The sequence below is a fragment of the Amycolatopsis sp. NPDC005232 genome (assembly GCF_040607795.1).
In the GTDB taxonomy this organism is placed as follows: domain Bacteria; phylum Actinomycetota; class Actinomycetes; order Mycobacteriales; family Pseudonocardiaceae; genus Amycolatopsis.
This window is the reverse complement of record NZ_JBEXHL010000017.1, coordinates 1-217,061: the sequence shown is the minus strand read 5'-3', so window position 1 is coordinate 217,061 and position 217,061 is coordinate 1. Positions and strand designations below refer to the sequence as shown.

Sequence of the window (217,061 nt, the reverse complement as noted above, 5' to 3'; positions counted from 1 at the left end):
CCATCCCCCCCCCTTTTCCTATTTTGTCGACTATACGGGGGGGCGCTCACCCCCCCATGGGGGGGTGGGTTGCTTTGCCCCCACCCACCGGGGGGTTCGGTGCGTTGAGCGCACCGAACGCCACATTGGGGCGCAAGTGTCCGATTCCACATGTCGGACACCTCCCCACCGCATTGAGCAGGCGCATCCCGACCTGAGAGACTGCCCACATGACCGACGCAGCGGAGTTGAGCATCCCCGAAGACCTCAAGCCGGCCGATGGGCGCTTTGGTTGCGGACCGTCCAAGGTCCGTGACGAGCAGCTCGCCAAGCTGGCTGAGTCCGGCCACACCTACCTCGGCACGTCGCACCGCCAGAAGCCGGTGAAGTCGCTGGTCGGGCGCGTGCGCGCGGGGCTGTCCGAGCTGTTCTCCCTGCCGGAGGGCTACGAGGTCATCCTCGGCAACGGCGGCACCACCGCGTTCTGGGACGCCGCCGCGTTCGGGCTCGTGCGCGAGCGCGCGCAGCACTTCACCTACGGCGAGTTCTCCTCGAAGTTCGCGAGCGTCACGAACAAGGCGCCGTTCCTCGCCGACTCGATCATCGTGAAGGCGGAAGCGGGCAGCGCGCCCGACATCGCGTACGAAACCGGTGCCGACCTCGTCGGCTGGGCGCACAACGAAACCTCGACCGGTGTCGCGGTGCCGGTGCGTCGCCCCGAGGGCAGTGACGGCGCCCTGGTCGCGATCGACGCGACGTCCGGCGCCGGCGGCCTGCCGGTGAAGGCCGAGGACTTCGACGTCTACTACTTCGCGCCCCAGAAGTCCTTCGCGTCCGACGGCGGCCTGTGGATCGCCCTCGCCTCGCCGGCCGCGGTCGAGCGCATCGGCGAACTGGGCGGCGGCGACCGCTGGATCCCCGAGTTCCTGTCGCTCACCACGGCGCTGGACAACTCGCGCAAGGACCAGACGTACAACACCCCGGCCGTGGCCACGCTCTTCCTGCTCGCCGACCAGATCGAGTGGATGAACGGCCAGGGCGGGCTCGCCTGGACGACCGCGCGCACGCAGGACTCGTCGAACCGGCTCTACGAGTGGGCCGAGAAGACCTCCTACACCACGCCGTTCGTGAAGGACCCGGACCTGCGCTCGCAGGTCGTGGGCACCGTCGACTTCGCCGACGAGGTCGACGCCGCCGCCGTGGCCAAGGTGCTGCGCGCCAACGGCATCGTCGACACCGAGCCGTACCGCAAGCTGGGCCGCAACCAGCTGCGCGTCGGCCTGTTCCCGGCCATCGACCCCGACGACATCACGAAGCTCACGCAGAGCATCGAGTACGTGGTCGAGCGGCTGGGCTGAGTTCTGTACTGCGGAGTTCCGCACCGCTGAGTTCCGCACACGACGGGCCCCTCTCACTCCGGGAGGGGCCCGTCGTGCGTTGCGCGACGAACACGGAACACCACTCATTCGTGACGGAACGTGGTCGGCGTGTCCCACGGGTTCCCGGTGAGCGGGCCCGGGAGGATGACGGAGACCGTCGTCAAAAAAGGTGACGGTTGGGTGATGCATCGGCGCGCCTCGCACGTCAAGCCGACGCGCCGTTCTAACGTGAGCACCCACAAAGGTGAAGATCGGGGAGGCGAGAAATGCGGGCGCTACGGGTGGTCGGTCTGCACGAGGACGGCAAGTCCATCGTGCTCGAGGACCCGGCGAGCCGTACCCGCTTCCTGCTCCCGGCCGATGAAACTCTGCGAGCGGCGGCTAGGGGGGACATCGCCCGGCTGGGCCAGATCGAAATCGAGTTGGAGAGCCAGATGCGGCCACGCGAGATCCAGGCGCGAATCCGCGCCGGCGAGTCCGTCGAACAGGTCGCGAGCGGCGCCGGCGTCTCGGCGCAGCGCGTGGAGAGGTACGCCTACCCTGTGCTGCTGGAGCGCTCGCGCACGGCCGACCTCGCCCAGAGCGCCCACCCCGTCCGCGAAGACGGCCCCGACGTGCAGACGCTCGGTGAGGTGATCGCGTACGCGTTCGGCGTCCGCGGCCACGACTACTCGCAGGCCCGCTGGGACTCCTGGCGCGGCGACGACGGCAAGTGGGTCGTCGTGCTGCAGTGGAAGGCCGGGCGCTCCGACAACCGCGCCCACTGGTCCTTCTCACCCGGCGCCCACGGCGGCACGGTGCACGCCCTCGACGAGAACGCCGAGGTGCTGCTCAACCCCAACTCCTACCGCCCGCCGCGCACGGTCCGCGCCCTCGACCCGGCGCGTGACGCCGTCATGCAGCCGACGCTGGACTCGGCCGAGGACGAGCGCCTGGCGATCGAGGCGCCCACCGAGCCGCACGAGGAGGACGACGACACCCGGGAGATCCCGCGCGTCCCGTCCGACGACGAGGCCGCCGAAGACGACCAGCCGCGCGCGAAGCCCAAGAAGAACCACCCCATCGTGCCTTCGTGGGAAGACGTCCTGCTGGGCGTGCGTTCCCAGCGCGGCTAGTCCTCGAGGAGCACGGCCAGCGACTTCGGCGCGACCAGCCGGTAGGCGTCGCGCACGATGTGGTCGATCTCCGCCCAGTCGACGTCCACGTCGAGGCGTACGCCGAGCCAGCCGCGGTGCCCGACGTAAGGCGGGCGGAAGAAGCGTTCCGGCTCGGTGCGCACGAGGTCCTCCTGCGCACCGGGCGGCGCCGGGCACCAGAAGGCCAGCCGTCCGTCGTCGTGGTGGTGGTTCGCGAACGTCACGAACGTCTTTTTGCCGCGCACGAACCACGTCGGCTCGCCGTGGCTGAGCCGTTCGGTGGCCTCGGGCAGCGCGAGGCACAGCTTGCGCAACTCGTCGACGGGCGCCATCGGGCCAGTATCGGCCGGTCAGAGCACGATCGCCAGCACACCCAGCCACGCCGCGATGATCCCGGCGCCCGCGCCGTAGACCGCCCACCGCACGATCGGCAGCCGCCGCCCGAGCCACAGCGACGGCCCGATCCCGGCGGTCACCACGACCGACGCCACCAGCGCGATCCAGGTGTTCGTCTCTTGCGCGAGCGTTCCTGCCAACGCCAGCATCGCCACGGCCACGAGCACCGCGGCGAACGCCGACACCGTCAGCCCGGTCAGCCAAGGCGTCGGCTCAGTCGCGGCTCCAGGCACCCCACGCCGCCGCGCCACCACGCGCGCGGGCGGGTCGATCACCGTCTCTACGCCAGACACCGGATCCACGAACCGCACCGTCGTTCCCATCACCGTCGCCAGCCGCCCGGCCAGCTGCCGCCCTCGCTGCGACACGACGGACGTCGCGACCTCCGCGTCGCCCCCCGTCCGCGACACCGCCGATGCGACGCGCGCCCACTCGTGCAGGGCCTGCGCCAGGTCCGGCCCGATCGCCAACCGCCGCGGGTCGACTTCGCGCGCACCCTCGCCACCCGGGCCGGCGAGCACCGCGCGCTCGCCCCGGATCCGCAGCTCCACTGACGTCCTCCCGCTGGGCATTTCCCACTTGCAGGTGCCTGCCGTCGAACGCGACTGCGTCTGCCCGCACCTGCCCGCAGCAGCGTAAGCCCCGCGAGCCTCCCGGCGGGACCGGCACCCGGCGCGGAAATCGACCGAAATCAGAGCCGCACGTCGAGCAGCTCCTCCACCGCCACCGGCGTTCCGCCCACCTCCGCCATCACGCGCTTGTGCTCGGCGTCGATCGGGTGCGCCGAGTTCGCGAACGCCGCCGCGGCAGCCTCGAAGTCGTCGGACTCCATCGCGTAGATCAACAGCCGGCGAAATCCGGCTCACCCGAATGTTGATCAGCGCGCGAAAATAGCCGCGCCGGCCCGCCGATGCCAAGGACTGCCGCACGGGCGGGGCCGGATGGGCCACGGTCGTTGACCGATCGACATCTGCGCCTGTGGTTACCGGCGCGAAATGGGTATCCCGGAAAGGTGAGCACCTCAACGCGTGGCGGCGACCTCGTGGAACGCGACCGCGGCGGCGGTGGCGACATTCAGCGAGTCGACGCCCGGCACCATCTCGATGCGCACGGCCAGATCCGCGGCCGTGATCGCCTCGTCGGTGAGCCCCGGTCCCTCGGCGCCGAGCATCAGCGCCACCCGCTCGCCGACCTTCTCGCGCAGTCCGCGCAGCGGAACGGATCCCGGCCGCGGTGTGAGCGCCGCCACGGTGAAACCGCTTTCCCGCAAGAGGTTCAGTCCGTCGGGCCACCCGTCCAGCGGAGCGAAGGGCACGCGGAGCACGTGCCCCATCGACACACGCACGCTGCGCCGGTACAGCGGATCCGAGCAGCCCGGCCCGAGCAGGACACCGTCGACACCGAGCGCGGACGCGTTGCGGAAGATCGAACCGAGGTTCTCGTGGTCGCCGACTCCTTCGAGCACGGCGAGCACCTGCGCCCCGGCGATGATCTCCGAAACCGCAGGCGGCGCCGGACGATCGGCCACCGCAAGCACCCCGCGGTTGAGGTGGAACCCCACCACGGAAGCCATCGTTTCCGCCGAAGTCACGTACGCGGGCGCGTCGACGCCGGAAAGGTCGAGGTCACGCACCCGCCGTTCCACGCCGAGCAATGCGCGCAGGGGGTACCGCGAAGCGAGCATCCGCTCGACAACCACGGTGCCTTCCGCGATCACGAGCCCCCGCCCACCGGGACGGTCCGGCCGCCGGTCCGCAGTGGACAAGTCGCGGAAATCGTCGAGCCGGGGATCTTCGGGATCCTCGGTGAAGATCAGTTCAGCCACACCGCACAGTGTGACATCCGCATGCCGGGACCCCGCCCGGTACAAAGCTGGTCCGAACGACCGGACAACTCTGGTACGAATGGGCCATTTTTGCGGACAGTCAACCTCCCGTGACGGAGAGCACCAGTTTGGCCGCTAGCCCAGATGCGCCGCTCTGTGCGACGGTGGGCGGCCTGGCAGTCCCCGCCCGGACACTTGCGGACAGCAGCCAAGGAGCGCGTCAGACATGGGTACCGACCTTTCGGCGAAACCGTTCGACCAGCTGGACCGAGGACGGTACCGCCGCAAAGTCCAACGCTGTCTCGACACGCTCGCCCGGATGCTCACGGACGGCAGTTTTTCCTTTCCCCGCAAGAATATCGGGCTCGAAGTGGAGCTGAATCTCGTCGATGGGCAACTGCGCCCGTCGATGACCAACGCCGCGGTGCTGGAAGCGCTCGACGACCCGTCGTTCACCACCGAACTCGGGCAGCACAACCTCGAGCTGAACGTGCCGCCGCGCCCACTCGCCGGCGATTCGGCGCTGCAGCTGGAAGACGATCTGCGCGCATACCTCGGCAAAGCGTCCGCCAAGGCCACCGACGCCGGTTCGACGCTCGCGATGATCGGGATCCTGCCGACACTGCGTCAAGAACACTTCGACCAGAAATGGCTCACCAACAACGCGCGGTATTCGTCGCTGAACGACCAGATCTTCGCCGCGCGCGGTGAGCGAATCGCGCTTTCCATGGACGGCGCGGCGCTTCCGGGCGAACAGCCCGAAAGGCTGCGCAGTTTCGCGGAATCCATCCTGCCGGAAGCCGCGTGCACGTCGGTTCAGCTGCATCTCCAGGTGGCGCCTGAGGAATTCGCGGCGCACTGGAACGCGGCGCAGTGCCTCGCCGGCGTGCAGACGGCGCTGGCCGCCAACTCGCCCTTCCTGCTGGGCAAGGCGTTGTGGCACGAGACGCGCATCCCACTGTTCCAGCAGGCCACCGACACCCGCCCGGAAGAGCTGAAGAACCAGGGTGTTCGCCCGCGGGTGTGGTTCGGCGAGCGGTGGATCACGTCGATCTTCGACCTGTTCGAGGAGAACGTGCGGTACTTCCCCGGCCTGCTGCCGCAGACCGACGCGGAAGACCCGATCGAGACGCTGGAGTCGGGCCAGGCGCCGAAGCTCACCGAGCTGCGTATGCACAACGGCACGATCTGGCGCTGGAACCGGCCGGTGTACGACGTCGTCGACGGCCTGCCGCACCTGCGCGTCGAGAACCGCGTGCTGCCGGCCGGGCCCACGGTCGTCGACATCGTGGCCAACGCCGCGTTCTTCTACGGCGCCCAGCGCGCGCTGGCCGAGCAGGAACGCCCGGTGTGGACGCAGATGTCGTTCCAGGCCGCGGAGGAGAACCTCTACGCGGGCGCGCGCAAGGGCTTCGAGGCGCAGCTGTACTGGCCGGGCATCGGCTGGATCCCGCCCGACGAGCTCGCGCTGCGCGTGCTCCTGCCGCTCGCCCACGAGGGCCTGCGCCGCTCCGGCGTGTCCGACGAGGCCCGCGTGAAATACCTCGGCGTGATCGAACGGCGCTGCCTCGCCCGCCGTAGCGGCGCCACCTGGCAGCGCGACTACGTGCTGCGCGCGCAGGACCGCGGCGCCGACCGCGAGACGGCGCTCAACCGCATGCTGGGCCGCTATCTCGAGCTCTCGGCCGCCGGCGAACCCGTGCACACCTGGTCGCTCACCGACTGAGTACGAGCCCCCGTTCGGCCTTATGGTGGCTGGAGCAGGTCTCAGGCAGGCAGGGGAACAACGGTGCCGAAGGTACTCGGCGGCTCGCTCGAAGCGCACCGGCGCGAGGTTCGCGCGCGGGTGTTCGAGGTGCTGCGCGCGCAGCTGTACGAGCGTGGCTTCGACGCGATCACGCTCGCCGGCGTCGCCGCCGAGGCCGGGCTGGGCCGCACCGCGCTGTACAACCACTTCCCCGACAAGGAAAGCCTGCTCGTCGCGTTCGTCGAGGACGAGGCGGCGCGCTACGTCGAGCGGCTGCGCGCGGCCGTGGAAGCCGAGACGGACCCGATCGCGCAACTGGCGACGTTCGTCCGGCTGCAGCTGCGCGTGCTCGCCGAACACCACCTGCCGCCCGGCGGCGCGCTGGAGTCGGCGCTCGCACCCGCGGCCTACCGGCGCATCAGCGCCCACGCCGATCCGATCACCGGGCAGCTGCGCGCGGTGCTGCTCGCCGGCGTCGACGCCGGCAGCTGGCCCGCACAGGACGTGGACGTGGTGGTCCCCATGATCACCGCGGCGCTCGGCACGCGGCAGGTGATCGACGTGCCCGCCGAGCGGCTGGCCGGCGTGATCGAGGCGGCCGTGCGGTTCGTCTTGCAGGCCGTCGGTTCGAGTGAACTTCCGGATCATCGTCCGATTTAGGGTAGCCTAAGTCCCCATCGTGGCCTACGCTCTATCTGACAGCTTGTCAGAAAGAGGGAGGCCGCCATGTCGGTGACCACTGAGCTCGAAGCCCGGCCGTTCTCCGGACGGCTGCGGGAGTCGACCAGGGGCGTGCACGAGCGGGCCAACCACTCCACGTACATGAACGCGTTGCTCGGCGGCGAGCTCTCGCTGGAGGGCTACACGCAGCTCGCGATCCAGTACTACTTCATCTACCAGGCCATCGAGCACGTCAGCGACACGATGACCTGCGACGCCGTCGGCCGCGAGTTCGTGTTCGACGAGCTGCGCCGGCTGCCCGCGCTCGAGCGCGACCTCGCCCGCCTCGCCGGCCCGGCCTGGCGCACCGAGATCCGGCCGCTCGCCAGCACCGAGGCGTACGCCGCGCGCATCGCCGAGGCCTCGGTGTGGGCCGGCGGGTACGTGGCGCACCACTACACGCGCTACCTGGGCGACATCGCGGGCGGCCAGATCATCCGGCGGCTACTGGAGAAGAACTTCGACCTCGCCGAGGCGGGCTCGCTGTTCTACCACTTCGACGAGATCGGCAGCGCGCCCGCGTTCCGCGACCGCTACCGCGCGAAGCTCGACGCCGCGCCGTGGGACGACGACGCCCGCGCCCGGGTGATCAACGAGACACTGGTCGCCTTCGAGCACAACGTCGCCGTGTTCGACGAGCTGGCGCTCGAACTGGACCGCTACCGGCTCGCCTGACGCCCGGGCGGATGAGGCTGATCACAAGAAGTTGACCTCCAGTTTGGTGGAGGTACAAAGCTCGGTTTCGCACGGTGCCCACCCGGGTACGCCGTAGCCGAACGAGCGGGTCCACCCTGTGGCACGGAGGCCGCCCCCGGTCGCCGCGAACCCGGGTGTGCTACTAGGTTCGGTAGTAGGAACTTGTGTCGAAGACTGAAGGAGGGCCAATGGCCCGGTACAACCTGCCCGATCTCGACTACGACTACAGCGCCCTCGCGCCCCACATCTCGGGTCAGATCAACGAGCTGCACCACAGCAAGCACCACGCGACCTACGTCAAGGGCGCGAACGACACCCTCGACAAGATCGCCGAGGCTCGCGAAGCCGGCGACTTCGGCAACATCGTCGGTCTCGAGACCACGCTGGCCTTCAACCTGGCCGGCCACGCGAACCACGTCGTCTGGTGGAAGATCCTTTCCCCGGAAGGCGGCGACAAGCCGACCGGCGAACTGGCCGCGGCGATCGACGAGGCGTTCGGCTCCTTCGACAAGTTCAAGGCGCAGTTCACCGCCGTCTCCACCACGATCCAGGGCAACGGCTGGGGCGCGCTCTCCTGGGACCCGATCGGCAAGACGCTGATCACCCAGCAGCTGCGCGACCACCACAACAACCTGATCCTGCCGACCACGCCGATCCTGCTGGTCGACGTGTGGGAGCACGCGTTCTACCTGGACTACAAGAACGTGAAGCCGGACTACGTCAAGGCCCTGTGGAACATCTTCAACTGGGGTGAGATCAGCAAGCGCTTCGACAACGCCGTCGCCGGCGGCAACGGCCTGCTGCTCAGCTGAGCCTGCTGCTTCGGCAAAAGCGGGGTTCTCCTTCACGGAGGGCCCCGTTTTTCGTTTCTCGCTTGACTTCGAGTGCACTCCAGGTGTGAGGCTGGGGTCATGGACGTCGACGCCTACCTCGCCCGCCTCGACCTCGCGTTGCCCGCCAAGGCCGACCTCGCGGCCCTGCGGCAGCTGCAGGAGCGCCACCTCGAACGCGTGCCGTTCGAAAACCTGAGCGTGCACCTCGGTGAACCCATCGAGCTGACCGAGGAAGCGCTGTTCGACAAGATCGTGCGCCGACGGCGCGGCGGCTTCTGCTACGAGCTCAACGGGCTCTTCTCGGCCCTGCTGCGCGAGCTCGGCTTCGACGCCGCATTGCGCGGCGCCCAGGTTTTCACCGACGAGGGCGAGCCGGGGCCGCCGCTGGACCACGCGGCCGTGGTCGTGGAGCTCGACGGCGAGCAGTGGCTGGTGGACGTCGGCTTCGGCCGCTTCAGCCGTGGCCCGCTGCGCCTGTCGGCCGTGGAGGTCCAGTCCGATCCGGACGGCGAGTTCCTCTTCCTGGACGCCCCGTTCGGCGACGTGGACGTGGTCATGGACGGCACGCCCGTCTACCGCCTGGAGGCGCGCGCGCGGCCGCTGACGGACTTCGTGCCGATGGCGTGGTGGCAGTCGACGTCGCCGCTTTCGGGCTTCACGCGGCGGCTCACGTGCTCGCGCCCGACCTCCCAGGGCCGCGTGACGCTGTCGGGGAACCGGCTGATCGAAACGGTCGACGGCGTGCGCAACGAGGTACTGCTGGGCACCGACAACGCCGTGCGCACCGCGTACCGCGTGTACTTCGGCCTGGAGCTCTCGCGGCTGCCGACCCCACCAGGTGGGCACCTCTTGACGGAGCCCTCGGCCGACCCGACCATGAACCCGTCATGAGCCGGTGAAGGACGCTTTGCCCGAGACCCTCGTTGGTGAACCCTCGTAAATGAACGGAGCCCCGCTCCTGGGGTTCCCAGGGGCGGGGCTCCGTCCGTTCCCGAACTGACTGCCGCTCCCACCACGAAGCGGACGTATATGAGGTTAGCCTAACCTCAACAGCCCCGGCAAGCCCCCTCTTGCGGAGACCTACCTCTCACTCGTCCGGGGGAGGGCGTGAAAAGTCCCTGAAATGCTTGAAGGGCACCCCGGCGAACCGAGATGCCCTTCGAAAGACGCAGGTCAGACGCGTTCGCGCTTGAGCACACGCAGGCCGTTGCCGAAGCGGCGCACGGGCAGCGAGACGCCGCCGCGCCGGATGAGCACCAGCGCGCACACCACGGCGGCGATCAGCGAGATCGCGCCGCCGATGTAGAACGGCGAGCGGCCGCCGAACGCGTCGGCCATCCAGCCGGTCATCGGACCGCCGATCGGGTTGCCGCCGATGAGCACCAGCACGTAGATGCCCATCACGCGGCCGCGCATCTCGGGCGAGACGGACGTCTGCACCAGCGCGTTGGCCGTGTTCAGGAACGTGATGGTGGCGAAGCCGAGCGGGATGAGGCCGAGGCCGAAGGTCAGGTAGGTCGGCATGAACGCCGTGACGAACTCGAACAGGCCGAGCAGCGCGCCGGAGATCAGCATGAGCCGCACGCGGGGCCGGCTCTTGATCCCGCGGCGCGCGGACAACAGCGCGCCCACGAAGGTCCCCACGGCGACGAGCGTGGACAACAGACCGTAACCGTCGGCCTGGGTGTGGAAGACGTTTGCGGCGACGATCGGCAGCGACGTGAAGTAGGTGATGCCGAACGTGCTGACGAAGAACATCAGCACCATCACCGTGACCAGGTCGGAGCGGTGGCGCACGTAGCGCAGGCCCTCCATGAGCTGGCCCTTCGCGCGGGGGATCGCGGGGCCACGGAAGAGCTTGGCGGGGTTCATCATCGCCAGCCCGGTGACCACGGCGATCGTGCTCACCGCGTTGGCGATGAAGAGCCAGCCGGTGCCCACCCAGGTGATCGCGAACCCGGCGATGGCCGGGCCGACGATGCGCGCCAGGTTGAAGATCGACGAGTTCAGCGCCACGGCGTTGGCGATCTGGTCGCGGCCCACCATCTCGGCCACGAACGACTGCCGCGTCGGCACCTCCATCGCCGAGGTGATGCCGAGCATCATGCACAGCAGGTACACGTGCCAGATCTGCACGACACCGGTCAGATTCAGCACGCCCAGCAACGTCGCCTGCAGGCAGTTGACGCTCTGGATGAGGATCAGCAGCCGCCGCTTGTCCACGCGGTCCGCGATCACGCCGGCTTGCAGCGACAGCAGCAGTGTCGGCGTGAACTGGAACGCGACGGCGATCCCCAGTGCGACCGGGTTGTTGCCCGAGAGCTGGAACACCAGCCAGTCCTGGGCGATGCGCTGCATCCAGGTGCCGACGTTGGAGATGACCTGGCCGGTGAAGAACAGCCGGTAGTTGCGCACGCGCAGCGACGCGAACATGCCCTTGCCGCGCTTCGGCTCCGCGGGTCTGTCGGGTTCGGCCGGCTCCTTGCGCACGCGATCGGCGCCGTCGGGCAGGCTCGGGGTGCGCTGTGTCGGGGTGCCGGGTGGTCCGGAGGCAGGCGGGCCGGCCGGCTGTGGCGCCGTGTCCTGGGTAGCAATGGTTTCGGTCGTACGCTCTGCTTCGCTACCCGTGGTCGCCACCGGTGTTAGTTCCCCGCCATCCTGTCGATGATCTCAGCGGCGCGGGAGAGCACTTCCAGCTCTTCCTCGCCGAGTTCGGCCAGTTGCCGATCCAGCCACGCCTCCCGGACGGAAATGGCCTGCTTCACGTAGGCCATGCCGCTGTCGGACAGCTCCACGATGGCCTGCCGGCCATCCGTCGGGTGCGGGCGCCGCTCGACGAACCCCATCTCCTCGAGCGCGGCGATGACCCTCGTCATCGAGGGCGGCTGGACGCCTTCCTTGGCGGCCAGCTGACCAGGCGTCAGCGGGCCGCACTTGTGCAAGGTGGACAGCGCCGCGGTCTGCGTCAACGTCACGTCGTCGCCCACGCGCTGTGCCCGGAGCCGGCGGTTGAGCCGGACCACCGCGAGACGCAGGCGGCTCGCGAGGGAGCGCTCATGCGTGTCGCCGGACATATAGTTAGCTTACCTCACGAAAATGGCGCCGAAGGGTGAACCCCGCCACCCTCCGCGATCACGCTCAGCTCAGCGCCGACCGCTTTCGGCACCGGTCAGCGCGACGCCCTTTCCACGCTCAGCTCAACGCGGCCTGGATCGGACCCACCGCGAAGTACGCCACGAAAGCCACCGCGATCACCCACATCAGCGGGTGGACCTGGCGGGCCTTGCCGGTGGCGGCGCGGATGACGACGTAGCTCACGAAGCCCGCGCCGATGCCGTTGGCGATGGAGTAGGTGAACGGCATGACGACGATCGTCAGGAAGGCCGGCAGCGCGATCGAGAAGTCCGTGAAGTCGATTTCGCGGACCTGCCCCATCATCAGCGCGCCCACGACCACCAGCGCCGGCGCGGCGGCCTCGACGGGCACGATCTGGTAGAGCGGCGTCAGGAACATGGCGGCGAGGAAGAGCACGCCGGTGACGACGTTGGCGAGGCCCGTGCGCGCGCCCTCCGCGATGCCGGAGGCGGACTCGACGAAGACGGTGTTGGAGCTGGCCGAGCCGAAGCCACCGGCCGCGCCGGCGAGGCCCTCGACGAACAGGGCGCGCCCGACGTTGGGCAGCTGCCCGTCCTTGCCGATCACGCCGCCTTCCTTGCCGAGGCCGGTCATGGTGCCCATGGCGTCGAAGAAGTCGGCGAGCACGAGCGTGAACACGAGCAGGACGACGGTGATGATCGGCAGCCGCGTCCACGCGCCGAAGGACACGTCGCCGACCAGCGACAGGTCGGGCATGCCGAGGACGTTCGATGGCAGCGCGGGGTAGCCGAGGTTCCAGCCCTTGGGATTGGTGCCGTTCGACGGCCCGGCCTTCACGATCGCCTCGACGGCGATCGCCAGCACGGTCGAGCTCAGCACGCCGATGAGGATCGCGCCCTTGACCTTCTTCGCCACGAGGATCGCGGTGAGCAGCAGGCCGACCACGAACACGGCCGTCGGCCAGGAGGCGACCGAGCCGTTGATGCCGAGGCCGACCGGGACGGTGGTGTGCGCGTCGTCGGGCAGGCGGCGCACGAAACCGGCGTCGACGAGCCCGATGAGGCAGATGAACAGGCCGATGCCGACCGCGATCGCCGACTTGAGCGCCGGCGGCACCGCGCGGAACACGGCCGTGCGGAAGCCGGTGAGCACCAGCAGGACGATGATCACGCCCTCGATCACCACCAGGCCCATGGCCTCGGGCCAGGTCATCTGGGGTGCGAGCGTGACGGCGAGCAGGCTGTTGAGGCCCAGACCGGTCGCGATGGCGAACGGGTAGTTGGCGATCAGGCCCATCAGGATCGTCATCACACCGGCGACCAGCGCCGTCACCGCGGCCACGGCCGGCACGGGCAGGATGTGGCCGAGCACGTCGGCGTGCGCCGAGGGCGTGCCCGCGGCGAAGCTGCCGATGATGAGCGGGTTGAGCACCACGATGTAGGCCATGGTCACGAACGTGACGACGCCGCCGCGGATCTCCCGCCCGGCCGTGGAGCCGCGTTCGGTGATCTTGAAGAACCGGTCCAGAGTGGACACGGCCTCCCGCTCGCGCTGATCCGTCATACCGTGCCCCTGTCTTGCTCGCTGCTGTCGTGCTCGTTGCGTGAACGCCCGGGGGTACCCTTCACCACGTGGATGAACCGATCAATCCCGCGGAGGTAACGGGCTCGTTGCGGCACACGCCGGACCTGCCCAAGCGCCTGACCGACCTGACCCCGGTGGTGATCGTAGGTACCTCGGCGTGGGCCGTCGCGCTGGTGGTGCTCTTTTTCGTCGCCGACGGTGTGTGGGTGTGGACGGCGTTCGCCGGGATCGTCCTGGGGTTCATCGGCTTCGGCATCATCTTCTGGCAGCGCGCGGCGGCCCGGCGGGGGTCGAAGTCGGCGCAGCGGCTGTAGTTCGGCTCGGCGTCTCTAGGTCGACACAGCGCCTCTAGTTCAGGAACGTGTGCGGCGCCGGGTCGTCGAGCAGTGCGGTGATGCGGTAGCGCTCGGTCCAGTGGTCGGTGGCCCAGGCGAACGCGCGGGCCAGACCTTCCGACGTGTCGGCGGCGTGGAGGCGGTTGTCCTCGTCCGACCACCACGGGACGTCGGCGGTGGTGCCGTCGACGGTCACGGTGAGCACGTCGTGCAGCAGCGGGCCGCCCTCGGGCACGGTGAGGCCGAGCTGGTCGGCGACGAGGCGGATCGCGGGCAGGTCGGCCCAGGCGACGTACTCGCCGGTGCTGGTCACCTCGTTCGGCAGGGCGCCGGCGAGAGGGACGTCGAGCAGTTCGGCGAGGTGTTCGGGGTCTTCGGGGGCGGCGATGATCTTGGTCGCCGGCAGCGCGGAAGCCGGCCACGGGACGTCGAGGACCACGGCTTTGTCGGCGTCTGTCACGCTCCCGTCGGCCGTGCGGACGCGGACCGGGGCGTCGAGGTCGTCGACGTCCACGGGCGACTGCACGAGCGCGCGGTGGGCGCGCGCGGCGAGGCCCGGCGTGAGCGTGCGGGCCGGGTCGCCGAGGCGGTCGAGCAGGTCGGTGACGTCTTCGGCCGTCGCGAGGTCGAGCGTGGTCCGGACGCCGGCGGCCTGGAGCAGTTCGACGGTGAGCTCGAGGTCGGGCACCTCGTCGTAGAGGCCGGCGAGGTCGGCCGCGGCAGGCAGGCGCCAGGAGCCGGGGGCTTCGCCGGCGAGCAGGGCGTAACGAGCGAGCCACCAGCCCGCGTGGCCTTCGGGCGCGTGCAGCGCCTGCCACGTCTCGGGCCGCGCGGCGATGAGGCGCAGCGCGGCGGGCCACGCGTCGTCGGCGACGAGGTCGAGGTCCCTGATCGCCAGGACAGCCGTCGGCGGGCGTTCAGCCGAGTCCCACCACACGTCTTCGTCGGGCAGGCCGTGGTCGGGCTCGTGCGGCTCCTCGTCGCGGATGACGGCGAACGAGTCGAGCACGCCGGCCGCTTCGAGTGTCGGCTGTGGCCAGTCCTCGGCGAACTCCTCGTCGAGAACGGACAGGGCACCGTCCTCTTCGAACACTTCGGAGTCGAACACGTCGAGAAGAGGAGACGCCGGCAGCACGAGCTCGTCGGCCCGGCGCCAGCCGTCTTCGGACGGGAGGGCAAGCGCACCGGCCCACTCCGGCGCGTCGTCACCGCACTCCGCGATCAGCCTCAGCACGGCGCCCGCGAGGTTCATCCCGTCCAAACCGGACCGGACGTCTTCCACACTGCGTTCCACGGCGTACTGCACCTGCTCGGCTTCGAGCAGCTGACGGGCGTCGGCGTGCTTGGCGCCCAAGCGCTCCAGCAACGGGTGCGCCGCCGCGGGGTGCACGAGCCGCAGCCCCGGAACGTCCACATCGGACAGGAGTTCGAGCAGCTCGTTCGACCCGTCGAGCAGCAATGTGCCGCGCGCGCCGGGCAGCGTGCGTCCGTCGGACAGCGGCACCGGGAGCCCGTCGAGCTGCGCCGGCGACACGTCGTGCGTGTCCACGGCCACGGCGAGCGCCGCGTACAGCCGGTGCCACCACCCGGGTTCACGGCCGATCCCGGTGAGCACCTCCAGCACGTCCTCGACGCCGATCGCCTGCGCCGACACGGGCTTCAGCACCCGTGCGGCCCCCGCCGGCGCGGCCACCAGGCCGGGCACGAGGTCGGCCAAGAGCGGCGGCAAGTCCGGCACGTCGACGTCGAGCACCTTCGCCTGCCGGCCGGACACCGCCTTGTTGTCCATAGTGGACAACCATGGCTGCGTTGCCAGCTCGGAGAAAACCTGATCCCTCAGCTGCGCGTCCACTGTCGACCGCGGGAAGCCGCCCTGGGGCACCAGCACGAACCGATGTTCCTGCGGCACAGCCCTGACGAGCCCGACGTAGTTCTTCGCCGCCGCTGCGATCGCCTCATCCAGCGCCGCCCCGGGCAACACCCTCCGCCGCGACGGCTCCAGCGGCACGGGCGCGATCAACCGCGCCGGCAGCGACAACGCCTCATCCGTCGGCGTCGGCGCGTGCAACACGTCTTCGTCCAGCGGCTGCGGCACCCCGTCCGCGTCGATCGGCACGGCCCAGCCCTCGTGCGTCAGCCACCTTCGGCTCTTCTCGGGCCCGGCGATCTCGACCTGATCCGTGCCGGTGCGCGTCCAAACGCGACCGTCCACTTCAGCCTCACCCAACCACGGCAAGGCCAGCAGCAGGTCGGAAATCTCTTCCTGGAGGGCGTCCAGCAGCGCCTTCCCACTCTCCGGCTCCCGCAGAGGCAGCCGCACTTCGGTGTCGAACCCCTCCGGCGGAGCCTCCTCGGAAGGCCACGGCAGCCGCAGCACGGGCACATCCCCGTCCCGCCCGGCCGCCTCCCGCGTGCGCTCCGCGGAGAACCGCACCCCACCTCGCGCCGAAACGACCCGCGGCTCGTCGGACACGGTCAACACCGCCGCGAACCCGACGCCAAACCGCCCGACCGTGTCCAGCCGCTCCTTCGCCGACGCCCGCAACGACGCCAACGACTCCACACCCCGCGTATCCAGCGGCGCCCCGGTGTTGGCGAACCTCAGCTCACCGTCCACAACGGACACCCTGACCCGGCCGGGGGTCTCGGCCGCCTGCGCCGCGTCCGCCGCGTTCTGCGCCAGCTCCACGAACAGCCGATCGCGATACGCCCCAACCCTCAAGTCACGCTCGGCGTTGGTGTCCTCCACAAACCGCGTCGGCGAGTCCCGCCACGCGCGCAACATCGCCTCGCGCAGCCGCCCCGTCCCGAACGGATCCGCCCCCATGCCCTCATTCACCGGGGGCCGTCACCACTCTCAGCGCCACGGTCACCCTCGCCGGCCTGTACTTCGGCGGCGCGGTCCGCTTCGGCGGCGTGAGCTGCTTCGCCTGCTTCGGCAGCGTGGGCTGCGTCGCCCGCTTCGACGCCTTCACTCGCTTCAGCGACCTGGCTCACTTCAGCGGCTCCGATTGCTTCGGCACCTTCGCGCGCTTCGGCGGCGTCGGTGGCTTCGGTCGCCTTCGTCGCTTCGGCGGGTTCGGCAGAACCGCTGGCAGCTTCCTCGAACGACTCCTCAACCGTCGCCGCTTCCGGCGCCGCGCTGTCCGCGATCTCGTCGGCCGCGGAAACCGCCTGGGCCTCGGGCACCGCAGGGTCGGCGACCGCTGTGGTTTCCGCGCCCGCGCCATCCTGCGCAGCCGGCTCGGCGGCAGCTTCCTCAGAAGCTCCGGCGTGAACCTCGCCGGCCGGTTCCGAACCCTGCTCGGCGGTGTGATCCGCCCACAGCCCCACCGCTTCCCAGGCCGCAGCAGCCGGCTTAGCAGGGGCAGTGGCCTCGGGCTCCGAGGTCACAACTGCGGAGTCCTCAACCGCATCGGCCGCCGGGGTAGCGGCGGGCTCAGCCGCCTGATCCGCCTGGGGCGCCGCAACTTCAGCGATCGAGTCGGCAGGCGCTTCGTCCACCGCCGACTCAGCAGCAGTCTCGACCTCAGCGGTCGGGGCAGCCGCCGCCACCGCATCGGCGGCGGGAGCCGCCTCCGGGGCAGAAGTCGCCGCAGTCGGCTCGGCCGAGGCAGTCGCCTCAGGCTGCGAGGTCGCCGCCGCGGTGTCGGCGGAGGCATCCGGCGCAACCGGAGCCGACTCGGCCGAAGTCACCGAAGGCTTGGCGGCCGGTTCGGTGGCGGGGGCTGCCGCAGAAGCCGGGGTCGCCGCAACCGGCTCGGTCGAGGCAATCGCCGCGGGCTCCGAAGTCACAGCCGCGGCGTCGGCAGCTGCATCCGGAGCCGGGGTGAGCACAGTCGATTCGGCGATCGAGTCGGTCGAAGCATCCGCGAGCGACTCGGCGGCGGGAGCCGCCTGCGAAGTGGCAACTTCAGCGGCCGAGTCCGCAGGCGCTTCTTCCACCGCCGGCTCGGCGGCTTCGACCTCAGGCAAGACAGCCGGGGGCAACCCCGCCTCTTCGGAGGCGGAAGCCGTCTCCGGTGCCGAGGCCGTCGCGGCCCGTTCGGCCGAGGCAATCGCCTCCGGGTCCGCAGTCCCAGCCTCGGTGGCGGGAGCCTCGGGAGCCGCGGCCGGCTCGGCAGAGACAGTCGCCTCCGGCTGCGAGGTCTCGGCCGCAGTGTCGGCGGCCGCATCCGGCGCCGGGGTGACCGCGGTCGGCTGGGTGATCGAGTCAGCCGAAGCATTGGCGGCCGGCTCAGCAGGGCCCGTGGCCTCGGGCTGCCCGGCAGCAGGAGCGTCCGAAGAAGCCTCCGCAGCCGCGTTCGTCGCGAGAGTCTCGCCGGCCGGGGTTTCGGTGATCCCAGCCGAGGCAGCCGCCCCGACAGCGAGCTCAACAGCAGCAACCTCAACCGCGGCGACCTCAGCAGCAGCCTCCGGCTCCACCGTCGCCACGGTGGAAGCCTCTTCAGCAGCAGCCGACGAAGCCTCCGCAACCACCTCCGACGACGAAGCAGCAGCCGCAGAGGCCTCAGGCTCAGCATCCGAAACAAAGTCGATCAACGAATCGTCATAAACCAGTTCCGCCACCGGGATCGACGAGGTGATCTCCACCTCCACCTCGGAATGCGCGCCACACCCGTACTCGACGTCCACCGCGTGGCCGTCGGCCGGGGCGATGTCGTTGGTGCACACCCCGAACGCCCCGCGCAGGGACCCGGCGAGCGGCACGAAAAACCCACAGGACCCACAAGTGGCCGGAGCGCTCCGGGCCATGTCGGAGCGCGGGCCGAACTCGCCGCCGTGCCAGCGGGTGGCGGCGTCCTGGCGGCCGTAGCGGGAGAGGACGTGGACGCGGCCCAGGCCGACGTCGTGGGCGACCTCTTCGACGGCCGGGTCGTCGGACTGCAGGTACGCGGGCGCGAGGCGCGGGTCGTCCTTGTCGGTGGGGAAGATGTCGCCCACGCCGAGGTCGCCGGCGCGCACGCGTTGCTCCCAGGGGACCCACGTGGGTGCGACCAGGGAGTCCGGGCCGGGCAGGAGGGCGAGCTCGCTCACGGTCACCGGCTCGTCCAGGCCTGCGACGGCGACCGTCACGGCCCAGCACCAGCCGTGGTAGCCGGGCACCGACGCCTCGAACAGGTGGGTCGCCGAGACGGCGTCCTCGGAGGTCACGGCGACGTGCTCGCCGACCTGCTCGGCCGGGGCGTCCGCCAGCACAGCTTCGCGCGCAAAGTCTTCCGCGTCCGCGAGCTTCCGCTGGATAGAGCCGTCGTCCAGGGTCAACAGCAACGTCATGGCCCCAATTGTGCCGCACGCATCCGCGCGGCCCGTGCCAGGCTGTTCCCGTGCGCACTCCCCTGACGCGAACCCCGTTGATCTGGCCGCTGCTGGCGGTGGCTCTGCTCGGCGGCTGCGCCGGCACGCAGGCGACACAACCCCCGCCCGAAGAGCTCACTGTGCAGGTGCTGCAGACGCTGCCGCACGACACGTCGGCCTTCACCGAGGGCCTCGAGTTCGCCGGCACGACGCTGTACGAGAGCCGCGGCCTCTCCGGCGAGTCCGCGCTCACCGCGGGCGCCGCCGGCCAGAAGCCCACCACGCGCGTGGCGCTGCCGTCGCCGCTGTTCGCGGAGGGCATCACGATCCTCGGGCCCAAGCTGTGGCAGCTGACCTGGCAGGACGGCTTCGCCATCGAACGCGATTCGAAAACCTTGGCCGAGCTGCGCCGCGTGCCCTTCGACGGCGAGGGCTGGGGTCTGTGCCACCAGCCCAGCGGCCGGCTGGTCATGAGCAACGGCACCTCGCAGCTCACGTTCCGTGACCCGCAGACGTTTGCGGTCACCGGGAGCGTCGACGTCGGCGTGGACCAGCTCAACGAACTCGAGTGCGTCGGTGACACGGTGTACGCGAACGTGTGGAAAACCGGCACCATCCTTCGCATCGACTCCAAAACCGGACACATCACCGGACGCATCGACGCCGGCGGACTCCGCACCCCGGTCAACCCCGGAGAAGACGTGCTCAACGGCATCGCGGCCGTCCCCGGCACCGACGAATTCCTCGTCACGGGCAAGCTCTGGCCCGCGATGTACCGGGTGAAGTTCGTCCCCGCCGGCGCCGCCGGGACACAGAACGGCACGTGATCGGGCGGAACGGCACCCGGATGAGGCAGGATTGACGCGTGGCACTCTTCGGTTCGCACTCCGAACCCGACGGCACCTTCTCCGGGCGGTCGGGCAAGGGTCGCGGCCGGAAGTCCAAGCGCAAGTGGACGCCGGAGCCCAGCGCCGCCCAGGCCCGCTCCTGGCGCGACTCGCCGCAGCCCACCCGCGTCGACCCCGCCGCGCACCCGGTCGAACCACCGACCCGGGGCGTCGCGGCGGAGCCCCCGACCCGGCGTGTCCCGGCCGACCCGCCGCGCGCACGCCCCGAGCGGCACGAAGAGCGGTACGAACCCCGCGCTCGTCCTGAGCGGCTCCCGCCCGAAGGCCGGGAGCCGCGCGCCCGAAGCCCGTTCTACGACGAGCCCCGCACCCCGACCGCCGACGAGGCCCCCACCGGCGCCGTCCCCCTCGGCCACCGACCGCCGCCACCCAGGGGCGCGCGGCCGTACCCGTCGCAAGACCGCCGCACCGAACCCGTCCGGCCCCGCCCAGACAGCCCTCGGCCCGGCAGCAGCGAGTACGAGCACTACGACACCGGCGGCTACGCCGGCGAACCCCGCGTCGGCCCCGAACGTGACGAGGAACTCCGCACCACCGCCGTCCCCGGTGCCGGCTCGATCCCGAAGCTGCCGAAGAAGATCACCGTCACACGCGTCGCCGCGTTGCGCAGCCGGCAGCTGAGCGGACAGGCCATCGGCATGTTCCAGCGCGCCACCAAAGCCGACGGCGCGGACAAGTCGGGCCTCACGTCGCTGATGTACGCGGTGATGCTCAACTACGCAAGCGACGCCGCCATGGCCATCGCGCTCGCCAACACGCTCTTCTTCGCCGCTACCAGCGGCGAGAGCAAGGGCAAAGTGGCGCTGTACCTGCTGATCACCATCGCGCCGTTCGCGCTCGTCGCGCCCGTGATCGGCCCGGCGCTGGACAAGATCCAGCGCGGCCGCCGCCTCGCGATGTGCGTGGCCTCGATCGGCCAGGGCCTGATGGCCGTGGTCATGGCCCTGCACTTCGACGACTGGCTGCTCTACCCCGCCGCGCTCGGGATGATGGTGCTGTCGAAGTCGTTCACCGTGCTCAAGGCCGCCATCACGCCGCGCGTGGTGCCGCCGGAGATCACGCTGTCGAAGACCAACGCGCGGCTCACGATCTTCGGCCTCGTCGCCGCCGGAGTGTTCGGCGGGCTGGCCAGCGGTGTCAACGCGATCAGCGGTTCCGCCGGCGCGTTGTGGTTCACCGCGTTGATCTGCGTGGCCGCGGCCGTGCAGTCGATGCGGATCCCGTCGTGGGTCGAGGTGACCGAGGGCGAGGTGCCCACGTCGCTGTCGGCGCGGCCCGAACCGACGCAGAAGAAGCAGCGCCAGCCGATGGGCCGCCACATCGTGGTCGCCTTGTGGGGCAACGGATCCGTGCGCGTGCTCACCGGCTTCCTCATGATGTTCGCCGCGTTCGCGGTGAAGGCGCAGACGGAGGGCACGGGCCACAGCCCGTTCATGCAGCTGCTCCTGCTGGGCATCATCGGCGCCGCGGCCGGGGCGGGTGGCTTCGTCGGTAACGCCCTGGGCTCACGCCTGCAGTTCGGCGCGCCGGACCAGGTGATCGTGTGGTGCGTGGCCGCGTGCGCGGGTGTGACGCTCATCGCCACGCTCCTGCCCGGACTCGCGACGGCCGCGGTCGTCGGCCTCGTCGGCGCCACGGCGAGCGCGCTCGCGAAGATCAGCCTCGACGCCGTGATCCAGGAAGACCTGCCCGAGCAGTCGCGCGCGTCGGCGTTCGGGCGCTCGGAAACGGTGCTGCAGCTGGCCTGGTGCTTCGGCGGCGCCGTCGGTCTGCTGCTGCCGCCGACGTACTGGATCGGCTTCCTCGTGGTCACGGTGCTGCTCGGCGTCGGCCTCACGCAGACCTACCTCGTGCAGCGCGGCGGCTCGCTCGTGCCGGGACTGGGCGGAAACCGGCCACTGCGGCCCGAACCGACCGGCAGCTTCCCCGCGCAGGGCGCGTCCCGGGAGCGCCGGTAATCTTCGGACCATGCGACGTTCCCGATTGGTAGCCGTGCTCGCGGCCGGTGGTCTCGCCGTGGCCGGCTGCTCGGTGCCAGGGCCGGCCGAGGTGACGTTCTACGGCGATGGGCACACGATCAACGTCGGGCCGATCGGCAACTGCGACGTCAAGACCGGCATCTGCGCCGCCAACCCCGGCGCCGCGGGCACGCTGAAGCTGCGCCCGGGCAAGCCCGTGCAGATCTCCGTGCCGAAGGAGGTCGCGGAAGGTCCGTGGAAGGTGACGGTGCAGTTCGTCAACGGCAAGGGCCAGCCCCAGCCGTTGAAGGAAGACATCATCACCAGCGGCGACCGCTACGCCTACACCGCGACGCCGCCCACCAAGGACGACCAGATCGTGGTGGTGGAGATCGCGCAGGCCACCGTGGTCAGCCGCACGGGCGACCCCAACGACGCGGAGCCGATCACCTCGGCCCTGTGGTCGCTGCAGGTTCAGCCCGCCTGACGGCACGACGAGTGAAGGGCACCCGTCGAGGTGCCCTTTCACCGCAAAAGATGCGGGCTCAGGGGTCGATGTCCCGGGCGACCGCGCGCATGATCTCCGCGATCTGCTTGGTGTTCTTGCGATCCGGGTAGCGGTTGCGGCGCAAGTCCGGCTGGACCTTCAGCTCGAGGAGCTTGATCATGTCCTCGATCAGGCCGTGCAGCTCCTCGGCGGGACGCCGGCGCGCTTCGGCAACCGACGGCGGCGGGTCCAGCAGCCGGACGGAGAGCGCCTGCGGCCCGCGACGGCCGTCGGCGACGCCGAACTCCAGCCGCTGCCCGGCCTTGAGCCCCTCGACGCCCTGCGGCAGCGCGGCCTTGCGGATGTAGACGTCGGCTCCGCCGTCCTGCGTGACGAACCCGAACCCCTTCTCCGCGTCGTACCACTTGACCTTGCCGGTCGGCACTTCCCTCACCAGTCCTTCTGCTGTGTTGCTCACGACGAACGCGCCCCGGGCGTACCCAGGGCGCGCGTCCGCTTAGCGTATCTCGCCACATGCCCTGGGGAGAAGCGGATACGGCCGTTACCCTCAGCGCCATGGACAACGCAGCAAAGCAGACCGCGGGCAAACCGATCCTCATGCGGATCGGGATCGGCCTGTTCGCCATCGGGCTGCTCGCCGTGCTGGCCGTCTTCGTGATGTTCGCCGCCGGTCTGGAGAACCTGCCGGTGTGGCTCAGCGCGGTGGCCGGCGTGGTGACGCCGCTGGGCCTGCTGCTCGGCCTGATCGCGCTGGTCCGCGAGGCGCGCGCCGGCAAGCACGGCTGAGCCTCAGAACGCGCGGGCGAACCACTCCGGGAACTGCGTCAGCGAGCCGAACACCACGTCGGCTCCCTCTGCGAGCAGCTCTTCCCTCGTGCAGGGCCCGGTGGTGACGCCGACCGCGAGCGCGCCGGCCGCGAGCGCGCCTCGTACGTCGCCGAGGTGATCTCCGACATACGCCCGCGCGTCGTGCTCCTTGAGCGCCACGGCTTTCTGGGTGGACCACAGCTCGCCCACGAGCTCGTCGACCTCCAGCCCGAGCGCCTCGACGTGCAGGCGCGCGTTGGGCCCGTACTTGCCGGTGACCACGAGCGTGCGCCCGCCCGCCGCGCGCACGGCCTTCAGCGCTTCCGCCGCGCCCGGCAGCGCGACCGTGCTCGGCACGACAAGGCCGGGGTACAGCGCGCGGAACCGATCCACCAGGCCCGGGATCCGCTCCTCGGGCGCCTCGAAGCCGCGCAGGATGTCGTCAAGCGGCGGGCCGAGGTTGGCGGCGAAGTGCTCGCCGTCGAGCGGCAGGCCCGCCTCCGCGCCCAGCGCGTTCATCGCCGCGACCATGCCCGGCCGCGGGTCGATCAGCGTCATGTCCAGGTCGAAGCCCACGGTGATGCTCACGTCCGCCACGGTAGCGGGGACCACCGACAGAACCGGCCTGTACATCCGATTGTGGTCAGTAAACCTTCTTGACACGACCTCGATCTGTGTCAAGCTGACGGTGTGACGAGCTTCACCGAGCGCACCAAGGCATCGCTGCGCGAAGCACTGCTCGACGCGGCCGCGGACCTGCTCCCCGACCGCGGCTACCAGGCACTTCGCATGGCCGACGTCGCGGCGCGCGCCGGCGTGAGCAGGCAGACCGTCTACAACGAGTTCGGCAGCAAGGCGGCGCTCACGCAGGCCGTGGCGCTGCGTACGGCGGCGGAGTTCCTCGACGGCATCCGCCGCCGCTTCGAGAGCGCCGACGGGCTGATCCCCGGCATCCACGGCGCCGTCGTCTACACGATCGAGCACGCCCGCGAGAACCGGCTCGTCGCCGCCGCGATCGGCACGGAGGCGGGCGAGGACCTGCTCCCCCTGCTCACCACCAAGGGCGAGCCCATCCTCACGGCCGCCGCCGACCTGGCAACCGAGCAGTACCGCTCGCTGGAGCCCCGTTTGTCGCAGAAGTCCGCCGCACTGCTGGCGGAGACGGTGGTGCGGCTGTCCCTGAGCCACCTGGTGCTGCCGACGCACTCCGCGACCGAGGCGGCCGACGCCGTGGTGGCGGTTCTGGCGCCGGCGATCGAAAGCTTCCTTTCACCGACAGACTTGTCCATGGAATCGTCCACAATGGAGTGACACGAAAGGGCCGGACATGACGGACACGCTTCCCGAGCTGCGCAGCGGGTTTTCGTCGCTGCGCAGGGGTGGGCTCAACTGGGACTCGTTCCCGCTGCGCCTGTTCGTGAAGGGCAACAAGAAGTTCTGGAACCCCGCCGACCTCGACTTCAGCCGCGAACGCGAGGGCTGGGAGAGCCTGACGCCGGAGCAGCGCCGCTCGACGACGTACCTCGTGGCGCAGTTCATCGCCGGCGAGGAGGCCGTGACGGAGGACATCCAGCCCTTCATGCGCGCGATGTCCTCGACCGGCCGCTTCGGCGACGAGATGTACCTGACGCAGTTCTGCTTCGAGGAGGCCAAGCACGTCGAGGTCTTCCGCCGCTGGATGGACGCCGTCGGCCTCGACGAGGATCTGCACCCGTACGTCGCCGAAAACCCCCACTACCGCAAGCTTTTCTACGAAGAGCTGCCGCAGTCACTGCGCGCCCTGGAGGACGATCCCAGTCCCCTCAACCAGATCCGCGCGAGCGTCACGTACAACCACGTGATCGAGGGCAGCCTCGCGTTGACGGGCTACTACTCGTGGCAGCTCATCTGCACCCAGAACCAGATCCTGCCCGGCATGCAGGACCTCGTCCGCCGCATCGGCGACGACGAACGCCGCCACATGGCGTGGGGCACCTTCACCTGCCGCCGCCACGTCGCCGCCGACGACTCGATGTGGGACGCCGTGCAGCAGCGCATGGGCGAACTGCTGCCCCACGCGCTCAACATGATCCAGTGGGTGCAGGACCAGTTCGAGGAAGTCCCCTTCGACAACGACCCGCAGGAGTTCGTCCAATACGCGGCCGACCGCGCACAACGGCGGTTGGGCGCCATCGAGTCGGCCCGCGGGACGCCGGTGGAGCAGATCGACCTGGACTACTCGCCGGAGCAGCTGGAGGAGACCTTCGGGGAGGAAGACGAGAAGACGCTGGCGGAAGCCGCCGCGGCAGCTTCCTGACGCACAGGCCGTCCCCGATGCCCTCGGGGACGGCCCGCTGCGTCACCTCCAGATGACGCCGTGCCAGACGTCCCCGTAAGACATCCCCGCGGTGACGCCGCGCGCGTTGATTAGCAGTGCCGCCGCGGAAGTGTGGCCCGGCAAGGGTTCCAGCCTCGTGCGAGTGCCGTCCGGCGCCCACTTGGCGCCGACGCCCTCGGCCTGACCCACGATCGTGCCGGCGCGGTTGATGGCGCTGGCCGCCGCGTTGCGGGTGTCGCTCGGCAAGTACGTCGGGCGGCCCGCACGGTCCCATCGCGTCGCGTAGCTGCCGCCGAAGTCCGGGTCGACGATCCCGACGACGGTGCCGTTGTCGCTGATCCCCGACGCGTACCCCGAGCTCGGCGCCTCGGTTTCACCCAGTGTCACGACGCGGCCCGAGGGGTCCCACCGCTTGGCCACGGGGTTGCCGCCGATCGTGATCGAGCCGGTGATCGTGCCGTCACGGGAGATCCCGACGACACGGCCGTACTCGCCCTCCGGTGTGAGGTCGGTGATCCGGCCGCGCTCGTCCCAGCGCACGACGTGGGTGTCGCCGCCCGCGTCGTCGGCGGTACCGGCGACGACGCGACCGTCGGGCGTGATGTCGTCGGCCCACGTCGAGCCGCCCCCGGGCAAGCCGGGCAGTTCGCGGACGGTGCCGTCGCGCTCCCACAGCAGCGCGTGGGAAATGGTGCCGTCGTAGGAAGAGCCCACGATGCGGCCGGTGTCGCTGATCGCGTTCGCGCCCCCGCCCACGCCTGGGGTGGCCAGCTCCGTGACGGTGCCGTCAGCAGCCCAGCGAGCGGCGCGCTGAGCGCCTTTCGTGTCGTCGGCGACTCCGACGGCCACGTCGGCCTGGTTCACCGCCACGGCCTGGCCCAGCGCGCCCCCGAGCGTCGGCAGCACGGTGGCCTCGCCGGTGGCCGACCACTTCATCGGGTGGTACAGGATCCGCACGTCGCGCGGGTAGGACTCGCCCACGACGGTGCCGCGGTCGTTGATCGCCTCGACCCCGGTGTAGGTGTCGCCCGCGCGTGGCGCGAGCTCGATCGGCCCGGCCGGCGCGGCCATGGCGCCGGCGGCTGGTGCGAGCACGGTGATCGTCGCCGCCGCGACCCCCACGGCGAACGCTCTTCGGCTGACCTTCACGATGTTCCCCCTTCGTCGGTCTCCGAGGGGGAACACGCGCGACTCTGTTGTCCGGTTGCCCGCCTAAGCGTGTTTCGCCGAAGCGGCGTCTTCGAGGCCCAGCAGCGTCACGGACTGCTCGCGCATCTCGACCTTGCGCACCTTGCCCGTCACGGTCATCGGGAACCCGTCGACGATGTGGACGTAGCGCGGGATTTTGTAGTGCGCCAGCTTGCCCTGCGAGAACTCGCGCACGGCCTCGGCGGTGAGCGGCTGCGCGCCCTCGCGCATCTGGATCCAGGCCATGAGCTCTTCGCCGTACTTGACGTCGGGCACGCCGATGACCTGTGCGTCGAGGACGTCCGGGTGCGTGTAGAGGAATTCCTCGATCTCGCGCGGGTACACGTTCTCGCCGCCGCGGATCACCATGTCCTTGATGCGGCCGGTGATGTTGAGGTAGCCGGCCTCGTCCATCACGGCGAGGTCGCCGGTGTGCATCCAGCGCGCGGCGTCGATCGCCTCGGCCGTCTTGTCTGGCTGTTCCCAGTAACCGAGCATCACGGAGTAGCCGCGCGTGCAGAGCTCGCCGGGCACGCCGCGCGGCACGGTGAGGCCCGTCTCGGGATCGACCACTTTGGACTCGAGGTGCGGCCCGACACGGCCGACCGTGGACACGCGGCGCTCCACCGAATCGTCCGCACGCGTCTGCGTGGAGACCGGCGAGGTTTCCGTCATGCCGTAGCAGATCGACACTTCCGTCATGCCCATCCGGTCGATCACCTGCTTCATCACCTCGACCGGGCAGGGCGAGCCCGCCATGATCCCGGTGCGCAGCGACGACAGGTCGAACTCGCCGAAGTCCGGGTGGTTCAGCTCCGCGATGAACATCGTGGGCACGCCGTACAGCGACGTGCACCGCTCCGCCTCCACTGCCTCCAGCGTCGCCCGCGGGTCGAACGCCGGCGCCGGGATCACCATGCACGCGCCGTGGCTGGTGCACGCGAGGTTGCCCATCACCATGCCGAAGCAGTGGTAGAAGGGCACGGGGATGCACACGCGGTCTTCTTCGGTGTAGTTGCAGAGCTCGCCGACGAAGTAGCCGTTGTTGAGGATGTTGTGGTGGGACAGCGTGGCGCCCTTGGGGAAGCCCGTGGTGCCAGAGGTGTACTGGATGTTGATGGGGTCGTCGGCGCTCAGGTTTTTCTGGAGCTCGGCCAGGGCCGCCGGGTCGCCACCCGCACCCTTGGCCATGAGGTCCGTCCACGCGTCGGTGCCCAGCAGCACCACGAACTCGAGCCGGGCGCAGTTGGGCCGGACCTGCTCCACCATCGCCGGGTAGTCCGACGTCTTGAACCTGTCCGCCGCCACGAGCATCCGCACACCGGACTGGTTGAGCACGTACTCCAGCTCGTGCGAGCGGTACGCGGGGTTGATGTTGACGAGGATCGCGCCGATTTTGGCCGTCGCGTACTGGAGGAGCGTCCACTCCGCCCGGTTCGGCGACCAGATCCCGACGCGGTCCCCCTTGCCGATCCCGGTGGCGACGAGCCCGTGCGCGAGCTGGTCGACGTCCTTTTTGAGCTCGGCATACGACCACTTCGTGCCGGCCGCGCGATCCACCATCGCGTCACGCTCGGGAAACGCGGCCACGGTACGGTCGAAGTTGTCCCCGATGGTGTCACCCAGCAGGGGGACGTCGGACGTCCCGGAGGCATAACTGGGCAGGGCGGGCGCGTCGGGCATGGTTGCCTCCCGGTGGGGTCTTCGTCGACACCCGCGAGTCTAGGAACCCTGCGGTTCGACGACCACCCGGCCGGGCACCCACCTTCCGCTACGCTCGGTGCGGGTTCGTTTCACGAGGGGTTGGGGTTGGGCCGTGCCGGAGGAGTTCTCCCTGAGCTGGACCGAAGTCGACGTCGCCGTCCGCCGCAGCGGCCTGCCGGCTTCGTGGCACCCCTTTGAAATCCGCAGCCCTGGGCTGACTCTTTCCGACCACGCGCGCCTGTCGGATGAGGCTTGGGACGCGCTGCGTTCTCGGGGGTTGGCTGTCTCCGACAAGCTGGACCATGACGTTCTGGCCACCTTGCAGGCTTGGACGCGCCCTGAGGTGCTGATCATCGTGCGTGCCGCGGAGCTTCCTTCGGGGACGGTGCTGTACCGGGCTTGTGTGGGTGAGGGGCTGGGGGTGTTCTCGTCCTCTGAGGCCGACGGGATCCGGTTCTTGCAGACCCGGCCAGATCGGCTGGTGGAGACGGTGTTGAGCATGTTCCCGGCTTACCCGGCGCTGCCGGTCGCTCCTGTTTCTCTTACGCAGGCGCCGGCTCGGCATTGGTCTGCCTCGCCGGATGATTCGGACTTTTCGGACCGTGATTTCACCTCGGCTCCGTCTCGCCGCGATCGGGACGCTCTGGGCTCTTACTCCCAGTGGCCCTTGCATCGGCACGGGACGGTGGAACTGTCCCTGCGCCCCCGCCACGGCGTCCTGCGCCCGGTGTCGACGGCCACCTTCGTGGACACGGATGGGGGCCGGTACGTCACCTTCTCGGAACCTCTCCGTGACGGCGGCTCCCGACTGCGATTCATGCCATCGGATGGCTCTCACCTGCGGAGATGGCTGTTCGAGGCCATCGAGGAAGGGATTCGGTAGGTCGCCTGCGATGTCGTGCGCTACCCGTAGTGTTCGCCGGGTGACCGGACCGATCCGTGGCTTCGTGACCTTCGTCGCCCTAACCTGTGCCCTGACCGCCTGCGACGGCTCGGTAGGAGGTAATCCCACTCCGGTGAGCCCGTCCGGGTCCACGCCGACCAGTGCGCCGAGTTCGCAGTCGGACACCCCCCTGGCCGGGATGAGCCCGTGCAAGACGCTGGACCAGGCACTCGCCGGGCAGGGATATTCACCCTCGACGCCGTCGATCGCCGATCCAGAACACGCCTGCGACGCCGACAAGCCAGGACAAGACAATCTCGGCCTGGTTCTGCAGGACGGACAGAGCTACGACGCGAACCTCTCGAATCCGTCAAAGGATCAAACTGGCCACGTTCGCGCTCGGCGGGCGATCCTCGAACTCGAGCCGACCGGACAAGAGGGCCTCTGCGCCGTCAGGATCGAAGTCAAGCCGAAGTCGCGTGCTCTCGTCTCAGCTTCACTCGCGCCCGGAACCACCGACGCGGCTTGTACCAGGGCCAGGGCTGTCGCCGAAGCGGTCGAACTTCTACTCCCCAAAACGAGCTGACGGCCCGAACATCCACCCTGATGATCCGGCTGCTCGAACGCATTCGGTCGCAGGCTCGCGCCCGATGATCACAAACTCGTAGTGTTCACCAGGTGACCGGACCGATCCGTGGCTTCGTGACCTTCGTCGTCCTCGCCGCACTCGCCTGCGCCCTGACCGCCTGCGACGGCTCCGTCGGCGCCACGCCGAACCCGGCGCCCTCGCAATCCGCGTCGCCCAGCACCTCCGCAGGTCAGACGGACACTCCACTCGCGGGGATCAGCGCGTGCACAACACTCGACAAGGCGTTGGGCGGGAAAGGGTTCCCGCCAGGGCAGCCATCAGCTGCTGCCCCTCAGCACGGATGCCTGTCGACAAAGCCCCAGTTCGGCAGCGCAGGCCTGGACCTACAAGACAGCCGGAACTACAAGGCCGCGGTCTACGACCCGAGCAAGACCAGTACAGGCCAAGTTGGCAACCGTGATGCAGTGCTCGAACGCGACCTACAGGGCGCGGAGGGATGGGCGGTGTACATCGAGGTCAGGCCGAATTCGCGAGCAACCCTCACGATGGCGATGTACCGATCCACCACCGACGACGCCTGCAAGCAGGTCCGCGCTCTCGCCGAAGCCGTCGACCCGCTGCTCCCTTCGAATGGCTGACAGCCCAAACATCCGCCCGAGCCGTCACGACGATCCTGACCTGTGATCGTGCTCGACCACAGGCTCGCGTCCGACGATCACCTACCCGTAGTGTTCACAAGGTGACCGGACCGATCCGTGGCTTCGTGACCTTCGTCGGCCTCGCCGCACTCGCCTGCGCCCTGACCGCCTGCGACGGCTCAGTAGGAGGCAACCCCGCCCCGGCTGGTCCGGCTGCGTCCGCATCGAGCAGTGCGCCGACCTCGCAGTCGGACACCCCGCTAGCGGGGATGAGCTCGTGCAAGACACTCGATCAGGCCCTCACCGGGCAAGGGTTCCCCCCGTCCACGCCTTCCATCGCCGATCCGGAGCACGCCTGCGACACCCAGAAGGAAGGGTTCGGCGTTTTCAGCCTGGGTCTGCAGGACGGGGAGGCCTATGACACGAGCATCGCCAACCCCGCGAAGGCCAGTGCCGGCAGCGTCCGCGCTCGACGAGCGATCCTCGAACGAGAGCCCACCCAGCAAACCGGCGTCTGCGCGGTCTCTATCGAGGTCAAGCCGGAATCACGAGCAACGATCGCCGTATCGTCCTCTAGGGGGACCACCGACGAAGCATGTACCAAGGCCAGGACCCTGGCCTCAGCGGTCGAACTGCTCCTGCCCAAGAACACGTGATGATCGCTGCCCGGATGTCATGAACGGCTGACAGCTCGTGTCCGCACATCTAGAGTGGGCACTGGAGCACACAGCGTGACCTGGGAGGGTACTGCAGCGATGGAGGATGCATCCAAATTTGAGGATCACCCGGTCCCCTCGACTACCGGTCAGGGTCAGGCGCCTTTCCCTGACTTGATGGTCAACCCGCTCGACACCGAAGGCGCACAACGTGTCAGCGAAAGTGCTGAGAAGTTCAAAGCGCTAGCCACCGGTGGTGGGTTCGCGATCAACGAAGCCGGGTTCGAGGCCTACAACAAAGTGTGCACCGAATTCCTCGCAGGCTACGACAAGATCAGTATCGATTTCTACCGGCTCATCACTCGAGCCAAGATGGGCTCGAGCGACTACGCGGGCCAGGTCGCCGACTACAACGTCAAAGTTGCCCACGGTGATGGGCAGGCGCTGATCCCCAACCTCGAGCTGCTCAAGGAAAGCATCAAGCAGGTCCAGGAAGCGCTGAAGATCGCGAAGGCCAACTACCGCGAGGCCGACAGCGAGCACGCCCAGACCTTCTCCGGTATCGGCAAGGCGGACTCATGAGCGAACGCGCCCAGCCCCGCGAGTACGAAGCCGACTACTACAGCCAGACTCACGCAGACCTCTCGAAAAACGCTGCGCCCGGGCGGTTCGGTGCCGAGGATCAGCAAAACATCCGCGACTCGGTCGATCAGCGCACCGGCCAGGCGGCGTCGAACTACTCGGTCACCCAGGGTGATCAACTGCTTGAGGGCCAAGCCACCCGCGGTGACGCCCCCGCCCCCAACGCGAACTACGCGGCGCACGATCACCAGCAGCTGTACGACATGGTGCACACGAACATGGACCCCGGCGAGCTCGACGCCCGCGGACGAGTCGCCAACGACCTCGGCAACTGGCTGGCCAACATATCCAACTCGATCAACGACGCGGCCAACAGCAGCCAGATCGAGTGGCAGGGCTCGGGCGCGTCGCAGGCGCACAACTTCTTCCAGAACACCGCGACCTACGCTTCGAACACCGCGAGCGCCGCGCAGCTGAGCTCCAACCGCTATTCGCAGCAGGCCGCAGCAGCCGGACACGCGCAGACGAACATGCCGGAGCCCGTCAAGTTCGACCAGCAGGCCGAGATGCAAAAGGCGACGCAGCAGTTGAGCGTCGCGGATCCCGCGGCCGCCGCGCAGACGATGAGCGACATCGCGGCCAAGCAGCGGCAGGCGGACGCCGCGCATCAGCAGGCCGTGCAGGTGATGCAGGGGCTGGACAACACGTACCACGAGACGTCCACGACCCAGCCCCAGTTCACGGCGCCGCCGCCGATCGGGGGCGGGGACGACAGCACCCACGCCAGCAGCGCCCAGCCCGGCGTCGGCCTCGGAGGGCACGCGGGTGCGTTGAGCAGTGGAGCCGGCAGCTTCGGTTCCGGTGGAGGTGCGCCGGGAGGCGGCGGCCCCGGTGGCGGGGCGGCGGGCTTCAACGGCAACGCGTTCACTCCCGGCGCGGGCTCCAGCACCGGTGCCGGGTCCTTCGGTGGGCCTGGCGGCGCTGGTGGCACTGGCTTCCGTCCGCCTGCGGGCGGCGGTGGCTTCGGACGGCTGTCCCCAGATGCATTGGCGTTCGGCGGGGGCGGGCCAAGCGGTGCCGGGGGCGCTGGTGAGGAAACCCTGCGTGGCGGACGGGCCGGCGGCGGGACCGGTCGGGCCGGTGGCGGGTTCGCCGGCAGCCGCGTGTCGGGCGGCGGTGCCACAGCGAAGCCCGGCGAAGGCGAGGGCGCCGGGTCCGGCAAGGGCGCCGGCGAGCGGCTCGAGCGCGGGGCGACCGCGGCGGCCAACGCGGGCAAAGCCGGGAAGGCCGGTGCAGGCGGAGCGGCCGGCGCCGCTGGGGCCGGCAAGAAGACGGAAGACGACAAGGAGCACAAGAACAAGCTCCCCAACCAGGAAGACCCCGACGAGGTGTTCGAGGTTCGCCCCGAACGCGGACCCGACGGGGAGAAGATCACACCGCCGGTCATCGGCGGTTGAGTAGAGGCTGACGGAGCGCGGCGCCACCGGTGGGTGGCGTCGCGTTGTGTTTCAGACAGTGTCGACGCCGGTGCGGCCGGGAGTGAACGTCGTGCGTCACGAAAGTGCTGAGCGCAATGGGACCTCGAAACGACGCCTCATCAACGCGCGAGAGCCGTGTCCTGGAGTCACGATGACGCCGGCACAACCGCAGTAACCAGCACTGCCAGCCCACCGCGAGCAGTGAGAGAACAGCCAGGTCGACAAACCGACACCACAAAATCCAGGGTAAATCCCTGACACCCCCACCCACCCCACCCCGGTACCGTCAAACCATGCGGTTCTACGTGGTCGATGCGTTCACCGGGCAAGCGTTCGCCGGGAATCCGGCCGGGGTGGTGGTCCTGGAGGGGGACGTGGACGCGGCCTGGATGCAGCAGGTCGCCAGCGAGATGAAGCACTCCGAGACAGCCTTCGTCCGGAAGAGCAGCACCACGACGAGCCTCCGGTGGTTCACGCCGGCCACCGAGGTGGACCTGTGCGGCCACGCGACCATCGCGGCGACCCAGGTCCTCGGCGGCACACAGACCTACGAGACCCGCAGCGGCATCCTCCAGTGCACCAAACGCGAGGACGGCTGGATCGAGATGGACTTCCCCGTCGATGAGCCGCGGGAGACGCAAGAGGACGTCAGCCACATCCTCGCCGACGAAGACGTGAAGCCGCTCTACGTCGGGCGGGCCAAGGAGAACCTGTTCGTGGAGCTCGAGACGCGGGAGCAGGTCGCCCGAGCCACACCGAACCTCTCGGAGCTCAAGAGCACCTGGACCGGACGCATGATCATCACCGCGAGCGGCGAAGGCGGCGAGACCGGCGACAACACAGATTTCGTCAGCCGGTTCTTCGGCCCCGGCGTCGGTGTCGACGAAGACCCCGTCACCGGATCCGCCCACTGCGCACTGGCGCCCTACTGGGCCAGGAAGCTGGGCAGAAAACAACTGCAAGGCCACCAGATCTCCCAGCGTGGCGGGATCGTGAAAACCGAACTCGACAACGACCGCGTCCGCATCAGTGGGCGGGCGGTCACCGTGGTGAGTGGGGAGCTGCACGTCTGATGCGCCTGCTGCTGAACATCATTTGGCTCGTGCTCTGCGGATTCTGGATGGCCGTGGGCTACGTCCTCGCGGGCATCGTGTGCTGCATCCTGATCATCACCATCCCATTCGGGCTGGCGTCGTTCCGGATCGCGAACTACGCGTTGTGGCCGTTCGGCCGGACGGTGGTCGACCGGCGCGACGCGGGTGTCGGGTCGGTGCTGGGCAACATCATCTGGTTCATCTTCGCCGGCCTGTGGCTGGCGATCGGCCACGTGGTCACCGGCATCGCGCTGTGCATCACGATCATCGGGATCCCGTTGGGGATCGCGAACTTCAAGCTGATCCCCGTGTCGCTCATGCCGCTGGGCAAGGAGATCGTGGACGTCCCTACGACTCAGGTGTGAAAGGCAAGGGCACGACGAGGCACGGACCGCCCACGAACAGGCCGCCGTCGATGCCCAGGACCTTGCCGCCGGCGTACAGGTAAGGCCCCTCGATCTGTGCCGGGTGGATGCCCAGCTGGTCGGCGATCACGCTGTGGCCGTGGACGATCCGCGAACCGCCCAGGGCTCCCATCAACGCGTCCGCGTTCTCCTCGCCGGCCGGGCCGCGGAAGGCGTAGCGCGTGGTCATCCGGCGCCAGACGTCCCACCACGCCTCGATGTCGCTGCCGGTCAGGATTTCCCCCACCGACGCGTTGATCGACGTGATGTCCGAGCCCCAGTCGAGGTACTCCAGCGTGTCCGAGTGCATCAGCAGGTGGTCATCGACCAGCGCCACCAACGGACGCGCCGAAAGCCACTCGATGTGTTCCGGCGTCAGGCGGTCCTGATCGGAGAGCAGGCCGCCGTTGATCTCCCAGCTGCGGGCGAAGCTGCGCGGCCCGAAGTCCGACGGCACCTGGCGGTCGCCGAAGTGGTACATCCCCAGGAGCAGGATCTCGTGGTTCCCCAGCAGCATCTGCACGGAGCCGCCCGCCTCCTGCGCCTGTTCCTGCAGCGAACGCACGAAGTCGATCACGCCGACGCCGTCGGGACCGCGGTCCACGAAGTCGCCGAGGAACCACAGCTGGTCTTCGGCGCCGCTCCACTTGCCGTCGCTGTCGACGAGCCCCTCGGCGCGCAGTGCGTCGGCCAGGGCGTCGCGGTGCCCGTGGACGTCGCCCACCACATACACGCTCATCGTTCGACGATAGGCCCTGCTCCGGCGCGCACGCCGGTCAGCCTTCGCCGAACGGGTCCAGGGTTCGCCCGATCAGGTCGGCGACCGAGTCGATCACCTTCGTCGGCCGGTACGGATAGCGTTCGGCCGACTCCGGAGTGGAAATCCCGGTGAGCACGAGCACCGTCTGCAGCCCCGCTTCGATACCCGCGTGGATGTCGGTGTCCATGCGGTCGCCGATCATCAGCGTCGACTCCGAGTGCGCGCCGAGGCGCCGCAACGCCGAGCGCATCATCAGCGGGTTCGGTTTGCCCACAAAGTACGGCGAACGCCCGGTGGCCTTCTCGATCAGCGCCGCGACGGACCCGGTGGCCGGCAGCGAGCCCTCCATCGTCGGGCCGGTCGCGTCCGGGTTGGTGGCGATGAACTTCGCGCCGCCGTCGATCAGGCGGATGGCGTTGGTGATGGAACTGAAGCTGTACGTGCGGGTCTCGCCCAGCACCACGTAGTCCGGATCGCGTTCGGTCAGCACGTAACCGACCTCGTGCAACGCGGTGGTCAGCCCGGCCTCGCCGATCACGAACGCCGTGCCGCCCGGACGTTGCGAGTCGAGGAACTGCGCCGTGGCCAGCGCGGAGGTCCAGATCGACTCCTCCGGGATGTCGAGCCCGGTGCGCAGCAGCCGCGCCCGCAGGTCGCGCGGGGTGTAGATGGAGTTGTTCGTGAGCACCAGGAAGCCGATGCCGTTGTCCCGCAGCTCGCCGAGGAACTCGTCCGCGCCCGGCACGAGGTGCTCCTCGCGAACCAGGACGCCGTCCATGTCGCTCAGGTACGTCCAGCGTCCTTCAGTCACCCTCGCCGTCCTCTGTTCTGCGGTACTTGATCGAAACAGGCGCACCGTACCACGACACCCCGCCACGATGCGCCCGCAGAGGATTTCCGTTGCGGCACAACGCAGTCAGGCTTGTGCGGGATGCACCGCCACCGTCGCGGCCTTCACCGACAGCGTCACGGACGAGCCCGGCTCCAGCTCCAGGTCGGCGACCGCCGCCGGCGTCAGGTCGGCGGTCAGGCCCTCGGCCCAGCCGCCGCCGGTCACGCGCAGCCGGATCACGGGCCCGTGCGGTTCCAGGGCCGCGACCAGGGCCTCGGCGGTGTTGCGCGGGCTGCCGTGGTGCTCGCCGTCGTGCGGATACACGGCCACCGCGCTGGGCTCGAACACCGCGACCGCGGCCTCCCCCACCACGGCATCCGGCGAAAGCAGCCCCGACACCAGGTCTCCCGACTTCGTGCGCAGCCCCTCGGCCTCCGCGAGGCCCGCAACCAGGTTGAGCCCCGCGATCCGGGCCGTGAACGCCGTGCGCGGCGCGGCCAGCACCTCCCGCGTAGGCCCGCGTTCGACGATCCGCCCGCCCGACATCACGGCCACGTGGTCGGCCAGCGCGAGCGCGTCGAGCGGATCGTGCGTGACCAGCACCGTCGTCGGCCCGTCGCGCAGCACCCGCCGCAGCAGGCCGCGGATCGCGGGCGCCGCGTCCACGTCGAGAGCGGCGAACGGTTCATCGAGCAGCAGCAGCGACGGCGTCGAAGCCAGCGCCCGCGCGATCGCCACCCGCTGCTGCTGGCCGCCCGAGAGCTGGCCGGGCCGCCGGCGCGCGAACGCCGACGCGTCCACCTCCGCCAGCCACATCTGGGCCACCTCCCGGGACTTCACCCGGCCCGCACCGGCCGAACGCGGGGCGAAAGCGACATTGTCCAAAGCGGACAGATGCGGGAACAGCAACGCGTCCTGCGACAGCAATCCGACCCCCCGCGCGTGCGGCGGCAGGTTCACCTTGTCCCCCGCCAGCACGCGGCCGGACAACGTGATGTCGGCCGACGTCACGGGCACGAGCCCGGCCAAGCCACCGAGCACAGTGGACTTTCCCGAGCCGTTCGGGCCGAGCAGCGCCAGCACCGTTCCCTCGGGCACGGTGAACTCGACGTCGAGGGAGAACGTGCCGCGCGAGAGCGCGATCCGAGCCGAGAGCGTCACCGGAAACCACCTTCGAACGACCGCGGCCGCGCCACCGCGATGACCACGATCGCCACCACGATCAGCAGCAACGCGAGCGCCACCGCACTGTCGACGTCGACTTCGGCCTGCGTGTAGACCTCCAGCGGCAGCGTCCGCGTGACGCCTTCCAGGCTACCGGCGAACGTGATGGTCGCGCCGAACTCACCCAGCGCGCGGGCGAAGCTGAGCACCACACCGGAGCCGAGCGCCGGCAGCAGCAGCGGCAGCGTCACGCGGCGGAAGACCGTCCACGGCCGCGCGCCGAGCGTCGAAGCCACCTGCTCGTAACGGTCGCCGGAGCCGCGCAGCGCGCCTTCGAGGCTCACGACCAGGAACGGCATGGCCACGAACGTCTGCGCGATCACCACGGCCGCGGTCGTGAACGGGATCTGCTGGCCGGTCAACGCGTTGATCAGGATGCCGAGGAAACCCTTGCGTCCCAGCAGGTACAGCAACGCGAGGCCACCGACCACGGGCGGGAGCACCAGCGGCAGCAGCACGATCGAGCGCAGCAGCCGCGTGCCGCGCACGCGCGAACGAGCCAGCACGACGGCCAGCGGCACACCGAGGATCACGCACGCCACCGTCGAGAGCAGCGCCGTGATCACCGACAGCTTGAGCGCGGCCAGTGACGATGCGGAGATCAGGAGAGACGGGAATCGGGCGACGTCCGAGCGCACGAGCAGCCCGACGACGGGCAGCACCACGAGCGCGAGCGCCACCACGGCGGGGATCCAGAGAACAAGGGGAACCCGCGAATGCGGCGGCCGTTGCTCGACCGCCGCACCGCGTCGCCCCTTACTGGGCCGGGCCAAACCCGATCTTGGTCAGCTCGGCCTTGCCCTGCGCGCCGAGCACGAAGTCGTTGAACTCCTTGGCCAGAGCAGCCTGCGGAGCGTCCTTCACGACGGCGATCGGGTAGTTGTTGATCGCGCCGGAAGCCTCCGGGAAGTCCACCTTGTCGACCTTGTCCGCGGCCGAGGTCGCGTCGGTGACGTAGACCAGGCCCGCGTCGGCGTCACCCGACTGCACCTTCGCCAGCACCTGCTTGACGTCGGTCTCTTCGCTGGCCGGCTTCAGCGTGACGCCGGTGTTCGTCTCGACCTTCTTCGTCGCCGAGCCGCACGGCACCTGGGCCGCGCAGACGACGACGGTCAGGCCGGCCTTGTTCAGGTCGGCGAACGTCTTGATGCCCTTGGGGTTGCCCTTGGCCACGGCGATCGCCAGCTTGTTGGTGGCGAACACCGTCGGCTGGCCGTCGATGACCCCGCCCTGCGTGGCCTTGTCCATGTTGGCCTGGTCTGCCGAGGCGAACACGTCGGCCTTGGCCCCGTTGTCCAGTTTTTGCACGAGCGCCGACGAGCCCTCGTAGTCGAACTTGACGGTGACACCCGGGTGCGCCGCCTCGAACTCCTTGCCGAGCTCGTTGAACGACTCGGTGAGCGACGCGGCGGCGAACACCGTGAGCGTGCCCGTCGCGCTCGAGCCGGCCGGCGAGGGCACCGCCGGGCCGCCGGAGCCCGGACTGGTGCTGGCCTGGTCGTTCGCGCTGCACGCGCCGGCCAACAACGCGACCGCCGCTACGGCGATGGCGAGCTTCTTCATCTGTTTCCTTCCGGGGTCTCCACCACGACGGTGGTCGCCTTGACAACGGCCACCGCGAGCACACCTGGGCGCAACCCGAGCTCGCGGACGGCTTCTGAACTCATCAGTGACACCACTCGGTGCGCCCCGCACTGCAGCTCGACCTGGGCCATCACCTTGTCGGCGGTGACCTCGGTGACGAGCCCCACGAACCGGTTGCGGGCGGAACGACCGACTGCCGACGGGTCGTCGGGACCGGCGGCCTGCGCGCGGGCGAACCCCGCCAGCTGGGCACCGTCGACGACCTTCCGGCCGGCGGCGTCGTCCGTCGCGGTCAACTGACCGCCGCGGACCCAGCGCCGGACGGTGTCGTCACTGACGCCGAGGAGCCGGGCGGCCTCGGACAACCGAAATTGCGGCATGGCCGGAAGATTATCGCCGCAGTTGAGGAAAAGCTATGTGAAACGTGAATTGTCGAGCACTTCGTTGTGTGATGCTTCAAGTATTGCGTTCTGATAACGCTCGGGGTTTTGCCCGGACGGTCCGCGGCCCTCGCCCGCGACCGCTGATCGAGTCGGCCGATGACCCACGTCACAGCCGGTGTGGACAGTCGGGTCCGCGCCGCAATCCGTCCCGCTGCCAGGAGTTCTGCGCCCCGTCCTGCGAGGTCGGGGGCGGTGCGGTCGATTCCGGACAGTCGCGCCGGCGCCGGCGCGTGAGCGGCCCGGCCGGGCCTGTGAGCGGGCGGTCACGAGGAGGTCACCGACGGCTCGCGAGAGGCCGTTCATCGGCCGAGCCGGTGATAAGGACGAGTCGGCTTTTCCGGCGTTCACGAGTTAAGCTGTGCGTAATGACAGCAGTACATCTCGGGTTTCCTCGCGTCCCCGGTACACGAGGTTCGTCCAGCGCGCCCTCGGCGCCCCGCCCCGATCATCCGGGCCTGCTCGACCAGTTCGGCCGCGTGGCCACGGATCTGCGGGTTTCGCTCACGGACCGCTGCAATCTGCGCTGCACGTACTGCATGCCCGCCGAAGGCCTCGACTGGATGCCCGGCGAGCAGGTGCTCAGCGACGACGAGCTGGTGCGGCTGATGCGCATCGCCGTCGAGACGCTGGGCGTCACCGACATCCGCCTGACCGGCGGCGAGCCGCTGCTGCGCCCGGGCCTGGAGGACATCGTGGCGCGGATCACCGCGCTCGAGCCTCGGCCGAGGGTTTCCATGACCACCAACGGGATCGGGCTCGCGAAGCGGGCGAAGGGCCTCGCCGAGGCCGGCCTGGACCGGATCAACGTGTCGCTCGACACCGTGGACCGCGCCCTGTTCGAGCAGATCACCCGCCGCGACCGCCTCTCCCACGTGCTGGCGGGCCTCGCGGCCGCGCGCGACGCGGGGCTGGCGCCGGTGAAGGTCAACTCCGTACTGATGCGCGGGCTCAACGACCACGAGGCCGTGCCGCTGCTGCGGTTCTGCCTCGAAGAGGGCTACCACCTGCGGTTCATCGAGCAGATGCCGCTCGACGCGCAGCACGGCTGGAACCGCGGCGAGATGATCACGGCCGAAGAGATCCTGAGCATGCTGGGCGAGGAGTTCTCGCTGTCGCCGTTCCCGGCCGCCCGCGGCGGCGCGCCGGCCGAGCGGTGGCTGGTCGACGGCGGACCCGGCGACGTGGGTGTGATCGCGTCGGTGACCAGGCCGTTCTGCTCCGCCTGCGAGCGCACCCGGCTCACGGCCGACGGCGCGGTGCGCTCCTGTCTCTTCTCCAACGACGAGACGGACCTGCGCGCCCTCGTGCGCGCGGGCGCGCGCGATGAAGAGGTGGCGGACGCGTGGCGGGCCACGATGTGGGGCAAGCTCGCCGGCCACGAGATCAACGAAGCCGGGTTCGCGCAGCCGATCCGGCCCATGAGTGCGATCGGCGGATGACATGTCACCCCAGTCTCTGGAACCGATGACCGTGCTGGTCCGCTACTTCGCCTCCGCCCGCGCGGCGGCGGGAGTGGAAGAGGAGAAGCTGAAGCTTCCCGAGGGCTCGACCGTCGCGGACGCCGTCCGCCTGGTGCGCGAACTGCATCCGGGACCGCTGCCGCGCATCCTCGACGCGGCGAGCTTCCTGTTGAACGAGGTTGCCGTCCGTAATCAGAATCGCGCCCTCAGTGACGGAGCGCAACTCGACGTGCTCCCGCCCTTCGCCGGCGGCTGACCCTCGCGAGACCCCGTCAGACCCGGCCCAGTGGCTCACTGGGCCCTCGAACCCTCCTGTCCGGCCATTTGGTCCGGACCACGCCGAGCGGCGCTCAAGGCGCCTTGAGCGGCCATTTTTGTCAATACCTACTCTCCGGAGTAGTTCGCTCACGGCGTATTCCCGGACACCCACAGAACCACTCGACGTGCACTGGCAGACTTCGCACTGGGTGGTTTAAGGTGCCCAACTCAAAGGCCGCGCGAATGGACCGTTGACGCCTTATCGACGTGATCCAAGCCTCACGATCTGTGAAATATCTCGGGCAGAAAACGGGCAGATAACGGCCCACTGACCTGCGCAAACATGCCGATCGCGAGAGGTTGCGTGCTGTTACTGTGACGTAGGTCACATGCCGAATGATTTCCGATCACGGCTCTCATTACGTACCGTCGCTTTTCGGTTGGCCCCGACCAACCGAGCAAGACCGGGAATCCGTAGTGCCTAGCCCTGTCCAGCGGATCCCCGGACCCATACCCCGAGCGAAAGCATTTCCGGACAGGGACGAGGGGACGAAGACCGCGCGTCGTGCGCAGTCCGCGTCTGCCGCCCGGCAACGGGCGGACGGGCTCCCAACCCGGCCCTCAGCCTTCGGGCTCGTAGGCGCAGGAAAACCGAGAAGTATTCTCATGTCTTACCGAGGCAAGCACCGCAAGATGTCCGCCGCCACCCGCACCATCGCCCGCGTCGCTGTCGCGGGTATCGCGGTCGGCGCGCCCATCGCGATCGCCGCGACCCCCGCGTCGGCGACCAACTGGGACGCTGTCGCGCAGTGTGAGAGCAGCGGCAACTGGAACACCAACACCGGCAACGGCTACTACGGCGGCCTGCAGTTCACGCAGAGCACCTGGAAGGCCTACGGCGGCACCGGCAGCGCGTCGAGCGCTTCCCGTGAGCAGCAGATCGCCGTGGCCGAACGCGTTCTCGCGGGTCAGGGCGGCGGCGCGTGGCCGAACTGCTACGGCAAGGGTGCCGGCGGCTCGACCGCCGCGCACAAGTCGACGAAGTCGACCAAGTCGACCTCGAAGTCGACCACCAAGAAGGCGACCCCGAAGAAGAGCACGAGCGCCCCCAAGAAGGTCGCCAGCACTCCGGCCACCGGCGTGCCGAGCTCGAACCCGAACGGTGACTACACCGTCGTGTCCGGCGACAGCCTGTCGAAGATCGCCAAGCAGCTCAACGTTCAGGGTGGCTTCCAGAAGCTGCAGAACCTGAACAAGTCCTACATCCCGAACCCCGACCTGATCCTGGTCGGTCAGAAGATCGCCACCAAGTGACTCCTGACCTCCTCGTGAGGTCGTGAAGTCCTTCAGGGCGCAGCGTTCGGTTGGCTGTGATCCGACGAAAGGGCCCCACCGCGAATTTCCCCCGGCGGTGGGGCCCTTCGTGGGGTCTGACGAACGGCCACGGCCGCGGCGAATCAGGGTGAGTTGACCCATTCGTCGGAGCCGTCGGTGAAGTGCTGGTGCTTCCAGATCGGGAGCCGGGCCTTCACCTCGTCGACGAGCTCCGCGCAGGCCGAGAAGGCCTGGCCGCGGTGTTCGGCGGCGACAGCGCACGCCAGCGCCACGTCGCCGATGGCGAGCGGGCCGACGCGGTGGCTCACGGCCACGGCGCGGACACCCGTCCAGCCCGTGGCGAGCTCGGTGACGACCTGGGCGAGCACCTCGCCCGCGGTGGGGTGGCCTTCGTAGATGAGGTCGAGCACGCCCTTGCCGCCGTCGTGGTCGCGTACGACCCCGCCGAAGGTGACAACGGCACCGGCCGCGTCGTCCTCCACGAGGCGGGCGTGGTCCTCGACGGACAACGGCTGGTCGCTGACCTCCGCACGGAGGATGCGAACCGCAGGTGTGCTCGGGGTCTTGGCTTCGAGCGGATCCGCCGGCAGCGAGTCCGCGGCGAGTGCGTCGGCGACGGAAGCCGAGTTCTCCGTGGACTCAGCGGCTTGTTCGGCCTTGGCCAGCTCTTCTGAAGCAGGTCGTGGGTGGTCGCCGCCGGCGAGCTGGTCCACGGCGTGGTCGAGGATCCCCTCCAGCACGCCCAACCCGTCCTTCACGCCGCCGCGCGAGCCGGGCAGGTTGACGACGAGCGTGCGGCCCGCGACACCCGCGAGGCCGCGCGACAACACAGCCGTCGGCACGTGCGGCAGGCCCGCGGAGCGAATCGCGTCCGCGACGCCCGGAAGCTCGTAGTCCAGCACTTCGCGCGTGACGTCCGGAGTGCGATCCGTCGGCGAAATGCCCGTGCCGCCTGTGGTCAGGACCACCGCGACGCCCTCGGAAACCGCCGCGCGCAAGGCGATCCCCACCGGTTCGCCGTCCTCGACGACCACCGGGACGGGCACCGCGTAACCGCGCGCCGCGAGCCACTCCACGAGCACCGGCCCGGTTTTGTCCTCGTAGACGCCCTTCGCGGCGCGGTTGGACGCCACGATCACCCGTGCCTCGCTCATGACTGCCGCTCCCACGTGCCGGTCTTGCCGCCGTCCTTGCGAATCAGCCGGACGTTGTCGAGCGTCGCGGCCGGATCCACGGCCTTGATCATGTCGTGCAGCGTGAGCCCCGCGACCGCGACGGCCGTGAGGGCCTCCATCTCGACGCCGGTGACGTCGGTGGTCTTCGCCGTCGCGCTGATGTGGACGGCGCTCCCGTCCAGTTCGAACTCCACCTTCACGCCGGACAACGCGATCTGGTGACACAACGGGATGAGTTCCGGCACGCGCTTGGCGCCCATGATGCCGGCGATCCGGGCCGTCGCCAAGGCGTCGCCCTTCGGTAACCCGTTGGCGGACAACAGATCCACCACTTCGGCGGTGGTGTGCACCGTGCCGCCGGCGAGCGCTGTGCGCGCGGTCGCCGTCTTTCCGGAGACGTCGACCATCCGCGCGGCGCCGGTTTCGTCGACGTGGCTGAGTTCACTCACCCCAGGAGGCTATGCCAGCGGTGTCCCGGCCGACAAAAAGGCCCCGTCACCGCGGTAAGCGATGACGGGGCCTCCAGGGCGTGAGGAACTCAGCCGGCCGCGGCCTCCGCGCGAACGGCCGCCTTCACGGCCTCCGCGACGGCCGGGGCCACCGCGTTGTCGAACACGCTCGGCACGATGAACGACGCGTTGAGCCGGCTCTGGTCCACCACGTCGGCGATCGCGTCGGCGGCTGCCAGCAGCATGTTGTCGTCGATGTTGTGCGCGGCGGCGTCGAGCAGGCCGCGGAAGACGCCGGGGAACGCCAGCACGTTGTTGATCTGGTTCGGGAAGTCGCTGCGGCCGGTGGCGACCACGGCGGCGTGCTGCTGCGCCTCGAGCGGGTCGATCTCCGGGTCCGGGTTGGCCAGCGCGAAGACCACGGCGTCCTTGTTCATCGTCGCCACCTGCTCGGCGCCGAAGAGGTTCGGGGCGGAGACGCCGATGAAGACGTCGGCGCCGACCAGGGCCTTGTGCAGCGTGCCGGCCTGCTTGTCGCGGTTGGTGTGATTCGCGATCCAGGTGAGGTTGTCGTCGAGGTTGCCGCGGTCCGGGTGGACGATGCCGTCGATGTCGGCGGCCACGATGTCACCCGGGTTCTTTTGCAGCAGCAGCCGGATGATCGCCGAGCCGGCCGCACCGACGCCGCTGACCACGATCTTGCAGTCCTCGATCTCCTTGCCGACCACGCGCAGCGCGTTGCGCAAGGCCGCGACGACCACGATCGCCGTGCCGTGCTGGTCGTCGTGGAACACCGGGATGTCGAGCTGCTCACGCAGGCGCGCTTCGATCTCGAAGCAGCGCGGCGCGGCGATGTCCTCGAGGTTGATGCCCGCGTAGACCGGCGCGATCGCCTTGACGATCTTGATGATCTCCTCGGTGTCCTGAGTGTCCAGGCACACCGGCCACGCGTCGACGCCCGCGAACTTCTTGAACAGCGCGGCCTTGCCCTCCATCACGGGCAGCGCGGCGGCCGGGCCGATGTTGCCGAGGCCGAGCACGGCCGAGCCGTCCGTGACCACGGCCACGGTGTTGCGCTTGATGGTCAGGCGGCGCGCGTCCTCGGGGTTCGCGGCGATCGCCTGGCACACGCGGGCGACACCCGGCGTGTACGCGCGGGAGAGGTCGTCACGGTTGCGGAGCGCGACCTTGGGCGTGACCTCGATCTTGCCGCCGAGGTGGATCAGGAACGTCCGGTCGGAGACCTTGCGGACCTTCACGCCCGGCAGCGAGTCGAGCGCCTGGGTGATGTCCTGCGCGTGGTTCTCCGACAGCGCGTTGGCACTGATGTCGACCACGATCGTGTCGGCGTGCGACTCGACGACGTCGAACGCCGTGAGCACCCCGCCGACACGGCCGACGGCGGTGGTGAGGTCACCGGCGGCCGTGGAGGAAGCCGGGGCCTCGACCCGGACGGTGATCGAATACCCGGGACCGGGAACCGGCATGGCACTAACTCCCCGCTGGGAAACCTGTGGCTAGGACACCCGAACACTAGCCCCGTGACCGCCGCCACCCGACCCCAACCGGGTGACCGACCAGTAACTACGGTCGTTTGCCCAGAAGTGGGGAATCAGCGGTTGATTTCCGTCTCCGGGTGCACGTAGGGCACCGAGTCGAGCGGGAAGGTCAGGTCGCCGAACGGCGACAGCGCGCCCTGACGGTCAGACGCGAGCTCCGACACGGGGTGCTCACCGTCTTCCGCCGGCCACGTGGGGTCGACGCCCTTCTTCTTGCCGTTCTCGCCCTTCGCCACAACGCCCTCCATTGACCTGGTGCCGTCGGTTCGCCCACAGTCTGCCCGAACACCCCCTGCGCCCGCGCACCCGCCCGGTATCCTGGACGTCTATGCCCGCGACCTCTCTGGCGGACTGGCTGCGTGCGGAGTCCGACGAAGCACTGGCCGACCTGCTGCGCACCCGTCGCGATCTGTCGACCCCGCCGCCTTCGGACACCACGGTGCTGGCCACGCGCGCCGGCACACCGGGCTCCGTCGCGCGCGCTTGCGAGGACCTCGACACGTTCACGTTGGCGGTGCTCGACGGCCTGCTCGTGGCGGGAGCGGACACCGCGCCGGTTTCGCTGACTTCTGTCGCGACACTGGTGGGAACAGACATTTCGGGCCCGCTGGCGCGGTTGCGTGCGCGGGCGCTGGTGTGGGGCGCGGACGACGAGCTGCGGGCGCCCCCGGCGGCGCGTGACGCGCTGGGGCCGTTCCCGGCGGGCCTCGGGGCGCCGTCGCCGGCGTTGGCGGCTTCCGACTTGGCGGCGCGGCTGGCGGAGGTCGGCGAGGACGAGCGCAAGGTGCTCACGGCGCTGGCCGCGGGCCCGCCGATCGGGCGCACGCGTGACGCGAGCTTCGACGTCTCGCTGTCCGACGCGGCCACGCCCGTGCAGAAGCTGCTGGCGCGCTCGCTGTTGCTGCGCCGCGACGACCAGACGGTGGAACTACCGCGCGAACTGGGGCTGTTGCTGCGCGGCGGGGCGGCGTTCGAGGCGGCCACACTGGTCGAGCCGAAGCTGCCCGTCCATCCACATCAGACGGACACTGTGGACTCCACAGCGGCCGGCGAGGCGATGGAGTTGTTGCGGCAGATGGAGACACTGCTGCGTTCGTGGTCGGTCACACCGCCGCCCGTGCTCAAGTCCGGCGGGCTGGGCGTGCGGGAGTTGCGGAAGATGGCGAAGGACCTGGAGTCGGACGAGGCGCGCGCTTCTTTCGTCGCGGAGCTGGCCGTGGGCGCCGGCTTGGTGGCCGACAGCGAGGCGACGACGCCCGAGTGGGTGCCGACCACACTCACGGATTCGTGGCTCGCGTCGCCGACGGTGCAGCGCTGGATGACGCTCGCGCAGGCGTGGCTGGAGCTGCCGCGGCTGCCCGGGCTGGCCGGCGGGCGGGACGCGAAGGACAAGCCGATCGCGCCGTTGTCGGAGGATCTGCGTCGCCCGCTCGCGCCGGTTGCGCGCCGTCGGGCGCTGGTTGCTTTGGGGGATTTGGCACCTGGCTCCGGTGTGAAGAGCGTGGACGAGCTGGTGTCCGTGCTCGCGTGGCGCGCGCCGCGGCGGGGCGGACGGCTGCGGGACGAGACCGTGCGCTGGACGATGGCCGAGGCGTCGGCGCTGGGCCTGGTCGGCCTGGGCGCGCTGACCACCGCGACGCGGCTGCTGCTGGAGGACGACCGCCCCGGCGCCGTCGAGGCGATGCACGACGCGCTGCCCAAGCCCGTCGACCACGTACTGGTGCAGGCGGACCTCACGGTCGTCGCGCCGGGACCGCTCGAGCCCGAACTGGCGACCGCCATGGCCGCCGTCGCCGACATCGAGTCGGCCGGGCACGCGACGGTCTACCGCGTCACCGAGCCGACCGTGCGCCGCGCCCTCGACACCGGCCGTACCGCCGACGAACTGCACGCGCTGTTCCGCGCCAAGTCCGCCACCCCCGTGCCGCAGTCGCTCACGTACTTGATCGACGACGTCGCCCGCCGCCACGGCCGCCTCCGCGGCGGCGCCGCCGGGTCGTTCCTTCGTTGCGACGACGAGGCCTTGCTGGCCGAGGTGCTCGCCCACCCCGTCGCCGCGGAGTACGACCTGCGCATGATCGCGCCGACGGTCCTCATCAGCCCCGTGCCGCTCGGCGAAGTCCTGGAAGCCTTGCGCGGCGCGGGTTTCGCGCCCGCCGCCGAAGGCCCCGACGGCCGCGTCGTCGACATCCGCCCGTCCGGGCGCCGCCTCCCCGCGCGCGCCCGCGCGGCCCGCTCACGCCCCGGCGAGCAGGCCGTCCTCACCGACGACCAGACCACGCGCATCGTCGCCAACCTCCGCGCCGGCGACGCGGCCACCGCCCGCCGCCGCGGCTCCGCCGTCCGCGCACACTCCGGCGGCGGCGCCGACACCACCGCAACACTGGAACTGCTCTCCCGCGCAACCCTCGAACGCCGCGAAGTGTGGATCGGCTTCGTCGACTCCCGCGGCACGGCCAGCCAACGCGTCGTCCGCCCGGTCCGCGTCGGCGGCGGCGTGCTGGAGGGGACGGATCACGAGCGGTACCCGTTGCACCGGATCACTTCGGCCGCGTTGGTGGAGGAGTAGGTCCGCCGGAGGTTGTTGCGCCGCACTGCCTCACACGGATGGTCTGCCCCGTCCGAGCAGTCGGCTCAGCTCGCCGGCGAGGGCGACCGATGCCTCGATCTCGGCCTTGCGAATGGACACGCTTTCCACCAGGAAGCCGAAGGGCAGACCGAGTTTGCGGCAGAAGGCCGTCAGTTCGCGGGCGGTCGTCAGGCAGTGTTGGTAGGACTCGGCCAGTGTGTCGTCGGCGTGGCGCAGGGAGTTTTCCAGCCAGCGTGGGACGTGGACGCCAAGCCACTTGAGGAAGGCCAGCGTCTTCACCGAGCCGCACACCGAGAGTGTGAACACGACGGGCTTCGGTTCGAGGTGCTGCTCGCGGCAGGCGTAGTAGTAGTCGGAGACCATGCTCTTCGCCGCGTCGGAGCTGTAGATCACCTGCGAAATGAAGTACGCGCAGCCCGCCTGCTGCTTGGTGATCAGCCGCCGGTGCTCGTCGGGGCGTTCGGTGATGGCGACACCGCCGAGCAGCAGGTCCGGACGGGCGTCCCGGCGCAGCGCCTGAGCCTGGGACAGGCGGGTCCGCACCTCCTTGTCCTTCGAAGACGCGCCGACGAACACGGTGAGCACGCGATCAGTGTCGGCTGTCTGCATCCAGGTCCGCAGCTGTGCCTCGGTGTACTTGCCCACACAGCGGTAGACGACCGCCGGGCGATTCCACTCGCCGAGGTATTCCGCGTGGTACGCGGCGGGATCAAGGGTCGGCAGGTAGGGGAACGGCCGCTCCGCCGGGTTGCGGTCGCTCTCGTCGTCGATGTCGTACAGCGCCAGACCGTCGACCTCGAGGGAGTCCAACCGCGCCAACGTCGCCGCGGTGATCTCCCGGATCCGCTCGGGATCGGTGCTCAGACGGGGCGGCGTGATGCCGAACAGCAGGATCTCACTGCCGGCTTCGGTCACCAGCGTCCGGAGAGCGGCGCTGTCGCTGTGGTCCATCATGCGCGGAAGCTAGCAGCTTCATCCGTCGGACGGCGCTCCCCCGTCAGAGGTTGCGCAGGCCCTGCAGGACACGCTCCATGAAGTCGCGCGAGGAGCGGTCGCCCAGGACGAGTTCGGTTTGGTGGATGAGGACCAGGCCGATGTCGGCCATGTCGCCGACCAGGATTTTCACCACACCGAGGGGCAGGTGGAGGTGGGCGGCGATCTCGGCGACCGAGCGGGTGTCCAGGCAGAGGTCGCAGATGCGGCGGTGCTCGATGGAGCGCACGCCCCGGTAGCGGCGGCCGTCGTCGCTGGTGGAGACGAGGGCTTCGAGGGCGAGGTTGTGGTCGGAGCGGGTGCGGCCGCGGGTGCGGGCGTAGGGGCGGACGCGGGATTTGGCCGGTTTTGCCGCTGGGGGCGGGTCTTCGCGGGACCACGTCTGCTCGGACTCAGGTGAGTACGGCTCGGCCGCGTACTGATCCTGGTGTGCCGCAACGGGTTCAGGCGCGTACTGCTCAGCCTCGGACTGGTGCGCGGCAGGCTCGGGCGAGTACTGCGCAGCCGGGTACGACTCAGGCGAGTACGGCTCTGCCGGGTACGAATCATGCTGCGGCACAACGGGTTCGGGCGCGCGGCGGCGGCCGGTGGTGCGCTCCGGGGGTTCGGCGAGGCGGTGCTGGGCGTCGGCAGGCGGGAGGTAGCCGACGTCGGCCGGGGTGGGGCGGTAGGGCCGGTCGCGGTCGGCGGTGTCGACGGCGGCGCGGCGGCCGCGCTGGTCCGAGTGCGAAGGCGCGACGACGGCGTGGCGGCCGGTCGACTCGGAGGCGGGCGCTTCGAAGTAGCCCGAGGAATACTCGGTGGCCGGTGCCTGGTCGTACTCGGCGGGATACGACGCCGGTGCGACAGCACGGGTGTACTCCGTCGGATCGTCCGCGTCAGCAGCGGGCAGCTGGTGGTAGCCGGAGGGATACGGCTGAGCCTGCTGATACTCGTAGGCGTGAGGATCCGAAGCGGGAGCCTGCCGGTACCCCGACGCGTAAGCATCCGAAGCGGAAGTCCGGTGGTGCCCCGACGCGTATGCATCCGAGGCGGGAGTCTGCCGGTACCCCGACGCGTAGTCGTCAGCAGCCGGCGTCTGGTAATAACCCGAGGCGTACGCGGCATTCGAAGCAGGCGCCTGCTCGTAGCCCGCGGACGAGGGAACACGCTGGTACCCCGACGCATGAGCAGCATCCTGCTCATACCCGGCCCCACCCGCCGGCTCCTCCACCGCAGCCAAATGCCGCCGCTCCGGAGCCTGGTAATAAGCCGAGTCCTCCGGTACCTGACGGTCCTCGTGCGTCAAGTACGACTCGGCGTCGTAGTACCCCGAGGAAGTCCCGGTCTCCTCCCAGTACCCCGACTCCCCGTCCTCGACCCACTCGTACCCGTCATCGTCGTAGTACTCAGAAGACGAAGATGCCGGAGCTGTAGGAACAGGAGCAGGCGGACGAACAGGAGCAGGCGGCGGCACAGCGGAAGCAGCGGGCCGCCGGTGCGGCAGCATCGTCTTCAGCGTGCTCAGCTCGAAACGGCTCGGCGAGTCCACGCCTTCACGGTCGGTGCCCTTGTGCAGTGCGTCCCAAGCGCCCGTGTCCTGTTCGCCGAAGCCGGAGATCCTCATGTACTAACCACGCACCCCGCCCTGGAGCTGGGCGCGCAGTTCGGGCGTGAGCTGCTGGCCGACGCGCTCCACGAGCAGCGTCATCTCGTACGCGACCGTGCCGATGTCGCACGTGGGGGCGGCCAGCACGGCCAGCGACGACCCGTCGGACACCGACATCAGGAACAGGTACCCGAGCTCCATCTCGACCACGGTCTGGTTCACACCACCGGCCTCGAAACACCGTGCGGCACCCTGCGTGAGGCTCACGAGGCCCGACGCGACGGCCGAGAGCTGCTCGGCGCGCTCCTGCGGCAGACCTTCCGACGGCGCGAGCAGGAGACCGTCGGCCGACACCAGCACGGCGTGGGCGGCGCCGGGGACCCGGCGCACGAAGTCCGTGATCAGCCAGCCGAACTGGCCCTCCTGGCCGGAAGCGGTCACTGTCCCTCCAAACTGGTCGAACACCGCCGAACACCGCCATGATCGCCGGGCGGGCGTGAAGACGCCGTTCCAGCGTATTCACCCGCCCGACACTGTCGAGCCCGCGTCGGGCGAGCACCCGTGCACTGTGCGTACCCATACGCACGCGCATCGCGCGAACCCATCCAGGATCACGCATACGTGGGTCACTCGGTGGTGGCGCCGGCAACTGTGCGCAGCGGGGTGTCTGCGCAGGTCACCGGCCGTTCGGCTGCCCGTTCGGGCCTTGCCGGCCCCGACCGTACCGAAGAGCGGGCGGGGAGCCCTACCCCGGTCGGAGGCACCACTCCCCGAAGCGGGTGAAGCACGTGGAGTTCACTCCAACGGCCGCACCCGGTTTCGGGTACTGGGGTTCTAGCCTGCCCTCAGTGCCGTGTCGTGAGCGATTGCGTGCTGCACGACCGAGATAAGCACCTGCTTGGCGGAGTCACGCTCGCGCGCGTCGCAGGCCATGATCGGCACCGACGGGGAGATCGTCAAGGCGTGCCGCACGTCTTCGATCTGGTGGTGCAGCAACCGGTCGAAGCAGTTGATCGCGACCACGTACGGCAGTTTCCGGTTCTCGAAGAAGTCGATGGACGGGAACGCGTCGGCGAGGCGCCGCGTGTCCACCAGCACCACGGCGCCGATCGCACCGACGGCGAGGTCGTCCCACATGAACCAGAACCGGTGCTGGCCCGGCGTGCCGAACACGTACAGCACGAGGTCCGAGTCGAGCGAGATCCGGCCGAAGTCCATGGCGACCGTGGTGGTCGTCTTGTTCGGCGTGGCCGAAGTATCGTCGTGGCCGACACTCGCCTCGGTCATCATGGCCTCGGTGGTCAGCGGGTCGATCTCCGAAATCGCCCCGACCATTGTCGTCTTGCCCGAACCGAACCCACCCGCGACCACGATCTTGGCCGACGAGGTCGGACCTGTCACCTGCGGTGTGTTCGCGTCGGAGTCAAATTCTCCGAAGCCCACTGAGCACCCTTTCCATGAACTCGATACTGGGGCGGTCGCCCGAGGAAGTGCTGCTGGTGGTGTGCACCAGCACCAGTCCGAGACCCGCCACGTCACCAATGAGCACCCGCACGACGCCGAGCGGCAGGCGCAGTAGCGCCGCCACCTCCGCGACCGAGCGGGTGTCGATGCACAGATCGCAGATGGACCGGTGCTCGGGCACGCGCACGCGGTCCAGCACGCGCCCCTGCTCGCTGGTCGAGACCAGGGCCTCGATCGCGAGGTCGTAGGTCGGCCTCGTCCGGCCGCGCGTGCGGAAGTACGGGCGTACGAGCCCGGACGTCTCCACCTCGGCCACCGGAGGTTCGTCCACGTACTCGCCCGCGGCCTGCTGCGGCAGGGCTTCGGCGAGCTCGTTGGACGACGGTCCCGGCGAGCCGTCGCGCTGCGCGCTGAACGCCGCGAACTCCGCGGAGTCGTACAGCGGCCCGCTCGCGCCGCCGAACAGCTCGGCGCCCGGACCGCCCAGGAGGCGGTCGCGGTACTCGCCGGTGATCGGCTGCTGTCCGGCATTGGAGTCCGTCAGCCAGTTCGGCGGCTCCCGCACCGGATCCGCGTCGGATCCCGTGGCGCGCCGGGCGCGCCACTCGCGGTCCACTCGGTCCCGGAAGGACTTCCAGTCCTCCCGGCCATCGCCGGCCTCGGCCCAACCACCGGTGAAATCGTCACCGAGCCGGCCATCGCCCCTCAAGCGCCCGTCGTCCACGGTCTGCTCCTGAAGTTCCCGATCCGCCTAGCGGCGGATCGCAGCGCCCTGCAGTTGCGCGCGCATTTCCGGCGTCAGCTGCTGGCCGACTCGTTCGACCAGCAACGTCATCTCGTATACGACGAGACCGATGTCGCTGTCCGGCGCGCCCAGCACCGCGAGGCACGAGCCGTCGGAGACCGACATCAGGAAGAGGAAGCCGTTGGCCATCTCGACCACGGTCTGCGCGACCGGGCCGCCTTCGAACACCTTCGCCGCGCCGCGCGCCAGGCTGGTCAGCCCGGAGGCGACCGCCGCCAGCTGGTCGGCCCGGTCCTTCGGCAGCCCTCGCGAAGCCGCGAGCAGGAGCCCGTCGGCCGAAACGACCACCGCGTGGGCCGCGCCCGGAACCCGGTGGACGAAGTCCGTGATCAGCCACGCGAAGCTGCCCGCCACGCCGCCGCCGGCCCTGCCGTTCGGCTGCGCCGAGCCGCCCCCCGGCTGCACTGCACCCGCCCGTGTCACTGTCGCTCCTCACTGCTGTCGCTCACATACCCGGACCCGGTGACTCGTACGCCTTCGTCGTCGAGCCGGGCTTCGTCGGCCGGCCGTTCCTTCAAACTGTGCCGTCCGGAGGTGTACCCACGCTGGAAGCTTGCCATCCTGTTGCGGGCCGCGGCGGCCGAGCGGGTGATAGCACCCGTTCCGGGCAGACCGGAAGTCGCGTCGGTGAACGAATTGTGCTGGTCATCCGGTGCGGAGTCACCGCCGATCGAGCCCGGCACGAGGTACGCGTTGGGCACCCGCTTGGGCAGGCCCGCCGGCGTGATCTCCTCGGCCTTCTTCTCCAGTAGCGACTGCGCGGCCTGCCAGCCCTCGTCCGACGCGCTGCTCCAGCCGTCGTCGGAACCGGGGTAGAGAGGCGTTGCTTCGATCGGCTCCTCCTCACGGCTGTCGAAGGCGCCGCCGATCCCGGCCGGCTCGTCGGCCGCCACCGAGGCAGCCGAGAACCCGTTGGCCGCCGCGGCCTCGCGGGCTCCGGCGGCTTCCGGTTCGACCGGAGCCTCGGCCGGAGCCGCTTCGGCTGCCGGGGTGCCGAGCTCGTCGGCCGCACCGGGTTCGCCGTCGTCGCTGCCCTCGCTGAACCACCGCGAAAGCACCGACTGGTAGATCGGCAGGCGCCGCGTGGGCACGTCGTCCTCGAGGGCCGACGCGCCGTCGTCCACGGCCGGCTCCTGCCGCTGCGGCTCCTCCGGCGCGACGTACCTCGGTTCGCGCTTCGGGAGCACCAGCGGCGGGAACTGGGTCTCCGCCAGGCTCGCACCATCCCCGTTGGGCTGCTGGGTGAGCGGGGCGAGATCGTCCGCCGTCGGCCAGGCCGGCACCTCGGGCAGCGACGCCTCCGGGCTCAGGAACGGCCCGGCAGCGCGGTTTCCGGCCACGAGGTCGTCGAGGCTGATCGGTTGGTCGAGCGGCACGAGGCCACCGTTGGACTGCGCCGGCACGGCCGGTGCGGGCGGAGCCGCGGGCGGTGCCGAAGGGGGCGGTGGCGTCGAGTCGAACTGCGAGTCGAACTGGTCGAACTGCTGCCGGTTGACCGGCGGCAGGCTCGGGTGCGAGACCTCGTTGCGGTTCAGCGGCGGCGGCGTGTGGCGCGGCATCGGGTTGGCCACGCGCACCTGCGTGAGCAGCTCGGCCGGCACCACCACGCGGGCGATCACGCCGCCCTCGATGTCCTCGTTCTCGCGCAGCCGCACCTCGATGCCGTGGCGCTGGGCCAGGCGCGCGACCACGTACAGACCCATTCGCCGCGTCACCGACACGTCGAGGTCCGGCGGGTCGGCCAGGCGCTGGTTGACCTCTGCGAGGCGGTCCTCCGTCATGCCGACGCCGTGGTCGGTGATCTGGATGGCCAGGGCCTTCTTGCGAGTCACCACAGCCCGCACTGTGACCTTCGTCTCCGGCTCGGAGAAGTAGGTCGCGTTGTCGAGCAGTTCGGCGAGCACGTGCACGAGGTCGTGGATCGCGAGGCCCTGCACGGCGACCTCAGGGACGATGCCGACCTCGATGCGGGCGTACTGCTCGATCTCCGACACCGCGGCGCCGATCACGTCGGCCGCCGGCACCGGCTTGGGCACGGACTTCGCGAGACCGGCGCCCGAGAGCACCAGCAGCGACTCACCGTTGCGCCGCAACCGGGTGGCGAGGTGGTCGAGCTCGAACAGGCTCGCCAAGTGGTCCGGGTCCTGCTCGTCGGCCTCGAGCCGGTCGATCACGCCGAGCTGGCGTTCCACCAGCCGCTGCGACCGCCGCGAGAGGTTCACGAAGATGCCGTTGACGTTCTCGCGCAGCAGGGCCTGTTCGGCGGCCATCTTCACGGCCTGGCCGTGGACCACGTCGAACGAGCGCGCCACTTCACCGATCTCGTCGCGTGAGGTGACCGGCACCGGGTCGACGGCCTTCTTGGAGGCGTTGACCGGATCCGGATCGTCCAGAATGGACTGAACCGTCTCCGGCAGCCTCGTGTAGGCCACGTCGAGCGCCGTGGTCCGCAGCACGCGCAGCGGCCGCAGCATCAGGCGGGCGATCACGAGCATGAGGATCAGCGCCGCGATGAGCGCCGCGAGCACGATCACACCGCCGACCCACGCCGAGCGCACGGCCGAGCTGGCCAGGTCGTCGGCTTGGGTGCGCAGCTGCGTGAGCAGGTTCGTCTCGACCGCGCGCATCTTGTCGGAGGCGACGGTGCTGTCCTGCCCGAGCTGCGTCGGGTCGATGTTGAGCGCTTCGCCTTGCTGCGCGAAGGAGAACGCCTGCGTCTGGATGCGGCGCCGGTCGTCGACCTCCGGGCCCGAGACGGTGTCGGAGTACAGCTGCACCTGGTCGTCGGTGGCGTTCGCGAGGAACGCCGCGATCGACGCGTCGCCACTGGCTTCGGCTGCGCGCGTCTCGTCGAGGAGGTCGCCGGGGAAGCCGTTGCGGAAGGCCGCGATCTCCAGGGCCGTGTCGCCGCGGAGCGTGAACTCCTTGGCCTCGCTGATGGCCTGCGTGCTGTTGCCGAGGCGCAGCAGGTCCCGGTCGGTGACCGCGGTGGTCACCTCGCGGCCCAGCTGGATCAGCGAGTTGAGGATCGAGGAATAGGTGTCCAGCACCGCGACGTCCGAGTAGGACGAGGAGCCCACGGCCGCGCGCAGCGGGCGCAGCGCGTCAAGGCGCTGGATTCCGCGGGCGTACCGATCAGCGGTGGCCTGGTCATCTGGATTCAAGTTGACCAACGAGTTGCGCAGGTCCTCGACGTCGTGGTCGACCCTCGCGATCTGCGCGTCGAGCCCGGTCTGGCGCAGCGCGTCGCCGGAGGAGATCCGCGCGACGGCGAGGCTGCGCTCGCCCTGCAGGTCGTGGATGACCGCGGTCACCTTGCCCGCGAACGCGACCTGGTCCGCGGTGTGGCCGAGCTGCACGGCCTGCTGCGCGTCGTCCGCCACCCGCAACGCGCCGAGCACCAGCGCGGTGAGCGTCGGGATGATCAGAATCAGGGCGAGCTTCGAGCGAAGCCGCCAGTTGTTCAGCGCGAAGACCGAACCCCGTCGTGCGGGATTCGCCCCACCTTCGCGCGCAGGGGCCCCTCCCACCCCCGCGGTGTCTTCGTTCGGCACCGCCGCACCACCATCTTCGTCGGGGCCCGAGGGACCCTGTGAGTTGAAGCCTGTCGTGCCCGCGACCACTACCCGCACGCTCCCGGCAGGCCGCCCGGCACCTCAGCGGCCCGGTGGGCCTGGGCCATTACACCCTTTCGGGGGAAAAGATCCACTTCCAGGTGCGGTTTCGCGCCGCCCTGGACGCGGAATCGGTTCAGTACTTGCATGGCGTTCGGTCCCCGCACTGGTCGATCACTGGTCCAATAGGCCTAAGCCACCAGTCCGCCGACGAGTGCCGGCCTGCGCAGAGTGCCTCTCAGCGAGGCTGACTCTCACTACATCGGTGGTCCACACCTCACACTGCCGGAGCAGAGGGTAGCGAACGACTCGGTGATTTGTAACCCTCTTGACAGCCGATCCAGAACACCCAAGTAGCGGATCAAGCCGATTCGTAGTTGGCTCCGACGTGCCGGATGATCTTCAACTCGACCACCCCGATCCCCTGATCGAGTGATTCACGCCACTGTCGGACCGTTGATGAACACCCATTGTGATGGATGCGGCGCTTCTCTACAGTAGCCGCGTGACTCCGGACAATGAGCCACACCCACCAAACCCAGCACGGTCAACACCCATGTGACCTCATTCTCCAAGGAGTGGCATTGTTTGAATCAGCCGGGAGCAGCCAGGCAAGACTCGGGCGCCGTGGCTTCCTCTCCCTCGCCATGGCGAGCGGCGTCGCACTGACCGCGAGCGGCTGCGGCCTGCTCGGGGGTTCGGACGACTCGGGCAGCACCAACGGCGCGTCGGGGCTCGAGAAGACGAAGATCAAGGTCTCGATCATGCCGACGATCGACGTCGCGCCGTTCCACCTCGCCGTGCAGAACGGCTACTTCAAGGACGAAGGCCTCGAGGTCGAGTCCGTCGACGCCGCCAGCGGTGACGCCTCCGTGACGAAGCTCCTGTCCGGAGAGGTCGACATCGCGTACGCGAGCTACACGCCGTTCTTCATCGCGAAGAGCAAGGGCAACGCGGACATCAAGTTCGTGTCCGACGCCTCCTCGGCCGGCCCGAAGAGCACCGAGATCGTGGCCATGCCCAACGGTTCGGTGAAGAGCGTGCGCGACCTGGCGGGCAAGAAGATCGCCATCACCGCGCAGAACACCATTTGCGACACCCTGACCAAGTCCGTGATGCGCGACAACGGCGTGGACTTCTCCAGTGTGAAGTGGGTTTCCCTACCGTTCCCGAGCATCGGCGCGGCCGTGAAGCGCGGCGACGTGGACGCGGGCTTCCTCACCGAGCCGTTCATCACCGGATCGGCGAAGACCAACGGCACGGTGCCGATCATCGACACCGCGACCGGTGCCACGCAGGACTTCCCGACCGCGGGCTACGGCTCGCTGGGCAAGTTCACGACGTCGAGCCCGAAGACCGTGGCGGCGTTCCAGCGGGCGATGCTGCGCGCCACCAAGGAATCCGCGGACCGCTCGAAGATCGAGCCGCTGATGGTGCAGTTCTCCAAGGTCGACGAGGCCACCGCCTCGCTCACCGCACTGCTCACCTTCCAGTCCACTCTGGACGCCCGTCGTCTGCAGCGCGTGCCGGACCTGCTGCAGCAGTTCGGGTCGATCCCGGCCAAGATCGACGTCGCGCAGATGATCGTGGCGCAGCCGAGCGCTTCCTGACGTGCGACTCGTTCGGAACCTGGTCGGCCTGCTCGGCTTCCTCCTGATCTGGGAGGTCGTCGTGCGGGCCGGCCTGATCGACCAGAACGACGTGCCGCCGCCCACGGTCGTGTTCGCGCGCATCGGCGAGTTGTTCGGCGACACCGAGTTCGTGCGTGACGTGATCGCGTCCGTGCTCGCGTGGCTGATCGCGATGGCCATCTCCATCGTGATCGCGGTGCCGGCCGGGCTGGTGCTCGGCAGCGTGCGCTGGCTGCGCGACGCGACCAAGGCCATCGTCGAGTTCCTCCGGCCGATCCCTTCGGTGGCCTGGATCCCGCTGATCCTCATCGTCGTCGGCGGCGGGCCGGAAGCGAAGATCACGCTCGCGGTCTACGCGGCCGTGTGGCCGATCCTGTTCAACACCATCTACGCGATGGCCGAGATCGACCCGGTGCTCATCGAGACCGCGCGCTCCTACGGCACGCCGAAGTCGCGGCTGCTGACCTCGGTGGCGCTGCCGCACGCGGCGCCGTTCGTGTTCACCGGCATCCGGATGTCGGCGGCGATCTCGCTGATCCTGGTGATCAGCACGGAGTTCCTCGCCGGCGCGAAGCTGGGCATCGGGCAGTTCGTGCTCGAGGCGTCGTCCGGCTCCGGGCGGATGGACCTGGTGCTCGCGGGCACCGTCGTGGCCGGGGTGCTGGGATACCTCGCCAACGAAGGGCTCGAGCGGCTGGGCAAGCGGCTGTTTCGCTGGAGCAGCAACGACGAAGGGGACGTCGCGTGACCGTCGTCGGCAAACCGGTAAGCGCCGCGCGCGGCCGCGTGAGCCGCGGACTGAGCGGCTTCGCGCGCAAGTGGCTGCTGTTCGTGGTGCTCGTGGTGATCTGGCAGGTCATCACGCAGTTCACGGAAAGCGTGTTCTTCCCGCCGCCCACCAAGATCGTCGCGGCGGCGGTGAAGCTGTGGTTCTCCGGCCCGGCCTCGCACGTTTTCCTCGGCCAGGCGGTGTTCGACCACGTCCTGCCCAGCCTAGAGCGGGTGCTCGGCGGCTGGCTGCTCTCGGTGGTGCTGGGTGTCGCACTGGGGACAGCGCTCGGGCGCTCGAAGACCGGCATGGACTACGTGGGCCCGCTGTTCGCGTTCTTCCGCGCGATCCCGCCGCCGGCGCTGGTGCCGGTGTTCATCGTGTTGTTCCACATCGGACCGGGCATGCAGATCGCCACGATCATCTTCGGTTCCGTGTGGCCGATCGTGATGAACACGGTGGACGGCGTGCGTTCGGTCGACAAGGTGAAGGCGGAGACCGCGCGGGCGTTCCGCACGCCGCGGTTCTACTGGATCACCACGGTTGTGCTGCCGGCCGCGATGCCGAAGATCTTCGCGGGTCTGCGGCTCTCGCTGTCGATCTCGCTGATCCTCATGGCGATCTCGGAGCTCGTCGGCTCGCTCAACGGCATCGGCTACGCGCTGATCGCCGCCCAGCGCGCGTACGACTTCGACCAGATGTGGGCGTGGATCGTGCTGCTGGGCATCCTGGGTTACGGGTTCAACGCGGCCCTGCTCGCCGTCGAGCGCCGGGTGCTCAAGTGGCAGCCCGGCCGTCACTAGAACTTTCCGGAAGGTAGTCAGAATGTCGACCATGCTCGAGGTCTCCGACCTCAGCCACCGCTACGGCACGGGCGACAAGGCGCACGTCGCCGTGAACGACCTGTCGTTCACCGTCGAGGCGGGCCAGCTGGCGTGCATCGTCGGCCCTTCGGGGTGCGGCAAGTCGACGCTGCTGCGCGCGATCGCGGGGCTGCTGCCGCCGTCGTCGGGCACCGTGAGCCTGCACGGCGACCTGGTCACCGGCGTGCCGGACGACCTCGCCGTGGTGTTCCAGGACTACAGCCGCTCGCTGTTCCCGTGGCTGACGGTGGGGAAGAACGTCGAGTTCCCCTTGCGCTGGACCAAACTCGACAAGGCCGAACGGCGCAAGCGGGCCGCCTCGGCGCTCGAGGCCGTCGGGCTGGCCGGGGTCGGGGCGAAGTTCCCGTGGCAGCTTTCGGGCGGTATGCAGCAGCGCGTGTCGATCGCGCGGGCGCTGGCTTCGCGGCCGGCGCTGCTGATCATGGACGAGCCGTTCGCCTCCGTCGACGCACAGACGCGCTTCGAGCTGGAAGACCTGCTGCGGCGGGTGCAGCGAGAGCAGGGCACCACGGTGCTGCTGGTGACGCACGACATCGACGAGAGCGTGTACCTGGGCGACCGGGTGCTCGTGCTGTCGAAGTCCCCGGCGTCGATCGTCGCCGACCTGCCCGTGGACCTGCCGGCGGAGCGGGACCAGATCACGACGCGGGAGTCTCCGGAGTTCGTGACGCTGCGCGGCGAGGTGGCTCGGTTGCTGCACGGGCCGGCTTCGACGGCGGTGGCGGACGAAGCCGAGCGTGAGCTGGTGGAGTCCGAGGTCGCCGAAGAGGCTGTGGCGAAGGCCGAAGCCAAGAGCTGAGGCGGTTCTTGCTGAACGGGGCACCCATGACGGGTGCCCCGTTCTTGCGTCTCAGGCCTTCGCTCGCGAGTCCGGGCCGGTCTCGTCGGGGCCGATCTCCGGCAGCGTCCGCACGCCGAGCACGTTGGCGCCCACCAGCTTGCGCGTGGCGAGGTTGCCCATCGGCATGAACGTGCTCGCCTGCACGTCGCGCCACATCCGCTCGAACGGCAGCTTCTTCGTGTACGACATGCCGCCCAGCACGTCGACGAGGCGCTGCATCACCTGCACGGCGTTGTTGGCCGCCACGTACTTCACGACGGCGCAGCGGGCCACTCCGTCCTGCACGTCGCCGGTGAAGAGGCGCCGCGACATCACGTCTTCGGCGTGGCCGCGGATCAGCGCCCGCGAGCTGTCGAGGAGGATCTGGCACTCGCCGATCACGTCCTGCAGCACCGGATCGCCCGTCTTGCCGCGCTTCTGCAGCGAGCGGACGGTCCAGTCGAGCGCACCCGCCGCGACTCCCGTGTAGACGGCCGAGAACGCCGGCATCGCCCACGACCACACGGTTTCCAGCACCCGCGCGTCGAGGTGCTTCACCGGCAGCGAGTGAACGACGGCGCTGTCCTCGACGAACACCTTGGTGAGCTCGACGTCGTTGCTCTGCGTGCCGCGCATGCCCATGGTGTCCCAGGTCTGGTGGATCCGGACCCCGGGCTGGTCGAGGCCGATCTGGCACAGCAGCAGCCGTGGGCCGCCTTCGGCGTCTTCGTAGCGCGCGGTGGTGGAGCAGTGCGTGGCCACGGCGGTGTTGGTGGCGAAGCTCTTGCGGCCCGTGAGCTCGAACCCGCCTTCGACGCGGACAGCCTCGGTGTTCGAGTCCGTCATGTCGTTGCGCAGGCCGGTTTCACTGGTGACCGACGCCCAGATCAGCTCGCCCTCAGCCGCTTTCGTGAGCAGCTCGGCCAGGCGCGGCGACTGCGTGCGCCGCCAGACGCTCGCCCACTGCCCCAGCGGCGAGAGGTGCATCGTGAACGCCAGTGCGGTGGCGCCGTCGCCCATCGCCAGGCGCTCCAGCACGGGCAGGATCTCCGGCAGGCCCGCGCCGAAGCCGCCCAGCTCCTCCGGCACGGACAGGCGCAGGAACCCCGCTTCCCGCAGGTCGTCGTAGTTCTCGTGGGGGAAGGAGTTCTCGCGGTCGTGCAGGCTGGCGCGCTCGGCGAAGACGTCGGCGAGCTTGCCGGCCTGTGCGACGAGTTCCTGCTGTCCGGGAGTCAGTAGAGGCTGCACCCGGTCATCCAAACAGCGTCACCCGGTCGGGTCAATCGCGAAGATCAATACAGTTTCTGCGGATTCGGGTCCACCTTGACGTGCACGAGCGCGGGACCGTTTTCGGCGAGGGCTTCCGCCAGCGCGTCACGCAGGTCGGCGCCTTTCTCGACGGTCCGCGCCGGCACGCCCATGCTCTGCGCGAGCTGCGCGAAGTCGATGCCGCCGAGCTCGGTGCCCGGCACCTTCTTGCCACCAGCCGACTCGCCGAGGATCCGCACGGCCGCGTACTGCGCGTTGTCCAGCACCACGAAGGTAACCGGCACGTTCTCGCGCGCGGCCGTCCACAGTGCCTGCACGCAGTACATGCTGGAGCCGTCGCCGAGGATCGCGACGACCTTGCGATCGGGCCGCCCCAGCGCCGCGCCGACGGCCGCCGGGAGGCCGTAACCGAGCGTCCCGCTGGCGACGGTGAGGAACCCCGTGTCGGTGGAGGTGATCGGCAGGTGGTCGTGGAGGCAGTTGCGGTGGCTCGGCGTCTCCTCGACGACGATCGCGTTGTCCGGCAACAGATCCGCGACGGTGGCGTAGGCGAAGTCCGGCGAAATCGGCGTGGTTTCGGCGGGCTTGGCGGGCTTTGCCGGCGGGGCTGGGATTTCGCGGCTCTTCGCGGTGACTTCTTGGGCGAGCGCCTGGATGGCGAGCTTCGGCGTGGAGCGGATGCCGGTGCCGTTGCCCGCGCGGGCGAGGATCTGCTCGTCGTCGCTCACGAGGTACAGCGGCGGCAGCGGCTCCTCCGGCTCGCCGCGGTACACGTGGTAGGTGAAGGCGGGCGCGCCCAGCACCACCACGACGTCGTGCTCGCGCAGCGCCTCGGCCACCGCCTTGCGCTCGGGCTGCAGGAAGCCGAGGAACAGCTCGTGGTCCTCGGGGAACGAGCACCGCGACGACATCGGCGCGGCCCAGACCCCGGCCTTGAGCTTCTCGGCGAGCGCGACCACGTCCGGCACGGCGCCGTCCCCGTCCACACTGGCGCCGACGACCAGCGCCGGGTTTTCCGCGTGGTCCAGGGCTTTCGCGAGCTCCTGGAGCGCCGCGGGGTCGGGCGCGAAGCTCTGTGTCCTCCTGCCGACGGGCAGCGGCATGGTCGCCTCGGCGTCCCAGTCGTCCACGGGCACGGAGACGAACACCGGACCCTGCGGCGCCTGCGTCGCGATGTAGTACGCGTGCGCGATCGCCGCCGGCACGTCCTGCGCCCGCGCCGGCTCGATGCTCCACTTCACGTAGGGCTTCGGGAAGTTCGCCGCCTCGACGGCCCCCAGGAACGGCTCATCCGGCAGCAGCGAACGCGTCTGCTGCCCCGCCAGCACGATCAGCGGCGCCCGGTCGCGGAAGGCGGTGAACACGTGGCCCAGCGAATGGCCCACGCCACCGGCCGAGTGCAGGTTCACGAGCACCGGCTTGCGCGTCGCCTGCGCGTACCCGTCCGCCATCGCCACGACGGCCGACTCCTGCAGCCCGAGGACGTAGGTGAAGTCGTCGGGCCACTCGGTCAGGAACGCGATCTCCGTGGTGCCGGGGTTGCCGAACACCGTGGTCAGGCCGAGGTTCCGGAGCAGTTCCCGCGTGGCGTCGCGAATCGTGCGCATGGTCCGGAGGTTATCCCGGCTCCCGGCGGGTTGTCTCACCCACCCGAGTGAACGTTGCGGGTGGTGTTCCCGGCAGGGAACGCCGGTCAGCGCGTGCCACTCACGTAGCGCACGTCGCTCAGGCGCAGGGAGTCGTCGTCGAGGGGCAGGCCGTTGGCGGACAGGAATTCCGCGATGGTGGCGCCGCTCAGCTCCCAGCCTCGACTGGTCAGGTAGGGAGCCGCTTCGTTGCGCTCGCCGTAGTAGCGCACCTTCGCCATGTCGGTGTCGAAACCCTGCTCACGCCAGCGTTCCGCGATCTGGTTCAGGCCCGCCTTGGTCTTCTCTTCGTCGCCCGGCTTCGGGTTGGGCCGGCTCTCGGTGGCCACGCGGCTGCCCGGCGCGCTGAGCTCGGTGATGGTGTCCAGCAGCCGATCCTGCGCCTCCGGCGGCAGGTACCCCAGCAGGCCCTCGGCGCTCCACGCGGTCTTTTCGGTCACGTCGAACCCGTTGGCCCTCAGCGCGGCGGGCCAATCCTCACGCAGATCAATCCCGACGGCGCGGCGCTCCGCGGTCGGCTCCGCGCCGAGTTCGCCCAGGGCGCGGGTCTTGAACTCGATGACCTCGGGCTGGTCGAGCTCGTACACGACCGTTTCGGATGGCCACGGCAGCCGGTACGCGCGGGAATCCAGGCCCGCGGCCAGGATCACGGCTTGCTTGATGCCCGCTTCGGTCGCTTCTCGGAAGAAATCGTCGTAGAACTTCCCGCGCACCTTGGCGACATCGATTGCCACCCGCCCGACCAGGTCTCCCGGCGGCTCTTCGCCACTCGCCAGCCGCGTGAGCAGGTCGATGCCCACCGCCCGCACAAGTGGCTCGGCGAACGGATCCGCGAACAGCGCGCTGTCCTCGCGCGTCGCGATCGCCCTCGCCGCCGCGGCCATGGTCGCCGTCGCGCCGACGCTGGACGCGAGGTCCCAGGTATCTCCGTCTTGCCGGGTGGAAGTCATGCGCCGCCTTTGTCTTTCCGGGAACTCACAAGCCTTCTCTTGCACCGGGGGCAGCCCGTCCGCCAACACAGACCCCCGCCCTCCCTAGGGGGGCGCGCCCATGTCCATCCTATCGGCCGTCCCCGACAAAACCGGGCCGCAAGCCGTCGAGGGCCCGAGTTGTCCACAACTCCGAGTCGCTGTGGATAACAGGGTCACAGTCGGGGGTCAGCCGACCTTTCGGACGAGTTCAGCCCAAGCAACAGGGGGAACGGCGAGCTCGCCGCCGCGGCGGTCTTTGGTGTCCCGCACACGCACGACCCTGCTCAGCGCAACCTCGACGCACTGCCCCGTGTCGGAGTAGCTGGACCTGCGCCACGCGCTGCCGAGCATCTTCAAGCCTCCAGTTCGGCGAGCACCCCCTGGATGAACTCGATGCTCTCCTGCTCGCCCAGGGCCAGCTCCGCCAGCTGTTTCGTGGCGTCGCGGTACGCGGCCACATCAGCTTCATCGTACAAGTAGGCGCCGCCTCGAAACCCTTCCACGTGCACGATCGAGGGCAAGCTCTCGTAGTCGAGGAGGACAAAGCACCCATGCAACCCGGCGTGGAAACCGAGCCCACGCGGGACGATCCGAACCGCGATGTTGCGGCGCGGGGCGACCGCCAGCAGGTGGTGCAGCTGGTCGATCATGATCGCGGAGTCCCCGATGTTCTGGCGAAGCGCTTCTTCGCCGATCATCGAGGTGAACTGCTCGATTCTGGAGAGAACATCGCGCCGAGCCATCCGGATCAGTACCGCGACCTCGACATCGTCCTTCGAGATTCTCTTTTGCCGACCCAAGCAGGCGCGCACGTAGTCGCCGGTCTGGAACAATCCGGGAATCAGCAGCGGCTGCCAGCTGAACAGTCGGGTCGCGGTGCGTTCGCACTCGGCGTACGTCGCGGCCGGTGCCGGCGCACCGGGAACCACGCTCTCCAGCCAATTCGGCTCACGAGCGTGGCGTGCCAGCAGCACCAACCGCTCGCGTTCCTCCACCGTCATGCGGAGGCATCCCGCCAGGGCCCCGACTTCGGACTCTTTGGGGACCCGGATCCCCACCTCCCAGTTGTGCAGGTGACCCGGCGCGAAGTGGACCAATCTGGCCAGTTCTCGCAACCCCATGCGGCGTTCCTCGCGAGCTGTGCGCAAGGAGAACCCCAGGGCTCTGGCCCGGGGCGTCGCGATCAGTGTCGACATGAGTGCATTGTGTCACCGGTCACCGACAGTTTCGTCCGCCAGGTTCGGGAATGGTGTCGCCCGCCGCAAACATCGAAGCGGGGCCCTCCCCCGAAGGAAAGGGCCCCGCCGCAACGAAAACAAGGAAACTCAGCCGATCAGACCCGAAAGCCCAGTGCCCTTGAACGAGCCCCAACCAGTCACCTGGTCATAGCCCGTACCGGCCGTGAAACCGGTGGTGCCGTTGAAGGTGTTGTTGCCGGTGGTCACGTCGTGGAAGCCCGTGGAGTACGAGGAACCGTTGCCGATGCTGTAGAAGGTCGGGTTCAGGTTGCCGAGGGAGCCGCCGTGGACCTGGTTCTGCAGGGCGGTGAAGGCGGCCCACAGCGGGGCCGCGCCGGAGGTGCCCCAGACGTTGCCGCTGCTGCCCTCGCTGACGATGGTGTACGCGGAGCCCGAAGCGGCGTCGCCGGCGACGTCGGGGACCTTGCGCTTCGTGGTGCTCTGGTTCGACTGCCAGGACGGCGCGTTGAACAGCGTCGAGATGCCGCCGCCGCCGGCGCCGGCCGAGGCGCCGTCGTTCCAGGCCTTCTCGCTGCTGTAGGTGTTGGAGGAAGTCACGGTGAGCTGGGTGCCGCCGACGCCGGTGACGTTGGGGCTCGACGCCGGGAAGTCGACGGCCTTCGAAAGGCTGCCGGTCTGGCGGGCGCAGTCGGTGGTGCCGTCGTCGCCCGCGGCGGCGAAGTACGTGATGCCCTCGGCGGTGCCGGAGGCGATCGCGTTGTTCACGCTGTTGGCGGCCGACGAACCCTCGGCCGGCTCGCACGAGCCCCACGAGATGGAGACGACGTTGACCCGCGCGTCCGACGCGATCTTCTGGTACATCGCCAGCTCGCCGGCGTTGGAGTTCGGAGCCTCGTAGACGTACGAGCTCACCTTGGAGGCGAGCGCGTGCACGACCTCGATGTCCAGGTCGACCTCGACCTCGCCGTCGCCCGGGCTCGAGTCGTAGTTGGCGCCGCTCACCGGGACGGTGGTGACAGTGCCGCCGGACAGGCCGTACTTCGAGTCGTAGCTGGTGATGTCGGACTTGCGGTAGCCGTCGAACTCGACGAAGCCGACGTTCACGCCCGTGCCCGTGGCCGAGAGGCCACTGGTGGAGTACGCGGTCTTCAGGATGCTCGGCGTCACGGCCTTCACGACCTTCGGAGCGGCGGTGGTGGCCGAGTGCTCCTTCACGGCGTGGTTGTCGAGGCCGACCACGGCCTGCACCACCGAGGAAACGGAGGCGGGCAGCGCGGGGGCGGAGTCGTTGGCGAAGAACTTGCGGCCGTTGGTGGTGTCGGTGTAATTGCCAAGGCGGGTGTGGAATGTGGATTCCAGCTGTGCGGCCGAACCGGTGAACGTGATCGCCTGCCGGTTACCGGAAACCTCGATTCCCTTCGCGCCGTTTTGTTTCAGAAATGAAACGGCCTTCGCGACGTCAGCCTGCGTTGGGCCGAATGCCGTATTGAATTGCTCCGGAGTGAGGAAGTGGTGGTACTGCGGCGAGGCCGGGTTCTGGACGTCGGAGAGGAACTGCTGAAGGGCCTGCTGGTTGTGCAGCTTGAGCGACAGGGCGGCGTTGATCTGCTGGCCAGCGTCGACATCGCCACTGCGGGCGCTCGAGGTGAGCGGCGCGGTGTTGGCGCTCATGGTGATCAAGGGATCGGCGTGGGCCACGCCGGCCAGGGAAAGGCACAGCAACGCCGGCAGCGGGACCGCTGCGGCGACGAGCTTGCGCAAGCGCATGGCAATTCCTCTCAAACGGTGGGGGACCTGACCGAAACACTCCGTGCCTCGATCTGGGAAGGAGCATAAGCCGCCGAGGGACCTACTTTTGGCTGAGCTTTTCACAGTCCGTTTATGTTTCACGAGAGCAATTTCGCGACGTTTATGACAGTACCGATCGGTAACTAACATATTGCCGCTTTATTCGTGATTGACGCTTTTGTCGGATCCTTCGCCGGTTGCCCGATGAGCCTCCCGGCCCTGGCTGGATGAGCCATCCACGGCTGGGGGTGGTGCCCGGGCCAACGCGCGGCACATCGAGCCCGACGACGGCAGCGGCGACGCCTTCGCTCGCGAACTCGGCCGGGCCGGGAGGGCGACGCGCTTCGTCTGGCGGATCCGGGGAATACCTCTGGCCGCGCGGAATCCTTTTGACGTCTTCGCGGGAGGCGCGAAAACACGCGAGTTCTCGGGGTCGTTTTGCATTGGACAATCCGGGTCCTGCGGAGCAGGATTTCGTTCGGCCCGCGAAGCGTCCCCAGTCCTCGGTTGTCGAGCGCGCTCTCCCGTCGCGGCGCTCCAGTCCGGCGGCCCGCTCGACCTGGGAAACGATGTGGATGGCCACCGACGAGCGCGCGCCCTCGCCGCGTCCGGACAGCCGGCTCGTCGCGGCTGCCGTGGCGGGCAATCGCGCCGCGGTGGCGGAGCTCGTGAAATTCTTACGTCCCTTCGTGCTCCGCTATTGCCGCGGCCGGCTCGGCATGCGCGGAGCCGACGGGGGCGCCGAGGACTGTGCGCAGGAGGTGCTGCTCGCGGTGCTCGTGGAGCTGCCGCGCTACCGCTACGAGACCGACAGCTTCCTGCCATTCGTGTTCGGCATCGCTGGCCACAAGGTCGCCGACGAATTCCGCCGCCGCTCCCGCAACCGCGCCGACCCGGTCGCCGACGCGGGCGACGAAGACAGCCCCGGCCCCGACGAGTTCGCCCAGACCGACTCGCGGCTGCAGATCGAGGAGTTGCTGGGCCACCTGCCGCCGGCGCAGCGCGAGTTGCTGACCCTGCGCGTCGTCCTCGGTTACTCGGCGGAGGAGACGGCGGCCGCTCTGGGCCTGCCGAGCGCCGTCGCCGTGCGCGTGAGCCAGCACCGAGCGCTCACGAAGCTGCGTCGCCTGATGCACAACGGGCCGGCGCCGAAAAAGAAGGACGATTGACCCGTCAACGCCGGCTCCAAGCCCGGTGGTGCGAGAACCTTCGGATCAGCCGCAGACCCACCACAAGCGGGTGCGGCGCGATCGAGGAAACCCCTCGCCGATTCCTCGAGCGCACACCAAAGCTGATCCGCACGGCCATCACGCGCCTCCCCGCACCTGCCGGACCGGAACCGATTTCCGCCGGGGTCCAGGACGAAGCAACCGACGTTAGCGCCGAAAAGCCGCCGTGCACTCCACCGACCGGTCGAAACGTTTCAGAGCGCGGGCGGCTTCTGGAACAGCTCGCGCGCGCTCTCGGAACGGTTCACCACATCGGCTGCCACCGCGCTCAGCTTGCGGCTGGTGCGCCGCGCGAACCCCCGCAACAAGGCGAACGCCTCGTCCGTCTCCAGGCTCAGCCGCTCCGCGATGAACCCCTTCGCCTGTTCGATCACGACCCGGCTGCTCAACGCGGTCTGCAATTGCTCGACCAGCACCTCGTGCTGCTGGATCGTGCGCGCCTGCAACAGGCCGATGGTCGCGACGTCGACCATCGCGCGCGCGATCTGCAGGTTTTCCTGTGACAGCTCGCCGGGGTCTGCCGAGAAGAGGTTGAGCGCGCCGATCACCTCGGACCGCAGCAGCATCGGCAGCGCGTGCACCGCGCGGAACCCGTGGCCGAGGGCGGCCGCGGCGAACGACGGCCAGTTCCCGGTGTCGCGAGCCAGGTCGGGAACGGTCACGGGGCTCCGCCGCCGGTATGCGTCGAGGCAAGGTCCTTCGTCTCGCTGAAGCTGATAGAGCTCCAGCATCCGCACCTGCTCGTTGGAACTCGCGACGAGCTGCAGGTCACCGGCCGGGCCGGCAACGAGAAGCCCCGCCGCGTCGATCGGCAGCAGCTCCACGCTGCGCGCCGCCAGCAGGTGCAGGAAGTCCATCACATCGAAGTCGTCTGTGAGCGTGTCCGCCAACTCGACGAACGTGTCGACCAGGCGTCCGTCAATCACCGGAACCATCTCCAACCACACCACGCCACGCCCAACACGCGACCATTATTGAGTTCCCCCCTCGCGTTCGAACCTAAACCGCCTGGCCACTACATCTGCTGCAATTTCCGAAAGAGGACGCTGCTCGGCGAACGCCCGCGCGCGCAGCGCGGCGAACGCGTCGTCGAGGCTCACGTCGAGTTGCGCCGCGACCATGCCGGTGGCCTGGTGCACGTACGTGGATTTCAATGAGAGACCAACGGGTTCTGCATGCACCGCACCGGACTGTTCATCGAGCAGGAGCAGGAGCATCAGTTCACCGTATGCCAATGCGTCGGCGAGCAGAACCGGTTCCAGCGGAGCTGGGTCCTTTCGGTGGAACACAAGTGTGCCGACATCGATGAGACCGACGCGCAGCGGCAGCACGAATTGGGCGTGGACGCCCGCCTGCACGGCGAGCGGCGCGTACAACGGCCAGCGGCGCGACTGCTCGACCCCGTCGAAATCCCCTACGAGTACCGGCGAACCCAGTTTGCGGGCCGTGCGCACCGGTCCCTCCCCGACCGTGGTCTCGAGCTCGGCAAGCACCGCGGCGAGCTCGTCAGTCGCCACTCGCACTTCCTGAGTTCCCGGTCCGGTATTAACCAACAAACAGCCTCCCGCAACACCGAGCCACGAGACTGCCGATCGGCACAAGATCGACACAGTGACATCGCTGCGCAGCCGCCGCGCCTGCTCGTTTACCCGCTTCCAGGCCCGAGAAAGTGCAGTCTCGTTGCTTCGCCCGTGCTGACTCGCCTCCACAGCCCGCGCTTTCGGCTCGACTACCCGGATGCCCCGGAGAACTGTCGAAACTTTAGCTCAACCCCTGACCAATTCGGCCCACTCGCGAACGGCGGCGACACCTACGGGGGACGCCCAGCCATTCGGGCGAACAGCGCTGCCCACGTGGAACCCGCGGACACCCCCGGCGCGCAAGAGGTGCACCTGCTGCGCTCTCAGGCCACCGCCGACGAGCAAACCGGGGCCATCCGTCCGCCGCGCGAGCTGCTGCAACACCGACAGCCCGCTGCCGACGCCGTGCGGGCTGCCCGCCGCCAGCACCGTGTCGCAGCCGAGCTCGGTGAGCACGTCGAATGCGGCGAGCGGGTTGTGCGCGCGGTCGATCGCGCGGTGAAAAGTCCAAGGCGAGCCGTCGATCTCCTTCAGCAGCGCGTGGCACGCGTCGACGTCGATCTCGTTGTCCTCGGTGAGGAACCCGAACACGAACTCGCGCGCGCCGGCGGCCACAAGCGTGGCGGTGTCGGCACGCAGGGCGTCGAGGTCACCGGCGGCGAAACCGGCGCCACCGCGCAGCATCACGCGCACCGGCAAGTCGGTGGCGGCGAGCACGTCGCGCACCGTCTGCTCCGAAGGCGTGAGCCCGTCCCGCGCCATGTCCGCGACCAGTTCGAGCCGGTCCGCCCCGCCTTCCTGAGCGCGCTGGGCGTCTTCCGGACCCAGCGCGATCACTTCCAGCAGGGCGGTCTTCGAGCTCATGGGTCATCCGTTCGATCAGGTCGTGGGGTTCTCGTCCCCCCGGACGTGGCGACCACGCCTGAACCCGCCTTGAAGGCTCGTCATCCGCTCGCGCACCGCTTCGGGGGAAAGCGAGAGTATCGGCCGCTGCTCGGGCACCTGCCCGGGGCTGGCCTCCATGCCATCCTCGCCGTCTTCCCCGCCTGCGTTTTCGACATCGGAGACGCGCAGGAACGGCCAGGTGTCCTCGGCGCCGTCCTCCTGCTCCAGCGCGTCCGACGTCGGCCATTCCGGCGGGGAAGGGTTCTCGTCGGGGTCGGTGGTGGGGAACTGCTCGGCCGGGAACGCGGGTTCAACGTAGTCGGGTTCCGCCGCGGTGCGGGCGTGGCGCGCGGGTTGCTCTGGTTGTGGGAGGGCTTCCGGAGCCGGGGGTTCCGGCACTGGTTCCGGCCGGCGTTCCGGCTGTGGTGCGGGTCCGCGTTCCGGCTGCGGCGCGGGCTCCGCCACCGGCAGCGGTTCCGGCGGCGCAGGCGCGCGTCCCTCGGGCGGCGGCGCGGCGGCGTCGAACCACTGCGACAACACGTCCCGGTAGGCGGGCATGCGTTCGGTGGGCGCGTCGAGATCGAGGTGCGACCGGTCCTCCGGCGCCGGCCACGGCGTGCTCTCCACCACCGGCGCGCGCCGCGGCGGGCCGGGCTCCAGCACGGGAACGATCGGCGTCTCCGCCGGCGGCTCGGGTTCTTCTTCCTCGACGACGGGCGCCGCGACCAGCGGAGCGAGCGGCGGCAGCAGGTCCGGCGCCGGCTCGGGTTCGGCGGCGACGGGCGCGGGCGGCTCGGGCAACGGCGGCGCGTCGACGATCAGTTCGGTGGGCACGAGCACCGTCGCGGTGATGCCGGTGCCTTCGGCCAGCCGCAGCGAGACGTCGATGTGGTGGCGCTGAGCCAGCGTCGCGACCACGTACAGGCCCATCCGGCGCGAGACCTCGACGTCGACGTCCGGCGGGTTGGCCAGGCGCGCGTTGGTGCGGTCGATCTCGGCCTGCGGCATGCCGGCGCCGCGGTCGGTGATCTCGATCCGCCAGTCGCCGTCGGGCGTTTCGGCGCTTTCGACGGTCACGCCTGCGCGCTCCGACGAGTAGCGCGTGGCGTTCTCGAGCAGCTCGGACACCACGTGCACGAGGTCGTTCACGGCTTCGCCGCGCACCGCGAGCGTCGGCGCGGAGCCGAGCTCGATGCGCTGGTAATCCTCCACTTCGGACAGTGCGGCGCCCACGATCTCGTCGGCCACCACCGGTCCGCTGTCCTCGCGCACGAGGTCGGTACCCGAGAGCACCAGCAGGTTCTCGCTGTTGCGGCGCATGCGCGTGGCGAGGTGGTCGAGCTCGAACAGGCCCGCGAGCGTGTCCGGGTCCTGCTCGCCGGCCTCCATGCGGTCGAGCACGGACAGCTGACGTTCGACGAGATCTTGGCTTCGCTGCGAGAGGTTGACGAACATCGAGTTGACGTTCTCGCGCAGCATCGCCTGCTCGGCCGCGAGCCGCACGGCCTCTCCGTGGACCGCGTCGAACGCGCGCGCGACCTGGCCCACCTCTTCACGCGTGAACACCGGAACAGGCGCGACGGCCGCGCGGTGGCGCAGGTTCTCCGGCGCCGGGTCGGGATCGGTCAACAGCCGCTGCACGGCCTCGGGCAGCCGGTGGTCGGCCACGTCCAGCGCGGTGCGCCGCAGCACGCGCAGGGGCCGCAGCAGCGAGCGCGCGATGACCACGGACAGGATGCCGGCCACGAGCAGCACGGCGAGCACGATGCCGCCGTCCCAGATCGTCGACGTGCGGGCGCGCGCGGCGAGCGAATCGGTCTGCTCCTGGAGCTGTACGAGCAGCGCTTCCTGCACCTGGTGGGCGAGGTTCACGGTGTAGGTGGCCGCGGTGTCCCACTGGTTGGGGTCCAGACCTTGCAGCGACTGGCCGTTCTCCGTGCGGGTCAGTGCCGACTCGACCATGTCGTTGCCGATGTCGACGACGAGGCCGATCACGGTGTCGTCGTACATCCGCTGCTGGTCGGGCGTCGCGAAGGTGCGGTAGTCGTTGCGCGCGGCGTTGAGCTCGGCCTCCGCGCCCAGCAGCGCGCGCGTGCGGTCGCGGTTGAGGCTGCCCTCGGCGAGCGCCTCGGACATGATCGCGCGCTTGACCGACATCTGGTCCTTGATCCGCGCGAGGGCGTTGCCGGCCAGGCGAAGCCGCGCGAGATCGGGATCGGACACGTCGGCGGCGGCCATGTCGCTGATGTCGAGCAGGCCGGAGATCAGCTCGCTGTAGGAGCGGAGCACGGCGTCTGCGGGGAACGCGGAGTGCTCGGCGGAGTAACGCAGGCCGCTGAGCACGCGCAGCCGGTCGTCGCTCTGCTGCAGGCTGCTGGCGGCCACGGCGTCGAGGCGCGGCTTGCTGTCGACGAGGGTCTTCTCGAACGTGCCGATCGCCTGGTCCACGCGCGTGCGCTGGCCCGTGAGGTCGGTGGTGGCGCCCTGGCGGTTGCCTGCGACGAACCGCACCGTGACGTCGCGTTCGCGCTGCAGCTGGTGCAGGACCTCGGTCACGGTGCTGTCCACGCGGCCGCGGGCGGCGAACTCGGCGAGCTGCTGGGCGTCGCGCAGGTCCGTGCTCACGCGCAGGCCCACGAGCCCGATCACGGCGAGCGCGGGGATCAGCAGGACTACGAAGAGCTTGGTCCGCAGGTGCCAGTTGCGAAGGCGCCAGCGGCCCCCGACCTGTCTGGCGGCAGCGGGATCCGTCGCGTCGCCCGTTCGGGGACGCTGGTCGCGACGGCTCACCTAAGCTTCCTTTTCCACCGCGGCACCTCATCCGCGGACGACATCGGGGGTGTCCGATTCGAGTCTACTCGGCGGTAACTTGGCTCGATCGGATCGGGAAGCCGCACTGGCGGGGTCACGGCCCTGTCGGGGATCGTATGGGCAGCGGCCCATACGATCCAGCGTGATGCCGAGATTCTCCCGGTAGGTGAGAGCGGATGAACGTGCGTGCACTGGTGTTGCCGCTGGTGGCGGTCTTGCTGGCCATCAGCGGCTGCTCGCTGTTCGATTCCGGTGACGCGGCGGCGCCGGCGCCAGTGGAGCGGACCACTCTGCGCGTGGGCGTCGGCGGGCCGATCGACACCGCGCCGCTGCGCATCGCGGCGGCCGCCGGGAAGTTCCGCGAAGCCGGGCTGAACGTGACGCTCGTGGACCTCGGGACCCAGGATGGCCTGGCGAAACTCGGCTCCGGGCAGCTGGACGTGACGTTCGCCAGCGACGTGTCTCTCTTCCGCGCCGCCAACGCCGGCACCGCGTTGCAGCTGCAAGGCGAGGCGTACACCTCGGGCAACAACACGATCGCGCTGGTGACGCTGCCGAACTCCGACTACACCGAGCCGACAGCGAAGAAGTCGCCGAAGATCGCCGTGGACGACCTCGACGACATCGGCGCGCTCACCGCTCGTTCCGTGCTCGCGACCGCCGGCGTCGACGCGGCGAAGATCCACTTCGTGCCCGAGCCGTTCGATCGAATGCCCGACGCGCTGCAGTCCGGCGACGCCGACGCGGCGCTGATGGTGGAGCCGTACATCACCCGGGCGGAGAAGGAACTCGGCGCGCAGATCCTCGCCGACGGGTCCAGTGGCGCCACCCTCGACTTCCCGGCTTCGGGCTACGCGGCGACCGGCGCGTTCGCGCGCGACAACCCGCGCACACTGGCCGTCTTCCGGCGCGTGCTCATGCAGGCGCAGCAGACGGCCGCCGACCCGGCGATCGTCCGCGACGCGCTGCCCACGTTCTCCGACATCGACCCGACCACGGCGGCGCTGATCTCGCTGGGCACCTACCCGACCACGCTGTCGGGCATCCGGCTGCAGCGCGTGGCCGACCTCATGCACACCTCGGGCCTGATCCCGAGCCGGCTCGACGTGCAGGCAATGCTGCCGGAGGAGGACCAGCCCTAGATGTTCTCGCCGGCGGGCTGCAGGCAGACCGTGCGCTCGGGCGGGCCGGCGTAGGCGAGGGCGGTGTCGGCGGCGCCACAGGAGTCCTCGTCGCTGCTGCCCTGGTGGACGACCGCGCGGGCCTCGGCGTCGGGGTCGCTGCAGGTGACCTTGCTGATCTCGGCCTCGTCGTCGACGTCGCGCAGGCAGTCGCCGGACGTGACGTTGAGCGCCAGGCACAGCGTCTCGCGCGGCGCGGTGGTGCGGCTGGAGCTACTGGAGCTGCTGGTGCCGCGGAAGAGCTGGAAGCGCACGTAGTCGCCGCCGTGGCAGCTCGAGGTGCCGTCTTCGACGTCGTCGACGCGGTAGGTGGCGCGCTGCTCGGAGCAGCCCACGCCGTGGTAACTCTGCGTGCCGACACTCTCGTCGGAGAGATACAGGCAGCTGCCGGCCACCGGCGTGCCCGACGAGCGGGCGATCGCTGCCACGCCGAACGCGGCGAGCACGCCCACGCCGAGCGCCACCACGATTCCTGCTGCGACCAGCACCTTCGCGGTGCTCGAGAGCGCTCGGGGCGCGCCAGGCCGAGGCGGCATCGCGCCCGGCGGCTGGAACGGGTTGGCGGCCGACGGCACGCCGAACGGTGGTGTGGTCAAAGGTCCCCTCCAGCTTTTCCTGCCGATCATCTTGGCACCCTGACGGCCGCGACGGGAGGGGACGGCTCGGGGGAACGTATAAAGGACGGGTGACTGATGGCCCCCTGATCGTCCAGTCCGACAAGACCGTGCTGCTCGAGGTCGACAACCCTCAGGCCAACGACGCGCGGATCGCCATCGCGCCGTTCGCCGAGCTGGAACGCGCGCCCGAGCACGTGCACACGTACCGCATCACGCCCCTGGCGTTGTGGAACGCGCGCGCCGCCGGGCACGACGCGGAGCAGGTGGTGGACGCGCTCACCACGTACTCGCGCTTCCCCGTGCCGCAGCCGCTGCTGATCGACGTGGTCGACGTGATGGGCCGCTTCGGGCGGCTGCAGATCACCAACGACCCGGCCCACGGCCTGGTGATGTCGACCACCGACCGCGCGGTGCTGGAAGAGGTGTCGCGGCACAAGAAGATCAACCCGATGCTCGGCGCGCGCATCGACGAGGACACGGTGGTCGTGCACCCGTCCGAACGCGGGCGGCTCAAGCAGGCGCTGCTGAAGGTCGGCTGGCCCGCGGAGGACCTCGCGGGTTACGTGGACGGCGAAGCGCACCCTATTGATCTCGACGAGCAGGACTGGCACCTGCGCGACTACCAGCGCCAGGCGGCGGAGGCCTTCTGGGCCGGCGGCTCGGGCGTGGTGGTTCTGCCTTGTGGCGCGGGCAAAACGCTGGTGGGCGCGGCGGCCATGGCGCACGCCAAGGCGACCACGCTGATCCTGGTGACCAACACCGTCGCAGGGCGGCAGTGGAAGCGCGAACTGGTGGCGCGCACGTCGCTGACCGAGGACGAGATCGGCGAGTACTCCGGTGAGAAGAAGGAGATCCGCCCGGTCACGATCGCGACGTACCAGGTCGTGACACGCAAGACCAAGGGCGAGTACCGGCACCTGGAGCTGTTCGACTCGCGGGACTGGGGCCTCGTTGTATACGACGAGGTCCACCTGTTGCCGGCGCCCGTGTTCCGCATGACGGCGGATCTGCAGTCACGGCGTCGCTTGGGCTTGACGGCGACCCTGGTGCGCGAGGACGGCCGTGAGGGTGATGTCTTCTCGTTGATCGGACCCAAGCGCTACGACGTTCCGTGGCGGGACATCGAGGCGCAGGGGTGGATCGCGCCGGCGGAGTGCACCGAGGTCCGCGTGACCCTGACCGACGCCGAGCGGCTCGCGTACGCGACTTCGGAGCCGGACGAGCGCTACAAGCTCGCGGCGACAGCGATGACGAAGATGCCCGTGATCAAGTCCATTGTGGAACGTCACGTCGGCGAGCCCACCCTGGTGATCGGGGCATACTTGGACCAGCTGGAGATGCTGGGCGCGGAGCTGGACGCGCCCGTGATCCAGGGGTCGACGCGCAACAAGGAGCGGGAGGAGCTGTTCGACCGCTTCCGCCGCGGTGAGCTGCGGACCCTCGTGGTGTCGAAGGTGGCGAACTTCTCCATCGACCTGCCGGAAGCGTCGGTGGCCATCCAGATCTCGGGCACCTTCGGCTCCCGGCAGGAAGAAGCTCAGCGGCTCGGCAGGCTGCTGCGCCCCAAGGGCGACGGACGGCAGGCGCACTTCTATTCGATCGTTTCCCGGGACACAGTGGACACCGAGTACGCGGCGCACCGGCAGCGGTTCTTGGCGGAGCAGGGGTACGCGTACCACATCGTGGACGCGGAGGACCTGCGCCGACCGCTGTAAGTCACCGGTTCGGCGTGAGCACGACGATCGGGATGACGCGCTCGGTCTTCTGCGCGTATTCGTTGTACAGCGGGAAGATCTCGGCCATCTTCGGCCAGAGCGCCGCGCGCTCTTGGTTGCCGGCGATCCGGGCGCGCGCGTCGAACCTCCGCGCGCCGACTTGCACGCCGACGCTCGGCTCGGCCTCGAGGTTCTTGAACCAGGCCGGGTGGTCGTCGTCCCCGCCCTTGGAGGCGACCACGACGAAGTCCTCGCCCTGCGTGCCGTAGATCAGGCAGGTGCGGCGGGGCTCGCCGGTCTTGCGGCCGGTGGTGGCGAGGATGAGGGTGTAGACGCCGTTCTGCTCGTGCCCCTCCTGGCCGCCCGAACTCACGTACTTGCGCGTCTGCTCGGCCACCCAGTCCCACTGCGAGTCGGTAGCGCGGTCGATGTCCTCGGCGAGGGCCATGGTGGTGGTCCTTTCGTCTTGCCCTGCGGGTACGGCCCCGGCGGCCGCTCGTGTCCGGGAGACGGAGCCGGTGACGGGTTCTCGACATCGGCTGGGCGGGAAATTACCGGTTCTTTGCTCGTGGTGATCGGGTATCGCGCTGACCTGTGGGTTGGGGTCGCCCTGCGGTCTGGTCGGTCTGGACGGATGGCTTGGGCTTGGGCTTGGGCTTGGGCTTGGGCTTGGGCTTGGGCTTGGGCTTGGGCTTGGGCTTGGGCTTGGGCTTGGGCTTGGAAGCCGAGCCTGGACCGCGGTGGCAATCGAAGATCGGAGCGCCCCTCACCGGACTAGTGCCACTCCGCGACTTGCCTGCGGTCGCGCCCCGCGCACCATGGCCGGCCCGGCCCACCGCCGCGCACCCCACCCGCCATGTCCCGCGCCGCTCGCCATCGCGCACCCACCCGCGCTGAACGCGCCAGCACCACGTCGCACCCCCGCGCCGCGGTGCCCCTCAGCACCCAGCCGCCCGTGCGCAGCGAACTTTCGCATCACCCATCTGCCGCAGTGACCTCATCCGTCACAGAAGCCCCGAGTTCTCCGCCCTGAGCTGCTACTTTCCACATTCACTCGAACGGATGAGCGAAACACTCCCTGGAAATTGTCGGTCACTCGAACTACTGTTCGACATGCAGGACCGAACACCCGTTCGAGGGGAAGCTCATGACGATCGCACCGTTCCGCCCCGGCCTCGGGGCACCGCCGGTCCAGACCTTGCCGCCCGGACGGTGGCACGGGCGCATCTGGGTGTCCGAGGAGCCGCTCGCGCGGCCGCACCGGTACCTGGAGTGCGTCGCGGAGTTCGAGCGCTCCGGGCTCTGGCCCGTGCTCATCCCGCACGACCAGCGGTTCGCCGCGCGCGGGGAAGACTGGCTCGACGACCGCGGCCGCCTTGCCCCGGCGGGCCACCGGGTCGACTCCGTGGACCCCGCCGACGCCCTCGCACGCTGGTGGGACACCTCGTGCTGCGACGGCGCGTGCCTGCGCCCCTTCGGCGCCCGCTTCCCCGGCCTCGCGCGCCGCTCGCACCGCCGCGCCGACCCCCTCGCCGAGGCGGGCAACACCGGCTCCATCCTGGCCAACCGCAGCGCCCACCGCCTCGGCCTGGTCCAGACCGACCGCCCGGCCGACATGCCCGCCCTCCTCGGCTGGACGGGCATGATCAAGTCCACCGACCAGGTCGCGGAGCTCTCCGCCGTCCTGCGCAGCTGGGAAGACCGCTTCGGCGCCACCCTGCTCTCCCTGGGCTTCGACTCCCTCACGCTGTCCGTCTCCGCCCCGCCGCGCACGCTGGCCCGCGCCCTCACCGTCGCGGCCGAGCACCGCGCCTTCAGCCTCCCCACGTACCTCTCCCAGCCCGGCACCCTCCGCGAGTACGCCAGCGGCCTCGTGCAGACCCGCCTGTGGACCTTCTCGTGGGCCTGACACCACCCCACCCGTGTCGGCCGGCCTCCCTGCCCCCGAGCCCAGCCGGCGCACCCACCTTCAGCCGACGAGCCGCCCAGAGCAGCTCGCCGCCCCATCACGAGCCGCGCCAGCCGGCCTCCCGATCCCCGAGTTCAGCGGGCGCACCCACCTCCAGCAGAAGACCCACCTGGGCGGGCCCACTGCCATCACCAGCCCACACCGGCGGGCCTCCCGATCCCCGAGCCCATGCGACGCACCCACCTCCAGCCGACGAGCCGCCCGGGCACGCCCATCACCAGTCCACGCAGGCGGGCCTCCCGATCCCCGGGCCCAGCCGACGCACCCACCTCCAGCCGACGAGCCGCCTGGGCAGGCCCATCGCCAGCGGTGCCGGGCGTGGCCGTCCGCCGGGCGCGCGCGGGCCCGGCCAATGCCGCAGCCCTGGGCGACCGGCGTCCGAAGGTCCTCCCGGCCGGGTTCCGCACCCGGCCGGGCAACTCCGGCCATAGCGCCACACCGTGATCCCCCGCAGCAGCAGCCCACCTCACCGCGAGCTGCCTGCACAGCGACAGCCGCGGGGCGAGGCGGTCCACCGCACTCTCCTCCACACTGAGCAAGACAGGACGTGAGACAGATGTCCTCTCGGTTGGGTCGGCTGTCCCGAAGTCCGGTGCGAGTGTCCGGGCGGCCGTTGCGCGGGCGGGTTTACCGGAATCTGCCGAGGGGAATCACGCCGCGGAGGAAGGCGGTGAGGGAGATCGCCGGGATTCGGATCGGGACGTCGGGGTGGCGGTACCCGCCGTGGCGCCGCGAGTTCTACCCCGAGGGGCTGCCGCAGCGCCGCGAGCTGGAGTACCTGTCGCGGCGGCTGAACTCCGTGGAGCTCAACGGGTCGTTCTACTCACTGCAGACTCCCGACCGCTACACCGCCTGGGCCGACCAGACCCCGGCCGATTTCGTGTTCGCTGTGAAGGGCGGGCGCTTCATCACGCACCTCAAGCAGCTGCGTGACGTCGAGCCCGCCGTCGCCAACTTCTTCGCGTCCGGAGTGCTCGCACTCGGCGAAAAACTGGGTCCGGTCCTGTGGCAGCTGCCCGCACGGCTCGAGTTCGACCCCGACCGCGTCGAGACCTTCCTCGGTCTGCTGCCCCGCACCACCACCGAAGCCGCCGCGCTCGGCGCGAAGCACGACGACAAGCTCAAGACCCCACCCCACCTCGAACCCGGCAAGAACCGGCCCATCCGGCACGCGCTCGAAGTCCGCCACCCCAGCTTCGTCACCCCGGAAGCCCTCGACCTGCTGCGAAAACACGACGTCGCCCTCGTCGTCGCCGACACCGCCGGCCGCTGGCCGTACCGCGAGGACCAGACCACGAACTTCACCTACGTCCGCCTCCACGGCGACGTCGAGCTCTACACCAGCGGCTACACCGATTCCGCCCTGCGCACCTGGGCCACCAAGATCACCGCCTGGCACGCCGACGGCCACCGCGACGTCCACGTCTACTTCGACAACGACGTCAAAGTCGAAGCTCCCCGCAACGCCATCACCCTCTCGAACCTCCTGCACCTCAAGCCGCCACCGGCACAGTGAGCGCACAGTGAGCGCCATCCGGTTGGCTAAGGCGTACGGGTGCAGGTGGTCTGCCTGCTGTCTCTGGGGGTCGGCACGCAGACCACCGCACCACGTGCCCCTGGCAACTTGCCACGCCCCACGGCAATCCCCACCACGATCCGCCAGCTCGCGACCCGAACCGGCAACTCCCGGCGAGCCCTGGCAAGCATCAATGCACCCGGCAACATGCCAGGCACCGCGGCAAGTCCCACAGCCTGACAAACCAGCGGCAGCCGCCAAGCCGACTGGCAACTTGCCAAACCCCAAGGCAACACTCCCCGCTGACCGGCACATCGCCTCCACCACCGGCATCTCGCCACCCCGAACGGCACGCTCGCCGCTCACCGCAAGACATCCCGGCCAACTTCGCATGAACGCCGGGCGGCGGCATGGGAGCGAGTGGCCTCCCGCCACACCGAACGGCAAGCCGGCCACAGCCGGCAACTCAGCCCGAAACCATCGCAGCCAGCTTGGCCCGGACGTCCGCCGCGTCGGGGTGGGCGAGGTCGGTGAGGAGGTGGACCGAGCGGAGCCAGCAGTCGCGGGCTGCGGCGGGGTGGCCGAGGCGCAGGTGGGCCGTGCCGAGTTGGGCGAGGACGTCGGCGGCTTCGTAGTGCTCGTCCATCGCGAAGAACATGTCCACGGCGTCCGACATGCACTCGATGCCCTCAGCCGACCGGCCCACGCCGAGGAGGGCTTTGGCGCGGGTGGTCAGGGAGAAGCGGCCGTCACGAGGAGCAGGCGCCAAGGCCAAAGCCTCGTCTGCCAAAGCCAAGGCACGCGGGAAATCCCCGAACCGGCAGCACAAATCCCCCAGCGCGCGCAGCACGTTGGCTTCGAAGCCGGTCATCCGCAAGTCCCGCACGATCTCCAGCGCCCGCGTGCCGTGGGCGAGCGCCGCGGGGAAGTCGGCCGACGAATCGGCCGCCATGGCCAGGTTGTACAGCGCCCGCGCCTCGCCCTCGCGCGAGCCGAGCTCGCGTTGCAGAACCAGCGCCTGCTCGAGGTACCGCCGCGCCGACGCGTAATCGCGCACGACCCCGTCGATCACGCCGAGACAGTTGAGGATCCCGGCCTCGCCACCCCGATCGCCGGACAGCCTCGTGCCCCGCAGGGCCAGCTCGTTGAGCGCCCGCCAGTCGTCGACGCCGGCGCGGCCGGCGAAGTACGTGAACATCAGCCACGTGAGCTTCCAGCAATGCGCGTACTCCCGCAGCCGGAACGCCAGGTGCACAGCCGCGACGAGGTTCCCGTACTCCGCGGCGAACCACGCCAGCCCCGCGTGGTAGTCGGCGAACTCGAGGCCACCGTCCACACGCAACTCCAGCGACCCGTAGATCCGCTCGGGCCGCATCGCCCGCGAAGCGTTCAACGCCGAAGAAAGGTAGAAATCCAACAGTCGCAACCGTGCCGCCGACGTCTCCTCCACACTGTCCACATGGTACGCAAGCTCTGCCGCATACGCCCGAATCAAATCATGGAACTGGTAGCGACCCGGCTGCGGCTGAGTGAGCAGGTGCGCGGATACCAGGGCGTCCAAAGCGGATCCCGGCGGCGACCCCAGCAACACCTCTGCGACGGCAGGCGTCACATCCGGCCCCGAAGGCAGGCCCAGTAACCGCAACAACCGCGCGGCATCCGGCGGCAACGCCCGGTAAGAGTACGAGAACACCGATCGGATGTTCGTCTCCTCGCCATCACCGAGGTCGAACAACCCGAGCCGGTCAGGCTCGGCGTCCAGCGCGTCCACAAAGGAACCCAGCGGGTAGTCCGGGAACTGCGCCGCCCGCACGGCCAGGATCCGGATCGCCAGCGGCAGGCCGCCGCAGTACTCCACAAAGCGTGACGTGGCACCAGGATCCGCGTTGACGCGGTCAACGCCGATCGCCGAGGCCAGCAGCTCGACAGCGCCCGCCTCGTCCAGCTCCTCCAGCGCGATCCGGCGCGCACCGTGCGTCGCGACGAGGCCGCGCAGCTGCCAGCGGCTCGTCACCACGACCAGGCAGCCCGGCCCCGGCAGCAGCGGCCGTACCTGCTCGGTGCTGTTGGCGTTGTCCAGCACCACGAGCAGCCGCCGCCCCGCCGTGTGCGTGCGCCACGTCGCGGCGCGACCATCCACATCGGCCGGCATCTGGTCACCAGGGACACCCAGCGCCGACAGCAAAGTTTCCAGCGCCGCCAACTGTTCCACTGGCTCGCCAGGACCGTACCCGCGCAGGTTCAGGAACACCTGTCCACCCGGGAACCCATCTGCGATCTCGTGTGCGAAGTGGACGGACAGTGTGGTTTTCCCCATGCCACCCATGCCTTCCACCGAAGCGATGGGCGTCGACGTGCTGTCCTCTGTCGGAAGCAAAGCACGCAACGCCTTCAAATCCGCCTCACGGCCGGCAAAAGCACCGAGGTCGGCCGGCAACTGGTGCGGCACCTGCGGCTCGACCGCCGGCTGATAAGGCGCCCCACCCAGCACGAGCCGGTGCACGCGCTGCAGGCCGGCGCCGGGATCGAGGCCCAGCTCCTCGGCGAGCACCGCGCTGATCCGCCGGTACACCTCCAGCGCCTCGGCCTGCCGTCCGGAATGGAACAACGCGAGCACGAGCTGCTCGTGCAGCCGTTCCCGTAACGGGTGTTCCCGGGTCAGCCGCGTCAGCTCCGGGACGACGGTGCCGAACTCGCCGACGGCGATCAACGCGTCGGCCCACAGCTCACGCACGCGGGTGCGTTCCTCGGCGAGCTGGCCGACCTCGTCGCGGTGCAGGGCGTCGGACTCGACGTTCTGCAGCGCCGGCCCTCGCCACTCCGCGAGTGCGTCGGCGAACAACCCCGCGGCACGACGGTGTTCGCCTTGTTCGAAAGCTGTCCTCCCCCGGGCTGCGAGTGTGCGAAACCGACCAAGATCCGTTACCAACGGATCAAGCTCCAGCAGATAACCACCACGCTCTGTGCGAATCGCAACACCCGGGCCCAGCGCGCGCCGCAGCCTCAGCACGTACGTCTGGAGGGCGCCCTTCGAACGGCGCTGGTCGTCGTCCCACAGCCAGCGGCCGAGCTCGTCCGCGGACACCAGACGGTTGGCGCGCAGCAGCAGCCCTGCGAGCACGATCAGCGGGCGGCTCCCGCCAAGCGGCACGGCGCGGCCCCCGGCCACGACCTCGGCCGGGCCGAGCACCCGGAAGTCGAGGCCGTCCACACATCTCATTCTGGCCGGTCGCCGCCCGATCGGCACGTGACTTCCAAGTGGCATGATCTGCGGTGATGAAGGTCTACGCGCTGCCCCTGCACAACCGGTTCCGGGACATCACCGTCCGTGAAGGCGTCCTGCTCGAAGGGCCCGCCGGGTGGGGTGAATTCTGCCCGTTCGCGGACTATTCGGACGCCGAGAGCGTGCCGTGGCTGGCGAGCGCCCTGGAGGCGAGCGAGCAGGGCTGGCCCGCCGCGGTGCGCGAACGTGTCGAGGTCAACACGACCGTCCCCGTCGTGCCGCCGGACCGCGCCCACGCGCTGGTCCGCGCCTCCGGCTGCCGCACGGCGAAGGTGAAGGTCGCCGACAAGCACTCCACGCTCGCCGAAGACTGCGCCCGCCTCGAAGCCGTCCGCGACGCCCTCGGCCCGGCCGGCGCCATCCGCGTCGACGCCAACACGGCCTGGGACGTCGACACCGCCGTCACCGCGCTCGCCGCCCTCGACAAGGCGGCCGGCGGCCTCGAGTACGCCGAACAGCCGTGCCGCACCATCGACGAACTGGCCGCCGTCCGGCGCCGCGTGTCGGTGCGCATCGCCGCCGACGAGTCGATCCGCCGCGCCGAGGACCCGCTGAAGGTCGCCGTCGCCGGGGCCGCCGACATCGCCGTGCTGAAGGTCGCCCCCCTCGGCGGCGTGCGGCGCGCCCTGGAGGTGGCCGAGGCGTGCGGGCTGCCGTGCGTCGTGTCGTCCGCTGTCGAGACCAGCGTGGGCCTCGCCGCCGGCCTGGCCCTCGCGGGCGCCCTCTCGCAGCTCGACTTCGCCTGCGGCCTGGGCACGATGTCCCTGCTGACCGGCGACGTCAGCACGACGTCGCTGTCCCCCGTGGACGGTTACCTCCCGGTCCTGCCGCAGGCGCCGGCGCCGGATCGGTTCGAGGAGTTCGCCGCAGCGCCGGACGTCACCGAGGCCTGGCTGGCCCGGTTGGACCGGGTGCGCGCGCTGCGCTGAGCCTCAGCGCCACCGGCCCAGGTGAGCACGGACCAGCCACGCATCAGCCCACTCCTGGTCCGGCCCCTCCGGCAGCGGAGACGCACCGGCGCGGCGGTGAGCGTTGGCGCCCACCCGAATTTCCCTGATCTCGCCTCAGGGTCGGAGTCCAGGGTCGGTCTCCGGGCCGTTCCCCGATGTGCCGAGGGGCCGCGCGGCGGAGTATTCATGGCATGACGAACAGCGTGTACACCCCGGAAACCAAGAAGCTCTTCCGCAGCCGCACCGACCGGATGTTGACCGGGGTGTGCGGGGGCTGGGCCGACTACCTCGGCGTCGACCCGACGATGGTCCGCATCGCGGTCGTGGCCGCGACGGTGCTGTCGGCCGGGATCATGTTGCCGGTTTACGTCGCCGCTGCCGTGCTGACGCCCGAAGCGACCCAAGCCGCCTGACCCGTCGCGGCCGGGGAGGGCCGCGGTACTGGGGGGAAAGGGGTGGCACAACCAAGGGGGAGCAAACGGCCCGGGCGCGGGGAGCGCCCGGGCCGTTCGCTGTGTCCACATCGGACGAAACCAAGGAAATCCGGCGCCGGCGGCCACGAACCGACGCCGACCGAACAGCGGACAACACGATCCGACCCGCTTCGCCGGCCCGCGCATCACTGCCGCCGACGGCCTACTGGCGCCGGTCAAACCCACCTACCCACAACACATCGCACGAGAACGCCAGCCGACTGGCGCACCGACACCGGCCACGAGCCGACGTCCACGCCCACACGAGCACGCCAACCGACTCGCCACACCGATGACGCAAGACCGCCCGGCCCGATCGAAGCCGCACCCCGAAGCCCGACCCTAGGCACGAAACCGTGGCCCGCAAAGGGAAAAGCCCGGCCCACCGAAGTGGACCGGGCTTTCCGGATCTAGCGTCAAACAGCAGCCGAACTCAGAAGTCCATGCCACCCATGCCGCCGGACGGGTCGGCCGGAGCGGCGGAAGCCTTCTCCGGCTTGTCCGCGACGACAGCCTCGGTGGTCAGGAACAGCGCCGCGATGGAGGCGGCGTTCTGGAGCGCGGAGCGGGTGACCTTCGTGGGGTCCGGCACGCCGGCGGCGAGCAGGTCCTCGTAGACACCGGTGGCGGCGTTGAGGCCGTGACCCTGCGGGAGGGACTTGACCTTCTCCGCCACGACGCCGCCCTCGAGGCCGGCGTTGATGGCGATCTGCTTGAGCGGCGCCTCGACGGCGACCTTGACGATGTTGGCACCAGTGGCCTCGTCGCCCTCGAGCTTCAGGCCCGCGAAGGCAGCCTCGGCGGCCTGGATCAGAGCCACGCCACCACCGGCGACGATGCCCTCTTCCACGGCGGCCTTGGCGTTGCGCACCGCGTCCTCGATGCGGTGCTTGCGCTCCTTGAGCTCGACCTCAGTCGCGGCACCGGCCTTGATGACGGCGACGCCGCCGGCCAGCTTCGCGAGGCGCTCCTGCAGCTTCTCACGGTCGTAGTCGGAGTCCGAGTTCTCGATCTCCGCACGGATCTGGTTGACGCGACCCTGGATCTGGTCAGCGTCGCCCGCACCCTCGACGATCGTGGTCTCGTCGCGCGTGATCACGGCCTTGCGGGCGCGGCCCAGCAGCGACAGGTCCGCGTTCTCCAGCTTGAGGCCGACGTCCTCCGAGATCACCTGGCCACCGGACAGGATCGCGATGTCCTGCAGGATGGCCTTGCGGCGGTCACCGAAGCCCGGGGCCTTGACGGCGACGGACTTGAAGGTGCCGCGGATCTTGTTGACGACCAGGGTGGCAAGGGCTTCGCCCTCGACGTCCTCGGCGATGATCAGCAGCGGCTTGCCGGACTGGATGACCTTCTCCAGCAGCGGCAGAACGTCCTTGACGTTCGAGATCTTGGAACCGAAGAGGAGGATGTAGGGGTCCTCCAGCTCGGCTTCCTGACGCTCCGGGTCGGTCACGAAGTAGCCCGACACGTAGCCCTTGTCGAAGCGCATGCCCTCGGTGAGCTCGAGCTCGAGGCCGAAGGTGTTGCTCTCCTCGACGGTGACGACGCCTTCCTTGCCGACCTTGTCCAGCGCCTCGGCGATCAGCTCGCCGATGGTGCGGTCAGCGGCCGAAATCGAGGCCGTAGCAGCGATCTGCTCCTTGGTCTCGATCTGGACGGCCATCTTGTGCAGCTGCTCGGTGATGGCCTCGACGGCCGCCTCGATGCCGCGCTTCAGGCTGATCGGGTCGGCACCCGCGGCGACGTTGCGCAGGCCCTCGCGCACGAGCGCCTGGGCGAGCACGGTGGCGGTGGTGGTGCCGTCACCCGCGACGTCGTCGGTCTTCTTGGCAACTTCCTTGACGAGCTCGGCCCCGATCTTCTCCCACGGGTCCTCGAGCTCGATCTCCTTGGCGATGGAGACACCGTCGTTGGTGATCGTCGGCGCGCCCCACTTCTTTTCGAGCACGACGTTGCGGCCACGCGGGCCGAGGGTCACCTTCACGGCTTCGGCGAGGGTGTTGAGGCCGCGCTCAAGACCGCGGCGGGCGTCCTCGTCGAACGCGATCAGTTTGGCCATTGCGGTGTGGTCCTCCGGTATTGGGCGCCACCGCCGCGCTGCGTCGTCTCGAGCGTCTCAGCTCAAGACCCCGTCAGCGGCGGCAGCAGGACACGTCCTCGGCCAGGCTCGGTGCCCGCGACGGACGACTGACCTGGGCCAGCCTCACCGTCCCGACCTTCAAGCGCGCAGTCGGTGACCGCACGCTTGGCACTCAACGGCGTCGAGTGCCAATGCCGTGTTTAGCACTCCCACGGTGAGAGTGCAAGAATCGCAGGTCAGTGATCCACGCTTGTCACGGCGTGACGATGGCGAAGCCCGGGTCGTCCGAGTCGAGGAGGGCGAGCAGCCGCCCGAGGACGGCGGGGTCGCCGGTGTGGTCGAGGTCATCCGGGTCGCCGCCGGACAGGAGGCCGAGCAGCTGTTCCTTGGTCAACGTGAGGGTCAGGTCGACGTCCACGGTCGACGTCGGGTTCGCGGTCTGGATCAGCGCCCCGTTGGACAAGGTGGTGCGGATCGTGGTGGCGAAGTCGGTGAAGCGCCACTCGATGGTGAGCGGGTCGGCGGCGGCGCGGGGACCGTCGACGCGGATGGCGAGGGAGTCGAAGAGCTGCTCGACCGTGAGCGCCGCCGTCATGCCGCCGCCGATGTCGAGGGGCGGCGGGGTGATGCCCTTGCGGAGCTCGAGCGCGCCGACGAGGTAGAAGTTGCGCCAGGTCGGGTTCTCGGCGCCGTAGCCGAGGCGCTCGTAGACCTCGGCCAGGGCGTTCTTGGCGACGGAGTTGTCCGGGTCGGCGAACACGGCGTGCTTGAGCAGTTCGGCGGCGAAGCGGAGGTCGCCGGCGTCCACGTACTCCTGCGCCTTGCCGAGGACGGCGGCCACCCCGCCGAGGACGTCCACGTAACGCGTGGCCAGCGCCTGCGGCGGGTGCTGCCACAGCGACGTGGGGTGGCCGTCGAACCAGCCGAGGTAACGCTGGTAGATCGCCTTGACGTTGTGGCTGACCGAGCCGTAGTAACCCCGCGCGTGCCACGCGTTCTCCAGCTCCGGCGGCAGTGTGAAGTCCTCGGCGATCTCGATGCCGGTGGCGCCCTGGTTGAGCAGGCGAAGGGTCTGGTCGTGCAGGTACGCGTAGAGATCTCGTTGCTGCGAAAGGAACTTCACCACGCGGGCGGTGTCCCAGGTGGGCCAGTGGTGCGAGGCGAACGCCACGTCGGTGCCGGCGCCGAAGAGCTCGATCGCCTCGTCGAGGTAGTGGGCCCAGACGCGCGGGTCGCGGACCAGCGCGCCGCGCAGCGTGAGGAGGTTGTGCAGGTTGTGCGTGGCGTTCTCGGCCAGGCACAGGGCGCGGTGGTCCGGGAAGTGGAAGTTCATCTCGGCCGGTGCCTCGGTGCCCGGCGTGAGCTGGAAGACGACGCGGACGCCGTCAAGTACCTCTTCCTGGCCGGTCGCGGTGATGTCGACGGTGGGCGCGAGCAACCCGAGCCGGCCCGTCGACGTGGCGATGCCGAGCCCGCCGCTGACCTGGCCGGTGGTGCTCACGTCGAGGGTGATGCCGTACATGTACGTGGCCCGGCGGCTCATCGCCGTGCCCGCGTACACGTTCTCCGCCACGGCATCCTCGAGGAAGCCCACCGGGGCGAGGATCGGGACGTCACCCGCGCCGCCGGGCAGCACGCCCAGCACGCCGCCGAAGTGGTCGGCGTGCGAGTGCGTGTAGATGACGGCGGTGACCGGCCGGTCACCGCGATGGGCGCGGTAGAGAGCGATCGCGGCCGCCGCGCATTCCTCGGAGATCAGCGGGTCGATCACGATCACGCCGCGTCCGCCTTCGACGAGCGTCATGTTCGAGATGTCGAAGCCGCGGACCTGGTAGATGCCGGTGGTCACCTCGTACAGCCCGTTGGTGCGGCACAGCTGCGCCTGCCGCCACAGGCTGGGGTTCACCGTGTCCGGGCAGTCGCCGTCGAGGTAGGCGTACGGGCGCAGGTCGAACACCGCGCGGCCGTCGGCGCCGGTGATGGTGACGGGGTCGAGCGTCGCGACGAACCCGCGTGCGGCGTCCTCGAAGTCCTGCCGGTCACCGAAATCCATGGCTGGCCCCCTCGACCTCCGGCGTGTCCCGGGAGTCGAACACAGCCGGGATTCGAGATGGTCACCTGCCGGAGATGAGATCGCGGGTCAGCGGCTCGGCTGGATGGGGATCGACGCGGGCGGCGGGTTGAGCGACGGCGAGCCGGACTGCGAACCGCTGGGTCCGCCCGGGCCGACGGGGATGTTCGGCGCGGTCGTGGGGGTGGTTGTGCCGCCGCCGCTGTCGCCGCCGCCGCCGAAGAGGAAGATCGCGCCGACGATCAGGCCGGCGAGCACGACGATCCCGAGGCCGATCCACAGCCACTTCCGGCCACCGCCGCTGCGCGACTGCTGGAACGCACCGGCGCCACCGGCGGGCGACGGCGGACGCAGCCGCATCGGGTCGCCGGGCGGGCCGTAACCCGGGTGCATGCCGGGGTAACCCTGTTGCTGGTTGGGGTAGCCGGGTTGTTGGTTGGGGTAGCCGGGCTGCGGGCCGGGTTGTCCCGGGTGACCGTGTTGGCCCGGATATCCCTGCGGTACTTGATGTCCTTGCGGCGGCATGCCGGGGTAGCCGTAGCCGGGGGGCGGGCCTTGCGGCGGGGCGCCGTGGGGCTGGCCGGGGTTCTGCGGGGCGCCGGACCAACCGCCGGGGCCGGCCCACGGGTTTCCATCAGCGGGTCCGCCTTGGCCGAGTGCGCCTTGGCCGGGGACGCCCTGGCCACCGGGTCCGGTTTGGCCTGGTCCACCTGGGACACCAGGTCCGCCGGGTCCCGACCATTGGGCGCCGTGCGCCGGGTCGTTCCCCTGACCGCCGGGCCCACCGGGACCCTGCGGCCCGCCTTGGCCGTATCCCGGCTGCTGTCCGAAGGGCGGCACGCCGGCCCCCTCCCCCTGAGGACCGTGAGCACCCTGACTGCTCTGGCCGACCTGGCCACCGGCCGCACCCGGACCCGGACCCGGACCCGGACCCGGACCCGGACCACCCAAGCCGGACAGTCCGTTCTGCACCACAGCCCCACCCGAACCCGGCGGCCCCGGCGGCGTGTCCGACGTCGCGAGCGGTCCCAGCGCCACGCGGGCGGCGGCGATCATCGCCACGCAGTTCGGGTACCGGTCGGCGGGGTTCTTGGCCATGCCCTTGCGGATCACGTCGTCGACGGCGGCGGGCAGCGCGACCACGTGCGAGACCGAGGGCGGCTCGCCGTTGAGGTGGCCCTTGATCACCGTCGGCACGTCGCCCTTGAACGGCGGGGTGCCGGTGAGGCACGCGAAGAGCACGCACGTCAGCGCGTATTGGTCGGTGCGCCCGTCGAGGGGCTCGCCGCGCAGGTGCTCGGGCGCGGCGTAGGTCGGCGAGCCCAGGAAGTCGCCGCCGCGCGTGCGGTGGCCGGTGGCGCCGCGGCGGGTGAGGCCGAAGTCGGCGACGTAGACGTGCTCGCGGGAGGTTTCCTTGCTGGTGACGAGCACGTTGGCGGGCTTCACGTCGAGGTGGACGAGGCCCCGGTTGTGCAAGGTGTCCAGCGCGTCGGCGACCTGGTCGAGCAGCGCCAGGGCGCGCGCGGGCGCGATCGGGCCCGAAGAGATCAGCCCGGCGAGGTCGCCGCCGTCGACCATGCGCATGGCGATGTAGAGCATGCCTTCGAGCTCGCCGAAGTCGTACAGGGGCACGACGTTGGCGTGGTCGATCGCGGACGTGTTGCGGGCTTCGTCCACGAACCGCTCGCGGAACTCGGCGTCGGTGCCCAGGTGGTCGCCGATGACCTTCAGCGCCACCTTCCGGCCGAGCCGCACGTCGGTGGCCTGGTAGGTCACGCTCATGCCGCCCTTGCCGAGCACCGAGTCGATGCGGTAGTTGCCCAGCCGGCGACCGGTGAGGTCCCCCGACACATCGCCTGTCACGCTGCGCAGCTTAACGCCCTGCATTCCGCAGCGATGGGCGGTTCGCCCAACCGGTCGGCTACCCCGGAATCAGGAGACCTTGCGGACGTCCGCCGCCTGACTGCGGCCGTCGCGGCCGGATTGGACCTCGAACTCGACCCGGTCCCCTTCGTCGAGCGTCCGGAATCCTTCGGCCTGGATCGCCGAATAGTGGACGAACACATCAGGCCCTTCGGCGGATTCGATGAACCCGTAGCCCTTTTCCGAGTTGAACCATTTGACGGTGCCGACAGCCACGGCGCCCTCCCTCAGGACAAGATCCGCTGTCCGTAGCGGCTGGAAGTGCAGTTCACGCTACCGGAATTACGCCCCTCGGCAATGGTTGATTCGCAGATTCGTCAGCCCCGGGAAACCCGCCTGTTACGCGCTTGCACGAGAACGGTGCCCGGTCCGGCGAAATCGAGGACCAGACCTTCGCCGGTGCGCAGCGACTGCGGGCCGCTCGGATCCACGGCGCGCAGCCGGCACTGCAGCGTGTCCGGGTAGGCCAGCACGTAGTCCGGTCGCACGGTGACCAGCTCACCGGCCGACAGCTCGAACGAGTCGACGGGTCCCGGCGCGGTGAGCACGAGCGGACCGGTGCCGCTGTAGTGGTCGAGGAACCCGGCGTCGGCGCCGAAGAGCTGCTGCAACGGCGCCCACGTCTGGTCGTGACGCACGGAAGACGGCCGCGCGAGCACGGCGTCGCGGTGCACCGACCAGCCGGTATTGCCCGTGAGCTCCAGCGGGTAGACGTCGCCGGGGCCGAGCGGGGCGAGGTCGACCCAGCCGCCCTCGGCAGGCGCCGTGAACACGGAGACGCCGGGCTTGCGCGCACCGCCCCGCGCCGACGGCGGAGCGCCTTCGCGCACGCCGAAGCTGGTGGCCAGCATCGTGTCCGACGCCGACTGCACGGCCTCGCCGGGCGCGAGGTGCACTCGCGCGACGCCGAAGTTCGGCGTGTGCCTCGTGTGGACGCGCATATCAGCGGGAGGAGACGTGCGAAAGGATCCAGCTGATCAGCGAAGACGGGTTGCGCGTCTGCGTGAGGATCTGGCCGGGACCGGCGAAGTCGAACACGAAGCCTTCACCACTCTTCATCGACTGGATCACGCCCTGCGCGACCTTGCGGAGCTGGTACCGGACAGTGTCGGCGTAGGCCACCACGTGACCGGTGCCGACGGTGATCGCCTCGCCCGGCTGCAGCGTGATGACGTCGAGGAACGCGCGGCCGAGGGTCTTCATGATCCCGCCGTCGGCCTGCGACTGGACGGTCACGCCGTAGCTGGTCGCCATCATCGCGCCCGACTCGACCTGCACCGGTTCACTCGGCGTCAGCTCCAGCCGCGCAACCGCGAACGACGGCTGGTGGCGGACTCGTACCTGCATCAGAACTCCCCTGATCCCCGACTCTTGCCGCGGGAGAGTGTTGCACGCCCGCGCGCGAGGGGGAGGATGGTCCGCGTGATCTCCGTCGATGCCTACCGCGAGACCGTGACCGAGCTACTCGGCCGCACTCCCGTGACGACCCTGCCCCTCGCCGAAGCCGCCGGGTTCGTCCTGGCCGAGGACGTGCACGCGGGGGTGTCGCTGCCGCCGTTCGACAACTCCGCGATGGACGGCTACGCCGTACGCGCGGCCGACGTCGCCGGTGCCAGCGCCGAGTCGCCCGTGACGCTGCCCATGGCCGACGACATCCCCGCCGGGCGCGTGGACGTCGCGACGCTGGAGCCGGGCACCGCGCACCGGATCATGACGGGCGCGCCGCTGCCTCCGGGTGCCGACGCGATCGTGATGGTGGAGGACACCGACGGCGGCACTGTCGACGTGCGGATCTCCAAGGCCGCGTCCTCGGGCGACCACGTGCGGCGCACCGGCGAGGACGTGGAGCGCGGCGTGGTGGCCCTGCGCGCCGGCACCGTGCTCGGCCACTCGCAGCTGGGCCTCGCGGCGGCCGTCGGCCTGGCCGAGCTCGCCGTGCACCGGCCGCTGTCCGTGCTCGTGGTGTCGACCGGCACGGAGCTTGTCGAGGCCCCGAACCCGTTGCGGCACGGGCAGATCTACGAGTCCAACAGCGTGATGCTCGCCGCCGCGCTGCGCGAGCTGGGCTGCCGCGTCGCCGTGGTGCGCAGCGTGGTGGACGACGTCGAGGAGTTCCGCAAGATCATCGAGCCGAAGCTCGCGGACGCCGACTTGCTGATCACTTCCGGCGGCGTCAGCGCCGGCGCGTACGAGGTGGTCAAGGACGCGCTGACGGGCCAGGGCGTGCGGTTCCAGAAGATCGCCATCCAGCCCGGCGGGCCGCAGGGCTGCGGCCACTGGAACGGCGTGCCCGTGGTGACGCTGCCGGGCAACCCGGTGAGCGTACTGGTGTCGTTCGAGGCCTTCCTGCGGCCGGCCTTGCTGTCGGCCATGGGCCACACGGACGTCGACCGCCGCCGCGTGCGCGCGCGTCTTTCGGAGGCGATGTCGTCGCCCAGCTCGCGGCGCCAGTTCCGCCGCGGCTTCTACACGCCGACCGAGGGCGAGGTGACCGGCGTGGTCGGACCGCGGGGCGGGCCGGGCTCGCACCTGCTCGCGGCGTTCACCCAGGCGAACTGCCTGATCGTGCTGCCGGAGGGGGTTGGCGAGGTGGCTGAAGGGACCGAAGTGGACGTGCTGCTGCTGTAGGGAAGTCCTTGTCGCGGCGCAGCGGGCTCCTGAGGAGGATCACCAGTGAGGCGAGCTGGACACCGGCCATGATGAACATCGTCTCGCGCACGCCCAGCGCTTCGCCGAGGACACCGCCGAGGAACGCGCCCAGCGGGATGGTGCCGTAGTTGACGACGGCGGAGCTCGCGGTGATGCGGCCGAAGAGCTCGGGTGGGCAGTAGGTCTGGCGAAAGGTGCCGACGAGCACGTTGGACCCGACGATCCCGCCGGCGACGCCCATCCCCGACAGCACGAACACCGCGAGCCCGGCGCCCGGGGTGGCAAACGGACCGAGCAGCATCGCCGGCGCGGCCAGCGCTTCGCAGAGCAGGAACGCGCGCGCCGCCCCGACGCGCTTCCCCAGCCGCGCGGCCAGCGGCGCGCCGACGACACCGCCGACCTCCGCGATTGCCAGGACCACCCCCACGGCTCCCGGCCCGGTGCCCAGGTCACGGACGAGGAACACGACCTGGATGGCGGCGTACCCGTCGAGCGCGAGGTTCGCGACGGCGGCAGCCCCGATCAGGGACCGCAAGTACCGATCGTGCGCGATGAAGCCGATACCCTCGGCGATCTCGGTGCGCAGGCGTTCTTTGCCACGGGGCTTCGGGGTTTCCTTCGCCCGCACGGAACGCAGGCACAGCACGGAAATGCCGAAACTCACAGCGTCGGCCAGCACCCCGGTGACAGGTCCCGCGACGGCCGCGAGCAGCCCCGCCAGCCCGGGCCCGCCCACCTGCGCGGCGGACTCGCTGCCCTGGAGCTTCACGTTGGCCTCGAGCAACTGCGCTTTGGTCACGATCACCGGCACGTAACTGCGGTAGGCCAGCGAGAAGAACACCTTCGCGAACCCGCCGACCAGCGCCGCGCAAAGCAGGTACGGCACCGTGAGCCACCCGGCCACGTACCCGACCGGGACGGCCGCGAACGCCACCATCGACACCACGTTGCAGGTCACCATCACGCGCCGCTTGCGCCACCGGTCCACCCACGCCCCGGCCGGCAACCCCACCACCAACCACGGCAGCCACGCGACCGCGGTCAGCAGCGCCACCTCGAACGTCGAGGCGTGCAAGACCAGCAACGCGACGAGCGGCAATGACGCGCCGGCGACTGCGCTGCCGAGGGTGCTGATCGTCTCGCCGGTCCAGATGAGGCGGAAGTTGCGGTCTCGCCGTAGGGCTGTGGTCATTTTCGCGTCAGTCATGGGTTATCGGGGTGGTTCGGGCGGTTGCGGACCCTTTTGCTGCGTGCTGTGGGTTTGGTTGGTGGCAGAGGGTTTTTGCGCTTGGGCGGCGTTTGCGTGCCGGCAGGGTGTTGCCCGCCTCGGCGGCTTTGCCTTTCCTGCCCGAAGGGCTTCGCTGGGCCGAGCGGCTTTGCACGGCAGAAGGGTCTTGCGCGCGAGCGGCTTTGCCCGGCCGTGCGCGGCTCGGCGTACTCGAAGGGCTTCGCCAGCGCGAGCGGCTTTGCCCATCCACACGGGTTGCCGTACTCGAAGGGCTTCGCCAGCGCGAGCGGCTTCGCACCCCAACGGCCTTCGCCCACCCGACCGACGTTGCGTACTCGAAGGGGTTCCACCAGCCTGAGCGGCTTAGCCGGCCCGAAGGGGTTTTGCGCCGTCACCGGTGGGCTTTGCCCAATCGACGAAGCTTCTCGAGTGAAATCGCGGCCGAGCCGCTTGTGCCCCCAGCAACTCACCTTGGGAAAGCCCCCACCCATCCTCGGGGGAACGGCCCTTGGCCAGTCTACCGCTCCCCACCGACAAAACGATCTCCGAAGCCGAGTTGTCCACAGCGAAACCCAGTTGTGGACAACAACAGAAAACCCGCCCCCCGCAACAAAAACGCGCCGCCACAACACCGATCAAGGCTGCGCAGGGAAACCTCGAGCAAAAAGGAACACGGGGCGGCGCTCGACGGAGTCGTCAGGCGTCGGGCGGTCGGTGTACTCGGCGAACAAGGCCAGGACGCGGGAACTCAGCTCCATCACCTCCGCAGGAGACAAGCGCGCCCAGGTTTCGTTGGTGAACCAGGCGTCGCGCCACTTGGGGGGTTCCGTTTCCAGGTCCGAGAGCCATGAGCGGGACAGCGAAGCCTGCCGGTCGAGCGCGACGACCTCTGCCGCGTCGCCCACGGGATCGCCGACGAAGTCCGAAGTGGACCAGGACAGGGCGCGCGAAGGGCGGCGCCACCAGCGTTCGCGGCGGTCGCGGGCGAGTTCGGGGGCCTCTTCGACCAGGCCGGCGGCCGAGAGGACCTTCAGGTGGTGCGAGATGTTGCCGACGGCCGAAGTCGTGCGTTCGGCCAGCATCGAGGCGGTGGCGGGGCCGTCGAGCTTCAGGATGTCGAGGAGTCGACGGCGCAGAGGGTGGGACATCGCGGCCAGCACGTGGGAGTCGCGGATCTGCTGGACCTCAACGGGATCAGACACAGTCCACAAGAGTAGTTGCACAACTGGAATTGCACAACACCCCTTGTGTAACCGCCCCCAGGTATCCTCACCCACATGGGCTTCTTCACCTGGATCGTCTTCGGTGCGCTGGTCGGCTGGCTCGCGAACCTGGTCGTCGGCGGGCCGGACCGGCGCCGGCAGGGGTGCCTCGTCAGCGTGCTCGTCGGGGTGCTCGGGGCGGCGCTCGGCGGCTTCATCTACCGGCTGGCGACGGGTGAGCAGCAGCGCTTCGAGTTCGACTTCCCGAGCTTCGGCGTCGCGATCCTGGGCGCGATCGTCCTGCTGGCAGTGCTGCGGCTGGTCAGCTCGATCGGCCGGCGGTCCAGGCGCGACGACTACCCGCACGACAACTACCGGCGCGACAACTACAGGTGACCCGGTGACCGTTTGTAACGGTTTCCGCACGAACCGTCAGTAACCCCCGGAAACCGCCTAAACTGATCAGTTCCGCGTCCGGGTGCATGCGTCGTCGGGGGACGCATGCACCCGGCCCGCCCGGATCGCCTCCCGGACCACGCGCACGGCGTGCGCCGTGTCCACGAGCACGGGCATGGGCGCGGCGGAGATCTCCCGTCGCCAGGCGCACAGCAGCTCGGTGAGCGGATCGGGTACGGACATCGCTTCCTCAGCGGACTCAGGCCCGGGCACGGCTCCCGAACGGCGGGTACTACTGAGAGTTGTCGAGGAATTCGATCAGTCGTTACCGGTTTGTGGGCACGCCCACCCGCGTCGGCGAAACCCTTACGGGGGAGCCGCCACCGGCCCTGGACGTGTCCGTCCGCCGACGGGCGGTAGCGTGGTGATTCCCAAATCGGACGTGAAACCCGTCCTCTCCTCCGAACGCAACGAACAGCGGGGAACCGATCCATGAGCGGCAAGCCCACCGGCAATCCCCTCACGCACGCAGTGCAGCTCGCGCGGGAGACCATCCCGCCGATGCACCCCGCCGGACGCCCGTTCGTCTTCGGCGGGCTGGCGGCGACGCTGGTGCTGCGCCGGTTCTCCAAGCGCCTCGGTGTGGTCGGCGCGCTCGCGACCGCGGCCACCGCCGCGTTCTTCCGCGAGCCCGCCCGCGTCGCGCCGCAGCGGGACAACATCGCGGTGGCTTCGGCCGACGGTCTGGTGTCCCTCCTCGAGGAGGCCGTGCCGCCGCCCGAGCTGGGGCTGCCCGCCGAGCCGCGGATGCGCGTGAGCGTGTTCCTGTCGGTGTTCGACGTGCACGTCCAGCGGATCCCGGCCCCCGGCGTCATCGAGAAGGTGGCCTACCGGCCGGGCAAGTTCCTCTCCGCGGACCTGGACAAGGCGAGCGAGGACAACGAGCGCAACTCCGTGCTCATGCGCACCGTCGACGGCCACGAGCTCGTCGTCGTGCAGATCGCCGGCCTCGTCGCGCGCCGCATCCTGTGCGAGATCCACGAGGGCGACAAGGTGGCCGCGGGTGCCACCTACGGCATCATCCGGTTCGGCTCCCGTGTCGACCTCTACCTGCCGCCCGGCAGCCGCGTGCTCGTCGAGAAGGGCCAGCGCACGGTCGGCGGCGAGACGGTGATCGCCGAACTCCCGGCACTGGCAGAAGGCTGATCTCATGGTCCGCGTGACCACCCCGAGCATTCGGCTGCTGCCGAACGCCATCACGGTGCTGGCGCTGTGCGCCGGGCTGTCGTCCGTGCAGTTCGCGCTCACGGGCAACTACGCCATGGCCATCGCGGCCATCGGCATCGCGGCGGTGCTCGACAGCCTCGACGGGCGCATCGCGCGCCTGCTCGACGCCACGTCGAAGATGGGCGCCGAGCTCGACTCGCTGTCCGACGGCATTTCGTTCGGCGTAGCGCCGGCGCTGGTGCTGTACGTGTGGCAGTCGCACGGCGACCGCATCGGCTGGGTGGCTTCGCTGATCTTCGCCGTCTGCATGATCCTGCGCCTCGCTCGCTTCAACACCCTGCTCGACGTCACAGACAAGCCGCCGTACGCCGGGGAGTTCTTCGTCGGCGTGCCCGCGCCGGCCGGCGGCCTCGTCGCCATGCTGCCGCTCATCGCGACACTGCAGTGGGGCGAGGGCTGGTGGTCCGAGCAGTACGTGGTGATCGCCTGGACGATCGCCGTCGCCGCGCTGCTGATCAGCCGCATCCCGACGTTGTCGCTGAAGACCGTCAAGGTGCCCGCCAGGGCCATCGCGCCGCTGCTGGTGGGCGTCGGCCTGCTGGCCGCCGCGATCATCCAGTTCCCGTTGGTGGCGCTGGCCATCGCGCTGGTGCTGTACCTGCTGCACATCCCGTACGCGGTGTACCGGAACCGTTGGCTCGCCGCGCACCCCGAGGCGTGGACGGTCCCGCCGCGCGAACGCCGCGCCATCCGCCGTGCGCGTTCGCAGCGGCGTCTGCGGCTGCGTCCGGCGTCTCGCCGGGTCGCGGGCGCGGCGATGCGCGCGGTGCGGCTGCCGCGCAACAGCTCGGACTTCGTGCGGGCGACGCGAGCGTTGCGGGACCGGGACCACTCGGGCACCGGCAATTCGAGCTCGACTTCCGGCCCGAACCAGCGCCGCCGCAGCTGGCGGCGGATCGGGATCCGGCGCCGCTGACGCCGGTGGCCTAGCGGGCCGCCGCGCGCAGGCCGGTCAGCAGCAGGTCGAGCTGGTCGTGGAAGTCCTGCACGCAGTCGACGTCCGCCAGTGACGGCAGCACGCGGTACAAGTTCGGCAGTTCCTCCGGCGTGACCATGCGGCTGAACCAGTCGCCGACGGGCTCGTCCCGCTGGGCGACGCCCCCGGCGACGGAGTCGGCCAGCGCCGCGCCGAACGTGAGTCCCATCAACGACCGGTAGCCGCGGGCAGCGGCCTCCTCGTCGAGCCCGCCGTCGAGCAGCGCGCCCAGCAGGGCGTCGATCACGCGCAACGCGCCGGGCGAGCGCGGGTTCGCCTCCTCGGCCGCCAGCGCGCGCACCACGGCCGGGTGCCGTGTGAACGCCGTGTAGAGGCCCTCGGCGAGCCGGCGGACGCGGATTTCCCAGCTCCACGACGGCACCGGCATCGGCACGGACTCGAAGACGCGCGCGGTGAGCCCGTCGAGCAGGTCACCTTTGTTCTTCACGTGGTTATAGAGCGACATCGCCTCGACGCCGAGGCGAGCCGCGAGCTTGCGCATCGACAGCGCGCCCATGCCGTCGGCGTCCACCAGGGCCAGCGCCTCGTCGAGGACCTTTTCCCGCGTCAGGGTTTCGCGCACCACGGCCGAATCGTAGCTTACGGCGTAAGTACTTACGGTGTACGCTTACGTTGTAAGTAACGATCTGGAGGGACACCATGGACGCCGAAACACTGCTCACCACCACCCGGTCCGTCCGCCGCAAACTGGACCTCGACCGGCCGGTCGACCCCGCGGTGATCGAAGACTGCGTGCGCATCGCCCAGCAGGCGCCGGCCGCCGGTGGTCTGCTGAAGGCGCAGCGCTGGGTCGCCGTGCTGGACCCGGAGCTGCGAGCCGAGGTCGCGGCGATCACCAGGAAGGCCGCGCACGAGGTGTGGCAGCACTACGCGCACCTGGCCGACACGAGCATGTTCGTCTCCGCCCGCCACCTCGTGGACAACCTCGACCGCGTGCCGGCGCTGGTGCTGCCGTGCATGCCGGGCCGGCCGCCGGTGTCGGCCGCCGAGCAGTCCTCGTTCTACGGCTCGATCTACCCCGCGATCTGGAGCTTCCAGCTCGCGCTGCGCACGCGCGGTCTCGCGAGCTCGCTGTGCAGCTACCACCTCGCCGGCCACGAGCCGGACGTCGCACGCCTGCTGGGGATCCCGGCCGACGTCACTCAGGTCGGCCTCATCGCCGTCGCGCACTCGACGCAGCGTGAGTTCTCCCCCGCCGCGCGACCACCGGTGGGCGAGATCCTGTCGTTCGACGCCTGGGCGGGGTCCGCGTCGCTAGGGTGAATGGCGTGAGCGACCCGCAGATCACGCTGACCGTCAGGCACACGCCGTCCGCGCTGGATTCCCGGCGCGGAGTCGTGCGGATGCACCCCGAGGTGCTCGACGCGCTGGGCCTGCGCGCCTGGGACGCCGTGCACCTCACCGGCGCCCGCCGCAGCGCCGCGCTCGCCGCGCCGGCCGAGGAGGGCACGCCGGGCGTGGTGCTGACCGACGACGTCACGATGTCGAACCTCGGCGTGTCCGAGGGGTCCGAGATCGTGGTGACGCCGGCCGACGTCGCGGCGGCCAAGACGGTCACGGTCTCCGGTTCGCGGCTGGCCAGCGTGTCCGTGCCGCCGCAGACGCTGCGGCTCGCGCTCACCGGCAAGGTGCTTACGCGGGGCGACGCCGTTTCGCTGCTCCCCCAGGACCTCGCGCCGGCGCCGGGTTCGGACGTCGCGGCCGTACGCGGGCAGCTGTCGCGCGCGATCGGCGCGACCTGGACCAACGAGCTGCTCACCGTCACCGCCACTGAGCCCGCGGGCGTGGTCGTGGTGGGACCGTCCACTGTGGTCAGCTGGCGCGACGGCGCCCGCACGGGCGAGACGCCGACCGACACCGTCCCCACGCGCAGCGCGACGGCCCTCGTCCGCAGCACGGCGGTGACGGCGGCTGAGGACTACCTCGACGCGGAGGTCGTCGAGGAGACGAAGCCGGAGGAGCTCGCGGAACCGATCCCACCCGTCGCCGACCTGGTCGGCGCGGAAGGGGCCGCGCGCAAGCTCGCCGAGTGGTTCGACCTGGCGTTCCGGCGGCCGGAGCTGCTCGAGCGGCTGGGCACGTCGGCGCACCTGGGCGTGCTGCTGTCCGGGCCGGAGGGTGTCGGCAAGGCGACGCTGGTGCGGTCCGTCGCGCAGGCCGAGAAGGTGCGCGTGGTGTCGCTGGTCGCGCCCAACATCGCCGTGCTGGAGCCGAACACGGCCCACGCCCGTCTGCGCGAGGCCGTGACCCGCGCTGCCGACGGCGACGGGCCCGGGGTGCTGCTGATCAACGACGTCGACGCTCTCCTGCCCGCCACGCAGCCGCCGCCGGTGGCCACCGTCGTCCTGGAAGAACTGCGCGCGGCCATGCGCCGCGAGGGCCTCGCCGTGGTGGCGACGACGCAGCGCGCCGAGTCCGTGGACCCGCGGCTGCGCACCGCCGACCTGCTCGACCGCGAGCTCGGTCTGCCGCTGCCCGACGCGAAAACCCGCGTGGAGCTGCTGCGGATCCTGCTGCGTGACGTGCCCGTGGAACCGGGCGCCGACCTTGGCGTGCTCGCCGAGAAGACGCCCGGGTTCGTCGCCGCGGACCTCATCGCCCTGCGCCGCGACGCCGCGCTGCGGGCCGCGCTTCGCCAGCGTGACGTCGCCGAGCCGCGAATCTCGCAGCACGACCTGCTCGACGCGCTCGCCACCGTCCGACCGATCTCGCTGTCCACTTCGGACAACCTGGCCACGGGCGGGCTGACGCTCGAAGACGTGGGCAACATGGTGGACGTCAAGCAGGCCCTCACCGAGACGGTGCTGTGGCCGCTGCGCTACCCGGATTCCTTCGCCCGCCTGGGCATCGACCCGCCGCGGGGCGTGCTGCTGTACGGCCCGCCAGGCGGCGGCAAGACTTTCCTCGTGCGCGCGCTGGCCGGCACGGGCGCGCTCAACGTGTTCGCGATCAAGGGCGCCGAACTGCTGGACAAGTGGGTCGGCGAGTCGGAGCGGGCCGTGCGCGACCTGTTCCGGCGGGCCGCCGACGCCGCGCCGTCGCTGATCTTCCTGGACGAGATCGACGCGCTGGCGCCGCGGCGCGGGCAGTCGTCCGACTCCGGCGTAGCCGACCGCGTGGTCGCCGCGCTGCTCACGGAGCTCGACGGCGTGGAGCCGATGCGCGAGGTCGTGGTGCTGGGCGCCACGAACCGGCCCGAGCTCGTGGACCCGGCGCTGCTGCGACCGGGCCGGCTGGAGCGGCGCATCTACGTGCCGCCGCCCGACGCCGATTCGCGCACCGCGATCCTGAAGGCGACGTCGAAGAACACGCCGCTGGCGTCCGATGTGGATCTGGCGGCCATCGCGTCCACCCTGGACGGTTACTCCGCGGCCGACTGCGCCGCGCTCATCCGCGAGGCCGCCCTGACGGCGATGCGCGAGTCGCTCGAGGCGCACGTGGTCACCGCCGCGCACCTGACGAAGGCGCGCCAGGTTGTGCGGCCGTCGCTGGACCCGGCGCAGCTGGCGACGCTGGAGGCCTACGCGCAGGCGCAGCAGGAGCGCTGACGGAAACGGGCCCCACCTTCGCGGTGGGGCCCGTTGTTTTCGCTGGTCAGCTGCCCTTTGGACTCTGGTAGTCCTTCGTGATGATCACTATCACGCCCGGGCTCGAGTTCTGGATGCCGTCGAACCGCGGCTGGGCCTGGAACCCGAACTCGGCGGCCAGCTGCTTCGCCGCGGCCTCCTCGTCGGTGCCCGGCCGGAAGTAGGCCGTGGTGTGCGGGATCACTCCCTGCGGGTAGTTGCCGACCTCCGGCACGTTCCAGCCCGACGCGCGGAAGTCGTCGGCAGCCTGCTCGGCGAGGTGCGAGATCGTGGAGTTGTTGTAGACCCGCACGGTCACCCACTTGTTGGACGCCTGCTGGTCGTTGCCCGGCTGTCCCGGCTGGCCACCGGGCTGGCCAGGTTGGCCGGGCTGACCCGGCTGTCCGCTGGGCTGACCAGGCTGGCTCGGCTGCCCCGACTGGCCTGCCGGCGGCGGCGAAGGTGCCGACGAAGCCGGTGAAGACGGGGCCGAAGACGAAGGCCGCGCCGCCGAGGACGACGAGCCCGGCGCCGACTGCGACGACGAAGGCGACCCGCTCGAGCTGGTGGGCCCGGCGTTGTTGTCGCTCGATCCATTACCCGACAGCGCGGTGACGCCGCCGACGATCGCGGCGATCACGGCGACGCCGATGAGCGCGACGCCCGCGGCCCGCATGGGCCGGGACAGTCCCGAGAAGATGCTCATGACAGTTCGATCCCCAGCCGCCTGGCGCCGCGCTTGCGCTGCCGGGCGGCGCGCGTCTTGCGCAGCCGCTTCACCAGCATCGGGTCGGCCGCCATGGCCTCAGGCTTTTCCAGCAGTGTGTTCAGCAGCTGGTAGTAACGGGTCGAGGACAGCGAGAACCGTTCCCGGATGGCGTTCTCCTTGGCACCGGCGTGCCGCCACCACTGACGTTCGAACGCGAGGATCTCCACCTCACGCTCGGTCAGGCCGCCCACGATCTCCGGCGGCGACGGCTGCTCTCCAGCCATCGACTCCGCGGCGTCCATGCGGTCCTCGCAATCGGTTTCGGCTGTCCTTCCGCGGGCGCCATTCAACCACGGAACCCAGGCTCGACATGGGCATCCGGCACGGCGCGTCACGGTCCGATCCAGGTGTATCAGACGGGTCCGACTAAACTCGCTGCTCGTGACCGTCCACCCCATCCGCATCGCCGGCGATCCCGTGCTGCACCAGCCGACCCGTGAGGTCACGGAGTTCGACGAGCAGCTGCGCACGCTGACCGAAGACATGTTCGAGACGATGTACGCCGCCGAAGGCGTCGGCCTCGCGGCCAACCAGATCGGCCTCGACCTGCGCCTGTTCGTCTACGACTGCCCCGACGACGAGGGCGTCGAACACCGCGGCCTGGTGGTGAACCCCAAGCTGGAGACGTCCGAGGTCCCCGAGACCATGCCGGACCCGGACGACGACTGGGAGGGCTGCCTCTCGGTCCCCGGCGAGTCCTACCCCACCGGCCGCGCGTCGTGGGCGCGCGTGACCGGTTTCGACGTGACGGGTGAGCCGATCACCGTCGAGGGCACCGGCTACTTCGCCCGCTGCCTGCAGCACGAGACGGACCACCTCGACGGGTACCTGTACCTCGATCGCCTGGTGGGCCGCCACGCGCGGGCGGCGAAGAAGATGCTGAAGAAGAACAAATGGGGCGTGCCGGGGTTGAGCTGGCTGCCGCCGAAGGACGAGCCGGCCGAAGCCTGAGTTTCTTTGTCGACGAGTCTCCCGGTCCCGGGTTGGGGCCGGGAGACTTGTCGTTTCAGCGGGGTAGGCGGCCGGGGAAATGCTCGCGCACGACGGCGGGGCTCATCCCAGACCTGCTCCGGCATGGTGTCTGACGAAGGCACCGAACGATGACGATTCTCTTTTTGCCGGAGGCTTTCCTGCGCAGCCTTGATCGGTGTTGCGCCGGCGGGTTTTTTGTTGCGGGGGGCGGGTTTTCTGTTGTTGTCCACAACTCGGCTTCGCTGTGGACAACTCGGCTTCGGAGATTATTTTGTCGGTGGGGAGCGGTAGACTGGCCAAGGGCCGTTCCCCCGAGGATGGGTGGGGGCTTTCCCAAGGTAAGTTACTGGGGGCACAAGCGGCTCGGCCGCGATTTCCGGCGGTTGTGAGCCGGCGAGACGGTGAGCACGATCGGGAGCCTGGGCTCGTCAATGAAGACGAAGCCGTGCGCACGGTGGACAGGTAATCGCGCCGGCCGCGGGAGCAGTCGGCGGAAATCGCGCGGAATCCACGGAGCGCGGTGGCCTGGGGCCTCTTGACTGCTTCGGAACCCGGAAGAACCCGGACCGCGCTCATCGCCAACACCGCCCACCAGCCCGGCGAGCAGAACCTTCCTCACGAGATGCCCCCGAAGTCGGCGCAGGTGACGGCCACGTGAACCCCTGTCGGCCGGATGCTCCGATCCGGTGAAGAACACACCGGACGCGGGGCCGCCTTGTGCTCGCATGATCCGCCGTGGCATGGTCGAGGGACAACCTCATAACCAACGCGGGAGCTCGCGCCTTGGCGGGCTGAGAGGGCGGCTGGTGTCTGTCTGTGGACACCCGGTGCCGCCGACCGCATGAACCTGACCGGGTAATGCCGGCGTAGGGAGTGAACGTCGTTGACGACGCTGGAGAACGAGCCTGCCATCACGCCTTCCGTGACCACGGGACCGATCACCGGTTCGCACAAGGTCTACCACCGCACCGAGTCGGGCCTGCGGGTTCCGGCGCGGCGCATCGACCTGTCGAACGGTGAGCACTTCGACGTGTACGACACGTCCGGGCCGTACACCGACCCGGACGCGAAGATCGACGTCCACAATGGACTCCACCCGCTGCGCACGGGCTGGGCCGACGGCCGCGCGCACAACACCCAGCTCGGCTGGGCGAAAGCGGGCGTGATCACGCGCGAGATGGAGTTCATCGCCGCGCGCGAGCGGTGCTCACCCGAGTTCGTGCGCGACGAGATCGCGCGCGGGCGCGCGGTGATCCCCGCCAACCGCAAGCACCCGGAGAGCGAGCCGATGATCATCGGCAAGAAGTTCCTGGTGAAGATCAACGCGAACATGGGCAACTCGGCCGTCTGGTCCTCAGTGGAGGAAGAGGTCGACAAGATGGTGTGGGCCACCCGCTGGGGTGCCGACACGATCATGGACCTGTCCACCGGCAAGCGCATCCACGAGACGCGCGAGTGGATCGTCCGCAACTCCCCCGTTCCCGTGGGCACCGTGCCGATCTACCAGGCGCTGGAGAAGGTCAACGGGGAGCCGGAGAAGCTGTCGTGGGAGGTCTACCGCGACACGATCATCGAGCAGTGCGAGCAGGGTGTGGACTACGTCACCGTCCACGCTGGAGTGCTGCTGCGCTACATCCCCCTCACCGCCCGGCGAGTGACCGGCATCGTGAGCCGCGGCGGCTCGATCATGGCCGCGTGGTGCCTCGCGCACCACCAGGAATCCTTCCTGTACACGAACTTCGAGGAACTCTGCGAGATCCTGCGCAAGTACGACGTCACGTTCTCCCTCGGCGACGGCCTGCGCCCCGGCTCGATCGCCGACGCCAACGACCGCGCGCAGTTCGCCGAACTCGAGACCCTCGGTGAGCTCACGCACATCGCGCGCGAGCACGACGTGCAGGTGATGATCGAGGGCCCCGGCCACGTGCCGATGCACAAGATCAAGGAGAACGTGGAGCTGGAGGAGCAGCTCACCGGCGAGGCGCCGTTCTACACCCTCGGTCCACTCGCGACGGACATCGCGCCGGCGTACGACCACATCACCTCGGCCATCGGCGCGGCGCAGATCGGCTGGTACGGCACGGCGATGCTGTGCTACGTCACGCCGAAGGAGCACCTCGGCCTGCCCAACCGCGACGACGTGAAGACCGGCGTGATCACCTACAAGATCGCCGCCCACTCCGCCGACCTCGCCAAGGGCCACCCCCACGCGCACGAGTGGGACGACGAACTGTCCAAGGCCCGCTTCGAGTTCCGCTGGAACGACCAGTTCAACCTGGCACTCGACCCCGACACCGCGCGCTCGTACCACGACGAGACGCTGCCCGCGGAGCCGGCGAAGACCGCGCACTTCTGCTCGATGTGCGGCCCGAAGTTCTGCTCGATGCGGATCACCCACGACGTACGCAAGTACGCCGAGGAGCACGGTCTGTCCACTGTGGAGGCCATTGAGGCCGGCATGGCGGAGAAGTCGGCCGAGTTCGGCGAGCAGGGCAACAAGGTCTACCTCCCGGTCGTCGGGCAGTAGCTCCACCCGCAATTACCAATCCGGCCAAAAGCAGGCCGACCCCGCAACGGCACGTAACCGTTGCAGCGGAGCCATTCGGCCGTGACTGTGGTCGGATTGGTAATGATCGGCACAGTGAGGCAGTAGTCATGACTGAAACACCCCGCACCGCCCTCACCATCGCCGGATCCGACTCCGGCGGTGGTGCGGGCGTGCAGGCCGACCTGCGTACGTTTTTCGCCCACGGCGTCCACGGGCTCGTCGCGCTCACGGCCGTCACGGTGCAGAACTCGCTTGGTGTGCAGGGCTTCACCGAGATCCCGGTCGACGTCGTCACGGCGCAGATCAAGGCCGTGGCCGGCGACATGGGCGTGAACGCGGCCAAGACCGGCATGCTCGCGACGGCCGGCATCATCCAGGCCGTGGCGAAGACGCTCGACGAAGTCCACATCGGGCGCGACACGGACACGCCGTTCGTCGTCGACCCGGTGGCCGCGTCGATGACCGGCCACGCGTTGCTGCGCGAGGAGGCGCTGGAAGCCATCCGCACGGAACTCTTCCCGCGCGCCACGCTGATCACGCCGAACCTCGACGAGGTGCGGCTGCTCACCGGCATCACGGTCACCGGCGCGGAAACCCAGCGCGCGGCGGCCGAGGCGTTGCTGGAGTTCGGCTCACGGTGGGTGCTCGTGAAGGGCGGGCACCTCTACGAAGCCGAGGACTGCGTGGACCTGCTGACCGACGGAACGGACGTGCTGGAGCTCAGCGGCGTGCGCATCCACACCGACAACACCCACGGCGGCGGCGACACGATGGCCTCGGCCATCACGTCGTCGCTCGCCAAGGGCGCCGACGTGCCGACGGCCGTGACCGAGGCGAAGCAGTTCATCGAGCGCTGCGTCGCCGAGGCTTATCCGCTCGGTGCCGGGGTGGGGCCGGTGTCCCCGTTCTGGCGGCTGGCCGACTGACCGGCCACACTGGACCCGTGACCGACGACGCCGCCGCCCGCGCATTGTGGGCCCAGATGCCTTTGGACCTGCAGTTCGAGGTCGACCAGCTGGTCTCGGCCAACAAACCGGCCGCGGCCCTCAAGGTGATCCGGAAATGGGGCCTGGACCCCAAACCGGGCATCGCCGAATCACGTGCGGTGACCGACTACCGCAAGAGCGTGCTGAAGCCACCTCCGCGCTTCACCTGAGTCCGAACTGGACGTTCCGTGCGGTACGGGAGGAAAACTCCTGTACCGCATGGGATCAGTTCACGGGTTCGAGCGAGCGCGTGTCGTAGGTGCTGCGCGCGTCGCGGATCCGGTCGAAGTTCGACTGCGACCACGTGCTCAGCGCCACCAGGTGTGCGCTGACCTCCGCGCCCATCGGGGTGAGCGCGTACTCCACCGTCGGCGGAGTGGTCGGGAAGACCTTGCGGCTGACGAAACCGTCCCGTTCGAGGTTACGCAGGTTCTGCGTGAGCATCTTCTGGCTGATGCCGCCGACGGCCCGGCGCAGCTCGCCGAAGCGGTGCGGCCGCTGCTCCAGCACGCCGAGCACGAGCGCCGTCCACTTGTTCGCGAGCAGGTCGAGCACGTCGCGGCAGGGACAGCTCTTCAGATAGACGTCCCAGGATCCGTCCTGGTCACAGGTGGTTTCCATCAGGTACCTACTATACCGGGAAGTGCCTTCTGGCGAAAAGTGACTGCCGGGCCGAGCATAGGGGACAACCGACCAGAAGGAGAGATCCGAGATGCGCGTGGTGACCCAGCGGAAGTTCGGCGGCCCGGAGGTGCTGTGGGTGACCGAAACCGACCGCCCGGCGCCGGGCCCGACCGAGGTACTGGTGCGCGTGCACGCCGCCGGCGTCAACCCCGTCGACTGGAAGACGCGGGCGCACCAGGTGTTCCTGGGCGAGCCGCCGTACACGCTGGGCTGGGACGTGTCCGGCGTCGTCGAAGAGGTGGGTTTCGGGGCCACCGGGGTGAAGCAGGGCGACGAGGTGCTCGGCATGCCGTGGTTCCCGCGCGAGGCCGCGGCCTACGCGGAGTACGTGACGGCGCCGTCGCGCCAGTTCGTGCGCAAGCCGGCCGGGCTGTCCCACGCGGAGGCGGCGGGGTTGCCCCTGGCGGGGCTCACGGCGTGGCAGGCGTCGGTGGATGTGGCGGAAGTCCGGAGTGGACAGCGGGTGCTCGTGGACGCGGCCGCCGGCGGCGTTGGGCACCTCGCCGTGCAGATCGCGAAGGCGCGCGGCGCTTACGTGCTCGGTACGGCCAGCGCGGCGAAGCACGATTTCCTGCGGTCGCTCGGCGTGGACGAACCGATCGACTACCGGGACGAGAACGCGGTGCCGGCGGATCTTGACCTCGTGCTCGGGCTCGTCGGCGAGGACAGCGATCTGCGCTGGCTGCCGTCGCTCAAGTCGGACGGCCTGCTCGTCAGCGTGCCCGGTGGCGTCGGCGCGCGGGCTCAGGAGGAGGCGGCCAAGCGAGGTGTGCGAACAGCGCCGATCCTCGTGGAGCCCGACCGCATCGGACTGGTCGGACTGGTGGAGCTCGTCGAGGCTGGGCGACTGAAGGTGCACGTGGACCAGACGTTCCCGCTCGAAGATGCGGCGAAGGCCCACGAGGTGGGCGAAGGCGGCCGGGTCACCGGGAAGCTGGTGCTCACCGTCTGATGTGGACGCACAATGGCCCCTCGCGCGAGCGGGGGGCCATTGTGGACTGTCCGGGTGGAACTCAGCCGCGGGCGTCGACCTGCGGCAGCACCGTGGTCAGGCCCGTCCAGTCGGACGTGACCACGGACGCGTGCTGCGCTGCCAGCTCGGCCACGCGCTGGTTGGCCTGGTCGACGGTCGGGTTGTGGTCGTCGATGGCCGGGGCGACGTTCTGGCCGTCGGTCATCACGACGTAGTAGTGGTTGGCGTCGTACCACCACGGGCCGGTCTGCGTGACCCACGCGTTGGCGTCGCCGTCGAAGACCACGAACCACGGCTTGAGGTTGGCCGCGTACTTGTCGCGCGGGTCGCCGCCGACGGCGCCGTGCACGGTCGGGAAGATCTGGACGTCACCGAGCTTGCCCGCGTTCTTCTGCGCCAGCAGGTAGTTCGCGTACTCGACGTCGGTGTGCAGCGTGTCGGTGGGGTTCTGCTCCTCCACCGTGCCCGGGATGATCTCGGTCAGCACCTTGCCGTGCAAGGCATCCACGCTGGGCCAGTTGTCCGCCTTGGCCGCGTCGTCCAGCGTCGCGTAGCTGCCGAGCAGGTCGGCGGGCTTGAAGACGGCGCTGCCGAGGTGGGCGCGGAACGCCGCGTCGAGCTCGTCCGGGCCCATGCCGGTGTTGTCCGAGAAACCGGTCTTCATCTCGAGCTTCAGCGTGAGCGGCGTGTGGTCCGGGTGGGCCGCGAGCCAGATGCGGATGTCGTCGAGGCAGTACTCGAGGTTCTTGTTCGTCCCGCCCTTGTAGAGATCGGCGGTCGTCGACGCGGCGACGCAGTTGTTGCTGTTGCCCAACGGGTTCGAGTGGCTCACCTTCCACTCGTGCGTGATGAAGTCCGGCCACACGTCGAGCTCGATCAGCGACGACCCGTTGTCCAGCGCCTGAGCGAGGAACGGGTACGCGGCCGGGTCGTAGGTGTTGTGCACGCCGACCGTGGTCACGTGCGAGAGCTTCGGGCTGTCCGCGTTCGCCACGGCTGCCCCGGACAACGACGTGGCGACGAGCGCGCCGACCGCCACGACCACTGAAGCGAGTTTCATCCTGACCCCTTCACCCACCGATAGTGCGATGGCACTCACACTGTGCCACCGTGATGGACTGTGAATGAAGGACAGCTGACCAAATGGACTAGACCAGAAGTCGGAAAGTGCCCATGACTGAAAACCCGAGCCCGCCGTCGGCGTTGACCATCGCCGGTTCCGACTCCGGTGGCGCAGCCGGACTCCAGGCCGATTTGCGGACATTCCTCACTTGTGGGGTCCACGGACTCGTCGCCGTGACGGCCGTGACGGTGCAGAACACGTTGGGAGTCCACGATCGCGCGGACATCCCGCCGCACGTCGTCGCCGGCCAGATCGAGGCCGTCGCGTCGGACATGGGTGTGGGCGCGGCGAAAACGGGCATGCTCGCCTCGGCGCAGATCATCCACGAGGTGGCGACGGCTTGCGACAACGCGGGCATCGGGCGCGATCACGAGGTGCCGTTCGTGGTCGACCCGGTGGCGGCGTCGATGACCGGCCACCCGCTCTTCGACGCCGACGGGCTGTCCGCGCTGCGCGAGGAGCTGCTGCCGCGTGCGACCGTGCTGACGCCGAACCTCGACGAGGTGCGCTTGCTGACCGGCCTCACCGTGACCGACCGCGAAGGCATGCACACCGCGGCCGTGGCGCTGCACCGGCTGGGCCCGAAGTACGTGCTCGTGAAGAGCGGCCACCTCGTGTCCGACCCGGAGTGCGTCGACCTGCTCTTCGACGGCTCGACGTTCGTGGAGCTGCCCGGCCCGCGCTTCAACACCCCGCACACTCACGGCGCGGGCGACACCATGGCGTCGGCGCTGACGGCCGGGCTGGCGAAGGGGATGTCGGTCGTGGAGGCCGCGCGCTACGGCAAGTGGTTCGTGTCGCACGCCGTCGAGCACTCGTACCCGATGGGGGCGAAGGTGGGGCCGGTGTCGGCGTTCTGGCGGCTCGCGCCGGAGGACCGTTAGCCGGTTGTCGCGGCGATGGCGTCGGCGAGCTGCGTCGCGTCCTTGGTGTAGCTGGTGAAGACGAAGCGGCGGCCGTCGGTGAGCTCGACGACGCACCGGAAGTCGAAGCCGAGGTAGTGGCGCAGGCCACCGGTTTCGAAACCCTGCTTGCGCGCCGAGGCGACGGCCGTCCACGGGATCGGTTCGCCGTTGCGGCGCAGGCCGTGCTGGTGGAGTTCGAGCGAGTCGGTGCGCGCGCGGAGCCACTTGATCAGCTTGGGCACCGCGACGAGGACGGCGAGCACGCCGATGGAGATGAAGGCCGCCGGGAGCGCGGCGGGGCGCGTCGACGGGCTCTCGCCCGGTCCGTACGGGCGGGTCAGGGTGCCGATGCTCCACGGGATCCCGACACCGAGCCCTACGGCGGCGACCACGAACAGCACCAGGACCGCCGTCCCGCGCCGGGCGTTGTCGGTCTGGTGGCTGCTCACGAGCGGGCCCAGCGCGGTCACGTCCATCGGGAAGTGATACCGCGCAGGGCCCAGGACCGGTCCCCGGTGGCAGCTAGCTGTCGTCGGAGATCAGGGCCTCCAGGGCCGGCAACGCGATCGTGAGGGCTTCGCGGTATTCCGGGCTCAGCTTGTCGAGGCGGCGGTTCAGCTCCTGCACGCGCGTGGACCGCACGCCGGACACGAGCCGCTCGCCCTCCTCCGTCGCGCGGGCGAGCCAGGCGCGGCGGTCGACGGGGTCGGATTCGCGGGTGACGTAGCCCGCCTCTACGAGGGTGGCGATTATGCGCGACATCGTGGCCGCCGCGACGCCCTCCTTCGCGGCGAGGTCACCGAGGCGCAGCTGACCGAAGTGGACGAGCGTGGCAAGGGCCGAGATCGCGCCGTGGCCGGGTCCGGGGACCCCCGCCTGCCGCAACGAGCGCGACAGCCGTCCCACGGCCAGGTACAACCTGCCCGAGACGTCCTGGACCGAGGATAGAGTCACGGCTGGCTCCTCCTACCGCTGTTGCCCGCCGCCTTTGCGCCGGAAAGGTGTCGTCCACCATAAGGCCTGACGGTGCACGTTCAGCGTTAAGCGCGGACGAAATCACCAACCGGGTCGGCAAACGCGGCCCACTTGCACCAGGCGGCTTACCCGCGTTTACCCCGGGCAGGGCGAAACCGGCCGCACACGTCAGCGCGGCGGGCTCGACGCGTGCGCCCAGAAGCGCTGCGGTACCCGGCCCGCGTCGCGCGCCAGGCGGCCCGCCTCGACGCCCGCGCGCATCGCCGCGGCCATGCGCTCCGGGTCCTTGGCGCGCGTCACGGCGGTGGACAGAAGTACCGCGTCGCAGCCGAGTTCCATGGCGAGGCAGGCGTCGGAAGCGGTACCGATGCCCGCGTCGAGGATGACGGGGACCATGGCGCGCGCGACGATGAGCTCGATGTTGTGCGGGTTGCGGATGCCGAGGCCCGTGCCGATCGGGGCGCCCAGCGGCATCACGGCGGCGCAGCCCGCCTCCTCGAGCCGAAGTGCGAGCACGGGGTCGTCGTTGGTGTACGCGAGCACGGTGAAGCCGTCGGCGGCCAGTTGCTCCGCGGCGTCCAGGGTTTCGAACGGGTCGGGCAGCAGGGTGCGGTCGTCGGCGTGAACCTCGAGCTTGATGAGGTCCGTGTCGAGCGCCTCGCGGGCCAGCTGGGCGGTCAGCACGGCCTCCGCGGCGGTGCGGCAGCCGGCGGTGTTGGGCAGCAGCTTGATCCCGAGGCGCCGCACGAGGCCGAGCACGCCGGTACCGCCGTCGGCGTCGGCTTTGCGCATGGCGACCGTCGTCAGCTCGGTGCCCGACGCGACCAGTGCGCGTTCCAGCACCGACAGGTTCCCGGCACCACCGGTCCCGATGATCAGCCTCGACGACAGCTTGTGTTCGCCGATGACCAGAGCGTCGTCCATCGTCAGCCTCCCTGCACCGCGGTCAGCACGTCGATGTTCGCGCCCTTCGGCACCACCGACGCCTCCCACTCGCCCCGGCGCACGACCTCGCCGTTCACCGCGACGGCCACGCCCTGGCGGGTCACGTCGAGTGCGTCGAGCACCTCGGACACGGTGGCGCCGTCGGGGAACTCGCGCCAGCTCCCGTTGACCTTGATCTCCATCAGACTCGCTCCTTCTGCAGCAAACGGGCGGGCGCGGCCGCCCCGATCTCGTCCGGTGGGGCCTCGCCGGCCAGCCACGCGACCACGGCGTCTGCGGTCACGGGGGCCATCAGCAGACCGTTGCGGTGGTGCCCTGTTGCCGCGTACACGCCTTCGCCGAGCTCCCCGATGTACGGCAGCGCGTCGCGGCTTCCCGCGCGCAGCCCGGCCGCGGTCTCGACGAGCTCGTACTCCGTGATGCCCGGCAGGATCCGTTCGGCGCCTTCCAGCAGCTCCCGCACTCCACGCGCGGTCACGGTCTCGTCGAAGCCCGCTTCGTACTGCGTCGCGCCGAGCACCAGCTCGCCGTCTGCGCGCGGCACGAGGTAGATCGGCCGGCCCTCGACCATCGCGCGCACCGTGTACGGCGGTGGCGGCAGGCAGCCCCGACGCGGCCGCAGCCGCAGGATCTCGCCCTTGAGCGGCCGCACGGCGTCGGCCAGCAGCGGGTGCAGCTTGCCCGTCCACGCGCCGGCAGCCAGCACGACGGGACCGGTCACATCGTCGAGCGAAGCAATCCGCGACGCCGAGAACTCAACTCCCCGCTTCGCGCACGCGGAGAGCAGCGCCGTCAGCAGCTTCCGATTGTCGACAGCCAGGTCGCCCGGCACGTGCAGCCCGCTGCGCACCGCACCCAGGCCCGGCGCGAGCCGCCGCGCCGCCCGCCCGGTGAGCCGTTCGACGTCGCGGCCCAGCGAGGCCAGGTACTCCGCGAGGATGTCGAGATGCCCGGCGTCGGCGCTGTCGAACGCGACCACGATCGTTCCGTGCGAAGCCAGCCCGGGGTCCGTGCCCTCCGCCGCGAGGTCCCGCGCGAACGCGGGCCAGCGCCGCAGCGACTCCTCGCCAAGGCTGAGCACGTGCTCCTCGCCCGGCCACGCCTCCGTGACCGGCGCGAGCATGCCGCCGGCCACCCAGGACGCACCGCGCGCGGGGGCCGGATCGACCACCGTGACGCGATGGCCTCGGGCCGCCGCGCGCCAAGCCGTGGACAGGCCGATGACACCACCGCCGACGATGGTGAGGGTCTCACTCATGGAATCACGCTCCCTGCGCCGGCATGACCCGGATCAGGTTCCACGGTCGGAGCGGCAGCTCCCTCTCAGCCCGTGCCTCGGGCTCCCGTGCGGACCACCCCACCGTAGCGCGCGGGTAACGTCCCCGCCATGCCCGCCCTGACCGGATCACAGATCCGCACCCGCCTGGCCGATTCGCGGCTGTACCTGTGCACCGACGCCCGCTCGTCGCGCGGCGACCTCGCCGAGTTCATCGACGCGGCGCTGGCCGGCGGCGTCGACATCGTGCAGCTGCGGGACAAGACGAACGGCGCCCCGCTCGAGGCCGCGCAGGAGATCGCGGCGCTCGAGGTGCTCGCCGAAGCGTGCGCGCGCCACGGTGCGCTGCTGTCGGTCAACGACCGCGCCGACGTCGCGCTCGCCGTGGGCGCCGACGTGCTGCACCTGGGTCAGGACGACATCCCCGTGCCGCTCGCGCGCCGCGTCCTGGGCGACGACGTGGTGATCGGCCGCTCCACCCACTCGATCGAGCAGGCCACGGCGGCGGCCGCCGAGGACGGCGTGGACTACTTCTGCACCGGCCCGTGCTGGCCGACGCCGACCAAGCCCGGCCGGTACGCGCCGGGCCTGGACCTCGTGCGCGCGACCGCGAAAACCGGTACCGACCGGCCGTGGTTCGCGATCGGCGGCATCGACACGGAACGCCTGCCGGAGGTGCTGGCGGCCGGCGCGACACGGATCGTCGTGGTCCGCGCGATCACCGACGCGGAAGACCCGAAGGCAGCCGCGCAGGCGCTCAAGTCCCAGCTCGGTTAGGGACTGGGGGTCGCAGACGGCGCGCCCTTCGTCTGCGGCGCGCTCGGCGTGGTCGACGGCGCCCCACCTGTGCTCGACGGCGGCGGGGCGCTGTCCGAGCTACTTGAAGACGTCGGGCTTTCGCTGGTCGACGTGCTCGAAGACGAGGTCGAGGGCGGCGGGGTGTTCGACTCGGTCTCGCTGGGCGGCGGGCTGTTCTGTGACGTCGCGGGCGGGTTGGTGTTCTCGTCCTGCTGCTGGTGCTGGCTCGTGCCCGGGTCGTGGCGGACGAAACCGGGCCCGGGCCCGCCGGCCAGCTCGACCACGACCGAGATGCCGATGGCCACGGCGGTGGCGACCACGCTCGTCCCGATGATGATCGGCCAGCGCAGCTTCCGCAGCTTGTCGGCGAAGGATTCCTCCGGCTCCGGCTGCTCCGGCCCGGAGAGCTTCGAGATCCGCACCGTCGGCATCTCCGACGGGTCGAGCGGCAGAAGCACGGTCGGCATCTGCGCCGGGTCGTCCACCGGCGACAGCCCGGACTTGCTCCCCTTGCGCTGCCCCGCCGTCACGAGCACGGCGCGCGCCTTCAGCGCGGCCTCGCGCGTGCGCTGCAGCGAACGCAGGTACAGCTCGGCGCCGACCGTGGTGATCACGCTCGCCACCCCGGCCCCCACGACTGTCCCCGCCACGCCCAGCGTCGAACCCAGCAATGCGGCCGTGACGGCTGCCAGTGCCGTCGCCACCACCTGCGCCGGGCGGAAGCTCTTCTTTTCGCCCTGCTCCGATGTCTTTTCCCGCTGCTGACTCATGATCCCGATCTACTAGTACCCGGCGACTTCCCCCGCGGTGTTCAACGAGTAAGGCGCGCGAGGAACTCCCCGCGTTGCCCATCCGTGAGCGAGGACACGTTGACCGTCCACAATGGATGGACTATGACTCACACTTTCCTGACATACTCACCACATGCGATTGGTGACGATCTCCGAAATCGAGGCCGCGGCGAAGCGGATAGCCGACCACGCCGTGCGCACGCCGCTGCTGCGCCAGCACTGGGCCGAAGGCGAGCTGTGGCTCAAACCCGAGAGCCTGCAACAGATCGGCGCGTTCAAGATCCGCGGCGCGTACAACGCGATCGCCTCACTCGACGACGCGCAGCGCGCACGCGGCGTCGTCTCGTACTCCAGCGGTAACCACGCGCAGGCGGTCGCCTACTCCGCGAACGCCTTCGGCATCCCCGCCGTGATCGTGGTGCCGGACGTGGCGCCGCGGCTCAAGGTCGAGGCCACTCGAAGCTGGGGCGCCGAGGTGATCGAGGTGCCGATCGCCGAGCAGGAGCCGGTCGCGTCGGCGCTGGCGAAGGAGCGCGGGCTCACCTACATCCCGCCGTTCGACCACCCCGACGTGATCGCCGGGCAGGGCACCGCGGGCCTGGAAATCGCCACCGACCTGCCGGACGTCGACACCGTGCTCGTGCCGGTGAGCGGCGGCGGGCTCGCCTCCGGCGTCGGCACGGCGATCAAGGCGCTGTGCCCCGGCGCGAAGGTCATCGCCGTCGAGCCCGAGCTGGCCGGCGACACCGCCGAGAGCCTGCGCGCCGGCCGCCGCGTCGAGTGGCCGATGGAGCAGCGCGCCCGCACGATCGCCGACGGCCTGCGCGCCCAGCCGTCGGACCTGACCTTCGCGCACTTGCAGAGCGTGCTCGACGGCATCGTCACCGTGACCGAGGACGAGATCCGCGACGCCACGCGCGTGCTGGCCCGCCGGGCCCGGATCGTGGCCGAGCCGAGCGGCGCGACGGCCACCGCCGCGTTCCTGCACCACGCCGGCGAGCTGCCGGGCGGCAAGACGGTGTCGGTGATCTCCGGCGGCAACGTCGACCCGGAACTGCTGGCCGAACTGCTCGCGTAGGGCAGTCATCCAAGCGCCCCAATGTGGCGTTCGGTGCGCTCAACGCACCGAACGCCACATTGGGTGCGCTCAACGCAACCAATGCCACATTGGGGCGCGGTGGCTCACTCGATCCAGCGCAGCACCGGAGCCGACGTCAGCGCACCCGGCTGGAGCGTGGCTTCGGTCTCGACGGTGAACGTCGCCGACTCGCCGGGCAGCAGCGTCACGAGGGCGAAGTCCACGGTCGCGTCGGCGGCGAGGCGGTCGGGGAACAGGCAGACGTCGCGCATGAGCGTGTCGGCGACGACGGTGACCTCGTAGCCGCCGTCGAAGCCGGTGACGGACTGCGTGAACTCGGCCTGGGGGTAAGCGATGTCCTTGTCCTCGGCGAAGAACCAGAACGCGCGCTCGTCGCCGGCGTCGGCCACGAGGAACTCGCGCGCCGGGTCGCCGGCCGCGAACTCGGGGCCCAGCGCGGTGCCGGGTGCGACCGGGGCCGACGCCAGCTCCTCGCAGGTCACGGACATCCGCCGCACGTCGACCGTCTCCGGCGCGAAGCCGAGCGCGAAGACCGTGAGGCCTTCGGGGCGCGGCTGGATCGTGAGCAGTTCGTCGGCGTAGACCTCGCGCAGCGCGTACCACAGCGGCTTCGGCCGGCCGGCGCCGTCGATCGCGGCCCACGACGTGACGGGCCAGCAGTCGTTGAGCTGCCACACGATCGCGCCCATGCAGCGCGGCGCGTGCGAGCGGTAGTGCTCCACGGCCAGGCGGATCGCGCGCGCCTGGTTGACCTGGTTGAGGAAGTGCCAGTCGTCGAACGTCTTCGGCTCGGCGAAGTGCGGGGCGAGCCCGCGGGCGAGCTTTCCGTTGCCGTCGAAGGCTTTCTGGTGGTGCAGCACACCGGGGGAGTCGGCGGCGAGCGGCTCGTCGTGCACGGACTGGGTCAGCGTGGCCCAGGTCGGCGGCGCCTGCCAGCCGAACTCGGATACGAACCGCGGCACGGTGTCGCGGTAGCCGAGGTAGTCACGCTCGTTCCACATGTCCCACACGTGCTGGCAGCCGTAGTCGGGGTCCAGCGCGTCGCGCTCCGGCGAGAGCGCCCACGGGCTGCCCGGCACGTACGGCCGCGTCGGGTCCAGCTCGCCGACGACCGCGGGCAGCAGCTTCTCGTAGAACGTCGCTCCCCACGGCTGCCCGGCGAGGCGCTCCTGCCAGTCCCAGTGGAACCAGCCGAGGTAGTTCTCGTTGTTGCCGCACCACAGCACCAGCGACGGGTGCGGCGCGAGGCGGACCACGTTCTCGCGCGCCTCGGCCTCGACCTCGTCGGCCAGCACGTCCTCGGGATACGGCATGCAGGCGAACAGGAAGTCCTGCCACACGAGTACGCCTTCGCGGTCGCACGCGGCGTAGAACTCGTCGCTTTCGAAGATCCCGCCGCCCCACACGCGCAGCAGGTCGATGTTCACGTCCTTCGCCTGCTCGATGCGGCGGGCGTAGCGCTGCGCGTCGACGCGGTGGGGGAAGCAGTCGTCGGGGATCCAGTTGGCGCCGCGGACGAACAGCGGCGTGCCGTTGACCGACAGGGTGAACGCGCCGTCGATGGTGTCGAGCGCGACGGTGCGGAAGCCGATCTCGCGGGTCCAGGTGTCGAGCACGGTGCCGTCGGCGGCCTCGAGGGTCACCTCCAGCGGGTACAGCGGCTGCTCGCCGAGCGTGTGCGGCCACCACAGCTCGGGCGACGGCACGCGCGCGGTGTCGCCGGCCGCCTCGACGCCGGCCACACGGATGTGCACGGTGCCTTCGCCCTCGACCTCGGTGTGGACCGTGACCACGCCGTCGGTGCCGTCGACCGTGATCACCGGCCGGACCGACGCGAGCCGGCCCGTGGTGACCTCCAGGCGCGCCGGGCGCCAGAGGCCGGCGGTGACGAGCGACGGGCCCCAGTCCCAGCCGAAGTTGCAGGCCATCTTGCGGATGAAGTTCGACGGCTCGCCGTCGTTGGTGCGCGGCAGCGGGTGCGCCTCGGCCCGCGCGCGGGCATAGCGCACGGCGGAGGCGAAGGTGACCGACAGTTCGTTGCCCTCGGACCGCAGCTCACCGGCCGGGAAACGGTAGGAGCGGTGCATGTTCTCGGTCTCGCCGAGCACGCGGCCGTTGAGCTCGATCTTGGCGACGGTGTCGAGGCCGTCGAACGCGACCGCGACCGCGCCAGGGCCGTCCGGACGGTCGAACTCGGTCTCGTAGCGCCAGTCCGTGAGCCCGATCCACTGCACGAGGTCCTCGTTGCGGTCGAGGTACGGGTCGGGGATCAGCCCGGCGGCGAGCAGGTCAGTGTGCACCGAGCCGGGTACGGTCGCCGGAACCCCGGCGCGCAGCGTCTCCACGAGCTCGGCGGGCACCTCGCCCAGGTCGCCGGTCGCCCGCACCGTCCACCGCGTCAGGTCCATCCGCATGCCTCGTCGTCCTCTCTCCGGGCCCGTCCGCGTGATCATGCCTTGTCTCGTCGTTGTCCACCGCCGCGAGGGATCGCGAACGCGCTGCTCCTTATGGTCTGAACCATTGCTCTCTTCGCCGGGCGGAGGTCCCGGACACCGGGAAAACCCTGATCCTGTCTGGCTTTCTGTCCGTTCCGACGTGATCGTTCACGCCGGGAGCGCTGACAGAATCCGCGACGTCGGGTGAGCAGCCGACCGCGGTTCGTCAGCGAAAGGGACGCGCATGTCGTTCGCCAAAGCGGCACTGAAGATCCTCCTCACGTTCCTCCTGGCGGTGGTCGCGTTCGCCGTGGTGCCCGCCGCGGCTCAGGCCGCGCCGGGCGCCGCTGCAGCCCCGGTGGCGCCGGTCGTCGGGCGCAAGGCGTGCCCGGAGCAGCCGAAACCCGGTGAGGTCACGTGCTTCGCGCTGTTCCGCGGCGACGCGCACGGGATGCAGCGCGCCGCGGCGCCGCAGGGCTACGGCCCAGCGGACCTCGCCGGCGCGTACGAGCTCCCGACGGCCACGGGCGGCGACGGGATGACGGTCGCGATCGTCGACGCCTACGACACCCCCGACGCGGAAGCCGAGATGAGCGTGTACCGCGCGCAGTTCGGCCTGCCCCCGTGCACGGTCGCGAACGGCTGCTTCACGCGCGTGGACCAGCGCGGCGGCCAGGACTTCCCGGCCGGGAACACGGGCTGGCAGCAGGAGACGATGCTCGACCTCGACATGGTCTCGGCCGTCTGCCCGCGCTGCCACATCCTGCTCGTCGAGGCCGACGACTCGCTGGTGCCGAACATGGGCGCCGCGGTGAACCAAGCCGTCGCGATGGGTGCGAAGTTCGTGTCCAACAGCTACGGCGCCGATGAGGACCCGGCCGAGCTCGACCTCGACGAGGCCTACTACGACCACCCCGGCGTCGTGGTCACCGCGAGCTCGGGCGACTACGGCTACGGGCCGCAGTTCCCCGCAGCCTCGCCGCACGTGACGTCGGTCGGCGGCACCTCGCTCTACCGCGACGCGAACGCCCGCGGCTGGCGCGAGACGGTGTGGTCCGGCACCGGCAGCGGCTGTTCCGCGTACGAGCAGAAGCCCCCGGCGCAGACGGATTCCGGCTGTGCCAACCGGACCATCGCCGACGTCTCGGCGGTCGCGGACCTCGCCACCGGCGTCGCGGTGTTCGTGCACGGCGCGTGGGGTCTCGCGGGTGGCACGAGCGCGTCGTCGCCGATCGTGGCGGCGGCCTACGCGCTGGCCGGCACGCCTGCGGCGGGCACCTACCCGAACGCGCTGCCGTACCGCTCCGGCGCAACCTTCAACGACGTCACCGAAGGCGCCAACGGCACCTGCGCCCCGGCGTACCTCTGCACGGCCGGCCCCGGCTTCGACGGGCCGACGGGCCAGGGCACGCCGCGCGGGATCTCGGCCTTCACGCCCGGCGCGACCGGTCTCGTCTCCGGCACGGTCCGCGACGCCGCGGGGGCGCCGCTGGCCGGTGCGCAGGTGAAGGCGGGTGACCTCGCCACCACGGTGGACGCCGAGGGCCACTACACGCTGGGCGTGCCTGTGGGCACCTACGCCGTGACCGCGGGCAAGTTCTCCTACCGCGACACCACTGTCGACGGCGTGACCGTCGAGGCCGGCAAAACCGCGACCGCCGACTTCACGCTGGCGTCCGTGCCTTCCGTGCAGCTGAGCGGGACCGTGCGCGACGGCAGTGGCCACGGCTGGCCGGTGGCCGCGCACGTCCAGGTCGGCGGGCAGCCGACCACGGCCGTGCAGACGGATCCGCTCACCGGGCGGTACTCGATGACCGTGCCCGAGGACGCGACCTACTCCGTGCAGGTCGACCCGGACTACCCCGGATACCTGCCCGGCTCCGAGTCCGTGCCGGTCGGCGACACCGCCGCCACGCACGACGCGGTCGTGACCGTCGACCCCGTGACCTGCGGCGCGCCCGGCTACGCCAACCGCTTCACGGGCGACACGCAGGACTTCGAGGCGCCCTCGACGTGGCAGGTGGTGAACAACCTCGGCGACGGCGCGGCCACGTGGGCGTTCGACAACCCCGCCGGCCGCGACAACTACACCGGCGGCAGCGGCGCGTTCGCCACTGTGGACAGCAACTCGATCGGCGGTGACCAGGACACGTCGCTGGTCAGCCCCGTCGTCGACCTGAGCGGCACGGCGAACCCGACCGTGCGCTTCGCCGGCGACTACCAGGGCACGCAGGGCCAGCAGGCGGCCGTGGACTTCACGACCGACGGCGGCGCCACCTGGACCACCGTGTGGCAGCACGGCAGCGACACCTTGGCCGGGCCGTCGACGCAGGTCGTGCCACTGCCGGGCGCGGCGGGCAAGAAGGCCGTGCAGGTCCGCTTCCACTACCGCGACCAGCTGTTCGGCTTCTGGTGGCAGGTCGACGACGTGCTGATCGGCGACCACGCGTGCGACGTCGTGCCCGGCGGGCTCGTCACCGGCACGGTGCACGACCACGTGACCGGCGCCGCGCTCGGCGGGGCGTCGGTGGACAGCGTCGACCGGCCCGGCGAGGGGGCGACGACGCAGGCCGACGGTTCGTACTGGTTCTTCTCCGGCGTCACCGGCAGCCACCCGGTCACCGCGTCGGCGACGAACTTCGTGCCAGGCACGCAGAAGACCGTGGTGGCGCCCGACGCCGCGACCCCGGCCGACTTCCTGCTCGACGCCGGCCAGCTCGAGGTGACCAGCGCGGCCGTGAACAAAACCGTGGCGTGGCAAGGGAAGGCGACCGCGAGCGTCAAGGTGCGCAACACCGGCACGGCACCCGTGGACGTGCGGCTGAACCCGTCGTCCGGCGCGTTCACCCCGGCCGTGGCGCCCTCGGCGCCGCTGCAGCGGATCAAGGGCGACTTCAGCACGGGACCGTTGCTGGGGCACGTGAAGCAGGCCGCGCCCGCCGAGACCATGGCGGCCGGTGACGCGTGGCAGACCGTGGCCGACTACCCGACGAAGATCATGGACAACGGCGTGGCGACCGTGAACGGGAAGGTCTACTCCTTCACCGGCCTCAACGGCGCGGAGCTGACGACCAAGAACTTCGTCTACGACCCGGGCACGCTCGTGTGGACGCCGATCGCCGACCTCGCGACTCCGCGGGAAACCCCCGCGGTGGCGGCTGTCGGCACGAAGATCTACGTGACTGGCGGCTGGGCCGACGGCAGCATCCCCGTGACGAACACCGACATCTACGACACCGTCACCGACACGTGGACCACGGGCGCGCCGATGCCCACGGCCACCTCCGCGATGGGCGTCGCCGTGGCCGGCGGGCGGATCTACGTGGTCGGCGGCTGCGACGGCGGCAACTGCGGTGTCACGCGGGTGCAGGTCTACGACCCGGCCGTGGACAAGTGGTCGGCGGGCCCGGCGCTGCCCGCGCCGATCGGCTGGACCAACTGCGGCACCATCGCTGGCTCGATCTACTGCGCCGGCGGCGTCAGCGGCTTCGACAACCTGAAGACCGCGTATAAGCTCGACGTCGAGAAGGGCACGTGGTCGCGCGTCGCCGACCTGCCGGTGCAGATGTGGGGCTCGGCCTCGACCGTCGCGAATGGACAGTTGCTGCTCTCGGGCGGCATCGCCGACGGCGAGCTCACCAACGCCGGCTACGCGTACGACCCGGCCTCCAACCAGTGGTCGGCGCTGCCGAACTCGAACGAGACGCTGTTCCGCGGCGGGAGCACCTGCGGGTTCTACCGCATCGGCGGCTCGGCGAACGCGAGCTTCAACCCGACCAGCCACGACCTGCTGCTGCCGGGCTACGGCGAATGCGGGGAATACGTGTCGATCCCGTGGCTGTCGACCACGCCGTCGGTAACCACGATCGCGCCGGGCAATACGGCGACCTTCACGGTGACGCTCGACGCGAACGTCGCGGCGATCACGCAGCCGGGCACGTACACGGCGCAGCTGGTCGTCGGGGCGCAGGTGCCGAAGGCGGTGGCCGCGATCCCCGTGTCGTTCACGGTGAAGCCGCCGGCCACCTGGAGCAAGCTGACCGGCACCGTCACGGGCGCACGCTGCGGCGCTACGGCCGGTCCGCTCGCCGCGGTGACCGTGCAGGTCGACAGCTGGGCGGCGAGCTACACGCTCAAGACCGACGCCTCGGGCCACTACACGCTGTGGCTCGACCGCCGGAACAACCCGCTCACGCTCATCGCGGCACGCGACGGCTGGCAGCCGCAGGCGCGCAGCGTCAAACTGGTCAAGGGACAGGCGGTGACCGCGGACTTCGTCCTCAAGCCGGCCGGCTGCTGAACGGCTTCAAGCGCCCCCATGTGGCGTTGGCGACCGATCTTCTGTTGACCTACTGTCGTTGGCATGGGTGACGACGACAGGGTTGGCACTGGTCAGGGCATGGCTGCCGTTGGTGACGGTCGTGGACATGACCGAGATAGCGCGTGCTGCGTGGTGTTAGGGCGGCGCGTTCTACGCCAACATCGTCCGCAAAGATGGTCACCAACCCCACCATCGCCGGGTACCGGGTGCATCAGGGGCGCATCGTGGTGAGTGGGAGCGCATCTCAGTGAGGACATCTGGCGAGCTTGCCGGTTGAAGCTGTCTCAGCCTCGGACTGTGCGACGAAAAGACGGGGGCGAGTACGAGATCGGTGCCGCGCACACCGGGCAGGCAACGGGTCGCCGGTACCTGCTCACGAGCGGGGCTTGCGGTGTGCGGGGTCTGCTCCGCTCCGTTGGCAGGAGCGATGCGGCATCGTGGGAAACGGACGAATGGTGAACCAGTGCCCCCCCGTGCCCTAACTGACGTGCCATCCGAACGGTGCCGGCAGCTCCTGTGTCGGCGTCATGCTTGAACTGACAGAGAAAGAGGTCGTGCGTCGGTTGTTCGAGGAGTTGGACGAGTCCGAGTTCCTCAACGCGATTGTGGCCGACGAGCACGGGCAGCGCCGAGACGAGATCATTGCGGCGCTTCAGTCTGTCGAGCAGCAGCGCGACGAACTGGCCGCATTGTGGGCCACGCCGGGCGAGCTGACCACGGCCGAGTGGCAGACTGTCCGCCGAACACTCGCAGAGCGTGAACAGCGGCTGCGCGCAGAGTTTACCGCCGTTCCGCCGCCGCTGGCGAATGTCGATATCGCCGGGCGCGGGAGGCGTGGCCAGACCTGACATTGGAAGAGCGACGGACGGTGCACGATTCCTGCAAGTACTAGCTCATTCGGCGCTTAGCGCCTAAAACTCATAAATACCAGCGGGCGAGTTGATCGGCTAGGAAAGCAACTTCTTTACGATTTCGTCGATCTCGGCAGCTACGCCATCTCTGATAAGTGCTTCGCGAACTCTTCGACGTAGCGCTTCAAATCGAATCGACGCCAATGGCGTATCGCGGGCCACCAACTCTGCCCGCTTGGCCAGATCCACAAGTCTGAGATGTTCGGCGTTTTTTGGGCTATAGAGTGGGATCGGCAGCTGAAATATTGTCTTCGCAAAGTCGCGCGGATTATGTTCCCCTCGAGCTTGTAAGGGGCGAACCATCAGAGTTACGGTGTTTGAATTCAAAATTGCAGTCAGGAACAGGGCCTCATTGTGATCTTCGATCACAGCCCAGTATAGCTGCTGATCAATAATCGCGGTGTCGTCGGTTACTATTGCGGCCGCTAGATATGCTCCACTCTTGTTGTAGACAACTCGCTGCCTTGCGATTGGTAGCTGCTGCGAGATCTTATTCCGGTAGTTGAAGTTCTCGAGCAAGGTGAGGTCCTCATTTGATCTATGCATTCGCCAGACCTTCTCTGCAGACCGCCACCATTTGGCAAGCCCGGGGTGCGTGTCGAGCCTCTCGTCATCGCCACCTAGAAGCCTTTTCCCGTCCCAAGGTACAATCATCTTATTCGGGGTAAGGCAACGAAATGGCAGGATGGCGTTGCCCTGATATACCGACCGTATGAATTCGCGCTCCACACTTCCACGAAGTCCAGGAAGTGTCTTCCAAGGTGGTTTTTCAGATGAACTTCGACTACTACGGACCGTCTGCCGATTTTCTCCGGATCCCAGCGGGCTCGCCACGTCCTCGTCGATCAAGAAAAGAAACCTTGGCACGACAGCTGCCCCTTGAGTAAAGCTATTCTTGTACCTGGATTCCTGGCCGACCCGTAATTGTTCGCTTATCGTGCGTGAAATACGGGGACGCGCCTCGATGAGGCTTGCAGTTTTGGTGGCAAAGCGTCCGCTCCAAGTCTCGGCTCGCTTGTGTAAGGAAGAACTGTCCGAAGTGTTCTTACCGCGTCTTCCAAATACGACGCCTACTGATTGTGGAAAGAATGACGGCTTAATCTGGTGAAGATCCCAGGGCTGGTCGAAGTCAACGCCTACAATGTCAGAGCTTGTTGAGAAGTTTCCAGTACGGAAGCCTGAGTATTGTTGCCGCGACAGTACGCCAAGTGGCATTACGTAGCCAAAGTGACCTTCGATCCGGAGATATTGCTCGATGCAGCGCGCTACAAAGAGTCCAGACAAATCTTGACTGGTTGCAACGGACGCGCCCGACCATAGACCGCGCTCCGACGACATCAATCTAAAGGACGCCTTTTGCATCTTTGTCATGTACCGATATGCAAGCCAAGGAGGATTGCCAATCAGGACATCCACTCGATTTTCGGGGCGGCACAGCCAGACGGGGCGCGCAAGATTGCGGACGTAGTAGCCCCATATGTGATTTCGCTCATCATCGTGTAGCTGGCACATCGATTTGAAAGTTTTCTCGATAACCGACTGATCAGTTTCGTCCTCAATTTCGAAACGTTTGAAGATCGCATAGAGCGAAGGTGTCGTGCTCTTACGTGGTCTATCGGTAGCCAAATCTGCGAGTTCGTTCACTAGGCGATCGAATCGATCTGCATGGGCAACAATCGAATCGGGAAACGTCAGATGTGGCGTACCCTCGTTGCTTGCGAGTAGGTCCGGGTCATTGAGGAAGGTTCGATGGTCAAGTTCCGTAGGAATGTTTAGTCTATTGTTCGACCACAAAGTGGACTCTTGGCCCCAATGAAGCGAATCGCCTAGATAAACTGGGATAGCAAAGGCCGGCCGACCACGTGCCCGGAGTCGCTGCATTCCTATGGCTAGCAGGTACGTTACTCGTGCAAGCGTGACTGCAACCGGATGCACGTCGAATCCAATTACATGCTTGCCCACCTGCCGAACGATATCTGAATCTGGCATACCAGCATCGATGGCGGCGGCTGTGTACTTTCGAACTGCATGAAAGAGGAAGGTGCCACTTCCGCAACTCGCGTCGAGTACTCGGTCCGAAAGCGGTGCAGAAACGCAGTGATCAACGATCTCTTCGGCGAGCCAGTCCGGAGTGTAGTACTCTCCCAATTGATGCCGTACTTCTTGGGGGATAATTGATTCATATAGCACCTTCAGTACATCGTGCTCAACTTTACCCCAAGCGAAGCGAGCGATCCGTTCCGCGAGGTCTTTTACGAACCGCTCACCGCCAGGCACCTGGGCTATCCAGTCAAAGAAGTCCGCCTCTACGACCCCGTTAATCTGTGATTCACTAAATAGTGAGCCGGAAACAATTGTTTCGGCGCTAATTGATGGGTCCTCGGGGTTGAGTCCTACGACGGAATGGCCAATTATTTCGGCCATAACAACCAGAAACGTGTGGTCGACAAAGAGATTGTCATCATCGGTGAAATTGGTTCCCGCCGCAGTCGTAAGTAGATTGGCCCACATGGCTCGCTTTACCTTGACAGCGGGCGTCTTCTTACTTCTTTGGTAGATTGCGTTGAGTTCGGTTTTGTCTAGCGCATAAGACGGGCTTGTGGCACCCAGTTTACGTACGATTTCTACGGGGGTTGGCGGAAGTTGCTTTCCGGTTAACAATAACGCTTCAAGCCATGACTGTAACTGTTCGGGAGTCGACGAAGTGGGATCTATTGTCAGAGTTGCCTCATTGACTCGCCGAAGCCTGCCATCGAAACGATGGTAGAGGTACCATATCGCGCCATCAGTGAGCAATCCAATATAGCGGCGTTCGCTCGATCGAGAATATGCCGCAAGTTGGCGACTCAACTGCCACTCGCCAGACTTGATCTCTCCGTCGTTTCGAAGGTCTGTGCTCAGTTCGATAACTACTGCGCTCTGTTCAATCTCGATCATGCAATTATGCCGCCCCTTGGCGTCTGCTTTGATTCTCAGATCATCTACCTCGAGGCCAATTCCGCATCTTACTAAGAATTTTAGTAATTCCTCCGAGAATGAAGTCAAGCTTCTTGATTTATGTCTCCTGACTAGTTGCTGGAAAACCTTTTTGAGGTCAAGTTGATCTAGTCCTGTGATTGGATCAAGCTTCGGCCAACGATCCAGGATTACTGCGGAGGGGGTAGCAAAGATCGCCGCTCCGGCGGCGAGGGTTGGCTCGTTGATACGTCGAGGATTCCAGCGTACAACGCCTACCGCTTTCTGTGGGTGTCCGACAAGCACCGGCGCGCCGCTTAATCCGTGAAGCGAAAGACCCGCTATCGAATCCACGCTGGAAAGCTGGATTACGGACGCCCCGTCCTCGGTGCGTCGAGCGTCAACTCGCGTGATCGAGCCCGAGGCGGCATAAGTGAAGACACCTTCAATATCTGCGGGTGCACCTGGTGCCATGAATCTCGCGTGTTCATTCACCTCTCGAGTGAGGGGTATTGCGTCTAAACCTGCGGGAAGCGTGCGGTCAAGGAGAAGGACGGCGACATCATTAATGACATCGAATTCTTCAACTATTGCTCTACTTTGACCGACTTCCCAGGTGCAAATTACGCGACGCGATGTCACCTTTCCACTGGCGCGATCGCCGACACAATGGAAGGCTGTTAATGCTCGCCGATCGGATGCGGCAAATACGGTTCCGAGTTCTCCTTTGGCGTTGGAAAGTCGGCCGATCGCGAACGTCATGGCAGTTCCGCTGAGGCTTTGAACGTCAACTTGGCCGAAAAATTCGTGCCAGCGGATGCTTTGGCGATCAGGATTCCCGTCTCGGCTTGAACTGTAATGCCGAACCCGATCTCGATAGCATTGACATTCCAGCTTTTGTCAGCAGATTTATTCATCAGTTCGCCTAGCTTTGATCGGAATTCGTTCGCGACCTCTTCGACGCAGGCAGTGATTTCAGAGGCGCGCTTCCTGAAGTCCTCGGGCGCAGATTTTCGGGGAGCCAAGTCGCCGGAACCTTGCTGGGGGTCAACTTCCAAAAAGACCTCGATCGGTTGTGTCTTCTCTCGATTTGCTGATTCGACCATTGTCCCCTCGCGAAACTCGATCTGTTACTTGGGGTATCCTGTGCAACGATCAAGTGTTGCAAACGCCATTGCACTGTGTAAGAGCAACTGACTGGTTACAACCAAATGCCGAGGTTGTGGCTACCCTAGGTGAAGCCCGGCGTTGCAGATTCGGCCCGATTGGCTCAATTGTTGCCCTGGCTGGACTAGTGCTGCAAGGTCTGACTGGGAATTTTTAGGACGCGCTTCTAGTTCACCTCGCAGAGCGCCAGGCACTGCTTGGGTTCCGGCGTTGAAGGTCAACCTCTCTGATGTCGGCGAGCGAGGGCGACTCGGACGATGAGGGCGGCTCTCCCCAGTGTGCGCGGGTCATCGATCATGCGGGGTGTGAGCTTCCGAATTCGCTCGTAGCGTTGTCGGATGCTCCGCTCGTCGCATGGTTCGTCTTGCTGTCGGGCGGGCCGCAGGCCCGTAGCTGCTGTTTGTACCGGGGGTGCTCTGCCCGTCGGGCCGGACCGGTCGGTGTCTGACGGCGTCCCGTGTTTCATTGTGGGCCGTGGTGTTCGGCCTTGAGGTGGCGATCGATGCGGCGCAGGATGGCGGAGACGTCGGCGAGTTCTTCGTTCGTCATCGGTGCCATCGCTGCGACGATCGGCCGCCAGCAGGCGTGGGACTCCTCGGAGACCTGGGATGCGCCGTACTGCGCTGAGGCGGCGCCAGATGGGGTGCGTTGAGCGCGACCAACGGTGCATCTGGGCGCCCGGCGCGACTGGCCGGCGTGGGGAACCGCACGTCCTGGCATTGTGCAATGTGACATACTACTGGCCATGGTGGCGACGGGAAGGTCCCCCGACGTGGTCGTCGTGGGCGCCGGAGTGGTCGGGGCGGCGTGCGCTTACTACTGCGCGGCCGCGGGCCTGCGCGTCGCGGTGCTCGACCGCGGCGGTGTCGCCGGCGGGACGACCAGCGGCGGCGAGGGCAACATCCTCGTGTCGGACAAGGAGCTCGGGCCGGAGCTCGACCTGGCGCTGCTGTCGATCCGGCTGTGGGCCCGGCTGGGGGAGGAGTTCGGGCCCGCTTCGCTGGAGCTGGAACACAAGGGTGGCGTGGTCGTGGCGCAGTCCGCGGACGCCGCCCGGGGCTTGGCGGAGCTGGCGGCGGAGCAGCGCGCGCGGGGTGTCTCGGTCGACGACCTGACACCGGCCGAGGTCGCCGAGCTGGAGCCGAACCTGACGCCGGACGTCGCTTCCGGCGCGTATTACCCGCAGGACAAGCAGGTGCAGCCGATGCTCGCGGCCGCTTCGCTTCTGCGTCAAGCGCGTCGGCTCGGCGCCGAGCTGCACCCGGGGGTCGAGGTCCGGGCGTTCCGGCGCCGGGCCGATGGTTCGGTCGGCGGGGTGCTCACGTCGGCCGGCGAGTTCTCCGCGCCGTGGGTGGTGAACGCCGCGGGCACGTGGGGCGGGGACGTCTCGAAGCTCGCGGGTGCCCCGATTCCGGTGCTGCCGCGGCGCGGGTTCGTGCTGGTCACCGAACCGCTGCCGCGCGTGATCCGGCACAAGGTCTACACGGCCGACTACGTCGCCAACGTCTCGAGTGGCGACGCCGGGCTGGAAACTTCGGTGGTCGTCGAGGGCACGCAGGCCGGCACGGTGCTCATCGGTGCGAGCCGCGAACGCGTCGGCTTCGACCGGCAGTTCTCGCTGCCCGTGGTGCGCAAGCTGGCGGCACAGGCGATCGGTGTTTTCCCTTTCCTCGCCGACGTTTCCCTGCTGCGCAGCTACCTCGGCTTCCGGCCGTACTGCCCGGACCACCTCCCGGTGATCGGCGAGGACCCGCGGCTGCCGGGATTGGTGCACGCGTGCGGTCACGAAGGGGCGGGCATCGGTTTGGCCGCGGCGACAGGGCACCTGATCGCGCAGGTGGCCACAGGTGTGAAGCCGGAGCTGGACTTGACGCCGTTCCGGGCGGACCGGTTCGAGGAGGTCGCGTGAGCGAGCGCGTGAAGTTTTCCTTCCGGGGCCAGGAGATCGTGGCGGAAGCCGGGCAGAGCGTGGGCGCCGCGTTGATCGCCGCAGGCCACCGGTCCTGGCGGACGACGCGCCGCGATGGCGCGCCGCGCGGGGTGTTCTGCGGGATCGGCGTGTGTTTCGACTGCCTGGTCGTGGTGAACGGCAAGCCGGGGCGGCGCGCGTGCCTGACCGAGGTGCTGCCGGGTGACGTCATCGAACCGCAGGAAGGAGCGGGCCGTGGTGAGCTTTCCTGCTGAGGCGGCGGAGATCACGGTACTCGGGGCCGGCCCGGCCGGGCTCGCCGCGGCGGTGACAGCCGCGTCGGCCGGCGCGCGAGTGACGCTGGTCGACACCGGCGCGCGCGTGGGCGGGCAGTTCTGGCGCCACCGCGAAGGCGACGAAGGCGTGGGCCACCACGACTGGCCGACGCTCGTGCGGCTGCGCGCGGGACTGTCCCGAGTGGACGTCCGGACGCGGCACGCGATCTGGCACGTCGAGCGCACGGACGGCGGCTTCACGGTGCACACCGACCGCGGTGAGGTCTCCTGCCGCACGGTGATCGTGGCGACGGGCGCGTACGACCGGCAGGTGCCGTTTCCCGGCTGGACGCTGCCAGGCGTCTACACCGCCGGTGGCGTGCAGGCGCTGCTCAAGGGCCACGGCGTGCGCGCGGGGAGCCGGGTCGTGGTGGCGGGGACGGGTCCGTTCCTGCTGCCCGTCGCCGCCGGGCTGGTCGAGGCGGGCGCCGAGGTGGCGGGGGTGTTCGAGGCCGGTTCGCCCGCCGGGTTCGCCCGGTCACCGCTGGCCGTGCTGGCCAACGCCGGAAAGCTCGCCGAAGGCGCCGGGTACCTGAAAACACTGCTGCGCCAACGGGTTCCGTACCTCATGCGCACCGCGGTCGTCGCCGCCCAGGGCACGGACGGGGTCGAGAGCGTGACGGTCGCTTCGCTCGATCGGCAGTGGCGGATCGTGGCGGGCAGCGAGCGGACGGTCGCGTGCGACACCGTCGCCGTCGGCTACGGCTTCACGCCCCAGCTGGAGCTCCCGTTGCAACTGGGCTGCGAAACCCGCCTCGGCGCGGACGGCAGTCTCGTCGCCGTCGCGGACGACCAGCAGCGCGCCACCACGCCTCGTGTCTACCTCGCCGGTGAGGTTTGCGGAGTCGGCGGCTCCGCACTGTCGCTGGTGGAGGGTGAGCTGGCCGGTCTGCACGCGGCACTCACCACGGTGGGTGCCGAGCCGAACCGGGACATCGTCGCGCGCTTGTTGCGGCAGCGAAAGTCGCTGCGCGCCTTCGCCAACGCGATGCACGCGGCCCACCCCGTGCGACCCGGATGGCAGACGTGGCTCGACTCCGAGACGCAGGTCTGCCGGTGCGAAGAGGTGTCCGTCGGCACTGTTCGCAGCGCGGTCGAGGACTTGGGCGCCACGGACGCGCGGACGGTCAAGCTGCTCGCCCGGCCGGGGATGGGTCTGTGCCAGGGCCGAGTCTGCGGCTACGCGACGGCCTGCCTCGTCGCCGCCGAATGCGGCCGTGAACCGACGGCCGCCGACCTCGCCGGGGTCGCGGCGCGGCCGATCGCGCAGCCCGTGACGCTCGGGGACCTCGCGCGTGGCTGACCTCGAACTGTCCGAAGAGGACAACGCGATGCTCGCCGGTGAGCACGGCGAGGCGGCGAAACTGTGCCTGCGCATGGTCATCGCGCTCGCGCAGGTCCGGGGCGCCACCCGGCTGCTGACGGTCGAGTCCGCCCACGTCGACGGCTGCCTCTACCACGGCCAGGCCGGCCTGGACTTCGTCGAACGGCTCGGAGAGCTCGGCGGCCGTGTCGCCGTGCCGACCACGCTCAACGTCGGCTCCCTCGACCTGCGCCATCCCGACCTCGTGCACGCCGATGCCGAAACGACCGCCAACGCACGCCGCCTGATGGCGGGTTACACCGCGCTGGGCTGCGAGCCGACGTGGACCTGCGCGCCGTACCAGCTCACGCACCGGCCGGCGTTCGGCACACACGTGGCGTGGGCGGAGTCCAACGCGATCGTGTTCGCCAACTCCGTGCTCGGCGCCCGCACCGACCGCTACGGCGATTTCCTCGACATCGGCGCCGCCATCACCGGCCGCGTGCCCGACGCGGGCCTGCACCGGGACGACAACCGCCGCGCGACGATCCGGCTCGATTGCGCGGCCCTGTCCTGGCGGCTGCTGGGCGAGGACGCGGCGTGGGGCGTGCTCGGCCACCTCGCGGGCCGGCTCGCGGGCAGCGGGGTACCCGTGTTGACCGGCGTGCCCGCGACCGTGACGGAGGATCAGCTGAAGGCGTTCGGCGCCGCCGCGGCGTCGAGCGGGGGAGTGGGGCTGTTCCACGTCGTCGGTGTGACGCCGGAGGCGCCGGATCTCGCGGCCGTCGCGTCGCCGGACCTCGTGACGCACGGGGTGGACGCGGACCAGGTGCGCGCCATCCGAGACGAGCTGACCACCGCCCACGGCACGGACCTCGACGCGCTGTGCCTGGGCACGCCGCACTTCTCGCTCACGGAGTTCGAGCGCCTGGCCGCTCTGCTCGCCGACGGCGGGCCGTTCCACCACGACGTGCGCGCCTACGTGACCACAAGCCGGGCCGTGCTCGCGGAGGCCGATCGGCTCGGTTACGCGGAAACCGTGCGCTCCGCCGGGGCCCGGATTGTCGTCGACACCTGCACCTACATCACGCCGATCCTCGACGCCGGCCTGCGCACGGCGATGACGAACTCCGGCAAATGGGCGTGGTACGCGCCCGGCAACATCGGCGTGGACGTGGCCCTCGGCTCGCTCGCCGAATGCGTCGCGTCGGCGCGGGCCGGCCGGATCGTGCGGGACGAGGCGCTGTGGGCGAGCTGACCGGACGCACCGTGTTCCCCGGCGAAGCCACCGGCGAGCCGCTCGTGCTCGACGCGCCCCTGTCGTTCTGGGGCGGCACGGACCTGTCCGGCCGCATCGTCGACGAACACCACCCCCAGCGCGGCGCCACCCTCACCGGCCGCGTCGTGGTGCTGCCGCGGGCGCGTGGCTCCAGTTCCTCGTCGTCGGTCCTGGCCGAGCAGATCCGCAGCGGCACCGCGCCCGCCGCCCTCGTCCTCACCGAACCCGACGCCATCCTCATGCTCGGCGCCTGGGTCGCCGCCGAACTGTACGACCTGCGGTTGCCGATCGTCGTTCTCACCGGGCCCGACTACGCGCGGCTCGCGGCCTGCCGTGGTGCGGTGGAAGTCAGCGCGGGCCCGGAATCCGCGACGATCCGCCTCGGCTGACGGCTGGGCCGAACGCGTTCAGGCATCCGCGATGGACGCCGCGCGGAGGTGACGCACCGCGGCTTCCGACGCCGAGCCCGGTTCCGCTGTGTAGAGCGTGAGGAACTGGTCCGCGTCGTCCAGCACACCGAGCAGCTCGTACGCCAGGGTGAACCGGCCCGCCACCGGATGGTTGAAGCTCTTCGCTCCGTGGGTGTGCTGGTGCACGTCGTGGTCGGCCCACCGGTCGCGGAAGTCCTCGCTCGCGGCCGACAGGTCCGCGACCAGGTCCGCCAGCAGCGGGTCGGCGGGGTAACGGCCCTGGTAGAGGCGCAGGTGCGCGACGGCCTCGGTCGCGCTGCCCGCCCAGTCCACCAGCACGCCGCGCGCCGCCGGGTCGGTGAAGAGAAATCGCACCATGTTGCGCGACGGTCCGGGCAGGGCTTCCCAGTCCGTGTACAGCGCGCGGGCCGGCCGGTTCGCGGCGAGCACGTCCATCCGGCGGCCGAGGACCATCGCCGGGAGCGGCTCGTGGGCATCGAGGATCCGGTGCACCGACGGCCGCACCCGCTGGGGCGGAACCGAGCGCCGCGCCGGGCTGGTGCTCCCGGGGCGCACCAGCGCGAACAGGTGCGCCCGCTCCGTGGCGTTCAGCCGCAGCGCGCGGGCCACCGCGTCGAGCACCGAATCGGACGGGTTGATCCGGCGGCCGCGCTCCAGCCGCACGTAGTAGTCCACGTTCACCCCGGCCAGCCGCGCGACCTCCTCGCGCCGCAGGCCGGGGACGCGGCGAACGCCGGCACCCGGACCCAGCCCGGCCTCGGCCGGGGTGACCCGGGCGCGGCGCGAGCGCAGGAACTCGCTCAGCTCGTCGTCCCGCTCCATGCGCCCGAGCCTAGAGCGAAGCGAGAACCAGCCGCCCGCTTACCTCGCGGGCGTCGATCCGCCGGTGCGCTTCGCGGGCCTCGGCGAACGGCAGCGTCGTCACGGGCAGGCTGATCTTCCCCTCGGTGAACAGTGGCAGCACCGCCCGCGCCGCAGGCACGGCCGGTGAGGTGTCGGCGGCCAGGTAGCCGCCCACGTTGAACCCGACGACGCCGATGTTGCCGCCCCACACCGCGTTCGAGTCGAGCGCTGCGCCGTGCTCGCCGCCCGCGTTGCCGACCGCGAGCAGCCGGCCCATCGGTGCGAGCATGCCGACCGAGGCCCGCCGCACGTCGCCGCCCACCGGATCGACGATCACGGTGAACCGCTCGTCTCCCAGCGCCTCGGTGAATTCATCGGAGAGGACCACCCGGTCGAACCCGAGCGCGAGCGCCGCGTCGATTTGCTCGGCCCGGCGCACGGTGCCGACCACCTCGTTCGCCCCGAGCAGCCGCGCCACCTCGGGGTAGACCGACGACAGTCCGCCGAGCGCGCCGTGCACCAGCACCTTGCCGCCGACCGGCGGGCGCACCGCCTCGGTGAGGGACAGGTACGCAGTAACCGTGTTCGCGAACCCTGCGACGGCCTGTTCGCGGCTCACACCCGTGCCCGTCAGCGGCACCACCAGGTCGGCGGGCGCGACGGTGACCTCCGCGTATCCGCCCATCCGCGGCAGGGTCAGCGTCGCCACCTCGTCGCCGACGGCGAACCGCTCGACGCCCGGGCCCACGGCGCGCACGGTGCCGGCCACCTCGAGCCCGGGCACCACCGGCGGTCGTGGCGCGTAGTCGTAGTCGGCCAGTTCGCCGCGGCGGATGATCGCATCGACGAGCCCGACGGCCGAGTGGGACACGGTGATACTGAGTTCACCAGGCCCCGGGGCGGGCTCGGGGACCTCGGCCGGCTCGATGACGCCGGGGTCGCCGTACGCGGTGATGAACATGGCCTTCATGGGTGCGTTCCTCCTGGTGTGGCTGCGATCCACGACCGAGGCTAACGACGCGCGAGGCCCGATCCGGCGCCCAGAGGGGACCTGTCAGGCCCCCTCTGGCCCGGAATTCCACGGCCAGGGGACCAGGCCGGAACACCGTCGTCACCGCCGGACGCACACCACCCCGTCCTGCACCACGGCCGCGAGCCCGGTCGACGGGTTCGCCAGCACGTCGAGGTCCTCCAACGGGTTCGCCCGCGCGAGCACGACGTCACCCCGGGCGCCGGGCGCGAGCGTGCCCACGGTGCCGACCTGGCGCAGCAGCTCGGCCGCGACCGTGGTGGCCGAGCGCAGCACCGCGGCCGGCTTCTGCACCTTGGCGCGCAACGAGAACTCCTCCGACTGCCGTGCCTGCATCGCGCCAAGCAGGTCGCTGCCGTAGGCGATGCGGACACCGGCGGAGTCGGCGAGCTGCAACGCCTGATAGCCGTTTTCCGTCACCCGCACGACCTTTTCGTACTGCTCCGCCGTGAAACCGAGTTCGCGGCTCTGCTCCAGCAAGGCCTGGTAGGTGATCAGCGTGGGCACGTAGAACGCGTCGTGGGCGAGGAACAGGTCGATCGACGTCGCGTCGAGGAGGTTGCCGTGTTCGATCGTGCGGACGCCGAGGCGCAGCCCGCGGTTCACGGCGTCGGCGGTGTAGGCGTGGCCCGCCGTGTAGAGGTTCGCCGCGGCCGCCTCCTCGACGATCGCGGTCACCTCCTCGTCGGAGAACTGAAGGGAATCCACCCGGTCGGTCGGGCTCGCGCAGCCGCCGGACAGCATGATCTTCAGGTGGTACGCGCCGCGGCGGATCTCGTCGCGCGCGGCGCGGCGCACCTCGTCGACGCCGTCGCACACCCGGCCGAGCACCGGGATCGCGTAGTGCTGGTCGTGCACGTCGCGCCCCGCCGGCCGCAGGTCGCCGTGCCCGCCGGTCTGGGACAGGGCCTTGCCGCCGAAGAAGATCCGCGGACCGGCGAACAGGCCTTCGGCCACGGCGGCGGCGATCCCGAAGTCCGCGCCCCCGACATCGCGGACGCTCGTGAATCCGCGCGCCAGCATGTCCTTCAGCAGGTGCGATGCCTGCGCGGCCACGTACGCGGGCGACTCGTCGGCCACTGTACCGAGCGCCGCGCTCACGGCGTTCACGTGCACGTGGCAGTCGATGAGCCCCGGCACGGCGAACAGCCCCGTGCCGTCCAGTTCGCCGGCCTCGACCGGACCGCCGGGATCGGCTTCGACGGCCGTGATCCGGCCGCCGGTGATCCGGACGACCTGCTCGCCGGTCACCTGCTCGGACTCGGGATCGACGACACTGACCTGCCGGACGCTGAGGTCGGCGGACATGCGGGCACCTCCAGAGGGTTCGCGGGGTTCAGCCACGTCCGATCGTCTCCTGCCCGATCGTTTCGAGCGAGCGGCCGGTGGTGCGCTGGCCGAACACGGCCACTACCCCGGCGCCGATCACGAGCAGGACCAGCAGCATGGTGAACACGCCGCCGAACCCGACGTTGCTGTAGGAGAAACCGATCACGATCGGGGCGATGATGCCGCCGATCCGGCCGACCGCCGACGCGACGCCGAGGCCGGTGGTGCGGATCATCGTCGGATAGATCTCGGACGTGTAGGAGTACTCGAGCGCCGCGTTGCCGTTCATGAAGAACGACAACACGATGCCCCAGATCAGGATCTGCGTGCTGTTGCCCGCGAAGGCCAGCCCCAGCGCGCCGAGCGCACCGCCCGCCAGGTAGATCACGATCGTCCACTTGCGCTCGATGCGCTCGCTCACGAACGCGGCCGAGTAGTAGCCGGGGATCTGCGCGAGGTAGATGAGGATGGAGAACAGGAAGCTCTTCGAGATGTCGAAGCCCTGCTTGACCAGCAGCGAGGGGATCCAGGTGAAGAAGCCGTAGTAGGTGAAGATGGCGACGAACCAGTAGACCCACGACGTGATCGTGGTCTTGCGCAGCCCGGTCGACACCAGCGCGCGCAGGTTCGACCGGATCGTGCCCGAGGACACCTGCACGTCTTCGTCCTGTGTGGACGGTACCGGGGGCGGCAGCGGGCCGACGCGGGCGCTCACCTGGCGCTCGATGTCGGAGACCACCAGCTCGGCCTCTGCGACCCGGCCGTGGACGTGCAGGAACCGCGGCGACTCCGGCAGCGAGCGGCGCCACCACAGCAGCATCACGATCGGCACGGCCGTGAGCACCTGGACCCAGCGCCAGCCGTGGGGCACGTCGCTGACCACGAAGTAACCGAGCAGGCTCGCGAACACGTAGCCGAACGCGAAGAACCCGGCCAGGGAACCGATGTAGCGCCCGCGCACGCGCGAGGGCACGAACTCCGACAGGTAGGGCGCGATGATCGCGCTCTCCGCCCCGGTGCCCATGCCCGCCACGACGCGCGCGACGAACAGCACCGCGAAGTTCGGCGCGGCGGCCGCGACGAGGCTCGCGGCCGCGTAGAGGATGAGCGCGCTGACCATCACCGCGCGCCGGCCGATCTTGTCGCCGAGCACCCCGGCGCCGAACGCGCCGAAGAGGAATCCGATCAGCAGGCTGCTGCCCAGGATGCCGGTGGCTCCGCTGGACAGGCCCCATTCGGCGGTGACGGAGGGGAGGATGAAGGCGACGATCGCGCCGTCCATCGCGTCGAAGGTGTAGCCGAGGCCGCCCGCGAAGAGCAGCTTGTAGTGGAACCGGGAGATCGGCAGGCGTTCGAGCCGGGCCGCCAGCACGTGCGACGTGAGCTTCGGGGGCGCGCCGGTCGTCTCTGACATGGAGCCTCCCACAATGGGGGACGAGGTCAGGCCACTGTACAATGTCACATGACACATGGCACGATGAATTCCGACCGAGTTTCGGGCTCGGCTCCGGTCGACGGCGCTGAGTAACATCGACTTCGTGGAGGGCTTGATGACGGGGCGCGAAAAGCCGTGGCACGGCGTGCTGGTGGCGGCGGCACTCCCCTTGCGGGAGACCGAACCGGGTGCGCTGACGGTCGATTTCGACGCGTACGCCGAGCACGTCGCGTGGCTGGCGGAGAGCGGTTGTGACGGGGTCACGCCCAACGGTTCGCTGGGGGAGTACCAGACACTGAGCGTCGAAGAGCGCACGCGCGTGGTCCGCACGGCGGTCGAAGCGGCGCCCGAGGGGTTCACGGTGATGCCGGGTGTCGCGGCGTACGGCGCGACGGAAGCGCGGCGCTGGGCCGAGAGCGCGGCGGAGGCGGGCTGCCCCGCGGTGATGCTGCTGCCGCCCAACTCCTACCGGGCCGACGAGCGAGCGGTGGTCGAGCACTACCGCGAGGTCGCGAAGGCGGGCGTGCCGATCGTCGCGTACAACAACCCGTTCGACACCAAGGTCGACCTCGTGCCGGAGCTGCTGGCCGAGCTGCACGCCGAGGGCCTGATCGTGGGCGTGAAGGAGTTCTCGGGCGACGTGCGGCGGCCGTACCGGATCGCCGAGCTGGCACCGGAGCTCGACGTGCTGTGCGGCGCCGACGACGTACTGCTGGAGCTGGCGATCGCCGGTGCGCCCGGCTGGGTCGCGGGTTACCCCAACGCGTTCCCGAAGGCCACCAGCGAGCTGTGGGCCGCCGCGTCGGCCGGCGACCTGGACAAGGCCGTTCCGCTCTACCGGCTGCTGCACCCGTTGCTGCGCTGGGATTCGCTCACGGAGTTCGTGCAGGCGATCAAGCTGAGCATGGACATCGCGGGCCGCTACGGCGGGCCGTGCCGTCTGCCGCGGGTGCCGCTCACGCCCGAGCAGGAGAAGGCCGTCCGCCAGGCCACCGAACGAGCGCTCGAGGAAGGGCTTTCCTAGACCATGCGCGCCAAGCGGCTGTTCCACGCGGTCGACTCCCACACCGAGGGGATGCCGACCCGCGTGATCACGGGTGGGGTCGGCGTCGTGCCGGGTGCCACGATGTTCGAGCGACGGCAGTACTTCGTCGAGCACCTCGACCACATCCGGCAGCTGCTGATGAACGAGCCGCGCGGGCATTCGGCGATGAGCGGCGCGATCTTGCAGCCGCCGACGCGTCCGGACGCCGATTGGGGCGTGCTGTTCATCGAGGTGTCGGGCTGTCTGCCGATGTGCGGGCACGGCACCATCGGCGTCGCGACGGTGCTGGTCGAGACGGGCATGGTCGAGGTCGTCGAGCCGGTCACCACGATCCGGCTCGACACCCCGGCCGGGCTCGTCATCGCCGAGGTCGCGGTCGAGGACGGCGCGGCGCGGTCGGTGACGATCCGCAACGTGCCGTCGTTCTCGGTCGGCCTCGACCGCAAGGTGGCCGTGCCGGGGCTCGGCCAGGTGCGCTACGACCTGGCGTTCGGCGGCAACTTCTACGCGATCGTCGAGCTCGAGGAGCTCGGACTTCCCTTCGATCGCGCGGAGAAGCAGAAGCTGCTTGACGCGGGACTGTCCATCATGCACGCGATCAACTCCCAGAATCTGCCCGTGCACCCGGAGAACCCCGCGATTTCCGGGTGTCACCACGTGTATCTCGCCGCGCCCGGTTCCGACGCGCGGGTTTCGCGCCACGCCATGGCCATCCACCCGGGCTGGTTCGACCGTTCGCCGTGCGGCACCGGCACGAGCGCGCGGATGGCTCAGCTGCACGCACGCGGCGAGCTGGCGCTGCACACCGACTTCCGCAACGAGTCGTTCATCGGCACGCACTTCATCGGCCGGCTCGTGGAGGAGACGACGGTGGGCACGGTGGACGCCGTCGTCCCGACCATCACCGGCCGGGCGTGGCTCACCGGTACGGCGCAGTACTTCCTCGACCCCGACGACCCGTTCCCGGCGGGGTTCGAACTGTGATCGAGGTACTGGCCGCGCGGCCGTCGATGCCCGCGGCGATCGCGGCGTTGCGTGCCGCGTTGGCCGACGGCCTCGACCCTTCGGCGGACCCGGCCCGGGCCGTCGTTCCGGTGCCGAGCGGGCAGTTCCTGCTGATGCCGGCGTTCTGGGGATCGTTCGCCGGGGTGAAGGTGGCGACGGTCGCGCCCGGGAACCCCGCCCGTGACCTGCCGCGGATCCAGGGCGAGTACCTGCTGCTGGACGGGGCGACGTTGACGCCGCTGGCCTTGCTCGACGGGGTCGCGGTGACGTCTGTGCGGACGGCGGCGGTGTCGGCGCTGGCCGTGGACTGCCTGGCGGCGCCGGACGCGTCGCGGCTGGTGGTGTTCGGGACCGGACCGCAGGCGGCGAGCCACCTCGAGGCGCTGCGGGAGGTCCGGCCGGTGCGCGACGTCGTGGTGGTGGGGCGTTCTGCCGCGCGCACTGAGGCTTTCGCGTCGGCTTGGGGCGCGCGGGTCGGCACCGCGGCGGACGTGGCTTCGGCGGACCTGGTGGCGTGCTGCACTACCTCGTCGACGCCCTTGTTCGACGGCGCCTTGGTTCCGGACGGGGCGACGGTGGTGGCGGTCGGTTCGCACGAACCGCACATCCGCGAGGTCGATGCCGGGCTGATGGGCCGCGCCACGGTGGTCGTCGAAGCGGTGGACACCGCCCTGCGCGAGGCCGGTGACGTCGTCCTGGCGGTTTCCGAAGGGACACTGGCGCCGGACGCGCTGGTGCCGCTGTCCGATGTGGTCCGCGGGGCGGTGCTGCCCGCGCCGGGGCCCCGGCTGTTCAAGAGCGTGGGAATGGCGTGGGAGGATCTGGTGGTCGCCGCCACCACCTACGAGGCCGCCCGGGGAGAGTCACGTTGACCAGCCAGGAGCACCTCACGCTGACGCTGCCCACCTTCGGCGTCCAGCGGAACCTGCGCGACCAGATCACGCAGACGCTGCGCGCCGCCGTCATCTCCGGCGAGCTGCGCCCCGGCGTGGTGTACTCCGCGCCCAGCCTCGCCACGCAGTTCGGCGTCTCCGCGACGCCCGTGCGCGAAGCCATGCTCGACCTCGTCAAAGAGGGCTTGATCGACACGGTGCGCAACAAGGGTTTCCGTGTCACCGAACCGTCCGAAAAGGACCTCGATGACCTCAGTGAGCTGCGTGCCCTCATCGAGGTGCCCACTGTCCGCCGCCTCGCCGAGACGGGCGTCGATCCCGCGGTGATCGCCGAGCTGCGCCCGCTGGCCACCGGCATCGAACACGCGGCCGCTGCGCACGACCTCATCGCCCACGTCGCCACGGACATGCAGTTCCACCTGCGCCTGCTCGAACAGGCGGGCAACCCGCACCTCGTCGAGACCGTCCGCTCCCTGCGCTCCCGCTCCCGCATCTACGGCCTCCGCAGCCTCGCCGACCGCGACGAGCTCGTCCCTTCCTCCCACGAACACGCGGAACTCCTGGACCTCATCGAAGCCCGCGACGCGGACGGCGCGGAAGCCTTGATGAGAAACCACATCCGGCATGTGCGGGGGATTTGGGCCGAGTAGCGCCGGACTCAGTACCGCCAGGTGATGGCGTCGCCGCAGCCGGGGTAGCCCGCCTTGGTCGCCGCCGCGCCGAGGTCGGTCCTTGCGCCGTCCACCGCTGCCTTGAACCCTGCGAGGTTCATCGCGATGACCATGTCGCTCCCGGGCCCCGGGGGCGCGCCGGTGCCCGTCAACGGGTCCTGCCACGCCTTGCGGTCGTCGCGCAGGGTTGCGTTCAAGTGCTGCCAGGCCGCCCGGAACGCGGCGTCGGCGCCGGCGTCACCGAAGGCCTGGTCCGCCTTGGCCGCGGCGTCGATCTGCCGGTCGAGCCGGGGCACGATCTCCTTCGCACCGTCGTCGCCGGCGACCTCCGGCAGCGCGTTCACGACGTCCTTGACGTCGGCACACGCGTCGTTCGTCTTGTCCTGCGGCGAAGCACAACCGCTCAGCCCCAGTGCCAATGCCAGCGCCGCTCCGCCCGCCGCGATGAGTCGCCTCACTCCGGTCCTCCCTGGTTCGTGTGGCGACGAACGCTAACCCGGTGCGCACGGGACCGGTCCCGAGCCGACACGCGGACGGGCACGCCGGCGCGGTGCCCGAGCAGGAGGACCGGCCGAGCCCGGCAAGCCCGGTCACCGCACGGAAACCCCGATCACTCCCCGGAAAACCGCTGCTCCAGCTCATTCACCTCAGGCAGCCCGATGAGCGTCGTGAACTCGTCGAACGTCGGCACGCCCGGCAGGGCGGCCGTGGGGGTGCCGTCGCGGTGGATGACGTCCAGCAGGGAGCGGATGCCCGCCGTCGCGGCGAGCAGGGTGCCGATCGGGTAGAGCACGAGGGAGAAACCGAGTTCCGTGATGCGCGAGAGCGGCAGCGGCGGCGTCCGGCCGCCTTCGGCCCAGTTGAACACCAGGGGCGCGACGCCGCGCAGTTCCGTGGCCACGCGCTCGATGCTCTCCTCGCTCGTCGGCGCCTCCACGAACAGCACGTCGGCGCCCGCGTCGGCGTAGGCCTTGGCTCGGCCGAGGGCGTCGTCGAGACCGTGGACGGCGGCGGCGTCCGTGCGGGCGATGAGGACGAAGTCCGGGTCGCGCCGGGCGGCGGCGGCCGCGGCGATCTTGCCGACCATCTCCTCGCGCGAGATCACGGCCTTGCCCGACATGTGGCCGCACTTCTTCGGCATCACCTGGTCTTCGAGGTGGATCGCCGCGACGCCGGCCTGTTCATACGCCCGGACGGTGCGCACCACGTTGATGGCGTTGCCGTAGCCGGTGTCGGCGTCCGCGATCACGGGCACGTCGACCGCCGAGACGATGCGCGTCGCGTTGTCGATCATCTCCGCGGCGGAGAGCAGGCCCACGTCCGGGCGTCCGATGAGCGACGCGGTGGTGCCGAAGCCCGTCATGTAGACGACGTCGAACCCGGCCTGCTCCACCAGCCGGGCCGAAAGCGCGTCGTACGCCCCGGGCGCGACCAGCGGCGGGCCAGCGGCCAGCAGCTCGCGCAGGCGCTTGCGCGGGGTTCCGGCGATACCGAGCAGATTTCCCACAGAATTCCTCCTTGTATACATCCACTGCGAAAATACGCCCCACGCCTTGCGAACGACAAGACGTCGGCCTAGATTGCACACAATCTGAGAGACAGGGTGACGGGTGACACAAACAGCGACCTCAACCACGCGCGCGGTGGACGCCCTGCGCGAGCTCATCCTGCGAGGCGAATTCCCGGCCGGTTCGCGGCTCGGCGAGGTCGAGCTGGCCGTCCGGCTCGGCGTGAGCCGGACCCCGGTCCGCGAGGCCCTGACCCGCCTCGCAGCCGAAGGACTCGTGGAGCTCGTCCCCAACCGCGGGGCCCGCGTGAGTCAGTGGAGCGTCGAAGAGCTGGAAGGGATCTTCGACCTGCGCACGCAGCTGGAACCCCAGCTCACCGCGCTCGCCTCCCCGAACGCGAGCGACGCGGACCTCGCGGCGCTCGACGAGCTCGCCGCGCGCATGGTCGAGGTCGGACACCCCGGACCCGGGCAGGACCTCGACGCGCTGGTGCCCCTCAACCGCGAGTTCCACGCCAAGCTCGTGGCGCTCGCCGGGCACCCGGCGCTCGCCGGAGCGCTCGCGACCGCCGTCCACGCGCCGGTCGTGCTGCGCAACTTCCACACCTACGACGAACAGTCCCTGCGGCGCAGCCTCGCGCACCACGTCGAGATCGTCGCCGCTCTGCGCGCCGGCGACCCCGAGTGGGCGCGGGCCGTGATGACCGCCCACATCCGCAACGCCCGCGCGGTCATGATCCGCGCCGCTGAATTGTCTGCCCCGGCTCCGCCGGAGCGTGCGAGATCGCCGAGAAGCCGGCGTCTCGACTGAACGGTCTGATCGGCCGGGGCCGATCGGACCGCCCAGTCGAGACGCCGGCGCGATCTCGCGCTGTGGTCGCTCACATCCGCAACCCCCGCTCCGCGATGGCGCGGGCGGCCGATGAGGAGAAGATATGACTTACCGGCTAGGCGTTGATGTCGGCGGCACGTTTACCGACGTGCTGCTGGTCGAGGAGACGACCGGCGGCACCTGGCGGGCGAAGACCCCGTCCACCCCCGCGGACCAGTCGGTCGGCGTCCGCAACGGCATCGCGAAGGTGTGCGCCGACGCGGGCATCGCGCTGAGCGAGGTCGCGCAGGTGCTGCACGGCACGACCGTGGCGACCAACGCCATCCTCGAAGGCAAGGGTGCCCGCGTGGGGCTCGTGACCACGCGCGGGTTCCGCCAGGTGTTGCAGATCGCGCGCTCCTACGTCCCGGGCGGGCTCGCCGGCTGGATCATCTGGCCGAAGCCGGAACCCTTGGCGGCGCTGGAGAACACCGTCGAGGTCGACGAGCGCATCGCCAGCGACGGCGCGGTGATCCGCGAGCTCGACGAGGCCGACGTGCGGGCCCAGCTGGAGAAGCTGCGCGGCCGCGGCATCCAGGCGCTCGCCGTGTCGCTGATCAACTCCTTCGCCGACTCCGCGCACGAACGCCGCGTGGAAGAGATCGCCGCCGAAGTGCTGCCCGGCGTGCCGGTCTCGTTGTCTTCGGACGTGCTGCCCGAGCTGCGCGAGTACGAGCGCACGGTCACCACCGTCGCCAACGGCTACGTGCAGCCGCAGGTGAAGAAGTACGTCGAGACGCTGGCCAGTGAGCTCGCCGGCAGCGGCGTGGCCGGTGAGCTGGCCATCCTGCGCAGCGACGGTGGCCTTTCGGGGGCCGACGCCGCCGTCGCCGCCCCTGTGACGATGCTGCTGTCCGGCCCCGCCGGCGGCGTGACCGGCGCGGTGTGGGTGGCCGAGCAGTGCGGCCACCGCGACCTGATCACGTTCGACATGGGCGGCACGTCCACCGACGTCGCGCTCGTGCAGGACCTCAACCCGCGCATCGGCCGCGAGACGCAGGTCGGTGACCTCACCGTGCGGGCGTCCAGTGTGGACGTTCGCACGGTCGGCGCCGGCGGCGGGTCCATCGCCCACGTACCGGAACTGACGAAGGCGCTGCGCGTCGGCCCGCAGTCGGCGGGTGCCGACCCCGGCCCCGCCGCGTACGGCAAGGGCGGCACGGAGCCGACGGTGACCGACGCCAACGTGGTCCTCGGCTACCTGCCCGCGCAGCTGGCCGGCGGCGAGATCACGCTCGACGTCGAAGCCGCCCGCACGGCCGTCGCCAAGGTGGCCGGCGCGATGGGCCTGCCGAGCGTCGAGGCCGCGGCGGCCGGGATCATCGACATCGTCAACGAGAACATGCTCGGTGGCCTGCGGCTCGTCTCGGTGCAGCAGGGCTTCGACCCGCGCGACTTCGCGCTCGTCGCGTTCGGCGGCGCGGGTCCCTTGCACGCCAACGCCCTCGGCAAGCTCACCGGCGCGTGGCCCGTGATCGTGCCGCCGTCACCCGGCGTGCTGTGCGCGCTGGGCGACGCGACCACGAGCCTGCGGGACGTGTCGGCCCGCACCGTGCTGCGCCGCTTCGCCGACCTCACCGGCGCGGAGCTCGTGCAGATCCTGCGCGAGCTGGGTCACGAGGCCGGTGGCCGGCTCGTGGAGCAGGGGCTCGACCGCGCCGACCAGACGCTCGGTTTCCAGGTCGACGTGCGCTACCACGGCCAGGGTTTCGAGATCCCGGTCGAGGTCGACCCGGCGTCGCTGGACACCCCCGACGCCGCGCTCGACCTGCTGGCCAAGCACTTCGACGCCGAGCACGACCGGCTGTTCTCGTTCCTGCTCAACGTGGACCACGAGCTGGTCAACGCCCGCGCCACCGTCACCGGCCCGCGCCCGTCGGTGGCGGCCGTGACGCTGGCCGAGGGCACCGGCGACCCGGTGGCCGCACTGGTGGACACGCACCCGATCCACGTGTCGGGCAAACAGCTCGACGCGAAGGTCTACGACCGCGCGAAGCTCCTGGCCGGTGACGTCGTCGCCGGGCCCGCGATCGTGACCGAAATGGACTCCACGACCCTCGTGCTGCCCGAGCACGCCGCCACCGTGCACGCGTCGGGCAGCCTGCTGATCACCCCGCTGGAGGGCTGAACCTTGGCTGAGATCATCGAGACCGCCACCGGTGCGATCACCAGGTCCGAAGTGGACCCGGTCACCCTCGACCTCATCGAGAACGGGCTGCGCAACGCCCGTTACGAGATGGACGAGGTGCTCTTCCGCACCGCGCTGTCACCCGGCATCCGCGAGCAGCACGACGAGTTCCCGCTCATCGGCGACCCGAGCGGCAAGATGGTGGTCGGCCAGTTCGGACTGTCCATCCCGGACTTCCTCGAGGGCTTCGACGGCACCATCGAAGAGGGCGACGTGCTCATGACGTCGGACCCGTACGCGTGCGGCGCGGCGATCAGCCACGCCAACGACTGGCTGATCGTGATGCCGATCTACCACGAGGGCCGGCTCGTGGGCTGGGCCTCGATGTTCGGGCACATGTCCGACGTCGGTGGCAAGACACCGTCCTCCATGCCCACCGACGCGCGCACGATCTACGAAGAGGGCGTGGTCGTCCCGCCGTTCAAGCTCTACCGCAAGGGAAAGCTGAACGAGGACGCCCTGCGGATCATCCTCAACCAGGTCCGCATGCCGGACTGGAACCGCGCCGACCTCAACGGGCTCGTCGCCGCCTGTCGCACGGCGTCGCGCCGCGTGGTGGAGATGTGCGACCGGTTCGGCACGGCGACCTACCTGTCCGCTTTGGACGCTCTGCTGCAGCGCAACTACGACGCGATGAAGATCCTGCTGCAGACGGTGTTCGAAGACGGCAAGACGATCAGCTTCACCGACTACATCTGCGACGACGGTGTGGGTTTCGGCCCCTACGAGCTGAAACTTTCGCTCACCCGCACCGGCGAGAAGGTGCACCTGGACTTCACGGGCAGCTCGCCGCAGGCCGCGGGGCCGATCAACTACTACATCAACGAGAACCTCACCCGGATGTTCTTCGGGATCTACATGATCACCGTGGCCGACCCGCAGATCCTGTGGAACGACGGGTTCTACCCGCTGGTCGACGTGACCATTCCGGACGGTTCCTACTGGAAGCCGAAACACCCCGCGTCGCTCAACGGCCGCAACCACGGCATCGGCCGCGTGTTCGACCTGTTCGGCGGCCTGCTCGGCCAGACGAACCCGGCGCTGCTCAACGCGGCGGGCTTCTCGTCCAGCCCGCACTTCATGTACTCCGGCAACTACTCGAGCGGCGAGCGCAAGGGCGAGTGGTTCCAGCTGTACTCGATCGGCTTCGGCGGCATCCCCGGCCGGCCGCTGGGCGACGGGCCCGACGGGCACTCGCTGTGGCCGAGTTTCGTCAACATCCCTTGTGAGTACCTGGAGTCCTACTACCCGCTGCGCATCGAACGCTGGGAGACCGTCGCCGACACCGGCGGCGCGGGCCTGCACCGCGGCGGCAACGGCGTGGACGTGACGTACGTGTTCGAGGAGCCCGGCACGATCGCGATCCACGACGACCGCTGGCTCACCTACCCGTGGGGCGTCAACGGCGGCGCACCCGGCGCTCGCGGGACCAAGTGGATCGACCGCGCGGACGGCACGAAGGAAGTGCTGCCCAGCAAGTGCCACGACGTTCCGGTGCACACCGGCGACGTGCTGCACTTCGTCACGTGGGGTGGCGGCGGCTGGGGCGACCCGCTGGAGCGCGACCCCGCACTGGTGGGCCTGGAGGTCGAACGCGGTCTCGTGACGCCGGACGGCGCCCGCGGTTACGGCGTGGTCGTCGCGGCGGACGGCACGGTGGACACCGACGCGACGAAGACGTTGCGCGATCAGCTGCGCGCGTCGCGGCCGGCGGAGCTGCCCGTGTTCGACATGGGTCCGCCGATCGAGGAGCTGCTGGCCAACTGCGAGGCGGAGACCGGCCTGCCGGCGCCGCAGCGCCCGGTCTGGTCGGCGACATGAACGGACCGCACGGGTCCGCGTTCTCCGGCCGGCTCGGCTGGGGAGCGCGGCCCGCGCTGCTCGTGATCGACCTCGTGCGCGCGTACACCGAGCCCGGCGGGCCGTTCGAGCTGCCCAGCCCAGGGCCCGCGGTCGAGGCGACCCGCGCGTTGCTCGAAGCCGCACGCACAGCCGGGCACCCGGTCGTGTGGACGTCGGTGGCCTACACGCGCGGCCTCGCCGACGGGGGGCTGTTCGTGGAGAAAGTCCCGGCGCTCAAGGCATTCGAGGCGGGTGCCGAGGGCGGCTGGGGCGAGATCGGCCCGCTGAAGCCCGAGCCGGGGGAAGCCGTGGTGACCAAGCAGTACGCGTCCGCGTTCTTCGGCACCTCGCTGGCGTCCACTTTGCACGCGTCCGGTGTGGACACTCTGGTCGTCACCGGAGTCTCGACGTCCGGGTGCGTGCGAGCGTCCGCAATGGACGCGCTGAACCACGGCTTCCGGCCCCAAGTCGTGCGGCAGGCGTGCGCAGACCGAACGGAAGCTGTGCACGACAACAACCTGGTGGACCTCGACGCGAAGTACGCCGACGTCGTGGACCTCGACGAAGCGTTGGAAAACCTCAGGAAATAACCACGAGGGGCCTCCCCGGCCGGCTCGGGATACCGGCGGGGAGACCCCTCTTTGGTGCGGCCGCGACTACTTCTGCTGCTCGTCGCCGCCGAAGCTTTCCTTCAGCTTGTCGGCACCCTGCTGGATCTGGTCGCCGTGCTTGCCGCCGGTTTTTTCATCGGCGACGTCGGCGGCCTTGTCCACGCCCTGATCGACCTTGTCCGGGTGCTGGCCCGCGAACTCCTGCAGCTTCTCCTTGGCCTTGTCGAACATGCCGGCCATCTCTCGCTCCCTTCCGTCGTGCCGAATTCCGGTGAACGTTTCGAGGAGTACCCAGCAGCTCACCGGGTCAGCCTCATTGTCCCCTCATCGGGTGAGATGGGAGCGGGAGGTTTTTCAGTTGAAGCGGCCGGCTCCGTCGATGTAGGACACCTTGTCGACGGTGATCCCGCCCTCGAGCAGCTCGTCGGCCCGCGCGACCAGGCCGCGCAGCGCGTCGTTGCCACTGTGGACCTTCAACGCGTCGAGGTCGGCGAACATCTCGTAGAAGACGAACTCGTCCTCGCGCTTGTTCAGCAGGTAGAGCAGGGTGCCCTCTTCCTGCCGAGCCGCGTCGACGAGCCCGCGCAGCAGCTGCTCCACCTCCGCCTCCTTGCCCGCTTTGGGACGGATGTAGGCGATCTGCGCGACTGTCATTCCTGACCTCCAAGACGAGGATGTTCCCGGCTCCCCCAACCTACTGGGTTCAGGGTGTGACGGTGCTGTGGTGTTGAAAGGGCCATTGCGCCACCGGACGCGCGAGCAGCTCCTCCGGCGGGTCGGGCAGCCGCGGGGGAACGGCGTTCCAGCGCGCGATGACCACGACGCGGTCCTGGCCGCCCAGGTAGACGTCGGCACCGGCGAAATGCTCCGTGGCCGTGAGTTCCGGCACGGCGGTGGCCTCGACCCACGACAGCAGGTCCTGCTGTCGGCCCGGCGCTGCGCGGACTTCCCACATCAGTGTGTCGCTCATGGCCGCGACTCTACTGTGCCGATCGTTACCGATCCGACCACAGCCACGGCCGAATGGCTTCGCAGCAACGGCTACGTGCCGCGTGGGGGTCGGCCTGCTTTTGGCCGGATCAGTAACGGCGGCACCGTGGGCACGTCAGTGGCGGCGGCGATGTCCTGCGCGGTCAGGCGGAACGCTTCGGGGTAGTGCGCACGCTGGGTGCGGCGGGCCGGTTCCGTGCTGCGCCAGGTGTAGCGGCAGCGCGCGCACTGGTGGACGGTCCACACCCCGGCGACGGGGGAGTCGGCGAGCTTCGCGACGTCGGGGTGGTCACAACGGGGGCAGGTCACGGGCGGGGCTCCTTCCGGGGCGGTCATCGGGCGGCCAGCTTGCGCAGTTTGTCCACCCACGCGGCGGTTTCCGGCAGGTCCTTCACCGGCTGGCTGAAGTGGCCGCGCTCGTCCGGGGCGACGGGGGTGGTCGCGTCGATGATCATCTTGTGGGTGATGCCCGCCGGGTCGGCCGCCGGATCGAGGGCGACCACGGGCAGGTTCGGCAGCACCAGCACGTCGCCGGCGGGGTTGACCTTCGTGGACACCGCCCACATGACCCGGGGCAGGTCGAACGGGTCCACGTCCTCGTCGACCACGATCACCGTCTTCAGGTACCCGAGGCCGTGCGGCGTGGTCATGGCGCGCATGCCGACGGTTTTCGCGAAGCCGCCGTAGCGCGACTTCGTGGAGATGATCGCCAGCAGGCCGTGGGTGTACATGGCGTTCACCGCCCGCACCTCGGGGAACTCCGCCGTGAGCTGCTGGTGGACCGGCACGCAGGTGTTGGCGGCCATGAGGAAGTCGATCTCGGTCCACGGCATGCCGAGGTAGAGCGACTCGAACACCGGGTGCGTGCGGTAGGAGATCCGGTCGATCCGGATCACGGGCATGCTGCGCCCGCCGGAGTAGTGGCCGGTGAACTCGCCGAACGGGCCCTCCAGCTCGCGGCGCCGGCCGATGATCACGCCCTCCAGCACCACTTCCGCGCCCCACGGCACGTCGAGGCCGGTCAGCGGCGCTGCCGCGACGGGGGCGGGGGCGCCGCGCAGGGCGCCGGCCAGCTCGTACTCGTTCTGGTCGTAGGCCAGGGGAGTGGCGGCGACGATGGGGATCACCGGGTCGTTGCCCAGCGCGATCGCCACCGGCAGGTCCTCGCCCGCGCGCTCGGCCTTGCCCAGCTGCAGCGCGATGTCGTGCATCGGCACGGGCTGGATGCTCAGCTCGGCGCGGCCTTTCACCTGCAGGCGGTAGATGCCGACGTTCTGCTTGCCGTCGTTGCCGGGGTCCTCGGGATCGCGCGAGACGACGGCGGCCTTGTCGAGGTAGAAGCCGCCGTCGCCGTCGTTGAGGCGGAACAGGGGCAGCACGGAGAACAGGTCGACGTCGTCGCCTTCGAGCACGTTTTCGGCCCACGGCGGGTCCTCGCGGCGCTCCACGGGCACCGGGAAGGTCTCCCAGCGGCGGATGAACTCCGCGACCTGGTCCTTCACGCCCGTGTCGGCGGGCAGCCCCAGCGCGAGCGCGTGGTTGGCCCAGGAACCGTGGACGTTGAGGGCGACCCGGGCGTCGGTGAAGCCTTCGAGGTTGTCGAAGTACAACGCGGGGGCGGCGTCGCCGAGCTTCGGCGCGGCGTTGGCGGCCGCGGCGAGGTCGGGCTCGGGGGAGACCTGCTCGGTCACCCGAACCAGCTGGCCTTCTTTGTCGAGCGTGGTCAGGAACGACCTGAGGTCGTCGTGGGGCATGGGTCCTCCTGCGGGTTCAGCCCGGTCCAGCGGCGGGCCGCGGGCGCGCACAGGCCGAACCGGTCGAGCGCGACGACGTGGTCGAGCACGTCGTCGAGCGACTGCGGGTGGTTGTAGAAGGCCGGCATCGGCGGCACCATGACCGCGCCCATGCGGGTGAGCGCGAGCATGTTCTCCAGGTGGATCTCCGAAAGCGGCGTCTCGCGCGGGACCAGCACGAGCTTGCGCCGCTCCTTGAGCACCACGTCGGCGGCACGGCCCAGCAGGCCGTCGGCGTAGCCGGTGCGGATGCCGGCGAGGGTTTTCATGCTGCACGGCACCACGATCATGCCGTCGGCCGCGGAACGAGCCCGACGAGATCGAGGCCGCCTGGTCCTCGGGCGAGTGCACGACGTCGGCCAGTTCGCCGACTTCGCGCGCGGACAGCGAGGTCTCCAGGTGGATGGTGGTGCGGGCCCAGCGGCTCAGCACCAGGTGCGTCTCCACGTCACGCATCGCGCACAGCACCTCGAACAGCCGGATGCCGAACGGGGCCCCGGTCGCGCCCGTCATGCCGACGATCAGCCGCACGGCGGCACCTCCTCCGGGGCGTCGTTCACTGGATAAGTTCGTATACGAACCGTTCGCATTCATACTAACATGGCGATCATGACGAGCCGGATGGACGAGTCGGTCTTCCACGCGCTGCGGCGCGCGATGCAGGAGCACGGCGCCCGCTGGCAGGCGACGCTGCCGGGGCTCACGAAGCCGCAGTACGCCGTGCTGGTGGCGATCTCGGAGACGCCGGGGCTCGACCAGGCGTCGGCCGGGCAGCGGGCGGCCACGGACAAGGCGACGCTCGCGAATCTGCTGCTGCGCCTGGAAGAACGCGGGTTGATCACGCGCACCGTGGGTGCCGACCGGCGCCGCCGCGAGCTGCGGCTCACACCGGCGGGGGAGGAGCTGCTCGCCACGGCGATGCCCGTCGTCGATCGGGTGAACGAGTCGATGCTCGCGCCGCTCGACGACGAGGAACGGCGCCGGCTCGTGGCGCTGCTCACCAAATTGGCGCTGTGAGGCCCGGTAGGGTCGGGCGATCGGCACCGGAGCTGAGGAGGGCACGTGGCGGGACCGCTGAGCGGACTGAAGGTCGTCGAGCTGGCCGGGATCGGCCCGGGCCCGCACGCGTGCATGGTGCTCGCCGACCTGGGGGCCGACGTCGTGCGCGTGGAGCGTCCCTCGGGCTCGCTCGACCTCACCGGCGGCAAGGCGGACCCCCTGCTGCGCGGCCGGCGTTCCGTCGCGGCCGACCTGAAGACACCCGAAGGCCGTGACCTCGTGCTGCGGCTCGCCGCGAAGGCCGACGTGCTCGTGGAGGGCCTGCGTCCCGGCGTGACCGAACGCCTCGGCGTCGGCCCGGCCGACTGCCACGCGCTCAACCCGCGGCTGGTCTACGGCCGGATGACCGGGTGGGGCCAGGAGGGCCCGCTGGCGCAGCGCGCCGGGCACGACATCAACTACATCGGGCTCGTCGGCGTGCTCAACGCGATCGGCCGCGCGGGCGAGCGGCCGGTGCCGCCGCTCAACCTCGTGGGCGACTTCGGCGGTGGGTCGATGTTTCTGCTCGTCGGCGTGCTTTCCGCGCTGTGGGAACGGGAGCGCACGGGCCTGGGCCAGGTCGTGGACGCCGCGATGGTCGACGGCACGAGCGTGCTCGCGCTGATGGTGTGGTCGTTGCGAGGCCTCGGCGTGTGGTCCGACGAGCGCGGCGTGAACCTGCTCGACGGCGGCGCGCCCTTCTACGACACCTACGTGTGCGCGGACGGCCGCTACGTCGCCGTCGGCGCACTGGAGCCGCAGTTCTACGCGGCACTGCTCGCCGGGCTCGGCCTGGAGTCCGCGGATCTGCCGCCGCAGCTGGAGAAAACGAGCTGGCCGACGCTGCGGGCCGAGTTCACCAAGGCGTTCCTCTCGCGCACGCGCGACGAGTGGGCAGAGCTGTTCGGCGGCGTCGACGCGTGCGTCACCCCGGTGCTGGAGCCGGACGAGGTCGCGGCGCACCCGCACATCGCGGCGCGCGCCGGCCTGGTCGAGCTCGACGGAGTGCTGCAGCCCGCTCCCGCGCCGCGGTTTTCGCGGACGGCACCGGATCTGCCGTCTTCGCCGCCGAAGCCGGGCGCCGACACGGAAGCGGTCATCGCCGACTGGGGCGTGTGACGGGCACCGGTTCCTCGCTGCGTCGCGGGGCGAGCGCCGGCACTGCCACCGCGACCACGGCGCCGCACGCGCCGACGAAGACGAACACCGCCGGGTAGCCCAGCGACAGGGAGATCTGGGCCGACCAGCAGCGGGCCCAACGCGAGCGTCTGGTTCAGCGCGGCCACGAGGACGCCGAAGATCACGATCGCGGCGCGGGCCACTTTCCGTTGGTAGCGCGCCCAGGGGAGGTGGCCGAGCCGGGCGGGCAGCGGCACGTCAGTCCCTTTCGGACATCAGTGCGAAGCGGCCCCGCGTGGTGCCGCTTCGGTTACCGAGGTACCGCCCCGCCGAGGGTGGTGGCGGGGCGGTACCTGATCGGGCGCGGTGGGGTCACCAATCGGCGCCGGAGACCGCCTCGGCGGGCGGCACGGTCTCGGCACCGAGCGCGCACGCCAGGGCGGCGAGCTCGGCGGTCTGGACGGCCGGCGGGTTCACCAGTCGGCCTTGCGGGCGAGGGAAACAGAGTTCGTCGTCACGGGACAGGCTCCTTTGCTCGATCGGCGGAAGGGGGCACGAGCGGGGAGAGGGGAAGTCTCGGAGTCGGCAGTACCGGAGGCGGCAGTGCCGGGATGGGCAGTGCCGGAGTGGGAGAGGCCTCGGAAAGGGAGGTCTCCCCGTGGGAGGTTTCGGAGCGGGAGGTGGAGACAGCGGGATGGCCGCGTACGCGCCCCTTGGTGCCGCCCGCGGTCACCGGTCGGCCCCCTCGGCCGGCCGGGTCCGCCACGAGCAGCACGCCGGGATCGGGCACCGCGCCCGGGCCCCGCACGGCTGCGGCCGGCCGCCGCGACGCCCCGGGACCGAGAACGAGGACGTCGCGGACGCCCTCGAGGAGTCCGTCGTCGGACCGCGGGCTGTGCCCGGGGTGCGCCATTCGCCCTGGCGCCCCGACCTGATCCGTGCGGCCGATTTCCCGGCTGCGTGAGCCCGCCATCCGGGCCGTCGGCGCGCCCTGGCCCGTGCCGCCGCTTTCGCGCACGGCGGCTCGGAGCGCCTCGTCGGCGGCCCCCGGCAGGCAGCGCAGGGTTGCCGCGGAAGGGGTCGCGCACACCCACGCGGAGGACTCGGGAGTCCTCGGGTGAACGGACGTGACGGCCATGATCACGAAGCGTAGGGAGCCGGGTGGTGGTGAACAACGCCATCGCGCGGCGGGATCATTGCACGCGGCGTAACGGTCGCGACATACGTTTGCCGTGGGTTCGGGCGATGCGCGCGAGGGTCTGCACGCTGCCGGCGACGGTGGAGCTGCGGTGCCACGCCAGGAAGATCGTGCGGCCGGAGAACGACGGGTCGTCGATGGGGATGCGGGTGATGCGGGGGTGCTGGTGGTCGTTCATGCCCTCCGGCACCACCGACACGCCGATTCCCGCGCCGACCATGGACTCGACGACGAACAGGTCGTTGCCCTCCACCGTGATCCGCGGGACGAAGCCGGCCCGCGCGCACGCGTTGACCATGTGCGTGCGGCTGCTCGACCCCGGTTCCATGGCGACGAACGGCCGCTCGCTCACCTCCCGCAGCGACACGCGCTTGCGCCCGGCGAGGTCGTCGCCGACGGGGACGGCCAGCAGCAGCGACTCGGTGAACAGCGGCTCCACCACGAGGTCCGACTCGGTCGGCGCCACCGACGAGAAGGCGGCGTCGGCGTCGCCGCGCAGCAGCGTCTCGACGACGCCGGTGGCCGGGCTCTGCGTGCAGCGCAGGCGTAGCTCGGGCCGTTCGGCGAGCAGGTCGGCCAGTACGCCCGGCACGAACCCCAGCCCCAGCGAGTACGTGTGCGCGATCCGCAGGAGCCGTTGCGGCTCGCCGGCGTCCGCGAGCGCCGCACCGACCGCGTCGGACCGCGCGCGCAGCACGGCGTGCGCTTCGCGCACCAGCACGTGCCCCGCCGGCAGCATCCGCACGCGGCGGCCGTCCTGTTCGACGAGCCGGATCTCCAGCTTCCGCTCCAGCGCGCGGATCCCGCGCTGGACCGTCGCCACGCTCACGCCGAGCTCCACGGCGGTCTGCCCGAAGTGCTCGGTGTCGGCGAAGCTCAGCAGCAGCTCCAGGTCCGCGAAAGTGACCTTGCCGGCGCGTCCGTCGTCCACCCGTCCGATTATCCGCCGAGGGTCGAGGTGACGGATGTCGCTGCGAATGTCACCTTTCCGGCCTGGTCGTGCGGGATGTCGTTCCACCAGCCGCGATGCAAGTGCCGGGCGGCGCGAGAGAGGGGTCCGAAAGTACCGCTGCCGCTGCCCCGATGGCCATTTCGGCGGCCCGGTCCCGCTATCGTCATCCGGATGCGGGGGCTGGGGGCGGATTTCCGACGGCTGTGGTGGGCGTTCACCGCGAGTGAGACGGGCTCGGCCATCGGCTACGGCGCGATCCCCCTGGTGGCGGTGCTGATCCTGCACGCGTCCGCCGCCGAGGTGTCGCTGCTCGCCGCGATCCCCGGCCTCGCCGGCGCGCTGATCTCCCTGCCGATCGGCGGGTTCGTGGAGTTCCGGCGCAAACGGCCGGTGATGATCAGCGCCGACGTCGTGCGGTTCGTCGCCCTCGCGAGCGTGCCGGTGGCGATCGGGCTCGGCGCGGTGTCGCTGGCTCAGCTGTACGTGGTCGGTGTCGTGCAGACGGTCGCGCTCGTCGCCTTCACCGCCGCCAGCGGAGCGCACCTACGGGCACTGGTCACCGCGCGCCAGCGCACCGAAGCCGCCAGCCGCTTCGAAGCCGCGAGCTGGACGGTGAACTCCGCCGGGCCACCCGTCGGCGGAGTGCTGGTCTCCCTGACCGGCCCGGCCGTGACGATGCTGGTCGACGCCGTCTCCTACCTCGCGTCCGCACTGGGCGTGCGCTCGCTGCGCAGCCCCGAGTCACCGCCGCCCGCGCGCACCACGCCGGCGCACGTCGGCCGCGACCTGCTCGAGGGCTGGCGCTACCTGCTGCACAGCCGCGAACTCGCGCTGCTGTTCGCCAACGCGCTGCTCTTCGGCTCCGCCGTGCTCGCCATCTCGCCGCTGGAGACCGTGTTCATGCTCGACGACCTGGGTTTCCGCCCGTGGCAGTACGGCCTCGTCATCGGCCTGCCCTGCCTGGGCGGTGTCCTGGGCGCCCGCCTCGCACCCCGCCTGGCGGCGCGCTTCGGCACGCGCCGGGTGCTGGTCTGGGCCGGGATCGCCCGCACGCCATGGGTGTTGGCCATCCCGTTCGTGGGGCCCGGCCTCGGCGGCGTGCTCGCGTTCCTGGCGATCGACACCCTGCTGCTGCTCGGCGCCGGGGTGTTCAACCCGCTGTTCAGCGCCCACCGCATGACGTTGACGCGCGAGGACATGATGGCGCGAGTCCTCGCCGGCTGGTCCGCCGGCAGCCGCCTGGTCCGGCCGCTGTTCATCGTCGCCGCGGGCCTCCTCGCGAGCGCCACGGACGTCCGGGTCGCGATCGCCGCCGCGGGTGTCCTTTGTGTCCTCAGTGTCCCGTTGCTCCTGATCCCCGGAACCCGCGAAACCAGCACAGAACCTGACTCGGTTACCCCCGCGACAGGCGGCTAGCGTGAGACCCATGGATCTCCCCGCCGGTCTTCTCGCTCTGCTGGAACAGCCGAGCCTCTGCTTCATCGCCACGACCATGCCCGACGGCTCGCCGCAGCTGACGCAGACGTGGGTGGACACCGACGGCAAGCACATCCTCGTCAACACGGTCGAGGGATTCCGCAAGGTGCGCAACATCGAGCGCGACCCGCGCGTGGCGCTGAACATCGCGGACGCGACGCACCCGTTCCGCTACTTCACCGTCCGCGGGCGCGTGCTGGAGGCGACCACCGAGGGCGCGGCCGAGCACATCGACAAGCTCGCGCTCCGCTACACCGGGCAGCCCTACGCGTGGTACGGCGGGCGCGACCAGGTGCGGCTGTTGCTGCGCATCGAGGCCGAGCACATCGGGTCGATGGGCTGAAGCTCAGAACAGCCGCACCGGCAAGGACTCGTGCCCGTTGGTGATGAACGACGCCAGCGGGCGCAAGTCCTCGGCGGGAACGGCCAATGCCAGCTCCGGGAACCGCGCGAACAGCGCGGGCAGCGCGATTTCGGCCTCCATCCGAGCCAGCGGCGCGCCCAGGCAGTAGTGCACGCCGTGACCGAAGGCCAGTGACGACTTGTTCGCCCGCGTCACATCGAAAACCCCGGCGTCGGGCCCGTGGCACGCTTCATCGCGCCCGGACGGGCCGAAGGACGCCAGGATCGGGTCCCCGGCGTGGATCGTGATGCCGGCGACGTCGATGTCGGCCAGGGCGTAGCGCAGGGGCAGGTGGGAGACAGGCGACTGCCAGCGCAGGCTTTCGTCGATCACGTCGGACCAGCCGCGGTCGCCGTCGAGCACCAGGCGCAGCTGCGCGGGGTGCGTGAGCAGCGCGGCCACGGACTGGTCGAGGAGATTGACCGTGGTCTCATGCCCGGCCGTGATCACCAGCATCAGCGAGTCGAGTAGTTCCGCGTCCGTCAGGGCGGAGCCGTCGTCGTCGCGCGCGGCGATGAGCACGGTGGCCAGGTCGTCGCCGGGCTCGGCGCGGCGCGTCTCGACGAGGTCGCCCAGCAGCTCGTACAGCCGCGCGACGTTGGCAGTCGCCTCCTCAGCCGTGGCCGACGTCGCGAACAGTCCCGCCACGCCCTCGCGCAACCCCGGCCGTGACTCCTCCGGCACGCCCACGAGCCGGCAAATCACCTCGATCGGCAGCGAGTAGCAGTAGTTCTCGCGCAGGTCGGTGTGCGCGGGCCCGGCGGCGAGTCCGTCGAGCAGGTCTGCGGTGAGCTCCTCGATCCGCGGCCGCATGCCCTCGATGCGCCGCGGCGTGAATGCCTGCGAAACCAGCGAACGCAGCCGGCGGTGCTCGCTGCCGTAGGCGGTGAACATGTTCTGCACCGAAACCCAGATGTGCAGCGGCCAGTCTTCGGGGATCTCGCCGGCGCGGTAGGCGGGCCAGTGCCGCCGCGGGTCCTTGGACACGCGCGGGTCGGTGAGCAGCTGCTTCAACACCGCGGGGCTCGTGACCGCCCACGCCGGCACGCCACCCGGCAGCTCGACCGGCGTCAGCGGCCCGCGTTCGCGCAGCCGCGCGCCTTCGCCGTGCATGTCGCGCGCGGCGGGGTCGAGCAAGAAGGGGGTCGCGGTGTGGTCCATCGGCGGGCGCTCCTCGCTGGCCGGTGTGTCCACAGAGGACGGTTGTCCTCGCCGAGCACCGATCCCGGGAACCGTAGCGCGCGATCGACCCGAACCGTCCCCCGGGAAGGGGTTCGGGTGATCATTCAGGGTGAAGACCGTCAAGAGGGGTTGACGCGCCCCGAACGCGCGCCCGGACGCGCGCCCCGGACGCGGAAAAGGGCGCCACCCCGGCCCACCCGGATGGCGCCCCGCCCTCGGAGATTCCGCTCAGCCGTCGGAGCGGCGGCGGTGCAGCGAGAACTTCTCGAACACCGAAAGCTCGCCGTGCGGCTTGTTCACGTTGTAGTAGGTCACGTGCATGGTCGTCGTGTCGCCGCGGTGGCGGCCCGGGTCCACGGTGAAGGACGCGAAACCGTAGGGGTGCTCTTCGTCGCGGACCGCGCTCCACACGGCCTGCTCCTTGACGTAGGTCGACACGCGCTTGCCCGTGCCCGGGTCGGCCTTCGCGGAGACGGCGGTGATGACCTTGCCCGTGCCGTCCTTGAAGAAGCTGCCGTTGGTCGTGCCGGAGACCCCGCCGCCGCCGAGGATCATGTGCACGGTGCCGTGCGAGGCGTCGATGTTGTCGGTCGCCGTCGAGACCGGGTTCGGCGTGAGCGTCTCGCTGCCGGAGACCACGCCGTGCACGGCCAGCGAGCGCTCGTAGTCGTGCTCGTGCCCGCACAGCACCAGGTCCACCCCGTACTGGTCGAACAGCGGCCCGTACTTCTCGCGCAGGCCGAGGTCGGCGCCGTTGGCGTCCGACGTGCTGATCATGACCTGGTGCATCGTGACGACGATCCAGTCGATGTCGTTCGACGCGCGGGCCGCGGCCAGCTCCTTCTTCAGCCACGCGAGCTGGCGGCCGCCGGAGTAACCGCTGATGTAGACGTCGCCACCGTCCTGCAGGGCGTTGTCGTCGTTCTGCAGCACGATCACGCGCACCGAACCGGCGGTGAAGCTGTACCAGAGGCCGGCCAGCTCGCGGTCGGTCTCGGTCGAGGGCAGCTGGAAGTAGGCCTGGTACGCGCCGAGGCCGATCTCGCCGTTGAGCTTCTCGATCTCGTGGTTGCCCGCGGCGGGCATCCACGGCCGGTAGCGCGCGGAGCGGGTGTTGTTGGTGAAGAAGTTGTTCCACGTGCGCACGCGGTCGACGTCGAGGTTCGCGTAGCAGAGGTCGCCGTTGAGCAGGTGGAACAGCGGCGCGACCGTCTCGATGCCGGTGACGATGTCCTTGGTCGCCGGCGTGGAGTTGGCGTCGAGGCCCACGGCGCCCGCGGCGTTCCAGGTGACCTGCGGCGCCGACTGGTCGCCGAAGCTGGTGAACGTGAAGGCCGACCGGCCGCTCGGGGCGGTGCGGAAGGTGGCCGCGTCGGGCGTCGCGCCGTCGTGCTGCGCCGCGTAGATGTACTCGGTGCCCGGGCGCAGGTGGTCGAGCAGCGCGTGGTGCACCCACACGGTGCGGCCGGACGTGCCGTCGACGTACGTGCGCGTGTCGGCCTGCGCCACGGCGCCGAAGCCGCCGTCGAGCGTCCCGTACAGCACGCGCGGCTTGCGCACGGAGGCTTCGGTGATCCACGAGACCACCATCTGGCGCGCGGGGTCGCGGCCGAAGGTGAGGTGCAGGCCCTGCACCGGCGTGGTGCCGGAGCCGACCTGCGGCACGAACGCGGCGCTCTGCGGCGCGGCGGCGGCCACTCCGGTGCCCAGCAGGGGCACTGCGGCGCCCGCGCCCAGCAGGCCCAGAGCCCCCCGGCGGCTTACGGTGTGTTTGCTGGTCTCGGACATGACCCTCCTCGGCTTCGGCCAGGAGAACCTAGGCGCGCAGGCCGACGCGGTGATGAACGAGACCTGTCAGCCGCGTGAAGTGTCTCCGAGCGCGGGTGTCCGCTCTGGGCCGGACGGTCCAATCAGGACACCCGCGCACCGGAACTTTTCGGGCATAGGCGGCGAAACCGCGTCAGTGGCTCGCGAGGAACCGGTCGTACGCGGCGACCACATCGGCGGTCGCCAGCGCCGGGCCGTCCGGGTCCTTGGCGTCGTCGTCCCAGCGGCGGACGAGCACGGCCTCCTCGGCGTTCGGGTGGGACGCGAACTCGGCGACCTCCTGGGCCGTCATCGGGCCGCCCTGGACCTTCAGCGACGCGACGGACGCGGGGCTGAGGTGGTCGTGGTACTCGGCGTCGGTGGCGACGAGGTAGCGCTTGGCCGGCACGTGCTGCGCGATGATCCACGCGGCGCGCTCGCCGAGGTGGCGGCGGGCGAACTCGGCGCCGGACAGCTCGTGCGGCAGGCCCGGCCACTCCTCGCGGACGGCCCGGGCGCGGCCGATGTCGTGCAGCGTCGCGGCGAGGACGAGCTCGTCGTCGCCGCCGTGCTGCTTGGCGAACCAGCCGGCTTGCAGCGCGTGGGTGCGCTGGTCCACGGCCTCGCCGCCGTAGGGCAGGCCGGCGAGCCCGTCGACGAGCTCGGCCAGCGCTTCTCGGGTGAGGGTCACGGCTTCTCCTTCAGCGTGCTCACGAGCTCTTCCGCGAGCTCGCGGGTGGCGGCGACGACACCGGACCAGCGGCGCGTCAGGTCGGGGTCGATCTCCAGCGGACGGCCGTTCACGTCGAGCACGGCGCCGCCGGCGGCGGGGACCATCACCATCGCCGCGGCGAGGTCCATGATCCGGTGGGTGTCGGAGCCCGCGTCGGCGAACGCGTCGGTGGAGCCCTCGGCGACCAGGGCCGCCTCGAGGCAGCTGGTGGACAGGATCCGCACGCGCGAGGCGCGCTTGGCCACGCGCCACCACGCGTCGTCGTCGGAGCCGTGCGGGCGCAGCAGGCTCACGGCCGCGCCGTCGAGCTCGCGGCGGCCCGTGGTGCGATACGGCGTCGGCCGGCCGGCGACGGCGTGCCAGCAGCGGCCGGTGTCGAGCCAGCAGGTCAGGGCCTCGGTCGCGACCCCGTCCACGGCCACGACCCCGGCGAACGCCGAGAGCGGCACGCCGGCCGCCGCGTTGGCGGTGCCGTCGACCGGGTCGACCACGAGCGTCACCGACGAACCGTGGTCGATCACGCCGATCTCCTCGCTCAGCAGGTTCACGCGGTGCTTGTCCACCACCTCGGCGACGGCGGTGTCGACGAGGATGTCCAGTCGCATCGTCGGCGTCCCGTCGGCGCCGATCTGCACCTTCTCCGCCAGCTCCGCGCGGGTGTGCTTCGCCCGGGCTGCCGCGAACGCGGCGACGGCCGCGCGGGTGGCGTCGGCGAGGGCGGGGTGCGTGCCCTCGGGGATCACGGGCTCGGGCACGGGCCATCCGATGAAACTCATGCGCGCACCTCGCTGCACTCGGCGCTGCGGCTGAGCCGCGAAGCGCTGTGTCGAGTCGATTCCCTCGCGAGCGCGGTCATGCCTTGCTCACCAGGGTGGTGTGGACGACCGGCCACCGCGGGCCCGCCGCGATGAGGGCCAGGTCGGCGCGCCGGCCGGGTTCGAGCCGGCCGCGGTCGTCGAGCCCCGCGACGGCCGCGGGACCGCTCGTGACGAGCCCGATGGCTTCGGACAGGGTCACGAGGCCGTCGTCGACGAGCGCGAACGCCGCCGCGAGCAGGCCCGAAGGCAGGTAGTCCGACGCGAGCGCCGTGACCAGGCCCAGTGCCGCGAGGTCGCGGCCCGACGCGTTGCCGTTGTGCGAGCCGCCGCGCAGCACGTTGGGCGCGCCCATCACCACGGGCAGGCCGCGTTCGCGAGCCTCGCGCGCCGCCTCGACGGTGGTCGGGAACTCGGCGACGGAACCGCCGCGTTCCACCAGCTCGCCGATTTCCTGCGCCGACGCGGGATCGTGGCCCAGCAGGCGGATCCGGCCCGCGCGGGCCTGCTCGCCGAGCCACGCCATCGCGTCCTCACGCACGCCGAGCCGGCCGTCGCGCTCGGAGATCAGGTTGGTCACGTGCTCCGCCGCTTCCTGCTCCGACAGCCCGCGCACGCCCATGAGGTAACGCTCGTAGTAGCTGCGGTCGGCGTACTGGCCCTGACCCGGTGTGTGGTCCTCGTGCGACACTAGCGGCGCGACACCGGTGTCCGGCGCCTCCGCGATCCGGCTCTGCAGCGCCTGGAGACCTTCGGGGGAGCGGACGTCGAGCCGGTAGAGGATCCGGTGGTCCACCAGGTTCGCCGAGCGCTCGTCCACCGCGTGGCACACGTCGTGGGCGCGCTCGACCGTGCGGGCCAGCCCGCGGCCGTGGCTCTGCTCGAACCCGGCGCCGTGGAACGCGGTCGTCACCGCCGCCGCGCGCAGCTTGCCCTCGAACGACAGCAGCGCGAACTCCATCGGCAGCTCGGCGCCGGGCCGCGGCAGGCGTTCCTTCTCCAGCCCGTCGCTGTGCACGTCGACCAAACCGGGGATGCACAGCAGGCCCTGACCGTCCACATCGGCCTCGACGCCGGGCGCGTGCGGCTCCACGGCAGCGACCAAGCCGTCACGCACCGCCACCAGCGCGTCGTCGAGCACGCGGTCCGGCAGCACCGCGCGCACGTGCCCGAGTACGTAGTCCGCGGGCGGTGCGCCGAGCGTCCACTGATCGGTTCGGGCCTCGAACACTTCGGTAGTCATGCCGCCTCCGCGGTAGTGAGAACGTCGGCAGTGGTCATGCCACTTCCTCCAGGATTTCTTCGGGAGCACCGTCGCGAGCGATGCGGCCGTCGCTCATCAGCACGACGCGGGAAGCCAGGCGCCGCATGGCGTCGAGGTCGTGGAACACCGCCAGCACGGCCACGCCCTGCGCGGTGAGTGAGGCGATGAGTTCCAGGGCGGACTCGCGGTTGGCCGGGTCCAGGGCGGACACCGGTTCGTCGAGCAGCAGCAGCCGCGGCGGCCGGACGGTGCCCGCGGCGAGGTTCACGCGCTGGCGTTCGCCACCCGAGAGCACCGAGCAGTCGACGTCCCACAGTGCCTCGTCGAGGTTGAGCCGCTTCAGCGCTTCGGCGGCGGCTTCCCGCGCCTCGGCGCGGTCCACGCCGCGCCGCCGGGCCGTGGCGGCCACCACTTCGAGCGGTCCGGTACGCGGGGGAGCGGCCAGGAACTGGGACACGTAACCGAATTCGCGGCCGCGCACCCGGGCCATCGCACGGTCGGGCAGCTCCGTCAGCTCGAGCTCGGTGCCGTCGGCGGTGCGCAACCCGACCGAGCCGGAGTCGGGCAGGTAGGTGCGGTTCACGCAACGCAGCAGCGACGACTTGCCGGCACCACTGGGCCCGGCGAGCGCCACGTGCTCGCCGACGGGCACGTCGAGGTCCACGCCGTGCAGCGAGTGCACGGTGCGGCCGTCGATCGTGTGCAGCGTGAACGACTTGCGCAGGCCGCGCAAGGACAGGACGGGGGACACGGGGGTCACCTCCGGGCCGCGGCGACGAGCCGCTGGGTGTAGGGGTGGTGGGGGTCGTGGAAGAGCTGATCGGTCAGGCCGCGCTCGACCACGCGGCCGAGCTGCATCACGAGCGTGCGGTCGGTGAGCGCGTCGATCACGGAGAAGTCGTGGCTCACGACCACGGCCGCGATGTCGCGTTCGGACAGCAGGCCGCGCAGCAGGTCGAGCACACCGGCGGCCACCGACGCGTCGAGCCCGGTGGTCGGCTCGTCGAGCAGCACCACCGGCGGCTCGGTGGCCAGGGCCTTGGCGATCTGCACGCGCTGGCGCATGCCGCCCGAGAACGTCCCCACGGGATCGTCCATCCGCGACAGCGGCACCTCGACGCGGTCGAGCAGCTCGGCCGCGCGCCGGCGGATGTCGTGGTAGCCACGCCAGCCCGCCGCCGTGAGGCGCTCGGCGATGTTGCCGCCCGCACTGACCCGCAGGTCGAGCCCGTCGGCGGGGTTCTGGTGCACCACGGCCATCGAGTCCACGCGCAGGCCGCGCCGCTGCGCGTCCGGCAGCGTCATCAGGTCCGTGCGGCCACCGTCCACAGTGGCCAGCCGGACCTCGCCGGCGGTGGCGCGCTCGTCGCCGATCACACACGCCAGCACGGTCGACTTGCCCGAGCCCGACTCGCCGATCACGCCCAGTGCCTCGCCCGGTGCGACGTCGAAGGACACGTCCCACGCCGCCACGATCGCGCCGGTCGCGGGGCTGACGGCGGTGCCGTGTTCCGGCCCGGTGCCGGGCACGGCGTCCGCGCCGCCCGCGCCGTGGACCTTGCCGATGCCGGTGACCTTCAGTGCCCACTCGGGTGCGTCCGCGGCGATCTCGCGCCGCGGCATCTCGCGGTGCTCCGCCGTCACGGTGGCTCGGGCGCGCCGGCCCGGGTCCGGCAGCAGGTTCAGCGGCGCGCGGTGGTAGTGGGCGCTCACGTCGGCGTCGCCGGCGCGCACCCGGGCGCACCACTCGGTGTCGCTGCAGGCGTAGGCGCCGCTCGTGCCGGCGGCGACGAGGAACGAATCGTCGCGACCGCACAGCTTGCACACCGCGCCCGGCGTGTACTCGACCTCGAACGGCACGTCGTCGAAGGTCAGGGGCGTCACGTCGGTGTTCGGCGGCACGGCGTAGATGCGCTTCTCGCGGCCGGCGCCGAAGAGGTTCAGCTGCGGTGACTGGTGCAGCCGCGGCACGTCCCAGCGCGGGATCGGCGTCGTGGCCATCACGTACCGGCCGCCGACCAGCACGGGGTAGCCGGTGGTGCGGGTGATCATGCCGTTGCGGACGATGTCCTCGTACAGGCTCACCCACATCGCCGAGTAGTCGCCCTCGGCGTGCATCCGGCCGCACTCGGCCATGGACTTCTCGACGCCACGCAACGGTTCCGGCACCGGCACCTGGTACACGAGCACATCGCCTTCCGACAACGCCTCCTCGGGCACGCGGTGTCGCGTTTGGACGATCGTCGCCTCGCGCGTGTCGGCCGTCTCGGTCGCCCCGGTGGTGGCCGCGATCATCCGGCGCAGGTTGGTGGCGTTCACGCCGGCGTCGTCACCCTGGTCGATCACCTTCACGGTGTCGGCCGTGCCGACGACGGCGAGCGTCACCTGCAGGCCGCCCGAGCCCCAGCCGCGGGCCACCGGCATCTCGCGGGAGCCGAAGGGCACCTGGTAGCCGGGCACGCACACCGCGGTCAGCGCCGCGCGGCGCACCTCACGTTTGCCGCCCTCGTCGAGAATCCCCGCGGGTTCGGCGACCGCCTCGAGGTCGGTGAGCAGTTGTTCGGTCGTGCTCATCAGCATTCTCCTCCGAAGGGCTCGGTCTGCCGGGGCTCCGGCCCTTCACCGGCCGCGGCCTGCAGAGCCCGCTTGCGTTCCACCATCGAGCGGAACGTGACGTAGTGCGGGAGCTTGAGGTGCTCCAGGAAACCGCCGGAGTCGAGCCCGTCGGTGGTCAGCAGCAGGAGCTGTTCGAGCGGGCCGGACTTGCCGAAGCGGCGATTGGCGATGTCGAGGTTCGCCATCGCGATGGCCTTGCGCTCGTTGTGGCCGAAGCACAGGCCGTAGCCCACGTCGAAGCGGCTGCGGTCCTCCTCGGCGCCGTTGAGATCCTCGATGGCCTCGGCCTCGGTCACCCGGAAGTCGCCGACGGACACGGGGTTCCCGGTGTGCGGGTGCTTCACGCGCAGCGGCAGCCGGCCGTGGCGGACCTCGCCGAGCGTGACCTCGTGGAGGTTGCCGTCGGGGCCGAGGATCGAGCGGTACCACAATGACACCAGCGCGCCCGTCTCCGCGCGCGCCATGGCGGCCAGCGCGGCCGAGCGTGGGGCCGGCGGCCGGGCGGGCTTGCGGGTGAGGTCGAACGGCTCGGGGTCCTCGGCCTCGCCGCGGTGATCCACGGCCAGGTCGAGCTCGCGCAGCAGGTCGAGGAACCGCCGCGGCCGGCGTTGCTCGTCGGTGCGCGGCTTCGGAGTGCCCGCCACGTGCTCGTCGGCCTCCGGTGCGTCGGCCGGCTTTTCGAGCAGCCGCCCGGTGTAGTCGGTGGTGCGGCCCAGCAGTTGCGGGCCGTCCGGTTCGCGGAACGCCGGCACGATCCGGCGCAGGATCAGCATTTCGTCCGGGTTCGCCGGCTCGCCCACGGCCAGGCGCGGCAGCGTCGAGCGGTAGGCGCGCAGCAGGTGCGACGCCTCCAGCGGGTCGCCTTCGGCCTGGCGGAACGCCGCGGCGGCGGTGTCCTCGTCGAACAGGCCGGCCTCGCCCATCACGCGGTCGACCGCGAGCCGGAACCGCGCGACGATCTGCTCGGTGTCGGCCCACGCGACCGGCGCGTGGTCACGGGCGCGGCGCACCAGGTCTTCGGCCGCGAGGATGGCTTCGAGCCCGCCCCGGGCTCCCGAGTACCCCATCAGTCCTCCTCGAAAATCGTGGTGGTGCGCGGCAGGCCGACGACGCGGCCGTCGTCCGTCACCAGCAGCACGTCGATCCCCGCCGGGTAGCCGGCCACGGCTTCGGCGCGCGCGGCGACGAAGCCGTCGGGCAGGCCGCGCGGGGCCAGGGTCAGTTCGCCGGGCACACCCGGGCCGGAGATCCGCCAGCGTCGGTCGCCGCCGTCCACATCGGACACGGCGAGGGCGGCCAGCGTGGCGTCCTCCGGGGCCGGCGCGGTGCCGCGGCACAGGCGCGTGATCTCGTCCGTGGTCACCGGGCGCACGGCGGCGACCAGGTGGGCCAGCTCGAGCGGCCGGATCGGCGCGGAGGTCGCCAGCGCGACGGCGTCGGCCCACTTCGTGCTTTCTTCCAGCACGCAGACGCCGGTGCCGAGGTCGGCGAGTGCGAGCACCGGCAGCACCGCGGGATCCGTGCCGCGCACCAGATCCTGGGGCAGGTCCCGCGGCGCGCCCGGACGGGAAAGCGCTTCCAGCACGGTGCGGAACACCTGCTGCGACTCCGCGGGGCGCAGGACCGCGGCAGGCGCGGTGGCGTTGGCGGTGGCGATCACGTCAGCTCCTCGAACTCGACCACGGTCGGGGCCAGCTCGGCCCATTCGCGTTCCTCCCGCTCGACGAGGCGGCGCGCGATCTCGCGGCACAGTTCGTCCACTTCGGACGCGTGTGCCCGGCCGGCCTCGACCTCGGCGTCGAGCACCGCGGCGGCGAGCACGGCCGCGCGGTCGTCGCCCAGGCGCATCGCCCAGCCGCGATGCCCGGCGAGCTCCACCTCGGCGCGGCACGCGAGCACGTCGCCGAGCAGGAACCGTTCACCGGCAACGGGTTCACGCACCTGGGTCTGCACGCAGCCGACCTCCGGCGCGAGCAGCACCCGCACGTCGGCGCCGTCGGCGAGACAGGCGTCGGCGAGCGCCCGCAGTTCGCCGGGTTGGGCTTCGGCCAGCAGGCCGCAGCGCTCCTCCCGGCCCAAGGGGTCAGTCACCCTGTTCTCCTTCACGTTTCGCGGGGAAGGCCGGGTCTTCCAGCTCCACCACCACGCGGACGGCGTCCATGCGCGTCCACGCGCTGCTGGTCATGAGGACCCGGCCGGATTCGGCGTCCCGGTTGACGCTTTCGATGCACCACACCGGGACCCTGGCCTCGATCTGCAGGCCGCGCAGCACCTCGGCGGGCGGGATGTCCACACTCGCCCGGAACCACGCGCGCACCGGCTGCACGCCGCCCAGCTGCCGCAGCACCAGGTCCACCGACTCCACGCTGTGCAGCGCGAGGTCGAGGTTCGGGGCCACGTCGACCGGGATCAGCTCCTCGGTCCAGGACGCGAGCAGGTCGTCGATGTAGAAGTGGCGGATCACCCGGTGCACGGGCGAGCCCACCGGCCGCTCGAGCTGCCGGGCGGCCGCCTCGCAGGCCTCGACGCGTTCCACGCCCTTGATCTGCGACCGCGGCGTGGCACCGGCCGCCGCCACCGTGGCGTGCCAGGACGGCGGCCGGCTGTGCGAGATCACGTAGTCGATGCGCCGGCTCACGAACGTGCCGGCACCCTGCACTCGGCGCACGAGCAGCCGCCGCTCCAGCTCCTGCAGGGCCGAACGGGCGGCCGCCCGGCCGACCCCGAAGCGGGTGGCGAGCTCCGGCTCGCTCGCCACCCGCGTCCCGGGTGCGTAGGCCACCAGCTCGGTGGCCAGCTGGTCGGCGATGTCGAGGTACCTCGTCGAGGTCATGTCACCCACAGTGCTCGCCGGGCTTGTCCGGACAACTGCGCCGTGGCCAACGCTCGCACGCCCGAAGATGAACATCAGCGACAGTTGTCGGCGGCGGCTCAGCGCACGACGTGCCGGAGCCAGACCGCGAGCAGTTCCACGAGCAGCACCGTGGCGAACACCAGCAGCAGGACGGTCGTGACCACGCCGAACTCGATCACCCGGGAAGCGCTGAGCAGGTCGAAGCCGATCCCGCCCGCCCCGACGATGCCCAGCAGCGTCGCCGAGCGGATGTTCGTGTCGAGCTGGTAGAGCACGTGGGCCACGAACGCGGGGGCCGCCTGCGGCAGCGTGCCCGTGAAGAACACCTGCCACCGTCCGGCCCCGGTCGCCCGGATCGCCTGCTCGACGCCCGGGTCGACCTCCTCGAGCGAGTCGGCCACGAGCTTGCCCAGCAACCCGACCGCGCCCACGGCGAGCGCCAGCGTGCCTGCCACTGCGCCGAGCCCGGTGATCACCACGAACACGATCGCGAGCACCAGCTCCGGGATGCCGCGGATCAGCACCACGATCAGCCGGAACGTGCGCGCGACCCACGCGGCCGGCGCGACGTTGCGCGCCGCCAGCGACCCGATCGGCACCGCCAGCACCGCCCCGAGCACCGTGGCGCCCAGCGCGATCTGCACGGTGACCCACAGGTCGTCGAGCAGCTGCCCGAAGATCCCGGCCGTCTCGGGCGGCCAGAACAGCCCGGCCGTCTGCCCAAGATTGCCCAGCGCGCTGAAGAACTGCGCGGGGTCGAGGTCGGCACCCCACGCGGACGCCGCGATCACCAGCACGGTCACCAGCGCGTAGGCGGCCTGGCGGACCCGGCGGAACGTCCACCCGGGACTGACCTGGTTCCCTCGCTGCACGGGAATTGCCACTGTCTTGCGGGTGTCCTGCCCGCGCAGCAGCGCGCGGCGGATGGCGCCCGAGAGCAGCTCCACCGCCACGCACAGCAGCAGCACCACGAGCGCGAGGGCCATTCCGCGCGGGTAGTCGAGCTGCTGGAACGCCGTGGCGATCGCGTACCCGAGCCCGTCGACGCCGACGAACCCGAGCACCACCGAGACCCGCAGGTTGATGTCCAGCCGGTGCAGCGCGGTCGCCACGAACGCCGGCAGCACCTGCGGGAGCACGCCGGTCACGAGCTCCTGGAACGTCCCGGCGCCGCCCGCCCGCACGGCCGAGCGGGTGCCTTCGTCGATCTGCTCGACCGCGTCGGCGTACATCTTGGCGACCATGCCGACCGAGTGCAGGCCCATGGCCAGCACCCCGGTCATGGCGCCGAGGCCGAAGATGCGGAAGAACACGATGGCGAGCACCACGTCGGGCACGGCTCGGGCCAGCACGATGAGCGTGCGGGCCCCGACGCGCACCGTGCGGTGCGGCGTCGTGTTCACGGCCGCGAGGATCGCCAGCGGCACGCTGATGATCACCGACAGCAACGTCGCGGACACGACGATCGCCAGCGTTTTCCCGCACAGCTCCAGCAGCTCGCCCACGGGCGGGAAGTCGAGCGGGAACATCCGGCCGGCGAAGTCGACGGCGTTGTCGGCGCTGTCGACGAACGTGGCCACGTTGATCTTCAGGTCCGCCACCGCCCACACGCCGACGGCGACGATCGCGGCGAGGACGAGCCACGCCGCCGTGCCACCGGCGCGGGGCCGGGCGAGGGTCCGCTGCGCCACGCGGGCGGTGGACAGCGGCGGCGCGGCGGTCATCCGACGCCCGCGGGCACGGGCAGCGGGGCCGCGGCCACCTTGGCGTACAGGCCCATGGCCGCGTCGCGATCCAGCCCGGCCACCGGGGTGTCGAGCACCGCCTGCCCGCCGCGCAGGCCGACCACCCGGTCGCCCCAGCTCAGCGCCAGGTCGACCTGGTGCAGGCTGCACAGCACCGTGAGCTTCTGCTCGGCCCCGATCTCCCGGATCAGGGCCATGACCTGAGCCGACGACTCAGGGTCGAGCGAGGCCACCGGCTCGTCGGCGAGCAGGATCTCCGGCCGCTGCATCAGCGCCCGCGCCACGGCGACGCGTTGCTGCTGGCCGCCCGAGAGCGTGTCGGCCCGCTGGAACGCGCGGTCGAGCAGCCCCACCCGCTCGAGGTGGCCCAGCGCCTCGATCCGGACGGACTTCGGGTAGGTGAACAGGCCCAGTCGCGGCCCGCGCAGGCGCCCGAGGGCGCCCGCGCAGACGTTCTCCAGCACCGTGAGGCTGCCGATGAGGTGGAACTGCTGGAACACGAACCCGATCCGCCGGCGCAGGCGCCGCAGTTCACTGCCGCGGGCCTTGCCGACGTCGGTGCCGAGTACCGTGACCGAGCCGCCGGTGGGCCGCTGCAGCCCGTCGACGTGGCGCAGCAGCGTGGACTTGCCGGAGCCCGAGAGCCCGAGCAGCACCACGACCTCACCGGGGTGGACCTTCAGCGACACCTCGTCCAGCGCCCGGACCTCGGGTCCGAAGTGCTTGCTGACGCCGTCGAAGACGATGACCGGTTCGTCGGTCACGACGCGGTGCACTGCTTGTCCTTGGTGGTCGCGCAGACCTTGCGGACGCCGGCGTAGAACGCGTCGTCGACCTTCGCGAAGCCCCAGTCGCCGGCGTCGTCGACCGCCTTGCAGGCGGTGGAGCAGAAGCCGTTGGCGTTGAGGTAGTCGACGTTGGCCTTGTTCTGGAACACGTCGGTGATCTTCGCCTTGAGGTCGGCGGAGAGGTCGTCGTCAACCGCGACCGGCGAGCCGGCGATGATGTCGGACTTCCAGACGGTGGTGATGTCGCCCTGCTTCAGCTGGCCCTTGTCGATCAGGATCTCGTCGACCATGACGTCCTCGGCGAAGCCGGCATCGCACTGGCCGCTGTTGACGGCGAGCACGGACGCGTCGTGGCCACCGGTCATCACCGGGGTGATGTCCTTGACCGGGTCGATGCCGGCCTGCAGCAGCGCGGCCTTCGGGTACAGGTAGCCCGAGGTCGAAGCCGGGTCGACGAAGCAGATCTTCTTGCCCTTGAAGTCGGCGATGCTCTTGATCGGCGAGCCCGCCTTGGTGATGCCGTAGGACTTGTAGCCGGGCGTCTCACCCTTGGTGGTGATCCCGGCCGCGATCGGGGTGGCCTTCACGCCGCTGTTCTTGGCGAGCACGTAGGAGAGCGGGCCGTAGTTGGCGATGTCGACCTTGCCGCTGCGCTGCGCCTCGATCACCGCGGCGTAGTCGGTGGCCGGCTGGAACTTGATCTTCTTGCCGGTCTCCTTCTGCAGCAGGTCGATCACCGGCTGGAAGGCCTGTTGGAGGCTTGTGGCGTTCTCGGACGGAACCGCCGAGAACACGAGCTCGTCGGGGTTGCGACCGCCAGCATCGGCTGCGTTGCCGGTGTTCGTCGCCGCGCTCTGGCCGCACGCGGCCAGCAGGAAGGCGGCGGCCACGCCGAGGACGGCCGCGGCCGTGCGTCGGGGGAGACGGGACATCGGGGACTCTCCTTTTTTTCGCCCGGGGAGGGCGGCATGGTGTTGACGCCCTGAGAGTCGTTCCGGCCGATGCAGGTGAGGAGAAGCCGTGGTTACGCTTCGTAGAACTCCGCGCGTCCCTTGGCACAACCCGGGCGGAGGAGTGCCGTACCGGTGATCGGTACCTCGCCCCGCGTGTGGATCGTCGCCGAATCATGGTCGCCGTGCCGCGGTTCGTGGTTGCATCGGGACATGGATCTGGGGAGTGAACGCTATGCCCGTGAAGTTCTCACGCAGAGCGAGGCCTTCGCGGTGCTCGTCGACGGTGCCGACCCGACGGTGGCGGTTCCCACCTGTCCCGAGTGGACACTCGGTGAGCTCGTGGGGCACGTGGGGCAGGCGGTGCGCTGGGCCGCGGCCGTGACGGCGAAGGGCGAATTCGTGCCGCCGCGGCTCGTGCCGGAGGCGGCGGTGCCCGCCGACCCGGCGCGGTGGGTGCGCTCGGCGGGCGAGGCGCTCGTCGCGGCCGCCGCGGAGATCGGCGCCGAGCGGGAAACGTGGACGTGGAGCAGTGACCTGCGGGCCGTGTTCTGGTTGCGCCGCATGACCCACGAGCTGCTGGTGCACCGCGCCGACGCGGCCGCGGCACTCGGCGTGCCGTTCGTCGTCGAGCCGGACCTAGCCGCCGACGCGATCACGGAGTTCGTCGAACTGCTGCCCGACCGCGTGCGCCACAACCCCGCTTCGCCGGTGCGCAGGCTGGCCGGCGCGGGGGAGGTGCTGCACCTGGAGGCGACCGACGGGGCAGGCGAGTGGCTGCTCACGCGCACGCCCGAGGGCCTCGCGATGACGCACGAGCCGCCGGCGCAGGCACCCGACGTCACGGTGCGTGGGGCGGCCGCGCATCTTGCGCTCGTGCTCTACGGCCGTCGGTCCCCGGCCGAAGCGGAGTTGACGGTGACGGGCGACGCCGAGCTGTTCGAGTTCGTCCGCGAGACCGCGAAGTTCTGATCTTGTGCCGTTCAGTGGAACGGTGCCGAACTCGTCGCCAGGATTTCAGGATCGATTCAGTGGGTTTCTGCTAGCCTCCCCGTGATTCGCGGCTCACCGTGGTGCCGCCTGCCGCCGCAGTGCCCACGGTTCTCGTCGAACGCGCTCCGGCCAGACATTCGCAAGGAGTGACATGACACGCATCGCCCGGGTCAAGGGCCGCGAGGTGCTCGACAGCCGCGGGAACCCGACGGTCGAGGTCGACGTGGAGCTGGCCGACGGGTCGCGCGGGCGCGCGGCCGTGCCGTCGGGGGCGTCCACGGGCACGCGCGAGGCCGTGGAGCTGCGTGACGGCGACAAGTCCCGCTTTCACGGCAAGGGCGTGCGCAAGGCCGTCGACGCGGTGAACGGCGAGATCGCCGAGGCCGTGACCGGGCTCGAAGCCGAGGCGCAGGCCGACGTCGACCGCGCGCTGATCGCGCTCGACGGCACCGCGAACAAGGCCCGCCTCGGCGCCAACGCGACGCTCGGGGTGTCGCTGGCCGTGGTGAAGGCCGCCGCGGCCGCGAACCACCTGCCGCTCTACCGCTACGTCGGCGGGGTCTACGCGCACCTGCTGCCGATGCCGATGATGAACATCATCAACGGCGGCGCCCACGCCGACAACCCGATCGACTTCCAGGAGTTCATGATCGGCCCGGTCGGCGCCGAGACGTTCGCCGACGCTGTGCGCATGGGCTCCGAGGTCTTCCACACGCTGCGCAAGTCGCTGCACGAGGCCGGCCACAACACCAACGTCGGCGACGAAGGCGGCTTCGCGCCGCAGCTCGGCTCGGCCGACGAGGCGCTCGAGTTCGTGGTGCGCGCGATCGAGCAGACCGGCTACACGCCTGGTGAGGACATCGCGCTGCTGCTCGACCCGGCGGCGTCGGAGTTCTACACCGGCGAGGTCTACGACTACACCGGCGAAGGCCGCAAGCGCAGCATCGAAGAACACGTGGCCTACCTCGAAGACCTCACGCGGCGCTTCCCCATCGTGTCCATCGAGGACGGTCTGGCGCAGGACGACTACACCGGCTGGAAGCAGCTCACCGACGCCATCGGCGACCGCGTGCAGCTCGTGGGCGACGACCTGTTCTGCACCAACGTCGAGATCCTCAAGGACGGTATCGAGCGCGGCATCGCGAACTCGATCCTCATCAAGGTCAACCAGATCGGCACGCTCACCGAGACGCTCGCCGCCGTCGAGACCGCGCACAAGGCCGGCTACTCCGCGGTCATGTCGCACCGCTCGGGCGAGACCGAGGACACCACGATCGCCGACCTCGCCGTGGCCACCAACTGCGGCCAGATCAAGACCGGCTCCCTCTCGCGCTCCGACCGCACCGCGAAGTACAACCAGCTCCTGCGCATCGAGGAGGAGCTCGGCACCGAGGCCCGGTACGCGGGGCGCGCCACGCTGCGCGGCTGAGCCGAAAACAGCGCCTGGCCGGCGGCGGCCCGGCCCGATCTTCCACGACTAGTATCACCGAGACTACTCACGAGCTACAGTGTCGGACGTGGAAGACGGAGCCGGGTTGTCCGCTGGGTTGTCACTGAGCGAGTGGATCGTGCTCTGCCTGATAACAGAGTCCCCGACGCACGGTTTCGCCCTCGTGCGGCTCACGTCGGAGGCCGGCGAGGTCGGCCGGGTCTGGCGGCTGCCGAAACCCGTCGTCTACCGCGCTGTGGACCGCCTGCCGGCCCGCGGGTTCGTGGTGGGCGCGGGCACCGAACCCGGCGACTCCGGCCCGCCGCGTGCGCTCGTGCAGGCCACGCCCGAAGGCCACGCGGCCGTGGGCGAGTGGCTTGCCCGGCCGGCCCGGCACGTGCGTGACGTGCGCTCGGAGCTGCTGGTGAAGCTCGCGTTGCTGGAACGACGCGGGGCCGACCCGGCGCCGTTGCTCGGCGAGCAGCGGCGGGTGCTGGACCGGATCGTCGACGGGCTCGAGAAGCAGCAGGGCTCCTCCGACGGGTTCGACATCGTGCTGCTCACCTTCCGGCTCGAGAACGCGCGGGCGGCTGTGGCGTTCGTGGACGCGACCCTCGGCGGTCGGGCGCCGCAGTACGCCGTCACGGGCGAGTAGGCGCCTGTGTTGGACGTCAGGCGCCTGCGGATTCTCGTCGCGGTGGTCGAAGGGGGTTCGTTCACCGCGGCCGCGCACCGGCTGCAGCTCACGCAGTCGGCGGTCTCGCAGCAGATGTCGGTGATCGAACGAGAGGTCGGCATGTCGCTGCTCAAACGGCTGCCGCGCGGGGTCGAGCTGACCCCGGCGGGCGAGGTGCTGGCCGCGCACGCGAAGAGCCTGTTCGGCGAGCTCTCGGCCATCGAGCAGGAGGTGCGCTCGTTCGGCACCGACCCGGCGGAGCTGCGGATCGAGGCCTTCGCGACCGCCGGGGTCGAGCTGCTGCCGCCGGTGGTGAAGGCGTTCCGCGAACTGCACCCCGGCGTGCGCCTGCGCCTGTCGGCCACCCATGGCGACGACGCGTTCAGCCGGCTGCGCGAGGGCGCCGCGCACGTGGTCCTCGTGTGGGGCTACGACTTCGCGCCGCAGCCCGTGGACCGCGGGCTGCACCACGTGTCCCTGCCCGACGACCCGCTGCACGTCGTGCTGCCGCTGGACCACCCGCTCGTCGACGCGGAAGAGGTGGCGCTGGCCGACCTGTCCGGGGAGCAGTGGGTGACGCGCACGCACCGCGCGCCGTACGAGCAGGCGTACGAGACGATGTGCCGCATCGCCGGGTTCGAACCGCAGATCACCTTCCGCGCGGCGGATTACCAGTCGCTGCAAGGGCTCGTGGCCGCGGGCATGGGTGTGAGCCTCGTGCCGCGGCTGTCGCTGGCGGCGCACCGCAAGGATCTCGCCGACCGTCCGCTGGCGGGTCGCGGGTTCGCCCGGCGCGTCACGGCGGTCACGCTGCCCGAGGCGCCGCGGTCGAAGCCGGTCGCGGATTTCCTCGAAGTGCTGCGCTCGTCGGCCGGTGCCGCGTAGGTCTACTGTGGACTGTCAGTGGCCGCGGGTCTGCTGGGCGATCGCGCCGGCGAACGTGGTCACGCGCGTGTAGACGCCGGGCTTGCCGGGTTTGGCGCAGCCGTCGCCGAAGGACACGATCCCGACGAGTGTGTCGCCTATGACGAGCGGGCCGCCGGAGTCGCCCTTGCACGCGTCGATGCCGCCCTGCTGGTACCCGGCGCACACCATACTCGCCGGATCGTAGGAGTCGTAGGCCTGCTTGCACGTCGAGTCGCTCACCATCGGCACCACGGCGCCGCGCAGGTAGTCGGAGCGTTCGCCGCCGTCGGCGACGCGGCCCCAGCCGAGCACGGTGGCCTTCGTGCCCGGGGCGTACACATCGGTGTCGCGGGCCACCGACGCCGCGCGGCCCGGCAGGCGGCCGCGCACGGTCAGCACCGCGATGTCGTCGCCCTCTTCGGCCTTCTCGAAGTCCGGGTGCACCCACGCCTTCGTGACGGCGAGCGTGCTGCCCTCGTTCGTGCGCTTGTCCTCCCGGCCGACGACGACGCGGATGTCCTTCGCGGCCACCGCTTCGGCGCAGTGGGCCGCGGTCGCGACCGCCGAGCTGCTCACGATCACGCCGCCGCAGAACTGCGTGCCGGCGTCGTCCACGAGGTACACCGCGTACGGGTAGTCGGCCAGCGATGCCTTTTCCCCGCCCACGATCGCGCCTTGCGCGGCCGCTTCCGGGCCGGTGACCACAGTGGTCACCACTGCCGCACCGAACACCGCCACACTGAACACCGCCGCGGCGAGTACCGCGTTCGGACGTCTTCCGAGCAGTTGTGTCCTCGGCATGAAAACCCCCTCGGTGCAAAGAAAACGATGGCAGACACGATAGCCGGGCCGAGGGGAAACCGGTGTCGCTGAACCGGGTGGAAAAAACGTTGCGGGTCAAGGTGAACGGTCCGGCGGAGTGTCCCCGCCGGACCGTTCACCGCCGAATTCAGGAGCAGAGCGGGGCGACGGGGAGGTCGGACCCGGTCTTCACGTAGGCGTCGGAGATGAAGTTGTCCGGGCCGATGCGGTCCCAGATCGTGCTGGTGCCGAACGTTCCGGTCACCGAAGAACCGTTGACGTAGCACTCGATGTTGACCTTGGCGTAGTTCGCCGCGAGACCCTTGACGGCGGCCGTGGTGCTCGCGGTGGCGCGCACGTTCATCGGGTCGCCGGCGGTGCTCACGACGCCGGTGGCGGCGGCCGAACCGGTCCACAGGTAGGTCACCTTCACGTTGCCGTTGTCGGCGAGCCCGAGCCCGGAGTTGAACACGCCGTCGGCGAGGTCGATGCCGGCCGGGTTGCCCACGGTGTAGCCGAGGTCGTCCTTACCGCCGTTGTAGTTGTTGTGGTAGGCGGCATACGCCTCGGGCTGGCCCTGCGGCAGGTCCTTGTACTCCGAGCGGACCGAGGCCGGGTTCCAGTAGTCGTCCTTGGTGTTCCACGGGCCGACGTCCCACACCGGCGCGTACTCGCAGCGGCTGCCGTCGGTGCGGCACACCTTCACCGTGTAGTTCCCGGTGCCCTTGGGCGAGGTCGCCTTCCCCGAGGGCAGCGCGACGAAGTGGTCGTTGGCCGTGATCACGTGGCCGTTGGCGGTGGTGTGGCCGGTGAGGCCCTCGCGCGTGGCGTAGATCGTGTAGGTCAGCGGGGTCGTGGCCGCGAGCGCGTTGGCCTGCGGGGCCAGCGTGGCGTCGAGGTCGACCTCGCGCACGGTCGGGCGCATGCCGTCGGTGGTGCTCGACAGCGAGATCCGCGCCTGCACCACGCTCACCGCGCGGCCGAAGGTCGCGGCCTGCGCGCCCGCCGGCGTCCACTCGGTCCAGTCGTCGGCGCCGGTGCGGCCGCGCACGTCGATCTGCACGTCGGTGCCCTTCGGCAGGTCCGCGGCGACCTTCGTCGTCACGCGGTTCACTGGCGAGGCGAGCTGCCGCGCGGCGGAGACCAGGTAGCCCTGGCTGCCGGCGGTGAGCAGATCCGTTCTGTGCCAAGCGGAATCCTTCAACGTCAGCGTTCCACCCGCCGCCTCGACATTGACGTCATCACCGTCGACATGGGACAGATCGGCGCGCCAGGACCCGCCCGACGCGGCGCTCGCGGGCGCCGCCAGCGCCACCCCGCTCGTGGTGACCGCGCCCGCGGCCAGGACTGCCGCGACCACGCGGCGGGCAGTTGTCTTCCCGACTGTCTTCCCCAGCACGACACTCAGCTCCTTCTCTCGTCCGTCGCGAACGGTGAGGAGTCTGTGCGCGTTCCGTACACGATCCGTACAACGCGGAGGCGGGGTCGTGTATCACGGTGTGCCCCGGATTGTCCGATTTGCCGATCATCTACATCGGACACTTCGGGAGCGGTAGCGCCGAAAGTAGGAAGATCACCAGGTGGGACAACAGCACGTCAGTTTCCGTGGACGCCGTGGACAGGTGAGCCGTTACCGGTGTAGGTCTATGCACCAGGCAAGTACTGGACGATCACGGGGACGGTTGATGGCGGGGTACCTGGCGCGCCGCGTCCTGCAGTCGGTCGTGGTGGTCGTGCTGGTCGCGGTGCTCACCTTCGTGCTGCTGCAGCTGCTGCCGGGCGGGCCGGCCCGCGCGATCCTCGGGCCGAAGGCCACGCAGCTGCAGATCCGGACGTTCCTCCACGACAACGGCTACGACCGTTCGTTGATCACCCAGTTCCTCACCTGGGCCGGACGCGTGCTCCACGGTGACCTCGGCTACTCGTACAAGCTCAACCAGCCGGTGACCGACGTGATCGCCGATCACCTGCCCAAGACGATCCTGCTCATGACACTGTCCACTTTGGTCGCTCTCGTCGTGGCGGTGCCGCTGGGCGTGTACCAGGCGCGCAAGCGCAACACTCTGGGCGACTACGTGGCCACGGGCCTGTCGTTCGCGTTCTACTCGATGCCGAGCTTCTTCCTCGGCGAGATCCTCGTGCTGCTGTTCGCGGTGCAGCTGCAGTGGTTCTCCCCGCTCGGGCCGAGCGGCGACTCACTGGGCGAGATCCTGTCGCAGGCACCCGCGCTCGTGCTGCCCGTGGTCACGCTGGCGCTGATCACCATCGCGTCGTTCAGCCGCTACGCGCGCTCGTCGGTGATGGAGAACCTGAGCCAGGACTACGTGCGCACCGCGCTCGCGGGCGGGGCGAGCGAGGGCAAGGTGCTCACGCGGCACGTGCTGCGCAACTCGCTCATCCCGATCGTCACGCTGCTGGGGCTGTCGCTGCCGCAGCTGTTCGCGGGCGCGCTCATCACCGAGCAGGTGTTCAACTACCCGGGCATGGGCTTCACGTTCATCCAGGGTGCCCAGGTGCACGACTACCCGGTGCTGCTGGGGATCGGGCTCGTCGTCGCGCTCGCGACGGTGGCCGGCTCCCTGCTCGCGGACATCGGCTACGCCGTGCTCGACCCGAGGGTGAAGTACTGATGACCGACCAAGCGGCACCCCCGAGATCGACGGCGCGGGCGACCCTGCGGGCCTTCCTGGAGAACCGCCTGGCGGTCGCGGGGCTCGTGCTGATCGTCTTGTTCGTGCTGTTCTGCTTCTTCGGCCCGCTCGTCTACCACACCGAGCAGATCGCGACGAACCTCGCGGGCGCCAACCAGCCGCCGGGCGCGGGTCACCCGCTGGGCACCGACGACGTGGGCTACGACGAGCTCGGCCGGCTGATGGTCGGGGGCCAGTCGTCGCTCGAGATCGGCGTCGCCGCCGCGGTGCTCGCGACCGTGTTCGGCACGTTCTGGGGCGCCATCGCGGGCTACGTCGGCGGGTTCGTCGACACGGTGATGATGCGGATCGTCGACACGCTGCTGGCCATCCCCACACTGTTCCTGCTGCTGATCCTCGCCGCGATCTTCACGCCGACGCTGGGGCTGCTGATCCTGGTGGTGTCGTTCGGCGCGTGGCTGAGCCCCGCCCGGCTCGTGCGCGGCGAGACCCTTTCGCTGCGCACGCGCGAGTACGTGCAGGCCGTGCGGATGATGGGCGGCGGCGGGAAACGCGTGGTGCTGCGCCACATCATGCCCAACGCGATCGGCACCATCGTGGTCAACGCGACCTTCCAGGTGGCCGACGCGATCCTGCTCGTGGCCGCGCTGAGCTACCTCGGCCTCGGCATCGCGCCGCCGCACGCCGACTGGGGCAACATGCTGTCCAACGGCACCGAGTTCGTGCAGAACGGCTACTGGTGGATGATCCTGCCGCCCGGCATCGCGATCATGCTCGTGGTCGTGGCGTTCAACCTGCTCGGCGACGCCCTGCGCGACGCGCTCGAAGTGCGGCTGCGGAGGCGCTGAACCCCATGAACCCCGTGCTGCGCCTGGAAGATCTGCACACCACCATCGACGTCCGCGACGGCGTCGTCCACCCCGTCGACGGCGTGACGCTCGAAGTCGGCCGCGGCGAGCTGCTCGGGCTCGTCGGCGAGTCCGGCTGTGGCAAAACGATGACGGCCCTGTCGATCCTGCGGCTGCTCCCGTCCGGCGGGCGCATCGCGTCGGGGCGGATCCTGCTCGGCGACGACGACGTCGCGGCCATGACACCCGCCGAGCTGCGGGAGGTCCGCGGCAAGCGCATCGGCACGGTGTTCCAGGATCCGATGACCTCGCTCAACCCGTCGCTGCCCATCGGGCGCCAGGTGAGCGAACCGCTGGAGCTGCACTCGACGCTCTCTCGACGGGAGCTGCACGAGCGCGCCGTCGCGATGCTGGAGCTGGTGGGGCTGCCGGACGCGCGCAAGCGGGCCGAGGACTACCCGCACCAGCTCTCCGGCGGCATGCGCCAGCGTGTGATGATCGCCCGCGCGCTGGTGTGCGAGCCGGAGCTGCTCATCGCCGACGAGCCGACCACCGCGCTCGACGTGACCGTGCAGCACCAGATCCTGGAGCTGATCGACGACCTGCGCCGGCGCCTCGGCATGGCCGTGATCCTCGTGACGCACGACCTCGGCGTGGTCGCGGGCCGCGCCGACCGCGTCGCCGTGATGTACGCGGGGAAGATCGCCGAGCTCACGGACACGCGCCGGCTGTTCGGCAACCCGCGCCACCCGTACACCGAGGCGTTGTTCGAGGCGCTGCCGGAGAACTCGGCGGAGTCGGGGGAGAAGCTCTACAGCATCCCCGGCCTGCCACCGGATCTGCGTGAGCCGCCGGCCGGGTGCCGCTTCGCGCCGCGCTGCCGCTACGCGACCGACGAGTGCGTCGAGAAGGAGCCGGAGCTACGCGCTGACGTGGCCGGGCACGAGTACGCGTGTTTCCACCCGGTCGGTTCGGCCGGCGTCGAGGAGCCGTCGGCCGTCGTCCGCGTGCACGAACGGGCGGGCGCGCCGGCCTCGGAGCCGACGGCGGGCGCGCCGCTCCTGGAAGTCGAGAACCTGGTGAAGGACTTCCCCGTCACCAAGGGCGCGGTGCTGCGGCGGCGCACGGGCACGGTGTCCGCGGTGGCCGGCGTGAGCTTCTCCGTGGCGGCGGGGGAGACCTTCGGCCTGGTCGGGGAATCGGGCTGCGGCAAGACGACCGTGGGCCGGGCCGTCGTCGGCCTTGATGAGCCGACGTCGGGCCACATCCGGATCGGCGGCACGGAGCTGACTTCCTTGCGCGGGGCCGAGTTGCGGCAGCGCCACCGCGACACGCACCTGGTGTTCCAGGACCCGTACGCATCACTCGACCCGCGCATGCGCGTCGGCGCGATCCTGGCCGAACCGCTCGAGATCCACGGTGCCGGCACGCGGGCGCAGCGCAGCCGGCGCGTCCGCGAGCTGCTGGGCGAGGTGGGCCTGCCGGCCGACGCCGCGCAGCGGTACCCGCACGAGTTCTCCGGCGGGCAGCGCCAGCGCGTCGGGCTCGCGCGGGCGCTGGCGCTGGAGCCGAAGCTGATCGTGGCCGACGAGCCGGTGTCGGCGCTGGACGTGTCCGTGCAGGCGCAGATCCTGAACCTGATGAACGACCTGCGCGAGCGCCACGGGCTCACGTACGTGTTCATCTCCCACGACCTGTCCGTGGTGCGGTACCTGGCGCAGCGCATCGGCGTGATGTACCTCGGCAAGCTCGTGGAGACCGGTCCGGCCGCCGAGGTGCACGGTCACCCGCGGCACCCGTACACGCGCGGGCTGATCGACACCGTGCCGGTGGCGGACCCGTGGGCGGCCCGCCAGAGCGGTGGCGTCTCGGGCGAACTGCCGTCGGCCATCTCCGGAAGCCCCGCCACCGCGAGGGGCTGCCGCTTCCGCACGCGGTGCCCGTTCGCGCAGAAGATCTGCGCCGCCGAGGAGCCCGTGCTGCGGCCCTTCGGCGCCGGGCACGAGGCGGCCTGCCACTTCCCGCTCGACGCCGCTCGTGAGCACGATGCGACGAAGGTCTACCAAGGAGAGAACGGATGAGACTGCGCAAGGCACTCGTGGCGCCGGTGGTGGTGCTGGCCGCGGCCGCGCTCGCCACCGCGTGCAGCGGCGGGAGCTCGAGCTCGGGCGGCGGCACCCCGACCGAAGGCGGCACGGCCGTGTTCGCCGAATCGCCGGGCGCCCAGCCGAACTGGATCTTCCCGTTCGTGGACTCGGCCCACAACAGCGGTTACGCCACAGGCGACCTGCAGCAGCTGATGTACCGCGAGCTGTACTGGTTCGGCGACGCCGATGGCAGCACCGGGGTCAACACGCGCAAGAGCCTCGCCGACCCGCCCGTGTTCAGCGACAACAACACGAAGGTGGTGATCAACGTCAAGCCGTACAAGTGGTCCAACGGCGAGACGGTGAACGCTCACGACGTGGTGTTCTGGATGAACATGATGTTCGCGGAGAAGGCCAACTGGTACGGCTACGTACCCGGCCAGTTCCCGGACAACGTGAAGTCCGCGACCGCGACCGGGCCGCAGCAGGTGACGCTGCAGCTCACCGACTCGTACTCGCCGACGTGGTTCACCGGCCAGGAGCTCGCGCAGATCGCGCCGCTGCCGATGGCGTGGGACAAGACCTCCGACTCCGCGGCGGCGGGCAGCGGCGGCTGCGCGGACGACCGCGCGAAGTGCGACGCGGTGTACAAGTACCTGTTCACCAAGAGCAAGGACCTCTCGACCTACGCGACGGATCCGTTGTGGCAGGTCGTGGACGGGCCGTGGCACCTCACGTCGTTCGACGCCGAGGGGAACATCAGCTACGACCCGAACCCCTCCTACAGCGGGCCGGACAAGCCGCACCTCGCGCACTACAAGATGCAGCCGTTCACGAGCACCAGCGCGGAGTTCAACACGATGCGCAGCGGCCGGACCATCTCGGTCGGTGGCGTGCAGGGCGCGGATCTGCCGCAGAAGAAGGCGAACGAGAAGCTGCCGGCGACGAACCCGTTGCAGGCCAACTACAACCTCGTGCCCGCCGCGTCGTGGGGCTGGAGCTCGACGATCCTGAACATGGACAACCCGAAGTTCGGGGCCGTGTTCAAGCAGCTCTACGTCCGGCAGGCGTTCCAGCAGACCTTGGACCAGGTGACGGACGTGAACGTCGCCTACCGCGGCTACGCCACGGTGACCACGGGCCCGGTGCCGATCAACCCGGACAATTCCTACGTGACCGACGCCGAACGCGGCGCGGGCCCGTACCCGTTCGACAAGGCGAAGGCGAAGGCCCTGCTGACGTCGCACGGCTGGACCCTGCAGAACGGCGCCATGACGTGCACCGCGCCCGGCACCGCCCCGAACCAGTGCGGCGCCGGCGTGGCGGCGGGCACCAGGCTGCAGCTGACTTTGCAGTACTCCACCGGTAATCCCGCGTACGGGCGGATCATGCAGCAGTGGAAGTCGGACGCCGCCGAGGCGGGCATCGTGTTCGACCTGAAGGGCCAGGAGTTCAACGCGGTGCTGAGCGACGTCAGCGACTGCCACGGCTCCGGCCCCGCGTGCGACTGGCAGATGGGCTACTTCGGGTACCAGCAGTACAACGCCGTGCCCACCGGTGACCAGCTGCTGCTCCCCGGCTCCACCGGCAACATCGGCAACTACGACGACCCGCAGCTGGACAAGCTCATCGAGGCCACGCTGCACAGCGACGACAAGAACGCCTTCGCCGCCTACGAGGACTACGCGACGAAGACCCTGCCGGGCCAGATCAACATGCCCCTGCGCGGCGCGACGGAGGTCGTCGCGAAGGACCTCGGCGGCGTCTCGTTCCCGGCCGTGCAGACGGCGCGCAGCCCCGAGGAGTGGTACTTCACGAAGTAGGGTTTTCTTTTCCGGGGCCGCCCTTTTCTCTGGGGCGGCCCCGTTTTCGTGCCGTTGTGCCCTGGTTTCCCGGGATGGTTCAGTCGTCGTCTCTTCGCCCCAGCCGCAGCAGCTCGAACACGAAGATCCACGTCAGCATCCCCACCAGCAGGCTCCCGCCCAGCCAGCTCCACCACGTGGCCGCCGACCACCACAGGCTCGCCACCAGGAACCCCAGCCCGGCGACGATGCCCAGGCCCGCCATCTGGACCGTGCGAATCCCGGTCCTTCGGTCGTTCATGGCGGAGAAGATTACTGAGACCCACGGTAGAGCGACGCCGCCGAACGAAGGACACGATCCCGGCTCGCTGCTCCGTTCGAGCGCTACCCATCGTGACCACTGCCCGGAATTACCACCGAGGGTGGCCCTTGGCCTCTTGGCAGGTGATTTTTCCGGCCCATGGCCCGTTTCGGCGCCGCGAATCCCGGCGCAGGCCTGCGCGGTCGGGCAGCCCCGCTGGAAAACCGTTCGGCATCACCACGCGGCGCTGCTACCGTGCGCGCCGTGGGGAGTCCTGAGGCCAACAGAGTGGCGCCACCGGTCGAGCGGTGGCGTTGCGGGGTCTGTGCTCCCTAGCGGCAGTGTTGCCTGGGGGCTGTGTTCCCTAGGGCTGAGGCCACGCGCTCCGATCGACCGTGCCTTCTTTCACCGTCCGAACAGGACGGTCACGTCGATCTCGGGAGTGTCTGTCTTGGGTGTTTTGCCGTATCTGCTCGCCCTGGCCGTGTTCGCCCAGGGGACGTCGGAGTTCATGGTGTCGGGCCTGGTGCCCGAGGTCGCGCGGGACCTGGGGGTTTCCGTGGCCGCGGCGGGGTCGCTGACGGCGGTGTTCGCCGTGGGGATGGTGGTCGGGGCGCCGGTGCTGGCGGTCGCGGGGCGGGGGTGGCCGCGGCGGGGCGCGTTGCTGGGGTATCTCGGGGTGTTCGTCGCGGTGCACGTGGCGGGGGCGCTGGCGCCCGGGTTCGGGATCCTGCTCGTCACGCGGCTGGTGGCCGCGCAGGCGACGGCCGGGTTTCTCGCCGTCGCGCTGACGGTGGCGGCCGATGCCGCGCCCGGGGCCGAGGGGAGGGCGACCGCGGTGGTGCTGACCGGGACCACGCTGGCGTGCATCGCCGGGGTGCCGGCGGGCGCCGTGCTCGGGCAGGTGTGGGGGTGGCGCTCGGCGTTCTGGGCGGTCGCGCTGGTGTCCGTGCCCGCGTTCGCCGCCATCGCGCGGTGGGCGCCTGCGACGGAAATCGCGAGCACGCCCGTCAAAGCCGAGTTCGCGGTGGTGAAGCGGCCGCGGGTGCTGGCCGCGCTCGGCAGGAGCGCGCTCGTGAACGGCGCCACCTTCGCCGTCTTCACCTACCTCGCACCGCTTGCGACCCCACAAGCCGAAGGCGGGCTCCCCGTCCTCCTCGCGTTGTTCGGCATCGGCGCCGCCGCCGGGGTCGCGCTCGCCGGTCGGCGTCCCGCTACGCGAAAGACGCAGGTGGCGCTCGCCGTCGGCTGGCTCGCCCTCGCGCTCGGCGCGGGGAATACGACAGTGCTGTTCGTCCTGGTCCCGCTGCAAGCACTGCTGTCGTTCGCCGTCGGGTCGACCGCCGTCGCGCAGGTGCTCCGCGCCGCCCCGGACGCGCCGGCGCTCAGGGGCGCGTTCGCGACCGCCGCGCTCAACGTCGGCGCCGCCGCCGGGCCGTGGCTCGCCGCCGCCCTCATCGGCACCGGTTACCGCGCGCCGGTGTGGCTCGCCGTCGTCCTCGCAACCGCCGCCCTGGCAATCCGAGAGCAGTGCTCTTGACAATGCGAACCCGGCGGGTGAACACTGCTCCCAACAGAGAGCACTGCTCTCACATCAAGGAGGCGACCGTGATCGAGTCCGTGTGGCGCTGGGGAAACCTGGGCCTGGCTTTCCTGCTGGAGCTGGCCGCGATCGTCGCGCTGGGGTACTGGGGGTTCCACGCGGGGGAGTCCACCGCGGGCAAGCTGCTGCTCGGCCTGGGCGCGCCCGCCGTGGGCATCGGCCTGTGGGCCCTGTTCGCCGCGCCGACCGCGAAACTGCACACGCCGCTGCTCTACGCGCTCACCGTCGTCGTGGTGGTCGGCGGCGCCGGCGTGGGCCTGTGGTTCTCGGGATTGCGGACGCTCGGGCTCCTGCTGCCCGCCCTGTTCGTCGCGAACCTCGCCGTGGTGAAGCTGATGCACCTCGACGCGGCGACGGCCTAAGGCAGCTTCCAGGCGACGCACTCCGGCCGGACCCGGGTCTGGGCGAACTCCCGCACCGCGCGGAGCACGAGCTCGGCCGGCACCTCGCTGCCCGCGGGCTGCGGGAAGTGGCCGCCCTGCAGGCTGAAGTAGTCGGCGGACGCGGCGCCGGCGCCGTCGGCGGGCAGGTGCGCGGCGCCGTTCTCCTGCCACACCAGGGCGCCGCGCTCACCGCGCAGGCCGACGACGAGGTGAGGTGTCCCAGGGCCCTGACCGGCGTAGATCCACCAGACGACCCCCGCGTTGGCCGACGGCGGCACGGCGGCCTGCAGCGCGGCGAGCACCGTCTCGGCGGGCACGCTCGTGATGTCGTACCCCGTCCGCCGATCACCCGTGGTGGCCATGGTCCGCTCCGCTTCCCGTGAGGATCGGTGCTGATCCTACTGGGCCACGGTGTGAGAGCGAAGTGTGGAACATCAACTCACTGTCCGAAGAGGACAGTCAGGGGCCCTCCGCCCGCAGCCGCGCGGCGCGAACCGTGAGGTAGCGGCGTTCCGGGGCGTTCGTGGTGCGCGCCGCGGCGGCTTCGTAGCAGCCGATCGCGGCCGCGGTTTCGCCCGCGCGTTCCAGCAGGTGAGCGCGCACGGCGTCGAGACGGTAGTGGCCGGCGAGCCGCTCGTCGAGCGTCGCGAGCAGGTCCAGACCGGTGGTGGGGCCGTGGACCATCGCGGTCGCGATGGCGCGGTTCAGCGTGACCATCGGGTTGTCCGCCAGTGTTTCAAGCCGCTGGTAGAGCGCCAGGATGCGCGGCCAGTCGGTGTCCTGCGCGCGCAACGCGATGTCGTGGGTCGCCGCGATCGCCGCCTGCAGCCCGTACTCACCGGCGGGCCCGTCGGAAAGCGCCGCGGTGGCGAGCGAGACGCCTTCCCTAATTGACGACCGGTCCCACAACGCGCGGTCCTGGTCCTCCAGCGGCACCAGGTCACCGTCGGGCCCGGTCCGCGCGGGTCGCCGCGCGTCGGTGAGCAGCATGAGGGCCAGCAGGCCCGTGACCTCGCAGCTGCTTTGAGGCAACACCGTGGGCAGCACCCGCTGCACCAGGCGCGCGAGCCGGATCGCCTCGCCCGAGAGCTCCGTGCGGTGCAGGCTGGCTCCGGCGCTGCTGGTGTAGCCCTCGTTGAACACCAGGTAGAGCACGTGCAGCACCGACTTCAGCCGCGCCGCGCGTTCGTCGTCGGCCGGCAGCCGGAACGGCACACCCGACGCCTTGATCTTCCCCTTCGCCCGGCTGATCCGCTGCGCCATTGTCGCCTCGGGCACGAGGAACGCGCTCGCGATCTCCGCCGTCGTCAGGCCGCCGACGGCCCGGAGCGTGAGCGCGATGGCCGAAGCCGACGTCAAAGCGGGGTGGCAGCACAGGAACAGCAGGGTGAGCGTGTCGTCCTCGTCCGGCACCTCGGCGCCCGCCGGCTCGGCGAACACCGCCAGCTCACGCCGCGCGCGGGCTTCGTCGCTGCGGTACGCGTCGGTCAGCCGCCGCGCCGCCGCCTGGATCAGCCAGCCGCGCGGGTTGTCCGGCACGCCGTCGCCGGGCCAGTGCAGCGCCGCGGCGAGCAGTGCCTCCTGCACGGCGTCCTCGGCGGCGTCGAAGTCGCCGAACCGCCGGGCCAGCACGCCGAGGACCTGCGGCGCGAGCGTGCGCAGCAGGTCCTCGACGCGGTCGGCCGTCATCAGGCCGGCGCGCTCATCACCTGGCGGACCTCGATCGGCTGGCGGATCGGCGTGCCCCCGAGCCCGGGCGCCGCCGAGAGCCGCGCCGCGATCTCGAGCGCCCGCTCTTCCGAGTCGACGTCGATGATCCGGTACCCCGCGAGCAGCTCCTTGCTCTCGGTGAACGGCCCGTCGGTCACCACGGTCCCGCCCGTGCCGCCGGACACGACCTTCTTGGCTGCCTCCGGCCCGGCCAGCCCCTGCGCGTCCACCAGCTCGCCCTTGTCGGCGAGCTCCTCGTTGAGCGCCCGCTGGAACGCGACGTGCGCGCGGATGTCGTCGGGGGACCACTCGGTCATCGGCACGTCGCAGGCCTCGCCGCCCGAGTACGTCTGCATCACCATGTACTTCGTCATCGTGGCTCCTCCGCCCTTCCGGCGTGCCGCGCATCGGCACGCTCACTTTAAGGACGGAGCCGCCCCCGTGTCCTCTACACAGCGCTCTACCCGGTTTTCTCCACGCGCCCGAGCAGCACGTCGCGGGTGAGGTCGAGGTGGCCGCGGTGCTGGGCCAGCTCCTCGTACACGTGCAGCAGCGCCATGCCCTGAGCCGCGCCGATCGGGGTGTCGCGGTACTTCGGCGGGACCTCGCCCTTCGGCGGCGCCTCCGGGGCGCACCCGGCGACATCGGTGCCGAACCGCTCCCGGACGGCCCGCATCCGCTCCACCAGCGGCGCGACGGGTCCCGCCGCCTCGAACTCCGCCGCCCGGTCGCGCGGCACGTCGCGGCCCACCACGACCTGGCCGCCCCAGAACGCCATCACCCCGAGGCAGTGCGTGACGATCGCGTACGGCGAGTTCGTCCAGGCCGCCTCGGGGCGCGCGTTCACGAGCTCGTCGCCGAGCTCGGTGAGCGTGGCCGCCATCCCGTCGAGTGCGCGGTCGACGAGGTACAGGTATCCGTCCGTGGTGATCACGCCGGTGAGCGTAGCCCCCCCCCGCGATCGCAGCTGGGTCCACTGTGGACTTTCAGGCGCCGATGGCGTCCAGCTCCGCCACCGCTTCGGCCGGCAGCACGAGGTCGGCCGCGGCGATGTTCTCGCGCAGGTGCCCGCGCGACGACGTGCCGGGGATCAGCACGGTCGTGGCGGAGCGCTGCAGCAGCCACGCGAGCGCGACCTGCTGCGGCGACGCGTCGAGGTTCGCTGCGACCTTGGCCAGCGTCTCCGACTGCAGCGGGCTGAAGCCGCCGAGCGGGAAGAACGACGCGAACGCGATGTTCTCCGCGGCGCAGCGCGCCACCAGGGCGTCGTCGTCGCGGGTGACCAGGTTGTACAGGTTCTGCACGGTGACCACGGGCGCGATGGCCTGCGCCTCGGTGAGCTGCGCGTCGGAGACGCCGCTTAGTCCGAGGTGGCGGATCAGGCCCTGCTCGCGCAGCTCGGCCAGCGCGCCGAATTGTCCGCCGAGCGGGGTGTCGTCCGTGCCCTCGTGGGCGCCGACGCGCAGGTTCACCACGTCGAGCACGTCGAGGCCGAGGTGCTGCAGGTTCTCGCGCACCTGCGCTTTGAGGTCTTCCGGCTCCAGCGACGGGATCCAGGCGCCGTCGGGGCCGCGGCGCGCGCCGACCTTCGTGACGATGTGCACGTCGGCGGGATAGGGGTGCAGCGCTTCCTTGATGAGCTCGTTGGTCACGGCCGGGCCGTAGAAGTCGCTGGTGTCGATGTGGGTGATGCCGCGCTCGACCGCTTCGCGCAGCACGGCGATCGCCTCGTCGTGGTCCTTGGGGGGACCGAAGACGCCGGGGCCGGCCAGCTGCATGGCGCCGTAGCCCATGCGGCTGAGGGTGAGGTCGTCGGCGAGGGTGAGGGTGCCGCCGGGAACGCTGTCGGCCATGGTCGGATGCCTTTCCTGCTGGGTTTTCCGGGCGGTTGTCCCGCCCGTGTTCCACGATGCGCCCGCGGGCCGGGGGATGGGACGGCCCCTGCGTTCCTGGGAGCGGCGGAGCCTGGGAGTGGCAGGGCCAGGTTTTCCGGCGCCGGCCGCGGTTACCGTCGCCGGTGTGGACACGACGAACGCGCTGGGCGAATTCCTCCGCGCCCGGCGCGACCTGGTGCGCCCGGAGGTCGCGGGGCTGCCCGGCGGGACCGGTCGCCGCGTCGCCGGACTGCGCCGCGTCGGAGGTGGCGATCCTCGCCGGCATCAGCTCCGACTACTACCTGCGGCTCGAACAGGGCCGTGACCGCAACCCGTCGGAACAGGTGCTGTGCGCGCTCGCCGGTGTGCTCCAGCTCGACGGCGACGCGACCGCGCACCTGCTGAGCCTGAGCCGCCCGACGCGCCGGAAGAGCCCGCCCCGGCGCCTGCCGCCCGGCGTCGACCGGTTGGTGGACTGCGTGAGCGGCACGCCCGCGTATGTCCAGGACAAGCTCACGAACGTGCTCGCCGCCAACCCGCCGGCCACCGCGTTGTCCCCGAACTACCGGCCGGGCGTGAACCTGTTGCGCGCGGTCTTCCTCGACCCCGCGGAACGCGCGCTGCGCCGCGACTGGACGGAGGCGACGGCCGAGGGCGTGGCGACGCTGCGCGCCCGCGTCGGCCCGGACGTCGACGACCCGCGGCTGCGGGAGCTCGTCGGCGAGCTTTCCGTGCGCAGCGCGAGGTTCCGGCAGCTGTGGGGCCGCCACGACGTGCGCCCGAGAGCCGGCCGCGTGCACCGCTTGACGCACCCTTCGATCGGTGAATTCGAGCTGCGGTCGACAAAGCTCACCGTCGACGGCACGGACGCCGTGACGCTCGTCGTGTTCCAGGCCGCCCCGGGTAGCCGCAGTGCCGAGCTGCTCGGGCTGCTCGGCAGTCTCGCCGTCTGAGTGGCCTTGTCGCTCCCAGGAAAACGACGGCCTACCCGGGTGGCCCGTGCACTTGCCGAAACTGGAGGCATGACTCTTTCGATCGGATTCATCGGCCTTGGCGACCAAGGCGCCCCGCTGGCCACGGCCATCGCCGAAACGGGTTTCCCGCTGCACGTCTGGGCCCGCCGCCCCGCGTCGCTGACCGCCGTGGCCGGCGTCGCGCACACAGCCCACAACACCGTCGCCGACCTCGCCGCCGCCGTCGACGTGCTCGCGCTGTGCGTGAGCGAGGACGAGGACGTGCTGGGCCTGCTCACCGGCGGCCTCCTCGACGCCCTGCGCCCGGGCGCCGTCGTCGTCAACCACGGCACCGGCGTCCCCAGCGCCGCCACGCGCATGGCCTCGCTCTGCGCGGCGCACGACGTGAGCTTCGTGCGGAAAGCGCTGCTCGACGTCGCGCATCTCGGCAGGCGACTCGACCCGGAACGGCGCAGACGGGGCGGCTTGCCTCCGCGAGGCAGGTCGAGTCGTCGTTGCGTGCTCGCGCCCGTTTTTCGGTGTCGTCCAACAAGGCCTCGCCGGACTCGCCGAGGGTGAGCACTTCTTCGACCTGCTCGCCGAAGATCTGGTCACCGAGTTCGTCGTCACCGTCCCCGGCTACCCGAAACGGGCCGAAGGCCGTGCAGCGCTGGCCGAGCTCTACCGTGGCTACGGCGACGCCATCGTGCTCGACGGGGCCGGCGACCTGGCCGTGCACCACGACCGCGAGAAGTCCGTGGTCACCCTCGAGTACTCGGTGCGCGGCCGGATCGTCAAAACCGGCCGGCCGTACGAGAACCGCTTCGTCTCCATCGTCACCGTCGCGGACGGCAAGGTCGTGCACTGGCGCGACTACCTCGACTCGCTGGCCGTGGTGCAGGCGTTGGGCGAAGCGGTTCCCGTGCGGGACTGAAACTAGCCGGCGGCCAGGCGGGGGCCGATCACGTCGGCGAACGCGGCGACGTCGGCCTCCGGCAGGTCGTAGCCGCTTTCGGCCGTGTGCGACGGGAAGAAGAACACGTGCTCCACGCCGGATTCCTCGCGCGCCTGCAGGAGCCGCTCCGCGCAGTACTCGGCGGGCCCGAAGAGCCCGAACGCGTCGCTGATCTCCTTGGCCTGCGCGGAGGTGAACGCGGTGGGGTCGTGGTCCTCGGGGATGTCGAGGCCGGCCGCGCGCAGCCAGCGCAGGTTGGCCGTGCTCGGGTAGTTGAGGAACGGCTTGTCAGGCCGGAAGTAGCGCCGCACCCACTCGCGCGCGGTGTCGAACGGCTCGATCGCCGTGGGCACGATGAGGATCTCCTGCACCGACTCCGGCGCCCGGCCCGCCCGCAGGGCACCCGCGCGCACGTGCGAGCGCGCCGCCTCGATGCTGTCCGGGTGCAGGCCCGCGAGCATCACTACGCCGTCGGCGACCTCGCCGGCCAGCTCCAGCATCTTCGGCCCGGCGGCGAGCACGAAGATCCCGGGCGCGGGCTTGGCGACGTTGTTCATCTTGATTTCGTGACCGTCCACAGTGGCCGTCTCGCCGGCCACGAGCTTGCGGATGGCCGTGACCGCCTCGCCGAGCTGCTCGCGCCGCCCCTGCGGGCGGCCCGCCTTCTCGACGGAGAGGAACCCCGGCGCGAGCGTGAGCAGCACGCGGCCCGGGCCGATCTCGGCGAGCGAGTTCGCGATCGCCGCGAGCACGAGCGGGTGGCGCGTCACCGTGTTGGTGGTGGCCGGGTACAGCTGCAGCTTCGACGTAGCCGCCGCGGCCAGCGTCAGGGCGGAGTAGACGTCGCGGCCCGAGTGGTGGTGGTCGTGCACGCCGACGCCGTTGAACCCGGCCTCTTCACACGACACGATGAACTTCGTCAGCTCGGGCAGCGGGCGGCCGACGGGAACCCGGATGTCGACCTTCACGGTCATGGGTGGTCCTTTCTTCCAGCGAGAAGCACTCAATCCGGCGAGAAGCACTCAGTCCGGCAGGGGTTTGCCCTTGGTCTCGGGCAGGAACTGCACGGCGAGAATGCCGAGCAGGTAGATCGGGGCGAAGATCGCGGCGGCGTGGCCGAATCCGCCCACGGCCGAGGCCAGCGGGCCGATCAGCACGGCGCCGGCCATGGCCAGGTACCGCGAACCGCTGAACACCACGCTGATCGCCGTCGCGCGGATCGACGTGGAGAAAAGCTCCGGCGTGTGCACGGTGTACCAGCTGTACACGCCGCCGGTGAGGAATCCGGCGATGAGCTGCAGCCACGTGGCGGTCGCCGCGTCGTGCACCAGCAGGAACACGATGGGCACGATCGCCACGCATCCGGCGAAGTACACCTGGATCGAGAGCTTGCGGCCCCAGCTCTCGGCGAGGAACCCGAGCAGGACACAGCCCACGATCTCGCCGAGGTTGTACAGCGCCCCGGCCCAGCCCGTGTAGAACGCGACGCGCTTCGGATCGTCGACGAGTCCGCCGACGAAGCTGGGCAGGAACGAGCTCACCGCCCACCAGCCGCCGGTGATCGCGATCGAAACCGCCAGCGCGCCCAGGAAATTGCGTCGCACACCGGGCGCCAGCAGCTCGCCCAGCCCGACTTTTCGCTTGCGTTGCGCCGCCCAGCGCGGGGATTCGGGGATGCTGCGGCGCACCAGCAGCACCACCACGAGCGGAATCACCCCGAACAGGTACATCCAGCGCCACGACAGCCCGAGCGTCGAGCCGAGCAGCACCCACAGGCCAGACACGAGCACGCCGCCGACGGAGAACCCCGCCTGCAGCAGGCCGGCGCCGCGGGCGCGCCACCGCTCCGGCCACACCTCCTGCAGCAGCGAAGTGCCCACACCCCACTCGGCGCCGATCCCGAGCCCGGTGAGGAACCGCGTGAGCCCGAAGATCCACCAGTTCCCGGACAACGCCGAGCACGCCGTGAAGACGCTGTACACGGCGACGGCCACGATCATGGTCCGCCGCCGGCCCAGCCGGTCGCCGAGCACGCCGCCGACGATCCCGCCCGTGGCCCAGCCCGCGAGCGTGATGGCGACCAGGTAACCCTGGTACGTCGTGAGGTGCGGCAGCTGGTCGTGCGGCAGCAGCTCGGTGAGCGTCGGCCGCGCGGTGATCAGCAGCACGAACGTGTCGTAGCCGTCGGCGACCCAGAACACCAGGGTCAGCGCCAGCACGCCCCACGCCTTGCGGTCGAGCCGCTGTGGGTTGGCCAGTGTGGTCATCTATCACTCATCGAGGTAGGTCCGGATCACGGAGAAACGCAGGTATTCGTCGTTGACGTGCGCGACCGTGACGGCCACGGGCTGCTCGTCGGCCCGGATGTGGGTGTGGCGCAACCGAAGCAACGGCTGCGTCGCCGGGATCTTCAGCGCCGCGGCCACGTCCGGCGGTGGCAGCACCGGCCGGACCTCGGCCACGGAGTAGCACACCGGCGGGCCGAGATGGCGCTCCACGAACTCGAACGTCGACTGCGCGGGCTCCAGCGCCCGCGCGTCCTCGCCGAGCAGCCGCACCGGGAAGTGGTCGACGCTGTGCACCGCGGGCTCACCCGAGGCGGCGAAGACGCGCTCGATCCGCAGCGCCTGCTCGCCGGCCGGGATCTCCAGCGACGCGGCCATGTCCGCCTCGAGCGCCACCACCCGCTGATCGGCCGTGCTCACCGACGCCTCGTGACCGGCTTTCGCGAGCAGGTCCAAGAACGCGCCCGCCTCGGCGAGGTTGGCGCCGAGGCCCAGCGCGTGGCGGTTGATGAACGTGCCGTGGCCGTGCAGCCGGCGGATCCGCCCCTCCTTCTGCAGCGACTGCAGCGCCGAACGCAGCGTCGCCCGGCTCACGCCGAGCGCGGCCGAGAGCTCCGCTTCCGACGGCAGGCGCAGCCGGCCCGCCTCGCCGAGGCGGGTGATCACCTCGCGCAGCCGGTCCTTGACCTGCCGGTACGCGTCGGACGTGATCGCCGTGAGGTCGGCCGGCAGAGCGGGTTCGGGGTGGATCCGCGTGACCACGGCTCAGTCCTCGCGGTGGCCGATGGGACCGTTGTACGTGCGCAGCCAGTCGACCAGCTCGCCCAGGCGCCCGACGATGTGGTCGTGGTAACGCTTGCCCTTGTCCTCCGAGAGGCCCTTCGACGAGCTGAACGAGCCGGTCGGGGTGAACGCGCGCTGCTCGTCGCCGGACCAGATGATCTCGACGCCGTCGGGCGCCGGGCCGAACAGGTCGTTGCCGACGAAGCCGCCGAAGACCGCGTCGAAGTCGACGGAGGCGTCGGTGAGCCGGTCGGTGCGGATCTTGCCCGGGTAGCGGTAGTGCACGTGGGAGAGCTCGAGCTCACCGGCGTGGTGCTCGTTGGTCTCCTTGATCGTCGGCGAGGCCGACCGCGCGAGGTGCAGCGGGTCCGCGACGGCGAAGAGCACCTCGGGCAGCTCCTCGTCGTGCAGCACGCGCACGGCGCTGTTGAGCGCGGGCAGGTTCGAGCCCTTGTGCCCGTTGAGCAGGATGATGCGGGTGAAGCCGTGGCGCGCGAGGCTGCGGGCGACGTCGCGGATCAGCAGCATCAGCGTGTCCGGGCGCACCGTGATGGTGCCGGGGAACGCGCCGTGGTGCGACGAGTCGCCGTACCAGATGGGGGGCGCGACCAGCACGCCCTTGCGCTCGGCCACGTCCTCGGCCAACGTGATGGCCACGTACGAGTCGACTCCCAGCACACCGGCCGGGCCGTGCTGCTCGGTGCTGCCGATCGGCACGATCACGATCCGCTCGTGCTCCAGGTACGAGCTCACTTCTTCCCAGGTCAGGTCCTGGATCCAAACCGAAGGCAGGGTGTCCGCCACGGGTACCTCCCAGATGGTGAAACAGGTCGTAAGACGTCAGACGTCTAACTTAAGCTGCGTGGCAACCCCCGCCAATCGGGACCAAGGAGTGGGATGGACAGCGTGACCAGTACCGACGACCGGCGGGCCCGGCCGGGCAGGCTGCGCGTGCCGCCGCTGTTCGGCGCGGCGCTGCTGATGGCCATGAGCGCGGCGGGACCGGGGTTCATCACCCAGACCGCCTCGTTCACCGTGCTCTACGGGGCCTCGTTCGCGTTCGCGGTGGTGGTCTCGATGATCATCGACGTCGCCGTGCAGCTCAACGTGTGGCGCATCCTCGGCATCTCGGGGCAGCGCGCGCAGGACATCGCGAGCAAGGTGTTCCCGGGCGCCGGCCAGGTGCTCACGGTGTTCGTGGTGCTGGGCGCGGTCGTGTTCAACATCGGCAACATCGCCGGCACCGGCCTCGGCCTGCACAACCTGCTGGGCATCGACCCGCGGATCGGCGCGGCCATCAGCGGCATCCTCACCATCGCGATCTTCCTGGTCCGCTCGGTGCTCACGGCGGTGGACCGAGTGATGGTGGTGCTCGGGCTCGTGAAGATCGCGCTGATCATCGCGCTGGTCGTGGCCACGGCACCGCCGGTGGGCCAGGCCGCCGTGGGCACCGTCGACCCGAAGGGCCTGCCATTCCTGCCCATCCTCACGCTGATCGGCGGCACCGTCGGCGGGTTCATCACCTACTCCGGCGCGCACCGGCTGATCGACGCCGGCATCACCGGTGTGGCGAACCTCAAGCGCATCAACCGCGGCGCGTGGACCGGCATCCTCGTGGCCTGCGTGCTGCGGATCGTGCTGTTCCTCGGCTTCTTCGGCGTGGTCGCGACCGGCGCGACGCTGGCGAACAAGAACGACGCCGCGGGCTCGGCGTTCCTCTCCGCGTTCGGCACGGTGGGGCTGCACCTGTTCGGTCTGGTGTTCTGGGCCGCCGGGATGACGAGCGTGATCGGCAACTCCTACACCACCGCCACGTTCCTGCAGTCCTACGTCAAGCCCGTGCGCACGCACTTCAACCGTGCCGTGATCGTGCTGATCGGCCTCGCGACGATCATCTTCATCGCCGCCGGTCAGACGCCGCAGTCGATGCTGGTGTTCGCGGGCGCGATCAACGGGCTGGTGCTGCCCATCGGCCTGGCCATCATCCTGTGGGTGGCGCTGCGCCGCCGCGACCTGATCGCGGGCTACCGCTACCCGAAGGTGCTGCTCGGCGTCGGCATCGCCGCCTGGCTGTTCACCGCGTACGCCGCCGTGGAATCCCTGACCTCACTCGGTTCGATCTTCTCCTGAGGAGTTGCTGATGACTGTCACCCCCGCTCTGAGCCCGGCCGAATCCCGCGAAGCCTTCCGCGGCGGCCTGCGCGTGCCGACCGCCGGGTGGGCGCCGGGCTATGCCCAGGCCAACATGATCATCGTGCCGCGCGAGTACGCCTACGACGCGCTCCTGTTCGGCCAGCGCAACCCCAAGCCGTGCCCGATCATCGGCGTCACCGACACCGGCAGCCCCCACACCGACCTCGCGCCGGGCGCCGACCTGCGCACCGACGTCGGCGCCTACCGCGTCTGGCGCGACGGCGAGCTGGTCGACGAGCCGGACGACGTGCTGAAGTACTGGAACGACGACCTCGTCACGTTCCTCATCGGCTGCAGCTACACGTTCGAGACGCCCATGGTCGCCGCGGGCATCGAGGTTCGCCACATCAGCAAGGGCCAGAACGTCTCGATGTACAAGACTTCCCGCGAGTGCGCCCCCGCGGGCCGCCTGAGCGGTCCCATGGTCGTCTCGATGCGCCCGATCGCCGCCGACCGCGTCGCCGACGCCGTGCGCATCTCCGGCCAGTTCCCGTCCGTGCACGGCGCGCCGGTCCACATCGGAGCGCCCGAAGCCCTCGGTATCGAGGACCTGTCGAAGCCGGACTTCGGTGACCCGGTGGAGATCCGCGAGGGCGAGGTGCCGGTGTTCTGGGCGTGCGGCGTGACCCCGCAGGCCGCGATCATGCGGTCGAAGCCGCCGTTCGCGATCACGCACGCGCCGGGGTACATGTTCGTCACGGACGTGCCGGACTACACGTACGCCGTGTGAGACTTCGCCGTGCTCGACCTTGAGACGGTGACCGTCGCGCAGCTGACGGAGTTGCTCCACACACGGCAGCTGTCCGCCGTGGCCCTCGCCCGCGCGTGCCTCGACCGCATCGCGGCACTCGACGAGCGGGGCCCGGCGCTGCACGCGCTGCGCGCGCTGAACCCCGGCGCGCTCGCCGACGCGCAGTCGGCCGACCGGCGGTTGCTCGCGGGTGAGGGCGGCCCCTTGACCGGGATCCCGGTCCTGCTGAAGGACAACATCGACGTCCTCGGGATGCCGACCACCGCGGGCTCCCTCGCGCTGGAGCACTCGTACCCGGCGGCCGACGCGCCGCTGGTGACCGCGCTGCGCCGGGCGGGCGCCGTGGTCCTCGGCAAGGTCAACCTGACCGAGCTGGCGAACTTCCTCACCGTCGGCATGCCCGGCGGCTACAGCTCGCTCGGCGGCCAGGTGCTCAACCCGTACGACGTGACGCAGACGCCGAGCGGGTCGAGTTCCGGGTCGGCCGTCGCGGTGGCGGCGGGGTTCGCGCCGCTGAGCGTCGGATCGGAGACGTCGGGCTCGATCCTCGGGCCGGCCTGCGCGAACTCCGTGGTGGGGCTCAAGCCGACGGTCGGGCTGGTGCCGCGCACGGGGCTCGTGCCGATCGCCGCCAGCCAGGACACCGCGGGCCCGCTCGCCCGCACGGTCGCCGACGTGGCGGCGCTGCTGACCGTCCTCGCCACGCGGGACGATCGCGACCCCGCGACGGCCGCGAACCCCTTGGTGGACCACGACTTCACTCACGACCTCGACCCCCAGGCCCTACGGGGCCGGCGGATCGGCGTCGTGCTGGACAGCGCTCCCGAGGGCGACAATCGGACCCTCTGGGACACCGCCGCGCAGGCGATGCGCGACCTGGGTGCGACCCTGGTGCCCGTCGAGCTCGACACGCGAAGCGGCATCGAGGACGGATCGTCGGTGCTGACCTACGAGTTCGGACGCGACCTCGACACCTATCTGTCCGGTTTGCCCGACGACGCGCCGTGCCGCTCGCTCGCCGACCTGATCGGCTTCAACGAAGCGCACTCCGCGGCCACCCTCAAGTTCGGCCAGACCCGCGCACTCGCCGCGCAGGCCAAGGATCACGTACCCGGCAGCGCCGACACCCGCAAGTACCTCGCCGACCGCGCACAGGACCTCGCCGAGAGCAAGGACCGCCTCGATTCGCTGCTGCGGTCGGAAACCCTCGCGGCCCTGCTGTTCGCCGGCTACCCGGGCGCGAGCCTCGGCGCCCGGGCGGGCTACCCCTCACTGGCCCTGCCCGCCGGCTACCGCGCGGCGGACCGCCGGCCGTTCGGGATCACCCTGCTCGGCCCGGCGTGGAGCGAACCGCTGCTCCTCGGCCTCGGCTACGCGTTCGAACAGGCCACCCGGCTGCGGCGCGCGCCGTCGGTGGTCAATCCGGCATTGTCGCGCGGCCGTCGGTGCAGTACGGCCGACGAGACACGCGAGATCGGCTAGCGTGGCGCCGTGCAGATCTCCGAGTTCGGTTCCTGGGCCACGCCGTTCACCGCCGACCTGATCACGCAGAGCGCCGTGCGCGTCACGGATGTGCGCGCCGACGGGCGGGCCGTGGTGTGGTCGGAGGCGAGGCCGGCGGAGGGCGGGCGGGTGCAGCTCGTGCGGCGGGAAGCCGACGGGAGCACCGCCGACCTGCTGCCGGACGGGTTCGGGGCGCGGACGTCGGTGCACGAGTACGGCGGGGCCGACTGGTGGGTGCGCGACGGCGTGGTGTGGTTCGCCAACTGGGCCGACCAGCGGCTGTACCGCCTCGGCCGCGACGGCGAGCCGGAAGCCGTCACCCCCGAGCCCGAGGTCCCGCGCGGCGATCGGTACGCCGACGGCGACCTGACCGCCGACGGGACGCGCCTGGCCGTGGTGCGTGAGCACCACCCGAAAACGAGCCGGGGCGCGGCCGACGTGCGCAACGAGATCGTGCTGCTCACCGAGGGAGCCGAGCCCGAGGTGCTCGTGTCCGGCCCGGACTTCGTCGCGAGCCCGCGCTTCTCGCCCGACGCGGGGAAGCTCGCGTGGGTCGCGTGGGACCACCCGAACATGCCGTGGGACTCGACCGAGCTGCGCGTGCGCGACCTGGCCACCGGCGAGGAGACCGTGGTCGCGGGCGGGCCGGGGGAGTCGGTGTCCGAGCCGCGCTGGCACGCCGACGGCACGCTGTACTTCCTGTCCGACCGCACCGGCTGGTGGAACCTCTACCGGCTCGGCGAGAGCGGCACCGTCGAGCCGGTGGTCGTGCTCGACGCCGAGATCGGCGTGCCGGCCTGGGGCCTGGGCACGGGCCGGTACGCGGTGCTGGCCGACCACCGCGTGGTGTTCGCCCGCTGGTCCGGCGGCATCGACGGGCTGGCCCTCGCGAGCCCGGACGGCACCGTGACCGACCTCGACACCCCGTTCACCGCGATCAGCGCGCTGCGCCCGTCCGGCGGCGACGAGCTGCTCCTCATCGCCGGCTCGCCCACCGCCGAGCCGAGCGTGTACACGCTGACCGCCGAGGGCAAGGTCGCCACCGTGCGCGAACCCCGCGACACCGGGATCGGCGCCGAGTACGTGTCCGCGCCCGAGGCGATCGACTTCCCGTCGGGCGAGCGCGTGTCCCACGCGTTGTTCTACCCGCCCGCGAACCCGAACTTCGAGGGTTCTGCGGGGTCGAAGCCGCCGGTCGTCGTGGTCGTCCACGGTGGACCGACGTCGCACGCGGTTCCCGTGCTGTCGCTGGGGATCCAGTACTGGACCAGCCGCGGGTTCGGTGTCGTGGACGTGAACTACGCCGGCTCCACCGGCTTCGGCCGCGCCTACCGCGAGGAACTCCACGGCACGTGGGGAATCCTCGACGTCGCCGACTGCATCGCGGCCGTCCGCTGGCTCGCCGCCGAAGGCCGCGTCGACGGTGACAAGCTCCTCATCCGGGGCGGCTCGGCCGGCGGGTACACCGTGCTGGCCTCCCTTTCGCGTGCGGACACGCCCTTCGCCGCCGGCACCGATCTCTTCGGCGTCGCCGACCTCCAGGCCTTGGCGGCCGACACGCACAAGTTCGAGAGCCGCTACCTCGACCGCCTGATCGGCCCGTATCCCGAGCTGCGCGACGTGTACCTCGACCGCTCGCCGATCCAGCATGTCGACGCCTTCACCCAGCCTCTGCTCGTGCTGCAGGGCGCCGACGACCCCGTCGTGCCGCCCAACCAGTCGGAGCTCATCGTCGACGCCCTGCGCTCGCGCAAGGTGCCGGTCGCCTACCTCCTCTTCGAAGGCGAGCAGCACGGCTTCCGCCGCGCGGAGAACATCCGCCGCGCCCTCGACGCGGAGCTGAGCTTCTACAGCCAGATCCTCGGCTTCGACCTCCCCGAGGGCGAGGCCATCGAGCCGGTCGAGGTGGAGAACCTCCGGCCGTAGCCCTCCCGGCCGGTCGGAACCCCTGACCACCACGGGTTTCCGGTGCGTTTCGCGCACCCTCCACACAGGATCACTCCGCGGTCCGTCGCGCCCGGACGGAGTCGATCTTGTGTCGAAACTCGTCCTTGACAACCTCGGGTGCGCCCTTCACTCTCTCTAATTAACCGCACGGTACATTAGCCGTCGGGCGAGGCAACGGTGCACCGCAGAGGAGACAAAAGTGAACGGTCGAGGAGATCGAGCGGCGCCCGCCGCGGGCCGGCCCGCGAAAGCGGCGCTCGCCGCCTGGATCGGCAGCGCGCTCGAGTACTACGACTTCTTCATCTACGGCACCGCGGCCGCGCTGGTCTTCGGCAAGATCTTCTTCCCGGCGTCCTCACCGGCCGCGGGCACGCTGCTGGCCTTGTCGACGTTCGGCGTCGGCTACGTCACGCGTCCGCTCGGCGCGCTACTGCTCGGCCACCTGGGCGACCGGTTCGGCCGCAAACGCGTGCTCATCGCGACGCTGCTGCTCATGGGTCTGTCCACAGTGCTCGTCGGCTGCCTGCCCAGCTACGAAGCGCTCGGCGTCGCGTCGCCGGTGCTGCTCGTCGTTTTGCGGCTGCTGCAAGGGCTTTCCGCCGGCGGCGAGCAGGCCAGCGCCAACTCGATGAGCCTGGAGCACGCGCCGGAACACCGCCGCGCGTACTACACGAGCTTCACCCTCAGTGGCACACAGGCCGGCCAGATCGTGGCCACGGCGGTGTTCCTGCCCGTCGCCGCGCTGCCGCAGGACGCGCTGCTCTCGTGGGGCTGGCGCGTGCCGTTCTGGCTCAGCGCCGTGATGGTCGCGGTCGGGTACTTCATCCGCCGCTCGGTGGAGGAGACGCCGGTGTTCCGCGAGGAGGTCGCCGCCGGCGAGGTCGTCCGGCTGCCGCTCGCCGTGCTGCTGCGCGACCACTGGGCCGACGTCCTGCGCGTGATCGTCGCCGCGCTCATCGCGTCGGTCAGCACGATCTTCACCGTCTACGCGTTGAGCTACGCCGTGAACACGGTGGGGCTGAGCAAAACGCCGATGCTGTGGGTCGGCGTGCTCGCCAACGTCGCGGCCGTGATCTCGATTCCGCTGTGGGCCAAGCTGTCCGACCGCAAGGGCCGCAGGAAGATCTTCATCGCGGGCTCGCTGGGCTGCGCGGTACTCATCTTCGGCTACCTCGGCGCGATCGCCGCCGGCAGCTACGTGTGGATCTTCGTGCTCGGCATCGGCATGTTCGGCATCGTCTACACCGCGACGAGCGCCATCTGGCCCTCCTTCTACGGCGAGATGTTCCCGGCCCGCGTGCGCCTGTCGGGTACCGCGATCGGCACGCAGATCGGCTTCGCCATCAGCGGTTTCCTGCCGAGCGTGGCGGCGGCCGTCGCCGGTGACGGGCGGGGCGCGTGGCTCGGCGTCGCGATCTTCACCGCGGGTCTGTGCGTGGTCAACGCGATCGCCGTGGCCACCGGGCGCGAGACCTACCGCGTCCCGACCGCGTTGCTCGGCCTGAAGAACGCGCCGGCGCGGCAGGCGAGTGAGGTCGGCGTCCAGCAGTGAGCACGTTCGAGGTCCACGCCCTGTGCTACGCCCGGCGCGACGGCGTCCGCGGAGACCACTTCCTGGGCCACCGCACGGATTCCACCGAGCCGCACCCGACGGCGTACTACGTGTGGCTCGCCGTCTCACCGGAGCACACGGTGCTCGTCGACGCCGGGATGCACCCGCGGCGCGCGGCGCAAGTGCCCGGGCTGGAGTACACCGACCCGCTGGCTCTGCTCGCGGAGTTCGGCGTCGAGCCCGAAGGCGTGGACCACGTGGTGCTCACCCACCTGCACTACGACCACGCCGGCCGGGCGAGCGCCTTCCCGGACGCGACCTGTATCGTGCAGCAGTCCGAAATGGACTACTGGACCGGGCCGTGGGCCAAGCGCATCACGCGCGAACACTGGCTGCTGGACGAGGTCGAGCTGCACCGGCTCCGGGCCTACGACCGGCTGCGGCTCGTCGACGGTGACGCCGACGTCGTGCCCGGCCTCAGCGTCCACCTCGTCGGCGGGCACACCGCCGGCACGCAGGTGGTGCGGATCGCCACCGCGGCCGGCCCGGTCGTGGTCGCCTCCGACGCCAGCCACTTCTACGAGAACCTCGAGGCCGACCTCCCCGCGCCGTTGCTGCACTCGACCACCGGGGTGTACGGCGGCTTCGACCGCATCCGGGAGCTGGCCGGGGCGTCGGGGATCTTCCTGCCGGGCCACGATCCGCGCGTGCTCGACCGCTACCCGACCCATCCGTCCGGCCGGATCGCGAGGATCGCGTGAGGGCCTCAGCTCGCGGTCAGGTAGCTCACGAGCAGGTCGCCGAGCATGCGCCGGTGGTGCTCGCGCGTGGCCGGGTCGAGCAGGTCGCGGCCGAAGATCGCGTTGAACGTGTAGCGGTTCGCGGTGCGGAACACGCAGAACGCGCTGATGGCCATGTGCACGTCGAGCGCGTCCACGTCCTCGCGGAAGAGCCCGGCCGCGCGGCCGCGTCCGAGGATGCGGGTGAGCACGTCGAGCGCCGGGTTGGCGAGCGTCGACAGCGTGGTGGAACGCGCGATGTGCTCGGCGCGATGGATGTTCTCGATGCTCACCAGCCGCACGAAGCCGGGGTGGGACTCGTGGTGGTCGAAGGTGAGCTCGGCGAGTTGACGGATCGCGTCGACCGGGTCGAGGTGGTCGACGTCGAGCTCCTGCTCCAGCGACCGGATCACCGTGTAGGCCCGCTCCAGCACCGTGACGAAGAGCTGGTCCTTGCTGGTGAAGTAGTAGTAGATCATCCGCTTGGTCGTGCGGGTCTTCGCCGCGATCTCCTCCACGCGTGCGCCGTCGTAGCCCTTCTCGGCGAACTCCGCGGCGGCGACGTCGAGGATCTCGGCCTTGGTCCGCTCCGCGTCGCGGGTGCGGTCTTTCCCGGCGGCGTCTTCCGGCGACGGTGCGGCCACGGACGTCCCTTCTCCCTCCGGACGGATCTCGTCCCACTGTAGGCCGCTTCGCCGCGAACCCGCCCGGCACCACCGGCTCGTCGAAAGGAAACCTGTGTACCCAGCCACGGTCGTGGACGCGGTCCGCGAGCACGCCCGCCGCTCCGGCCCGGGCACCGTGCTCGCCGGGCTCGTCGGTTCGGGCATCGGCCCGTCGCTGAGCCCGCCGCTGCACGAGGCGGAGGCGCGCCGGCTCGGCGTGCGGCTCGCCTACGGCCGCTTCGACCTCGACGACTGGGGCCTGCCCGCGAACGCCGCGGGCGAGGTGGTGGCGGCCGCGCGTGCCGCGGGCTACGCCGGGCTCAACGTGACGCACCCGTGCAAGCAGGTCGTGCTGGACCACCTCGACGAGCTGTCGGCCGACGCCGCCGCGCTCGCCGCCGTGAACACCGTGGTGTTCCGCGAAGGCACGGCGGCCGGGCACAACACCGACTGGTCCGGCTTCGCGCGTGGTCTCGAAACGGGGCTGCCGGGAGTGCCGCTGGGCTCCGTCGTGCTGCTGGGCGCGGGCGGTGCCGGAGCGGCCGTCGCCCACGGCCTGCTCACGCTCGGCGCGGGCCGCGTGCGCGTGCTCGACCTGGACCCCGCGCGGGCCGAGGCGCTCGCCGCGGCACTGCAAGCGCGCTTCGGTGCGGAGCGGGCTTCGGCCGGCGGCTCGGTGGCGTCGGCGCTGGCCACCGCCGACGGTCTGGTCCACGCCACTCCTGTCGGCATGGCCGCTCACCCGGGCCTGCCGCTACCCGCCGAGCTGCTGGACCCGCGGCTGTGGGTCGCGGAGGTCGTGTACCGGCCGCTGGAGACGGAGCTCGTGCGCGTCGCCTCCGAACGCGGCTGCCGCGTGCTCGACGGCGGCCGGATGGCCGTGTTCCAGGCCGCCGACGCGCTCGCGTTGTTCACCGGCGCCGAACCCGACGCCGCCCGCATGCGGCGGCACTTCGACCGCCTCGCCGCCCCAGGGGAAAGGGAATCCGCCGATGTCCTCGACTGAAGCGCGGACCGAGTTCCGTCGCGCGATCGCCACCGTCTGCCTGTCCGGCACGCTCGAGGACAAGCTGACCGCCGCCGCGGCCGCCGGGTTCGACGGCGTGGAGATCTTCGAGAGCGACCTCCTCGCCTCGCCGTGGTCGCCGAAGCAGGTGCGCGAGCACTGCGCGGACCTCGGCCTGTCGGTGGACCTCTACCAGCCGTTCCGCGACTTCGAGGCCGTGGCGCCCGTCGTGCTCGCGGCGAACCTGCGCCGCGCGGAGCTCAAGTTCGACGTGATGGAGCAGCTCGGCGCGGACACGATGCTCGTGTGCTCCACGGTGTCCCCGGACGCGGTGGACGACGACGATCTCGCCGCCGAGCAGCTGCACACGCTGGCCGAGCGCGCCGCCGCGCGCGGGTTGCGGATCGCGTACGAAGCCCTGGCGTGGGGCCGGTTCGTGAACACCTACGAGCACTCGTGGCGGATCGTGCGCCGCGCCGCGCACCCCGCGCTCGGGCTGTGCCTCGACAGCTTCCACATCCTGTCCAGGGGCAGTGATCCCGCCGCGATCCGGACGATCCCGGGGGAGAAGCTGTTCTTCCTCCAGTTGGCCGACGCGCCGCGCCTGGAGATGGATGTGCTGCAGTGGAGCCGCCACCACCGGCTCTTCCCGGGCCAGGGCGCGTTCGACCTCAGGGCCTTCACCGGCCACGTGCGTGCGGCCGGTTACGAAGGGCCGCTGTCGCTGGAGGTGTTCAACGACGTGTTCCGCCAGGCCGACCCCGGCCCGGCCGCCGTCGATGCCATGCGATCGCTGCTGGCGCTGGAGGAATCGCTCGGCGCGACGTCGTTGCCCGCCGCGCCGGCGCTGAGCGGGCACGCGTTCACGGAGATCGCCACGGCCGGTGCCGAGGTCGGGCAGGCGTTGGCGGCACTCGGTTTCGCGCACGTCGGGCAGCACCGGACCAAACCCGTTGCGCTGTGGCAGCAGGGCGAAGCGCGGATCCTCGTGAATTCCTCCGCCGCGGCCGAGGAGACCGCCTCAGTGGCCGCACTGGGGGTGGAGAGCGCGGACCCGGTGACCTCGGCGGACCGTGCGCAGCGTCTGCTCGCGCCGGTGCTGCCGCGCACGCACAGCGCCGGCGAGGCCGACCTGTCCGCGGTCGCCGCGCCCGACGGCACCTCGGTCTTCTTCTGCCGCACCGGTCCCGGCGACAGCTGGCTCGACGATTTCGCCGCGGTGGCAGGAAAAGCCAAGGACGCGGGCGTCACGGGAGTCGACCACGTGTCGCTGACGCAGCCGTTCGACCACTTCGACGAGGCCGCGCTGTTCTACCGCGCGGTGCTCGGCCTCGAACCCGACCCGGTCACGGAGTTCGCGGCGCCGTTCGGTCTGGTCCGCAGCCGCACCGTGCGCGGCGGGACCGAGAACGGCACCGTGCGCATCGCCCTGGACTCCGCCCTGCTGCGCCGCGGCGACTGGGCCCCGGGCGTGCGCGAACCGCAGCACATCGCCTTCACCACGGCCGACGCGCTCGCCAGCGCCCGCGCGATGCGCGACCTCGGCGCCCCGCTCCTGCCGATCCCCGGCAACTACTACGACGACCTCGACGCCCGCTTGGCCCCGCCACCGGACCTGCTCGAAGCCTTGCGTGCCCACTCGATCCTCTACGACCGCGACGAACACGGCGCCCTGCTGCACTTCTTCACCGAAATCCTGGGCGGGCGCGTGTTCTTCGAGGTCCTGCAACGCCTCGACGGCTACGCGGGCTACGGTGCCGTCAACGCGCCCGTCCGCATGGCCGCCCACCGCCGCAGCCGCCTTGGCTGAGGCGTCCTCACCGGCCGGTGTAGGTCTCCAGCGAGTGCGCGATCCACCCCGCCGTGCGGGCGATCACGAACACCGCCTCACCGGCGCCCTCGGCCATGCCGTGCACGAAACACAAGGCACCCAACGCGAACTCGACGTTCGGCTCGAGATCGCGCCGGCGGCGGACGAGGTCTATGGCGGCCTCGACGATCGCGAGCCGTTCGGGGTCCGCGGGCGCCTCGGCGAGCAGGCGCAGCAGCTCCGACGCGCGGGGATCGGCACTGCGGTATCGCGGCTGCCCGAAGCCGGACAGCCGGTCGCCGCGCAGGAGGCGTTGTTCGAGCACCCGCGAAACCGAGGCGGGCGAAGCGATGTCACCCAGCCACGCCTGCACGGCGAGTGACGAACCACCGCCCAGTAACAGTCCACTCGCGACACTCATGCCCGCGAGCACGGCCGAGTACGGGTCCGCCGCCTTGGCCGCGGCCTCGCGTACGGCACGCGTCGACGGGCCGAGGCCGTGGTCGGCCAGCAGGACCAGCGCGGCCGAGAGCACCGCGATCCGTTCCGGCGTCGCGGGTTCCGCCGTCAGCCGGCCCCACAGCCGCTCCGCGATGGGCCGGCCGCGCTCGCACACCGCGCCCGGCTGCGGCAGCGACTCCACGAACGCGGGCGCCATCGTGCGTGCCGCCGAGAGCACCGACGGCACGGACAGGTCGTAGCGGAAGGAGTCGCGCGCGCCGAGCAGCGTCGCGGTGACCTTGAGCCGGTCGAGCGGCAGGCTGTCGGCCGGCATGGTGTCCTGCAGCCGGCCGATGGCTGAGACCAGCTCAGGCTCGAGGTCCCGCGCGGGCGCCACGTCGGGCTGCTCCCACAGCAGCTCGGCCACCTCTTCGTACGACGCCGTGCGCGCGAGCTCCACGGCGTCACGTTCGCGGTAGAGCAGCGTGTCACCGTCGAGGCGCGCGACCTGGCTGGTGTCGGACGAGACCGCCGGCTCGTCGTCGTGCAGGAGCGTGCGCGTGCCCTTGCGCTGCCCGAAGCCCTCGACCTCGCTGCGCGAGAGCCAGCTGCGCCGGTCGCGGGGGAGCCGGTGGCGCTTCAGCAGGCCACGGCTGATGTAGGCGTACACCGTGCTCTGCTTGACCCCGAGGACGTCGGCTGCCTCGGCGATCGACAGCACCTCAGTGTCGGTGCTCACGACTGGTGACCCCTCCTTTTCCGGCGATCTCGTGCCGCGTTGACGATTCGCGGCGAGTCTAGTGACCGCTGATGCTTGTCACGGAACAGAAACATCGGGTTGACAACGGATTCCGGACAGGCCTACGGTCTCGTCGTTCTCGTCAATGTTGACTCTCAATGTTGATTGTATTGATTTTCGAGGTGGAGCGCCAGTGCAGGTTCACGACATCGCCGTCATCCGCGGGGACGGGATCGGTCCCGAGCTGGTTGACGCCGCGCTCACCGTGCTGGGCGCGGTCACGGCCAAGAGCGGCTTCGAGCTGCGCTACACCGACGTCGACGCCGGTGCCGACACCTACCGCCGCACCGGCGTGGCCTGCTCACCCGAAGACCTCGACTACCTGCGCACCGCCGTCGCGGCCACGCTCAAAGGCCCGGTCGGCCTGCCCGACGTGCGGTTCCCGGACGGCACCGAGGCCGGCCTGCTCGGCGGCATCCTGCGGATCGGGCTCGACGCGTACGCCAACGTCCGTCCCGCGCTGCTGCTGCCCGGCGTCACGTCGGCGCTGGGCGGGGTGAAGGCCGGCGGCATCGACTACGTCATCGTCCGCGAGAACACCGAAGGCCTCTACGCCTCACGCGGCAAGGGCGTCGGCAACCGCTGGGCCGTGTCCGACACGCTCATGACCACCCGCGAGGGCACGCTGCGCATCTGCCGTCGCGCGTTCGAGCTCGCGGCTGCCCGCGGTGGCGCGCCCAACGACGGCAAACACCGCGTGACCTGCGTGGACAAGAGCAACGTGCTGCGCAGCCACGCGCTGTTCCGCGAGATCTTCTTCGAGGTCGCCGCCGGCTTCCCCGACGTCGAGACCGAGGTCCTCTACGCCGACGCCGCGGCCCAGGCCCTGGTGCTGCGTCCCGGCGACTTCGACGTGCTGGTGATGGAGAACTTCCTCGGCGACGTGCTCAGCGACCTCGGCGGCGCGACCGTCGGCGGCATCTCGCTGTGCGGCTCCGGCAACATCGGCGACGTCAGCGCGTACTTCGAGCCCATCCACGGCAGCGCGCCCTCGATCGCGGGCAAGGGCCTCGCGAACCCGATCGGGCAGATCCTCGCCGCCGCGATGATGCTCGACCACCTGCACCACGTCGCCGAGGGTGACCTCGTGCGCGCGGCCGTCGCCGGCGCGCTCGGGGCCGGCGACATCGGCATCCGCCCCGACGGCTCGGCGACGGGCGGCCCGACGGCCGTCGCCGAAGCGGTCGCGGCCCGGCTCACCTGACTCCTTTCCCGATGAAGAGAACGGAACACCCGTCATGAACACGGAGCTCGAGTTCACCGGCGCTCGCCGGCGCCGCATCATCATCGCGGCCTCTGCGGGCAACTTCGCCGAGTGGTACGACTGGGGCGTCTACGGCGTGGTCGCCACGATCATCGCCGCCAAGTTCTTCCCCGGCAACGATCCCGCCGTGGCCCTGCTCAACACCTACGCCGTGTTCGCGCTCGGCTACATCGCCCGCCCCATCGGCGGCATCTTCTTCGGCTGGATCGGCGACAAGTACGGCCGCCGCCGCGCGCTGTCGATCTCGATCCTGTTCACGTGCTTCGGCACCGCGCTCATGGGTGTGCTGCCCACCTACGCGCAGATCGGCCTCCTGGCACCGGTGCTGCTGCTCGTGTGCCGCCTCGCGCAGTCGATGGGCGCGGGTGGCGAGTACGCGAGCGCGATCAGCTTCGTGTTCGAGCACAGCCCGGCCGCGAAGCGCGCCCGCAACGTGAGCACGCTGATCGCCACCACGTTCATCGGGATCCTTTGTGGATCGCTGCTCGCACGGGTGTTCTCGAGCATCCTCACGAAGGACGAGTACCAGACGTTCGGCTGGCGCATCCTGTTCCTCGTCGGCCTGCCGCTGGCCGCGTTCGGCGTGTACCTGCGCTCGAAGGTCGAGGAGAGCCCGGAGTTCGAGCTGCTGGTCAAGGCGCGCGAGAAGGCGAAGGCCGCCGCCACTCCGCTGCGTGACGCCCTGCGCCTGCACTGGGTGCCGATCGTCATCTTCATCGTCTGCACCGCGAGCTACGCGCTGCTGAGCACCACCATCACGTCGTTCCTCACCACGTTCCTCATCAACGTCGGCAAGCTCGACAGCACCGAGGCCTACAACGCGACGATCGTGAGCAACGTGCTCGTCATCGCCGGCACGCTCGTGATGGGTCCGGTGGCGGACAAGATCGGGCTGCGCAAGGCCCTGAGCCTGACCGGGCTCGTGGTCGCGATCCTCGCGGTGCCGTCGCTGGCGCTCGCCGCGGGTGGCGGGGTCGGCGCGTTCACCGGCGGCGCCCTCATCGGTGCCTGCAAGGGGCTGCTCGCGCTGCCGGCGCTGCTCGCGATCAGCCAGATCTTCCCGACGGCCGTGCGCGTCACGGCGGGGGCGCTCGCCTACAACGTGGCGCAGGCCGTGTTCGGCGGCACCGGCCCGATCATCGGCGTGTGGCTCAACGACGTGACCGGCGGCCCGTACGGCCTCGGTGTGTACCTGGCCGTGCTCGGCCTGGTGACGGCGATCGTCGCGTTCCGCGCGCGGCGAACGTTCGACCACGACGAGGCCGTGGTCCCCGTTGCCGACGTGGTTTCCCCGGAGGCGCGGTGAACATCCTTCCGCTGACCCAGGGCTATCCCGGCAAGAGCACCCAGCACGGCGGGCTCGGCTGGAGCAGCGTCACCCTCGTGCGCCACGGCGAGCGGCTGATCCTGGCCGACACGGGCTCGTTCGGAATGCGCTCTCTGCTCGCGCAGCGGCTGGCCGGCCACGGCGTGAATCCGGGCGAGGTCACCGACATCCTGCTCACCCACGCGCACTACGACCACGCCGCGAACTACCTGCTCTTCCCGTCGGCCACCGTGTGGGTGGGCGCGGCGGAGCTGGAGTGGGCGGCGGGGCGCGAGCCGGGGTTCGACCCGTTGCCCGAGCTGTACGCCGCCGATCTGGCGAGCAACCCGCGGACACGACGGGTGAGCGAAGACGGTGAGATCTTCCCCGGCGTCGAGGCGTTCGCCGCGGCCGGGCACACGCCGGGCTCGCTCGTGTTCCGGGTGGCCGGTTCCGTGCTGTTCAGCGGCGACGCCGCGAAGAACCGCGCGGAGCTCCTGGGCGGCGATGTCGACATGACGCTCGACCGCGACGCGAGCCGCGCGTCCGTGCACAAGATCCTCACCCTGTGGCGGGAACACCCGGACACGCTGCTCGTGCCGGGCCACGACGTGCCGATGCTGTGGCACGACCGTCCTGTTTACACGGACACCCGGCGAGCCGGGATCCGTTCGTGGTTCGGCGAAGACCTCGCCACGACCACCGAGTTCGACCTGACCGAAGGAGAAGAACACCGATGACCGGCGACACCCAGATCACCGCCGAGGACCTGCGCGGGCTGGCGGCCCGCGCACTGGCGGGGAACGGGATGTCCGAAGAGGACTCCGCGCGCGTCGCCGACGTGCTGGTGCTCGCCGACCTCTTCGGCATCCGCACACACGGCGTCGCGCGGATCCCGCAGTACCTCGACCGCGCGCGCCTCGGCGGCGTCGACCTGCACGCGAAGGTGGCGGTGGACCAGGTCGCGCCGGCGCTGTCGCGGGTGGACGGTGCCAACGGCATCGGGCCTCTGGTCGGCTCGCACGCGCTGGACGCGGCGCTGGCCTCGGCCCGGGCGACCGGCCTGGGGGCGGCCTTTGTGCGTGGCAGCAACCACTTCGGGCCCGTGATGCCGTACCTGTTCCGCGCGGCGGAGCAGGGGTTCGCGGCGATCATCGCGAGCAACGCGACCACCACGATCGCCCCGTGGGGCGGCCGTGAGGCGCGGCTGGGCAACAACCCGCTCGGCATCGGCGTGCCCACACCCGGCGGTGACCCGGTGCTGCTCGACATCGCGATGAGCGTGGCGGCGCGCGCGAAGATCCGCGCGGCCGCGGCGGCGGAGGAGTCCATTCCGGACACCTGGGCCACCGACCGCGACGGCAAGCCGACGACGGATCCCGCGGCCGCGTTGGACGGGTTCCTGCAGCCGCTGGGCGGGCACAAGGGTTACGGCCTGTCGGTGATGGTCGACCTGTTCGCCGGCGTGCTCTCCGGTGCCGGGTACCTCACGCGCATCAGCTCGTGGAGCGTCGATCCGGAGCGGCCGCAGAACCTGGGCCACGTGTTCTTCCTGATCGACGCGTCGAAGCTCGTGCCCGGCCCCGAGCTGGCGTCCCGGATGGACGATTTCGCCGGCATCCTGCACACCACGCCGCCCGCGGACCCGGCGCAGCCCGTGCGGCTGCCGGGTGAGTTCGAGCTCGCGCGCTACCACCGGCAGCTGCGCGACGGCGTGCCGGTCGACGACGGTGTGCTGGCCCGGCTGTCCGAGTTCGCGGGCGCCGTGCGGTGACGAGGGTGCCCTCCGGTTCGTGCGACTGTCACGTGCACGTCTTCGACCCGCGGTTCCCCTACGCCGGGGACCGGGCCTACACGCCCGGCCCGGCGAGCGGCGAGCAGCTGGACGAGCTGCACTGGCGGCTCGGCGTGAGCCGGGCGGTGCTCGTGCAGCCGAGCCCGTACGGCACGGACAACTCGTGCCTGCTCGCGCAGCTGCGCGTCCGGGGCGACCGGGCACGTGGCGTCGTGGTGTTCGACCCCGCCGCATCGGCGCCGCTGGGGGAGTGGCACACCCTGGGGGTGCGCGGGGCGCGGGTGAACCTGGCGACGTTCGCGATCGACGACCCGGCCGTGGCCCTCGCGCCGCTGCGCGCGACCGCGGCGGCCATCGCGGACCTCGGCTGGCACCTGCAGGTGTTCACGGAGCTGTCCGTGGTCGCGGCGCTGGCCGACGACCTCGCGCGGCTGCCGGTGCCGGTTGTCCTCGACCACTTCGCGCTCGCTTCTCCCGACCTCGGTCAGCCCGGGTTGCCCGAGCTGACCGACCTCCTGCGATCCGGTGCGGCGTACGTCAAGCTCTCTGCGCCGCACCGGATTTCCACTGCTGTCGACCACGCGGACGTCGCGCCGCTGGCTCGCGCGTTGGCGGCCGCCGCTCCGGACCGGTTGTTGTGGGGCACCGACTGGCCCCACACCGGTGGCCGGCCGCGCACTCCGGGCAACCGCCTGAGCGTCGAGCCGTTCGAGCCGATCGACGACGCACGGGCGTTGGCCCGGCTGCTCGAATGGACCGGCCCGGACGTAGGCCGAAGGATCCTGGTCGACAACCCGGTCGGGCTGTACGGGTTCTGACGGGCGTGGTTTCCGTCTCACTCGACGGGCACGCAAGGACCGGGCGAGCTAAGTTGCGTGGAACAACCCTCTGCCCGGCGAGGAGGCGGTCCTGGTGAGCACGACGACCTTCGCCGCGGTGTCCGCCGTCAAACGGCGGTCGCCCGGCGGTTTCGACGCGGACATCAGCCCGCAGTGGACGATCGGCGGCAAGCCCAACGGCGGCTACCTGCTGGCGTTGATCGCGCGCGCCGCCGTCACCGAGCGCGAGCACTCCGACGTGCTCGCCGCCAGCGCCCACTACCTGCGCTCACCCGACCCGGGCCCGGCCGAGGTCGAGATCGAGACGCTGCGCACCGGCCGCAATGCGAGCCAGGTGCGCGGCCGCCTCGTGCAGGACGGCAAGACGGCCGTCGAGGCCCTGTTCACCGTCGGCACGCTGGCCGACGGTGAGCCGTACTGGCAGGACGGCCTGCCCGACCCGCGGCTCGAGGTGGACTCGCCGTTCCGCGTCCCGGGCGCCACACCGTCCGGCCTGCCGGTGTCGATCATGGACGAGATCGAGGTCCGCCTGGACACCACCAGCGCGCGGGTGTTCACCGCGGGCCCCTCCGGCGGCGGCGAGCTCGTCGGCCGCCTCGCGTTGCCGGGCGACGAACCGTTCGACCCGGTGAGCCTGCTGTTCGCCGTCGACGCGTTCCCGCCGGCCACCTTCGACATCTCGGCCAGCGGCTGGGTGCCGACCCTCGAGCTCACGGCCTACGTCCGTGCCCGTCCGGCGCCCGGCCCGCTCCGCGTGCTCCACCGCGCCCACCTGATCACCGACGGCCGCGTCGACGAGTCCTGCCACATCTGGGACAGCACCGGCAAACTGGTCGCCCAGGGCACCCAGCTCGCCGGCATTCGCTTCTAGCACTTCCCCCCTGCGGCATTGGTTGTTCCATCCATGCCCCCGCCACCACCCTCAACTGAGGCGCCACAGGTTGGTGGGACCGGCTTGGCCACTTGCGGGGCGCGGTGGTCCGTAGCTGTCGCCCGCCGCCGGCCTGAGGCGTCGTGCGTGAGGTGCGCT

203 protein-coding genes, 2 pseudogenes and 2 riboswitches are annotated in these 217,061 nt (G+C 70.2%); of the genes and pseudogenes, 98 read left to right on the top strand and 107 right to left on the bottom strand.

What is annotated here, in order from left to right; genetic code table 11:
- Nucleotides 1-209 precede the first annotated feature (209 nt).
- On the top strand, nt 210-1,337 hold the full coding sequence (gene serC, locus ABZU76_RS30290) for a phosphoserine transaminase (RefSeq protein ID WP_220244586.1): 1,128 nt from the start codon (nt 210-212) through the stop codon (nt 1,335-1,337).
- 287 nt (nt 1,338-1,624) lie between these two features.
- Nucleotides 1,625-2,473 carry a septation protein SepH gene (gene sepH, locus ABZU76_RS30285; protein ID WP_354875385.1) on the top strand — a complete coding sequence of 283 codons (849 nt, stop codon included), beginning with the start codon at nt 1,625-1,627 and terminating at the stop codon, nt 2,471-2,473.
- On the opposite strand, the gene ABZU76_RS30280 is transcribed toward sepH, so the two are convergent.
- The 4 genes from ABZU76_RS30280 to ABZU76_RS30265 all read right to left on the bottom strand — a co-directional run bounded on the left by ABZU76_RS30280 (nt 2,470) and on the right by ABZU76_RS30265 (nt 4,715).
- Nucleotides 2,470-2,826, bottom strand: a complete 357-nt coding sequence (locus ABZU76_RS30280; protein ID WP_354875383.1) for an MmcQ/YjbR family DNA-binding protein — start codon at nt 2,824-2,826, stop codon at nt 2,470-2,472. The genes sepH and ABZU76_RS30280 overlap by 4 nt on opposite strands.
- Nucleotides 2,827-2,844: 18 nt before the next feature.
- Nucleotides 2,845-3,441, bottom strand: a complete 597-nt coding sequence (locus ABZU76_RS30275; protein ID WP_354875381.1) for a DUF2537 domain-containing protein — start codon at nt 3,439-3,441, stop codon at nt 2,845-2,847.
- Nucleotides 3,442-3,581: 140 nt separating this feature from the next.
- Nucleotides 3,582-3,722, bottom strand: a complete 141-nt coding sequence (locus ABZU76_RS30270) for a hypothetical protein (RefSeq protein ID WP_354875379.1) — start codon at nt 3,720-3,722, stop codon at nt 3,582-3,584.
- Between the two features lie 189 nt (nt 3,723-3,911).
- Nucleotides 3,912-4,715, bottom strand: coding sequence for an RNA methyltransferase (locus ABZU76_RS30265; protein ID WP_354875377.1), 804 nt, complete (start codon nt 4,713-4,715; stop codon nt 3,912-3,914).
- 226 nt (nt 4,716-4,941) lie between these two features.
- Here ABZU76_RS30265 and ABZU76_RS30260 point away from each other — a divergent pair, with 226 nt between their 5' ends.
- From ABZU76_RS30260 to ABZU76_RS30240, 5 genes are all read left to right on the top strand, one after another.
- Nucleotides 4,942-6,441: a glutamate-cysteine ligase family protein gene (locus ABZU76_RS30260; RefSeq protein WP_354875375.1), complete on the top strand. Its 1,500-nt coding sequence runs from the start codon at nt 4,942-4,944 to the stop codon at nt 6,439-6,441.
- 63 nt (nt 6,442-6,504) lie between these two features.
- Nucleotides 6,505-7,122 (top strand): TetR/AcrR family transcriptional regulator, encoded by a 618-nt coding sequence (locus ABZU76_RS30255; RefSeq protein ID WP_220244591.1) that lies wholly within the window; start codon nt 6,505-6,507, stop codon nt 7,120-7,122.
- Nucleotides 7,123-7,188: 66 nt separating this feature from the next.
- Entirely contained in the window at nt 7,189-7,857 is a 669-nt protein-coding gene (locus tag ABZU76_RS30250; protein ID WP_354875373.1) for a biliverdin-producing heme oxygenase, read from the top strand.
- 209 nt (nt 7,858-8,066) lie between these two features.
- Nucleotides 8,067-8,690, top strand: a complete 624-nt coding sequence (locus ABZU76_RS30245) for a superoxide dismutase (RefSeq protein WP_354875371.1) — start codon at nt 8,067-8,069, stop codon at nt 8,688-8,690.
- A 99-nt stretch (nt 8,691-8,789) separates the two neighbouring features.
- Complete coding sequence (locus tag ABZU76_RS30240; RefSeq protein ID WP_354875370.1) at nt 8,790-9,602, top strand: arylamine N-acetyltransferase; 813 nt, start codon at nt 8,790-8,792, stop codon at nt 9,600-9,602.
- 282 nt (nt 9,603-9,884) lie between these two features.
- On the opposite strand, the gene ABZU76_RS30235 is transcribed toward ABZU76_RS30240, so the two are convergent.
- The 3 genes from ABZU76_RS30235 to ABZU76_RS30225 all read right to left on the bottom strand — a co-directional run bounded on the left by ABZU76_RS30235 (nt 9,885) and on the right by ABZU76_RS30225 (nt 13,370).
- The gene (locus ABZU76_RS30235) at nt 9,885-11,144 is read right to left on the bottom strand and encodes an MFS transporter (RefSeq protein WP_220247182.1); all 1,260 of its coding nucleotides are present in this window, start codon (nt 11,142-11,144) and stop codon (nt 9,885-9,887) included.
- A gap of 209 nt (nt 11,145-11,353) precedes the next feature.
- The gene (locus ABZU76_RS30230; RefSeq protein WP_220244595.1) at nt 11,354-11,785 is read right to left on the bottom strand and encodes a MarR family transcriptional regulator; all 432 of its coding nucleotides are present in this window, start codon (nt 11,783-11,785) and stop codon (nt 11,354-11,356) included.
- A gap of 118 nt (nt 11,786-11,903) precedes the next feature.
- Nucleotides 11,904-13,370 carry an NCS2 family permease gene (locus tag ABZU76_RS30225; RefSeq protein WP_354875369.1) on the bottom strand — a complete coding sequence of 489 codons (1,467 nt, stop codon included), beginning with the start codon at nt 13,368-13,370 and terminating at the stop codon, nt 11,904-11,906.
- A 107-nt stretch (nt 13,371-13,477) separates the two neighbouring features.
- On the opposite strand from ABZU76_RS30225, the gene ABZU76_RS30220 reads away from it, so the two are divergent.
- Nucleotides 13,478-13,705 (top strand): DUF2530 domain-containing protein, encoded by a 228-nt coding sequence (locus tag ABZU76_RS30220; protein WP_354875398.1) that lies wholly within the window; start codon nt 13,478-13,480, stop codon nt 13,703-13,705.
- Between the two features lie 34 nt (nt 13,706-13,739).
- Here ABZU76_RS30220 and ABZU76_RS30215 read toward each other — a convergent pair whose 3' ends face one another.
- Both ABZU76_RS30215 and ABZU76_RS30210 read right to left on the bottom strand, forming a co-directional pair.
- Nucleotides 13,740-16,553, bottom strand: coding sequence for a molecular chaperone Hsp90 (locus ABZU76_RS30215; RefSeq protein ID WP_354875368.1), 2,814 nt, complete (start codon nt 16,551-16,553; stop codon nt 13,740-13,742).
- A 1,706-nt stretch (nt 16,554-18,259) separates the two neighbouring features.
- Nucleotides 18,260-19,003, bottom strand: a pseudogene (locus tag ABZU76_RS30210) (DUF3027 domain-containing protein); the annotation flags it as partial.
- Nucleotides 19,004-19,053: 50 nt separating this feature from the next.
- Between ABZU76_RS30210 and ABZU76_RS30205 the strand changes: the two are divergent.
- The 3 genes from ABZU76_RS30205 to ABZU76_RS30195 are packed head-to-tail and all read left to right on the top strand — an operon-like array spanning nt 19,054 to nt 22,377.
- A complete protein-coding gene (locus ABZU76_RS30205) occupies nt 19,054-19,851 on the top strand; it encodes a glutaminyl-peptide cyclotransferase (RefSeq protein WP_354875366.1) in 798 nt (265 codons plus the stop codon).
- Between the two features lie 38 nt (nt 19,852-19,889).
- Nucleotides 19,890-21,890, top strand: a complete 2,001-nt coding sequence (locus ABZU76_RS30200) for an MFS transporter (RefSeq protein ID WP_354875364.1) — start codon at nt 19,890-19,892, stop codon at nt 21,888-21,890.
- A 10-nt stretch (nt 21,891-21,900) separates the two neighbouring features.
- Nucleotides 21,901-22,377 (top strand): DUF2771 family protein, encoded by a 477-nt coding sequence (locus tag ABZU76_RS30195; RefSeq protein WP_354875362.1) that lies wholly within the window; start codon nt 21,901-21,903, stop codon nt 22,375-22,377.
- 58 nt (nt 22,378-22,435) lie between these two features.
- Here the strand turns inward: ABZU76_RS30195 and ABZU76_RS30190 are convergent, their stop codons facing one another.
- On the bottom strand, nt 22,436-22,822 hold the full coding sequence (locus tag ABZU76_RS30190) for a cold-shock protein (protein ID WP_220247185.1): 387 nt from the start codon (nt 22,820-22,822) through the stop codon (nt 22,436-22,438).
- Between the two features lie 131 nt (nt 22,823-22,953).
- On the opposite strand from ABZU76_RS30190, the gene ABZU76_RS30185 reads away from it, so the two are divergent.
- The gene (locus ABZU76_RS30185; protein WP_220244600.1) at nt 22,954-23,184 is read left to right on the top strand and encodes a hypothetical protein; all 231 of its coding nucleotides are present in this window, start codon (nt 22,954-22,956) and stop codon (nt 23,182-23,184) included.
- Nucleotides 23,185-23,187: 3 nt separating this feature from the next.
- Here ABZU76_RS30185 and ABZU76_RS30180 read toward each other — a convergent pair whose 3' ends face one another.
- Nucleotides 23,188-23,793 carry an HAD hydrolase-like protein gene (locus ABZU76_RS30180; protein ID WP_354875360.1) on the bottom strand — a complete coding sequence of 202 codons (606 nt, stop codon included), beginning with the start codon at nt 23,791-23,793 and terminating at the stop codon, nt 23,188-23,190.
- Between the two features lie 102 nt (nt 23,794-23,895).
- Here ABZU76_RS30180 and ABZU76_RS30175 point away from each other — a divergent pair, with 102 nt between their 5' ends.
- Together ABZU76_RS30175 and ABZU76_RS30170 are read left to right on the top strand one after the other, a co-directional pair.
- Entirely contained in the window at nt 23,896-24,516 is a 621-nt protein-coding gene (locus tag ABZU76_RS30175; protein ID WP_354875358.1) for a TetR family transcriptional regulator, read from the top strand.
- Nucleotides 24,517-24,532: 16 nt separating this feature from the next.
- The gene (locus tag ABZU76_RS30170; protein ID WP_354875356.1) at nt 24,533-25,501 is read left to right on the top strand and encodes a R2-like ligand-binding oxidase; all 969 of its coding nucleotides are present in this window, start codon (nt 24,533-24,535) and stop codon (nt 25,499-25,501) included.
- 42 nt (nt 25,502-25,543) lie between these two features.
- Here the strand turns inward: ABZU76_RS30170 and ABZU76_RS30165 are convergent, their stop codons facing one another.
- Together ABZU76_RS30165 and ABZU76_RS30160 are read right to left on the bottom strand one after the other, a co-directional pair.
- Complete coding sequence (locus tag ABZU76_RS30165; protein ID WP_354875354.1) at nt 25,544-26,671, bottom strand: hypothetical protein; 1,128 nt, start codon at nt 26,669-26,671, stop codon at nt 25,544-25,546.
- A gap of 63 nt (nt 26,672-26,734) precedes the next feature.
- Complete coding sequence (locus tag ABZU76_RS30160; protein ID WP_354875352.1) at nt 26,735-28,393, bottom strand: AMP-binding protein; 1,659 nt, start codon at nt 28,391-28,393, stop codon at nt 26,735-26,737.
- A 133-nt stretch (nt 28,394-28,526) separates the two neighbouring features.
- Here ABZU76_RS30160 and ABZU76_RS30155 point away from each other — a divergent pair, with 133 nt between their 5' ends.
- The 8 genes from ABZU76_RS30155 to ABZU76_RS30120 all read left to right on the top strand — a co-directional run bounded on the left by ABZU76_RS30155 (nt 28,527) and on the right by ABZU76_RS30120 (nt 34,699).
- Nucleotides 28,527-29,297 (top strand): ESX secretion-associated protein EspG, encoded by a 771-nt coding sequence (locus ABZU76_RS30155; RefSeq protein WP_354875350.1) that lies wholly within the window; start codon nt 28,527-28,529, stop codon nt 29,295-29,297.
- Between the two features lie 40 nt (nt 29,298-29,337).
- Nucleotides 29,338-29,883 carry a hypothetical protein gene (locus ABZU76_RS30150; protein WP_354875348.1) on the top strand — a complete coding sequence of 182 codons (546 nt, stop codon included), beginning with the start codon at nt 29,338-29,340 and terminating at the stop codon, nt 29,881-29,883.
- Nucleotides 29,884-29,975: 92 nt separating this feature from the next.
- A complete protein-coding gene (locus ABZU76_RS30145) occupies nt 29,976-30,524 on the top strand; it encodes a hypothetical protein (RefSeq protein ID WP_354875346.1) in 549 nt (182 codons plus the stop codon).
- A gap of 101 nt (nt 30,525-30,625) precedes the next feature.
- Nucleotides 30,626-31,180 (top strand): hypothetical protein, encoded by a 555-nt coding sequence (locus tag ABZU76_RS30140; RefSeq protein WP_354875344.1) that lies wholly within the window; start codon nt 30,626-30,628, stop codon nt 31,178-31,180.
- Nucleotides 31,181-31,255: 75 nt separating this feature from the next.
- A complete protein-coding gene (locus ABZU76_RS30135) occupies nt 31,256-31,762 on the top strand; it encodes a hypothetical protein (protein WP_354875342.1) in 507 nt (168 codons plus the stop codon).
- A complete protein-coding gene (locus ABZU76_RS30130; RefSeq protein ID WP_354875340.1) occupies nt 31,759-33,219 on the top strand; it encodes a hypothetical protein in 1,461 nt (486 codons plus the stop codon). The genes ABZU76_RS30135 and ABZU76_RS30130 overlap by 4 nt, the downstream gene beginning before the upstream one ends.
- A gap of 314 nt (nt 33,220-33,533) precedes the next feature.
- A complete protein-coding gene (locus ABZU76_RS30125; RefSeq protein WP_354875338.1) occupies nt 33,534-34,313 on the top strand; it encodes a PhzF family phenazine biosynthesis protein in 780 nt (259 codons plus the stop codon).
- Nucleotides 34,313-34,699 (top strand): YccF domain-containing protein, encoded by a 387-nt coding sequence (locus ABZU76_RS30120; protein ID WP_354875336.1) that lies wholly within the window; start codon nt 34,313-34,315, stop codon nt 34,697-34,699. The genes ABZU76_RS30125 and ABZU76_RS30120 overlap by 1 nt, the downstream gene beginning before the upstream one ends.
- Here ABZU76_RS30120 and ABZU76_RS30115 read toward each other — a convergent pair.
- The 6 genes from ABZU76_RS30115 to ABZU76_RS30090 form a co-directional block, all read right to left on the bottom strand.
- Nucleotides 34,683-35,477, bottom strand: coding sequence for a metallophosphoesterase family protein (locus tag ABZU76_RS30115; RefSeq protein ID WP_354875334.1), 795 nt, complete (start codon nt 35,475-35,477; stop codon nt 34,683-34,685). The two genes, ABZU76_RS30120 and ABZU76_RS30115, sit on opposite strands and share 17 nt — an antisense overlap.
- A 37-nt stretch (nt 35,478-35,514) precedes the next feature.
- Nucleotides 35,515-36,309 carry an HAD-IIA family hydrolase gene (locus ABZU76_RS30110; RefSeq protein ID WP_354875332.1) on the bottom strand — a complete coding sequence of 265 codons (795 nt, stop codon included), beginning with the start codon at nt 36,307-36,309 and terminating at the stop codon, nt 35,515-35,517.
- 105 nt (nt 36,310-36,414) lie between these two features.
- A complete protein-coding gene (locus tag ABZU76_RS30105; RefSeq protein ID WP_354875330.1) occupies nt 36,415-37,491 on the bottom strand; it encodes an ABC transporter ATP-binding protein in 1,077 nt (358 codons plus the stop codon).
- The gene (locus ABZU76_RS30100; RefSeq protein WP_354875395.1) at nt 37,488-38,246 is read right to left on the bottom strand and encodes an ABC transporter permease; all 759 of its coding nucleotides are present in this window, start codon (nt 38,244-38,246) and stop codon (nt 37,488-37,490) included. The genes ABZU76_RS30105 and ABZU76_RS30100 overlap by 4 nt, the downstream gene beginning before the upstream one ends.
- 64 nt (nt 38,247-38,310) lie before the next feature.
- Nucleotides 38,311-39,117, bottom strand: coding sequence for a molybdate ABC transporter substrate-binding protein (modA, locus tag ABZU76_RS30095; RefSeq protein ID WP_354875328.1), 807 nt, complete (start codon nt 39,115-39,117; stop codon nt 38,311-38,313).
- Nucleotides 39,114-39,518, bottom strand: a complete 405-nt coding sequence (locus ABZU76_RS30090; RefSeq protein WP_354875326.1) for a TOBE domain-containing protein — start codon at nt 39,516-39,518, stop codon at nt 39,114-39,116. The genes modA and ABZU76_RS30090 overlap by 4 nt, the downstream gene beginning before the upstream one ends.
- A gap of 428 nt (nt 39,519-39,946) precedes the next feature.
- On the opposite strand from ABZU76_RS30090, the gene moaA reads away from it, so the two are divergent.
- The 3 genes from moaA (at nt 39,947) to ABZU76_RS30075 (ending at nt 42,613) form a co-directional block, all read left to right on the top strand.
- Entirely contained in the window at nt 39,947-41,020 is a 1,074-nt protein-coding gene (gene moaA, locus ABZU76_RS30085; RefSeq protein WP_354875324.1) for a GTP 3',8-cyclase MoaA, read from the top strand.
- Nucleotides 41,021-41,045: 25 nt separating this feature from the next.
- Entirely contained in the window at nt 41,046-41,297 is a 252-nt protein-coding gene (locus ABZU76_RS30080; protein ID WP_220244621.1) for a MoaD/ThiS family protein, read from the top strand.
- Between the two features lie 668 nt (nt 41,298-41,965).
- Nucleotides 41,966-42,613 carry a transglycosylase family protein gene (locus ABZU76_RS30075; RefSeq protein WP_354875322.1) on the top strand — a complete coding sequence of 216 codons (648 nt, stop codon included), beginning with the start codon at nt 41,966-41,968 and terminating at the stop codon, nt 42,611-42,613.
- A 143-nt stretch (nt 42,614-42,756) separates the two neighbouring features.
- Here ABZU76_RS30075 and ABZU76_RS30070 read toward each other — a convergent pair whose 3' ends face one another.
- The 4 genes from ABZU76_RS30070 to ABZU76_RS30055 all read right to left on the bottom strand — a co-directional run bounded on the left by ABZU76_RS30070 (nt 42,757) and on the right by ABZU76_RS30055 (nt 46,053).
- Nucleotides 42,757-43,788: a molybdenum cofactor biosynthesis protein MoaE gene (locus ABZU76_RS30070; protein WP_354875320.1), complete on the bottom strand. Its 1,032-nt coding sequence runs from the start codon at nt 43,786-43,788 to the stop codon at nt 42,757-42,759.
- Nucleotides 43,785-44,258, bottom strand: a complete 474-nt coding sequence (gene moaC, locus ABZU76_RS30065; RefSeq protein WP_220244624.1) for a cyclic pyranopterin monophosphate synthase MoaC — start codon at nt 44,256-44,258, stop codon at nt 43,785-43,787. Before moaC ends, ABZU76_RS30070 begins: the two co-directional genes overlap by 4 nt.
- Before the next feature lie 89 nt (nt 44,259-44,347).
- Nucleotides 44,348-45,745: an NAD-dependent malic enzyme gene (locus ABZU76_RS30060; RefSeq protein WP_354875318.1), complete on the bottom strand. Its 1,398-nt coding sequence runs from the start codon at nt 45,743-45,745 to the stop codon at nt 44,348-44,350.
- Nucleotides 45,746-45,870: 125 nt separating this feature from the next.
- Nucleotides 45,871-46,053, bottom strand: coding sequence for a hypothetical protein (locus tag ABZU76_RS30055; protein WP_354875316.1), 183 nt, complete (start codon nt 46,051-46,053; stop codon nt 45,871-45,873).
- A gap of 92 nt (nt 46,054-46,145) precedes the next feature.
- On the opposite strand from ABZU76_RS30055, the gene ABZU76_RS30050 reads away from it, so the two are divergent.
- Nucleotides 46,146-48,386 (top strand): helicase-associated domain-containing protein, encoded by a 2,241-nt coding sequence (locus ABZU76_RS30050; protein ID WP_354875314.1) that lies wholly within the window; start codon nt 46,146-46,148, stop codon nt 48,384-48,386.
- Between the two features lie 30 nt (nt 48,387-48,416).
- On the opposite strand, the gene ABZU76_RS30045 is transcribed toward ABZU76_RS30050, so the two are convergent.
- The 7 genes and pseudogenes from ABZU76_RS30045 to ABZU76_RS30015 all read right to left on the bottom strand — a co-directional run bounded on the left by ABZU76_RS30045 (nt 48,417) and on the right by ABZU76_RS30015 (nt 56,811).
- The gene (locus ABZU76_RS30045; RefSeq protein WP_354875312.1) at nt 48,417-49,361 is read right to left on the bottom strand and encodes a 5,10-methylenetetrahydrofolate reductase; all 945 of its coding nucleotides are present in this window, start codon (nt 49,359-49,361) and stop codon (nt 48,417-48,419) included.
- 43 nt (nt 49,362-49,404) lie between these two features.
- A pseudogene (locus ABZU76_RS30040) lies at nt 49,405-49,737 on the bottom strand (DUF742 domain-containing protein); the annotation flags it as partial.
- 1,272 nt (nt 49,738-51,009) lie between these two features.
- Nucleotides 51,010-51,429: a roadblock/LC7 domain-containing protein gene (locus ABZU76_RS30035; protein WP_354875310.1), complete on the bottom strand. Its 420-nt coding sequence runs from the start codon at nt 51,427-51,429 to the stop codon at nt 51,010-51,012.
- 393 nt (nt 51,430-51,822) lie between these two features.
- The gene (locus ABZU76_RS30030) at nt 51,823-52,431 is read right to left on the bottom strand and encodes an ATP/GTP-binding protein (protein ID WP_220244630.1); all 609 of its coding nucleotides are present in this window, start codon (nt 52,429-52,431) and stop codon (nt 51,823-51,825) included.
- Complete coding sequence (locus ABZU76_RS30025) at nt 52,412-53,176, bottom strand: DUF742 domain-containing protein (RefSeq protein WP_354875308.1); 765 nt, start codon at nt 53,174-53,176, stop codon at nt 52,412-52,414. The genes ABZU76_RS30030 and ABZU76_RS30025 overlap by 20 nt, the downstream gene beginning before the upstream one ends.
- A 27-nt stretch (nt 53,177-53,203) precedes the next feature.
- Nucleotides 53,204-53,662, bottom strand: coding sequence for a roadblock/LC7 domain-containing protein (locus ABZU76_RS30020; protein WP_220247186.1), 459 nt, complete (start codon nt 53,660-53,662; stop codon nt 53,204-53,206).
- 14 nt (nt 53,663-53,676) lie between these two features.
- Nucleotides 53,677-56,811: a nitrate- and nitrite sensing domain-containing protein gene (locus ABZU76_RS30015; protein ID WP_354875306.1), complete on the bottom strand. Its 3,135-nt coding sequence runs from the start codon at nt 56,809-56,811 to the stop codon at nt 53,677-53,679.
- A gap of 707 nt (nt 56,812-57,518) precedes the next feature.
- Here ABZU76_RS30015 and ABZU76_RS30010 point away from each other — a divergent pair.
- Genes ABZU76_RS30010 through ABZU76_RS29995 form a run of 4 tightly spaced genes read left to right on the top strand, consistent with a single transcriptional unit; the run spans nt 57,519 to nt 60,954 of the window.
- The gene (locus ABZU76_RS30010; protein WP_354875393.1) at nt 57,519-58,481 is read left to right on the top strand and encodes an ABC transporter substrate-binding protein; all 963 of its coding nucleotides are present in this window, start codon (nt 57,519-57,521) and stop codon (nt 58,479-58,481) included.
- Between the two features lies 1 nt (nt 58,482).
- Nucleotides 58,483-59,250: an ABC transporter permease gene (locus ABZU76_RS30005; RefSeq protein ID WP_354875304.1), complete on the top strand. Its 768-nt coding sequence runs from the start codon at nt 58,483-58,485 to the stop codon at nt 59,248-59,250.
- On the top strand, nt 59,247-60,074 hold the full coding sequence (locus tag ABZU76_RS30000; RefSeq protein ID WP_354875302.1) for an ABC transporter permease: 828 nt from the start codon (nt 59,247-59,249) through the stop codon (nt 60,072-60,074). The genes ABZU76_RS30005 and ABZU76_RS30000 overlap by 4 nt, the downstream gene beginning before the upstream one ends.
- Nucleotides 60,075-60,096: 22 nt before the next feature.
- On the top strand, nt 60,097-60,954 hold the full coding sequence (locus tag ABZU76_RS29995) for an ABC transporter ATP-binding protein (RefSeq protein WP_354875300.1): 858 nt from the start codon (nt 60,097-60,099) through the stop codon (nt 60,952-60,954).
- 51 nt (nt 60,955-61,005) lie between these two features.
- On the opposite strand, the gene ABZU76_RS29990 is transcribed toward ABZU76_RS29995, so the two are convergent.
- The 6 genes from ABZU76_RS29990 to ABZU76_RS29965 all read right to left on the bottom strand — a co-directional run bounded on the left by ABZU76_RS29990 (nt 61,006) and on the right by ABZU76_RS29965 (nt 67,827).
- Nucleotides 61,006-62,223 carry an acyl-CoA dehydrogenase family protein gene (locus tag ABZU76_RS29990; protein WP_354875298.1) on the bottom strand — a complete coding sequence of 406 codons (1,218 nt, stop codon included), beginning with the start codon at nt 62,221-62,223 and terminating at the stop codon, nt 61,006-61,008.
- A 44-nt stretch (nt 62,224-62,267) separates the two neighbouring features.
- Nucleotides 62,268-63,851: a benzoylformate decarboxylase gene (mdlC, locus tag ABZU76_RS29985; protein WP_354875296.1), complete on the bottom strand. Its 1,584-nt coding sequence runs from the start codon at nt 63,849-63,851 to the stop codon at nt 62,268-62,270.
- Nucleotides 63,852-63,937: 86 nt separating this feature from the next.
- Nucleotides 63,938-64,840, bottom strand: a complete 903-nt coding sequence (locus tag ABZU76_RS29980) for a class I SAM-dependent methyltransferase (RefSeq protein ID WP_354875294.1) — start codon at nt 64,838-64,840, stop codon at nt 63,938-63,940.
- 207 nt (nt 64,841-65,047) lie between these two features.
- Nucleotides 65,048-65,212 carry a DUF397 domain-containing protein gene (locus ABZU76_RS29975; RefSeq protein WP_354875391.1) on the bottom strand — a complete coding sequence of 55 codons (165 nt, stop codon included), beginning with the start codon at nt 65,210-65,212 and terminating at the stop codon, nt 65,048-65,050.
- 2 nt (nt 65,213-65,214) lie between these two features.
- Nucleotides 65,215-66,057 (bottom strand): helix-turn-helix transcriptional regulator, encoded by an 843-nt coding sequence (locus tag ABZU76_RS29970; protein ID WP_354875293.1) that lies wholly within the window; start codon nt 66,055-66,057, stop codon nt 65,215-65,217.
- A 129-nt stretch (nt 66,058-66,186) separates the two neighbouring features.
- Complete coding sequence (locus ABZU76_RS29965) at nt 66,187-67,827, bottom strand: S53 family peptidase (RefSeq protein ID WP_354875291.1); 1,641 nt, start codon at nt 67,825-67,827, stop codon at nt 66,187-66,189.
- Between the two features lie 596 nt (nt 67,828-68,423).
- Here ABZU76_RS29965 and ABZU76_RS29960 point away from each other — a divergent pair.
- A complete protein-coding gene (locus ABZU76_RS29960) occupies nt 68,424-69,017 on the top strand; it encodes a sigma-70 family RNA polymerase sigma factor (protein ID WP_354875289.1) in 594 nt (197 codons plus the stop codon).
- Nucleotides 69,018-69,271: 254 nt separating this feature from the next.
- Here ABZU76_RS29960 and ABZU76_RS29955 read toward each other — a convergent pair whose 3' ends face one another.
- The 4 genes from ABZU76_RS29955 to ABZU76_RS29940 form a co-directional block, all read right to left on the bottom strand.
- Entirely contained in the window at nt 69,272-70,012 is a 741-nt protein-coding gene (locus tag ABZU76_RS29955) for a GAF and ANTAR domain-containing protein (protein ID WP_354875287.1), read from the bottom strand.
- 36 nt (nt 70,013-70,048) lie between these two features.
- Nucleotides 70,049-70,594: an ANTAR domain-containing protein gene (locus ABZU76_RS29950; protein ID WP_354875285.1), complete on the bottom strand. Its 546-nt coding sequence runs from the start codon at nt 70,592-70,594 to the stop codon at nt 70,049-70,051.
- 249 nt (nt 70,595-70,843) lie between these two features.
- Nucleotides 70,844-71,521: a copper homeostasis protein CutC gene (locus ABZU76_RS29945; RefSeq protein ID WP_354875283.1), complete on the bottom strand. Its 678-nt coding sequence runs from the start codon at nt 71,519-71,521 to the stop codon at nt 70,844-70,846.
- A gap of 15 nt (nt 71,522-71,536) precedes the next feature.
- Nucleotides 71,537-74,332 carry a nitrate- and nitrite sensing domain-containing protein gene (locus ABZU76_RS29940; RefSeq protein ID WP_354875281.1) on the bottom strand — a complete coding sequence of 932 codons (2,796 nt, stop codon included), beginning with the start codon at nt 74,330-74,332 and terminating at the stop codon, nt 71,537-71,539.
- A 197-nt stretch (nt 74,333-74,529) separates the two neighbouring features.
- Here ABZU76_RS29940 and ABZU76_RS29935 point away from each other — a divergent pair, with 197 nt between their 5' ends.
- Complete coding sequence (locus ABZU76_RS29935; protein ID WP_354875279.1) at nt 74,530-75,495, top strand: ABC transporter substrate-binding protein; 966 nt, start codon at nt 74,530-74,532, stop codon at nt 75,493-75,495.
- On the opposite strand, the gene ABZU76_RS29930 is transcribed toward ABZU76_RS29935, so the two are convergent.
- Nucleotides 75,492-76,130, bottom strand: coding sequence for a hypothetical protein (locus tag ABZU76_RS29930; protein WP_354875277.1), 639 nt, complete (start codon nt 76,128-76,130; stop codon nt 75,492-75,494). The genes ABZU76_RS29935 and ABZU76_RS29930 overlap by 4 nt on opposite strands.
- Before the next feature lie 89 nt (nt 76,131-76,219).
- Here ABZU76_RS29930 and ABZU76_RS29925 point away from each other — a divergent pair, with 89 nt between their 5' ends.
- Nucleotides 76,220-77,866 (top strand): DNA repair helicase XPB, encoded by a 1,647-nt coding sequence (locus ABZU76_RS29925; RefSeq protein ID WP_354875275.1) that lies wholly within the window; start codon nt 76,220-76,222, stop codon nt 77,864-77,866.
- A 1-nt stretch (nt 77,867) separates the two neighbouring features.
- Here the strand turns inward: ABZU76_RS29925 and ABZU76_RS29920 are convergent, their stop codons facing one another.
- Nucleotides 77,868-78,314 carry a nitroreductase family deazaflavin-dependent oxidoreductase gene (locus ABZU76_RS29920; RefSeq protein ID WP_354875273.1) on the bottom strand — a complete coding sequence of 149 codons (447 nt, stop codon included), beginning with the start codon at nt 78,312-78,314 and terminating at the stop codon, nt 77,868-77,870.
- Nucleotides 78,315-79,013: 699 nt separating this feature from the next.
- On the opposite strand from ABZU76_RS29920, the gene ABZU76_RS29915 reads away from it, so the two are divergent.
- Both ABZU76_RS29915 and ABZU76_RS29910 read left to right on the top strand, forming a co-directional pair.
- Nucleotides 79,014-79,775 (top strand): DUF4253 domain-containing protein, encoded by a 762-nt coding sequence (locus tag ABZU76_RS29915; protein ID WP_354875272.1) that lies wholly within the window; start codon nt 79,014-79,016, stop codon nt 79,773-79,775.
- Nucleotides 79,776-80,505: 730 nt separating this feature from the next.
- On the top strand, nt 80,506-81,351 hold the full coding sequence (locus ABZU76_RS29910) for a DUF72 domain-containing protein (protein ID WP_354875270.1): 846 nt from the start codon (nt 80,506-80,508) through the stop codon (nt 81,349-81,351).
- A gap of 466 nt (nt 81,352-81,817) precedes the next feature.
- Here the strand turns inward: ABZU76_RS29910 and ABZU76_RS29905 are convergent, their stop codons facing one another.
- The gene (locus ABZU76_RS29905) at nt 81,818-84,571 is read right to left on the bottom strand and encodes a BTAD domain-containing putative transcriptional regulator (RefSeq protein ID WP_354875268.1); all 2,754 of its coding nucleotides are present in this window, start codon (nt 84,569-84,571) and stop codon (nt 81,818-81,820) included.
- Between the two features lie 56 nt (nt 84,572-84,627).
- On the opposite strand from ABZU76_RS29905, the gene ABZU76_RS29900 reads away from it, so the two are divergent.
- Nucleotides 84,628-85,563 (top strand): o-succinylbenzoate synthase, encoded by a 936-nt coding sequence (locus ABZU76_RS29900; protein ID WP_354875266.1) that lies wholly within the window; start codon nt 84,628-84,630, stop codon nt 85,561-85,563.
- Nucleotides 85,564-85,775: 212 nt separating this feature from the next.
- Nucleotides 85,776-85,997: a PspC domain-containing protein gene (locus ABZU76_RS29895; protein ID WP_220244657.1), complete on the top strand. Its 222-nt coding sequence runs from the start codon at nt 85,776-85,778 to the stop codon at nt 85,995-85,997.
- Between the two features lie 493 nt (nt 85,998-86,490).
- Here the strand turns inward: ABZU76_RS29895 and groL are convergent, their stop codons facing one another.
- The 6 genes from groL to ABZU76_RS29865 all read right to left on the bottom strand — a co-directional run bounded on the left by groL (nt 86,491) and on the right by ABZU76_RS29865 (nt 93,481).
- Nucleotides 86,491-88,119, bottom strand: a complete 1,629-nt coding sequence (gene groL, locus ABZU76_RS29890) for a chaperonin GroEL (RefSeq protein ID WP_326566586.1) — start codon at nt 88,117-88,119, stop codon at nt 86,491-86,493.
- A gap of 274 nt (nt 88,120-88,393) precedes the next feature.
- Nucleotides 88,394-90,193 (bottom strand): alkyl sulfatase dimerization domain-containing protein, encoded by a 1,800-nt coding sequence (locus ABZU76_RS29885; protein ID WP_354875264.1) that lies wholly within the window; start codon nt 90,191-90,193, stop codon nt 88,394-88,396.
- 87 nt (nt 90,194-90,280) lie between these two features.
- Nucleotides 90,281-92,074: a protein kinase gene (locus ABZU76_RS29880; RefSeq protein ID WP_354875262.1), complete on the bottom strand. Its 1,794-nt coding sequence runs from the start codon at nt 92,072-92,074 to the stop codon at nt 90,281-90,283.
- Nucleotides 92,075-92,143: 69 nt separating this feature from the next.
- Entirely contained in the window at nt 92,144-92,350 is a 207-nt protein-coding gene (locus tag ABZU76_RS29875) for a cold-shock protein (protein ID WP_204093028.1), read from the bottom strand.
- Nucleotides 92,351-92,451: 101 nt separating this feature from the next.
- Nucleotides 92,452-93,075 carry an AIM24 family protein gene (locus ABZU76_RS29870; protein WP_354875260.1) on the bottom strand — a complete coding sequence of 208 codons (624 nt, stop codon included), beginning with the start codon at nt 93,073-93,075 and terminating at the stop codon, nt 92,452-92,454.
- Between the two features lies 1 nt (nt 93,076).
- Nucleotides 93,077-93,481 (bottom strand): AIM24 family protein, encoded by a 405-nt coding sequence (locus ABZU76_RS29865; protein WP_354875258.1) that lies wholly within the window; start codon nt 93,479-93,481, stop codon nt 93,077-93,079.
- A 75-nt stretch (nt 93,482-93,556) separates the two neighbouring features.
- Between ABZU76_RS29865 and glp the strand changes: the two genes are divergently transcribed.
- Nucleotides 93,557-94,762: a gephyrin-like molybdotransferase Glp gene (gene glp / locus ABZU76_RS29860; protein WP_220244662.1), complete on the top strand. Its 1,206-nt coding sequence runs from the start codon at nt 93,557-93,559 to the stop codon at nt 94,760-94,762.
- Here glp and ABZU76_RS29855 read toward each other — a convergent pair.
- Together ABZU76_RS29855 and ABZU76_RS29850 are read right to left on the bottom strand one after the other, a co-directional pair.
- The gene (locus ABZU76_RS29855) at nt 94,677-95,975 is read right to left on the bottom strand and encodes an MFS transporter (RefSeq protein ID WP_354875256.1); all 1,299 of its coding nucleotides are present in this window, start codon (nt 95,973-95,975) and stop codon (nt 94,677-94,679) included. The genes glp and ABZU76_RS29855 overlap by 86 nt on opposite strands.
- A 671-nt stretch (nt 95,976-96,646) precedes the next feature.
- Complete coding sequence (locus ABZU76_RS29850) at nt 96,647-97,213, bottom strand: helix-turn-helix domain-containing protein (RefSeq protein WP_354875254.1); 567 nt, start codon at nt 97,211-97,213, stop codon at nt 96,647-96,649.
- 75 nt (nt 97,214-97,288) lie between these two features.
- Between ABZU76_RS29850 and ABZU76_RS29845 the strand changes: the two genes are divergently transcribed.
- A complete protein-coding gene (locus ABZU76_RS29845; protein WP_354875252.1) occupies nt 97,289-97,609 on the top strand; it encodes a GlsB/YeaQ/YmgE family stress response membrane protein in 321 nt (106 codons plus the stop codon).
- A gap of 66 nt (nt 97,610-97,675) precedes the next feature.
- On the opposite strand, the gene ABZU76_RS29840 is transcribed toward ABZU76_RS29845, so the two are convergent.
- Nucleotides 97,676-97,852: a hypothetical protein gene (locus tag ABZU76_RS29840; RefSeq protein ID WP_354875250.1), complete on the bottom strand. Its 177-nt coding sequence runs from the start codon at nt 97,850-97,852 to the stop codon at nt 97,676-97,678.
- A 249-nt stretch (nt 97,853-98,101) separates the two neighbouring features.
- On the opposite strand from ABZU76_RS29840, the gene ABZU76_RS29835 reads away from it, so the two are divergent.
- Both ABZU76_RS29835 and pssA read left to right on the top strand, forming a co-directional pair.
- Nucleotides 98,102-98,815, top strand: coding sequence for a phosphatidylserine decarboxylase (locus tag ABZU76_RS29835; RefSeq protein WP_220244665.1), 714 nt, complete (start codon nt 98,102-98,104; stop codon nt 98,813-98,815).
- Nucleotides 98,816-98,819: 4 nt separating this feature from the next.
- Nucleotides 98,820-99,812 (top strand): CDP-diacylglycerol--serine O-phosphatidyltransferase, encoded by a 993-nt coding sequence (gene pssA, locus ABZU76_RS29830; protein WP_354875248.1) that lies wholly within the window; start codon nt 98,820-98,822, stop codon nt 99,810-99,812.
- 10 nt (nt 99,813-99,822) lie between these two features.
- Here pssA and ABZU76_RS29825 read toward each other — a convergent pair whose 3' ends face one another.
- Nucleotides 99,823-100,458 carry a TetR/AcrR family transcriptional regulator C-terminal domain-containing protein gene (locus ABZU76_RS29825; protein WP_354875246.1) on the bottom strand — a complete coding sequence of 212 codons (636 nt, stop codon included), beginning with the start codon at nt 100,456-100,458 and terminating at the stop codon, nt 99,823-99,825.
- A 74-nt stretch (nt 100,459-100,532) separates the two neighbouring features.
- Between ABZU76_RS29825 and ABZU76_RS29820 the strand changes: the two genes are divergently transcribed.
- Both ABZU76_RS29820 and ABZU76_RS29815 read left to right on the top strand, forming a co-directional pair.
- Nucleotides 100,533-101,156: a nitroreductase family protein gene (locus tag ABZU76_RS29820; protein ID WP_354875244.1), complete on the top strand. Its 624-nt coding sequence runs from the start codon at nt 100,533-100,535 to the stop codon at nt 101,154-101,156.
- A 5-nt stretch (nt 101,157-101,161) separates the two neighbouring features.
- Nucleotides 101,162-103,441, top strand: coding sequence for an AAA family ATPase (locus tag ABZU76_RS29815; protein ID WP_354875242.1), 2,280 nt, complete (start codon nt 101,162-101,164; stop codon nt 103,439-103,441).
- A gap of 46 nt (nt 103,442-103,487) precedes the next feature.
- Here ABZU76_RS29815 and ABZU76_RS29810 read toward each other — a convergent pair whose 3' ends face one another.
- Nucleotides 103,488-104,165, bottom strand: a complete 678-nt coding sequence (locus ABZU76_RS29810) for a LytR C-terminal domain-containing protein (protein ID WP_354875240.1) — start codon at nt 104,163-104,165, stop codon at nt 103,488-103,490.
- On the bottom strand, nt 104,162-104,470 hold the full coding sequence (locus ABZU76_RS29805; RefSeq protein ID WP_220244670.1) for a DUF3263 domain-containing protein: 309 nt from the start codon (nt 104,468-104,470) through the stop codon (nt 104,162-104,164). The genes ABZU76_RS29810 and ABZU76_RS29805 overlap by 4 nt, the downstream gene beginning before the upstream one ends.
- 139 nt (nt 104,471-104,609) lie before the next feature.
- Between ABZU76_RS29805 and ABZU76_RS29800 the strand changes: the two genes are divergently transcribed.
- From ABZU76_RS29800 to ABZU76_RS29785, 4 genes are all read left to right on the top strand, one after another.
- Entirely contained in the window at nt 104,610-105,179 is a 570-nt protein-coding gene (locus tag ABZU76_RS29800; protein WP_220244671.1) for a peptide deformylase, read from the top strand.
- A gap of 779 nt (nt 105,180-105,958) precedes the next feature.
- Nucleotides 105,959-106,090, top strand: a riboswitch (TPP riboswitch).
- Nucleotides 106,084-107,727 carry a phosphomethylpyrimidine synthase ThiC gene (gene thiC / locus ABZU76_RS29795; protein WP_354875237.1) on the top strand — a complete coding sequence of 548 codons (1,644 nt, stop codon included), beginning with the start codon at nt 106,084-106,086 and terminating at the stop codon, nt 107,725-107,727. Its footprint overlaps the riboswitch before it by 7 nt.
- Nucleotides 107,728-107,855: 128 nt before the next feature.
- Nucleotides 107,856-108,674, top strand: a complete 819-nt coding sequence (thiD, locus tag ABZU76_RS29790; RefSeq protein ID WP_354875235.1) for a bifunctional hydroxymethylpyrimidine kinase/phosphomethylpyrimidine kinase — start codon at nt 107,856-107,858, stop codon at nt 108,672-108,674.
- A gap of 17 nt (nt 108,675-108,691) precedes the next feature.
- A complete protein-coding gene (locus ABZU76_RS29785) occupies nt 108,692-108,904 on the top strand; it encodes a hypothetical protein (RefSeq protein WP_220247898.1) in 213 nt (70 codons plus the stop codon).
- Between the two features lie 55 nt (nt 108,905-108,959).
- Here ABZU76_RS29785 and ABZU76_RS29780 read toward each other — a convergent pair whose 3' ends face one another.
- A complete protein-coding gene (locus ABZU76_RS29780) occupies nt 108,960-109,355 on the bottom strand; it encodes a helix-turn-helix domain-containing protein (RefSeq protein WP_220244674.1) in 396 nt (131 codons plus the stop codon).
- A 91-nt stretch (nt 109,356-109,446) separates the two neighbouring features.
- Between ABZU76_RS29780 and ABZU76_RS29775 the strand changes: the two genes are divergently transcribed.
- A complete protein-coding gene (locus tag ABZU76_RS29775) occupies nt 109,447-110,370 on the top strand; it encodes an NADP-dependent oxidoreductase (protein WP_354875232.1) in 924 nt (307 codons plus the stop codon).
- A 61-nt stretch (nt 110,371-110,431) separates the two neighbouring features.
- On the opposite strand, the gene ABZU76_RS29770 is transcribed toward ABZU76_RS29775, so the two are convergent.
- Complete coding sequence (locus ABZU76_RS29770; protein WP_354875230.1) at nt 110,432-111,451, bottom strand: phosphatidylinositol-specific phospholipase C domain-containing protein; 1,020 nt, start codon at nt 111,449-111,451, stop codon at nt 110,432-110,434.
- Nucleotides 111,452-111,564: 113 nt separating this feature from the next.
- Here ABZU76_RS29770 and thiD (ABZU76_RS29765) point away from each other — a divergent pair, with 113 nt between their 5' ends.
- Nucleotides 111,565-112,398 (top strand): bifunctional hydroxymethylpyrimidine kinase/phosphomethylpyrimidine kinase, encoded by an 834-nt coding sequence (thiD, locus tag ABZU76_RS29765; RefSeq protein ID WP_354875228.1) that lies wholly within the window; start codon nt 111,565-111,567, stop codon nt 112,396-112,398.
- Here thiD (ABZU76_RS29765) and ABZU76_RS29760 read toward each other — a convergent pair.
- The 5 genes from ABZU76_RS29760 to thiO all read right to left on the bottom strand — a co-directional run bounded on the left by ABZU76_RS29760 (nt 112,395) and on the right by thiO (nt 115,597).
- Complete coding sequence (locus tag ABZU76_RS29760) at nt 112,395-112,895, bottom strand: hypothetical protein (RefSeq protein ID WP_354875226.1); 501 nt, start codon at nt 112,893-112,895, stop codon at nt 112,395-112,397. The two genes, thiD (ABZU76_RS29765) and ABZU76_RS29760, sit on opposite strands and share 4 nt — an antisense overlap.
- A 46-nt stretch (nt 112,896-112,941) precedes the next feature.
- Nucleotides 112,942-113,373 carry a MarR family transcriptional regulator gene (locus ABZU76_RS29755; protein ID WP_220244679.1) on the bottom strand — a complete coding sequence of 144 codons (432 nt, stop codon included), beginning with the start codon at nt 113,371-113,373 and terminating at the stop codon, nt 112,942-112,944.
- Nucleotides 113,374-113,562: 189 nt separating this feature from the next.
- Nucleotides 113,563-114,318, bottom strand: a complete 756-nt coding sequence (locus ABZU76_RS29750; RefSeq protein WP_220244680.1) for a thiazole synthase — start codon at nt 114,316-114,318, stop codon at nt 113,563-113,565.
- Nucleotides 114,319-114,320: 2 nt separating this feature from the next.
- Nucleotides 114,321-114,521 carry a sulfur carrier protein ThiS gene (gene thiS, locus ABZU76_RS29745; protein WP_285972039.1) on the bottom strand — a complete coding sequence of 67 codons (201 nt, stop codon included), beginning with the start codon at nt 114,519-114,521 and terminating at the stop codon, nt 114,321-114,323.
- Nucleotides 114,521-115,597 carry a glycine oxidase ThiO gene (gene thiO, locus ABZU76_RS29740; RefSeq protein ID WP_354875223.1) on the bottom strand — a complete coding sequence of 359 codons (1,077 nt, stop codon included), beginning with the start codon at nt 115,595-115,597 and terminating at the stop codon, nt 114,521-114,523. Before thiO ends, thiS begins: the two co-directional genes overlap by 1 nt.
- A riboswitch (TPP riboswitch) is annotated at nt 115,591-115,696 on the bottom strand. It overlaps the preceding gene by 7 nt.
- Nucleotides 115,697-115,726: 30 nt before the next feature.
- Between thiO and thiE the strand changes: the two genes are divergently transcribed.
- A complete protein-coding gene (gene thiE / locus ABZU76_RS29735; RefSeq protein WP_354875221.1) occupies nt 115,727-116,392 on the top strand; it encodes a thiamine phosphate synthase in 666 nt (221 codons plus the stop codon).
- On the opposite strand, the gene ABZU76_RS29730 is transcribed toward thiE, so the two are convergent.
- Complete coding sequence (locus ABZU76_RS29730) at nt 116,389-117,183, bottom strand: hypothetical protein (protein WP_354875219.1); 795 nt, start codon at nt 117,181-117,183, stop codon at nt 116,389-116,391. The two genes, thiE and ABZU76_RS29730, sit on opposite strands and share 4 nt — an antisense overlap.
- Nucleotides 117,184-117,337: 154 nt before the next feature.
- Here ABZU76_RS29730 and ABZU76_RS29725 point away from each other — a divergent pair, with 154 nt between their 5' ends.
- Nucleotides 117,338-118,282, top strand: a complete 945-nt coding sequence (locus ABZU76_RS29725) for a threonine/serine dehydratase (RefSeq protein ID WP_354875217.1) — start codon at nt 117,338-117,340, stop codon at nt 118,280-118,282.
- Between the two features lie 104 nt (nt 118,283-118,386).
- Here ABZU76_RS29725 and ABZU76_RS29720 read toward each other — a convergent pair whose 3' ends face one another.
- Nucleotides 118,387-120,717 (bottom strand): glycoside hydrolase family 2 protein, encoded by a 2,331-nt coding sequence (locus ABZU76_RS29720; RefSeq protein ID WP_354875215.1) that lies wholly within the window; start codon nt 120,715-120,717, stop codon nt 118,387-118,389.
- Nucleotides 120,718-120,982: 265 nt separating this feature from the next.
- Here ABZU76_RS29720 and ABZU76_RS29715 point away from each other — a divergent pair, with 265 nt between their 5' ends.
- Together ABZU76_RS29715 and ABZU76_RS29710 are read left to right on the top strand one after the other, a co-directional pair.
- Complete coding sequence (locus ABZU76_RS29715) at nt 120,983-125,038, top strand: carboxypeptidase regulatory-like domain-containing protein (RefSeq protein ID WP_354875213.1); 4,056 nt, start codon at nt 120,983-120,985, stop codon at nt 125,036-125,038.
- Nucleotides 125,039-125,586: 548 nt separating this feature from the next.
- On the top strand, nt 125,587-125,907 hold the full coding sequence (locus ABZU76_RS29710; protein WP_354875211.1) for a hypothetical protein: 321 nt from the start codon (nt 125,587-125,589) through the stop codon (nt 125,905-125,907).
- Nucleotides 125,908-126,006: 99 nt separating this feature from the next.
- On the opposite strand, the gene ABZU76_RS29705 is transcribed toward ABZU76_RS29710, so the two are convergent.
- Both ABZU76_RS29705 and ABZU76_RS29700 read right to left on the bottom strand, forming a co-directional pair.
- A complete protein-coding gene (locus ABZU76_RS29705) occupies nt 126,007-129,687 on the bottom strand; it encodes an N-6 DNA methylase (protein ID WP_354875209.1) in 3,681 nt (1,226 codons plus the stop codon).
- Nucleotides 129,684-130,031, bottom strand: coding sequence for a CU044_2847 family protein (locus ABZU76_RS29700; RefSeq protein ID WP_354875207.1), 348 nt, complete (start codon nt 130,029-130,031; stop codon nt 129,684-129,686). Before ABZU76_RS29700 ends, ABZU76_RS29705 begins: the two co-directional genes overlap by 4 nt.
- 806 nt (nt 130,032-130,837) lie before the next feature.
- Here ABZU76_RS29700 and ABZU76_RS29695 point away from each other — a divergent pair.
- From ABZU76_RS29695 to ABZU76_RS29675, 5 genes are read left to right on the top strand one after another with little or no spacing between them, the layout of a single operon-like run.
- Nucleotides 130,838-132,001 (top strand): FAD-dependent oxidoreductase, encoded by a 1,164-nt coding sequence (locus tag ABZU76_RS29695; RefSeq protein WP_354875205.1) that lies wholly within the window; start codon nt 130,838-130,840, stop codon nt 131,999-132,001.
- Nucleotides 131,998-132,276: a (2Fe-2S)-binding protein gene (locus ABZU76_RS29690; RefSeq protein WP_220239015.1), complete on the top strand. Its 279-nt coding sequence runs from the start codon at nt 131,998-132,000 to the stop codon at nt 132,274-132,276. The genes ABZU76_RS29695 and ABZU76_RS29690 overlap by 4 nt, the downstream gene beginning before the upstream one ends.
- Nucleotides 132,260-133,639 carry an FAD/NAD(P)-binding oxidoreductase gene (locus ABZU76_RS29685; protein WP_354875203.1) on the top strand — a complete coding sequence of 460 codons (1,380 nt, stop codon included), beginning with the start codon at nt 132,260-132,262 and terminating at the stop codon, nt 133,637-133,639. The genes ABZU76_RS29690 and ABZU76_RS29685 overlap by 17 nt, the downstream gene beginning before the upstream one ends.
- A complete protein-coding gene (locus tag ABZU76_RS29680; RefSeq protein ID WP_354875201.1) occupies nt 133,632-134,897 on the top strand; it encodes an aconitase X catalytic domain-containing protein in 1,266 nt (421 codons plus the stop codon). Before ABZU76_RS29685 ends, ABZU76_RS29680 begins: the two co-directional genes overlap by 8 nt.
- Nucleotides 134,885-135,307, top strand: coding sequence for a DUF126 domain-containing protein (locus ABZU76_RS29675; protein WP_354875199.1), 423 nt, complete (start codon nt 134,885-134,887; stop codon nt 135,305-135,307). The genes ABZU76_RS29680 and ABZU76_RS29675 overlap by 13 nt, the downstream gene beginning before the upstream one ends.
- An 18-nt stretch (nt 135,308-135,325) precedes the next feature.
- Here the strand turns inward: ABZU76_RS29675 and ABZU76_RS29670 are convergent, their stop codons facing one another.
- The 4 genes from ABZU76_RS29670 to ABZU76_RS29655 form a co-directional block, all read right to left on the bottom strand.
- Nucleotides 135,326-136,171, bottom strand: coding sequence for a helix-turn-helix transcriptional regulator (locus tag ABZU76_RS29670; RefSeq protein ID WP_354875197.1), 846 nt, complete (start codon nt 136,169-136,171; stop codon nt 135,326-135,328).
- Nucleotides 136,172-136,181: 10 nt separating this feature from the next.
- Nucleotides 136,182-137,162, bottom strand: a complete 981-nt coding sequence (locus ABZU76_RS29665; protein WP_354875195.1) for a zinc-binding dehydrogenase — start codon at nt 137,160-137,162, stop codon at nt 136,182-136,184.
- A 141-nt stretch (nt 137,163-137,303) separates the two neighbouring features.
- On the bottom strand, nt 137,304-138,530 hold the full coding sequence (locus tag ABZU76_RS29660; protein WP_354875193.1) for an amidohydrolase family protein: 1,227 nt from the start codon (nt 138,528-138,530) through the stop codon (nt 137,304-137,306).
- Between the two features lie 28 nt (nt 138,531-138,558).
- Nucleotides 138,559-139,965 (bottom strand): MFS transporter, encoded by a 1,407-nt coding sequence (locus tag ABZU76_RS29655; RefSeq protein WP_354875191.1) that lies wholly within the window; start codon nt 139,963-139,965, stop codon nt 138,559-138,561.
- A gap of 136 nt (nt 139,966-140,101) precedes the next feature.
- Here ABZU76_RS29655 and ABZU76_RS29650 point away from each other — a divergent pair, with 136 nt between their 5' ends.
- The 4 genes from ABZU76_RS29650 to ABZU76_RS29635 are packed head-to-tail and all read left to right on the top strand — an operon-like array spanning nt 140,102 to nt 143,579.
- The gene (locus tag ABZU76_RS29650) at nt 140,102-141,010 is read left to right on the top strand and encodes a dihydrodipicolinate synthase family protein (RefSeq protein ID WP_354875189.1); all 909 of its coding nucleotides are present in this window, start codon (nt 140,102-140,104) and stop codon (nt 141,008-141,010) included.
- Nucleotides 141,011-141,013: 3 nt separating this feature from the next.
- Nucleotides 141,014-142,015: a proline racemase family protein gene (locus ABZU76_RS29645; RefSeq protein WP_354875187.1), complete on the top strand. Its 1,002-nt coding sequence runs from the start codon at nt 141,014-141,016 to the stop codon at nt 142,013-142,015.
- On the top strand, nt 142,012-142,908 hold the full coding sequence (locus ABZU76_RS29640; RefSeq protein WP_354875185.1) for an ornithine cyclodeaminase family protein: 897 nt from the start codon (nt 142,012-142,014) through the stop codon (nt 142,906-142,908). Before ABZU76_RS29645 ends, ABZU76_RS29640 begins: the two co-directional genes overlap by 4 nt.
- Nucleotides 142,905-143,579 carry a GntR family transcriptional regulator gene (locus ABZU76_RS29635; RefSeq protein ID WP_354875183.1) on the top strand — a complete coding sequence of 225 codons (675 nt, stop codon included), beginning with the start codon at nt 142,905-142,907 and terminating at the stop codon, nt 143,577-143,579. Before ABZU76_RS29640 ends, ABZU76_RS29635 begins: the two co-directional genes overlap by 4 nt.
- Before the next feature lie 8 nt (nt 143,580-143,587).
- Here the strand turns inward: ABZU76_RS29635 and ABZU76_RS29630 are convergent, their stop codons facing one another.
- Nucleotides 143,588-144,058: a hypothetical protein gene (locus ABZU76_RS29630; RefSeq protein ID WP_354875181.1), complete on the bottom strand. Its 471-nt coding sequence runs from the start codon at nt 144,056-144,058 to the stop codon at nt 143,588-143,590.
- 152 nt (nt 144,059-144,210) lie between these two features.
- Complete coding sequence (locus ABZU76_RS29625; RefSeq protein ID WP_354875179.1) at nt 144,211-145,107, bottom strand: oxaloacetate decarboxylase; 897 nt, start codon at nt 145,105-145,107, stop codon at nt 144,211-144,213.
- A 103-nt stretch (nt 145,108-145,210) separates the two neighbouring features.
- On the opposite strand from ABZU76_RS29625, the gene ABZU76_RS29620 reads away from it, so the two are divergent.
- From ABZU76_RS29620 to ABZU76_RS29605, 4 genes are all read left to right on the top strand, one after another.
- Nucleotides 145,211-145,918, top strand: a complete 708-nt coding sequence (locus ABZU76_RS29620) for a GntR family transcriptional regulator (protein WP_354875177.1) — start codon at nt 145,211-145,213, stop codon at nt 145,916-145,918.
- A gap of 124 nt (nt 145,919-146,042) precedes the next feature.
- The gene (locus ABZU76_RS29615; RefSeq protein WP_354875175.1) at nt 146,043-148,106 is read left to right on the top strand and encodes a hydantoinase/oxoprolinase family protein; all 2,064 of its coding nucleotides are present in this window, start codon (nt 146,043-146,045) and stop codon (nt 148,104-148,106) included.
- A 3-nt stretch (nt 148,107-148,109) separates the two neighbouring features.
- Nucleotides 148,110-149,987 carry a hydantoinase B/oxoprolinase family protein gene (locus ABZU76_RS29610; protein ID WP_354875173.1) on the top strand — a complete coding sequence of 626 codons (1,878 nt, stop codon included), beginning with the start codon at nt 148,110-148,112 and terminating at the stop codon, nt 149,985-149,987.
- Nucleotides 149,984-150,598, top strand: a complete 615-nt coding sequence (locus tag ABZU76_RS29605; RefSeq protein WP_354875171.1) for an isochorismatase family protein — start codon at nt 149,984-149,986, stop codon at nt 150,596-150,598. Before ABZU76_RS29610 ends, ABZU76_RS29605 begins: the two co-directional genes overlap by 4 nt.
- A 66-nt stretch (nt 150,599-150,664) precedes the next feature.
- On the opposite strand, the gene ABZU76_RS29600 is transcribed toward ABZU76_RS29605, so the two are convergent.
- The 6 genes from ABZU76_RS29600 to ABZU76_RS29575 form a co-directional block, all read right to left on the bottom strand.
- The gene (locus ABZU76_RS29600; protein ID WP_354875169.1) at nt 150,665-150,859 is read right to left on the bottom strand and encodes an antitoxin; all 195 of its coding nucleotides are present in this window, start codon (nt 150,857-150,859) and stop codon (nt 150,665-150,667) included.
- Nucleotides 150,860-150,973: 114 nt separating this feature from the next.
- Nucleotides 150,974-151,273, bottom strand: a complete 300-nt coding sequence (locus ABZU76_RS29595; RefSeq protein WP_220239029.1) for a putative quinol monooxygenase — start codon at nt 151,271-151,273, stop codon at nt 150,974-150,976.
- A gap of 49 nt (nt 151,274-151,322) precedes the next feature.
- Nucleotides 151,323-151,589, bottom strand: a complete 267-nt coding sequence (locus tag ABZU76_RS29590) for a hypothetical protein (RefSeq protein WP_354875167.1) — start codon at nt 151,587-151,589, stop codon at nt 151,323-151,325.
- Nucleotides 151,590-151,660: 71 nt separating this feature from the next.
- Nucleotides 151,661-151,918: a non-oxidative hydroxyarylic acid decarboxylases subunit D gene (locus ABZU76_RS29585; RefSeq protein ID WP_354875165.1), complete on the bottom strand. Its 258-nt coding sequence runs from the start codon at nt 151,916-151,918 to the stop codon at nt 151,661-151,663.
- 23 nt (nt 151,919-151,941) lie between these two features.
- On the bottom strand, nt 151,942-153,363 hold the full coding sequence (locus ABZU76_RS29580) for a non-oxidative hydroxyarylic acid decarboxylases subunit C (RefSeq protein WP_354875163.1): 1,422 nt from the start codon (nt 153,361-153,363) through the stop codon (nt 151,942-151,944).
- The gene (locus tag ABZU76_RS29575) at nt 153,333-153,671 is read right to left on the bottom strand and encodes a UbiX family flavin prenyltransferase (RefSeq protein ID WP_354875161.1); all 339 of its coding nucleotides are present in this window, start codon (nt 153,669-153,671) and stop codon (nt 153,333-153,335) included. The genes ABZU76_RS29580 and ABZU76_RS29575 overlap by 31 nt, the downstream gene beginning before the upstream one ends.
- Before the next feature lie 340 nt (nt 153,672-154,011).
- On the opposite strand from ABZU76_RS29575, the gene ABZU76_RS29570 reads away from it, so the two are divergent.
- The 3 genes from ABZU76_RS29570 (at nt 154,012) to ABZU76_RS29560 (ending at nt 156,523) form a co-directional block, all read left to right on the top strand.
- The gene (locus ABZU76_RS29570; protein ID WP_354875159.1) at nt 154,012-154,419 is read left to right on the top strand and encodes a MarR family winged helix-turn-helix transcriptional regulator; all 408 of its coding nucleotides are present in this window, start codon (nt 154,012-154,014) and stop codon (nt 154,417-154,419) included.
- Nucleotides 154,420-154,464: 45 nt separating this feature from the next.
- Nucleotides 154,465-155,559, top strand: a complete 1,095-nt coding sequence (locus ABZU76_RS29565; RefSeq protein WP_354875157.1) for a CaiB/BaiF CoA-transferase family protein — start codon at nt 154,465-154,467, stop codon at nt 155,557-155,559.
- Between the two features lie 694 nt (nt 155,560-156,253).
- The gene (locus ABZU76_RS29560; RefSeq protein WP_354875155.1) at nt 156,254-156,523 is read left to right on the top strand and encodes a hypothetical protein; all 270 of its coding nucleotides are present in this window, start codon (nt 156,254-156,256) and stop codon (nt 156,521-156,523) included.
- A 229-nt stretch (nt 156,524-156,752) separates the two neighbouring features.
- Here ABZU76_RS29560 and ABZU76_RS29555 read toward each other — a convergent pair whose 3' ends face one another.
- Nucleotides 156,753-157,688, bottom strand: coding sequence for a LysR family transcriptional regulator (locus tag ABZU76_RS29555; RefSeq protein ID WP_220239038.1), 936 nt, complete (start codon nt 157,686-157,688; stop codon nt 156,753-156,755).
- 192 nt (nt 157,689-157,880) lie between these two features.
- On the opposite strand from ABZU76_RS29555, the gene ABZU76_RS29550 reads away from it, so the two are divergent.
- Both ABZU76_RS29550 and ABZU76_RS29545 read left to right on the top strand, forming a co-directional pair.
- Nucleotides 157,881-159,125 (top strand): MFS transporter, encoded by a 1,245-nt coding sequence (locus ABZU76_RS29550; protein ID WP_354875153.1) that lies wholly within the window; start codon nt 157,881-157,883, stop codon nt 159,123-159,125.
- 10 nt (nt 159,126-159,135) lie between these two features.
- A complete protein-coding gene (locus tag ABZU76_RS29545; RefSeq protein ID WP_220239040.1) occupies nt 159,136-159,528 on the top strand; it encodes a PPOX class F420-dependent oxidoreductase in 393 nt (130 codons plus the stop codon).
- A gap of 3 nt (nt 159,529-159,531) precedes the next feature.
- Here ABZU76_RS29545 and ABZU76_RS29540 read toward each other — a convergent pair whose 3' ends face one another.
- The 14 genes from ABZU76_RS29540 to ABZU76_RS29475 all read right to left on the bottom strand — a co-directional run bounded on the left by ABZU76_RS29540 (nt 159,532) and on the right by ABZU76_RS29475 (nt 174,323).
- The gene (locus ABZU76_RS29540) at nt 159,532-160,749 is read right to left on the bottom strand and encodes a cytochrome P450 (RefSeq protein WP_354875151.1); all 1,218 of its coding nucleotides are present in this window, start codon (nt 160,747-160,749) and stop codon (nt 159,532-159,534) included.
- 249 nt (nt 160,750-160,998) lie between these two features.
- Nucleotides 160,999-162,558: a metallophosphoesterase family protein gene (locus ABZU76_RS29535; protein WP_354875149.1), complete on the bottom strand. Its 1,560-nt coding sequence runs from the start codon at nt 162,556-162,558 to the stop codon at nt 160,999-161,001.
- Between the two features lie 172 nt (nt 162,559-162,730).
- Nucleotides 162,731-163,267, bottom strand: a complete 537-nt coding sequence (locus ABZU76_RS29530) for an HD domain-containing protein (protein ID WP_354875147.1) — start codon at nt 163,265-163,267, stop codon at nt 162,731-162,733.
- Nucleotides 163,264-164,085, bottom strand: a complete 822-nt coding sequence (locus ABZU76_RS29525; protein ID WP_354875145.1) for an inositol monophosphatase family protein — start codon at nt 164,083-164,085, stop codon at nt 163,264-163,266. Before ABZU76_RS29525 ends, ABZU76_RS29530 begins: the two co-directional genes overlap by 4 nt.
- Before the next feature lie 76 nt (nt 164,086-164,161).
- Nucleotides 164,162-165,367, bottom strand: a complete 1,206-nt coding sequence (locus ABZU76_RS29520) for an alpha-D-ribose 1-methylphosphonate 5-triphosphate diphosphatase (protein WP_354875143.1) — start codon at nt 165,365-165,367, stop codon at nt 164,162-164,164.
- A 34-nt stretch (nt 165,368-165,401) separates the two neighbouring features.
- Nucleotides 165,402-166,139, bottom strand: coding sequence for an ATP-binding cassette domain-containing protein (locus ABZU76_RS29515; protein ID WP_354875141.1), 738 nt, complete (start codon nt 166,137-166,139; stop codon nt 165,402-165,404).
- Nucleotides 166,140-166,144: 5 nt separating this feature from the next.
- The gene (locus tag ABZU76_RS29510; RefSeq protein WP_354875139.1) at nt 166,145-167,962 is read right to left on the bottom strand and encodes an alpha-D-ribose 1-methylphosphonate 5-phosphate C-P-lyase PhnJ; all 1,818 of its coding nucleotides are present in this window, start codon (nt 167,960-167,962) and stop codon (nt 166,145-166,147) included.
- A complete protein-coding gene (locus ABZU76_RS29505) occupies nt 167,962-169,071 on the bottom strand; it encodes a carbon-phosphorus lyase complex subunit PhnI (RefSeq protein ID WP_354875137.1) in 1,110 nt (369 codons plus the stop codon). The genes ABZU76_RS29510 and ABZU76_RS29505 overlap by 1 nt, the downstream gene beginning before the upstream one ends.
- Nucleotides 169,071-169,664, bottom strand: a complete 594-nt coding sequence (gene phnH, locus ABZU76_RS29500; RefSeq protein ID WP_354875135.1) for a phosphonate C-P lyase system protein PhnH — start codon at nt 169,662-169,664, stop codon at nt 169,071-169,073. The genes ABZU76_RS29505 and phnH overlap by 1 nt, the downstream gene beginning before the upstream one ends.
- A complete protein-coding gene (gene phnG / locus ABZU76_RS29495) occupies nt 169,661-170,095 on the bottom strand; it encodes a phosphonate C-P lyase system protein PhnG (protein ID WP_354875133.1) in 435 nt (144 codons plus the stop codon). The genes phnH and phnG overlap by 4 nt, the downstream gene beginning before the upstream one ends.
- Entirely contained in the window at nt 170,088-170,837 is a 750-nt protein-coding gene (locus ABZU76_RS29490; protein WP_255637778.1) for a GntR family transcriptional regulator, read from the bottom strand. The genes phnG and ABZU76_RS29490 overlap by 8 nt, the downstream gene beginning before the upstream one ends.
- A 98-nt stretch (nt 170,838-170,935) precedes the next feature.
- Nucleotides 170,936-172,582 (bottom strand): phosphonate ABC transporter, permease protein PhnE, encoded by a 1,647-nt coding sequence (gene phnE, locus ABZU76_RS29485; RefSeq protein WP_354875130.1) that lies wholly within the window; start codon nt 172,580-172,582, stop codon nt 170,936-170,938.
- A complete protein-coding gene (phnC, locus tag ABZU76_RS29480; RefSeq protein WP_354875129.1) occupies nt 172,579-173,367 on the bottom strand; it encodes a phosphonate ABC transporter ATP-binding protein in 789 nt (262 codons plus the stop codon). Before phnC ends, phnE begins: the two co-directional genes overlap by 4 nt.
- Complete coding sequence (locus ABZU76_RS29475; RefSeq protein ID WP_354875128.1) at nt 173,364-174,323, bottom strand: phosphate/phosphite/phosphonate ABC transporter substrate-binding protein; 960 nt, start codon at nt 174,321-174,323, stop codon at nt 173,364-173,366. Before ABZU76_RS29475 ends, phnC begins: the two co-directional genes overlap by 4 nt.
- 231 nt (nt 174,324-174,554) lie before the next feature.
- Here ABZU76_RS29475 and ABZU76_RS29470 point away from each other — a divergent pair, with 231 nt between their 5' ends.
- The 4 genes from ABZU76_RS29470 to ABZU76_RS29455 all read left to right on the top strand — a co-directional run bounded on the left by ABZU76_RS29470 (nt 174,555) and on the right by ABZU76_RS29455 (nt 178,324).
- The gene (locus ABZU76_RS29470; RefSeq protein ID WP_354875127.1) at nt 174,555-175,313 is read left to right on the top strand and encodes a maleylpyruvate isomerase family mycothiol-dependent enzyme; all 759 of its coding nucleotides are present in this window, start codon (nt 174,555-174,557) and stop codon (nt 175,311-175,313) included.
- A gap of 172 nt (nt 175,314-175,485) precedes the next feature.
- Nucleotides 175,486-176,763, top strand: coding sequence for a phosphopyruvate hydratase (gene eno / locus ABZU76_RS29465; protein WP_354875126.1), 1,278 nt, complete (start codon nt 175,486-175,488; stop codon nt 176,761-176,763).
- 88 nt (nt 176,764-176,851) lie between these two features.
- On the top strand, nt 176,852-177,418 hold the full coding sequence (locus ABZU76_RS29460; RefSeq protein WP_354875125.1) for a PadR family transcriptional regulator: 567 nt from the start codon (nt 176,852-176,854) through the stop codon (nt 177,416-177,418).
- 6 nt (nt 177,419-177,424) lie between these two features.
- A complete protein-coding gene (locus ABZU76_RS29455) occupies nt 177,425-178,324 on the top strand; it encodes a LysR family transcriptional regulator (RefSeq protein WP_354875124.1) in 900 nt (299 codons plus the stop codon).
- A gap of 15 nt (nt 178,325-178,339) precedes the next feature.
- On the opposite strand, the gene ABZU76_RS29450 is transcribed toward ABZU76_RS29455, so the two are convergent.
- Nucleotides 178,340-179,146, bottom strand: a complete 807-nt coding sequence (locus tag ABZU76_RS29450) for a serine protease (RefSeq protein WP_354875123.1) — start codon at nt 179,144-179,146, stop codon at nt 178,340-178,342.
- A gap of 148 nt (nt 179,147-179,294) precedes the next feature.
- Complete coding sequence (locus tag ABZU76_RS29445; RefSeq protein ID WP_354875122.1) at nt 179,295-180,545, bottom strand: hypothetical protein; 1,251 nt, start codon at nt 180,543-180,545, stop codon at nt 179,295-179,297.
- 286 nt (nt 180,546-180,831) lie between these two features.
- Between ABZU76_RS29445 and ABZU76_RS29440 the strand changes: the two genes are divergently transcribed.
- Genes ABZU76_RS29440 through ABZU76_RS29425 form a run of 4 tightly spaced genes read left to right on the top strand, consistent with a single transcriptional unit; the run spans nt 180,832 to nt 186,555 of the window.
- Entirely contained in the window at nt 180,832-181,776 is a 945-nt protein-coding gene (locus ABZU76_RS29440; protein ID WP_354875121.1) for an ABC transporter permease, read from the top strand.
- Nucleotides 181,776-182,645, top strand: a complete 870-nt coding sequence (locus ABZU76_RS29435) for an ABC transporter permease (protein ID WP_354875120.1) — start codon at nt 181,776-181,778, stop codon at nt 182,643-182,645. The genes ABZU76_RS29440 and ABZU76_RS29435 overlap by 1 nt, the downstream gene beginning before the upstream one ends.
- Nucleotides 182,646-182,650: 5 nt before the next feature.
- Nucleotides 182,651-184,726 carry an ABC transporter ATP-binding protein gene (locus tag ABZU76_RS29430; protein WP_354875119.1) on the top strand — a complete coding sequence of 692 codons (2,076 nt, stop codon included), beginning with the start codon at nt 182,651-182,653 and terminating at the stop codon, nt 184,724-184,726.
- The gene (locus tag ABZU76_RS29425) at nt 184,723-186,555 is read left to right on the top strand and encodes an ABC transporter substrate-binding protein (protein WP_354875118.1); all 1,833 of its coding nucleotides are present in this window, start codon (nt 184,723-184,725) and stop codon (nt 186,553-186,555) included. The genes ABZU76_RS29430 and ABZU76_RS29425 overlap by 4 nt, the downstream gene beginning before the upstream one ends.
- Before the next feature lie 79 nt (nt 186,556-186,634).
- Here ABZU76_RS29425 and ABZU76_RS29420 read toward each other — a convergent pair whose 3' ends face one another.
- The gene (locus ABZU76_RS29420) at nt 186,635-186,835 is read right to left on the bottom strand and encodes a hypothetical protein (protein WP_220239066.1); all 201 of its coding nucleotides are present in this window, start codon (nt 186,833-186,835) and stop codon (nt 186,635-186,637) included.
- A gap of 451 nt (nt 186,836-187,286) precedes the next feature.
- Here ABZU76_RS29420 and ABZU76_RS29415 point away from each other — a divergent pair, with 451 nt between their 5' ends.
- Nucleotides 187,287-188,375, top strand: coding sequence for an MFS transporter (locus tag ABZU76_RS29415; RefSeq protein ID WP_354875117.1), 1,089 nt, complete (start codon nt 187,287-187,289; stop codon nt 188,373-188,375).
- A gap of 68 nt (nt 188,376-188,443) precedes the next feature.
- Nucleotides 188,444-188,800, top strand: a complete 357-nt coding sequence (locus tag ABZU76_RS29410) for a YrdB family protein (RefSeq protein WP_354875116.1) — start codon at nt 188,444-188,446, stop codon at nt 188,798-188,800.
- Here ABZU76_RS29410 and ABZU76_RS29405 read toward each other — a convergent pair.
- The 5 genes from ABZU76_RS29405 to ABZU76_RS29385 form a co-directional block, all read right to left on the bottom strand.
- Complete coding sequence (locus ABZU76_RS29405) at nt 188,797-189,183, bottom strand: Imm1 family immunity protein (RefSeq protein ID WP_354875115.1); 387 nt, start codon at nt 189,181-189,183, stop codon at nt 188,797-188,799. The two genes, ABZU76_RS29410 and ABZU76_RS29405, sit on opposite strands and share 4 nt — an antisense overlap.
- Nucleotides 189,184-189,280: 97 nt before the next feature.
- On the bottom strand, nt 189,281-190,510 hold the full coding sequence (locus tag ABZU76_RS29400; protein ID WP_354875114.1) for a DUF6596 domain-containing protein: 1,230 nt from the start codon (nt 190,508-190,510) through the stop codon (nt 189,281-189,283).
- On the bottom strand, nt 190,510-190,905 hold the full coding sequence (locus ABZU76_RS29395) for a YciI family protein (RefSeq protein ID WP_354875113.1): 396 nt from the start codon (nt 190,903-190,905) through the stop codon (nt 190,510-190,512). The genes ABZU76_RS29400 and ABZU76_RS29395 overlap by 1 nt, the downstream gene beginning before the upstream one ends.
- Nucleotides 190,906-190,991: 86 nt before the next feature.
- Nucleotides 190,992-191,465, bottom strand: a complete 474-nt coding sequence (locus tag ABZU76_RS29390; protein WP_354875112.1) for a DUF664 domain-containing protein — start codon at nt 191,463-191,465, stop codon at nt 190,992-190,994.
- A gap of 52 nt (nt 191,466-191,517) precedes the next feature.
- A complete protein-coding gene (locus ABZU76_RS29385) occupies nt 191,518-192,384 on the bottom strand; it encodes an oxidoreductase (protein ID WP_354875111.1) in 867 nt (288 codons plus the stop codon).
- A 164-nt stretch (nt 192,385-192,548) separates the two neighbouring features.
- Here ABZU76_RS29385 and ABZU76_RS29380 point away from each other — a divergent pair, with 164 nt between their 5' ends.
- The 3 genes from ABZU76_RS29380 to ABZU76_RS29370 all read left to right on the top strand — a co-directional run bounded on the left by ABZU76_RS29380 (nt 192,549) and on the right by ABZU76_RS29370 (nt 194,292).
- Nucleotides 192,549-193,358 carry a helix-turn-helix transcriptional regulator gene (locus tag ABZU76_RS29380; protein WP_354875110.1) on the top strand — a complete coding sequence of 270 codons (810 nt, stop codon included), beginning with the start codon at nt 192,549-192,551 and terminating at the stop codon, nt 193,356-193,358.
- A gap of 69 nt (nt 193,359-193,427) precedes the next feature.
- Nucleotides 193,428-193,937 carry an NAD(P)-binding domain-containing protein gene (locus ABZU76_RS29375; protein WP_354875109.1) on the top strand — a complete coding sequence of 170 codons (510 nt, stop codon included), beginning with the start codon at nt 193,428-193,430 and terminating at the stop codon, nt 193,935-193,937.
- A 13-nt stretch (nt 193,938-193,950) separates the two neighbouring features.
- Nucleotides 193,951-194,292 carry a nuclear transport factor 2 family protein gene (locus tag ABZU76_RS29370; RefSeq protein ID WP_354875389.1) on the top strand — a complete coding sequence of 114 codons (342 nt, stop codon included), beginning with the start codon at nt 193,951-193,953 and terminating at the stop codon, nt 194,290-194,292.
- A 2-nt stretch (nt 194,293-194,294) separates the two neighbouring features.
- Here ABZU76_RS29370 and ABZU76_RS29365 read toward each other — a convergent pair whose 3' ends face one another.
- The 4 genes from ABZU76_RS29365 to ABZU76_RS29350 are packed head-to-tail and all read right to left on the bottom strand — an operon-like array spanning nt 194,295 to nt 198,185.
- Nucleotides 194,295-195,287 carry an LLM class flavin-dependent oxidoreductase gene (locus ABZU76_RS29365; protein ID WP_220239079.1) on the bottom strand — a complete coding sequence of 331 codons (993 nt, stop codon included), beginning with the start codon at nt 195,285-195,287 and terminating at the stop codon, nt 194,295-194,297.
- A 48-nt stretch (nt 195,288-195,335) separates the two neighbouring features.
- The gene (locus tag ABZU76_RS29360) at nt 195,336-196,580 is read right to left on the bottom strand and encodes an MFS transporter (protein ID WP_354875108.1); all 1,245 of its coding nucleotides are present in this window, start codon (nt 196,578-196,580) and stop codon (nt 195,336-195,338) included.
- 3 nt (nt 196,581-196,583) lie between these two features.
- A complete protein-coding gene (locus tag ABZU76_RS29355; RefSeq protein ID WP_354875107.1) occupies nt 196,584-197,360 on the bottom strand; it encodes a GntR family transcriptional regulator in 777 nt (258 codons plus the stop codon).
- Nucleotides 197,361-197,363: 3 nt separating this feature from the next.
- Nucleotides 197,364-198,185 carry a creatininase family protein gene (locus ABZU76_RS29350; RefSeq protein ID WP_354875106.1) on the bottom strand — a complete coding sequence of 274 codons (822 nt, stop codon included), beginning with the start codon at nt 198,183-198,185 and terminating at the stop codon, nt 197,364-197,366.
- Between the two features lie 93 nt (nt 198,186-198,278).
- Between ABZU76_RS29350 and ABZU76_RS29345 the strand changes: the two genes are divergently transcribed.
- From ABZU76_RS29345 to ABZU76_RS29320, 6 genes are all read left to right on the top strand, one after another.
- Nucleotides 198,279-199,511 carry an NRAMP family divalent metal transporter gene (locus tag ABZU76_RS29345; protein ID WP_354875105.1) on the top strand — a complete coding sequence of 411 codons (1,233 nt, stop codon included), beginning with the start codon at nt 198,279-198,281 and terminating at the stop codon, nt 199,509-199,511.
- Nucleotides 199,512-199,539: 28 nt separating this feature from the next.
- The gene (locus ABZU76_RS29340) at nt 199,540-200,304 is read left to right on the top strand and encodes a putative hydro-lyase (RefSeq protein WP_354875387.1); all 765 of its coding nucleotides are present in this window, start codon (nt 199,540-199,542) and stop codon (nt 200,302-200,304) included.
- Nucleotides 200,305-200,331: 27 nt separating this feature from the next.
- Nucleotides 200,332-201,807, top strand: coding sequence for an amidase family protein (locus ABZU76_RS29335; protein WP_354875104.1), 1,476 nt, complete (start codon nt 200,332-200,334; stop codon nt 201,805-201,807).
- 9 nt (nt 201,808-201,816) lie between these two features.
- Complete coding sequence (locus ABZU76_RS29330) at nt 201,817-203,754, top strand: prolyl oligopeptidase family serine peptidase (RefSeq protein WP_354875103.1); 1,938 nt, start codon at nt 201,817-201,819, stop codon at nt 203,752-203,754.
- Nucleotides 203,755-203,974: 220 nt separating this feature from the next.
- Nucleotides 203,975-205,327 carry an MFS transporter gene (locus tag ABZU76_RS29325; protein ID WP_354875102.1) on the top strand — a complete coding sequence of 451 codons (1,353 nt, stop codon included), beginning with the start codon at nt 203,975-203,977 and terminating at the stop codon, nt 205,325-205,327.
- Nucleotides 205,324-206,088: an N-acyl homoserine lactonase family protein gene (locus tag ABZU76_RS29320; RefSeq protein ID WP_354875101.1), complete on the top strand. Its 765-nt coding sequence runs from the start codon at nt 205,324-205,326 to the stop codon at nt 206,086-206,088. Before ABZU76_RS29325 ends, ABZU76_RS29320 begins: the two co-directional genes overlap by 4 nt.
- A 5-nt stretch (nt 206,089-206,093) precedes the next feature.
- On the opposite strand, the gene ABZU76_RS29315 is transcribed toward ABZU76_RS29320, so the two are convergent.
- Nucleotides 206,094-206,750, bottom strand: a complete 657-nt coding sequence (locus tag ABZU76_RS29315) for a TetR/AcrR family transcriptional regulator (RefSeq protein WP_354875100.1) — start codon at nt 206,748-206,750, stop codon at nt 206,094-206,096.
- A gap of 94 nt (nt 206,751-206,844) precedes the next feature.
- On the opposite strand from ABZU76_RS29315, the gene ABZU76_RS29310 reads away from it, so the two are divergent.
- Both ABZU76_RS29310 and ABZU76_RS29305 read left to right on the top strand, forming a co-directional pair.
- Nucleotides 206,845-207,777, top strand: a complete 933-nt coding sequence (locus ABZU76_RS29310; protein WP_354875099.1) for a shikimate dehydrogenase — start codon at nt 206,845-206,847, stop codon at nt 207,775-207,777.
- The gene (locus ABZU76_RS29305; RefSeq protein ID WP_354875098.1) at nt 207,764-209,587 is read left to right on the top strand and encodes a TIM barrel protein; all 1,824 of its coding nucleotides are present in this window, start codon (nt 207,764-207,766) and stop codon (nt 209,585-209,587) included. Before ABZU76_RS29310 ends, ABZU76_RS29305 begins: the two co-directional genes overlap by 14 nt.
- A 7-nt stretch (nt 209,588-209,594) precedes the next feature.
- On the opposite strand, the gene ABZU76_RS29300 is transcribed toward ABZU76_RS29305, so the two are convergent.
- Nucleotides 209,595-210,767 (bottom strand): citrate/2-methylcitrate synthase, encoded by a 1,173-nt coding sequence (locus ABZU76_RS29300; protein WP_354875097.1) that lies wholly within the window; start codon nt 210,765-210,767, stop codon nt 209,595-209,597.
- Between the two features lie 193 nt (nt 210,768-210,960).
- Between ABZU76_RS29300 and ABZU76_RS29295 the strand changes: the two genes are divergently transcribed.
- The 6 genes from ABZU76_RS29295 to ABZU76_RS29270 all read left to right on the top strand — a co-directional run bounded on the left by ABZU76_RS29295 (nt 210,961) and on the right by ABZU76_RS29270 (nt 216,902).
- Nucleotides 210,961-212,031, top strand: a complete 1,071-nt coding sequence (locus tag ABZU76_RS29295; RefSeq protein ID WP_354875096.1) for an isocitrate/isopropylmalate family dehydrogenase — start codon at nt 210,961-210,963, stop codon at nt 212,029-212,031.
- A gap of 34 nt (nt 212,032-212,065) precedes the next feature.
- Nucleotides 212,066-213,397 (top strand): MFS transporter, encoded by a 1,332-nt coding sequence (locus ABZU76_RS29290; protein WP_220239091.1) that lies wholly within the window; start codon nt 212,066-212,068, stop codon nt 213,395-213,397.
- Nucleotides 213,394-214,137: an MBL fold metallo-hydrolase gene (locus ABZU76_RS29285; protein WP_354875095.1), complete on the top strand. Its 744-nt coding sequence runs from the start codon at nt 213,394-213,396 to the stop codon at nt 214,135-214,137. The genes ABZU76_RS29290 and ABZU76_RS29285 overlap by 4 nt, the downstream gene beginning before the upstream one ends.
- On the top strand, nt 214,134-215,171 hold the full coding sequence (locus tag ABZU76_RS29280; RefSeq protein ID WP_354875094.1) for an Ldh family oxidoreductase: 1,038 nt from the start codon (nt 214,134-214,136) through the stop codon (nt 215,169-215,171). The genes ABZU76_RS29285 and ABZU76_RS29280 overlap by 4 nt, the downstream gene beginning before the upstream one ends.
- Nucleotides 215,172-215,176: 5 nt before the next feature.
- Entirely contained in the window at nt 215,177-216,010 is an 834-nt protein-coding gene (locus ABZU76_RS29275; protein WP_354875093.1) for an amidohydrolase family protein, read from the top strand.
- Between the two features lie 94 nt (nt 216,011-216,104).
- Nucleotides 216,105-216,902, top strand: coding sequence for a thioesterase family protein (locus tag ABZU76_RS29270; RefSeq protein ID WP_354875092.1), 798 nt, complete (start codon nt 216,105-216,107; stop codon nt 216,900-216,902).
- The last annotated feature ends 159 nt before the right edge of the window (nt 216,903-217,061 follow it).

What these genes read in the sequence shown, in the direction of transcription:
- ABZU76_RS30010 (WP_354875393.1), top strand. Translation starts at nt 57,519, where the DNA reads ATGGCGAGCGGCGTCGCACTGACCGCGAGCGGCTGCGGCCTGCTCGGG.
- ABZU76_RS30235 (WP_220247182.1), bottom strand. Translation starts at nt 11,144, where the DNA reads ATGTTCGCGTCGCTGCGCGTGCGCAACTACCGGCTGTTCTTCACCGGC.
- ABZU76_RS29670 (WP_354875197.1), bottom strand. Translation starts at nt 136,171, where the DNA reads ATGGAGCGGGACGACGAGCTGAGCGAGTTCCTGCGCTCGCGCCGCGCC.
- ABZU76_RS29870 (WP_354875260.1), bottom strand. Translation starts at nt 93,075, where the DNA reads ATGCGCGTCCACACGAGGCACACGCCGAACTTCGGCGTCGCGCGAGTG.
- ABZU76_RS29425 (WP_354875118.1), top strand. Translation starts at nt 184,723, where the DNA reads ATGAGACTGCGCAAGGCACTCGTGGCGCCGGTGGTGGTGCTGGCCGCG.
- sepH (WP_354875385.1), top strand. Translation starts at nt 1,625, where the DNA reads ATGCGGGCGCTACGGGTGGTCGGTCTGCACGAGGACGGCAAGTCCATC.
- ABZU76_RS30185 (WP_220244600.1), top strand. Translation starts at nt 22,954, where the DNA reads ATGGACAACGCAGCAAAGCAGACCGCGGGCAAACCGATCCTCATGCGG.
- thiE (WP_354875221.1), top strand. Translation starts at nt 115,727, where the DNA reads ATGCCCGCCCTGACCGGATCACAGATCCGCACCCGCCTGGCCGATTCG.
- ABZU76_RS29580 (WP_354875163.1), bottom strand. Translation starts at nt 153,363, where the DNA reads ATGCCCCACGACGACCTCAGGTCGTTCCTGACCACGCTCGACAAAGAA.
- ABZU76_RS29430 (WP_354875119.1), top strand. Translation starts at nt 182,651, where the DNA reads ATGAACCCCGTGCTGCGCCTGGAAGATCTGCACACCACCATCGACGTC.
- ABZU76_RS29720 (WP_354875215.1), bottom strand. Translation starts at nt 120,717, where the DNA reads ATGCGGATGGACCTGACGCGGTGGACGGTGCGGGCGACCGGCGACCTG.
- ABZU76_RS30230 (WP_220244595.1), bottom strand. Translation starts at nt 11,785, where the DNA reads ATGTCCGGCGACACGCATGAGCGCTCCCTCGCGAGCCGCCTGCGTCTC.
- ABZU76_RS29710 (WP_354875211.1), top strand. Translation starts at nt 125,587, where the DNA reads ATGCTTGAACTGACAGAGAAAGAGGTCGTGCGTCGGTTGTTCGAGGAG.
- ABZU76_RS29895 (WP_220244657.1), top strand. Translation starts at nt 85,776, where the DNA reads ATGACGAACAGCGTGTACACCCCGGAAACCAAGAAGCTCTTCCGCAGC.
- ABZU76_RS29920 (WP_354875273.1), bottom strand. Translation starts at nt 78,314, where the DNA reads ATGGCCCTCGCCGAGGACATCGACCGCGCTACCGACTCGCAGTGGGAC.
- thiS (WP_285972039.1), bottom strand. Translation starts at nt 114,521, where the DNA reads ATGGAGATCAAGGTCAACGGGAGCTGGCGCGAGTTCCCCGACGGCGCC.
- ABZU76_RS29525 (WP_354875145.1), bottom strand. Translation starts at nt 164,085, where the DNA reads ATGAGTTTCATCGGATGGCCCGTGCCCGAGCCCGTGATCCCCGAGGGC.
- ABZU76_RS29595 (WP_220239029.1), bottom strand. Translation starts at nt 151,273, where the DNA reads ATGACAGTCGCGCAGATCGCCTACATCCGTCCCAAAGCGGGCAAGGAG.
- ABZU76_RS29575 (WP_354875161.1), bottom strand. Translation starts at nt 153,671, where the DNA reads ATGAAAACCCTCGCCGGCATCCGCACCGGCTACGCCGACGGCCTGCTG.
- ABZU76_RS29705 (WP_354875209.1), bottom strand. Translation starts at nt 129,687, where the DNA reads ATGACGTTCGCGATCGGCCGACTTTCCAACGCCAAAGGAGAACTCGGA.
- ABZU76_RS29540 (WP_354875151.1), bottom strand. Translation starts at nt 160,749, where the DNA reads ATGGACCACACCGCGACCCCCTTCTTGCTCGACCCCGCCGCGCGCGAC.
- ABZU76_RS29450 (WP_354875123.1), bottom strand. Translation starts at nt 179,146, where the DNA reads ATGCCGAGGACACAACTGCTCGGAAGACGTCCGAACGCGGTACTCGCC.
- ABZU76_RS29945 (WP_354875283.1), bottom strand. Translation starts at nt 71,521, where the DNA reads ATGAGCTCGAAGACCGCCCTGCTGGAAGTGATCGCGCTGGGTCCGGAA.
- ABZU76_RS29810 (WP_354875240.1), bottom strand. Translation starts at nt 104,165, where the DNA reads ATGAGCATCTTCTCGGGACTGTCCCGGCCCATGCGGGCCGCGGGCGTC.
- thiD (WP_354875235.1), top strand. Translation starts at nt 107,856, where the DNA reads ATGACTGAAACACCCCGCACCGCCCTCACCATCGCCGGATCCGACTCC.
- ABZU76_RS30260 (WP_354875375.1), top strand. Translation starts at nt 4,942, where the DNA reads ATGGGTACCGACCTTTCGGCGAAACCGTTCGACCAGCTGGACCGAGGA.
- ABZU76_RS30225 (WP_354875369.1), bottom strand. Translation starts at nt 13,370, where the DNA reads ATGACGGATCAGCGCGAGCGGGAGGCCGTGTCCACTCTGGACCGGTTC.
- ABZU76_RS29750 (WP_220244680.1), bottom strand. Translation starts at nt 114,318, where the DNA reads ATGGACGACGCTCTGGTCATCGGCGAACACAAGCTGTCGTCGAGGCTG.
- ABZU76_RS29305 (WP_354875098.1), top strand. Translation starts at nt 207,764, where the DNA reads ATGTCCTCGACTGAAGCGCGGACCGAGTTCCGTCGCGCGATCGCCACC.
- ABZU76_RS29605 (WP_354875171.1), top strand. Translation starts at nt 149,984, where the DNA reads ATGAACGGACCGCACGGGTCCGCGTTCTCCGGCCGGCTCGGCTGGGGA.
- ABZU76_RS29715 (WP_354875213.1), top strand. Translation starts at nt 120,983, where the DNA reads ATGTCGTTCGCCAAAGCGGCACTGAAGATCCTCCTCACGTTCCTCCTG.
- ABZU76_RS29375 (WP_354875109.1), top strand. Translation starts at nt 193,428, where the DNA reads ATGACTCTTTCGATCGGATTCATCGGCCTTGGCGACCAAGGCGCCCCG.
- ABZU76_RS29655 (WP_354875191.1), bottom strand. Translation starts at nt 139,965, where the DNA reads ATGTCAGAGACGACCGGCGCGCCCCCGAAGCTCACGTCGCACGTGCTG.
- ABZU76_RS29915 (WP_354875272.1), top strand. Translation starts at nt 79,014, where the DNA reads ATGACGATCGCACCGTTCCGCCCCGGCCTCGGGGCACCGCCGGTCCAG.
- ABZU76_RS29900 (WP_354875266.1), top strand. Translation starts at nt 84,628, where the DNA reads ATGAAGGTCTACGCGCTGCCCCTGCACAACCGGTTCCGGGACATCACC.
- ABZU76_RS29520 (WP_354875143.1), bottom strand. Translation starts at nt 165,367, where the DNA reads ATGACTACCGAAGTGTTCGAGGCCCGAACCGATCAGTGGACGCTCGGC.
- ABZU76_RS29405 (WP_354875115.1), bottom strand. Translation starts at nt 189,183, where the DNA reads ATGGCCACCACGGGTGATCGGCGGACGGGGTACGACATCACGAGCGTG.
- ABZU76_RS30160 (WP_354875352.1), bottom strand. Translation starts at nt 28,393, where the DNA reads ATGCCCGACGCGCCCGCCCTGCCCAGTTATGCCTCCGGGACGTCCGAC.
- ABZU76_RS29960 (WP_354875289.1), top strand. Translation starts at nt 68,424, where the DNA reads ATGGCCACCGACGAGCGCGCGCCCTCGCCGCGTCCGGACAGCCGGCTC.
- ABZU76_RS29650 (WP_354875189.1), top strand. Translation starts at nt 140,102, where the DNA reads ATGACGGGGCGCGAAAAGCCGTGGCACGGCGTGCTGGTGGCGGCGGCA.
- ABZU76_RS29570 (WP_354875159.1), top strand. Translation starts at nt 154,012, where the DNA reads ATGACGAGCCGGATGGACGAGTCGGTCTTCCACGCGCTGCGGCGCGCG.
- ABZU76_RS29440 (WP_354875121.1), top strand. Translation starts at nt 180,832, where the DNA reads ATGGCGGGGTACCTGGCGCGCCGCGTCCTGCAGTCGGTCGTGGTGGTC.
- ABZU76_RS29665 (WP_354875195.1), bottom strand. Translation starts at nt 137,162, where the DNA reads ATGAAGGCCATGTTCATCACCGCGTACGGCGACCCCGGCGTCATCGAG.
- ABZU76_RS30075 (WP_354875322.1), top strand. Translation starts at nt 41,966, where the DNA reads ATGTCTTACCGAGGCAAGCACCGCAAGATGTCCGCCGCCACCCGCACC.
- ABZU76_RS29770 (WP_354875230.1), bottom strand. Translation starts at nt 111,451, where the DNA reads ATGAAACTCGCTTCAGTGGTCGTGGCGGTCGGCGCGCTCGTCGCCACG.
- ABZU76_RS29865 (WP_354875258.1), bottom strand. Translation starts at nt 93,481, where the DNA reads ATGCAGGTACGAGTCCGCCACCAGCCGTCGTTCGCGGTTGCGCGGCTG.
- ABZU76_RS29695 (WP_354875205.1), top strand. Translation starts at nt 130,838, where the DNA reads ATGGTGGCGACGGGAAGGTCCCCCGACGTGGTCGTCGTGGGCGCCGGA.
- ABZU76_RS30080 (WP_220244621.1), top strand. Translation starts at nt 41,046, where the DNA reads ATGACCGTGCTGGTCCGCTACTTCGCCTCCGCCCGCGCGGCGGCGGGA.
- ABZU76_RS29645 (WP_354875187.1), top strand. Translation starts at nt 141,014, where the DNA reads ATGCGCGCCAAGCGGCTGTTCCACGCGGTCGACTCCCACACCGAGGGG.
- ABZU76_RS29420 (WP_220239066.1), bottom strand. Translation starts at nt 186,835, where the DNA reads ATGAACGACCGAAGGACCGGGATTCGCACGGTCCAGATGGCGGGCCTG.
- ABZU76_RS29435 (WP_354875120.1), top strand. Translation starts at nt 181,776, where the DNA reads ATGACCGACCAAGCGGCACCCCCGAGATCGACGGCGCGGGCGACCCTG.
- ABZU76_RS29550 (WP_354875153.1), top strand. Translation starts at nt 157,881, where the DNA reads ATGCGGGGGCTGGGGGCGGATTTCCGACGGCTGTGGTGGGCGTTCACC.
- ABZU76_RS29970 (WP_354875293.1), bottom strand. Translation starts at nt 66,057, where the DNA reads ATGTCGACACTGATCGCGACGCCCCGGGCCAGAGCCCTGGGGTTCTCC.
- moaA (WP_354875324.1), top strand. Translation starts at nt 39,947, where the DNA reads ATGACAGCAGTACATCTCGGGTTTCCTCGCGTCCCCGGTACACGAGGT.
- ABZU76_RS30170 (WP_354875356.1), top strand. Translation starts at nt 24,533, where the DNA reads ATGACGGACACGCTTCCCGAGCTGCGCAGCGGGTTTTCGTCGCTGCGC.
- ABZU76_RS29975 (WP_354875391.1), bottom strand. Translation starts at nt 65,212, where the DNA reads ATGCTCGGCAGCGCGTGGCGCAGGTCCAGCTACTCCGACACGGGGCAG.
- ABZU76_RS30245 (WP_354875371.1), top strand. Translation starts at nt 8,067, where the DNA reads ATGGCCCGGTACAACCTGCCCGATCTCGACTACGACTACAGCGCCCTC.
- ABZU76_RS29385 (WP_354875111.1), bottom strand. Translation starts at nt 192,384, where the DNA reads ATGGCCGACAGCGTTCCCGGCGGCACCCTCACCCTCGCCGACGACCTC.
- ABZU76_RS30060 (WP_354875318.1), bottom strand. Translation starts at nt 45,745, where the DNA reads ATGCCGGTTCCCGGTCCCGGGTATTCGATCACCGTCCGGGTCGAGGCC.
- ABZU76_RS29505 (WP_354875137.1), bottom strand. Translation starts at nt 169,071, where the DNA reads ATGGGGTACTCGGGAGCCCGGGGCGGGCTCGAAGCCATCCTCGCGGCC.
- ABZU76_RS30115 (WP_354875334.1), bottom strand. Translation starts at nt 35,477, where the DNA reads ATGAGCGTGTATGTGGTGGGCGACGTCCACGGGCACCGCGACGCCCTG.
- ABZU76_RS30130 (WP_354875340.1), top strand. Translation starts at nt 31,759, where the DNA reads ATGAGCGAACGCGCCCAGCCCCGCGAGTACGAAGCCGACTACTACAGC.
- ABZU76_RS29935 (WP_354875279.1), top strand. Translation starts at nt 74,530, where the DNA reads ATGAACGTGCGTGCACTGGTGTTGCCGCTGGTGGCGGTCTTGCTGGCC.
- ABZU76_RS29545 (WP_220239040.1), top strand. Translation starts at nt 159,136, where the DNA reads ATGGATCTCCCCGCCGGTCTTCTCGCTCTGCTGGAACAGCCGAGCCTC.
- ABZU76_RS29700 (WP_354875207.1), bottom strand. Translation starts at nt 130,031, where the DNA reads ATGGTCGAATCAGCAAATCGAGAGAAGACACAACCGATCGAGGTCTTT.
- ABZU76_RS29730 (WP_354875219.1), bottom strand. Translation starts at nt 117,183, where the DNA reads ATGAGTCAGCAGCGGGAAAAGACATCGGAGCAGGGCGAAAAGAAGAGC.
- ABZU76_RS29560 (WP_354875155.1), top strand. Translation starts at nt 156,254, where the DNA reads ATGGCCGCGTACGCGCCCCTTGGTGCCGCCCGCGGTCACCGGTCGGCC.
- ABZU76_RS29475 (WP_354875128.1), bottom strand. Translation starts at nt 174,323, where the DNA reads ATGTCCCGTCTCCCCCGACGCACGGCCGCGGCCGTCCTCGGCGTGGCC.
- ABZU76_RS30045 (WP_354875312.1), bottom strand. Translation starts at nt 49,361, where the DNA reads ATGATGGACCACAGCGACAGCGCCGCTCTCCGGACGCTGGTGACCGAA.
- ABZU76_RS29855 (WP_354875256.1), bottom strand. Translation starts at nt 95,975, where the DNA reads ATGACCACAGCCCTACGGCGAGACCGCAACTTCCGCCTCATCTGGACC.
- ABZU76_RS29490 (WP_255637778.1), bottom strand. Translation starts at nt 170,837, where the DNA reads ATGACCTCGACGAGGTACCTCGACATCGCCGACCAGCTGGCCACCGAG.
- ABZU76_RS30280 (WP_354875383.1), bottom strand. Translation starts at nt 2,826, where the DNA reads ATGGCGCCCGTCGACGAGTTGCGCAAGCTGTGCCTCGCGCTGCCCGAG.
- thiO (WP_354875223.1), bottom strand. Translation starts at nt 115,597, where the DNA reads ATGAGTGAGACCCTCACCATCGTCGGCGGTGGTGTCATCGGCCTGTCC.
- pssA (WP_354875248.1), top strand. Translation starts at nt 98,820, where the DNA reads ATGGTCCGCGTGACCACCCCGAGCATTCGGCTGCTGCCGAACGCCATC.
- eno (WP_354875126.1), top strand. Translation starts at nt 175,486, where the DNA reads ATGACACGCATCGCCCGGGTCAAGGGCCGCGAGGTGCTCGACAGCCGC.
- ABZU76_RS29980 (WP_354875294.1), bottom strand. Translation starts at nt 64,840, where the DNA reads ATGACTTCCACCCGGCAAGACGGAGATACCTGGGACCTCGCGTCCAGC.
- ABZU76_RS29995 (WP_354875300.1), top strand. Translation starts at nt 60,097, where the DNA reads ATGTCGACCATGCTCGAGGTCTCCGACCTCAGCCACCGCTACGGCACG.
- ABZU76_RS29820 (WP_354875244.1), top strand. Translation starts at nt 100,533, where the DNA reads ATGGACGCCGAAACACTGCTCACCACCACCCGGTCCGTCCGCCGCAAA.
- ABZU76_RS29660 (WP_354875193.1), bottom strand. Translation starts at nt 138,530, where the DNA reads ATGTCCGCCGACCTCAGCGTCCGGCAGGTCAGTGTCGTCGATCCCGAG.
- ABZU76_RS29510 (WP_354875139.1), bottom strand. Translation starts at nt 167,962, where the DNA reads ATGAGCACGACCGAACAACTGCTCACCGACCTCGAGGCGGTCGCCGAA.
- ABZU76_RS29955 (WP_354875287.1), bottom strand. Translation starts at nt 70,012, where the DNA reads ATGGTTCCGGTGATTGACGGACGCCTGGTCGACACGTTCGTCGAGTTG.
- ABZU76_RS29965 (WP_354875291.1), bottom strand. Translation starts at nt 67,827, where the DNA reads ATGCGCTTGCGCAAGCTCGTCGCCGCAGCGGTCCCGCTGCCGGCGTTG.
- ABZU76_RS29885 (WP_354875264.1), bottom strand. Translation starts at nt 90,193, where the DNA reads ATGGATTTCGGTGACCGGCAGGACTTCGAGGACGCCGCACGCGGGTTC.
- ABZU76_RS29360 (WP_354875108.1), bottom strand. Translation starts at nt 196,580, where the DNA reads ATGACCACACTGGCCAACCCACAGCGGCTCGACCGCAAGGCGTGGGGC.
- ABZU76_RS29760 (WP_354875226.1), bottom strand. Translation starts at nt 112,895, where the DNA reads ATGGACGTGACCGCGCTGGGCCCGCTCGTGAGCAGCCACCAGACCGAC.
- ABZU76_RS29905 (WP_354875268.1), bottom strand. Translation starts at nt 84,571, where the DNA reads ATGAGATGTGTGGACGGCCTCGACTTCCGGGTGCTCGGCCCGGCCGAG.
- ABZU76_RS30250 (WP_354875373.1), top strand. Translation starts at nt 7,189, where the DNA reads ATGTCGGTGACCACTGAGCTCGAAGCCCGGCCGTTCTCCGGACGGCTG.
- ABZU76_RS30195 (WP_354875362.1), top strand. Translation starts at nt 21,901, where the DNA reads ATGCGACGTTCCCGATTGGTAGCCGTGCTCGCGGCCGGTGGTCTCGCC.
- ABZU76_RS29470 (WP_354875127.1), top strand. Translation starts at nt 174,555, where the DNA reads ATGGATCTGGGGAGTGAACGCTATGCCCGTGAAGTTCTCACGCAGAGC.
- ABZU76_RS29615 (WP_354875175.1), top strand. Translation starts at nt 146,043, where the DNA reads ATGACTTACCGGCTAGGCGTTGATGTCGGCGGCACGTTTACCGACGTG.
- modA (WP_354875328.1), bottom strand. Translation starts at nt 39,117, where the DNA reads ATGAAGAAGCTCGCCATCGCCGTAGCGGCGGTCGCGTTGTTGGCCGGC.
- mdlC (WP_354875296.1), bottom strand. Translation starts at nt 63,851, where the DNA reads ATGCGCACGATTCGCGACGCCACGCGGGAACTGCTCCGGAACCTCGGC.
- ABZU76_RS29290 (WP_220239091.1), top strand. Translation starts at nt 212,066, where the DNA reads ATGAACACGGAGCTCGAGTTCACCGGCGCTCGCCGGCGCCGCATCATC.
- ABZU76_RS29365 (WP_220239079.1), bottom strand. Translation starts at nt 195,287, where the DNA reads ATGACCGTGAAGGTCGACATCCGGGTTCCCGTCGGCCGCCCGCTGCCC.
- ABZU76_RS29845 (WP_354875252.1), top strand. Translation starts at nt 97,289, where the DNA reads ATGGGCTTCTTCACCTGGATCGTCTTCGGTGCGCTGGTCGGCTGGCTC.
- groL (WP_326566586.1), bottom strand. Translation starts at nt 88,119, where the DNA reads ATGGCCAAACTGATCGCGTTCGACGAGGACGCCCGCCGCGGTCTTGAG.
- phnE (WP_354875130.1), bottom strand. Translation starts at nt 172,582, where the DNA reads ATGACCGCCGCGCCGCCGCTGTCCACCGCCCGCGTGGCGCAGCGGACC.
- ABZU76_RS29840 (WP_354875250.1), bottom strand. Translation starts at nt 97,852, where the DNA reads ATGTCCGTACCCGATCCGCTCACCGAGCTGCTGTGCGCCTGGCGACGG.
- serC (WP_220244586.1), top strand. Translation starts at nt 210, where the DNA reads ATGACCGACGCAGCGGAGTTGAGCATCCCCGAAGACCTCAAGCCGGCC.
- ABZU76_RS30125 (WP_354875338.1), top strand. Translation starts at nt 33,534, where the DNA reads ATGCGGTTCTACGTGGTCGATGCGTTCACCGGGCAAGCGTTCGCCGGG.
- ABZU76_RS29780 (WP_220244674.1), bottom strand. Translation starts at nt 109,355, where the DNA reads ATGGAAACCACCTGTGACCAGGACGGATCCTGGGACGTCTATCTGAAG.
- ABZU76_RS30070 (WP_354875320.1), bottom strand. Translation starts at nt 43,788, where the DNA reads ATGAGCGAGGCACGGGTGATCGTGGCGTCCAACCGCGCCGCGAAGGGC.
- ABZU76_RS29600 (WP_354875169.1), bottom strand. Translation starts at nt 150,859, where the DNA reads ATGGCCGGCATGTTCGACAAGGCCAAGGAGAAGCTGCAGGAGTTCGCG.
- ABZU76_RS29805 (WP_220244670.1), bottom strand. Translation starts at nt 104,470, where the DNA reads ATGGACGCCGCGGAGTCGATGGCTGGAGAGCAGCCGTCGCCGCCGGAG.
- ABZU76_RS29835 (WP_220244665.1), top strand. Translation starts at nt 98,102, where the DNA reads ATGAGCGGCAAGCCCACCGGCAATCCCCTCACGCACGCAGTGCAGCTC.
- ABZU76_RS29725 (WP_354875217.1), top strand. Translation starts at nt 117,338, where the DNA reads ATGCGATTGGTGACGATCTCCGAAATCGAGGCCGCGGCGAAGCGGATA.
- ABZU76_RS30120 (WP_354875336.1), top strand. Translation starts at nt 34,313, where the DNA reads ATGCGCCTGCTGCTGAACATCATTTGGCTCGTGCTCTGCGGATTCTGG.
- ABZU76_RS30215 (WP_354875368.1), bottom strand. Translation starts at nt 16,553, where the DNA reads ATGGGGGCGGATCCGTTCGGGACGGGGCGGCTGCGCGAGGCGATGTTG.
- ABZU76_RS29535 (WP_354875149.1), bottom strand. Translation starts at nt 162,558, where the DNA reads ATGTCCGAGACCAGCAAACACACCGTAAGCCGCCGGGGGGCTCTGGGC.
- ABZU76_RS30050 (WP_354875314.1), top strand. Translation starts at nt 46,146, where the DNA reads ATGCCCGCGACCTCTCTGGCGGACTGGCTGCGTGCGGAGTCCGACGAA.
- ABZU76_RS30240 (WP_354875370.1), top strand. Translation starts at nt 8,790, where the DNA reads ATGGACGTCGACGCCTACCTCGCCCGCCTCGACCTCGCGTTGCCCGCC.
- ABZU76_RS29395 (WP_354875113.1), bottom strand. Translation starts at nt 190,905, where the DNA reads ATGACGAAGTACATGGTGATGCAGACGTACTCGGGCGGCGAGGCCTGC.
- ABZU76_RS30270 (WP_354875379.1), bottom strand. Translation starts at nt 3,722, where the DNA reads ATGGAGTCCGACGACTTCGAGGCTGCCGCGGCGGCGTTCGCGAACTCG.
- ABZU76_RS29345 (WP_354875105.1), top strand. Translation starts at nt 198,279, where the DNA reads ATGGACAGCGTGACCAGTACCGACGACCGGCGGGCCCGGCCGGGCAGG.
- ABZU76_RS29775 (WP_354875232.1), top strand. Translation starts at nt 109,447, where the DNA reads ATGCGCGTGGTGACCCAGCGGAAGTTCGGCGGCCCGGAGGTGCTGTGG.
- ABZU76_RS29280 (WP_354875094.1), top strand. Translation starts at nt 214,134, where the DNA reads ATGACCGGCGACACCCAGATCACCGCCGAGGACCTGCGCGGGCTGGCG.
- ABZU76_RS29400 (WP_354875114.1), bottom strand. Translation starts at nt 190,510, where the DNA reads ATGACGGCCGACCGCGTCGAGGACCTGCTGCGCACGCTCGCGCCGCAG.
- ABZU76_RS29590 (WP_354875167.1), bottom strand. Translation starts at nt 151,589, where the DNA reads ATGAGCGACACACTGATGTGGGAAGTCCGCGCAGCGCCGGGCCGACAG.
- thiD (WP_354875228.1), top strand. Translation starts at nt 111,565, where the DNA reads ATGACTGAAAACCCGAGCCCGCCGTCGGCGTTGACCATCGCCGGTTCC.
- ABZU76_RS30090 (WP_354875326.1), bottom strand. Translation starts at nt 39,518, where the DNA reads ATGCCGCAATTTCGGTTGTCCGAGGCCGCCCGGCTCCTCGGCGTCAGT.